Source organism: Enterobacter sp. JH25 (assembly GCF_021725435.1).
Taxonomy (GTDB): domain Bacteria; phylum Pseudomonadota; class Gammaproteobacteria; order Enterobacterales; family Enterobacteriaceae; genus Enterobacter; species Enterobacter intestinihominis.
Genome location: NZ_CP091319.1, coordinates 1,720,961 through 1,944,862, shown reverse-complemented (window position 1 = coordinate 1,944,862; position 223,902 = coordinate 1,720,961). Strand labels below are relative to the sequence as shown.

Annotated in this window: 229 protein-coding genes, 2 tRNA genes, 1 other RNA gene and 1 other annotated feature (2 of these 233 only partly in view); of the genes, 114 read left to right on the top strand and 118 right to left on the bottom strand. The window is 55.1% G+C overall.

The window, feature by feature from the left end:
- Positions 1 to 24, top strand: partial view of a DNA replication terminus site-binding protein gene (tus, locus tag L2Y28_RS09300; RefSeq protein WP_022647930.1) — the 3' portion only. 906 nt of this gene lie to the left of the window's left edge; 24 of the gene's 930 nt are visible here — the last part of the coding sequence; its start codon lies beyond the left edge, outside the window; it ends in the stop codon at positions 22 to 24.
- Here the strand turns inward: tus and fumC are convergent, their stop codons facing one another.
- Positions 25 to 1,419, bottom strand: coding sequence for a class II fumarate hydratase (gene fumC, locus L2Y28_RS09295; protein ID WP_022647929.1), 1,395 nt, complete (start codon positions 1,417 to 1,419; stop codon positions 25 to 27). It abuts the gene before it with no gap.
- A gap of 182 nt (positions 1,420 to 1,601) precedes the next feature.
- Entirely contained in the window at positions 1,602 to 3,248 is a 1,647-nt protein-coding gene (gene fumA / locus L2Y28_RS09290; protein ID WP_022647928.1) for a class I fumarate hydratase FumA, read from the bottom strand.
- A 199-nt stretch (positions 3,249 to 3,447) separates the two neighbouring features.
- On the opposite strand from fumA, the gene manA reads away from it, so the two are divergent.
- Both manA and L2Y28_RS09280 read left to right on the top strand, forming a co-directional pair.
- The gene (manA, locus tag L2Y28_RS09285; RefSeq protein ID WP_022647927.1) at positions 3,448 to 4,623 is read left to right on the top strand and encodes a mannose-6-phosphate isomerase; all 1,176 of its coding nucleotides are present in this window, start codon (positions 3,448 to 3,450) and stop codon (positions 4,621 to 4,623) included.
- 99 nt (positions 4,624 to 4,722) lie between these two features.
- Positions 4,723 to 6,249 carry a YdgA family protein gene (locus L2Y28_RS09280; protein ID WP_022647926.1) on the top strand — a complete coding sequence of 509 codons (1,527 nt, stop codon included), beginning with the start codon at positions 4,723 to 4,725 and terminating at the stop codon, positions 6,247 to 6,249.
- A gap of 55 nt (positions 6,250 to 6,304) precedes the next feature.
- On the opposite strand, the gene L2Y28_RS09275 is transcribed toward L2Y28_RS09280, so the two are convergent.
- Positions 6,305 to 7,333 carry a Mal regulon transcriptional regulator MalI gene (locus L2Y28_RS09275; RefSeq protein ID WP_022647925.1) on the bottom strand — a complete coding sequence of 343 codons (1,029 nt, stop codon included), beginning with the start codon at positions 7,331 to 7,333 and terminating at the stop codon, positions 6,305 to 6,307.
- Positions 7,334 to 7,512: 179 nt separating this feature from the next.
- On the opposite strand from L2Y28_RS09275, the gene malX reads away from it, so the two are divergent.
- From malX to add, 3 genes are all read left to right on the top strand, one after another.
- The gene (gene malX / locus L2Y28_RS09270) at positions 7,513 to 9,105 is read left to right on the top strand and encodes a maltose/glucose-specific PTS transporter subunit IIBC (RefSeq protein ID WP_022647924.1); all 1,593 of its coding nucleotides are present in this window, start codon (positions 7,513 to 7,515) and stop codon (positions 9,103 to 9,105) included.
- Positions 9,106 to 9,154: 49 nt separating this feature from the next.
- Complete coding sequence (locus L2Y28_RS09265) at positions 9,155 to 10,327, top strand: MalY/PatB family protein (protein WP_022647923.1); 1,173 nt, start codon at positions 9,155 to 9,157, stop codon at positions 10,325 to 10,327.
- Positions 10,328 to 10,423: 96 nt separating this feature from the next.
- Entirely contained in the window at positions 10,424 to 11,422 is a 999-nt protein-coding gene (gene add, locus L2Y28_RS09260) for an adenosine deaminase (protein ID WP_022647922.1), read from the top strand.
- Between the two features lie 56 nt (positions 11,423 to 11,478).
- Here add and L2Y28_RS09255 read toward each other — a convergent pair whose 3' ends face one another.
- Positions 11,479 to 12,519: an oxidoreductase gene (locus L2Y28_RS09255; protein ID WP_022647921.1), complete on the bottom strand. Its 1,041-nt coding sequence runs from the start codon at positions 12,517 to 12,519 to the stop codon at positions 11,479 to 11,481.
- Positions 12,520 to 12,758: 239 nt separating this feature from the next.
- Here L2Y28_RS09255 and blr point away from each other — a divergent pair, with 239 nt between their 5' ends.
- The 12 genes from blr (at position 12,759) to gstA (ending at position 22,938) form a co-directional block, all read left to right on the top strand.
- On the top strand, positions 12,759 to 12,884 hold the full coding sequence (gene blr / locus L2Y28_RS09250; RefSeq protein ID WP_151884424.1) for a division septum protein Blr: 126 nt from the start codon (positions 12,759 to 12,761) through the stop codon (positions 12,882 to 12,884).
- Positions 12,885 to 13,113: 229 nt separating this feature from the next.
- The gene (ydgT, locus tag L2Y28_RS09245) at positions 13,114 to 13,329 is read left to right on the top strand and encodes a transcription modulator YdgT (protein WP_000217941.1); all 216 of its coding nucleotides are present in this window, start codon (positions 13,114 to 13,116) and stop codon (positions 13,327 to 13,329) included.
- An 85-nt stretch (positions 13,330 to 13,414) separates the two neighbouring features.
- A complete protein-coding gene (locus L2Y28_RS09240) occupies positions 13,415 to 13,855 on the top strand; it encodes a DUF2569 domain-containing protein (RefSeq protein ID WP_015570663.1) in 441 nt (146 codons plus the stop codon).
- Between the two features lie 76 nt (positions 13,856 to 13,931).
- Positions 13,932 to 14,513, top strand: coding sequence for an electron transport complex subunit RsxA (gene rsxA / locus L2Y28_RS09235; RefSeq protein WP_022647920.1), 582 nt, complete (start codon positions 13,932 to 13,934; stop codon positions 14,511 to 14,513).
- Positions 14,513 to 15,091 (top strand): electron transport complex subunit RsxB, encoded by a 579-nt coding sequence (rsxB, locus tag L2Y28_RS09230; protein ID WP_015570664.1) that lies wholly within the window; start codon positions 14,513 to 14,515, stop codon positions 15,089 to 15,091. The genes rsxA and rsxB overlap by 1 nt, the downstream gene beginning before the upstream one ends.
- Positions 15,084 to 17,105, top strand: a complete 2,022-nt coding sequence (gene rsxC, locus L2Y28_RS09225) for an electron transport complex subunit RsxC (protein ID WP_022647919.1) — start codon at positions 15,084 to 15,086, stop codon at positions 17,103 to 17,105. Before rsxB ends, rsxC begins: the two co-directional genes overlap by 8 nt.
- Positions 17,106 to 18,158: an electron transport complex subunit RsxD gene (rsxD, locus tag L2Y28_RS09220; RefSeq protein WP_022647918.1), complete on the top strand. Its 1,053-nt coding sequence runs from the start codon at positions 17,106 to 17,108 to the stop codon at positions 18,156 to 18,158.
- 10 nt (positions 18,159 to 18,168) lie between these two features.
- A complete protein-coding gene (rsxG, locus tag L2Y28_RS09215; RefSeq protein WP_022647917.1) occupies positions 18,169 to 18,789 on the top strand; it encodes an electron transport complex subunit RsxG in 621 nt (206 codons plus the stop codon).
- Between the two features lie 2 nt (positions 18,790 to 18,791).
- The gene (locus L2Y28_RS09210; RefSeq protein ID WP_003857592.1) at positions 18,792 to 19,478 is read left to right on the top strand and encodes an electron transport complex subunit E; all 687 of its coding nucleotides are present in this window, start codon (positions 18,792 to 18,794) and stop codon (positions 19,476 to 19,478) included.
- A complete protein-coding gene (gene nth / locus L2Y28_RS09205; protein WP_015570668.1) occupies positions 19,475 to 20,110 on the top strand; it encodes an endonuclease III in 636 nt (211 codons plus the stop codon). The genes L2Y28_RS09210 and nth overlap by 4 nt, the downstream gene beginning before the upstream one ends.
- 608 nt (positions 20,111 to 20,718) lie before the next feature.
- Positions 20,719 to 22,227 (top strand): dipeptide/tripeptide permease DtpA, encoded by a 1,509-nt coding sequence (gene dtpA, locus L2Y28_RS09200; RefSeq protein ID WP_022647916.1) that lies wholly within the window; start codon positions 20,719 to 20,721, stop codon positions 22,225 to 22,227.
- A gap of 105 nt (positions 22,228 to 22,332) precedes the next feature.
- Entirely contained in the window at positions 22,333 to 22,938 is a 606-nt protein-coding gene (gene gstA / locus L2Y28_RS09195) for a glutathione transferase GstA (protein WP_022647915.1), read from the top strand.
- 60 nt (positions 22,939 to 22,998) lie between these two features.
- On the opposite strand, the gene pdxY is transcribed toward gstA, so the two are convergent.
- The 5 genes from pdxY to anmK form a co-directional block, all read right to left on the bottom strand.
- The gene (gene pdxY / locus L2Y28_RS09190; RefSeq protein WP_022647914.1) at positions 22,999 to 23,859 is read right to left on the bottom strand and encodes a pyridoxal kinase PdxY; all 861 of its coding nucleotides are present in this window, start codon (positions 23,857 to 23,859) and stop codon (positions 22,999 to 23,001) included.
- 66 nt (positions 23,860 to 23,925) lie between these two features.
- Complete coding sequence (gene tyrS / locus L2Y28_RS09185) at positions 23,926 to 25,200, bottom strand: tyrosine--tRNA ligase (protein WP_022647913.1); 1,275 nt, start codon at positions 25,198 to 25,200, stop codon at positions 23,926 to 23,928.
- A 125-nt stretch (positions 25,201 to 25,325) separates the two neighbouring features.
- The gene (gene pdxH / locus L2Y28_RS09180; protein WP_003857601.1) at positions 25,326 to 25,982 is read right to left on the bottom strand and encodes a pyridoxamine 5'-phosphate oxidase; all 657 of its coding nucleotides are present in this window, start codon (positions 25,980 to 25,982) and stop codon (positions 25,326 to 25,328) included.
- 57 nt (positions 25,983 to 26,039) lie between these two features.
- Complete coding sequence (gene mliC, locus L2Y28_RS09175; RefSeq protein WP_022647912.1) at positions 26,040 to 26,363, bottom strand: C-type lysozyme inhibitor; 324 nt, start codon at positions 26,361 to 26,363, stop codon at positions 26,040 to 26,042.
- A gap of 93 nt (positions 26,364 to 26,456) precedes the next feature.
- The gene (gene anmK / locus L2Y28_RS09170; protein ID WP_022647911.1) at positions 26,457 to 27,581 is read right to left on the bottom strand and encodes an anhydro-N-acetylmuramic acid kinase; all 1,125 of its coding nucleotides are present in this window, start codon (positions 27,579 to 27,581) and stop codon (positions 26,457 to 26,459) included.
- A gap of 255 nt (positions 27,582 to 27,836) precedes the next feature.
- Between anmK and slyB the strand changes: the two genes are divergently transcribed.
- Together slyB and L2Y28_RS09160 are read left to right on the top strand one after the other, a co-directional pair.
- Positions 27,837 to 28,304, top strand: coding sequence for an outer membrane lipoprotein SlyB (slyB, locus tag L2Y28_RS09165; protein ID WP_022647910.1), 468 nt, complete (start codon positions 27,837 to 27,839; stop codon positions 28,302 to 28,304).
- Between the two features lie 196 nt (positions 28,305 to 28,500).
- Positions 28,501 to 29,862, top strand: a complete 1,362-nt coding sequence (locus tag L2Y28_RS09160) for a GGDEF domain-containing protein (protein WP_032622180.1) — start codon at positions 28,501 to 28,503, stop codon at positions 29,860 to 29,862.
- A 38-nt stretch (positions 29,863 to 29,900) separates the two neighbouring features.
- Here L2Y28_RS09160 and slyA read toward each other — a convergent pair whose 3' ends face one another.
- Positions 29,901 to 30,341 (bottom strand): transcriptional regulator SlyA, encoded by a 441-nt coding sequence (gene slyA, locus L2Y28_RS09155; RefSeq protein WP_032623345.1) that lies wholly within the window; start codon positions 30,339 to 30,341, stop codon positions 29,901 to 29,903.
- A gap of 187 nt (positions 30,342 to 30,528) precedes the next feature.
- On the opposite strand from slyA, the gene L2Y28_RS09150 reads away from it, so the two are divergent.
- The 3 genes from L2Y28_RS09150 to L2Y28_RS09140 are packed head-to-tail and all read left to right on the top strand — an operon-like array spanning position 30,529 to position 33,661.
- Entirely contained in the window at positions 30,529 to 30,765 is a 237-nt protein-coding gene (locus tag L2Y28_RS09150; RefSeq protein WP_022647907.1) for a DUF1656 domain-containing protein, read from the top strand.
- A 2-nt stretch (positions 30,766 to 30,767) separates the two neighbouring features.
- Positions 30,768 to 31,628, top strand: coding sequence for an HlyD family secretion protein (locus L2Y28_RS09145; RefSeq protein WP_032622270.1), 861 nt, complete (start codon positions 30,768 to 30,770; stop codon positions 31,626 to 31,628).
- Entirely contained in the window at positions 31,628 to 33,661 is a 2,034-nt protein-coding gene (locus tag L2Y28_RS09140) for an FUSC family protein (RefSeq protein ID WP_032622268.1), read from the top strand. The genes L2Y28_RS09145 and L2Y28_RS09140 overlap by 1 nt, the downstream gene beginning before the upstream one ends.
- Here L2Y28_RS09140 and sodC read toward each other — a convergent pair.
- From sodC to L2Y28_RS09125, 3 genes are all read right to left on the bottom strand, one after another.
- Complete coding sequence (gene sodC, locus L2Y28_RS09135; RefSeq protein WP_022647904.1) at positions 33,640 to 34,158, bottom strand: superoxide dismutase [Cu-Zn] SodC; 519 nt, start codon at positions 34,156 to 34,158, stop codon at positions 33,640 to 33,642. The genes L2Y28_RS09140 and sodC overlap by 22 nt on opposite strands.
- Before the next feature lie 81 nt (positions 34,159 to 34,239).
- Positions 34,240 to 35,136 carry an aldo/keto reductase family oxidoreductase gene (locus tag L2Y28_RS09130; RefSeq protein ID WP_022647903.1) on the bottom strand — a complete coding sequence of 299 codons (897 nt, stop codon included), beginning with the start codon at positions 35,134 to 35,136 and terminating at the stop codon, positions 34,240 to 34,242.
- A gap of 48 nt (positions 35,137 to 35,184) precedes the next feature.
- Positions 35,185 to 35,424 (bottom strand): DUF1289 domain-containing protein, encoded by a 240-nt coding sequence (locus L2Y28_RS09125; protein WP_022647902.1) that lies wholly within the window; start codon positions 35,422 to 35,424, stop codon positions 35,185 to 35,187.
- Between the two features lie 148 nt (positions 35,425 to 35,572).
- On the opposite strand from L2Y28_RS09125, the gene eptA reads away from it, so the two are divergent.
- The 5 genes from eptA to rnt all read left to right on the top strand — a co-directional run bounded on the left by eptA (position 35,573) and on the right by rnt (position 40,253).
- Complete coding sequence (gene eptA, locus L2Y28_RS09120; RefSeq protein ID WP_022647901.1) at positions 35,573 to 37,198, top strand: phosphoethanolamine transferase EptA; 1,626 nt, start codon at positions 35,573 to 35,575, stop codon at positions 37,196 to 37,198.
- A 41-nt stretch (positions 37,199 to 37,239) separates the two neighbouring features.
- On the top strand, positions 37,240 to 37,839 hold the full coding sequence (locus tag L2Y28_RS09115; RefSeq protein ID WP_022647900.1) for a TetR/AcrR family transcriptional regulator: 600 nt from the start codon (positions 37,240 to 37,242) through the stop codon (positions 37,837 to 37,839).
- A gap of 53 nt (positions 37,840 to 37,892) precedes the next feature.
- A complete protein-coding gene (locus L2Y28_RS09110; RefSeq protein ID WP_022647899.1) occupies positions 37,893 to 38,990 on the top strand; it encodes an alkene reductase in 1,098 nt (365 codons plus the stop codon).
- 99 nt (positions 38,991 to 39,089) lie between these two features.
- Positions 39,090 to 39,497 carry a lactoylglutathione lyase gene (gene gloA / locus L2Y28_RS09105; protein WP_022647898.1) on the top strand — a complete coding sequence of 136 codons (408 nt, stop codon included), beginning with the start codon at positions 39,090 to 39,092 and terminating at the stop codon, positions 39,495 to 39,497.
- A 96-nt stretch (positions 39,498 to 39,593) separates the two neighbouring features.
- A complete protein-coding gene (gene rnt / locus L2Y28_RS09100; RefSeq protein ID WP_003857625.1) occupies positions 39,594 to 40,253 on the top strand; it encodes a ribonuclease T in 660 nt (219 codons plus the stop codon).
- Between the two features lie 79 nt (positions 40,254 to 40,332).
- On the opposite strand, the gene grxD is transcribed toward rnt, so the two are convergent.
- On the bottom strand, positions 40,333 to 40,680 hold the full coding sequence (gene grxD / locus L2Y28_RS09095) for a monothiol glutaredoxin 4 (protein ID WP_003832760.1): 348 nt from the start codon (positions 40,678 to 40,680) through the stop codon (positions 40,333 to 40,335).
- Positions 40,681 to 41,018: 338 nt separating this feature from the next.
- On the opposite strand from grxD, the gene L2Y28_RS09090 reads away from it, so the two are divergent.
- Positions 41,019 to 41,777: a C40 family peptidase gene (locus tag L2Y28_RS09090; protein ID WP_022647897.1), complete on the top strand. Its 759-nt coding sequence runs from the start codon at positions 41,019 to 41,021 to the stop codon at positions 41,775 to 41,777.
- A gap of 122 nt (positions 41,778 to 41,899) precedes the next feature.
- Positions 41,900 to 42,481, top strand: coding sequence for a superoxide dismutase [Fe] (gene sodB / locus L2Y28_RS09085; protein WP_017693553.1), 582 nt, complete (start codon positions 41,900 to 41,902; stop codon positions 42,479 to 42,481).
- A 37-nt stretch (positions 42,482 to 42,518) separates the two neighbouring features.
- Here sodB and L2Y28_RS09080 read toward each other — a convergent pair whose 3' ends face one another.
- Together L2Y28_RS09080 and L2Y28_RS09075 are read right to left on the bottom strand one after the other, a co-directional pair.
- Complete coding sequence (locus L2Y28_RS09080; RefSeq protein WP_022647896.1) at positions 42,519 to 43,685, bottom strand: MFS transporter; 1,167 nt, start codon at positions 43,683 to 43,685, stop codon at positions 42,519 to 42,521.
- A gap of 160 nt (positions 43,686 to 43,845) precedes the next feature.
- Positions 43,846 to 43,935, bottom strand: a complete 90-nt coding sequence (locus L2Y28_RS09075; protein ID WP_003857632.1) for a YnhF family membrane protein — start codon at positions 43,933 to 43,935, stop codon at positions 43,846 to 43,848.
- Between the two features lie 297 nt (positions 43,936 to 44,232).
- Between L2Y28_RS09075 and purR the strand changes: the two genes are divergently transcribed.
- Positions 44,233 to 45,258, top strand: coding sequence for an HTH-type transcriptional repressor PurR (purR, locus tag L2Y28_RS09070; protein WP_006809011.1), 1,026 nt, complete (start codon positions 44,233 to 44,235; stop codon positions 45,256 to 45,258).
- A 15-nt stretch (positions 45,259 to 45,273) separates the two neighbouring features.
- Here purR and punR read toward each other — a convergent pair whose 3' ends face one another.
- Positions 45,274 to 46,185, bottom strand: a complete 912-nt coding sequence (gene punR, locus L2Y28_RS09065) for a DNA-binding transcriptional activator PunR (RefSeq protein WP_022647895.1) — start codon at positions 46,183 to 46,185, stop codon at positions 45,274 to 45,276.
- Positions 46,186 to 46,297: 112 nt separating this feature from the next.
- Here punR and punC point away from each other — a divergent pair, with 112 nt between their 5' ends.
- Positions 46,298 to 47,497 (top strand): purine nucleoside transporter PunC, encoded by a 1,200-nt coding sequence (gene punC, locus L2Y28_RS09060; RefSeq protein ID WP_022647894.1) that lies wholly within the window; start codon positions 46,298 to 46,300, stop codon positions 47,495 to 47,497.
- Positions 47,498 to 47,795: 298 nt separating this feature from the next.
- Positions 47,796 to 48,944, top strand: coding sequence for a cyclopropane fatty acyl phospholipid synthase (cfa, locus tag L2Y28_RS09055; RefSeq protein WP_022647893.1), 1,149 nt, complete (start codon positions 47,796 to 47,798; stop codon positions 48,942 to 48,944).
- 30 nt (positions 48,945 to 48,974) lie between these two features.
- Here the strand turns inward: cfa and L2Y28_RS09050 are convergent, their stop codons facing one another.
- Positions 48,975 to 49,616 (bottom strand): riboflavin synthase, encoded by a 642-nt coding sequence (locus L2Y28_RS09050; RefSeq protein WP_022647892.1) that lies wholly within the window; start codon positions 49,614 to 49,616, stop codon positions 48,975 to 48,977.
- A gap of 225 nt (positions 49,617 to 49,841) precedes the next feature.
- Between L2Y28_RS09050 and mdtK the strand changes: the two genes are divergently transcribed.
- The 4 genes from mdtK (at position 49,842) to L2Y28_RS09030 (ending at position 53,244) form a co-directional block, all read left to right on the top strand.
- The gene (mdtK, locus tag L2Y28_RS09045; protein WP_032622176.1) at positions 49,842 to 51,215 is read left to right on the top strand and encodes an MdtK family multidrug efflux MATE transporter; all 1,374 of its coding nucleotides are present in this window, start codon (positions 49,842 to 49,844) and stop codon (positions 51,213 to 51,215) included.
- 153 nt (positions 51,216 to 51,368) lie between these two features.
- Positions 51,369 to 51,445: transfer RNA gene (locus L2Y28_RS09040), tRNA-Val, on the top strand.
- Between the two features lie 4 nt (positions 51,446 to 51,449).
- Positions 51,450 to 51,526 (top strand) — tRNA-Val (locus tag L2Y28_RS09035).
- A 122-nt stretch (positions 51,527 to 51,648) separates the two neighbouring features.
- Complete coding sequence (locus L2Y28_RS09030) at positions 51,649 to 53,244, top strand: FAD-NAD(P)-binding protein (RefSeq protein WP_236919583.1); 1,596 nt, start codon at positions 51,649 to 51,651, stop codon at positions 53,242 to 53,244.
- A gap of 28 nt (positions 53,245 to 53,272) precedes the next feature.
- Here the strand turns inward: L2Y28_RS09030 and L2Y28_RS09025 are convergent, their stop codons facing one another.
- Both L2Y28_RS09025 and L2Y28_RS09020 read right to left on the bottom strand, forming a co-directional pair.
- Positions 53,273 to 53,908, bottom strand: coding sequence for a carbonic anhydrase (locus tag L2Y28_RS09025; protein ID WP_022647889.1), 636 nt, complete (start codon positions 53,906 to 53,908; stop codon positions 53,273 to 53,275).
- A gap of 72 nt (positions 53,909 to 53,980) precedes the next feature.
- The gene (locus L2Y28_RS09020) at positions 53,981 to 54,763 is read right to left on the bottom strand and encodes an MBL fold metallo-hydrolase (RefSeq protein ID WP_022647888.1); all 783 of its coding nucleotides are present in this window, start codon (positions 54,761 to 54,763) and stop codon (positions 53,981 to 53,983) included.
- Positions 54,764 to 54,888: 125 nt separating this feature from the next.
- On the opposite strand from L2Y28_RS09020, the gene L2Y28_RS09015 reads away from it, so the two are divergent.
- Positions 54,889 to 55,029 (top strand): hypothetical protein, encoded by a 141-nt coding sequence (locus tag L2Y28_RS09015; RefSeq protein ID WP_003857665.1) that lies wholly within the window; start codon positions 54,889 to 54,891, stop codon positions 55,027 to 55,029.
- Positions 55,030 to 55,067: 38 nt separating this feature from the next.
- Here L2Y28_RS09015 and L2Y28_RS09010 read toward each other — a convergent pair whose 3' ends face one another.
- The 9 genes from L2Y28_RS09010 to L2Y28_RS08970 form a co-directional block, all read right to left on the bottom strand.
- Positions 55,068 to 55,547 carry a heme-binding protein gene (locus L2Y28_RS09010; protein ID WP_022647887.1) on the bottom strand — a complete coding sequence of 160 codons (480 nt, stop codon included), beginning with the start codon at positions 55,545 to 55,547 and terminating at the stop codon, positions 55,068 to 55,070.
- An 89-nt stretch (positions 55,548 to 55,636) separates the two neighbouring features.
- Positions 55,637 to 56,248 (bottom strand): response regulator transcription factor, encoded by a 612-nt coding sequence (locus L2Y28_RS09005; protein WP_022647886.1) that lies wholly within the window; start codon positions 56,246 to 56,248, stop codon positions 55,637 to 55,639.
- Positions 56,241 to 57,551: a sensor histidine kinase gene (locus L2Y28_RS09000; RefSeq protein WP_022647885.1), complete on the bottom strand. Its 1,311-nt coding sequence runs from the start codon at positions 57,549 to 57,551 to the stop codon at positions 56,241 to 56,243. Before L2Y28_RS09000 ends, L2Y28_RS09005 begins: the two co-directional genes overlap by 8 nt.
- Before the next feature lie 92 nt (positions 57,552 to 57,643).
- Positions 57,644 to 59,050 (bottom strand): DUF1996 domain-containing protein, encoded by a 1,407-nt coding sequence (locus L2Y28_RS08995; protein WP_022647884.1) that lies wholly within the window; start codon positions 59,048 to 59,050, stop codon positions 57,644 to 57,646.
- 144 nt (positions 59,051 to 59,194) lie between these two features.
- A complete protein-coding gene (locus tag L2Y28_RS08990; RefSeq protein ID WP_022647883.1) occupies positions 59,195 to 59,362 on the bottom strand; it encodes a hypothetical protein in 168 nt (55 codons plus the stop codon).
- A gap of 118 nt (positions 59,363 to 59,480) precedes the next feature.
- Positions 59,481 to 59,690 (bottom strand): fumarate hydratase FumD, encoded by a 210-nt coding sequence (fumD, locus tag L2Y28_RS08985; protein ID WP_022647882.1) that lies wholly within the window; start codon positions 59,688 to 59,690, stop codon positions 59,481 to 59,483.
- A gap of 108 nt (positions 59,691 to 59,798) precedes the next feature.
- Entirely contained in the window at positions 59,799 to 60,611 is an 813-nt protein-coding gene (locus L2Y28_RS08980) for a MetQ/NlpA family ABC transporter substrate-binding protein (RefSeq protein ID WP_003857677.1), read from the bottom strand.
- Between the two features lie 23 nt (positions 60,612 to 60,634).
- Positions 60,635 to 61,303: a methionine ABC transporter permease gene (locus tag L2Y28_RS08975; RefSeq protein WP_017384621.1), complete on the bottom strand. Its 669-nt coding sequence runs from the start codon at positions 61,301 to 61,303 to the stop codon at positions 60,635 to 60,637.
- Positions 61,296 to 62,318, bottom strand: coding sequence for a methionine ABC transporter ATP-binding protein (locus L2Y28_RS08970; protein ID WP_022647881.1), 1,023 nt, complete (start codon positions 62,316 to 62,318; stop codon positions 61,296 to 61,298). Before L2Y28_RS08970 ends, L2Y28_RS08975 begins: the two co-directional genes overlap by 8 nt.
- A gap of 399 nt (positions 62,319 to 62,717) precedes the next feature.
- Here L2Y28_RS08970 and L2Y28_RS08965 point away from each other — a divergent pair, with 399 nt between their 5' ends.
- The 4 genes from L2Y28_RS08965 (at position 62,718) to lpp (ending at position 67,594) form a co-directional block, all read left to right on the top strand.
- Complete coding sequence (locus L2Y28_RS08965) at positions 62,718 to 64,088, top strand: cystathionine beta-synthase (protein WP_022647880.1); 1,371 nt, start codon at positions 62,718 to 62,720, stop codon at positions 64,086 to 64,088.
- Between the two features lie 12 nt (positions 64,089 to 64,100).
- Positions 64,101 to 65,246 (top strand): PLP-dependent aspartate aminotransferase family protein, encoded by a 1,146-nt coding sequence (locus tag L2Y28_RS08960; protein WP_022647879.1) that lies wholly within the window; start codon positions 64,101 to 64,103, stop codon positions 65,244 to 65,246.
- Between the two features lie 377 nt (positions 65,247 to 65,623).
- Positions 65,624 to 67,045: a pyruvate kinase PykF gene (gene pykF, locus L2Y28_RS08955; protein WP_015570703.1), complete on the top strand. Its 1,422-nt coding sequence runs from the start codon at positions 65,624 to 65,626 to the stop codon at positions 67,043 to 67,045.
- A gap of 312 nt (positions 67,046 to 67,357) precedes the next feature.
- Positions 67,358 to 67,594: a murein lipoprotein Lpp gene (gene lpp, locus L2Y28_RS08950; RefSeq protein WP_001082307.1), complete on the top strand. Its 237-nt coding sequence runs from the start codon at positions 67,358 to 67,360 to the stop codon at positions 67,592 to 67,594.
- A 61-nt stretch (positions 67,595 to 67,655) separates the two neighbouring features.
- Here the strand turns inward: lpp and L2Y28_RS08945 are convergent, their stop codons facing one another.
- The 9 genes from L2Y28_RS08945 to L2Y28_RS08905 form a co-directional block, all read right to left on the bottom strand.
- Positions 67,656 to 68,669 (bottom strand): L,D-transpeptidase family protein, encoded by a 1,014-nt coding sequence (locus tag L2Y28_RS08945; protein WP_022647878.1) that lies wholly within the window; start codon positions 68,667 to 68,669, stop codon positions 67,656 to 67,658.
- 97 nt (positions 68,670 to 68,766) lie between these two features.
- Positions 68,767 to 69,183: a cysteine desulfuration protein SufE gene (gene sufE, locus L2Y28_RS08940; protein ID WP_022647877.1), complete on the bottom strand. Its 417-nt coding sequence runs from the start codon at positions 69,181 to 69,183 to the stop codon at positions 68,767 to 68,769.
- 14 nt (positions 69,184 to 69,197) lie between these two features.
- Positions 69,198 to 70,418 carry a cysteine desulfurase SufS gene (sufS, locus tag L2Y28_RS08935; RefSeq protein WP_022647876.1) on the bottom strand — a complete coding sequence of 407 codons (1,221 nt, stop codon included), beginning with the start codon at positions 70,416 to 70,418 and terminating at the stop codon, positions 69,198 to 69,200.
- Positions 70,415 to 71,686 carry a Fe-S cluster assembly protein SufD gene (gene sufD, locus L2Y28_RS08930; RefSeq protein ID WP_022647875.1) on the bottom strand — a complete coding sequence of 424 codons (1,272 nt, stop codon included), beginning with the start codon at positions 71,684 to 71,686 and terminating at the stop codon, positions 70,415 to 70,417. The genes sufS and sufD overlap by 4 nt, the downstream gene beginning before the upstream one ends.
- On the bottom strand, positions 71,661 to 72,407 hold the full coding sequence (gene sufC / locus L2Y28_RS08925; RefSeq protein ID WP_022647874.1) for a Fe-S cluster assembly ATPase SufC: 747 nt from the start codon (positions 72,405 to 72,407) through the stop codon (positions 71,661 to 71,663). Before sufC ends, sufD begins: the two co-directional genes overlap by 26 nt.
- Positions 72,408 to 72,416: 9 nt before the next feature.
- A complete protein-coding gene (gene sufB / locus L2Y28_RS08920) occupies positions 72,417 to 73,907 on the bottom strand; it encodes a Fe-S cluster assembly protein SufB (RefSeq protein WP_003857739.1) in 1,491 nt (496 codons plus the stop codon).
- Positions 73,908 to 73,915: 8 nt separating this feature from the next.
- Positions 73,916 to 74,284 carry a Fe-S cluster assembly scaffold SufA gene (gene sufA, locus L2Y28_RS08915; RefSeq protein ID WP_022647873.1) on the bottom strand — a complete coding sequence of 123 codons (369 nt, stop codon included), beginning with the start codon at positions 74,282 to 74,284 and terminating at the stop codon, positions 73,916 to 73,918.
- A 321-nt stretch (positions 74,285 to 74,605) separates the two neighbouring features.
- Positions 74,606 to 75,334, bottom strand: a complete 729-nt coding sequence (locus L2Y28_RS08910) for a MerR family transcriptional regulator (RefSeq protein WP_022647871.1) — start codon at positions 75,332 to 75,334, stop codon at positions 74,606 to 74,608.
- A 188-nt stretch (positions 75,335 to 75,522) separates the two neighbouring features.
- Positions 75,523 to 76,743: a diguanylate phosphodiesterase gene (locus L2Y28_RS08905; RefSeq protein WP_022647870.1), complete on the bottom strand. Its 1,221-nt coding sequence runs from the start codon at positions 76,741 to 76,743 to the stop codon at positions 75,523 to 75,525.
- 339 nt (positions 76,744 to 77,082) lie between these two features.
- Between L2Y28_RS08905 and ycgZ the strand changes: the two genes are divergently transcribed.
- The 4 genes from ycgZ (at position 77,083) to fdhF (ending at position 80,299) form a co-directional block, all read left to right on the top strand.
- Positions 77,083 to 77,322: a regulatory protein YcgZ gene (gene ycgZ, locus L2Y28_RS08900; RefSeq protein ID WP_022647869.1), complete on the top strand. Its 240-nt coding sequence runs from the start codon at positions 77,083 to 77,085 to the stop codon at positions 77,320 to 77,322.
- 4 nt (positions 77,323 to 77,326) lie between these two features.
- Positions 77,327 to 77,647 carry a hypothetical protein gene (locus L2Y28_RS08895; RefSeq protein ID WP_032622175.1) on the top strand — a complete coding sequence of 107 codons (321 nt, stop codon included), beginning with the start codon at positions 77,327 to 77,329 and terminating at the stop codon, positions 77,645 to 77,647.
- A 29-nt stretch (positions 77,648 to 77,676) separates the two neighbouring features.
- Positions 77,677 to 77,955, top strand: coding sequence for a biofilm/acid-resistance regulator YmgB/AriR (locus tag L2Y28_RS08890; protein ID WP_022647868.1), 279 nt, complete (start codon positions 77,677 to 77,679; stop codon positions 77,953 to 77,955).
- A gap of 193 nt (positions 77,956 to 78,148) precedes the next feature.
- The gene (fdhF, locus tag L2Y28_RS08885; protein WP_022647867.1) at positions 78,149 to 80,299 is read left to right on the top strand and encodes a formate dehydrogenase subunit alpha; all 2,151 of its coding nucleotides are present in this window, start codon (positions 78,149 to 78,151) and stop codon (positions 80,297 to 80,299) included.
- 52 nt (positions 80,300 to 80,351) lie between these two features.
- On the opposite strand, the gene L2Y28_RS08880 is transcribed toward fdhF, so the two are convergent.
- The 6 genes from L2Y28_RS08880 to L2Y28_RS08855 are packed head-to-tail and all read right to left on the bottom strand — an operon-like array spanning position 80,352 to position 86,356.
- Positions 80,352 to 81,005 carry a LuxR C-terminal-related transcriptional regulator gene (locus L2Y28_RS08880; RefSeq protein WP_022647866.1) on the bottom strand — a complete coding sequence of 218 codons (654 nt, stop codon included), beginning with the start codon at positions 81,003 to 81,005 and terminating at the stop codon, positions 80,352 to 80,354.
- 41 nt (positions 81,006 to 81,046) lie between these two features.
- A complete protein-coding gene (locus tag L2Y28_RS08875; protein ID WP_022647865.1) occupies positions 81,047 to 81,559 on the bottom strand; it encodes a fimbrial protein in 513 nt (170 codons plus the stop codon).
- A gap of 11 nt (positions 81,560 to 81,570) precedes the next feature.
- Entirely contained in the window at positions 81,571 to 82,518 is a 948-nt protein-coding gene (locus L2Y28_RS08870; RefSeq protein WP_022647864.1) for a fimbrial protein, read from the bottom strand.
- Between the two features lies 1 nt (position 82,519).
- A complete protein-coding gene (locus L2Y28_RS08865) occupies positions 82,520 to 85,063 on the bottom strand; it encodes a fimbria/pilus outer membrane usher protein (protein WP_022647863.1) in 2,544 nt (847 codons plus the stop codon).
- A gap of 27 nt (positions 85,064 to 85,090) precedes the next feature.
- Positions 85,091 to 85,768 (bottom strand): molecular chaperone, encoded by a 678-nt coding sequence (locus L2Y28_RS08860; RefSeq protein ID WP_022647862.1) that lies wholly within the window; start codon positions 85,766 to 85,768, stop codon positions 85,091 to 85,093.
- Positions 85,769 to 85,825: 57 nt separating this feature from the next.
- Complete coding sequence (locus tag L2Y28_RS08855) at positions 85,826 to 86,356, bottom strand: fimbrial protein (RefSeq protein ID WP_022647861.1); 531 nt, start codon at positions 86,354 to 86,356, stop codon at positions 85,826 to 85,828.
- Positions 86,357 to 86,710: 354 nt separating this feature from the next.
- On the opposite strand from L2Y28_RS08855, the gene L2Y28_RS08850 reads away from it, so the two are divergent.
- Together L2Y28_RS08850 and L2Y28_RS08845 are read left to right on the top strand one after the other, a co-directional pair.
- The gene (locus L2Y28_RS08850; protein WP_022647860.1) at positions 86,711 to 87,370 is read left to right on the top strand and encodes a winged helix-turn-helix transcriptional regulator; all 660 of its coding nucleotides are present in this window, start codon (positions 86,711 to 86,713) and stop codon (positions 87,368 to 87,370) included.
- A 77-nt stretch (positions 87,371 to 87,447) separates the two neighbouring features.
- Positions 87,448 to 88,077 (top strand): helix-turn-helix domain-containing protein, encoded by a 630-nt coding sequence (locus tag L2Y28_RS08845; protein WP_022647859.1) that lies wholly within the window; start codon positions 87,448 to 87,450, stop codon positions 88,075 to 88,077.
- Positions 88,078 to 88,123: 46 nt separating this feature from the next.
- On the opposite strand, the gene L2Y28_RS08840 is transcribed toward L2Y28_RS08845, so the two are convergent.
- The 3 genes from L2Y28_RS08840 to L2Y28_RS08830 form a co-directional block, all read right to left on the bottom strand.
- A complete protein-coding gene (locus tag L2Y28_RS08840; protein WP_003857766.1) occupies positions 88,124 to 88,318 on the bottom strand; it encodes a YdiH family protein in 195 nt (64 codons plus the stop codon).
- A gap of 85 nt (positions 88,319 to 88,403) precedes the next feature.
- Entirely contained in the window at positions 88,404 to 88,814 is a 411-nt protein-coding gene (menI, locus tag L2Y28_RS08835) for a 1,4-dihydroxy-2-naphthoyl-CoA hydrolase (RefSeq protein ID WP_022647858.1), read from the bottom strand.
- Positions 88,811 to 91,867: an FAD-binding and (Fe-S)-binding domain-containing protein gene (locus tag L2Y28_RS08830; RefSeq protein WP_022647857.1), complete on the bottom strand. Its 3,057-nt coding sequence runs from the start codon at positions 91,865 to 91,867 to the stop codon at positions 88,811 to 88,813. The genes menI and L2Y28_RS08830 overlap by 4 nt, the downstream gene beginning before the upstream one ends.
- A 199-nt stretch (positions 91,868 to 92,066) precedes the next feature.
- Between L2Y28_RS08830 and ydiK the strand changes: the two genes are divergently transcribed.
- Both ydiK and rprA read left to right on the top strand, forming a co-directional pair.
- Positions 92,067 to 93,182, top strand: a complete 1,116-nt coding sequence (ydiK, locus tag L2Y28_RS08825) for an AI-2E family transporter YdiK (RefSeq protein WP_022647856.1) — start codon at positions 92,067 to 92,069, stop codon at positions 93,180 to 93,182.
- A 209-nt stretch (positions 93,183 to 93,391) separates the two neighbouring features.
- Positions 93,392 to 93,499, top strand: an RNA gene (gene rprA, locus L2Y28_RS08820) — antisense sRNA RprA.
- A gap of 187 nt (positions 93,500 to 93,686) precedes the next feature.
- Here the strand turns inward: rprA and L2Y28_RS08815 are convergent.
- The 4 genes from L2Y28_RS08815 to ppsA all read right to left on the bottom strand — a co-directional run bounded on the left by L2Y28_RS08815 (position 93,687) and on the right by ppsA (position 100,644).
- Entirely contained in the window at positions 93,687 to 93,893 is a 207-nt protein-coding gene (locus tag L2Y28_RS08815; RefSeq protein WP_022647855.1) for a hypothetical protein, read from the bottom strand.
- Positions 93,894 to 94,251: 358 nt separating this feature from the next.
- Positions 94,252 to 96,627, bottom strand: coding sequence for a glycoside hydrolase family 3 N-terminal domain-containing protein (locus tag L2Y28_RS08810; RefSeq protein ID WP_022647854.1), 2,376 nt, complete (start codon positions 96,625 to 96,627; stop codon positions 94,252 to 94,254).
- Positions 96,628 to 96,630: 3 nt separating this feature from the next.
- Positions 96,631 to 98,031, bottom strand: coding sequence for an MFS transporter (locus L2Y28_RS08805; protein ID WP_022647853.1), 1,401 nt, complete (start codon positions 98,029 to 98,031; stop codon positions 96,631 to 96,633).
- 234 nt (positions 98,032 to 98,265) lie between these two features.
- On the bottom strand, positions 98,266 to 100,644 hold the full coding sequence (ppsA, locus tag L2Y28_RS08800; protein WP_236919582.1) for a phosphoenolpyruvate synthase: 2,379 nt from the start codon (positions 100,642 to 100,644) through the stop codon (positions 98,266 to 98,268).
- A gap of 335 nt (positions 100,645 to 100,979) precedes the next feature.
- Here ppsA and ppsR point away from each other — a divergent pair, with 335 nt between their 5' ends.
- The 8 genes from ppsR to L2Y28_RS08760 all read left to right on the top strand — a co-directional run bounded on the left by ppsR (position 100,980) and on the right by L2Y28_RS08760 (position 109,110).
- Positions 100,980 to 101,813, top strand: a complete 834-nt coding sequence (gene ppsR, locus L2Y28_RS08795; protein ID WP_017384644.1) for a posphoenolpyruvate synthetase regulatory kinase/phosphorylase PpsR — start codon at positions 100,980 to 100,982, stop codon at positions 101,811 to 101,813.
- 150 nt (positions 101,814 to 101,963) lie between these two features.
- Positions 101,964 to 103,010, top strand: a complete 1,047-nt coding sequence (gene aroH / locus L2Y28_RS08790) for a 3-deoxy-7-phosphoheptulonate synthase AroH (RefSeq protein ID WP_022647851.1) — start codon at positions 101,964 to 101,966, stop codon at positions 103,008 to 103,010.
- Positions 103,011 to 103,219: 209 nt separating this feature from the next.
- Positions 103,220 to 103,408, top strand: coding sequence for a hemin uptake protein HemP (gene hemP, locus L2Y28_RS08785; RefSeq protein WP_022647850.1), 189 nt, complete (start codon positions 103,220 to 103,222; stop codon positions 103,406 to 103,408).
- 76 nt (positions 103,409 to 103,484) lie between these two features.
- Complete coding sequence (locus tag L2Y28_RS08780) at positions 103,485 to 105,467, top strand: TonB-dependent hemoglobin/transferrin/lactoferrin family receptor (protein ID WP_022647849.1); 1,983 nt, start codon at positions 103,485 to 103,487, stop codon at positions 105,465 to 105,467.
- 35 nt (positions 105,468 to 105,502) lie between these two features.
- Positions 105,503 to 106,531 (top strand): hematinate-forming heme oxygenase ChuS, encoded by a 1,029-nt coding sequence (chuS, locus tag L2Y28_RS08775; protein WP_022647848.1) that lies wholly within the window; start codon positions 105,503 to 105,505, stop codon positions 106,529 to 106,531.
- A complete protein-coding gene (locus L2Y28_RS08770; protein ID WP_022647847.1) occupies positions 106,528 to 107,346 on the top strand; it encodes a hemin ABC transporter substrate-binding protein in 819 nt (272 codons plus the stop codon). Before chuS ends, L2Y28_RS08770 begins: the two co-directional genes overlap by 4 nt.
- Complete coding sequence (locus L2Y28_RS08765) at positions 107,346 to 108,338, top strand: iron ABC transporter permease (protein WP_022647846.1); 993 nt, start codon at positions 107,346 to 107,348, stop codon at positions 108,336 to 108,338. Before L2Y28_RS08770 ends, L2Y28_RS08765 begins: the two co-directional genes overlap by 1 nt.
- On the top strand, positions 108,331 to 109,110 hold the full coding sequence (locus L2Y28_RS08760) for a heme ABC transporter ATP-binding protein (protein WP_022647845.1): 780 nt from the start codon (positions 108,331 to 108,333) through the stop codon (positions 109,108 to 109,110). Before L2Y28_RS08765 ends, L2Y28_RS08760 begins: the two co-directional genes overlap by 8 nt.
- On the opposite strand, the gene selO is transcribed toward L2Y28_RS08760, so the two are convergent.
- The 14 genes from selO to thrS form a co-directional block, all read right to left on the bottom strand.
- Entirely contained in the window at positions 109,107 to 110,549 is a 1,443-nt protein-coding gene (gene selO / locus L2Y28_RS08755; RefSeq protein ID WP_022647844.1) for a protein adenylyltransferase SelO, read from the bottom strand. The genes L2Y28_RS08760 and selO overlap by 4 nt on opposite strands.
- A gap of 61 nt (positions 110,550 to 110,610) precedes the next feature.
- Positions 110,611 to 111,324, bottom strand: a complete 714-nt coding sequence (locus tag L2Y28_RS08750) for an EAL domain-containing protein (RefSeq protein ID WP_022647843.1) — start codon at positions 111,322 to 111,324, stop codon at positions 110,611 to 110,613.
- Between the two features lie 292 nt (positions 111,325 to 111,616).
- On the bottom strand, positions 111,617 to 112,081 hold the full coding sequence (locus tag L2Y28_RS08745) for an NlpC/P60 family protein (RefSeq protein WP_022647842.1): 465 nt from the start codon (positions 112,079 to 112,081) through the stop codon (positions 111,617 to 111,619).
- Positions 112,082 to 112,153: 72 nt separating this feature from the next.
- The gene (gene btuD, locus L2Y28_RS08740) at positions 112,154 to 112,909 is read right to left on the bottom strand and encodes a vitamin B12 ABC transporter ATP-binding protein BtuD (RefSeq protein ID WP_022647841.1); all 756 of its coding nucleotides are present in this window, start codon (positions 112,907 to 112,909) and stop codon (positions 112,154 to 112,156) included.
- Complete coding sequence (locus L2Y28_RS08735) at positions 112,909 to 113,460, bottom strand: glutathione peroxidase (protein ID WP_022647840.1); 552 nt, start codon at positions 113,458 to 113,460, stop codon at positions 112,909 to 112,911. The genes btuD and L2Y28_RS08735 overlap by 1 nt, the downstream gene beginning before the upstream one ends.
- 33 nt (positions 113,461 to 113,493) lie before the next feature.
- Positions 113,494 to 114,474, bottom strand: coding sequence for a vitamin B12 ABC transporter permease BtuC (gene btuC, locus L2Y28_RS08730; protein WP_022647839.1), 981 nt, complete (start codon positions 114,472 to 114,474; stop codon positions 113,494 to 113,496).
- 103 nt (positions 114,475 to 114,577) lie between these two features.
- Entirely contained in the window at positions 114,578 to 114,877 is a 300-nt protein-coding gene (ihfA, locus tag L2Y28_RS08725) for an integration host factor subunit alpha (protein WP_003857805.1), read from the bottom strand.
- Between the two features lie 4 nt (positions 114,878 to 114,881).
- Positions 114,882 to 117,269, bottom strand: a complete 2,388-nt coding sequence (gene pheT, locus L2Y28_RS08720; RefSeq protein WP_022647838.1) for a phenylalanine--tRNA ligase subunit beta — start codon at positions 117,267 to 117,269, stop codon at positions 114,882 to 114,884.
- A 15-nt stretch (positions 117,270 to 117,284) separates the two neighbouring features.
- Positions 117,285 to 118,268, bottom strand: coding sequence for a phenylalanine--tRNA ligase subunit alpha (gene pheS, locus L2Y28_RS08715; protein WP_022647837.1), 984 nt, complete (start codon positions 118,266 to 118,268; stop codon positions 117,285 to 117,287).
- Between the two features lie 62 nt (positions 118,269 to 118,330).
- Positions 118,331 to 118,455, bottom strand: a sequence feature (Phe leader region).
- The gene (gene pheM / locus L2Y28_RS08710) at positions 118,406 to 118,450 is read right to left on the bottom strand and encodes a pheST operon leader peptide PheM (RefSeq protein ID WP_001386830.1); all 45 of its coding nucleotides are present in this window, start codon (positions 118,448 to 118,450) and stop codon (positions 118,406 to 118,408) included. (Overlaps the previous feature by 45 nt.)
- A gap of 117 nt (positions 118,456 to 118,572) precedes the next feature.
- Positions 118,573 to 118,929, bottom strand: a complete 357-nt coding sequence (gene rplT, locus L2Y28_RS08705; protein ID WP_000124850.1) for a 50S ribosomal protein L20 — start codon at positions 118,927 to 118,929, stop codon at positions 118,573 to 118,575.
- 50 nt (positions 118,930 to 118,979) lie between these two features.
- Positions 118,980 to 119,177: a 50S ribosomal protein L35 gene (gene rpmI, locus L2Y28_RS08700; protein ID WP_001124225.1), complete on the bottom strand. Its 198-nt coding sequence runs from the start codon at positions 119,175 to 119,177 to the stop codon at positions 118,980 to 118,982.
- A gap of 97 nt (positions 119,178 to 119,274) precedes the next feature.
- A complete protein-coding gene (gene infC / locus L2Y28_RS08695; RefSeq protein ID WP_059443439.1) occupies positions 119,275 to 119,817 on the bottom strand; it encodes a translation initiation factor IF-3 in 543 nt (180 codons plus the stop codon).
- A gap of 3 nt (positions 119,818 to 119,820) precedes the next feature.
- Positions 119,821 to 121,749 carry a threonine--tRNA ligase gene (thrS, locus tag L2Y28_RS08690; RefSeq protein ID WP_022647835.1) on the bottom strand — a complete coding sequence of 643 codons (1,929 nt, stop codon included), beginning with the start codon at positions 121,747 to 121,749 and terminating at the stop codon, positions 119,821 to 119,823.
- Positions 121,750 to 122,072: 323 nt separating this feature from the next.
- Between thrS and yncL (L2Y28_RS08685) the strand changes: the two genes are divergently transcribed.
- Complete coding sequence (gene yncL, locus L2Y28_RS08685; RefSeq protein WP_071785204.1) at positions 122,073 to 122,165, top strand: stress response membrane protein YncL; 93 nt, start codon at positions 122,073 to 122,075, stop codon at positions 122,163 to 122,165.
- A gap of 98 nt (positions 122,166 to 122,263) precedes the next feature.
- Positions 122,264 to 122,371, top strand: coding sequence for a small membrane protein YniD (gene yniD, locus L2Y28_RS08680; protein WP_003857815.1), 108 nt, complete (start codon positions 122,264 to 122,266; stop codon positions 122,369 to 122,371).
- Positions 122,372 to 122,520: 149 nt separating this feature from the next.
- On the opposite strand, the gene L2Y28_RS08675 is transcribed toward yniD, so the two are convergent.
- From L2Y28_RS08675 to L2Y28_RS08665, 3 genes are all read right to left on the bottom strand, one after another.
- Positions 122,521 to 122,754: a hypothetical protein gene (locus tag L2Y28_RS08675; protein ID WP_032622263.1), complete on the bottom strand. Its 234-nt coding sequence runs from the start codon at positions 122,752 to 122,754 to the stop codon at positions 122,521 to 122,523.
- Positions 122,755 to 123,018: 264 nt separating this feature from the next.
- On the bottom strand, positions 123,019 to 123,777 hold the full coding sequence (locus tag L2Y28_RS08670) for a YdiY family protein (RefSeq protein ID WP_022647833.1): 759 nt from the start codon (positions 123,775 to 123,777) through the stop codon (positions 123,019 to 123,021).
- Positions 123,778 to 123,782: 5 nt separating this feature from the next.
- Complete coding sequence (locus L2Y28_RS08665) at positions 123,783 to 124,055, bottom strand: hypothetical protein (protein WP_022647832.1); 273 nt, start codon at positions 124,053 to 124,055, stop codon at positions 123,783 to 123,785.
- Between the two features lie 17 nt (positions 124,056 to 124,072).
- Between L2Y28_RS08665 and pfkB the strand changes: the two genes are divergently transcribed.
- The 3 genes from pfkB (at position 124,073) to L2Y28_RS08650 (ending at position 126,353) form a co-directional block, all read left to right on the top strand.
- The gene (pfkB, locus tag L2Y28_RS08660; protein ID WP_022647831.1) at positions 124,073 to 125,005 is read left to right on the top strand and encodes a 6-phosphofructokinase II; all 933 of its coding nucleotides are present in this window, start codon (positions 124,073 to 124,075) and stop codon (positions 125,003 to 125,005) included.
- A 91-nt stretch (positions 125,006 to 125,096) separates the two neighbouring features.
- On the top strand, positions 125,097 to 125,387 hold the full coding sequence (gene ghoS, locus L2Y28_RS08655; protein ID WP_003857822.1) for a type V toxin-antitoxin system endoribonuclease antitoxin GhoS: 291 nt from the start codon (positions 125,097 to 125,099) through the stop codon (positions 125,385 to 125,387).
- Positions 125,388 to 125,492: 105 nt separating this feature from the next.
- Entirely contained in the window at positions 125,493 to 126,353 is an 861-nt protein-coding gene (locus tag L2Y28_RS08650; protein ID WP_022647830.1) for a fructosamine kinase family protein, read from the top strand.
- A 32-nt stretch (positions 126,354 to 126,385) separates the two neighbouring features.
- Here L2Y28_RS08650 and L2Y28_RS08645 read toward each other — a convergent pair whose 3' ends face one another.
- Positions 126,386 to 126,922 carry a YniB family protein gene (locus L2Y28_RS08645; RefSeq protein WP_022647829.1) on the bottom strand — a complete coding sequence of 179 codons (537 nt, stop codon included), beginning with the start codon at positions 126,920 to 126,922 and terminating at the stop codon, positions 126,386 to 126,388.
- Positions 126,923 to 127,062: 140 nt separating this feature from the next.
- On the opposite strand from L2Y28_RS08645, the gene hxpB reads away from it, so the two are divergent.
- The 4 genes from hxpB to tcyP all read left to right on the top strand — a co-directional run bounded on the left by hxpB (position 127,063) and on the right by tcyP (position 130,829).
- Complete coding sequence (hxpB, locus tag L2Y28_RS08640; protein WP_058655645.1) at positions 127,063 to 127,734, top strand: hexitol phosphatase HxpB; 672 nt, start codon at positions 127,063 to 127,065, stop codon at positions 127,732 to 127,734.
- 128 nt (positions 127,735 to 127,862) lie between these two features.
- Complete coding sequence (kduD, locus tag L2Y28_RS08635) at positions 127,863 to 128,624, top strand: 2-dehydro-3-deoxy-D-gluconate 5-dehydrogenase KduD (RefSeq protein WP_022647827.1); 762 nt, start codon at positions 127,863 to 127,865, stop codon at positions 128,622 to 128,624.
- A gap of 95 nt (positions 128,625 to 128,719) precedes the next feature.
- A complete protein-coding gene (locus tag L2Y28_RS08630; protein WP_015570742.1) occupies positions 128,720 to 129,310 on the top strand; it encodes a metal-dependent hydrolase in 591 nt (196 codons plus the stop codon).
- A 127-nt stretch (positions 129,311 to 129,437) separates the two neighbouring features.
- Entirely contained in the window at positions 129,438 to 130,829 is a 1,392-nt protein-coding gene (tcyP, locus tag L2Y28_RS08625; protein WP_022647826.1) for a cystine/sulfocysteine:cation symporter, read from the top strand.
- Positions 130,830 to 130,877: 48 nt separating this feature from the next.
- Here the strand turns inward: tcyP and cedA are convergent, their stop codons facing one another.
- Entirely contained in the window at positions 130,878 to 131,117 is a 240-nt protein-coding gene (gene cedA / locus L2Y28_RS08620; RefSeq protein ID WP_022647825.1) for a cell division activator CedA, read from the bottom strand.
- 201 nt (positions 131,118 to 131,318) lie between these two features.
- Here cedA and katE point away from each other — a divergent pair, with 201 nt between their 5' ends.
- Complete coding sequence (gene katE / locus L2Y28_RS08615) at positions 131,319 to 133,568, top strand: catalase HPII (RefSeq protein ID WP_022647824.1); 2,250 nt, start codon at positions 131,319 to 131,321, stop codon at positions 133,566 to 133,568.
- A gap of 92 nt (positions 133,569 to 133,660) precedes the next feature.
- Here the strand turns inward: katE and chbG are convergent, their stop codons facing one another.
- The 7 genes from chbG to osmE all read right to left on the bottom strand — a co-directional run bounded on the left by chbG (position 133,661) and on the right by osmE (position 139,512).
- Positions 133,661 to 134,410, bottom strand: a complete 750-nt coding sequence (chbG, locus tag L2Y28_RS08610; RefSeq protein WP_022647823.1) for a chitin disaccharide deacetylase — start codon at positions 134,408 to 134,410, stop codon at positions 133,661 to 133,663.
- An 11-nt stretch (positions 134,411 to 134,421) separates the two neighbouring features.
- Complete coding sequence (locus L2Y28_RS08605; RefSeq protein ID WP_022647822.1) at positions 134,422 to 135,777, bottom strand: 6-phospho-beta-glucosidase; 1,356 nt, start codon at positions 135,775 to 135,777, stop codon at positions 134,422 to 134,424.
- Between the two features lie 109 nt (positions 135,778 to 135,886).
- Positions 135,887 to 136,705 carry a transcriptional regulator ChbR gene (chbR, locus tag L2Y28_RS08600; protein WP_022647821.1) on the bottom strand — a complete coding sequence of 273 codons (819 nt, stop codon included), beginning with the start codon at positions 136,703 to 136,705 and terminating at the stop codon, positions 135,887 to 135,889.
- A gap of 29 nt (positions 136,706 to 136,734) precedes the next feature.
- A complete protein-coding gene (chbA, locus tag L2Y28_RS08595; RefSeq protein ID WP_022647820.1) occupies positions 136,735 to 137,082 on the bottom strand; it encodes a PTS N,N'-diacetylchitobiose transporter subunit IIA in 348 nt (115 codons plus the stop codon).
- 47 nt (positions 137,083 to 137,129) lie between these two features.
- The gene (gene chbC, locus L2Y28_RS08590; RefSeq protein ID WP_017384664.1) at positions 137,130 to 138,488 is read right to left on the bottom strand and encodes a PTS N,N'-diacetylchitobiose transporter subunit IIC; all 1,359 of its coding nucleotides are present in this window, start codon (positions 138,486 to 138,488) and stop codon (positions 137,130 to 137,132) included.
- 80 nt (positions 138,489 to 138,568) lie between these two features.
- Complete coding sequence (gene chbB, locus L2Y28_RS08585) at positions 138,569 to 138,886, bottom strand: PTS N,N'-diacetylchitobiose transporter subunit IIB (RefSeq protein ID WP_022647819.1); 318 nt, start codon at positions 138,884 to 138,886, stop codon at positions 138,569 to 138,571.
- Between the two features lie 281 nt (positions 138,887 to 139,167).
- Positions 139,168 to 139,512 (bottom strand): osmotically-inducible lipoprotein OsmE, encoded by a 345-nt coding sequence (gene osmE, locus L2Y28_RS08580; protein ID WP_022647818.1) that lies wholly within the window; start codon positions 139,510 to 139,512, stop codon positions 139,168 to 139,170.
- A gap of 231 nt (positions 139,513 to 139,743) precedes the next feature.
- Between osmE and nadE the strand changes: the two genes are divergently transcribed.
- A complete protein-coding gene (gene nadE / locus L2Y28_RS08575) occupies positions 139,744 to 140,571 on the top strand; it encodes an ammonia-dependent NAD(+) synthetase (protein ID WP_022647817.1) in 828 nt (275 codons plus the stop codon).
- 115 nt (positions 140,572 to 140,686) lie between these two features.
- On the top strand, positions 140,687 to 141,565 hold the full coding sequence (gene cho, locus L2Y28_RS08570) for an excinuclease Cho (protein WP_032624399.1): 879 nt from the start codon (positions 140,687 to 140,689) through the stop codon (positions 141,563 to 141,565).
- On the opposite strand, the gene ves is transcribed toward cho, so the two are convergent.
- From ves to L2Y28_RS08535, 7 genes are all read right to left on the bottom strand, one after another.
- Positions 141,543 to 142,100 carry an environmental stress-induced protein Ves gene (ves, locus tag L2Y28_RS08565; protein ID WP_022647815.1) on the bottom strand — a complete coding sequence of 186 codons (558 nt, stop codon included), beginning with the start codon at positions 142,098 to 142,100 and terminating at the stop codon, positions 141,543 to 141,545. The two genes, cho and ves, sit on opposite strands and share 23 nt — an antisense overlap.
- Before the next feature lie 167 nt (positions 142,101 to 142,267).
- The gene (spy, locus tag L2Y28_RS08560; protein ID WP_022647814.1) at positions 142,268 to 142,762 is read right to left on the bottom strand and encodes an ATP-independent periplasmic protein-refolding chaperone Spy; all 495 of its coding nucleotides are present in this window, start codon (positions 142,760 to 142,762) and stop codon (positions 142,268 to 142,270) included.
- 337 nt (positions 142,763 to 143,099) lie between these two features.
- Positions 143,100 to 144,065, bottom strand: a complete 966-nt coding sequence (astE, locus tag L2Y28_RS08555; protein ID WP_022647813.1) for a succinylglutamate desuccinylase — start codon at positions 144,063 to 144,065, stop codon at positions 143,100 to 143,102.
- Between the two features lie 9 nt (positions 144,066 to 144,074).
- On the bottom strand, positions 144,075 to 145,400 hold the full coding sequence (astB, locus tag L2Y28_RS08550) for an N-succinylarginine dihydrolase (protein WP_022647812.1): 1,326 nt from the start codon (positions 145,398 to 145,400) through the stop codon (positions 144,075 to 144,077).
- Entirely contained in the window at positions 145,387 to 146,874 is a 1,488-nt protein-coding gene (gene astD / locus L2Y28_RS08545) for a succinylglutamate-semialdehyde dehydrogenase (protein ID WP_022647811.1), read from the bottom strand. Before astD ends, astB begins: the two co-directional genes overlap by 14 nt.
- Positions 146,871 to 147,905, bottom strand: coding sequence for an arginine N-succinyltransferase (gene astA, locus L2Y28_RS08540; RefSeq protein WP_022647810.1), 1,035 nt, complete (start codon positions 147,903 to 147,905; stop codon positions 146,871 to 146,873). Before astA ends, astD begins: the two co-directional genes overlap by 4 nt.
- On the bottom strand, positions 147,902 to 149,122 hold the full coding sequence (locus L2Y28_RS08535) for an aspartate aminotransferase family protein (RefSeq protein WP_022647809.1): 1,221 nt from the start codon (positions 149,120 to 149,122) through the stop codon (positions 147,902 to 147,904). The genes astA and L2Y28_RS08535 overlap by 4 nt, the downstream gene beginning before the upstream one ends.
- 433 nt (positions 149,123 to 149,555) lie before the next feature.
- On the opposite strand from L2Y28_RS08535, the gene xthA reads away from it, so the two are divergent.
- The 6 genes from xthA (at position 149,556) to L2Y28_RS08505 (ending at position 155,731) form a co-directional block, all read left to right on the top strand.
- A complete protein-coding gene (gene xthA / locus L2Y28_RS08530; RefSeq protein WP_022647808.1) occupies positions 149,556 to 150,362 on the top strand; it encodes an exodeoxyribonuclease III in 807 nt (268 codons plus the stop codon).
- Positions 150,363 to 150,368: 6 nt separating this feature from the next.
- Positions 150,369 to 151,052, top strand: a complete 684-nt coding sequence (locus L2Y28_RS08525; protein WP_032622166.1) for a TVP38/TMEM64 family protein — start codon at positions 150,369 to 150,371, stop codon at positions 151,050 to 151,052.
- Between the two features lie 6 nt (positions 151,053 to 151,058).
- Positions 151,059 to 152,228 (top strand): ABC transporter substrate-binding protein, encoded by a 1,170-nt coding sequence (locus L2Y28_RS08520; protein WP_022647806.1) that lies wholly within the window; start codon positions 151,059 to 151,061, stop codon positions 152,226 to 152,228.
- Positions 152,201 to 153,730 (top strand): ABC transporter permease subunit, encoded by a 1,530-nt coding sequence (locus L2Y28_RS08515; RefSeq protein ID WP_022647805.1) that lies wholly within the window; start codon positions 152,201 to 152,203, stop codon positions 153,728 to 153,730. The genes L2Y28_RS08520 and L2Y28_RS08515 overlap by 28 nt, the downstream gene beginning before the upstream one ends.
- A complete protein-coding gene (locus tag L2Y28_RS08510; RefSeq protein WP_022647804.1) occupies positions 153,730 to 154,350 on the top strand; it encodes an ATP-binding cassette domain-containing protein in 621 nt (206 codons plus the stop codon). Before L2Y28_RS08515 ends, L2Y28_RS08510 begins: the two co-directional genes overlap by 1 nt.
- A 73-nt stretch (positions 154,351 to 154,423) precedes the next feature.
- Positions 154,424 to 155,731: a sulfurtransferase gene (locus L2Y28_RS08505; RefSeq protein ID WP_022647803.1), complete on the top strand. Its 1,308-nt coding sequence runs from the start codon at positions 154,424 to 154,426 to the stop codon at positions 155,729 to 155,731.
- On the opposite strand, the gene L2Y28_RS08500 is transcribed toward L2Y28_RS08505, so the two are convergent.
- Positions 155,728 to 156,345: a CDP-alcohol phosphatidyltransferase family protein gene (locus tag L2Y28_RS08500; RefSeq protein WP_022647802.1), complete on the bottom strand. Its 618-nt coding sequence runs from the start codon at positions 156,343 to 156,345 to the stop codon at positions 155,728 to 155,730. The two genes, L2Y28_RS08505 and L2Y28_RS08500, sit on opposite strands and share 4 nt — an antisense overlap.
- The gene (locus tag L2Y28_RS08495; protein ID WP_022647801.1) at positions 156,335 to 156,907 is read right to left on the bottom strand and encodes a carboxymuconolactone decarboxylase family protein; all 573 of its coding nucleotides are present in this window, start codon (positions 156,905 to 156,907) and stop codon (positions 156,335 to 156,337) included. Before L2Y28_RS08495 ends, L2Y28_RS08500 begins: the two co-directional genes overlap by 11 nt.
- Before the next feature lie 75 nt (positions 156,908 to 156,982).
- Between L2Y28_RS08495 and L2Y28_RS08490 the strand changes: the two genes are divergently transcribed.
- Entirely contained in the window at positions 156,983 to 157,399 is a 417-nt protein-coding gene (locus tag L2Y28_RS08490) for a pyrimidine (deoxy)nucleoside triphosphate diphosphatase (protein WP_022647800.1), read from the top strand.
- Here the strand turns inward: L2Y28_RS08490 and L2Y28_RS08485 are convergent.
- On the bottom strand, positions 157,359 to 157,631 hold the full coding sequence (locus L2Y28_RS08485) for a YnjH family protein (protein WP_022647799.1): 273 nt from the start codon (positions 157,629 to 157,631) through the stop codon (positions 157,359 to 157,361). The two genes, L2Y28_RS08490 and L2Y28_RS08485, sit on opposite strands and share 41 nt — an antisense overlap.
- A 225-nt stretch (positions 157,632 to 157,856) precedes the next feature.
- On the opposite strand from L2Y28_RS08485, the gene gdhA reads away from it, so the two are divergent.
- Entirely contained in the window at positions 157,857 to 159,200 is a 1,344-nt protein-coding gene (gene gdhA, locus L2Y28_RS08480) for an NADP-specific glutamate dehydrogenase (RefSeq protein ID WP_022647798.1), read from the top strand.
- A gap of 114 nt (positions 159,201 to 159,314) precedes the next feature.
- Here the strand turns inward: gdhA and L2Y28_RS08475 are convergent, their stop codons facing one another.
- The 3 genes from L2Y28_RS08475 to L2Y28_RS08465 form a co-directional block, all read right to left on the bottom strand.
- Complete coding sequence (locus L2Y28_RS08475) at positions 159,315 to 161,237, bottom strand: DNA topoisomerase III (RefSeq protein WP_022647797.1); 1,923 nt, start codon at positions 161,235 to 161,237, stop codon at positions 159,315 to 159,317.
- A 4-nt stretch (positions 161,238 to 161,241) separates the two neighbouring features.
- A complete protein-coding gene (gene selD, locus L2Y28_RS08470) occupies positions 161,242 to 162,285 on the bottom strand; it encodes a selenide, water dikinase SelD (protein WP_022647796.1) in 1,044 nt (347 codons plus the stop codon).
- Between the two features lie 116 nt (positions 162,286 to 162,401).
- Positions 162,402 to 162,953 carry an NAD(P)H nitroreductase gene (locus L2Y28_RS08465; protein ID WP_022647795.1) on the bottom strand — a complete coding sequence of 184 codons (552 nt, stop codon included), beginning with the start codon at positions 162,951 to 162,953 and terminating at the stop codon, positions 162,402 to 162,404.
- Positions 162,954 to 163,120: 167 nt separating this feature from the next.
- Here L2Y28_RS08465 and sppA point away from each other — a divergent pair, with 167 nt between their 5' ends.
- The 4 genes from sppA (at position 163,121) to L2Y28_RS08445 (ending at position 168,174) form a co-directional block, all read left to right on the top strand.
- Positions 163,121 to 164,977 (top strand): signal peptide peptidase SppA, encoded by a 1,857-nt coding sequence (gene sppA, locus L2Y28_RS08460; protein ID WP_022647794.1) that lies wholly within the window; start codon positions 163,121 to 163,123, stop codon positions 164,975 to 164,977.
- 62 nt (positions 164,978 to 165,039) lie between these two features.
- Positions 165,040 to 166,056, top strand: coding sequence for an asparaginase (ansA, locus tag L2Y28_RS08455; protein WP_022647793.1), 1,017 nt, complete (start codon positions 165,040 to 165,042; stop codon positions 166,054 to 166,056).
- Between the two features lie 9 nt (positions 166,057 to 166,065).
- Positions 166,066 to 166,707: a bifunctional nicotinamidase/pyrazinamidase gene (gene pncA, locus L2Y28_RS08450; RefSeq protein WP_017384686.1), complete on the top strand. Its 642-nt coding sequence runs from the start codon at positions 166,066 to 166,068 to the stop codon at positions 166,705 to 166,707.
- Between the two features lie 213 nt (positions 166,708 to 166,920).
- Positions 166,921 to 168,174, top strand: a complete 1,254-nt coding sequence (locus L2Y28_RS08445; protein ID WP_022647792.1) for a glycoside hydrolase family 18 protein — start codon at positions 166,921 to 166,923, stop codon at positions 168,172 to 168,174.
- A gap of 51 nt (positions 168,175 to 168,225) precedes the next feature.
- On the opposite strand, the gene L2Y28_RS08440 is transcribed toward L2Y28_RS08445, so the two are convergent.
- Both L2Y28_RS08440 and msrB read right to left on the bottom strand, forming a co-directional pair.
- Positions 168,226 to 168,498, bottom strand: a complete 273-nt coding sequence (locus tag L2Y28_RS08440) for a YeaC family protein (RefSeq protein ID WP_022647791.1) — start codon at positions 168,496 to 168,498, stop codon at positions 168,226 to 168,228.
- Positions 168,499 to 168,539: 41 nt separating this feature from the next.
- A complete protein-coding gene (msrB, locus tag L2Y28_RS08435) occupies positions 168,540 to 168,953 on the bottom strand; it encodes a peptide-methionine (R)-S-oxide reductase MsrB (RefSeq protein ID WP_022647790.1) in 414 nt (137 codons plus the stop codon).
- Positions 168,954 to 169,294: 341 nt separating this feature from the next.
- Between msrB and gapA the strand changes: the two genes are divergently transcribed.
- Both gapA and L2Y28_RS08425 read left to right on the top strand, forming a co-directional pair.
- Complete coding sequence (gene gapA, locus L2Y28_RS08430; RefSeq protein ID WP_006809136.1) at positions 169,295 to 170,290, top strand: glyceraldehyde-3-phosphate dehydrogenase; 996 nt, start codon at positions 169,295 to 169,297, stop codon at positions 170,288 to 170,290.
- Positions 170,291 to 170,364: 74 nt separating this feature from the next.
- A complete protein-coding gene (locus tag L2Y28_RS08425; RefSeq protein WP_022647789.1) occupies positions 170,365 to 171,249 on the top strand; it encodes a D-hexose-6-phosphate mutarotase in 885 nt (294 codons plus the stop codon).
- Positions 171,250 to 171,315: 66 nt separating this feature from the next.
- On the opposite strand, the gene L2Y28_RS08420 is transcribed toward L2Y28_RS08425, so the two are convergent.
- Positions 171,316 to 172,062 (bottom strand): MipA/OmpV family protein, encoded by a 747-nt coding sequence (locus tag L2Y28_RS08420; protein WP_022647788.1) that lies wholly within the window; start codon positions 172,060 to 172,062, stop codon positions 171,316 to 171,318.
- Positions 172,063 to 172,494: 432 nt separating this feature from the next.
- Here L2Y28_RS08420 and yeaG point away from each other — a divergent pair, with 432 nt between their 5' ends.
- The 3 genes from yeaG (at position 172,495) to L2Y28_RS08405 (ending at position 176,402) form a co-directional block, all read left to right on the top strand.
- The gene (gene yeaG / locus L2Y28_RS08415; protein WP_006809140.1) at positions 172,495 to 174,429 is read left to right on the top strand and encodes a protein kinase YeaG; all 1,935 of its coding nucleotides are present in this window, start codon (positions 172,495 to 172,497) and stop codon (positions 174,427 to 174,429) included.
- A gap of 89 nt (positions 174,430 to 174,518) precedes the next feature.
- Entirely contained in the window at positions 174,519 to 175,802 is a 1,284-nt protein-coding gene (locus L2Y28_RS08410; RefSeq protein ID WP_017384692.1) for a YeaH/YhbH family protein, read from the top strand.
- Positions 175,803 to 175,901: 99 nt separating this feature from the next.
- Positions 175,902 to 176,402: a YbaK/prolyl-tRNA synthetase associated domain-containing protein gene (locus L2Y28_RS08405; protein ID WP_022647787.1), complete on the top strand. Its 501-nt coding sequence runs from the start codon at positions 175,902 to 175,904 to the stop codon at positions 176,400 to 176,402.
- Between the two features lie 20 nt (positions 176,403 to 176,422).
- Here the strand turns inward: L2Y28_RS08405 and yoaI are convergent, their stop codons facing one another.
- The gene (gene yoaI / locus L2Y28_RS08400; RefSeq protein WP_022647786.1) at positions 176,423 to 176,524 is read right to left on the bottom strand and encodes a small membrane protein YoaI; all 102 of its coding nucleotides are present in this window, start codon (positions 176,522 to 176,524) and stop codon (positions 176,423 to 176,425) included.
- A 285-nt stretch (positions 176,525 to 176,809) separates the two neighbouring features.
- Between yoaI and L2Y28_RS08395 the strand changes: the two genes are divergently transcribed.
- The 3 genes from L2Y28_RS08395 to L2Y28_RS08385 all read left to right on the top strand — a co-directional run bounded on the left by L2Y28_RS08395 (position 176,810) and on the right by L2Y28_RS08385 (position 180,746).
- Positions 176,810 to 178,141 carry a glycoside-pentoside-hexuronide (GPH):cation symporter gene (locus tag L2Y28_RS08395; RefSeq protein WP_022647785.1) on the top strand — a complete coding sequence of 444 codons (1,332 nt, stop codon included), beginning with the start codon at positions 176,810 to 176,812 and terminating at the stop codon, positions 178,139 to 178,141.
- A 15-nt stretch (positions 178,142 to 178,156) separates the two neighbouring features.
- Positions 178,157 to 180,193: a TIM-barrel domain-containing protein gene (locus tag L2Y28_RS08390; RefSeq protein WP_022647784.1), complete on the top strand. Its 2,037-nt coding sequence runs from the start codon at positions 178,157 to 178,159 to the stop codon at positions 180,191 to 180,193.
- 106 nt (positions 180,194 to 180,299) lie between these two features.
- On the top strand, positions 180,300 to 180,746 hold the full coding sequence (locus L2Y28_RS08385) for a DUF441 domain-containing protein (RefSeq protein ID WP_022647783.1): 447 nt from the start codon (positions 180,300 to 180,302) through the stop codon (positions 180,744 to 180,746).
- Here the strand turns inward: L2Y28_RS08385 and L2Y28_RS08380 are convergent.
- Entirely contained in the window at positions 180,730 to 181,521 is a 792-nt protein-coding gene (locus L2Y28_RS08380) for a helix-turn-helix transcriptional regulator (RefSeq protein WP_022647782.1), read from the bottom strand. The two genes, L2Y28_RS08385 and L2Y28_RS08380, sit on opposite strands and share 17 nt — an antisense overlap.
- Before the next feature lie 99 nt (positions 181,522 to 181,620).
- On the opposite strand from L2Y28_RS08380, the gene L2Y28_RS08375 reads away from it, so the two are divergent.
- Positions 181,621 to 182,808, top strand: a complete 1,188-nt coding sequence (locus L2Y28_RS08375) for a CynX/NimT family MFS transporter (protein ID WP_022647781.1) — start codon at positions 181,621 to 181,623, stop codon at positions 182,806 to 182,808.
- Positions 182,809 to 182,839: 31 nt separating this feature from the next.
- On the opposite strand, the gene L2Y28_RS08370 is transcribed toward L2Y28_RS08375, so the two are convergent.
- Entirely contained in the window at positions 182,840 to 183,547 is a 708-nt protein-coding gene (locus tag L2Y28_RS08370) for a CTP synthase (RefSeq protein ID WP_022647780.1), read from the bottom strand.
- A gap of 150 nt (positions 183,548 to 183,697) precedes the next feature.
- Here L2Y28_RS08370 and L2Y28_RS08365 point away from each other — a divergent pair, with 150 nt between their 5' ends.
- Complete coding sequence (locus L2Y28_RS08365) at positions 183,698 to 184,042, top strand: DUF488 domain-containing protein (RefSeq protein WP_022647779.1); 345 nt, start codon at positions 183,698 to 183,700, stop codon at positions 184,040 to 184,042.
- On the opposite strand, the gene L2Y28_RS08360 is transcribed toward L2Y28_RS08365, so the two are convergent.
- Complete coding sequence (locus L2Y28_RS08360) at positions 184,043 to 184,348, bottom strand: hypothetical protein (RefSeq protein WP_022647778.1); 306 nt, start codon at positions 184,346 to 184,348, stop codon at positions 184,043 to 184,045.
- 80 nt (positions 184,349 to 184,428) lie between these two features.
- Positions 184,429 to 184,683, bottom strand: a complete 255-nt coding sequence (locus L2Y28_RS08355) for a DUF333 domain-containing protein (RefSeq protein ID WP_022647777.1) — start codon at positions 184,681 to 184,683, stop codon at positions 184,429 to 184,431.
- 313 nt (positions 184,684 to 184,996) lie between these two features.
- On the opposite strand from L2Y28_RS08355, the gene L2Y28_RS08350 reads away from it, so the two are divergent.
- From L2Y28_RS08350 to yoaJ, 3 genes are read left to right on the top strand one after another with little or no spacing between them, the layout of a single operon-like run.
- Positions 184,997 to 186,025 carry a sensor domain-containing diguanylate cyclase gene (locus L2Y28_RS08350; protein WP_022647776.1) on the top strand — a complete coding sequence of 343 codons (1,029 nt, stop codon included), beginning with the start codon at positions 184,997 to 184,999 and terminating at the stop codon, positions 186,023 to 186,025.
- A 45-nt stretch (positions 186,026 to 186,070) separates the two neighbouring features.
- A complete protein-coding gene (locus L2Y28_RS08345) occupies positions 186,071 to 186,169 on the top strand; it encodes a YoaK family small membrane protein (RefSeq protein WP_015570793.1) in 99 nt (32 codons plus the stop codon).
- Entirely contained in the window at positions 186,170 to 186,244 is a 75-nt protein-coding gene (gene yoaJ, locus L2Y28_RS25555) for a protein YoaJ (protein WP_071785224.1), read from the top strand.
- Between the two features lie 53 nt (positions 186,245 to 186,297).
- Here yoaJ and L2Y28_RS08340 read toward each other — a convergent pair whose 3' ends face one another.
- A complete protein-coding gene (locus L2Y28_RS08340; RefSeq protein WP_022647775.1) occupies positions 186,298 to 186,546 on the bottom strand; it encodes a GlsB/YeaQ/YmgE family stress response membrane protein in 249 nt (82 codons plus the stop codon).
- 369 nt (positions 186,547 to 186,915) lie between these two features.
- On the opposite strand from L2Y28_RS08340, the gene yncL (L2Y28_RS08335) reads away from it, so the two are divergent.
- Positions 186,916 to 187,008, top strand: coding sequence for a stress response membrane protein YncL (gene yncL / locus L2Y28_RS08335; protein WP_071524166.1), 93 nt, complete (start codon positions 186,916 to 186,918; stop codon positions 187,006 to 187,008).
- 123 nt (positions 187,009 to 187,131) lie between these two features.
- The gene (locus tag L2Y28_RS08330; RefSeq protein WP_022647774.1) at positions 187,132 to 188,631 is read left to right on the top strand and encodes a cyclic diguanylate phosphodiesterase; all 1,500 of its coding nucleotides are present in this window, start codon (positions 187,132 to 187,134) and stop codon (positions 188,629 to 188,631) included.
- A 4-nt stretch (positions 188,632 to 188,635) separates the two neighbouring features.
- Here the strand turns inward: L2Y28_RS08330 and L2Y28_RS08325 are convergent, their stop codons facing one another.
- Together L2Y28_RS08325 and icd are read right to left on the bottom strand one after the other, a co-directional pair.
- On the bottom strand, positions 188,636 to 188,881 hold the full coding sequence (locus L2Y28_RS08325) for a DUF2543 family protein (RefSeq protein WP_022647773.1): 246 nt from the start codon (positions 188,879 to 188,881) through the stop codon (positions 188,636 to 188,638).
- Positions 188,882 to 188,957: 76 nt separating this feature from the next.
- Complete coding sequence (icd, locus tag L2Y28_RS08320; RefSeq protein ID WP_003857898.1) at positions 188,958 to 190,208, bottom strand: NADP-dependent isocitrate dehydrogenase; 1,251 nt, start codon at positions 190,206 to 190,208, stop codon at positions 188,958 to 188,960.
- Positions 190,209 to 190,325: 117 nt separating this feature from the next.
- On the opposite strand from icd, the gene rluE reads away from it, so the two are divergent.
- From rluE to purB, 5 genes are read left to right on the top strand one after another with little or no spacing between them, the layout of a single operon-like run.
- Positions 190,326 to 190,988 carry a 23S rRNA pseudouridine(2457) synthase RluE gene (gene rluE / locus L2Y28_RS08315; RefSeq protein WP_022647772.1) on the top strand — a complete coding sequence of 221 codons (663 nt, stop codon included), beginning with the start codon at positions 190,326 to 190,328 and terminating at the stop codon, positions 190,986 to 190,988.
- Entirely contained in the window at positions 190,988 to 191,461 is a 474-nt protein-coding gene (locus tag L2Y28_RS08310) for an NUDIX hydrolase (RefSeq protein WP_022647771.1), read from the top strand. Before rluE ends, L2Y28_RS08310 begins: the two co-directional genes overlap by 1 nt.
- Positions 191,462 to 191,501: 40 nt before the next feature.
- Positions 191,502 to 192,614: a tRNA 2-thiouridine(34) synthase MnmA gene (gene mnmA, locus L2Y28_RS08305; RefSeq protein ID WP_032103856.1), complete on the top strand. Its 1,113-nt coding sequence runs from the start codon at positions 191,502 to 191,504 to the stop codon at positions 192,612 to 192,614.
- A 27-nt stretch (positions 192,615 to 192,641) separates the two neighbouring features.
- Entirely contained in the window at positions 192,642 to 193,271 is a 630-nt protein-coding gene (hflD, locus tag L2Y28_RS08300; RefSeq protein WP_006809213.1) for a high frequency lysogenization protein HflD, read from the top strand.
- A 19-nt stretch (positions 193,272 to 193,290) separates the two neighbouring features.
- Positions 193,291 to 194,661 (top strand): adenylosuccinate lyase, encoded by a 1,371-nt coding sequence (gene purB, locus L2Y28_RS08295; RefSeq protein WP_022647770.1) that lies wholly within the window; start codon positions 193,291 to 193,293, stop codon positions 194,659 to 194,661.
- A gap of 84 nt (positions 194,662 to 194,745) precedes the next feature.
- Here the strand turns inward: purB and L2Y28_RS08290 are convergent, their stop codons facing one another.
- Positions 194,746 to 195,138 carry a hypothetical protein gene (locus L2Y28_RS08290; protein WP_022647769.1) on the bottom strand — a complete coding sequence of 131 codons (393 nt, stop codon included), beginning with the start codon at positions 195,136 to 195,138 and terminating at the stop codon, positions 194,746 to 194,748.
- 473 nt (positions 195,139 to 195,611) lie between these two features.
- Here L2Y28_RS08290 and phoP point away from each other — a divergent pair, with 473 nt between their 5' ends.
- From phoP to L2Y28_RS08275, 3 genes are all read left to right on the top strand, one after another.
- Positions 195,612 to 196,283 (top strand): two-component system response regulator PhoP, encoded by a 672-nt coding sequence (gene phoP, locus L2Y28_RS08285; RefSeq protein WP_026094318.1) that lies wholly within the window; start codon positions 195,612 to 195,614, stop codon positions 196,281 to 196,283.
- Entirely contained in the window at positions 196,284 to 197,747 is a 1,464-nt protein-coding gene (phoQ, locus tag L2Y28_RS08280) for a two-component system sensor histidine kinase PhoQ (protein ID WP_022647768.1), read from the top strand.
- A 91-nt stretch (positions 197,748 to 197,838) separates the two neighbouring features.
- Positions 197,839 to 198,960 (top strand): cupin domain-containing protein, encoded by a 1,122-nt coding sequence (locus L2Y28_RS08275; protein ID WP_022647767.1) that lies wholly within the window; start codon positions 197,839 to 197,841, stop codon positions 198,958 to 198,960.
- A gap of 92 nt (positions 198,961 to 199,052) precedes the next feature.
- Here the strand turns inward: L2Y28_RS08275 and L2Y28_RS08270 are convergent, their stop codons facing one another.
- Both L2Y28_RS08270 and pepT read right to left on the bottom strand, forming a co-directional pair.
- Entirely contained in the window at positions 199,053 to 199,544 is a 492-nt protein-coding gene (locus L2Y28_RS08270; protein WP_022647766.1) for a transposase, read from the bottom strand.
- A gap of 97 nt (positions 199,545 to 199,641) precedes the next feature.
- Positions 199,642 to 200,865, bottom strand: coding sequence for a peptidase T (pepT, locus tag L2Y28_RS08265; RefSeq protein ID WP_022647765.1), 1,224 nt, complete (start codon positions 200,863 to 200,865; stop codon positions 199,642 to 199,644).
- A gap of 237 nt (positions 200,866 to 201,102) precedes the next feature.
- Between pepT and potA the strand changes: the two genes are divergently transcribed.
- Genes potA through potD form a run of 4 tightly spaced genes read left to right on the top strand, consistent with a single transcriptional unit; the run spans position 201,103 to position 204,911 of the window.
- The gene (potA, locus tag L2Y28_RS08260; RefSeq protein WP_162882538.1) at positions 201,103 to 202,251 is read left to right on the top strand and encodes a spermidine/putrescine ABC transporter ATP-binding protein PotA; all 1,149 of its coding nucleotides are present in this window, start codon (positions 201,103 to 201,105) and stop codon (positions 202,249 to 202,251) included.
- Positions 202,235 to 203,092 (top strand): spermidine/putrescine ABC transporter permease PotB, encoded by an 858-nt coding sequence (gene potB / locus L2Y28_RS08255; protein ID WP_022647763.1) that lies wholly within the window; start codon positions 202,235 to 202,237, stop codon positions 203,090 to 203,092. The genes potA and potB overlap by 17 nt, the downstream gene beginning before the upstream one ends.
- Positions 203,089 to 203,880 carry a spermidine/putrescine ABC transporter permease PotC gene (gene potC / locus L2Y28_RS08250; protein ID WP_022647762.1) on the top strand — a complete coding sequence of 264 codons (792 nt, stop codon included), beginning with the start codon at positions 203,089 to 203,091 and terminating at the stop codon, positions 203,878 to 203,880. The genes potB and potC overlap by 4 nt, the downstream gene beginning before the upstream one ends.
- Positions 203,877 to 204,911, top strand: a complete 1,035-nt coding sequence (gene potD / locus L2Y28_RS08245) for a spermidine/putrescine ABC transporter substrate-binding protein PotD (protein WP_022647761.1) — start codon at positions 203,877 to 203,879, stop codon at positions 204,909 to 204,911. Before potC ends, potD begins: the two co-directional genes overlap by 4 nt.
- A gap of 34 nt (positions 204,912 to 204,945) precedes the next feature.
- Here potD and cobB read toward each other — a convergent pair whose 3' ends face one another.
- The 5 genes from cobB to lolC are packed head-to-tail and all read right to left on the bottom strand — an operon-like array spanning position 204,946 to position 209,885.
- Entirely contained in the window at positions 204,946 to 205,767 is an 822-nt protein-coding gene (gene cobB / locus L2Y28_RS08240; RefSeq protein WP_022647760.1) for a Sir2 family NAD+-dependent deacetylase, read from the bottom strand.
- A gap of 14 nt (positions 205,768 to 205,781) precedes the next feature.
- Positions 205,782 to 206,693: an N-acetylglucosamine kinase gene (gene nagK / locus L2Y28_RS08235; protein WP_022647759.1), complete on the bottom strand. Its 912-nt coding sequence runs from the start codon at positions 206,691 to 206,693 to the stop codon at positions 205,782 to 205,784.
- A 54-nt stretch (positions 206,694 to 206,747) separates the two neighbouring features.
- The gene (lolE, locus tag L2Y28_RS08230) at positions 206,748 to 207,992 is read right to left on the bottom strand and encodes a lipoprotein-releasing ABC transporter permease subunit LolE (protein ID WP_022647758.1); all 1,245 of its coding nucleotides are present in this window, start codon (positions 207,990 to 207,992) and stop codon (positions 206,748 to 206,750) included.
- Positions 207,992 to 208,693 (bottom strand): lipoprotein-releasing ABC transporter ATP-binding protein LolD, encoded by a 702-nt coding sequence (lolD, locus tag L2Y28_RS08225; protein ID WP_022647757.1) that lies wholly within the window; start codon positions 208,691 to 208,693, stop codon positions 207,992 to 207,994. Before lolD ends, lolE begins: the two co-directional genes overlap by 1 nt.
- A complete protein-coding gene (gene lolC, locus L2Y28_RS08220; RefSeq protein WP_017384712.1) occupies positions 208,686 to 209,885 on the bottom strand; it encodes a lipoprotein-releasing ABC transporter permease subunit LolC in 1,200 nt (399 codons plus the stop codon). Before lolC ends, lolD begins: the two co-directional genes overlap by 8 nt.
- Positions 209,886 to 210,141: 256 nt before the next feature.
- Between lolC and L2Y28_RS08215 the strand changes: the two genes are divergently transcribed.
- The 3 genes from L2Y28_RS08215 to L2Y28_RS08205 all read left to right on the top strand — a co-directional run bounded on the left by L2Y28_RS08215 (position 210,142) and on the right by L2Y28_RS08205 (position 215,917).
- Entirely contained in the window at positions 210,142 to 211,215 is a 1,074-nt protein-coding gene (locus L2Y28_RS08215) for an acyltransferase family protein (RefSeq protein WP_022647756.1), read from the top strand.
- A 145-nt stretch (positions 211,216 to 211,360) separates the two neighbouring features.
- The gene (mfd, locus tag L2Y28_RS08210; protein WP_022647755.1) at positions 211,361 to 214,807 is read left to right on the top strand and encodes a transcription-repair coupling factor; all 3,447 of its coding nucleotides are present in this window, start codon (positions 211,361 to 211,363) and stop codon (positions 214,805 to 214,807) included.
- A gap of 144 nt (positions 214,808 to 214,951) precedes the next feature.
- Positions 214,952 to 215,917, top strand: a complete 966-nt coding sequence (locus L2Y28_RS08205) for a L,D-transpeptidase family protein (RefSeq protein WP_022647754.1) — start codon at positions 214,952 to 214,954, stop codon at positions 215,915 to 215,917.
- A gap of 75 nt (positions 215,918 to 215,992) precedes the next feature.
- On the opposite strand, the gene bhsA is transcribed toward L2Y28_RS08205, so the two are convergent.
- Entirely contained in the window at positions 215,993 to 216,250 is a 258-nt protein-coding gene (gene bhsA, locus L2Y28_RS08200) for a multiple stress resistance protein BhsA (protein ID WP_006809234.1), read from the bottom strand.
- A gap of 245 nt (positions 216,251 to 216,495) precedes the next feature.
- Here bhsA and comR point away from each other — a divergent pair, with 245 nt between their 5' ends.
- Positions 216,496 to 217,131: a TetR family copper-responsive transcriptional repressor ComR gene (gene comR, locus L2Y28_RS08195; protein ID WP_022647753.1), complete on the top strand. Its 636-nt coding sequence runs from the start codon at positions 216,496 to 216,498 to the stop codon at positions 217,129 to 217,131.
- A gap of 60 nt (positions 217,132 to 217,191) precedes the next feature.
- On the opposite strand, the gene L2Y28_RS08190 is transcribed toward comR, so the two are convergent.
- The 8 genes from L2Y28_RS08190 to hinT form a co-directional block, all read right to left on the bottom strand.
- Positions 217,192 to 217,731, bottom strand: a complete 540-nt coding sequence (locus tag L2Y28_RS08190; RefSeq protein WP_022647752.1) for a glycine zipper 2TM domain-containing protein — start codon at positions 217,729 to 217,731, stop codon at positions 217,192 to 217,194.
- 194 nt (positions 217,732 to 217,925) lie between these two features.
- Entirely contained in the window at positions 217,926 to 219,230 is a 1,305-nt protein-coding gene (locus tag L2Y28_RS08185) for an NAD(P)/FAD-dependent oxidoreductase (protein WP_022647751.1), read from the bottom strand.
- A gap of 236 nt (positions 219,231 to 219,466) precedes the next feature.
- Positions 219,467 to 220,009, bottom strand: a complete 543-nt coding sequence (gene ycfP / locus L2Y28_RS08180; RefSeq protein WP_022647750.1) for an alpha/beta hydrolase YcfP — start codon at positions 220,007 to 220,009, stop codon at positions 219,467 to 219,469.
- Positions 220,010 to 220,040: 31 nt separating this feature from the next.
- Positions 220,041 to 221,066: a beta-N-acetylhexosaminidase gene (nagZ, locus tag L2Y28_RS08175; protein ID WP_022647749.1), complete on the bottom strand. Its 1,026-nt coding sequence runs from the start codon at positions 221,064 to 221,066 to the stop codon at positions 220,041 to 220,043.
- Positions 221,067 to 221,077: 11 nt separating this feature from the next.
- The gene (thiK, locus tag L2Y28_RS08170; protein WP_022647748.1) at positions 221,078 to 221,902 is read right to left on the bottom strand and encodes a thiamine kinase; all 825 of its coding nucleotides are present in this window, start codon (positions 221,900 to 221,902) and stop codon (positions 221,078 to 221,080) included.
- Positions 221,883 to 222,527, bottom strand: coding sequence for a penicillin-binding protein activator LpoB (gene lpoB / locus L2Y28_RS08165; protein WP_085929697.1), 645 nt, complete (start codon positions 222,525 to 222,527; stop codon positions 221,883 to 221,885). Before lpoB ends, thiK begins: the two co-directional genes overlap by 20 nt.
- 13 nt (positions 222,528 to 222,540) lie before the next feature.
- The gene (locus L2Y28_RS08160) at positions 222,541 to 222,915 is read right to left on the bottom strand and encodes a YcfL family protein (protein WP_022647747.1); all 375 of its coding nucleotides are present in this window, start codon (positions 222,913 to 222,915) and stop codon (positions 222,541 to 222,543) included.
- Position 222,916: 1 nt separating this feature from the next.
- Positions 222,917 to 223,276 carry a purine nucleoside phosphoramidase gene (gene hinT, locus L2Y28_RS08155; protein ID WP_006809243.1) on the bottom strand — a complete coding sequence of 120 codons (360 nt, stop codon included), beginning with the start codon at positions 223,274 to 223,276 and terminating at the stop codon, positions 222,917 to 222,919.
- A gap of 353 nt (positions 223,277 to 223,629) precedes the next feature.
- Here hinT and fhuE point away from each other — a divergent pair, with 353 nt between their 5' ends.
- A protein-coding gene (gene fhuE, locus L2Y28_RS08150; RefSeq protein ID WP_032623347.1) for a ferric-rhodotorulic acid/ferric-coprogen receptor FhuE crosses the window boundary here: on the top strand, positions 223,630 to 223,902 show its beginning. It continues 1,917 nt past the right edge of the window; 273 of the gene's 2,190 nt are visible here — the first part of the coding sequence; the start codon lies at positions 223,630 to 223,632; the stop codon falls past the right edge of the window.

Genomic DNA, 223,902 nt, shown 5'->3' with positions numbered 1-223,902 from the left:
CTGCACCTGTATGTGGCGCAGTGATTACCTGATGCTGCCCACCATCGCTTCCGGGCGGACCCAGGCATCAAACTCGGCGTCCGTCAGGTAGCCCAGCGCCAGCGCAGAGGCTTTCAGGGTAAGCCCCTCTTTGTGCGCTTTTTTAGCGATTTCGGCCGCTTTGTCATAACCAATATGGGTGTTTAGCGCCGTGACCAGCATCAGGGACTCATTCAGCAGCTGGCTGATTCGCTCGCGATTAGGCTCAATGCCCACCGCGCAGTGCTCGTTAAAGCTCTCCATGCCATCGGCCAGCAGACGAATCGATTGCAGTACGTTGTGGATCACCATCGGGCGATAGACGTTAAGCTCGAAGTTACCCGACGCGCCGCCCATGTTGACCGCAACGTCATTACCCATCACCTGACAGCACAGCATGGTCATGGCTTCGCACTGCGTCGGGTTTACTTTACCCGGCATAATGGAGCTGCCCGGCTCGTTTTCCGGAATGCTGATTTCGCCGATGCCGCAGCGCGGGCCGGAGGCCAGCCAGCGCACGTCGTTGGCGATTTTCATCAGCGAGGCTGCCAGCCCTTTCAGCGCGCCATGGGTATGGACCAGCGCATCACAGGTCGCCAGCGCTTCGAATTTATTCGGGGCGGTAACAAACGGCTGCCCGGTGATCTTCGCCAGCTCTTCTGCCACACGCACCGCGTACTCGGGATGGGTGTTTAACCCGGTGCCAACCGCCGTTCCGCCGAGCGCCAGCTCCGCCAGATGCGGCAGGCTGTTGTCTATATGCTTAAGATTGTGCTCCAGCATCGCCACCCAGCCGGAGATCTCCTGGCCAAGCGTCAGCGGCGTGGCGTCCTGCAGGTGCGTACGACCAATTTTTACAATGTCGCCGAAAGCCTGCGCTTTCTCGTTAAGCGTAGATTTGAGCACGTTGAGTTGCGGGATAAGCTGCTCGCGGATAGCGATGACGGCCGCCACGTGCATGGCCGTCGGGAACACGTCGTTGGAACTCTGGCTTTTATTCACGTCATCGTTCGGGTGAACCTTCCGCTCCATGCCGCGTACGCCGCCAAGCAGCTCGCTTGCGCGGTTCGCCAGCACCTCGTTCATGTTCATGTTGCTCTGGGTGCCTGAGCCGGTCTGCCAGATGGCAAGGGGGAATTCGTCGGGATGTTTGCCCGCCAGCACTTCGTCGGCGGCATTGATGATGGCGGAGGCTTTATCGGCATCCAGCAGGCCCAGATCCTGATTGACTTTGGCGGCAGCGCGTTTGGTCAACGCCAGCGCCTGGATTAGCGAGACGGGCATTTTCTCTGTCGAAATGCGGAAATGCTCCAGCGAACGCTGGGTTTGCGCGCCCCATAGCTTGTCGGCCGGGACGTCGATGGCGCCCATGGAGTCTTTCTCGCGGCGATGCATTGTCATTACTTACTCCTTGATAACAAAGATGGGATTGCTCACATGCTTAAGAGATAAGTATTGATGACTTCTTAGAAACGTTATGGCGCTTTGTGCGCTCTTTTTGATGTCGGGTGGCGGCTGCGCCTTACCCGACCTACGAGAATGTAGGCCGGGTAAGCGTCAGCGCCACCCGGCAATTTACAGAATTACTTCACACACGCCGAACACTGGGAAGACTGGATCTGTTTGAAGAAGTCGTTACCTTTGTCATCCACAAGAATGAACGCCGGGAAGTCTTCCACTTCAATTTTCCAGATCGCTTCCATACCCAGTTCCGGGTACTCCACGCACTCCAGGCTCTTGATACTGCCCTGTGCCAGCACCGCTGCCGGGCCGCCGATGCTGCCGAGGTAGAAGCCGCCGTGCTTGTGGCACGCGTCCGTCACCTGCTGGCTGCGGTTGCCTTTCGCCAGCATGATCATGCTGCCACCGTTGGCCTGCAACTGGTCGACGTAGGAGTCCATACGGCCCGCCGTCGTTGGGCCTAACGAGCCGGAAGCATACCCATCAGGCGTTTTTGCCGGGCCTGCGTAGTAGATGGGGTGATCTTTAATGTACTGCGGCAGCCCTTCACCGTTGTCCAGGCGCTCTTTCAGCTTCGCATGGGCGATGTCGCGGCCCACGATAATCGTCCCGTTCAGGGAAAGGCGCGTTGAAACCGGATACTGTGAAAGCTGCGCCAGGATCTCCTTCATCGGGCGATTCAGGTCAACGCGTACCGCTTCGCCCTCACCCGCTTTTCGCAGTTCTTCAGGGATGTATTTGCCCGGGTTGTTCTCCAGCTTTTCGATCCAGATGCCGTCGCGGTTGATCTTCGCTTTGATGTTACGATCCGCAGAGCACGACACGCCCATCCCCACTGGACAGGATGCACCGTGGCGCGGGAGGCGGATCACGCGAATGTCATGCGCGAAGTATTTGCCGCCAAACTGCGCGCCCAGCCCCAGATTCTGCGCTTCGGCCAGCAGTTCCTGCTCAAGCTGCACGTCGCGGAACGCCTGACCATGTTCGTTACCTTCCGTTGGCAGGCCATCGTAGTATTTGGTTGAGGCCAGCTTAACGGTTTTCAGGGTGCTTTCAGCAGACGTACCGCCAATCACAAACGCGATATGGTACGGCGGGCAGGCCGCAGTGCCAAGGGTGCGCATCTTCTCAACCAGATAGTTCTTCAGCTTGCCCGGGGTAAGCAGCGCTTTGGTTTCCTGGTAAAGATAGGTTTTGTTGGCTGAACCGCCGCCTTTGGCAATGCAGAGGAATTTGTACTCGTCACCGTCGACGCTGTAGAGGTCAATCTGCGCAGGCAGGTTGGTGCCGGTGTTCACCTCTTTGTACATATCCAGCGCCGCGTTTTGCGAATAGCGCAGGTTATCTTCGGTGTAGGTATTGTAAACGCCGCGCGCCAGCGCCGCTTCGTCACCGCCGCCGGTCCAGACGCGCTGGCCTTTTTTACCGGTGATAATCGCCGTGCCGGTGTCCTGGCAGGTCGGCAGAATGCCTTTCGCCGCGATATCAGAGTTACGCAGGAATTGCAGGGCAACGTACTTGTCGTTCTCGCTGGCTTCCGGGTCGCTCAAAATATCGGCAACCTGCTGCTGATGCGCCGGACGGAGCATAAAGGAAGCATCGTGGAAGGCTTGCTGCGCCAGCAGCGTCAGCGCCTGCGGGTCAACTTTGAGGATCTCCTGCCCTTCAAACTCAGAGACAGAAACGTAATCGCGGGTTAACAGGTAATACTCGGTCCGATCCTGACTGAGGGGGAAAGGATCCTGATAATGGAAGGGTTTATTCGACATTGTTCTCTCACTTACTGCTTCGGTCTGTTTATTCAGGGCAGATGTTCCGCTGCCCGGCTTAAAAGCGAGTCAGCTTATCCTACACAATTTTTTAACAAAAACTGAGACTAGTACGACTTTTTACATCCGCAGGTTACTTCCATTCGGTTTATTGCTTTAATACGCGAAGTTAATTCCACATATGAATCAGGGCTTGATAATGCAAAAACTCATCAACTCAGTGCAAAACTACGCCTGGGGAAGTCAAACTGCGTTAACGGATCTCTACGGTATCGCCAACCCGGACAACCTGCCGATGGCAGAGCTGTGGATGGGCGCGCACCCGAAGAGCAGCTCAAAAATTGAAGATGCCAGCGGCCAGGTGCGCAGCCTGCGTGATGTCATCGATGCCGACAAAGCCGCGCTGCTCGGCGATAAAGTGGCGAATCGTTTTGGTGAGCTGCCTTTTCTGTTCAAGGTATTGTGCGCCGACCAGCCGCTCTCCATTCAGGTTCACCCGAACAAAAAAGCCTCTGAGCTGGGCTTTGCCAAAGAAAATGCCGCCGGTATTCCGTTAGACGCCGCAGAGCGTAACTACAAAGATCCTAACCACAAGCCGGAACTGGTTTTCGCCCTTACCCCTTTCCTGGCGATGAATGCCTTCCGCGAGTTTTCCGAGATCATCTCCCTGCTGCAACCGGTCGCTGGGGCTCACAACGCGATCGCCCACTTCCTGGAAAACCCGAACGCAGAAGCCCTGAGCGCGCTGTTTGCCAGCCTGTTGAATATGCAGGGCGAGGAAAAATCCCACGCGCTGGCGGTGCTGAAAGCCGCGCTGAACGGCCAGCAGGGTGAGCCATGGGACACCATTCGCATAATTTCCGCGTTTTATCCGGACGACAGCGGCCTCTTCTCTCCGCTGCTGCTGAACGTGGTGAAGCTCAACCCGGGCGAAGCGATGTTCCTGTTCGCTGAAACCCCGCACGCCTACCTGAACGGCGTGGCACTGGAGGTGATGGCTAACTCCGATAACGTACTGCGCGCGGGCCTGACGCCAAAATACATCGACATACCTGAGCTGGTTGCCAACGTGAAGTTCGTGGCGAAACCTGCTGCGGAGCTGCTCACTCAGCCGGTGAAAAACGGCGCAGAGCTGGACTTCCCGATTCCGGTTGACGATTTTGCCTTCTCCCTGCATGACCTCAGCGCAGACGAAACCGCCATTGCACAGGAGAGCGCCGCGATCCTGTTCTGTGTGGAAGGCGAAGCGACGTTGCATAACGGTAGCGAGCGTCTGCTGCTTAAACCGGGGGAGTCCGCTTTTGTCCCGGCAAACGAGTCGCCTGTCTTCGTGAGCGGCACTGGTCGCCTGGCGCGCGTTTTTAATAAGCTTTAGGGACTTACTGAATTTTTTAACAACTCTTGCTAAGCTAGTAACAGGCGTTGTAACACCAGGCGGTTTTAACCGCCTGGTTTCATTTTAGGGATAATCGCAATGAAAAAATCGGTCGTAGCGGTAGGAGTGATTGTTGCTTTAGGCGTGATCTGGACGGGTGCTTCCTGGTATACCGGGAAACAGCTGGAAAGCCGTCTGGCAGAGATGATGGCGCAGGCAAACAGCGAGATTAAGCGCAGCGCGCCTGAAGCAGGCCTGGAGCTGAGCTACCAGAACTACCAGCGTGGCGTCTTTACCAGCCATATGCAGGTGGTGGTGAAGCCGGTAGCGGGCAATCAGAACGCCTGGCTGAAACCGGGCCAGAGCGTGGTACTGGATGAAGTGGTCAGCCACGGTCCGTTCCCGCTGGCACAGTTGAAAAAGTTTAACCTGATCCCCTCTATGGCATCCGCCAGAACCGTACTGGTAAATAACGAGGTGACGAAGCCAATTTTCGATATGGCGAAAAATGAGTCGCCGTTCGAGATCAATACCCGCATCAGCTATGCCGGTGATACGCGTTCCGACATCGACCTGAAAGCGCTGAATTACGAACAAGGCACCGATAAAGTCGCCTTCAGCGGCGGTAATTTCCAGCTTGATGCCGATCGCGACGGCAAGAATGTCTCTCTGACCGGCGATGCCGCCAGCGGCCTGGTGAATTCAGTCAATGAATATAACCAGAAGGTCCAGCTTACCTTCAACAACCTGAAAGCCAGCGGCAATAGCCGTATGACCGATTTTGACGAGCGTATTGGCGATCAGAAGCTGAGCCTCGATAAGATCGCCATTGCGATTGAAGGTAAAGAGATGGCAGTGCTGGAAGGCATGGATCTGGACGGCAAGTCTGACGTTTCCAAAGACGGTAAAAGCATCAACACCCAGCTGGATTACAGCCTGAAAAGCCTGAAAGTACAGAATCAGGACCTGGGTACCGGCAAGCTGTCACTGAAAATTGGCAACATTGACGGCCAGGCATGGCACGAATTTAGCCAGAAATACAGCAAAGAGAGTCAGGCTCTGCTGACCGATGCCGCCCTGCAACAGAACCCGCAGGCGTACCAGCAGCAGGCGATGGCCGTGCTGTTTAATAACCTGCCGATCCTGCTGAAAGGCGAGCCGGTAATTACCGTTGCGCCACTGAGCTGGAAAAACGACAAAGGCGAAACCAACTTCAACCTGTCGCTGTTCCTGAAGGATCCGGCGGCCGCGACCGGCGAGCCGCAGACCCTGGCGCAGGAAGTTGACCGCAGCGTGAAATCGCTCGACAGCAAGCTGACCATCCCGATGGATATGGCAACCGAGTTCATGACGCAGATTGCGAAACTCGAAGGGTATGGTGAAGAAGATGCAGGTAAACTGGCAAACCAACAGGTGAAAGGCCTGGCGGCGATGGGCCAGATGTTCCGCATCACGAAGGTGGAAGACAACACCATTTCCACCAGCCTGCAATATGCTAATGGCCAGGTAACGCTCAACGGCGACAAAATGCCGCTGGAAGATTTTGTCGGCATGTTTGGTATGCCGACGCTGGGCATTCCGGCACCGGCTGAACCGGCTGCGCCGCCGGCAGTACCGCAGCAGTAAACGAAAAACCCCTCGCATGAGGGGTTTTTTATTGCCGGGCGATGTGCAGCGGAGATTACTTCACCGTCACTAACCGCGCCGCCACAATCTGATGCCCGGCCTGCACGTCCGTATTTTCAATACGCTGCATAATTCGGTCTGCCAGGGTGTACCCCATTTCACGAGCCGGCGTCGTCGCCCAGACGATGGGGAGATCGTCTAGCGCATTTTCACCGACATCCGCAAATGCCCCCAGCGCCACCTGATGGCCGAAGAACGTTTCTACCCCGCCCTCACCGCTCTGGCGTCCGGCGCGGATCAAGCCGAACCACGCCCCCATCGCAATCACATCGTTATAGCAAATCACCGCGCTGATTGTCGGGCTGTTGCGAAGCAACGTGCCGATGGCTTCGGCGGCTTTTTTCTGGCTGGACTCACACTCCACCACCCATTCGCTGTGAAACGGCAGGCCGTATTTGATGAGCGTGGAGCAGTAACCGCCCACCCGCTCCGCACGCGTCAGGGACGAGCTTTTACCGCCGAGCCAGGCGATGCGCTGATGGCCGCGATGAATAAGATGCTCGGTCAGCATTTGCGCGGCCTGCATGTTATCCGGCCGAAGGGTATCGGCTTCGTCGAGATAGCTGGCGCGCGACGCAAACACCAGCGGTACGCCTTTCTGCGCCGCGCGCTCACACAATTCACTGCCCACACCGGACGCGCCGGCCACGATCACCCCATCCACCCCTTGCGTCAGCAGCATATCCAGCCTGGAGAGCAGTTGCTCCGGTTCGCGCCCACCGTGGAGCAGGAAAACCATTCGTCCCTGCGCTTCAAGCGCCTCGGTAAGCCCGGCGGTCAGTTCTGCATAAAACGGCGACGCGAGGTCGCGAACAATCAGCCCTATCACCCCGCTTTGCCCACCGCGCAGCGCCGACGCCTGGCGATTACGCACAAAGCCCAGTTGCTCAACGGCCTCGTTGACGCGCTGACCCGTAGCAGGAGAGATGCGCCCCTTCCCGCTCAATACCAGCGAAACGGTGCTAACGGAAACCCCCGCCGCCAGCGCGACATCGTTGATGGTGATCTTTTTCGCTACAGCCATGTGGTGGCGTGACTCCTTGATAATGAGATCGCTAAAACGTTTTATCAATACGTTATCTTTATACTACCAGTAAAAGCCTGAGAATGTGATTTAGCGCGCACTAAAGTTTGATAAAACGTTTTATCTTCTCGCACCATCGCGGTCGTTAAATCTCTTTCTACCATTTAAGGAGTCGTTTTATGACGACGAAAGCAGCACAAAAAATATCGCTGTGGGAGTTTTTCCAGCAACTGGGCAAAACCTTTATGCTGCCCGTGGCGCTTCTCTCTTTTTGCGGGATCATGCTGGGGATCGGCAGCTCGTTAAGCAGCCATGACGTCATTACCCTGATCCCTTTCCTCGGAAATCCGGTACTGCAGGCGATCTTTATCTGGATGAGCAAGGTCGGATCGTTTGCCTTTAGCTTCCTGCCGGTGATGTTCTGTATCGCCATTCCTCTGGGTCTGGCGCGGGAAAACAAAGGCGTGGCGGCGTTTGCGGGCTTCGTTGGCTATGCGGTCATGAACCTTGCGGTTAACTTCTGGCTGACCGCCAAAGGGATCCTGCCGACGACCGACGCGGCGGTACTGAAAGCCAATAACATTCAGAGCGTGATTGGTATTCAGTCCATCGATACCGGGATCCTTGGAGCCGTGATCGCGGGAGTGATCATCTGGATGCTGCACGAGCGCTTTCATAACATCCGCCTGCCCGATGCGCTGGCCTTCTTCGGCGGCACCCGCTTTGTGCCAATCATTACGCTGGTTGTGATGGGTCTGTTTGGTCTAATCATCCCTCTGATTTGGCCGGTTTTTGCCATGGGGATCACCGGTATTGGCCGCATTATCAACGGCGCGGGTGATTTCGGCCCGATGATTTTCGGTACGGGTGAACGTCTGCTGCTGCCATTTGGTTTACAGCACATCCTGGTTGCCCTGATCCGCTTTACTGAAGCAGGCGGCACTATGGACGTTTGCGGTCATTCCGTTAGCGGCGCGCTGACCATCTTCCAGGCCCAGCTGAGCTGCCCGACCATGCACGGCTTCTCTGAAAGTGCGACGCGTTTCCTCTCTCAGGGGAAAATGCCTGCCTTCCTCGGCGGCCTGCCGGGCGCTGCGCTGGCGATGTACCACTGCGCCCGTCCGGAAAATCGTCATAAAATTAAAGGCCTTCTGATCTCCGGCGTTATTGCCTGCGTGGTGGGCGGTACGACAGAACCTATTGAGTTCCTGTTCCTGTTCGTGGCACCGGTGTTATACCTCATCCACGCCGTACTGACAGGCCTGGGCTTCACCGTGATGGCTGTGCTCGGTGTAACCATCGGTAACACTGACGGTAACGTGATTGACTTCGTGGTATTCGGTATCCTGCACGGCCTGTCCACCAAGTGGTATCTGGTGCCGGTTGTGGCCGCCATCTGGTTCGCGGTTTACTACGGGATCTTCCGCTTCGCCATCACCCGCTTTAACCTGAAAACGCCTGGCCGCGATACCGATACGGCCACCAGCGTTGAACAGGCAGTGGCCGGTACCGTTGGGAAATCCGGATATAACACGCCGGCTATTCTGGCGGCGCTGGGCGGTGCGGATAACATTACCTCTCTGGATAACTGCATCACCCGCCTGCGTTTGTCGGTGGCGGACATGTCCAAAGTGGATACCAACGCACTTAAAGCTAACCGGGCTATCGGCGTGGTACAGTTAAATCAACACAATTTGCAGGTCGTCATTGGCCCGCAGGTACAGTCAGTGAAGGATGAGCTGGCAACCCTGATGCGAACCGTCGAAGCCTGATGCCTCGCCCCCCTCGTCATGAGGGGGTTTTACTTTACGGAGCACCGTCATGTTTGATTTTTCTACCGTCGTGGATCGACACGGCACCTGGTGTACCCAGTGGGATTATGTCGCTGACCGTTTTGGGGCTGCCGACCTGCTGCCCTTCACCATCTCTGATATGGATTTCGCCACCGCTCCCTGCATTACCGATGCGCTGCACCAGCGCATCAACCACGGCGTGTTTGGCTACAGCCGCTGGAAAAATGACGAATTTCTGGCTGCCGTGGCGAACTGGTTCCGGCAACGCTTTAACAGTCAGATTGATACCGAAACCGTAGTGTATGGGCCGTCGGTCATTTATATGGTCTCGGAGCTGATCCGCATATGGTCCGCGCCTGGCGACGGCGTGGTGGTTCATACCCCGGCTTACGATGCCTTTTATAAAGCCATTGAAGGCAACCAGCGTACCGTTGTTTCCGTGCCGATGCAGAAAACGGCGCGTGGCTGGGACGGCAATATGGCCACGCTGGAAGCGGCGCTGGCAAAACCGGAAAACACGGTTCTGCTGCTGTGTAGCCCGCAAAATCCAACCGGCAAAGTCTGGACGCGGGAAGAGCTGGCCACTATTGCAACGCTTTGCAGCCGTCATGATGTGGCGGTAATCAGCGACGAAATTCATATGGACATGGTATGGGGCACGCATCGCCATACCCCGTGGAATGAGGTTGCACGCGGTAAATGGGCGCTGCTGACCTCGGGTTCCAAAAGCTTCAATATTCCGGCACTGACGGGCGCCTGGGGGCTTATCGCCGATGACGACAGCCGTAACGTCTATCTGAATGCATTAAAAGGGCGGGACGGACTCTCTTCCCCTTCCGTGCTGGCGCTGACCGCGCACATTGCTGCTTACCGGCAGGGCGAACCCTGGCTGGACGCGCTGCGGACCTATCTCGAAGAAAACCTGCGCTACATTGCTGACGAACTGAATGCTGCATTTCCGACACTCAACTGGCAACCGCCAGAGGCCACCTATCTGGCCTGGATTGATCTCAGCCCACTCGGTATTGATGACAAAACGCTGCAAAACGTGCTGATTGAACAGCAAAAAGTGGCCATCATGCCGGGATATACTTATGGGGATGAAGGAAAAGGCTATGTGCGACTGAACGCTGGCTGTCCGCGTAGTAAGCTTGAACAGGGCGTTCAGCGCCTTATCGCTGGCATCAACACTCTGCTGTAAATTATTTGCGCAACGGAATATTCCCTTGCGCAAATAGCTTTTTCCCCCGTTTTGTTTTTATAATATGGCGCACTTTAACCAGCAAAGAGTGCGACCATGATTGATACACGCCTGCCTTTAACTGATATTCACCGCCACCTCGACGGGAACATTCGTGCCCAAACTATTCTCGATCTTGGTCGCCAGTTCAATTTAACGCTTCCTGCCGAAACGCTTGAAACCCTGATCCCCCATGTCCAGGTGACGTCGAACGAGCCGGATCTGGTAAGTTTTCTGAGCAAGCTTGACTGGGGCGTGAAGATGCTGGCCTCGCTCGATGCCTGTCGCCGTGTCGCCTTTGAAAACATCGAAGATGCCGCTCGCAACGGCCTGCACTATGTCGAACTGCGTTTCTCTCCGGGCTATATGGCGATGACCCACAGTCTCCCCGTAGCGGGCGTGGTTGAAGCGGTCATTGAAGGCGTGCGTGAAGGCTGCAAAACCTTTGACGTTCAGGCGCGTTTGATCGGCATTATGAGCCGTACCTTCGGTGAAGCGGCCTGTCTTCAGGAGCTGGAAGCGTTACTGGCGCATCGCGACCAGATCACCGCCATCGACCTGGCCGGTGATGAGTTGGGCTTCCCGGGCAGCCTGTTCCTGTCTCATTTCAACCGCGCACGTGATGCAGGATGGCATATTACCGTTCATGCTGGCGAAGCCGCGGGGCCGGAAAGCATCTGGCAGGCCATTCGTGAACTGGGTGCGGAACGTATTGGTCACGGTGTGAAAGCCATTGAAGATCGCGCGCTGATGGATTTCCTCGCCGAACAACGTATTGGAATCGAATCCTGCCTGACCTCCAATATTCAGACCAGTACAGTGGCGTCGCTGGCGCAACACCCACTGAAAACCTTCCTTGAACACGGGGTGCTGGCTTCACTGAACACGGACGATCCGGCGGTTCAGGGCGTGGATATTATTCACGAATACAACATCGCCGCGCCGCAGGCCGGGCTGAGCCGCGAGCAGATCCGTCAGGCGCAAATCAACGGGCTGGAGATCGCCTTCCTGACGCCTGAAGAGAAACAGGCGCTGCGCGATAAAGTTGCTCAGTAGTCCTCTTTACTGCCGGGTGGCGCTGCGCTTACCCGGCCTACGAAAGCGTTTGGCACTTATGCCAGACAGAGCGTTGCGCGATGTTTGGCAGATTCGATCCCCAGCTCGATGAGCTCCATAATCTGGATTGCCTGGCTCGCCGGAACCGGATTTTCACCTGAACCGTTCAGCGCGTCACGAATTGCGGCGTAATACGCCGGATAGTTCCCCGGCTGGGTCAACACCGTTTCTTCGACCAGTACCTCACCTTCTGCACGCGTCACCACCCCATCCCGCATGTCGTAACCCCAGTCTTCCTGCGGTAAGCGTTCGCCATTTTTGAGGCGCTCTTCCTGCGGATCCAGGCCGAACTTCACATAGCTGCCGCGCGCCCCGTGAAGGATATAGCGGGCCGATTCCGCCGCCGCAAGCATTGTCCCGTGCAGCACAATGCGCCGCTGCGGATAACTCAAAACGGCGTGGAAATAGTCGGTGGTCTGCGCCCCCGGCCTGAGCTGCGCTAAATCGACCGTCATGCTTACGGGCAGACCAAACAGATGAACGGCCTGATCGAGAAGATGCGGCGCTAAGTCATACCAGATGCCGCTGCCCGGTCCCGCCTGCTCGCGCCAGCGATCTCGCACCTGCGGACGATAACGATCGAAGTGAGACTCAAAAAAAGCAATTTCGCCGAACGTGCCTTCGTTTATCAGCGCTTTGATCGTCAGGAAATCACTATCCCAGCGCCGGTTGTGAAAGACCGACAATAACCGACCCAGGCTTCGCGCCAGCGCATCCAGCTCGCGCGCCTGTGACAACGTCACGGTAAAAGGCTTATCGACAACGACATGTTTGCCAGCCTCCAGCGCCGCTTTCGCCAGGGGGAAATGGGTGTCGTTAGGGGTGGGAATGACAATAAGGTCAATATTAGGATCGTTAAACAGATGCTTAGGCTCCGTTACCACCGGCACGGCTGGCCAGTCGGCATGGACTTTGGTTTCATCGCTGCTTGTGATAGCCGCCAGTTCCATTCCCGGCGTGCCGGCAACCAGCGGCGCATGAAAGGTTTTGCTTGCGTACCCGTAGCCAATAAGACCGACGCGGATGTTTTCACTCATCGTATGCCCCCTCGCTGTGCGCTTATTTATCACTGGCCTTGTGCTTAACGCACAGATTAATAATGTGCCCTGTGAGTTAAAATAGCATCTCGCGACAGCTTTTTTTGTTACCTCGCATTAAAGTGTGTATATGGGGCCCGGGAATCGTTCCCAAAGCGCTTGCTCTGTCGAAAAGGCCGCTGTAACATTTGTAATCTGTATTTATGGATAAATTACAAACACAAAATATGTCATTAATAATTAATCGAATCATTGAATTAGCGGGATGGATTGTCCTTGGCGTTTCAGTCGTGTTGCTCGGCATTGCCAGCCATATCGATAACTACCAGCCGCCGGAGCCTGTTACTGTTGCTCAACAAAAGTAAGCCGCATCGTCATAAAGCGTGACACATTACGTCATGGAACGTATTGCCAGCCGTAATGAACGGGGTTACCCTTCTCTTCCAGGCATCTGCTGATGCCTGAATCTTCGCAAAGAAAACTCCTAATTTCGTCGCGTTACCCGAGTGGACAGTTTACGTCTTTATTAATCCGTTTATTATTCGAACGCATTACCTTTATGGGTATTACCCTTTTATATGGAAACTTATTAATATGACAGTTCAGGACTATTTATTAAAATTTCGCAAGATCAATTCCCTCGAAAGCCTGGAAAAACTGTTTGACCATCTGAACTACACGCTGTCGGATAATCAGGACATCATCAATATGTACCGCGCGGCTGACCATCGTCGCGCCGAACTCGTCTCTGGCGGTCGTCTGTTCAACGTGGGGGAAGTACCTAAATCTGTCTGGCGTTACGTTGTATAAGAAAGTAGCCTTCGGCGTGAAATGTTATATACTCTCCGCCCTGCAAATTTCTGTATAACATTTCGCGCAGACTATGGGAGAGCGTATGACCGCATTGCCTGGAGAGAGAATTGGGGGCTGGTTAATCGCCCCGCTGGCATGGCTGCTGGTGGCTTTATTAAGCGCTTCGCTGGCGCTGTTGCTTTACACCACTGCACTGGTTACTCCTCATGCTATCCAGACACTGATGTCTCAGAGCGCGCTCAATATTGCGACGTGGTTTGTGTCGTTCGTTTTCGCAATCGCGATGTGGTACTACACGCTTTGGCTGACCATCGCCTTCTTCAAACGCCGCAAAAGCGTGCCGAAACATTACATTATCTGGCTGCTGGTCTCCGTGCTGCTTGCCGTCAAAGCGTTCGCTTTTTCGCCAGTTTCTGACGCACTGGCGGTTCGCCAGCTACTCTTTCCGTTGCTTGCAACGGCGCTTCTGGTGCCCTATTTCAAGCGGTCGACGCGCGTTAAGAAGACCTTCGTTAACCCGTAATAACCTTACAGTTAACCTGTTGTGGCCTGTTGTCGTTTATCCGATAATAGGCGGCTCTTTTATTTCAGGCTAAATAATGACCGATTACTTACTGCTCTTTGTCGGAACTGTGCTGGTTAATAACTTCGTACTGGTGAAGTTCCTTGGCCTGTGCCCGTTTATGGGGGTCTCCAAAAAGCTGGAGACGGCAATGGGCATGGGGCTGGCCACCACCTTCGTGATGACGATGGCCTCCATTTGCGCATGGCTGATTGATACCTGGATCCTGATCCCGCTGGACATGCTCTACCTGCGCACCTTGTCTTTTATTCTGGTCATTGCGGTGGTGGTGCAATTTACCGAAATGGTAGTGCGTAAAACCAGCCCTGCCCTGTATCGCCTGTTGGGTATTTTTCTGCCCCTCATCACCACCAACTGTGCTGTGCTGGGCGTGGCGCTGCTCAACATCAATCTTGGGCATAATTTCATGCAGTCGGCGCTGTACGGTTTTTCCGCGGCGGTCGGTTTCTCTTTTGTTATGGTCCTGTTCGCGTCGATTCGCGAGCGTCTGGCAGCGGCGGATATTCCCGCGCCGTTTCGCGGTAACGCCATCGCTCTGGTGACCGCAGGTTTAATGTCTCTGGCCTTTATGGGCTTTAGTGGTCTGGTGAAGTTGTAATGAGTGCTATCTGGATTGCCATCGCGTCCATCAGCGTACTGGGACTCGTCTTTGGCATCATTCTGGGTTATGCCTCCCGCCGGTTTGCGGTAGAGGACGATCCGGTGGTTGAAAAAATTGATGAGCTTTTGCCGCAGAGCCAGTGTGGGCAGTGCGGCTACCCTGGCTGCCGTCCTTACGCTGAGGCGGTGGGCGTGCAGGGAGAAAAGATCAACCGCTGCGCGCCGGGTGGCGAAGCGGTCATGCTTAAAATAGCTGCCCTGCTGAATGTCGATCCGCAGCCTGTCGACGGCGATGAACAGGCGCAGGAGCCCGTTCGTGCCCTTGCTGTTATCGACGAAGCCAACTGCATCGGCTGCACCAAATGTATTCAGGCGTGCCCTGTCGACGCCATTGTAGGCGCAACCCGCGCCATGCACACCGTTGTGGCGGACCTGTGCACCGGCTGTAACCTCTGCGTGGCCCCCTGCCCGACGCAGTGTATAGAACTCCGCCCGGTTGAAACGACGACCGAAAGCTGGAAATGGGATCTTCAGACCATTCCGGTTCGCAATATTCCTGTGGAACAACATGCTTAAGTTATTTTCTGCTTTCAGAAAAGAGAAGATCTGGGACTTCGACGGCGGTATCCATCCCCCGGAAATGAAAACCCAGTCAAACGGTACGCCGCTGCGTCAAATTCCGCTGGCGACCCGCTACGTGATGCCATTGAAACAGCACATCGGCGCGGAAGGCGAGCTGTGCGTGAAAGAAGGCGATACCGTCCTTCGCGGCCAGCCGCTGACCTTTGGTCGTGGACGTATGTTGCCGATACATGCCCCGACTTCGGGCAAGGTGGTGGCTGTTGCCCCCCATACCGTTGCCCATCCCTCGGCGTTGTCTGAGCTGAGCGTCATCATTGAAGCCGACGGGGAAGATCGCTGGATCGATCGTGACGGCTGGAGCGACTACCGTTCCCGCAGCCGTGAAGCGCTGATTGAACGCATTCATCAGTTTGGCGTAGCAGGTCTTGGAGGCGCTGGCTTCCCGACCGGCGCCAAGCTTCACGGCGGCGGCGATAAAATCGAAACGCTGATTATTAACGCCGCCGAGTGCGAACCGTACATCACCGCCGATGATCGTCTGATGCAGGACTGTGCCGCGCAGGTGGTGGAAGGTATTCGCATTCTTGCGCATATCCTGCAACCCCGCGAAGTGCTGATCGGTATTGAGGACAATAAACCGCAGGCCATTTCAATGCTACGTGCGGTACTGGCGGACAGCCATGATATCGCCCTGCGCGTGATCCCGACCAAATACCCGTCCGGCGGGGCGAAGCAGCTGACGCAGATCCTGACCGGAAAACAGGTCCCCCACGGGGGCCGTTCGTCCGACATCGGCGTGCTGATGCAAAACGTGGGTACTGCCTACGCGGTGAAACGTGCGGTGATTGACGGCGAGCCATTGACCGAACGCGTCGTCACGCTGACCGGCGAGTCCGTCTCCCGTCCCGGCAACGTCTGGGCGCGTCTGGGTACGCCGGTGCATCATCTGCTGGAACAGGCTGGCTTCTGCCCGGGGAGCGAGCAGATGGTCATTATGGGCGGCCCGCTGATGGGCTTTACCCTGCCGTGGCTGGATGTGCCAGTGGTGAAGATTACCAACTGCCTGCTCGCCCCTTCCCCAACGGAGATGGGCGAAACGCAGGAAGAGAAAGGTTGTATACGCTGTAGCGCCTGCGCGGATGCGTGCCCGGCAGACTTGCTGCCGCAGCAGTTGTACTGGTACAGCAAAGGCCAGCTGCACGATAAAGCCCAGGCGCATAACCTGGCTGACTGTATTGAATGCGGTGCCTGTGCCTGGGTCTGCCCAAGCAATATTCCGCTGGTGCAGTACTTCCGTCAGGAGAAAGCCGAAATCTACGCTATCTCCATGGAAGAAAAACGTGCCGCTGAAGCGAAGGCTCGCTTTGAAGCGCGCCAGGCGCGACTGGAGCGCGAGAAACAAGCCCGTCAGGAACGCCATAAGCAGGCTGCCGTGCAGCCTGCGGCGAAAGATCAGGATGCGATTAACGCTGCCCTCGCCCGTGTGCGGGAGAAGAACGCGACTGCCGCTCAGCCGGTAGCGATCGTGTCTGGCCAAAAGCCGGACAATAGCGAAGCGATTGCCGCCCGCGAAGCGCGTAAAGCCGAAGCGCGCGCACGTCAGGCGGAGAAGGCGCAAAACGCCAAACCGGAAGCCGACACAGACCCGCGTAAAGCGGCGGTGGAAGCGGCTATCGCCAGGGCAAAAGCCCGTAAAGCCGGTCAGCAGACAGTGGTGGTTGAACAGGAAGCGACCGATCCGCGCAAGGCGGCCGTTGAAGCCGCTATCGCCCGCGCCAAAGCACGTAAAGCGGCACAGCTTCAGCCTGCCGAAGAGAGTGAAGCGCCTGTCGACCCACGTAAAGCCGCCGTTGAAGCGGCCATCGCCCGTGCCAAAGCACGAAAAGCTGCACAGCAGGACGAACGGCCTGCGGCCGCCAACGACGATCCACGCAAAGCCGCAGTCGCCGCCGCGATTGCGCGTGTTCAGGCAAAGAAAGCCGCGCAGCAAGCCGTTAACGAGGATTAAATGGTTTTCAGAATTGCAAGTTCCCCTTACACCCATAACCAGCGCCAGACATCGCGTATTATGATGCTGGTGTGCCTGGCCGCGTTGCCAGGTATTGCCGTACAGTGTTGGTTTTTCGGCTGGGGTACGCTTTTCCAGTTAGTTCTGGGTTGCGCCAGTGCCGTCGCAGCGGAAGCAGCGATCCTGAAGCTGCGCAAAATGGAGGTGACTCGCATCCTGAGCGATAACTCCGCCCTGTTGACCGGCCTGTTGCTTGCCATCAGCATTCCCCCGTTCGCCCCGTGGTGGATGGTAGTATTGGGAACGGTATTTGCGGTGATCATCGCCAAGCAGCTGTACGGTGGGCTGGGCCATAACCCGTTTAACCCGGCAATGATTGGTTACGTGGTGCTACTGATCTCCTTCCCGGTACAGATGACCAGCTGGCTGCCGCCGCATGAGATCGCCGCCACGGTGCCCGGCTTTATGGATGCCCTGAACGTTATCTTTACTGGCCACACCGCGATGGGCGCGGATATGAACGCGCTTCGCATGGGCGTGGATGGCATCAGCCAGGCCACCCCGCTCGATACCTTCAAAACCTCCTTGCGTGCCGGCCACAGCGTCGAGCAGGTGATGAAATCGTCTATTTACAGCGGCGTACTGGCGGGTGCGGGCTGGCAGTGGGTCAATCTGGCCTACCTGTTGGGCGGTGCCTTCCTGCTGCAACAAAAAGCGATCCGCTGGCATATTCCGGTGAGCTTCCTGGTGACGCTGGCCGTCTGTTCAACGCTCGGCTGGGTCATCTCACCTGAGTCACTGGCCAGCCCACAGCTCCATCTGCTCTCCGGCGCGACCATGCTCGGGGCATTCTTTATTCTCACCGATCCGGTCACCGCCTCTACCACCAACCGAGGTCGTCTGATTTTCGGCGCGCTGGCGGGCTTGCTGGTCTGGCTTATTCGCAGCTTTGGTGGCTATCCGGACGGCGTGGCATTTGCCGTACTGCTGGCTAACATCACCGTTCCGCTCATCGACTACTACACGCGTCCACGCGTGTACGGTCATCGCTAAGGGTTACGCCATGCTAAAGACTATGCAAAAACACGGCGTCACGCTGGCGATCTTCGCCGCCGCCCTCACCGGGCTGACCGCGCTGGTAAATGAACTGACGAAAAGCACCATTGAAGAGCAGGCAATGAAGCAGCAAAAGGCGTTGTTCGATCAGGTGATCCCATCAGACTTCTATGATAATAACCTGCAAAAAAGCTGCTTTGTCGTGCAGGCCCCGCAGCTCGGTAAAGGAAGCCACCGCGTTTATATTGCCCGTAAGGGCGAGAACCCGGTGGGTGCCATCATGGAAGCCACTGCGCCGGACGGTTACTCTGGCGCAATTCAGCTGCTGGTAGGCAGCGATTTTTCCGGCACCGTGCTGGGTACGCGCGTGACGGAACATCACGAAACGCCGGGCCTTGGCGACAAAATTGAAACACGCCTGAGCGACTGGATTTTACACTTTGCCGGTAAGATGATTCATGGCGAGGACGATCCTGCTTTCGCGGTGAAAAAAGATGGCGGTGAGTTTGACCAGTTCACGGGCGCCACGATTACGCCCCGCGCGGTCGTCAACGCCGTCAAACGCGCCGGTCTGTATGCCGAAACGCTGCCCGCGCAGATCAATCATCTTTCCGCCTGTGAGGAGTGACCATGAGCCAGGTTAAAGAGGTTATCGTCCAGGGACTCTGGAAGAACAACTCGGCATTGGTACAGCTGTTGGGATTGTGCCCGCTGCTGGCGGTGACGTCTACCGCCACCAACGCGCTCGGGCTGGGGCTGGCGACCACGCTGGTGCTGACCCTGACCAACTTCTCCATTTCTGTTTTGCGCCGCTGGACGCCATCGGAAATCCGTATTCCGATTTATGTCATGATCATTGCATCGGTGGTCAGCGTCGTGCAAATGCTAATTAACGCCTACGCATTTGGCCTGTACCAGTCGCTCGGGATCTTCATTCCGCTTATCGTGACTAACTGTATTGTCGTGGGCCGCGCTGAAGCCTTCGCGGTGAAAAACAACCCGGCAATTTCCGCGCTGGATGGGTTTTCCATCGGCATGGGCGCGACTGCCGCCATGTTCGTCCTCGGCTCTCTGCGTGAAATTCTGGGCAACGGTACGCTCTTCGACGGTGCGGACGCGCTGCTTGGCGGCTGGGCGAAATCGCTGCGTATCGAGGTGTTCCATACGGACACCCCGTTCCTGCTGGCCATGCTGCCGCCAGGCGCCTTCATTGGCCTTGGAATGATGCTGGCGTTAAAATACCTGATTGATGAAAAACGTAAACGCCGCGCCGCTGAACGCAGCGTACAGGAAGGGATCCCCGAGAAAGCAGTATGAATAAAGAGAAACGCATTGCGATCCTGACGCGCCTGCGCGATGAGAATCCTCATCCAACGACAGAGCTGAATTTTAACTCGCCGTTTGAACTGTTGATCGCGGTGCTGCTCTCTGCGCAGGCCACTGACGTGAGCGTCAACAAAGCCACGGCCCTGCTCTACCCTGTCGCCAATACGCCGCAGGCTATGCTGGAGCTGGGGGTTGAAGGGGTAAAATCCTATATCAAGACCATCGGCCTGTTTAACAGTAAGGCCGAAAACGTCATTAAGACCTGCCGGATCCTGCTTGAGCAGCACGGCGGTGAAGTCCCGGAAGATCGCGCAGCGCTGGAAGCGTTGCCAGGCGTCGGGCGTAAAACGGCAAATGTCGTGCTCAACACGGCGTTTGGCTGGCCGACGATCGCCGTGGACACTCACATCTTCCGCGTTTCTAATCGCACCCGGTTCGCGCCGGGTAAAAACGTGGAAGAGGTGGAAGAAAAGCTATTAAAAGTGGTCCCTGCGGAATTTAAGGTGGATTGCCATCACTGGCTAATCCTTCACGGGCGCTATACCTGTATTGCACGTAAGCCACGCTGCGGCTCCTGCATTATCGAAGATCTCTGTGAATACAAAGAAAAAGTCTATCCCTGAAGGTACATCCACTTGTTACTGTTCAAGCCCTTAGATTAAACAAGGGCTCTGATATCTTCTCCCTTGGCCGTAATTTTCCCTCTCATTGTCCATAAAGCGTTGTCGATTCTGCGGATATTTAACACTCAAACAGGTTAATAGTTTTTTCATCACCAAAAATTTCTATACATCTGTGATCGCGATCACTCTGATAACTTGATGTTGGATTTTTGTTGTTAAAACCCTCTCCACGCCTTTGCCAGACAAGATCTCCTCGTTTACTCACCGCATATAAGACCAGTCATTTTTCAGAATATGGGCTATATCACTGCCTTTCACCCAAAATAGCAGAACATATCGCCATACAGCCATTCATCAGGGTCATTTACAGTGAAAAAAACCACCAATTCTCAACGGATGAAATTTAACGCTGCATAACATTTGCGTGAACCGATGATTATACCGCCACAGTTATATGTAACAGATTATTACAAACGTATTGCCAGATGGGGCTGGATAGTGAACATTACCCGCCGTTTCCCCTCCCAATATAACTATAAAGCGGATGGACTACGGTCATCACGCTATGAACACCCCCGTTAATATGGGATGTAAAAAAAGAGGTATATGTGTCTACTGCAAACAATAAACCAACAGATGAGAGCGTAAGTCTTAACGCTTTCAAACAGCCTAAAGCGTTCTATCTCATTTTCTCTATCGAATTATGGGAGCGTTTTGGCTACTACGGCCTGCAAGGGATTATGGCCGTTTACCTGGTTAAGCAACTGGGTATGTCCGAAGCCGATTCCATCACGCTGTTCTCGTCCTTCAGCGCTCTGGTCTATGGCCTGGTCGCCATCGGCGGCTGGTTAGGCGATAAAGTTCTCGGTACGAAACGTGTCATTATGCTGGGCGCCGTGGTTCTGGCGATTGGCTATGGCCTGGTTGCATGGTCCGGGCACGATGCGGGCGTGGTATACATGGGCATGGCTACCATCGCGGTAGGTAACGGCCTCTTTAAGGCTAACCCGTCCTCCCTGCTTTCTACCTGCTACAACAAAGATGATCCGCGTCTGGACGGTGCATTTACCATGTACTACATGTCCATCAACATCGGTTCATTCTTCTCTATGCTGGCAACCCCATGGCTGGCCGCGAAATTCGGCTGGAGCGTAGCGTTTGCGCTGAGCTTCGTGGGTATGCTGATCACCGTTGTGAACTTCCTGTTCTGTCGCAGCTGGGTTAAAGATTATGGTTCTAAACCAGACTTCGAACCCGTGCATATGGGCAAACTGCTGGCAACCATCGTCGGCATTGTGATCCTGGCCGCTGTCGCGACTTGGCTGCTGCACAACCAGGGTATTGCACGTGCCGTGCTGGCCGTGGTTGCGCTGGGTATCGTGATTATCTTCGCTAAAGAAGCCTTCGCGATGCAGGGTGCGGCACGTCGTAAGATGATTGTGGCGTTCATCCTGATGCTGGAAGCGATTATCTTCTTCGTCCTGTACAGCCAGATGCCGACGTCTCTGAACTTCTTCGCAATCCGCAACGTTGAGCACTCCATCCTGGGTATCGCGTTCGAGCCGGAGCAGTACCAGGCACTGAACCCGTTCTGGATCATGATTGGTAGCCCGATTCTGGCCGCTATCTATAACAAGATGGGCGACCGTCTGCCGATGCCGCACAAGTTCGCTATCGGTATGGTGCTGTGCTCTGGCGCATTCCTGGTGCTGCCGCTGGGGACGAAATTCGCGACCGACGCGGGTATCGTGTCTGTTAACTGGCTGATCCTGAGCTATGCGCTGCAATCCATCGGTGAACTGATGATCTCCGGTCTGGGCCTGGCGATGGTTGCACAGCTGGTCCCTCAGCGTCTGATGGGCTTCATCATGGGTAGCTGGTTCCTGACGACCGCTGGCGCAGCCATCATTGCAGGTAAGATTGCGAACCTGATGGCGGTACCGGACAACGTTACCGACCCGCTGGTCTCCCTGAACGTCTACGGCACCGTGTTCATGCAAATTGGTATCGCGACAGCCGTAATTGCCGTGCTGATGCTGCTCACCGCACCAAAACTCAATCGTATGACGCAGGACGACGACAAATCCGCTAAAGCGATCAACACCGCGAACGCGTAATGTCATCGGGAAACGACTGAACAGAAGCCGCTAATTGATTAGCGGCTTTTTTTTTATCTGAACGCGCACTAACATAGCGGGAACCTCAGCAAAAAGGAGTTACCGATGAAACTGTTCTATAAACCGGGCGCCTGCTCTTTTGCTTCGCATATCACCCTTCGCGAGAGCGGTAAGGATTTCACGCTGGACGGCGTTGACCTGATGAAAAAGCGCCTGGAAAACGGGGATGACTTTTTTGCGATTAACCCAAAAGGGCAGGTTCCGGCCCTGCTGCTGGATGATGGTACGCTGCTGACCGAAGGCGTGGCGATAATGCAGTACCTGGCCGACAACGTGCCTGATCGTCAGCTGCTGGCACCAACAGGCAGTATCTCTCGCTATAAAACCCTTGAGTGGCTTAACTACATCGCGACCGAGCTGCACAAAGGCTTTACGCCGCTGTTCCGCCCGGATACTCCGGAAGAGTACAAACCGACCGTACGTGCGTTACTTGAGAAAAAGATGCAGTACATTAATGAATCACTGAAAGACGATCAGTGGATCTGCGGTGCGCGTTTCACCATTGCTGATGCGTATCTGTTTACCGTTCTGCGCTGGGCGCGCGCGGTGAAGCTGAACCTGGAAGGATTAGATCATATTGCGTCGTATATGGAACGCGTAGCGGCACGCCCTGCGGTTGCAGCGGCGCTGAAGGCAGAAGGGTTGAATTAATCCGAGCGCGCTGTATTGCCGGGTGGCGCTGCGCTTACCCGGCCTACACTATCCCTGCTCTTACAATTGGGTTGCGCTGAAATAATGCTCGGGCTTCGCGATGCGATCCTGCGCCGCGACCACCTGGAGCTCATATTCCTGCATCGTCTTCGTCGCAATCATGATTTCATAAACGGCTGCGGTGACGTGCTCCAGCGCATCGCGCAGGCTTGCGCCCTGCAATAGCTTCACCAGCAGCAAACCGCTGGTCACATCCCCAACCCCGACAGGCTGACGTGTACCGAAATCCACCAGCGGTCGACTGATGTGCCAGGCTTCATCCTTCGTCACCAACAGCATTTCAAAACGGTCCTGGCTCAACCCTGCGCGTGCCAGGTGCTTAACCAGCACAATCTCTGGCCCCTGGGCGATGAGCTCGCGAGAGGCGCGTACAGCCTCTTCTACGCTGTTGACTGGATGCTCGCACAGGATCTCAAGTTCAATCAGGTTGGGCGCAATAATATCGCTGGCGGGCAATGCATGACGGACATGAAACTCCGCAACGCCCGGCGCGACGATGCAGCCTTTTTCCGGATGCCCCATCACCGGATCGCAGAAATATTTCGCCGCGGGGTTTGCCGCTTTCACCTGGCGCACAATGCCGAGGATATGTTCCCCCTGCTCCGCCGAACCCAGATAACCGCTCAGTACGGCATCGCAGCGTTTAAGCTGGTCGATATCCGCAATCCCCTGAACGATCTCCGTCAGATGCGACGGCGGCATCACGCAGCCGGTCCATTTACCGTACTGGGTGTGATTCGAGAACTGAACGGTATTGAGGGGCCAGACGTTGGCCCCGAGGCGGCGCATCGGGAATTCCGCAGCGCTGTTGCCAGCATGTCCAAAAACAACGTGGGACTGAATGGCGAGGATGTTCTTCATGTTGTACTTACCAAACCCTGTCAAAACAAAAGGGGCGTGGTTTCCCACGCCCCTGCGTACTTTTAATTACTTCCAGCAGACCAGACAGTAATTTTTCTTACCGCGACGCAGCAGCGTGTAGCGACCATAGAGACGGTCGTTCTCGGTAAAGGTGTATTCCGGATCGGCCTGTTTTTCGCCATTAATGGTGATCGCGTTAGAGGCGATGGTTTTACGCGCCTGACCGCGAGACGGCTGGAGCTCGGAGTCCACCAGCGCCTGCATCAGATCGGCGCCTTTTTCCATCTCTACCATCGGCACGCCATCCTGCGCCAGCTGTTCGAAGTCCGCTTCGCTTAAATCGCTCAGGGTCCCGTTGAACAGGCTCGCCGTAATGCGTTTCGCCGCTGCCAGACCTTCTTCACCATGAACCAGTTTAGTCACTTCGTCGGCCAGCACATACTGGGCGCGCGGTGCTTTACCGCTGTTCTTGTCTTCTTCTTCCAGCGCATTGATTTCTTCGATATCCATAAAGGTGAAGAATTTCAGGAAGCGATAAACGTCGGCATCCGCCGTGTTGATCCAGAACTGGTAGAATTTGTACGGGCTGGTTTTCTTCGGATCAAGCCATACTGCGCCGCCTTCGGTTTTACCAAACTTGGTACCGTCTGCTTTGGTGATCAGCGGCACGGTCAGACCAAACACCTGATTCTGGTGAAGGCGACGGGTCAGATCGATACCGGAGGTGATGTTACCCCACTGATCAGAACCGCCAATTTGCAGCGACACGCCGTGCAGCTTGTTCAGGCAGGCGAAGTCATACCCCTGCAACAGGTTGTAGGAGAACTCGGTGAAAGAGATTCCCTGATCGTCACGGTTAAGACGCTGCTTGACCGCTTCTTTGTTAATCATCTGGTTAACAGAGAAGTGTTTGCCGATGTCACGCAGGAACGTCAGCACGTTCATGCCACCAAACCAGTCGTAGTTGTTCGCCGCAATCGCAGCGTTGTCACCACAGTTGAAATCCAGGAACGGTGCAACCTGTTTACGGATCTTATCCACCCACTCCTGCACGGTGTCTTCGGTATTCAGCTTACGCTCAGCGGCTTTGAAACTTGGGTCGCCAATCAGACCAGTCGCACCGCCAACCAGGGCAACAGGCTTATGACCCGCCATCTGGAAGCGTTTCAGGCATAACAATGGAACAAGATGCCCCAAATGCAAGCTGTCAGCGGTGGGATCGAAGCCGCAATAGAGCGCGATCGGGCCTTGCGCCAGTCGCTCTGCTAACGCTTCCTCGTCCGTCACCTGGGCCACCAGGCCCCGCTCTTGCAATTGTTTAATCAAGTTACTGCTTGCCATCAAATTCTCCATGTATAAACGACTGCACCTTTGCCGGTACACGACTTTTCGCCTGATGCGAAAGGACCATAGAATAAAGCGCCAGCGCGGTGTGCGCTAGCGCTTAAATCAACAAATTTTGGGGATTACGGTGCCAGTCGGTCTATTTTCCAGCCACCGTTGTCGCGCTGGTATAAAAAGCGATCGTGCAGGCGGTGCTCACCGCCCTGCCAGAATTCCATCTGCTCAATGGGGATGCGGAACCCGCCCCAGAAACTCGGCAGCGGCACTTCACCCTGCTGAAACTTCTGTTTGAGTTCGAGGAATTTACTTTCAAGTACGCCGCGGGCCGAGATTCGGCTGGACTGTTTAGAAACCCAGGCGCCAATCTGACTGTCGCGCGGTCGGCTGTGGAAATATTTCACCACTTCGAGCGTAGAGAGGCGCTCTGCCTTGCCGGTAACCATCACCTGGCGCTCAAGCATATGCCACGGGAAGAGCAGGCTAATACGCGGATTATTTTCCAGGTGATGCGCTTTACGACTACCAAGGTTGGTGTAGAACACCAGCCCTTTCTCGTCATAATGCTTAAGAAGAACGATGCGTTGATACGGCTGACCGTTTTCATCAACCGTGGCAACGACCATCGCCGTCGGGTCGGCCAGTTTCGCTTCGCAGGCCTGTTTCAGCCAGCGTTCAAAAAGCACCAGCGGTTCGGCGGGAAGATCCTGGCGGCGCAGACCGCCTTTGGTGTATTCACGGCGCAGATGCGCAATTTGCTGTAGTTCGTCGTTATCTGACATGGCGTTAGCTGAAAGTGAGGTTGGGTGGCGCTATTGTGCGCGCCCCCATCAAAAATCTCAACGCTTCGGATTTTCCAGCTGACAATTGTTCAGCACAATGCGGTCTCGCTTATAGACGGTGGCGCTGTCACCTTTTGACCAGAAGACGTAGATCCCATCCGTGTAACGCGCCCCGGAGGCGGACATCCCCTGCTTCAGCGTCAACAACTTATTGTCATAAACAAAGCTGGCTTCCTGGCGAGTGTTGTTCAGCTTCACCGTCAGCGGTTTTTCATCACAACGATATTCCAGCGTATCGGTTTGCATACGCTCAACGAACTGGTTATAGACGCTGCATCCGGTCATAAGAAAAGGTACAGCAATGAGAAGAAGTTTTTTCATGGGCAGATTCCGAAGACTATCCTGGTCCTGGAGGGCCTAACCGCCCTCCTGTTTTTCCCTATTTTACGGGTTATGCCTCCCGCTGAATTTCAGTTAACTCTGATTATGGTGCGGATTTGCCGGGAAAATAGCACCGAGGACGCTCGCCTCTCGCGCACCGGTTACGGAGGGTAAATTCCCGGGCAGACCGGCAACCGTACGCCAGGCAAGCCAGGCGAAGGCCAGCGCTTCCATGTCGTCTCCGCTGATCCCGGCTTCGTCAGTGGTCGTGACTTCGGTGCCCGGCAGCAGGGCGGCGAGGCGTGCCATCAGGAGGGGGTTGCGGCTTCCGCCTCCGCATACCAGCAGACGCTCGCACCCGCCGCTGAGCAACACCTGTTCAGAAATCGACACGGCGGTAAGCTCAGTCAGCGTAGCCTGCACATCCTGAGGCGCAAGGCCGGGGAAGCGTGCCAGATGACGTTCAAGCCAGCCGTAGTTGAAATACTCTCGCCCCGTGCTTTTCGGCGCTGGCAGGGCAAAGAATGGATCGCTTAACAGGGCTTGCAGCAAGGGGAGGATCACTTTCCCCTGGCTGGCCCACTGCGCGTCTTTGTCGTAGGGTTTACCGTTCTGACGCCAGATCCAGGCATCCATCAGCATATTACCGGGCCCGGTATCGTATCCACGCACGGGCTGCCCGGGAATGAGCATCGACAGGTTGGCAATCCCGCCAATGTTCAGAACCATTCTGCGCTCCACCGGGTGCGCCAGCAGCGCCTGATGAAATGCCGGAACCAGCGGCGCCCCCTGCCCGCCGAGGGCCATATCGCGACGACGGAAATCCCCCACCACCGTCACGCCGGTTTTTGCCACAATCTGGTTATTATCGCCAATTTGCATCGTGTGCGGCGCCTCGCCGACAGGTTCATGCCAGACGGTCTGCCCATGGCAGCCTATTGCCACGACATCCTGCGGATGAAGTCTTTCTTGCTGCATCAGGGCCAATACCGCATCAGCAAACAGCGCCCCCAGACGCACATCCAGTTGGCCCAGTTGGGAAAGCGTCAGCTGTTGCCCCTGGCAGATGTTCAGAATCTCTTCTTTTAACGAGACCGGAATAGGCCAGGTCAGGCTTGCCTGCTGCGCCACCATGTTTTCATCAATGGCGGCCAGAACGACATCCACACCGTCAAGACTGGTACCAGACATCACACCGATATAGCGACCCGATTTCATGCGCTTTCCTTACGTTACATGGGCTAAGTGCAACCACTCCATCATAAATAACGCTGCTTTGCTATCCGGTGATAATATTTTTTAACAATCTCAGACCTGTAGCACAGACGGTTTTTGTTTATGTCCCGTTAAGCCCCGTTCAGGTAAAATTTATCTATTCGGCATGCAAAGATATGAACTGTGGTCAGGAATGCCATATAATTTAGCCATAACGGATGCCCCAACCGGGCGTTTTTTGGTGAACAGGAGAGTCAAATGATTTTACGTGTACTGGGCGTTTCGCTGATTGGTTTAACACTGGCGGGTTGTGTGAACGACAATTCACTCTCCGGCGACGTATATAGTGCTTCTGAAGCTAAACAGGTACAGAACGTGACCTACGGTACTATCGTTAATGCCCGTCCTGTTCAGATTCAGGGTGGTGATGACACGAACGTCGTGGGCGCAATCGGTGGTGCTGTGCTGGGTGGTTTCCTGGGTAACACCATTGGTGGCGGCACCGGTCGCTCTCTGGCTACCGCAGCAGGCGCAGTTGCAGGCGGCGTAGCGGGTCAGGGCGTTCAGGGTGCGATGAACAAAACTCAGGGCGTTGAGCTGGAAATCCGTAAAGACGATGGCAGCACCATTATGGTTGTGCAGAAACAGGGTAATACTCGCTTCTCTGCAGGCCAGCGTGTTGTACTGGCAAGCAACGGTAGCCAGGTCACCGTCTCCCCGCGTTAATATCCCGACGGATGCGGTCCTTTCGGGCCGCATCCATTTACAAAAACTATCATTTTAAAAAATGTATTTATAAAAATACATTCACACGGCGTATAATTAATTCCCTCTGATATTGTTCCTGCGCAAAGTATTTTTTATTTCCCTCCTTTAGACTCGTCTGATTCTCTTTTTCCTCTTTTTAATTTTTTAACATTCTATGCTTGCGAACTGTCGATTTGTAATGAACCGCTTTGTGGCCTTTGCACTTGGGTGCATTTTTATCATTGCCGTGTTACAAGGTTGTTTTATAAAACTTGTTGAATGGGTTCCTTCATTCTCTCCGCTATTTTTCCCTACGCTCACTATTTTTCTTCTGGTATTCCATCTGTTTATCGCCTGTTTTATGGCAATGAAATACTGGTGTGATAAAAAACGGCTATATCTCGTTCCGATTGCGTCAGCCTTTGCCGGTTCAGCACTGCTGATGGTGGGTACGCTATCCAGTTTTCCAGGCTGGCTGGATCTCTATCAGTTCAACGAGGCGAACTATAATGACGCGATGATCTTTTATATGTTCCGACACCTCTTAATGGCGGTGCTCATGATGGCCTCAGCCTTACTTTATACGCTTCGCGTTTCCCCCCTTTCACGAAGCACCCACATCGGTATTGTTGTCGGATCGGCTCTCTTTACGGGCTGCATGCTTTGGCTGGCGTGGTTCTATTCCAGCCATTCCACGACGTTAACCCTGGATCTTGTGGATAATGAAACCCGGCAGTTCATGATTCTCTGGAGCCAGACCATCAACATCATTTTGGTCATTCTTTGGGTTGTCACATTAATCACCCTGATGGTCGTGACTCGGATAAGAAATTTGTTCTGGGCGGGCGGCAATTTTTTATGCGTCTGTTATGTCGTCACGCTGTTAATGCTGTTGTTAGGTGGATACGTAGAAGATGTATCATGGTACCGCGCCCGGTTATTCGAAACTGTCGCGACATTAATGATTATTTTCATTTTGCTTTCCGACGTCTTTAATTTGTATCGTGACTCGCACGTCAAATACCAGCAGTCATATCAAAATTCAATCCGCGACCCGCTTACCCGTCTTTATAATCGCAGCTATTTTTATGATTCATTAAACTACGCCCTCAGCACTGCAACGGAGGCACGCCCGGTATCGGTGGTAGTAAGCGACCTTGACCGTTTCAAGCGTATCAACGACTGTTACGGGCATTTGCAGGGCGATAAGGTATTACAGTTCGTCTCTAATCTGCTGACGGATTCCGTGCGCCCCCAGGATATCGCGGCCCGAATCGGTGGTGAAGAGTTTGTGTTGATGCTGACAAATACCCCTTCAGACGCCGCGCGGCAGGTGGCCGAGCGCATTCGCCTCAAGCTGAGCGGGTTTGATAAAGCCAGCAGCGGCGGTCATCTGCCGGAACCCATTACCATCAGCATGGGCGTATTCACTGCAACCTCGCCGGAAACCAGTGCGGAAACCTGCGTGGAGAGCGCGGATAAAGCCATGTATGAGGCAAAAGAGACAGGGCGCAACCGGGTGGTGGTGTTCAGATAATAAGAAAGGCCTTGATTTCGCAAGGCCTTTACGTTCGGTCAGTCGCGAGACTGCAGATCGTGGATGTTCTGCTCAAGACGGGCGATGAGTCCTATCAGCATCTCCAGCTCAGCGGGGGAAATACCTTCAAGGATCTCCCCACGCGTTTTACTAATGACGGCTTCCATCTCAGTAATAATCGGGGCCGCTTTTTCCGTCAATTTGATCCGCTTGGCGCGACGGTCGCTGGCGCAGGTTTGTCGGGAGATAAGTCCCTTCTCTTCCAGTTGGTCAAGAGTGCGCACCAGTGACGGCTGCTCAATGCCAATCGCTTTTGCCAGTTGGATCTGTGACTGGTCGGGCGGGAGCTGATGAATGTTATGCAGCGTAACCCAGTGCGTCTGCGTGAGTTCCAGAGGTTTCAGGCGATGGTCAATCAGAGCACGCCAGATGCGTACCAACCTTGCCAGATCAGAACCTAATGGCGATTCCAATTTCATCTCCTTATAATTAGCTTGCTAAGTGATTATAGTGATTTTAGAATAGTTTGCAGTATTTGTATTGCCAAAACAAATGCAATCACGGTATTCATCATTCCTGAAAGGATGATTTACACTGAACGGTAATGCGCCATCGCATTGAAATATGCCATTGTGGCCCTCACCCCACTGCAAAGGATCACTGCTTGTGACGTTCTTTTCCCTCTCCGCAGGGTTGCCCCTCCAGGATCTGATTGTCGGCGCATCGGTCTACTTTCCGCCACTGTTTAAAGCCGTGATGGTCGGTTTTGTGATCTGGCTCATTGCGCATCGTCTGCTGCGCGACTGGATGTATTCCGGTGAAATCTGGCACCCGATGTTAATGGATCTCTCCCTGTTTACCCTTTCCGTCTGTCTTGGCCTTGCCGTGTTAACCGTGTGGTGAGAATAGCATTGAAAACGTTAAAATATTTTTCCACTCTTTTCGTTTTAGCGCTGGCGCTTATGGCCGGCTGGTGGCTCTGGAATTATTACATGCAGTCGCCCTGGACGCGTGACGGCAAGATCCGCGCAGAACAGGTCAGCATCACGCCACAGGTGTCCGGCAGTATCAGCGCGCTGCTGGTGAAGGACAACCAGTTCGTTCATGCGGGCGATGTGTTATTCCGCATCGATGAGACCCCTTTCCACATTGCGGTGCTCAATGCCCAGGCGCAGCTCGCAAAAGCTCAATCAGATCTGGCAAAAGCCAATAACGAAGCCGAACGTCGCCGACATCTGTCGAGGAATTACATCTCTGCGGAAGATCTCGATACCGCCAATATCAATGTAAAAGCCATGCAGGCCAGCCTGAAGGTTGCAGAGGCAACGCTGAAACAGGCCGAGTGGCAACTGACCCAGACCGTTGTCAAAGCTCCGGTGGATGGATGGATCACGAGCCTGTCGACCCGTGTGGGGGATTACGCCACCACAGGCCAGCCGGTCTTTGCCCTGGTAGATAGGCACTCTTTCTATGTTGTAGGTTATTTTGAAGAGACCAAGCTGCGCCATATCCGCGAGGGTACGCCTGCCCGGATCACGCTTTACAGCGGTGCAGAAACGTTACAGGGTCACGTTAGTAGCATAGGTCGGGCAATTTACGATCAGAGCGTGGAAACCGATTCTGGTCTGGTGCCTGACATCAAACCCAACGTACCGTGGGTGCGTCTGGCTCAGCGGGTGCCTGTTCGCGTCGAGTTAGAGCAACTGCCGAAAGACATTACTCTGGTCTCTGGCACAACCTGCACCGTCGCCATCGGATCGCGATGATGAACCTGGGAGCTTTCTCCTGGCGCAATACGCCGTGGATAAAAGCGACACGGCCGCAGTGGCGTTACGCGCTGCGTAACGGCATCGCCATGTGCCTTGCGCTTACGGTTGCCTATTATCTGAATCTGGATGAGCCTTACTGGGCGATGACCTCTGCGGCGGTCGTCAGCTTCCCTACCGTCGGGGGCGTTATCAGTAAAAGCCTCGGGCGCGTGGCGGGTAGCCTGCTGGGTGCGACCGCTGCACTGCTTCTTGCCGGCCATACCCTGAACGATCCCTGGCTCTTTCTGTTAAGCATGTCGGCATGGCTGGGGCTGTGCACCTGGGCCTGCGCCCATTTTACCAACAACGTTGCGTACGCGTTTCAACTGGCAGGTTACACCGCAGCCATTATCGCCTTTCCGGTCGTCAACGTGCTGGATACCACCGAGCTGTGGGACATCGCCCAGGCACGCGTGTGTGAAGTGATGGTCGGCATTCTGTGCGGCGGCGTCATGATGATGATCCTGCCCAGCACCTCGGATGGCACTACGCTTATCACCGCCCTTAAAACGATGCACGCGCGTTTGCTGGAACATGCCAGCCTGCTCTGGCAGCCTGATAGCAGCGATAACATCCGTCTAGCACACGAAAAGGTCATCGGCCAGATCCTGACCATGAATCTGCTGCGCATCCAGGCATTCTGGAGCCACTACCGTTTTCGTCGCCAGAACACGCTCCTGAACTATTTACTGCACCAGCAATTGCGGATGACGAGTGCGATCTCAAGCCTTCGCCGGATGTTGCTGAACTGGCCTGCGCCGCCAGCCCATACCCGGGAAGTTATCGAGGCGCTTCTCGCCGCCCTTGCGCGTCCGGATGCCGATATCTATACCGTGGCCCGCATTATCGCGCCGCTCGCCCCAACGGATGAATATGATTACCGGCACCGCGCCTTCTGGCAGCGTCTGAACTATTTCTGCCGCCTGTATCTGCGCAGCAGCCGCTGGTTAAAAGCCGTCGAAAATGCCACGCCCGTCACCGAATTTTCCGTTCCCGGTAGCCCAGCTCTGGCGCGCCATACCGACGCAATGGAGGCGCTGTGGAGCGGTTTTCGTACGTTTTGCGCGTTGACGGCCGTGGGCGCATGGGCCATCACCACCCAATGGGATGCGGGCAGTGCAGCCCTGACGCTTGCGGCAATCAGCTGCGTGCTCTATTCCGTCGCAGCTTCCCCGTTTAATTCCCTGACGCTTCTGCTGCGTACGCTGGTACTGCTGTCGCTGTTCAGCTTCGTGGTGAAATTTGGTTTGATGGTGCAGATAACCGACCTCTGGCAATTTCTGCTGTTTCTCTTCCCGCTATTAACCACCATGCAGTTGCTCAAACTGCAAATGCCAAAACTGGCCGGTCTGTGGGGGCAGTTGATTGTTTTTATGGGCTCATTTATCTCTGTAACGAATCCTCCGGTTTACGATTACGCTGATTTTCTCAACGATAACCTGGCGAAGATCCTCGGCGTGGGGCTGGCGTGGCTGGCTTTCGCCGTGCTACGCCCGGGCTCGGATGCGCGTAAAAGCCGCAGGCATATTCGTGAGCTGCGCAGGGGTTTTGTCGATCAACTGAGTCGCAGGCCGCATCTGCGTGAAAGCGAGTATGAATCGCTGGTTTACCATCATGTCAGCCAGCTGAACAACAGCCAGGATTCCCTCTCCCGTCGCTGGCTACTGCGCTGGGGCGTGGTGCTGCTGAACTGTTCGCACGTGGTGTGGCAGCTGCGTGCCTGGGAGACGCGTTCCGACCCGCTTTCGCAGGTCCGCGATAATTGTATTTCCATGCTCCGCGATGTGATGAGCGAGCGCGGAGTTCAGCAACGCCCCCTGAGCGTCACGCTCGCCGAGCTTCAGCGTATTTGCGACGCTCTGGCGCACCACCATCAGCCTGCGGCCCGCGATCTGGCGTCCATTATCTGGCGGCTGCACTGCTCCCTGTCACAGCTTGAACAGGCGCCGCCACCCGGAACAATTGGCGATCAGATCACCCCGCAGGCATAGCGCGCCCCGCCGCCGCCAAGCGGTTTAGGTTGATCGGACATGTTATCGCCGCCCACATGGACCATCAGCGCCTTGCCTTTGACCTCGTCAATCTTTTTCAGCCGGGGCGCAACAACCGGATCGGTGGCTTTACCGTCGTTATTCACCACCAGCACCGGCAGATCGCCGAGGTGCCCCATACCTTCCGGGCCTTCATGCTTACCAGAGTTGTGCGGATCCAGATGCCCCCCAGCGGCCTCAGCGGCTGAAGGTTTCCCCTCTTTCATTGCAGGTTGACAGCTGCCTTTGGCATGAACGTGAAAACCATGTTCACCGGGTGGAAGGGCCTTGAGATCGGGAGCAAATTCCAGCCCTTTATCGGTTTCGGTGATTTTCACCGTCCCGATGGACTGGCCTACTCCCTGAGAAGTGACGAGATTCATTTCAACTTCTTCGCTGGCTGCCTGCGCTCCTGCGCAAACAACCAGCGTGACCACTGCCAGAGCAAAACGCTTCATAAGACCTCCACGGGTTATTTTTTGCACCTTAAGTTTATACCAGCGGCGCAGATTTCACCGGAAAGTCAGGTTCAGGCGTGCTCAGGGTACGTCGTAGCCCAGCGCCGCCTTGCGGATGCGGAACCACTGCTGACGCGTCATATCCAGCTCTTCAGCCACCAGCGCAGCGCGTACGCGCTCAATTTTGCCGGAGCCGATAATTGGCAGCGGTTTAGACGGCAGGCGCAGGATCCAGGCGTAAACCACCTGCTCGATGCTTTCCGCATTCAGTTCGCGGGCCACGGTTTCAAGCTCGTTACGCAGCGGCTGGAAGGCCTCATCGTTAAACAGGCGGCCGCCTCCCAGGCAGGACCATGCCATTGGACGGATGCGCAGCTGTTGCAATTGGTCGAGCGTGCCATCCAGCAGCAGCGGCTGGTGAACAGGCGAGATCTCCACCTGATTCGTCGCCAGCGTAAACGGCAGGCGAGACTGCAATAGCGCAAACTGTGCCGGGGTGAAGTTAGACACGCCAAAATGACGCACTTTGCCGCTCTGGTGTAGCGTCAGGAACGCTTCCGCAACCTCGTCCGCATCCATCAATGGATCGGGACGGTGGATCAGCAGCAGGTCGATACGATCGGTGGCCAGGTTGACCAGTGACTGCTCGGCGCTTTTAACGATATGCGCGCTGTCAGTGATGTAATGCCCAAGTGCATGCTCCGGTTTTGCTGTGGTGGCAATACCGCATTTGGTCACAATCTCCATACGTTCACGCAGCGCTGGCGCACGCTTCAGCGCTTCGCCAAAAGCGGCCTCGCACTGATAGCCACCATAAATATCAGCGTGATCGACGGTGGTGATCCCGAGATCGAGATGCTCTTCTATAAAGTCCTCCAGCTGGACCGGAGACATATTCCAGTCCATAAGGCGCCAGTAGCCCATAACGAATCGGGAGAATTCCGGGCCCTGCGGGGCAAGGGTAATACGCTGAACCATAACATTTTCCTCAAGGAAGTCATGTCACCAGTATACGCAATTACCCTGCTAAAACAGTGAAGGTTGCTGAGGTTCTTCGGTTTCAACCGCTTTGTTTGCACGAATTTTGCGCAGCAGACGTTGTTGGCAGAGCCGTAAGACCTCCTGCTTTTGCGCGTCGCTGAAATTTTGCCAGTTAAAACGTTCATCGCGTGTGCGCATGCAGCCACGGCAGTATCCTCGTTCATCAACCTGGCAAATACCCCGGCACGGGCTCTGGACAGGGAAAAATTCCAGTTGCTCTGCCACACCTACCTCCAGAACGTCATTATTCCCTACAGTGAAGACCCTAAATGGCCTGCATGCAAGGAGTGTCCGTCACAAACAGGGCATTAAGGTTTCGCTAATCTTCCCTTCTTATACTCGCCGCATTGATATAACGAATGGTCTGGTCATCATGTGGCTCACTAAAAAGTTACACTGTAACGATACGAAATTTACCCTCGCCTGTGCGCTTTTCTTCACCGTGTTCAATGCGCTGTTTATCCAGCGCAGCTGGTCAGTTATCGCACCTGCCCGTCTGCACGACGTGCTTTTTGCCGCCAGTGTGCCGCTGGTTCTGTTCTGCGGCTGGGTCATTGTTTTTAGCCTGCTGAATATTCCCTTTATTCGCAAGCCGCTCATGATTGCCCTGACCATAGGATGCGCCGCCGCGACCTGGTTTATGTACACCTATGGCGCGGTTATCGATCAAAACATGATTGTGAACGTGTTTGAGACTAACTCCCAGGAAGCGACAGCCCTGGTAACGCCGCAGCTGATCCTGTGGCTGGCCGTCGCGGGTCTGGTCCCTTCCGTCATCTTAGCCCTGACGCGCATTCGAACCGGAAAATGGTGGTATGCCCTGCTAACACGTTTCGCCGCTATACTGGGTGCGCTGCTGGTGATCATTCTCGTCGCGGCAGTGTTCTATAAAGACTATGCTTCGCTGTTCCGCAATAACAAAAGCATCGTCAAAATGGTCACTCCGGCGAACTACGTGAGCGCCGTTGTGAAGTACAGTAAAATGCGCTGGTTTGCCGGCGACCAGACGCTGGTCCGCATTGGCGAGGATGCCCATAAAGGCGCGCTGATTTCCGGCCAGCACAAGAAAACCGTGCTGGTTCTGGTGGTGGGTGAAGCCTCCCGCGCTGCAAACTATTCGTTAAATGGTTACCCCCGTGAAACCAACCCCGAGCTGAAAAAGCGGGATGTCATCAACTTCCCACAGGCCTCCTCCTGTGGCACGGAAACCGCCGTTTCCGTCCCCTGCATGTTCTCCGGCATGACGCGAAAAAAATATGACGCGGACCTCGCCCATCATCAGGAAGGACTGCTCGATGTGCTTAACCACGCCGGGTTCAACCTGCTGTGGCGCGACAATGACGGCGGGTGTAAAGGTGCCTGTGACCGCGTGCCGCACACGGATATGACCCAGTGGAAACTGGATCAGTTCTGTAAGGACAAATCCTGTATCGACGACGTCAACCTGTACCGCCTGGACAACGTGCTGGACGGAATAAAGCAGGATACCGTACTGGTTATACACCTGATGGGCAGCCACGGTCCGGCTTATTACAACCGTTACCCGGACCGCTTCCGGAAATTCACCCCAACCTGCGATACCAATGAAATTCAGGATTGCGATCATCAGTCGCTGATCAATACCTATGACAACTCGATTCTGTATACCGATAGCGTGCTCAGCCGAACCATCGACGCGCTAAAAGCCCGGAAGGCCAGTATGAACACAGCGCTCATTTACCTCTCCGATCACGGCGAATCGCTGGGCGAAAGCGGAATTTACCTGCACGGTACGCCGTATATGCTGGCCCCGGAGCAGCAAACGCATATTCCGTTTATGTTCTGGCTCTCCCCGGACTATGCGAAAAACTTCGGCGTAAACACGGATTGCCTGCGTAACCATGCTGCAAAAGAGGCAGTTTCACAGGACAATTTGTTTGCCACGGTTCTGGGTATGATGGACGTGAAATCAGCGGTTTATCAGCCGCAGCTGGATATTTTGTCGCAATGTCGTCGCTAAGCGGGCTTGCATTAGACCGAACGGTCTATTAGAGTAAGAGCATGAGCAGACATACAGAACACGATACACGAGAACATTTGCTGGCTACCGGCGAGCGCCTTTGCATGCATCGCGGGTTTACCGGTATGGGGCTGAGCGAGTTATTAAAAACCGCTGAAGTGCCTAAGGGATCGTTTTATCACTATTTTCGATCCAAAGAGGCGTTTGGCGTAGCCATGCTGGAGCGGCACTACGCCAGCTACCATCAGCGCCTGGCAGCCCACTTCGCCAGCGGCGAAGGTGACTACCGGGATCGTGTTCTGAACTACTATCAGGAAACGCTGACGCAGTTCTGTCAGCAGGGCATCATCAGCGGCTGCCTGACGGTAAAACTGTCTGCCGAAGTGTGCGATCTCTCCGAAGATATGCGTACCGCCATGGATAAAGGGGCCAGCGGCGTAATCGCTCTGCTGGCTCAGGCGCTGGAAAAAGGCCGCGATGAAACAACGCTCTCCTTCTCCGGCGATCCGCTCACGCAGGCACAGGTGCTCTATTCCCTCTGGTTAGGCGCCAACCTGCAGGCAAAAATGTCTCGCAGCGCCGTGCCGCTCGAAAGCGCGCTGGCGCATGTGAAAAACTGTATTACGGCGCCTGGCGTGTAGCCGGCGTTTTTATTTACCCTTTTACTAGTCGACTGGTCTACTCAGGAGCCATTATGTCCGCTGAAAAGCTATTTACCCCACTGAAAGTGGGTGCCGTTACTGCCCCAAACCGCGTGTTTATGGCCCCACTTACCCGTCTGCGCAGCATCGAGCCGGGAGATATCCCAACGCCATTGATGGGTGAGTATTACCGTCAGCGCGCCAGCTCGGGCCTGATTATTTCCGAAGCCACGCAGATTTCTGCCCAGGCCAAAGGCTACGCCGGTGCGCCGGGTCTGCACAGCCCGGAACAGATCGCCGCGTGGAAAAAAATCACCACAGGCGTTCATGCTGAAGATGGCCGTATTGCGGTTCAGCTGTGGCACACCGGTCGTATCTCGCACAGCAGCATCCAGCCTGGCGGTCAGGCGCCCGTTTCTGCCTCTGCCCTGAATGCGAATACCCGCACTTCCCTGCGCGATGAAAACGGTAATGCTATTCGCGTCGACACCACCACGCCACGCGCGCTTGAGCTGGACGAGATCCCGGGTATCGTGAATGATTTCCGTCAGGCCGTCGCCAACGCCCGTGAAGCGGGCTTCGACCTGGTTGAGCTGCACTCTGCGCACGGCTACCTGCTGCACCAGTTCCTGTCACCGTCTTCCAATCAGCGTACCGACCAGTACGGCGGCAGCGTTGAAAACCGCGCGCGTCTGGTGCTTGAAGTGGTAGATGCCGTGTGTAATGAGTGGAGCGCAGATCGCATTGGTATTCGAGTTTCCCCAATTGGTACCTTCCAGAACGTCGACAACGGTCCGAACGAAGAAGCGGATGCGCTGTATCTGATTGAAGAGCTGGCTAAACGCGGTATCGCGTATCTGCACATGTCCGAGCCGGACTGGGCAGGCGGCAAGCCCTACAGCGAAGCCTTCCGCCAGAAAGTTCGCGAGCGCTTCCACGGCGTGATTATCGGGGCGGGCGCTTATACGGCAGAGAAAGCCGAGGATCTGATCGGTAAAGGTCTGATCGACGCCGTGGCCTTTGGCCGTGATTACATTGCTAACCCGGATCTGGTTGCCCGTTTGCAGAAGAAAGCCGAACTGAACCCGCAGCGCCCTGAAAGCTTCTATGGCGGCGGCGCGGAAGGTTATACCGACTACCCTTCACTGTAATCCCGCTTTGTACATTGATAGCGGCGACCTTTCGCCGCTATACTAAAACATCGTTTCTGTTCAAAAAGATAATCCATTCCACTGGTTAATGAGGAAATTATGCGCCTACTTCACACCATGCTGCGCGTTGGCGACCTGCAACGTTCCATCGATTTCTATACTAACGTTCTGGGCATGAAGCTGCTGCGCACCAGCGAAAATCCGGAATATAAATACTCTCTGGCGTTTGTCGGTTACGGCCCGGAATCTGAAGAAGCGGTCATCGAGCTGACCTACAACTGGGGCGTGGACAGCTACGAGCTGGGTACGGCTTACGGCCACATCGCGCTGGAAGTGGATAACGCGGCTGAAGCCTGCGAACGTATCCGCAGCAATGGCGGTAACGTCACCCGTGAAGCCGGTCCGGTTAAAGGCGGCACCACCGTGATTGCGTTTGTTGAAGATCCGGACGGGTATAAAATCGAACTGATCGAAGCTAAAGACGCTGGTCGCGGTCTGGGCAATTGATCCCGCAGGGCGCACTATGCGCCCGTTGTTTTGCTGCATCCCCTCTCAAAATTTGCCATAATGCGCACTGCTTTTTCCCCCTTGTAAGAGACCCTGATGTCCGATAACGCTCAATTTACCGGTCTGTGCGACCGTTTTCGTGGTTTTTATCCCGTTGTCATTGATGTAGAAACAGCCGGATTTAACGCTAAAACCGATGCGCTGCTTGAAATTGCCGCCATCACGCTGAAGATGGATGAACAGGGCTGGCTTGTACCGGACACCACGCTGCATTTCCACGTTGAACCCTTTGAAGGGGCAAACTTACAGCCAGAGGCGCTGGCCTTTAACGGTATCGATCCGACAAACCCGCTGCGCGGGGCGGTAAGCGAATATGAGGCGCTGCACGCCATTTTCAAAATGGTGCGCAAAGGCATGAAAGAGAATGACTGTAGCCGCGCCATCATGGTGGCCCACAACGCTACGTTCGATCACAGCTTCACCATGGCTGCCGCCGAGCGCGCCTCGCTAAAGCGTAATCCATTCCATCCGTTTGTGACCTTCGACACCGCCGCGCTGAGCGGCCTGGCGCTGGGGCAAACCGTGCTCTCTAAAGCCTGCATCACGGCGGGTATTGCGTTTGACGGCACTCAGGCGCATTCCGCGTTATACGATACCGAGCGTACGGCGGAGCTGTTCTGTGAGATCGTCAACCGCTGGAAACGTCTGGGTGGCTGGCCGCTGCCGATGGGCGACGAGGCCGATCTTCAATCGTAGACTGGGTAATCAACAGCCCCACAGGACAAAAAAAAAGCGACCAACATAATGTGGTCGCTTTTTTATATCCGCAGAAAACTTATTCTGCGTCCGGCTCTTCGGTTTTATACTTCGCCGCAGTCTCTTTGATCAGCTGTTGCAGTTCGCCGCGCTGATACATTTCAATCAGAATATCACAGCCGCCAACCAGTTCACCGTCAACCCACAGCTGTGGGAAGGTCGGCCAGTTTGCGTATTTTGGCAGCTCAGCGCGGATGTCCGGGTTTTGCAGGATATCAACGTAAGCAAAACGCTCACCACAGGCGGACAGCGCCTGAACCGCTTGCGCGGAGAAGCCGCAGCTTGGCAGCTTCGGAGAACCTTTCATGTACAGGAGAATCGGGTTTTCAGCGATCTGGCGCTGAATTTTTTCAATAGTGGTGCTCATGTCTTGCTTCCTTTAACTTCTGTTACGGCATCAGTCTGACATTGTAGCGGGTCAGGCCGACATCGGAAAATAACATTTTTGTCACGTCTCATTATTTTATCCGCTATCGCGTAAAGTTGCATTGATAATGACGTTTAAGGCTGCGCGCCGTGCGGTTTTGCTTAAGGAGCGAACAAGAGTGCGACAGAATGGTGAATTTTTTTGCACTTGCTAACGAAACACATTTTTTGAATGAAAAATGCTATTAACTTATTCCGATTTTATGGATTAGAATCGACTGGTTTTGTAAATCTCATGCGGGTATGTATTTTGGCTCGCACTTATCAGGGGACTGCCCAGTGGCGCGGATAACTAAAATCTCGATGACGCTCTGTGCTTTACTGTTTGCCACACTCTCATTTACGCCAGCGGCGAACGCCTCCGAACAGGCGCGGCATTCTGCTGTACAAAAAACGCATCTGGCAAAAACCACAGAACGTAAGAAAAAAACCACCAGCAAAACAGTAAAGAAGAAAACCACCGCTCACACCAAAAAGACCGCCTCCAGTAAAACCAAAACTCTCCGTTCCGGCACGCACAAAACCACTCGCACGACCGCCAGCCTGGTGAATGATAAATGCACCGTGCACAAAGGCCATAAAACGAAATGCGCAAAAGTGACGAAGCTGGCTGACGTGCATAAAGCGCGTATGCAGAAAGCGCAAAAAACGGCGATGAATAAACTGATGGGGCAAATAGGTAAACCATATCGCTGGGGAGGCACCTCTCCGCGCACCGGTTTTGACTGTAGTGGGCTGGTTTATTATGCCTATAAAGATCTGGTGAAGTTTCGCATTCCACGCACCGCCAATGAGATGTACCATCTGCGCGACGCCGCGCCTGTAAACCGTGGCGAACTGCAAAATGGCGACCTGGTGTTCTTCCGCACCCAGGGACGCGGCACGGCCGATCACGTTGGGGTGTATGTGGGTAACGGTAAATTTATCCAGTCACCGCGTAGCGGTCAGGACATTCAGATCACCTCCCTCAGTGAAGATTACTGGGTGCGCCACTATGTGGGTGCGCGCCGAGTGATGACGCCAAAAACCATTCGCTAGACCCTGCCCTGCCGCCTCCGTGGCGGGGTAAGTTCCTCTTTTGCATACCCTTTCAATTTGCTATTCTGTCCTTGTTGTCTGTAGGGTTATTGGCAACGTATAAAACTATAAGGAGAGTAGCAATGTCGTTCGAATTACCTGCACTACCGTATGCAAAAGACGCCCTGGCTCCGCACATTTCTGCGGAAACCCTGGAGTACCATTACGGCAAGCATCACCAGACCTATGTCACCAACCTGAATAACCTGATCAAGGGCACCGATTTTGAAGGCAAAACGCTGGAAGAGATTGTGCGCAGTTCAGACGGTGGCGTATTCAACAACGCCGCTCAGGTGTGGAACCACACCTTCTACTGGCACTGCCTGGCTCCAAATGCAGGCGGAGAACCTACCGGTGAGCTGGCCGCAGCGATTAACGCCGCGTTCGGCAGTTTCGCGGATTTCAAAGCGAAATTTACTGACGCAGCCGTTAAAAACTTTGGCTCCGGCTGGACCTGGCTGGTAAAAGAGGCTGATGGCAAACTGGCTATCGTTTCCACTTCTAATGCGGGTACCCCTCTGACCACCAGCGCAACGCCGCTGATGACCGTGGACGTATGGGAACACGCCTATTACATTGATTACCGTAATGCGCGCCCGAACTACCTGGAACATTTCTGGGCACTGGTTAACTGGGAATTTGTTGCGAAGAACTTCGCCGCATAAGGGACACGCAGAAGGGGCAACCCTTCTGCGTTTTTATTTATTCCGCCGTACACACCGCTTCTGGCTGTTTACGCCCGGACATCAACACCAGCAGCAAGCCGAGTGCGGCAATGATCGCCCCCATCACCGGCACAAAGCTGTAACCCAAACCACCCGAAATCACCGCCCCACCCGCTGCGGCTCCCAGCGCATTTCCCAGGTTAAACGCACCGATATTCACGGATGATGAGAGCCCCGGCGCCTCATGCGCAACACGCATCACGCGCATCTGCAACGGCGGCACCACGGCAAAGGTTGCGGCGCCCCACACCACCATGGCAATCGCGGCACCCACTTCGTTACGTGCCAGCCACGGGATCGCCACCATGATGACAATGAGCAGAGTTAAAAAACCTTTCAGCGTCCCGCTGACGGAGCGGTCGGCAAATTTCCCGCCGAGATAGTTGCCAATCGAGAACCCGACACCAATTAGCACCAGCATCGCGGTAACAAAGAGTGGCGTTGCGTGGGTAATGTCGTGCAGCACCGGGGAGATATAGGTGTAGAGCGTAAACATCGCCCCTGCCCCCAGCACCGTGGTGAGCAGCGCGGACAACACCTGAGGACGCATCAGCACCGCCAGCTCTTTACGTACTTCCGGACGTTCTCCCGCACTTCCTTTCGGCAGCGAGAAGAACAGCGCGACCATCGCGACCACGCCCAGTCCGGCGGTTGCGAGGAAAGACATACGCCAGCCGATGGCTTCTCCGAGCCAGGTGGCAGCGGGAACGCCGCCGATATTAGCGATGGTGAGGCCCATAAACATAGTGGCTACCGCGCTGGCCTGCTTATGTTTTGGCACTACGCTTGCGGCAACAACCGAGCCCAGCCCGAAGAAAGCGCCGTGGTTCAGGCTGGTCAGAATACGGGAAAGCATCAGCGTGGTGTAATCCGGCGAAATCGCGGAAAGCACATTTCCGAGAGTAAAAATTGCCATCAGGAAAATCAGCGCATTGCGTCGCGCGCGGTGCGAAAGCAGCAGCGTCATCAGCGGTGCGCCCACCATCACGCCGATCGCATAGGCGCTAATCAACATACCGGCCGCAGGGATAGAGACGTCCACACCCCGGGCGATAACAGGCAATAACCCCATCGGGGAGAATTCAGTGGTGCCAATCCCAAAGGCGCCAATCGCCAGGGCCAGCAGGGGAAAATTGATTTTCATGAAAAGACTCCGGATACCGTGCCGTTACCCGGCACAGACTAAGAAGGCAAAAGCATGACATCAATCACAAAAAATGAGAAGTTAACATTTTGGCAAAAGATTTTTGCCGGAGAGGTAACAATAGCGGCAAGGGAGGGAGAAGACTCTCCCTCCACCTAAATCAGTGCAGCGCAGCGGTTAAACCACCCGCAACAATCAGGGCAAGAACAACAATGGTGGTAAACAGCGAAAACTTCAGATCGGTACTCATCAATTTTTCTCCTTTTATTCACCCTACGAAAAGTGAGCTTGCTCATTTTTACACAGTTCAGGTCAAAAATCTTCCAGGATTTAAACGGATATCCACTTTACCTCTTCCCCTTTTCATCAAGATAGGACAAAATTCCACGCTAAATTTATTAGCGTACCGGCCACTGACCCCCTCCTGACGTCCTGTGTCGTTTTCCCGGCGTGTCGCAACTCATGTTTGCGTAATAAGGGTGAGAGAAGGCAAACGTTTACCTTCAATTTTTTCAGGAGCTTAGGATATGGTCTGGAGTGACATTTAATGGCAACAATTAAAGACGTAGCAAAACGCGCAAACGTTTCCACTACAACCGTATCACATGTTATTAACAAAACGCGTTTCGTCGCAGAAGAGACGCGTAATGCCGTTTGGGCGGCAATCAAAGAACTGCACTACTCGCCAAGTGCGGTCGCCCGTAGCCTGAAGGTTAATCACACCAAATCGATTGGCCTGCTGGCCACCAGCAGTGAAGCGGCTTACTTTGCTGAAATCATCGAAGCCGTTGAAAAAAACTGCTTTCAGAAAGGCTATACCCTGATTCTGGGCAACGCGTGGAACAACATTGAAAAACAGCGCGCTTACCTGTCGATGATGGCGCAAAAGCGCGTCGACGGCCTGCTGGTCATGTGTTCTGAATACCCTGAGTCGGTGCTTTCCATGCTGGAAGAGTATCGCCACATTCCGATGGTAGTGATGGACTGGGGCGAGGCGCGCGCAGACTTCACCGACTCTGTTATTGATAACGCCTTTGAAGGCGGCTACATGGCCGGGCGTTATCTGGTAGAACGCGGGCATCGTGAAATTGGCGTGATCCCGGGCCCGCTGGAGCGTAACACCGGTGCTGGCCGTCTGGCCGGTTTCATGAAAGCGATGGAAGAGGCGCTGATTACCGTGCCAGAAAACTGGATTGTCCAGGGCGATTTCGAGCCGGAGTCGGGCTATCGCGCCATGCAGCAGATCGTCTCCCAGCCGCATCGCCCTACCGCTGTGTTCTGCGGCGGCGATATCATGGCAATGGGCGCGCTCTGCGCGGCGGATGAACTCGGCCTGCGCGTTCCGCAGGACATCTCGGTGATCGGCTATGACAACGTGCGCAACGCCCGTTTCTTTACCCCGGCGCTGACCACCATTCACCAGCCGAAAGATTCGCTGGGTGAAACGGCCTTCAATATGCTGATGGACAGGATCGTCAACAAGCGAGAACAGTCCCAGTCCATTGAAGTCCACCCGCGCCTGATTGAACGCCGTTCCGTTGCCGACGGTCCGTTCCGCGACTACCGACGTTAATCTCTACGGGGCCAGCTACGCTGGTCCCCGCAACCACTCCCGGTTCAGCGTTTCGCTGTCTCCCAGATAATCCAGCAGCCAGGCCATGGCGGGCGAGACGTCGTTTTGCTGCCACGTCAGACAGCATGCAGCATCCGGGAAAGGGTTTTCCAGCGTCAGAGCCACCCACTCTCCCGCGTCGATGCGCGGGCGCGCAAAATGCACCGGCACCATGCCAACGCACAGCCCCGCGCTCAGACAGGTGGCTGACGACTCCCAGTCCGGCGCAACCACGCGGCGCTGATTATCCAGCAGCCAGGTAATGCGCTTGGGCAGCGAGCGGGAGGTATCTTCCAGCACCAGCGAGGGCCAGTTGCGTAAGGTGTCATCACTCAGCGGCCCGTCCAGCGCCGCCAGCGGGTGATCGCGCGCGACCACGCAGGTCCAGCTCAGCATGCCCATGTCGCGAAACGCGTAGCGCCCGCCAACCGGGATCGCCTGGGTTGCACCAATCGCCATCTCCGCCCTGCCGTCCGCCAGCGCATCCCATACGCCGTTGAACACTTCCTGCGACACACGCAGTTCGACGTCGGAAAAATGACGATAGAAATCGACGATCATCTGCCGGGTCCGCTCCGGCTTAACGATGTTATCCACCGCGATAGCGAGATGCCCGCGCCAGCCGTTGGCGATCTGCTGGCACTGCTCACGGGTGATCTGCATTTTTTTGATAACAGACCGACCTTCCTTCAAAAACCACGCGCCGGCAGGCGTGAGCTCCACGTCGCGATGACGCCGCTCGAACAGCGGGACTGCCAGCCACGCTTCCAGCTGGCGCACCGTATAGCTGATAGCCGAGGGAACGCGGTGCAACTCCTGGGCGGCACCGGTAAAGCTGCCGTTACGCGCCACGGCATCAACCACTTCAAGGGAATAATCTGACCACATCTTTAGCCTGCAAATTTTTTGAATGCACCCACCAAATATTAGCGTTTCACAAGCCGCTTTGCACTCCCTACACTCTGCGCCAACGTACACCTGCCTCCTCAGGAGAAAAAAAGTGCAACCCAGTAAAGGATTTTTAGTCTGGCTCGGCGGCTTAAGCGTGCTGGGCTTTTTGGCGACCGACATGTATCTGCCCGCCTTCGCCGCGATGCAGGAAGATTTGCAAACTCCTGCCGCCGCCATCAGCGCCAGTTTGAGTTTATTCCTTGCAGGTTTTGCTTTTGCGCAACTACTCTGGGGACCGCTCTCTGATCGTTTTGGCCGTAAGCCCGTTCTGTTGCTGGGACTGGCGATTTTTGCCGTAGGCTGTCTGGGCATGCTGTGGGTCCGCGATGCCGCCTGGTTACTGGTGTTGCGCTTCATTCAGGCGGTCGGCGTCTGTGCCGCAGCGGTCACCTGGCAGGCGCTGGTGACCGATTACTACCCCGCCTCACGCACTAACCGCATTTTCGCCACCATCATGCCGCTGGTCGGCCTGTCTCCGGCGCTCGCTCCGCTGCTGGGCAGCTGGATCCTGGCGCATTTCGACTGGCAGGCCATTTTCGCCACGCTCTTTGCGATCACGCTGGTCCTGATGCTGCCCGCGTTCGGGCTTAAACCTGCGCATAAAAAAGAGACGCATCCGGACGCGAAGCCCATCACCTTTACCTCTTTACTGCGGTCGAAAGCCTATCGCGGTAACGTGCTGATTTATGCTGCCTGCTCTGCCAGCTTCTTTGCCTGGCTGACCGGTTCGCCGTTCATTTTGCATGACATGGGCTACAGCCCGGCGGCTATCGGCCTGAGCTATGTACCACAGACCATCGCCTTCCTGGTGGGTGGCTATGGCTGTCGCGCCGCGCTGCAAAAATGGGAAGGCCAGCAGATGCTGCCCTGGCTGCTGGTGCTGTATGCGCTAAGCGTGATTGCGACCTGGGCTGTCGGCTTTATTCCCGGCGCCGGGCTTGTAGAAATTTTGATTCCGTTCTGCGTCATGGCGATCGCTAACGGGGCCATTTACCCTATTGTTGTAGCCCAGGCGCTGCGTCCATTCCCGCAGGCGACAGGCCGCGCTGCCGCGCTGCAAAATACCCTGCAACTTGGCCTGTGCTTCCTGGCAAGTCTCGTGGTCTCTGCATTGATTGCAACCCCGCTGCTCACCACCACCAGCGTGATGCTGGTCACCGTTGTGCTGGCAGGATTGGGTTATCGCATGCAGTCCTCCGCCCATCGCGAGCAGAGTGAAAACGCGCAGACAGAAACGTCGCACGCCTGATTACGCGGGAAACTATGTTAAAAACCAGTGATTAGGTTGCTAACAATTTTCTGTTGAATCACCAAATTTTGCGGCCTATACTGAATTTGGTTCGATTAAATACGATAAATATTAAGTGTTAACGGGAGCCGGAGCGCTCCCGTTTTACCATGGAAGGCATTTCGGCAAGGGTTATCTCCCTTCCTCTGTTCTACGTCGGATATTAGCCTCGCGGGCATTTACCGTGAGATTTCTCACAAACCAAAAAAGCGTCTACGCTGTTTTAAGGTTCTGATCACAGCAAGGTGATGGAGAAGCTATGAGTTCATCGTGTATAGAAGAAGTCAGCGTTCCGGACGATAACTGGTCCCGGATCGTCAGTGAACTGTTGGGACGTGCGGGCATTACGATTAATGGCTCATCCCCCTCCGACCCCCAGATTAAACATCCCGATTTTTTCAAACGCGTGTTACAGGAGGGATCGTTAGGGCTGGGTGAAAGCTATATGGACGGCTGGTGGGAGTGTGAGCGGCTGGATATGTTCTTCTCCAGCGTTTTACGCGCCGGTCTTGAAAATCAGCTCCCTCGTCATTTCAAAGATACGTTACGTATCGCTTCCGCCCGCCTGTTCAATCTGCAAAGTAAAAAGCGCGCGTGGATCGTCGGTAAAGAGCATTATGACCTGGGCAACGATCTTTTCAGCCGTATGCTCGACCCGTTAATGCAGTATTCCTGCGGATACTGGAAAAAAGCGACAACCCTGGAAGAGGCGCAGCAGGATAAGCTACAGCTGATTTGCGATAAGTTGCAGTTGCAGCCCGGCATGCGCGTGCTGGACATCGGCTGTGGTTGGGGCGGCCTTGCCTGGTTTATGGCGAAACATTACGGTGTCAGCGTAGTCGGCGTCACGATTTCAGCTGAACAGCAGAAGATGGCACAGGAACGGTGTCTGGGTCTGGATGTCGATATTCGGCTTCAGGATTACCGCGACCTGAATGAGCAGTTCGATCGGATTGTTTCCGTGGGTATGTTCGAGCACGTGGGGCCAAAGAACTACAAGACTTATTTCGACGTCGCCGACCATAACCTGAAGCCTGACGGAATTTTCCTGCTACACACCATCGGCTCTAAACGCACCGATAACAATGTGGATCCCTGGATCAACAAATATATCTTCCCGAATGGTTGTTTACCCTCTGTTCGCCAGATTGCGAACGCCAGCGAACCGCATTTTATTGTGGAAGACTGGCATAACTTCGGCGCAGATTACGACACCACGCTGATGGCCTGGCATGAACGTTTCCAGGCTGCATGGCCTGAAATCGCCGACAACTATTCGGAACGATTCAAACGGATGTTTAGCTATTATCTGAATGCCTGCGCGGGTGCGTTCCGCGCGCGGGATATACAGCTGTGGCAGGTGGTGTTTAGTCGTGGGATTGAGCACGGCCTGCGCGTGGCCCGCTGAAAAATAACCCCGGTTACCCGGGGTTATTTTTTATTCTTCTTCCACGGCCTTTATTATCGCCGCCTCTTTCGCCGCCAGCACGCGCTCAACGGTATCCACGACCGCCTGGGTCTGCGGATCAATTTCGATATTTACGCGCTGCCCCAGTTTTTTTGCGCCAAGCGTAGTACGTTGCAGCGTTTCAGGAATTAAATGCACGCAAAAACGCGTTGGCGTCACTTCACCGACGGTCAGACTAATCCCATCGATGCCAATAAATCCTTTATAAAGGATGTATTTCATTAATGACGGATCCTGCACCTTAAACCAGATTTGACGGTTATTTTCCGAGGTCACGATTTTCGCCACTTCTGCGGTGGTCATAATATGGCCCGACATCAGATGCCCGCCAATCTCATCGCTGAATTTCGCCGCACGTTCAACGTTGACGGTATCCCCCACCACCAGCTCACCCAGGTTAGTGATGCGCAGCGTCTCTTTCATTAAATCAAAGCTTATCTGGTTACCGTTAATTTCGGTCACCGTCAGGCAGCAGCCGTTATGCGCTATCGACGCCCCGGTTTCAATGCCGTCGAGCATATATTCAGGCAGCTCAACTACGTGAGTGCGGAAATTCGGTTTTTCATCAATGGACACCACTTTGGCAGTGCCCTGCACAATACCAGTAAACATGCTTACAGCTCCTGTTCATTCCGAACGGCGATGACACCGTATAATCCCACCACAATAACAGTTGAAAAAACAGGTTGCCAGTGATGCGCAATTTCTGGCGATTTTTTCACTAGATAATTAGTTAAACCCCGCTACAATAGCTGGCATCCCTCTGTTTTTTCTTCTTGCTGCCAGTAACGGCGGCCTTTTTAGTCTCTCAAATAACTACAATACAAAGGTGTTCACGTGCAGAAGTATATGATCGAAGCGCGTCAGTTATTGGCACTGGCCATACCGGTGATCGTCGCGCAGGTAGCCCAAACCGCAATGGGATTTGTGGATACGGTAATGGCCGGTGGTTACAGCGCCACCGATATGGCCGCCGTGGCGATCGGAACCTCAATCTGGCTCCCGGCCATTCTGTTTGGTCACGGCCTGCTGCTGGCGCTGACGCCCGTTATCGCGCAGCTTAACGGCTCCGGTCGACGCGACCGCGTAGCCCATCAGGTGCGCCAGGGCTTCTGGCTGGCCGGGGGTGTCTCCGTCCTGATTATGATCGTCCTGTGGAACGCCGGGTATATTATTCGCGCCATGCATAATATCGACCCGGCGCTGGCAGATAAAGCAGTCGGTTATCTGCGCGCCCTGCTCTGGGGCGCGCCCGGTTATCTCTTCTTCCAGGTGGCTCGTAACCAGTGTGAAGGGCTGGCAAAAACCAAGCCGGGCATGGTGATGGGCTTTATCGGCTTGCTGGTGAACATTCCCGTGAACTACATCTTCATCTACGGTCATTTTGGCATGCCGGAACTCGGCGGCGTGGGTTGTGGCGTGGCGACGGCTGCGGTGTACTGGGTGATGTTCGGCTGTATGCTCACCTACGTTAAACATGCGCGATCCATGCGCGACATTCGTAACGACACCGCCTTTAGCACGCCTGACTGGTCGATGATGAGCCGCCTTACCCAACTTGGTCTGCCCATTGCGCTGGCGCTGTTCTTTGAAGTGACGCTGTTTGCCGTTGTCGCCCTGCTGGTCTCGCCGTTAGGGATTATTGACGTGGCAGGCCACCAGATCGCCCTGAACTTCAGCTCTTTGATGTTCGTCCTGCCGATGTCCCTGGCTGCTGCGGTGACGATTCGCGTGGGCTTCCGTCTGGGGCAAGGCTCGACGCTGGATGCGCAAACGGCAGCCCGCACCGGGCTGGGCGTCGGCGTCTGCATGGCAGTCTGTACCGCGCTCTTTACCGTGCTGTTGCGTGAGCAAATTGCCCTGCTCTATAACGACAACCCGGAAGTAGTGACCCTGGCCTCGCATTTGATGCTGCTTGCGGCCATTTACCAGATCTCTGACTCCATCCAGGTAATTGGCAGCGGCGTGCTGCGTGGGTATAAAGATACGCGTTCCATCTTCTTTATCACCTTTATCGCTTACTGGGTTCTGGGCCTGCCGAGTGGGTATATTCTGGCGCTCACGGATCTGGTGGTGGATCGCATGGGGCCAGCCGGATTCTGGATGGGCTTTATCATCGGCTTAACGTCTGCAGCCATTATGATGATGCTGCGCATGCGCTTCCTGCAACGTCAGTCGTCTGCGGTCATTTTGCAACGCGCTGCGCGTTAATGACACAGTAGCCGCCGGCTGGCGGCTACTTTCTCTTCACTTTGCGCGGTAATGAAGCAATCGCGTGAAATCAGAGAGAAAAATGCATTTTCCCTCTTGCCACCTTGGTGCTGTGCCGCTAATATTCGTCCCCGTTGTCACCGACAACACAATGCGTTCATAGCTCAGTTGGTTAGAGCACCACCTTGACATGGTGGGGGTCGTTGGTTCGAGTCCAATTGAACGCACCATTCTGCGTCCGTAGCTCAGTTGGTTAGAGCACCACCTTGACATGGTGGGGGTCGGTGGTTCGAGTCCACTCGGACGCACCATTTCAGTCCTGAAATGGTGCAAAAATCCTCTTCTGAACGTCTTAATTTTTCCCTTCATTGAATGACTTAACCTTTCTCCTGCTACGCTTATTCTATGGTTCAGAAACGCAGGAACGCTTTCGATGAAAAAAATCGCCATTATCGGCTCAGGCCCAACAGGGATTTACACCTTTTACTCACTTCTTAACAACGCAGCACCGCTGTCGATCACCGTGTTCGAAAAAGCAGACCAACCCGGCGTAGGGATGCCCTACAGCGACGAGGATAACTCCCGGCTAATGCTGGCGAATATCGCCAGTATCGAAATCCCGCCCATTTTTATCACCTACCTCGACTGGCTCAAACAGCAGAGTGAAGCCCATCTTGCCCGCTATAACGTCGACAAAGACAGACTGAATGAACGGCAGTTTCTGCCGCGTATTCTGCTGGGTGAATATTTCCACGACCGCTTTCTCGCCGTCGTTGCCGAGGCGAAAAAGGCTGGGTTTCATATCGAGGTTCATCCCAACGCAGAAGTCACTGATATTAAGGCTGATGCAGACGGCGTGGCCCTGTCAGTGAACGATGCCCCTTTCTCAAGGCGGTTTGATCTTGCAGTGGTCGCCACCGGTCACGTCTGGCCTGATGAAGATGAATCCACCCGCGACTATTTCCCAAGCCCATGGTCGGGGCTGATGGACGCGGATATCCGAGCCTGTGAGGTGGGGATTATGGGTACCTCCCTCAGCGGACTGGACGCTGCTATGGCGGTAGTAATGCAGCATGGTCGGTTTAGCGGGGAGCAGTTCGTTGTCAATAAAGGTAGTGAGGGGCTAAACATCACGCTGATGTCCCGCTCGGGCGTTCTTCCGGAGGCCGACTTTTACTGCCCTATCCCTTATGAACCGCTGTCGGTGTTAACGGAGTCTGTGGCAGAAAGCGAAATTGCCAAAGGCCCTGACGGGCTGCTTGACCGCATCTTTGCGCTGATGGTGAAAGAGCTTGAGCTGGCCGATCCGCGCTGGTGCCAGGCGATAGCGATCGGCACGCTGAATGCTGACACGCTTCGTGATGTCTGGTTTGAGGATCGTAAAAAGCATGGTCCTTTCACCTGGGCCGAAGCGAATCTGAAAGAAGTGGAGCGCAATAAGTGCGAGAAACGCACCGTTGCCTGGCGCTATACCGTGCTTCGTCTGCATGAAGTAGTTCAGGCCATTGTCCCTTCACTCAATGAACGTGACAGAGAACGGTTTAAATCCGGGCTGGAGCGTGTGTTTATTGATAACTATGCCGCCATTCCACCGCAGTCTATCCGCCGGTTACTGGCACTGCGCGAGGCAGGGATCATTAGCGTAGTCGCACTCGGTGATGATTACGCCCTGGATATCGGCAGCGATCAGACCGTCATCACCACGAAAGAAAAGCGTTATCGCTTCGACGTCTTTATCGATGCCCGCGGGCAGAAACCGCTCAGAAATAAGGATATTCCCTTCCCGACGCTGAGCAAACAGCTTGAGGAAACGGGGGATGAAATACCGGACGTGGGGGAAGACTACACGTTGCTGTCACCTGCGTCTCTGCGCGGACGTATCGCTTTTGGGGCGATCCCCTGGCTGATGCACGATCATCCGTTTGTTCAGGGTTTGTCTGAGTGCGCTGAAATTGGTAAAGCGATGGCGAAAGCGGCGGGGAATCCTGCATCTGGCGTGCGACGGAAGTTACCTTACACGGAGTTTTAACAGGGCTTCCCTGCCCTGCGGTGTCGGATTACTCGAAGAAGACTTCCGGGTTTTCCGACAACGACACGAACGATTTAGTGTTCTTGTCCAGGGCAAGGATTTTGCCGCTTTCAATATCATACACCCAGCCGTGCAGGCGAATGGCGTTGTTGCGCAGGCCTACCGCCACCGACGGATGGGTCTTGATGTTGCTCAGCTGAGCAAAGACGTTCTCCTGCACCATCGCATTCACTTTATCGATTGGCTGATCCCAGGTTTTCTTCTCAACCACCGCTTTTGCCGCATCAGAATAGCGCAGCCAGTGGGAAACGGCTGGCATCGGCTCCAGATCGGCGTTGTCAGCAATCGCCTTCATCGCGCCGCAGTTGGAGTGGCCGCAAATAACAATATCGGTCACGCCGAGGGCCACTACCGCGTATTCGATGGTTGCAGAGACACCGCCAGGCTCCGGCCCGAACGGTGGCACAATGTTGCCCGCGTTTCGAATGACAAAGAGCTGTCCTGGCTCCTGCTGCGTGACCAGTTCCGGAACCAGACGGCTGTCGGAGCAGGAGATAAACAGCGCTTTGGGATTCTGACTGGACGCTAAACTACGAAAAAGCTCTTTACGTTGCGGGAAAATCTCTTTTTGAAAGCTGAGAAAACCTTCAATGATATGTTGCATAGCCATTTCTCTTTTATCTGTTTTAGTTTAGGTATGATCGCGATCACACTCGTAAAATTTAACCACCGTGCCTTAGCGGAGACAAGCAATATATTTCTGGCCCGACCGCTGCACAATCTCATCTGCGTTCGCCGGGATGTTTTGCCCTTCAAAGGCCCCGTACAGTCGCTGGTACGTTTTCCCGGTCAGTCGACCGATCACCGATTCAACGGTGCGGGCAGGCAGCGGCAGCATATTCGGATAACTCCACATAAACGACACGGCGTCCTTACCAGGCGTAACCTGCAAAATATCACCGGCCAGCAGCACGCCGTCGCCTGACTGCCAGTGCAGCACCGTGCCGCCTGCAAAATGCCCGCCCAGACGCAGCAGCGTCACCGACGGCAAAATCTCCAGGGCGTCCTCCTCCCAGAAGCGTATCGCCGGACTGTCACGCATCACCCACTGCCGATCGCTGGCGTGCAGGTAGATCGGCGCGTTAAACGCGGCGGCCCACTCCTGCATGGTGGTGTAGTAATGTGGGTGCGAAATCGCGATCGCGCTGATGCCCCCGAGCGCGTCAACTAACGCTCTGGTCGCCGGATCGAGGTTGGCGATGCAGTCCCACAGAACATTGCCCTGCGGCGTACTCAGCAGAAGCGCCCGCTGGTTGATGGCAAAAGCGGGAACGGTTTTGATGCTGAACAGCTGCGGCTCCAGCTGTTGCCATTTGTTGGTGTGCGTGGTCGTAAGGCTGTCGAAGTCCGTCCATGCCTGGCCCGTGACCGGGACATACTGGCGCTCATCGTCGCAAATCGGGCAGTTTTTGGGCTGTTCATCGTAAGCGGTACCGCAGGTTTTACAGAGTGTAATCATCGGCTTTCCTCAGCAATAAAGCACTGAGTATGGCAGGGATTATCCATATGTGCTGAGGGGTGCCTGGCCCGCTTTTTTTGACTTATACTGTGCCAGTATCAAAAACTGAATAACGCAGGTGGCACATGGAAATTGATCTCGATAACTTAGTCTTTAACGGGCTGGATGAAGCAGAAGAGCGCAACGCGGAACGTCTCGACGATGCGGATAAAAAAGCCCAGGCGATTGTCGCCGATGACGACTGCGGCGATGCCTGCAAGATCTGAATACAGAGCACCGGCCATGCCGGTGCTTTTTTTATGAATTACTGTCCGGCCCCGTTAATGGCCGCCTGGGCACAGGCTTCATCAAGATGACCGCCCGGCGCACCGCCGATGCCAATCGCCCCAATCACCTCATCGCCCTCTTTTACCGGTAAACCACCCGCCAGCAGCAGGAAGCCGGGAACATCACGCATATTCTGCGCGCCCGCGTTAGTCTGTGCAGCTTCCATTACCTTGCCTGACGCGTTTTTCGTACTCAGCGCGGTATATGCCTTCATTTCGCTGGCTTTTACCGTATGTGGACCAGCGTTATCCGTGCGCTGCACCGCCTTAACAACCCCTGCGCGGTCAACCACGGTCACCGTAACCTGATAGTTCTTTGCCATACAGGCCTTAACAGCAGACGTTGCCAGCGCGTTAGCCTGTGCCAGAGAGAGGCTTTTCTGATTCAGCGCATCCGCCCGTGCAGCCAGGCTTACGCTACCTGCAACCAGTGCCGCCACCATCAATACTTTTTTCATTGCACTTCCTCGAGTGTTGGGAGACAACCCGAGATTACTGAAGCGCGCGTTTACACGTAATTCGGTTGATTACGCACTCCACCTGGTAGTTATACGGATTGCAATTTGTCATAATCCCGGCTCGCCTGAACCAGGCTGCTGACGCCAAGCTTGGCAAACGCCGCCGCGCGGTGCGCTTCCACGGTCCTCGGGGAGAGGTTAAGACGCGCAGCCGCCTCTTTATTGCTGCATCCTTCCATCAGCACGGTCAACACCTCGTGCTCCCGCGCGGTTAGCTGTTCGAATCGCGCTTTAATCCGCGAGATATCCTGCCAGGCGGCAGATCGCCGCAGGCTCTCTTCGAAAGCCATGCCAACCGTTTCGATAAGCCTGTCGGCATCCAGGGGTTTGGTGAAGAACTCAAACACGCCGTTGCGAAACGCGCGACGGCAGGCGTCGACCGTTCCGTGCCCGGTCATGATAACGACTGGCAGCAGCGGCCAGGGCCATTCACCCTCTTCCAGCCAGGCAAGCCCGCTCTTGCCCGGCATGCGCATATCCAGAAGCAGACAGCCGACAAGCGCCGTTTCGCCGCCGTGCGCCAGCGTAAAGGCATCGACGCTCTCGAATGCCTTAACCTGCCAGCCCATTCCGGAGAGTAAAAACGTCAATGATTCCCTGATGGACTCATCGTCATCAATGAGCCAGACCACCTTATCCATGCTTTGTCTCCTTACCTTCTGCGAGCTGCAACCGGATCTGCGCCCCACCCTGCGGGGCGTTGCCCAGGGCAATCGAGCCGGTCATGCGGGTTATTAGCGTTTCGGTTAACGTCATCCCCAGCCCCGTTCCGCCGGGGCGTCCGCTAAAGAAGGGCATAAAAGCGTTTTGCAGGGCCTCCGGGCTAAATCCCGGCCCGCCGTCAGTAAGCGTGACCAGAATGCCCTTCTCGTTTTTCTGGCTGTCGATTCGCACCCAGCCGTGCGTGCTCTCCTGCTGAGCCTGAATCGCATTGCTGAGCAGGTTGTGCAGTATCTGCTCCAGCCAGAGCCTGTCTGCCAGCACGGTCGTGGCGTCCGCTGCAAACGCGTGGATGACCGCGATACGGTTCGATTTGCGCTCGTGCTCCAGCAGGCTCTCAACCTGCTGCCAGCACTGCACCAGATCGGTTTCGCGCAGAGTCACCTTCTCCTGTACCACATGCTCGCGAAAGCGCGTCAGCAGGGCGCTGATGCGTTGCGTTTGCAGCAGCGCGGCCGCAAGCGCCTGCGGCACGGCCTGCGGATTAGCCTCGAGCTGTCGCTGCGCCCCCTGGATCCAGGTTTGCACGGCGGTAAGCGGCTGGTTAATTTCATGGACAATGCCCGCGGTGATCTCCCCCAGCGTGTTAAGCCTGGCATGCTGATAATAGCGGGCGCGCTGCTCGGCCTGCTGCCGCTGTTTGCGCTGCCAGAGCACGCTTCCCACGCCCGCAATCGCTCCCCCCCACGTCAGAAAGAGCAGCAGGTAAGGCAGCAGGGAAACGCTGAACCAGTCAGGCTCTGCCTCGGCTGTAAGAACGAAGGGCTGGGTATGCTGCGGGAAAGCGCGCTGCCAGCGCCAGAAAGCGCCGGAGGATGGCGGACCATCGCCGTTCGTGACGTTAAGATGCAGCTGCGCAAAGCTATGGCGCGCGGGAATCAGCGCGCTTAGGTCGACCAGCACGCGTATCTGCCGCCAGGGATTATATAACCAGTACTGCACCCCGCGAAACGGCTCCACACGCGGGGCGTCCAGCGCACGCCCCGCGGTTTTTTCCAGGGCCAGGACAGAAGGAAACTTTTTGCGTAACGCGGTAATATCTTCATCGCCGCTCAGAAGCGGAAGCACCGATTCGTTTTGCGTCAGCACCGCGCCGATCGCCGAATAGCGTGCCGTAAACTCGCGATCGCGCTCCCAGTACTGGCGACGTATCTGTTCCGCATAAAGCAGCATACCGCTTATCAGGCAGACCGCCACCCATGCAGCGATGCTGCGCTTTATCATCTTATTTAAGCTCATAGCGTTAACGGGCGCAGTCATTCAGGCTGTCGACATTACCAGTTAACGCTGTTGAGAACAAAAAAACGCGGGCGTTATCAGATCTCCGGCGTTTTGCTAAACCCGGTCAGCATCAGGATCAGGCTTTGTTGAGATGACCCCGTCTCAAACTGATAGTGGTTTCCCTGACGATCGCCGCCGATATACCACGAAATTTCGGTTTTCCCTTCTGCCAGCGCCTTGCGCACCGCTTTATCCACGTCCACCATCCGGTATTCGCGGGAGTGGTTCAGGTAAAGCACCGCATCCGAGCGATAGTTGCAGGACGGCCGTGAATGCCAGCTCACGGTGGCCGGATCCCAGTCGTTACTCGCCGGATAGAAGAAGATTTGATCCGCGCCGTTGGTTTCCACTTTCCCGCCATAAATTCTCACGCGGTATTTAAACTGGGCAGGATCCTGTCCGGCAGGCAGAGGAGGGATGTTGAACTTCACCAGCGACAATGTTTCGCTGTTTTTCGTGCGTCCACCGTTCTTCCAGTTATCCTGCACCAGTAAGACCTGGGGATCGGGTTGTGAAAGTGCGGGTTCCATGCTGCTGAGCCAGACGTTGGCCTTCGCTTTTGAATAACCATACGGCACGGTGGTGCCGCAATCCATTCCGTGGTTCATGCACAGGTCGGTCATAAAGCGCGCGGCATCTTCCGTCCAGCCGTTCATGAAGTCAGCATGCGCCGTATACAGGCTCCCCCATCGCTCTTCACGTTCACTGCCATGCATGGTGGGGTCGAGGGAAAGCTGGACTTTACTGGTATCCAGAGAGCTAATTGTCGGAAGCACGTACGCAATATTCATGTTCACCGTCGGGATCTTCACCGGGAAGGCGGACGGACACTGTCCTTTCGTATCGTAGGTGGCGTTAGCCAGGCCGTGGGCGGGCTTCAGGTTGACCCCGTCCCAGCAGTTCGGGAACTGAATGCCGATATTAAACTGCACGGCATCCTTCGCCTTGCGTAAGCCGCAGACTTCACCCGTTCTGGTGGTGTAGCCCTTGCCGTTGGCGCATAAAAAGGTGATATGTGGATTTGGCGCGGTGCCGTGATGATCGCCCGCCAGCAGCGACAGCCCCGCCGGGAACGGGTGCAGCGGCCAGGCGTCAACGTTCGATGCCTGATAATAGGTTTTTTGATAGGCGGGTTTGACCACCGTTCCGTCCGGTAATTTTAGCGACGGAGCCCAGTAGGCCGAGCTGTCTGCTTTGTTATCGCAGGTGGTCTTTTCCTGGGTACGCAGCGATTCACGGCTGGAGTAAGCATCCGTTTGCACGTTACCAAAAAAATCGTGCAGCATGGCCTCGTTGGGCATGCCGTACATCATAATGGCATCATCACCGAGGGTATGGGAATAACTGCATACAACATGCGCCTGTGGACCAGCGTGTGCCGCCTGCATGGCAAGCAATAGCACGGTGGCAGAAAGCGCGGGGGTTAATACTGTCCGTTTCATTATCATCTCCATCTGAGAAAGGAGATAGTGGTAACAAAACGGCTATCGTTTACCGAGGATTAGCCAGGGCATTTTTCCCTTCATTCTCACTTTACACGCATCACGCACAGCTCATTCCAGTACATTTCGCGCGTCCGGCGAAGTTCAGCGTGACGTTTTAACATAGAACCACTCCGGGTCGATGTTGGCTACGTCCACGCCATAGAGGCTGGCGACAGGCAGTATTGACTCAAGAACACGTTGCGCGCTGTTCTCCGCATTCGCTGGTCGGGGCGCAAAAAACCGCCGTAACGTGCTTATCCATTTTTTCATCGTCATTACCCTTCTCGCTTAACCTGGACTCAGTTAAACACGCCTTCATCATGAAGAGGAAATATCAATAATGACTGTTGATATGCGGGATCTGAAAAACTCGCGAGACGCTGTCGTCCTAACTGGCCAGCGCTTTAACCACCGTTTCCATCGCTTTGGTGGTCAACTCACTGCGCTTAACGCGCTGGTTCGCCAGCGCGGTACGTAGTACCCCGGCAATCACGATATGCTTGGGCTCCTGCCCTAAGTCACGCATCTCCAGAACGACCTTGCCTACCACCCGACACATCTCCTGGTACAGCGCTTCGTCTTTGGTCACATTGCCCATTGCCATCACTCCGTTGCCCTAAACCGTCAGCTTAAATCATTCGTCGGCTGGATACAAAAAAGAAGCCCGGCGTGTTGTTCGCCGGGCTTCGTCTGGAAAATCAGGCGATTAGTTGTTTACCGGGATGACCGCGCCTTTGTATTTGGTGCGGATCCAGTCCTGAATCTCTTTGGAGTGCAGCACGTTCACCAGCGCGACGATATCCTTCTTCTTCTCATCACCGCGATGAACGGTAATGATGTTGGCGTACGGGTTATTCTCACCGCTTTCAACCGCAATTGGATCGTGGACCGGATCCAGACCGGCATCAATTGCGTAGTTGGCGTTGATCACCACCGCAGCACCTTCGTCGTTGTTGTACATCTGCGGCAGCAGAGATGCCTCGACGTTAGGGGTGAATTGCAGCTTTTTCGGGTTCTCCACAATATCGCTGATGCGCGCGGTCACTTTATCGATGCCTGGCTTCAGCTTGATCACGCCCTCTTTTTCGAAGATGGAGAGAATACGCCCTTCCTCGGAAACCGCATCACGCATGATGATTTTGCCGCCTTCCGGCAGATCCTTCAGCGATTTGTATTTTTTTGAATAGATACCGATCGGCTCAATGTGGATTGCGCCTGCACTGACAAAATCATAATCCTTATCGCCCGCATGATCTTTAAGCACGCTGTTCAGGTAAGGGATGTGCTGGAAATAGTTGGCATCAATGTCATGCCCTGCCAGCGCCGTGTTTGGCAGAATGTAGTCCTGGAACGGTTTAATCTCCAGATCGATCCCCTGCTTTGCCAGAATCGGCTTAGCCTGCTCCAGAATTTCCGCGTGCGGGGTGTTGGACGCCCCCACGGTGAGCGTGTCCGCCCAGGAGGCAAAGCTCAGGGCGCTCAGGGTGGCTGCGGCGATCAGTGTCAGTGTCTTTTTCATGATGTGGTTCCTGTGTGTATTTATTAGCGTTTATCTAACAGTGAAGTAATGGCATCGCCGCAGAACTGGATAATGAACACGATGATCAGAATGGTCACCGTTGCCACCAGCGTGACGTCACCATGGTTGCGCTGGAATCCTTCCAGATAAGCCAGATTTCCCAAACCGCCGGCACCTATCACCCCCGCCATTGCGCTGTAGCTCACCAGCGCAATCAGCGTCACCGTCATACCTGAAACCAGTGCGGGTGAAGATTCCGGCAGTAAAACCCGAAACACTAACGTGCTCAGCCGTGCGCCCATCGAACGCGTGGCTTCAATTACCCCTTTATCCACTTCCCGCAGGGCAATCTCGACCAGACGGGCGTAGAACGGCGCGGCGCCCACAATCAGGGCGGGCAGCGCAGCGTTAGCGCCGAGAATGGTCCCCACAACGGTCTTGGTGAACGGGATCAGCAGAACAATGAGAATGATGAACGGAATCGAGCGGAACACGTTCACCACAATCGACATCACGCTGTAGACCGTGCGGTTGTGGAATAACCCGCCGCGGGCGGTTAAAAACAGCGCCAGACCGAGCGCGATCCCCAGAACAAACGTCGCCACGCCGGAAAGCGCGGTCATGTAGAGCGTCTCCTGGGTTGCAGCCCAAAGCTGATCCCACTTCAGGTGCGGAAAGAGTTCTTCAGCCATGCTTGATTACCTCGCCTTCAATATCGCTTTGCTTCAGGTCGGCGAGGATATTGTTCAGTTGTCCATCCGATGCCACCACGTGCACCCAGAGCTGCCCGAAAACACCGTGAGCGGTTTGCGTCATTTTGCCGTGCAGGATGTTAAACGGCAGGCCGTAGCGCAGGGTCAGTTCACCGACGATCGGCCTGTGCGTGCTGTGCCCGGTGAAAGTGAGCTTGATGACCGCGCCCTCCAGCTCATTTGCCAGTTCGGTATTGAAGGTCTCTTCCTCCGCGTACTGGCTCACCTGGCGGACAAACTGCCGGGTGATCGGCTGCTGAGGATGCGTAAACACGCTCAGCACCTCCCCCTCTTCCACCACCTTGCCGTTCTCCATTACCGCCACGCGGTCGCAGATTTTGCGCACCACGTGCATCTCATGCGTAATGAGTACGATGGTCAGGTTAAAACGACGGTTAATGTCCAGGAGCAGATCGAGGATCTGATCGGTGGTCTGCGGATCCAGCGCCGAGGTAGCTTCGTCACACAGCAGTACGTCCGGATGATTGGCCAGCGCGCGGGCAATGCCCACACGCTGTTTTTGCCCGCCGCTCAGCTGCGACGGGTAGGCATTCTCGCGCCCCTTCAGGCCGACCAGCTCCACCAGCTCGGCAACGCGAGCCTGAATTTGCGCTTTTGGCACACCGGCAATTTGCATTGAAAAGGCGATGTTTTCCTTCACCGTGCGCGACCAGAGCAGATTAAAGTGCTGGAACACCATGCTGATTTTCAGGCGTGCCTGACGCAGCGCTTCTCCCTTCGCGGCGGATATATCCTGACCGTTAATGGTGACGCTGCCGGCGCTGGGCTTTTCCAGACCGTTCAGCAGACGGATAAGCGTACTTTTCCCGGCCCCGCTGTAACCAATGATCCCGTAAATCTGTCCCTGCTCTATCGTCAAATTGACGTTATCAACGGCTGTCAGCGCCAGCTTCCCGTTGTCAAAAACCTTCGAAATATTACTGAGTACGATCATTCTTATTCGTTATCCGTTACGCATATAGCGGTTTAGCAGTATGGATGTCCAAAAGATAGTAAACAGCCGTTATCAGCTTTTAAATGACCAAAAAAGAATTTCTTATAATGCGGCGGAATAAGCAGCGAACTGGCGGGTGAAAAGCATTTAGATGAATATCTGCAATAATTATCTGCCTTTTGCATATCAGGTCTCATTCATCCGACGAAATTGGTTAATTTTTCAGCACTATGTACTGATATAGCCATCCTCACATCCGGACAACTTTACGTCTTGCTGTCTTTCCACCCAAAAACATAAGGATTATTCCTTTCTGTTCTAAAACCCAGTGAAACGTTCTTTATTGAGAAAATTTCGTGGTCCTATCATCCGGTCATCACCTCTTCACAGGACATGACCATGACGCTTTACCACTCCGTCACCGAACTAATTGGCCATACGCCACTCATCCAGCTGCACAAGCTGGATACCGGCCCCTGCTCGCTGTTTCTGAAGCTGGAAAATCAGAATCCAGGCGGCTCGATTAAAGACCGCGTCGCGCTGTCGATGATTAACGAAGCCGAGCGTACGGGGCAGCTACGGCCCGGCGGCACCATTATTGAAGCCACGGCGGGGAACACCGGCCTGGGGCTGGCGTTGATTGCGGCGCAAAAGGGATACTCGCTGATCCTGGTGGTGCCGGACAAAATGAGCCGCGAGAAGATTTTCCACCTGCGCGCGTTAGGAGCGCAGGTCGTGCTGACCCGTTCAGATGTGAATAAAGGGCATCCGGCCTACTACCAGGATTATGCCCGGCGGCTGGCGAACGAACTGCCAGGCGCGTTTTATATCGACCAGTTCAATAACGCGGCCAATCCGCTGGCGCACCGCACCACTACCGCACCGGAACTGTTTGAACAGCTTGACGGCCAGATCGATGCCATCATCGTCGGCGTGGGGTCCGGCGGTACGCTGGGTGGCTTACAGGCGTGGTTTGCAGAACATTCGCCGCAGACGAAATTTGTGCTTGCCGATCCGGCCGGGTCGGTACTGGCGGACCAGGTTGAGACCGGACGCCATCAGGATGCCGGATCGTGGCTGGTTGAAGGGATTGGCGAAGACTTTATCCCTCCGCTGGCGCACATCGAAGGGGTTAACCGCGCCTGGCGCATTACCGATCGCGAGGCGTTCACCACCGCCCGCGATCTGCTAAAAACGGAAGGGATCCTGGCAGGCTCCTCCACCGGCACGCTGCTGGCGGCGGCGCTGAAATATTGCCAGGCGCAGACTACGCCAAAACGTGTGGTCACCTTCGCCTGCGACAGCGGCAATAAATACCTCTCAAAGATGTTCAACGACGACTGGATGCGCCAGCAGGGGCTGATTTCACGTCCGCAGGCAGGCGATCTCTCGGACTATATTGCCCTGCGCCACGATGAAGGCGCGACGGTGAATGCCGCCCCGGACGACACGCTTTCCACCGTGCTGGCCCGCATGCGCCTGTACGACATCTCCCAGCTGCCGGTGCTCGATAACAACAAGGTCGTCGGCATCATCGACGAGTGGGACCTGCTGCGACACATTGAGGGAGATGCCGATCGCTTCTCTCTCCCCGTGACGGCGGCCATGACGCGTCAGGTCGAATATCTGGATAAGCAGGCCCCGGAGAGCGCCCTGTACACCATCTTTGACCGTGGCCTGGTGGCGATTATTTATGACGAAGACCGCTTTCTGGGTCTGATCACACGCAGTGACGTACTCACCACCTGGCGTAACCGCCTGACGAAATAAAAGGAGCAAAAGATGAAAAACCTGGCCACCCTCAGCGTTCACAGCGGTGAGTATCACGACACGCACGGCGCCGTGATGCCGCCAATTTACGCCACGTCGACGTTTGCGCAACCGGCACCGGGTGAACATACCGGCTACGAATACTCCCGGAGCGGCAACCCAACCCGCCATGCGCTGGAGACCGCCATCGCCGAACTGGAAGGCGGCACGCGCGGGTACGCCTTCGCGTCAGGGCTGGCGGCCATTTCCACCGTGCTCGAACTGCTGGATAAAGACAGCCATATCGTTGCCATTGACGACGTGTATGGCGGTACGTATCGCCTGATCGAAAACGTGCGCAAGCGCAGCACCGGGTTACAGGTGAGCTGGGTTAAGCCGGACGATGTAGCCGGACTTGAGGCCGCCATTCGCCCGAACACCCGCATGATCTGGGTGGAAACGCCGACGAACCCGCTGCTGAAACTGGCCGACCTGGAGGCCATCGCAGACATTGCCCGGCGCCATAATGCGATCAGCGTGGCGGATAATACCTTCGCCTCCCCGGTCATTCACCGGCCGCTGGAGGCGGGGTTCGACATTGTGGTTCACTCCGCCACCAAATATCTCAACGGTCATTCAGACGTGGTTGCCGGGCTGGCTGTTGTCGGGGCAAATAAGGATCTCGCGGAGCGTCTGGGCTATCTGCAAAACGCGGTTGGCGGCGTTCTGGATCCGTTCAGCAGCTTCCTGACGCTACGGGGGATTCGCACCCTCTCCCTGCGCGTTGAGAAGCACAGTGCCAACGCGCTGGCGATTGCGCAATGGCTGGAGCAGCATCCGCAGATAGAGAGCGTGCTCTATCCCGGGCTGGAGTCACACCCCCAGTATGCGCTTGCCCGCAGACAAATGGCGCTGCCGGGCGGCATGATCTCCGTTGTGATTAAAGGCGATGCGCAACGCGCGACAGAGGTGATTCGTCATCTTACGCTCTTTACCCTGGCGGAAAGCCTGGGCGGGGTGGAGAGTCTGGTGAGCCAGCCCTACAGCATGACCCACGCCTCCATTCCACTGGCGCAGCGTCTTGCAAACGGCATTGTGCCGCAGCTGATACGCCTGTCGGTGGGGATTGAGGATGCGAAGGATCTGATCGCCGACCTTCAGCAGGCGCTGGAAAAGTGAGCAAAAAACGGCGGGCGTTGCGCCTGCCGTCATAAGATGACATTAGGCCTTAACGCCTTGATAACAAACTTATGTGAATCTGCACAGATTGTTTTTGAAACGCTGTTTCCATTTTCCTTTTTACTGTGAATCAGCGTATAATGCGCGCCAAATCCCTGGTGAATGGTTTCAGCGCTTGGAATACAAAAAACAACGTACAACTTCTCCTCTCCTTCGTTGGGCTGGCACTCAGGCACACTTTCTTCTGCACGGTCATTTGATGTCACCTATTCTTAGTGCGTGTCATATACTCTTTCGCAACACAGGTTTGACTCCGCGGCGGTGCGCCCCCGGAGCGAGATTTCCATATCCTTCCCAACTTAAAGACTAAGACTGTCATGAAAAAGACGAAAATTGTTTGTACTATCGGCCCGAAAACCGAATCCGAAGAGATGCTGAGCAAAATGCTGGATGCCGGCATGAACGTGATGCGTCTGAACTTCTCCCACGGCGACTATGCTGAACACGGTCAGCGTATTCAGAACTTGCGCAACGTGATGAGCAAGACCGGGAAAAAAGCGGCAATCCTGCTCGACACCAAAGGTCCTGAAATCCGCACCATCAAACTGGAAGGCGGTAACGACGTTTCCCTGAAAGCGGGCCAGACCTTCACCTTCACCACCGACAAATCCGTTGTAGGTAATAACGAAATCGTTGCCGTGACCTACGAAGGCTTCACCAGCGATCTGTCCGTTGGCAACACCGTGCTGGTAGATGACGGCCTGATCGGCATGGAAGTGACCGCGATTGAAGGTAACAAGGTTATCTGTAAAGTGCTGAACAACGGCGATCTGGGCGAAAACAAAGGCGTTAACCTGCCGGGTGTGTCCATTGCTCTGCCAGCGCTGGCTGAAAAAGACAAACAAGACCTGATCTTCGGCTGCGAACAAGGTGTGGACTTCGTTGCGGCGTCCTTCATCCGTAAACGTTCTGACGTGGTTGAGATCCGCGAGCACCTGAAAGCGCACGGCGGTGAGAACATTCAGATCATCTCCAAGATCGAAAACCAGGAAGGCCTGAACAACTTCGACGAAATCCTTGAAGCGTCTGACGGTATCATGGTAGCGCGTGGCGACCTGGGCGTAGAAATCCCGGTTGAAGAAGTGATCTTCGCGCAGAAGATGATGATCGAGAAATGCGTTCGCGCGCGTAAAGTGGTTATCACCGCAACGCAGATGCTGGACTCCATGATCAAAAACCCACGCCCTACCCGTGCTGAAGCCGGCGACGTGGCGAACGCCATCCTCGACGGTACCGATGCCGTTATGCTGTCTGGCGAATCTGCAAAAGGGAAATACCCTCTGGAAGCGGTCGGCATCATGGCGACCATCTGTGAGCGTACCGACCGCGTGATGAAAAGCCGTCTGGATTACAACAACGACAGCCGTAAACTGCGCATCACCGAAGCCGTGTGCCGTGGTGCGGTAGAAACCGCCGAGAAACTGGAAGCCCCACTGATTGTCGTGGCGACCCAGGGAGGTAAATCTGCGCGTGCCGTGCGTAAATACTTCCCGGATGCGACCATTCTGGCGCTGACCACCAACGAAACCACCGCGCGTCAGCTGGTGCTGAGCAAAGGTGTGATCCCACACCTGGTGAAAGAGATTGCCTCTACCGATGATTTCTATCGTCTGGGTAAAGAAGTGGCTTTGGAACTGGTTGATTGTGGCCTGGCTCAGAAAGGCGACGTGGTGGTTATGGTTTCTGGTGCACTGGTACCAAGCGGTACAACCAACACTGCATCTGTCCACGTACTGTAATATTTCACGAACAAATTATTGTTTTGTTAAAAAGCGTCCTTCGGGGCGCTTTTTTTATTCCCGCCATTAACCAGAACTATTCAAAAAGCAAATCGGGTTTTTCTATTTAATCGCGATTTATCTAAGATGAATCCGATGAAAAATGCCTTTTTTAACATAGCTTTTTCGTCAAAATTGCCGATTTCGTTGCTTCTTTGAGCGAACGATCAAAAATAGGCGTAATCCCATCAAAAAAATATTCTCAACCCAAAAAACTTTGTGTAATACTTGTAACGCTACATGGAGATTAACTCAATCTAGAGGGTATTAATAATGAATCGTACTAAACTGGTACTGGGCGCGGTAATCCTGGGTTCTACTCTGCTGGCAGGTTGCTCCAGCAACGCTAAAATCGATCAGCTGTCTTCTGACGTTCAGACTCTGAACGCTAAAGTTGACCAGCTGAGCAACGACGTGAACGCAATGCGTTCCGACGTTCAGGCTGCTAAAGACGACGCAGCTCGCGCTAACCAGCGTCTGGACAACCAGGCTACTAAATACCGTAAGTAATAGTACCTGTTAATAAAATGGCGCACATTGTGCGCCATTTTTTTTTGCCTTCGTCAAACCTCTACTGAAGCGCTTTCTCTCCCTCGCCTTCCGTCACCGCCGCTGAGACACGACTGTTCTGAACCGACAGGACAGAATTGCTGGCTGACGAACCATTGCCTGCTGAAACGGCAACCGGGATCCCGGCTCTGCGCGCCAGAGCTTTGTCGATTAGCGTTTTATCGCTACCTGATTCCGCTGCGAAGGCGGTAAACGCCGCCGAGTGCGTGAACGGCACCGTCTGTGGGTTTTCGCCCTCAGCCTGCGCCAGCGGCCTGTGCACCTCGATATAACGTTTGCCGTCCGGCTCGACGGAGAACTTCACCGGCTCATTGATAATCTGCACCCGCGTGCCGACGCGCACTCGTTCAAACAACGCTTTGATATCCGGCGCGTTCATTCGCATACAGCCCGAGCTGACCCGCAGCCCTACGCTGTCCGGCGCGCTGGTGCCATGAATAAGATATTCCCCATTCCCGATGCCCAGACGCAGCGCAAAGCGCCCCAGCGGGTTATTTGGCCCTGCGGGTACCACAGGCGGCAGTTTAATGCCCTGCGCCAGTGAGCGCGCTCTGATGCCCGCTGTGGGGGTCCAGGTAGGGTTAGGGATTTTCTGACTCACACGGGTGGTGCTGACCGGTGTTTCCAGCCCAAGCTGACCAATACCCAGCGGATAGACCTGCACGATATTTTCGCCAGGCGGATAGAAGTAAAGACGCAGCTCCGCCAGATTCACCACAATGCCCTCACGCTCGGTGTCCGGGAGCAGCATCTGGGAAGGAATGGTAATGACCGTTCCTGGCGCAGGGTTTACCGGTGCAATGGTATTATTGGTTTCAAGGATAAGCTGTGCGGCGGTATTAAACCGACGAGCGATAGCCTGGAGCTTATTGTCGCCTTCCTGAATGGTGTATGTCTGATTTTGCCCAATCAGGCGGCTGCCTGCGGGCGGTAAAGGATAATCAACCGCCCTGGCTGAATTAACAGCACTGAGCGAACCAAGGAGTAATAGAGTTATTAGAGACGCGCGCTTCATGCTGAGATTCCTTATTCACTGACCAAACGTCAGAAAGCTGAAAAACCAGCGAGGTGGAAACCACCCCGCGAAACAGAATGAATGCTGTTCTGTCAGTTTAGCTAAGGATTGCGGCTTTGGCGCGTATGGCGCGGATCATCGCTTCCAGTCCCTGGGAGCGGGACGGGGTGAGGTGTTGGGTTAAGGCCATTTTTTCAAACCACGAGCGAACGTCAAAGGCGACAATATCCTGCGCCGACATCTGGTGATAAAGAATAAATACGACGGCAATAAGCCCCTTCACAATGGCGGCATCGCTGTCACCCTGTAAATCGATTACGCCATCATCCGTCTGCTGCATCTGGATCCAGACCTGGCTCTGGCAGCCCTGAATGATGTTGTCCGGGTTATGCGCCTCTTCGCTGAGCGGCGGCAGGCGCTGACCTAGCTCGATAATATAAAGGTATTTCTCTTCCCAGTTTGCGCAACGCCCAAAGTTACGCAGCAATTTATCTCTGTCCGGCAAATCTGCCATCTCACGCCTCTCCGTTAGCCAAGCAGCTGGTGAATACGTTTCAGTCCCGCCACCAGTCTGTCGACCTCTTCCGTTGTGTTGTACATCACCAGCGATGCGCGGCACATGGCCGGTACCTGATAATACGCCATCAGTGGCATCGCGCAGTGATGCCCGGTACGTACGGCGACGCCGTAATTATCCAGGAAACTGCCCACATCATAAGCGTGATGCTTGCCGAGGTTGAAGGCTATCACACCCAGACGGTCAGCAGGGCCATATAAGGTCAGATCCGGGACGCTGGCAAGCTCCTGCAAGGCATATTGCATCAGCAGCTGTTCGTACTCCTGAATCGCCGCCAGCCCCGTTTCAGATACGTAGCTAATGGCCGCGCCCAGCCCGATGATCCCGCCTGTGTTCGGCGTGCCCGCCTCGAAGCGCCAGGGCGCTCGGGCGTAGGTTGTGCCTTCCGTCAGGCTGACGGTGGCAATCATTGACCCGCCCCCTTCCCACGGCGGCATGGCCTGGAGAATATCCTCCTTCACATACAACACGCCGATGCCCGTCGGACCATACAGCTTGTGCCCGGAGAAGACGTAGAAATCGCAGTCCAGAGTCTGTACGTCAACCGCATGGTGCATCACCGCCTGGGCGCCATCAATCAACACTTTCGCACCGGCCTGATGGGCTTTGTCGACGATCAGCGCCACCGGATTTTCCGTCCCCAGCACGTTTGAAACGTGGGTCACCGCTACCAGCCGCGTTCTGTCGTCAAGCAGGGCGTCCAGCTGTTCAAGCTGAAGCGTACCGTCTTCGTTTAGCGGGATCACCCGCAGTTGCGCCCCCACACGCTCACAGAGCATCTGCCAGGGCACGATGTTAGCGTGGTGCTCCATCTGGGTGATGATGATGTTATCCCCCGCGTGCACCTGCGCATTGCCCCAGCTGTTAGCCACCAGGTTGATCCCTTCGGTGGTGCCACGCACGAACACCAGCTCTTCCGGCGAACGCGCGTTGAGAAACGCCGCAACCTGCGTGCGCACGTTTTCCATGCGCTGGGTCGCCTCGGCGCTCAGAGTGTGGATCCCGCGATGGACCGCCGCATAACCGTGGCGGTAAAACTCGGCTTCCGCATCCACCACCTGATTCGGTTTTTGCGCGCTGGCCGCACTGTCGAGATAGGCCAGCGGCAGACCGTTCACTTCACGGGTCAGTACCGGAAAATCTGCCCGGACTTTCTCTACGGGAAATATCATGCTTCGCCTCCAGGCAGCCGCTGACCGATACGGGCCAGCACCTGCTGTTTAAGTCCGCCATCGGGCAGCGCTTCCGTCAGCTCAGCCGCAAAGGCGTAAATAATCATCTTTTGCGCGGCCTGCTGGTCTATCCCGCGAGAGCGCAGGTAGAACATCTGCTCATCGTCAATACGCCCGACCGTTGCGCCGTGGCTGCATTTCACGTCGTCCGCATAAATTTCCAGCTGTGGTTTGGTGTCCACCTCTGCCAGACGTCCCAGCAAAAGGTTGTTGTTGGTCATCTGCCCGTCAGTTTTGATGGCGTGCTGCGCCACATTGATCAGGCCGTTAAACACCGCACGTCCTTTGTCGCTGACGATGGTTTTGTGCAGCTGACGGCTGTTGCAGTAGCCTTTGTTATGCTCAAGCCAGGTGCGCGTGTCGCACACTTCTGACTTCACCGGCATCGCCAGGCTGTTAATACGCAGCGTAGTGTTCTCACCGTTCAGTTGGGTGCTGGTATTGTGGCGCAGCACCGCGCCGCCAAGCAGGAAGCTGTGGCTGTAAGCCGCGGCATCCTGGCCCAGCAGAATATCGTTGTGGGCGAAGTGGTGACTGAGCGGATTCTCAAACGCCAGCTTGATATGGTGCAGCTGGGCGTTGGCCGCCACGTTCATCGTCAGACGCGAGCCGGTAAAATGGCGGGTGTCGTTCAGACTAACGTAATGTTCAATTACCGTCGCTTCTGCCCCTTCTGCCAGCTCGAGATGGTGGCGATAGTGGGCGGTGTTGATCTCGCCGCCCTCAACACCCTGGGTGATATGCATCAGCAGCAGCGGTTTCGCCGGGCGCTGGTTACGCTTAACGTGAATATGGGTGACAGACTTAGACAGGCTCTCTGTGAGGTGCAGAAAGACGTCAGGCTGGACCGGAGCACTCAACGACTGGCGCTCGTCGTTAATGGCGATATCGAACCCGCTCTCCTGTACGCTGTCGCTGAGTTCCTCACGAAACTGCCCGTCTACAAACACCAGACGCACGGCATCCACGCTCAGCGCCAGCACATCGCGCTGACCGGGGCTAACCTGCGCCAGACGGGTGACAAACTCGCCGTTCAGCAGGCCGTCCAGCGGGGTATATTTCCAGTTCTCATGCTTACGCGTCGGTAAACCGAGACGCAGCATCTGCTGGAGATGGTGCTGAGCCTGTTCAGAGCGCGCTCCACCCTGCGCTTCAAACAGCCGGTGCCACTGCTGGAGTGCATTACTGCTGTTCGGTAAGCCAGCCATAACCCTGCTCCTCCAGTTGTTTAACCAGCGTAAAGTCACCGGATTTCACAATGCGCCCCTGATAAAGCACGTGGACATAGTCCGGTTTGATGTAGTCCAGAATACGCTGGTAGTGAGTCACGATAATAAATGAGCGGTTACCGTCACGCAGAGAGTTTACGCCGTCGGCAACGATCTTCAGGGCATCAATATCCAGCCCTGAATCGGTTTCATCGAGAATGCACAGCTCCGGCTCAAGAACCGCCATTTGCAGAATATCGTTACGTTTTTTCTCACCGCCAGAAAAACCCACGTTCACCGAGCGGGTGAGCAGATCTTCGGGCATTTTCAGCAGCTTGATTTTCTCTTCCATCAGATCCTGGAAGTCAAAGCGATCCAGCGCCTCAAGTCCGCGATACTTGCGCACCGCGTTCAGCGCGGTTTGCAGGAAGAACTGGTTGCTGACGCCCGGGATTTCCACCGGATACTGGAAGGCCATAAAGATGCCCTCACCGGCACGCTCTTCAGGCGACATCTCCAGCAGATCCTTGCCGTTAAACTCAACGGAGCCGCTGGTGACCTCATAATCTTCGCGTCCTGCCAGCGTCGCTGAAAGCGTACTTTTCCCGGAGCCGTTTGGCCCCATGATGGCGTGAACTTCACCCGGTTTGACGTCAAAATTGAGCCCACGCAGGATCTCTTTCTCTTCCACGCTAACCTGTAAATCTTTAATGCTTAACATGTGCTTTCCTTAACCGACGCTGTGTTCAAGACTAATGGCGAGGAGTTTCTGGGCTTCAACGGCAAATTCCAGCGGCAGTTCAGAGAACACGTCCTTACAGAAGCCGTTAACAATCATTGAAATCGCATCTTCTTCACTGATCCCGCGTTGCAGGCAGTAGAACAGCTGATCTTCACCAATACGTGACGTAGTCGCCTCATGCTCGAGCTGGGCGCTGTTATTGCGGCATTCGACATAGGGGAAGGTATGCGCCCCGCAGTCCGCACCAATCAGCATGGAGTCGCACTGGGTAAAGTTACGTGCGTTGGTGGCTGTCGGCATGATTTTCACCAGCCCGCGATAGCTGTTCTGGCTGTGACCGGCAGAGATCCCTTTGGAGATGATGGTCGATTTGGTGTTTTTGCCGATGTGGATCATCTTGGTACCGGTATCGGCCTGCTGATGACCGCTGGTCAGCGCCACGGAGTAAAACTCACCGATGGAGTTGTCGCCACGCAGAATACAGCTCGGGTATTTCCAGGTAATGGCGGAGCCGGTTTCTGACTGCGTCCAGGACATCTTACTGTTTTCACCTTCGCACAGCGCACGCTTGGTGACGAAGTTCAGAATACCACCGGTGTTGCCATCGCCCGGGAACCAGTTCTGTACCGTAGAGTATTTCACTTCCGCGTCTTTATGGATGATCACCTCTACCACCGCCGCGTGCAGCTGGTAGCTGTCGCGCACCGGCGCCGAACAGCCTTCGATATAGCTGACGTAGCTGCCTTCATCGGCCACCAGGATGGTGCGTTCAAACTGGCCGGTTTTTTCCGCGTTGATGCGGAAATAGGTTGAGAGCTCCATCGGGCAGCGCACACCTTTAGGCACGTAGATAAAGGTGCCGTCTGACGCCACCGCCGCATTCAGTGCCGCGAAGAAGTTATCGTTACTGGGTACCACGGTGCCAATGTACTTTTTCACCAGCTCCGGGTGATCGTGAATGGCTTCCCCAAAGGAGCAGAAAATTATCCCCTGCTCCGCCAGCTTTTCACGGTAGGTGGTTGCCACCGAGACGGAGTCAAAAATGGCGTCCACCGCCACCTCTTTACCTTCGCGCACGGGCACGCCGAGCTGATTGAAGGCCTCTTCCACCTCTTTACTCAGGAAGCTGTTCTCGGCACCGGTTTGCTGTACCGCGCCGGGCTGCGAGGCACAGGTATCATCGCAGCTGCCGCATGAGGGCGCGGAGTAGTAGCTGTAATCCTGATAGTTCAGCTTATCGTAATGCGCTTTCAGCCAGTGGGGTTCTTCCATCTCCAGCCACGCGCGGAATGCGCTCAGGCGAAACTCCAGCATCCACTCCGGCTCGTTACGTTTCGCCGAAATGGCGCGCACGACCTCTTCGTTGATGCCTTTCGCCAGCTCGTCAGTTTGCAGTTGCGTGAAGAAACCCTCTTTATAGTTGAGGTGTCCGCCGCTCCAGGTGTTTACATCACTCGTTGCTTCAGTATTACGAGACATAGTACCGCCTATACCCCAAAGCTTTCGCCGCAGCCGCATTCGTTCTGGGCTTTCGGGTTATGAAATTTGAATAACTGGTTTAAACCTTCCCGAACGTAGTCGACTTCGGTTCCATCGATAAACGGCATAGCCTGTAGCGCGACGTATAACTTTGCACCGTCGGTTTCAAAGACCAGATCGTCCTTTTTGGGTTCGGTTACGGTATCCAGCACGTAGCCAAATCCCGCGCAGCCCGTCTGCTTAACGCCTAAGCGTACGCCGAGGATGTCGGGATTTTTTGCCACCAGCTCATGAATATGCGCCGCCGCCGCGGGCGTCAGCGTTAAGCCACGCCAGGCAAAATCGGCCGGATTGAAGGTTTCTGAATGCAGTTCCATAGGTCCACCTCATCTGATAAGCCACCAGGGCATAACACCATGTTAGTGATAACGATTATCACTTCAACCCCCTGCGAGCAGGGGCTTTGGGCTAAACCGCCCTTTTTGGCTACTTTCATTAAGCATAGACCCTGTGACGGGATGCGGATGGGTGGGTTAGTTTTGTTCAATACATTGATAAATAATGCATTTCATAAGAAAGGCGGTAAGGTGGCGGGCAATAATAAAAATTGTATTGAAAATACCTATTTTTAAGATAGCTATCTTCCAATAAGAAAGCGGACTCGAAAAGACAAAAAGGCCCTGACGGACCCCTTAACATCAGTGATGGAACGAGACGGCGAAACCCTGTTCACGCCAGTGGTCGAGCTGCTCCTGTTGACGAGGCGTAGGTGCTTTACCGGTCCAGACGAAAATTTTTTGTCCAGGGAAAAGTTCCGGACGTGGAGAATCAATCGGTTCAGCCAGCACGTCGATATGCCAGCCCTTGTAGGCAAGACGGGCCGCTTCCAGCCACAAATGCGTACGGTCGTCGCACTCCCATCCAACCAGTAGCGCATCTTTACCTGCTTTTTTTCGTGATTCAACCAGGCTAGTAACGGCAAACTCAATCAGGACACCGTCGAGCAGGCTCGCCATATGACGCACCGTATTCTGATCCTGATTCATTCGCTGACGCACAGGGGTGATGATGTTATCTATCAGAACATCCATCGCATGGTCGCGGCGGAACTCACTGATTTTGGCGCGCAGTTTTGCCGGATTGGCATAGCGCAGAACGGTTAACATCTCTTCCTGAAACGATGCCCAGTTCCCATGCGTTATCACTTCTGTATTTTCAAGAAGCGCTTTTACTTTACCGACCGAAACACCCGTTTTCATCAGGCGTTTGATCTCTTCGATACGCAGGATATCTTCATCGTCAAACTGACGATGACCCCCTTCACTTCGCTGCGGCTTCAACAATCCATAACGGCGCTGCCAGGCACGCAGCGTAACGGGGTTGATACCGCATCGTTCGGCCACTTCGCCGATACTGTAATAGGCCATTAACTCCCTCACGCACAATACTTCCATACCTAACCAAACCAACCTTATCAGATTGTACAAATCATTTGTATAACTAACTCCTCGTTATGAGACAAGTGAATGGCTCAAAGAACCCCTCACTCGTTAATGTATTGTTGTATAAATTTAGCCGTACGTACAGGTCACTATTAAGAGTTACGTACAGGTTTTTATAAATCGTACTTTTTCTCGGGCCAGGCAATCGCCGGTATGCCCCCCAGGCGCGGGCTGGCGAAAAGGTGCCCCTGGAACTGAGAAATCCCGGCTGATTCCAGCCACATCCACTCTTCAGCCAGCTCTACACCTACCGCACAGAACAGGATTTCCAGGGACGCACAGCATTTAATGATCGACTGAATGATCGCCTGACGCGGGCCGCTCTTGTGCACGTTAGCAATCAAATCACGGTTGATCTTGATTCTGTCCGGCTGGAACTGAGCCAGCAGTTGCAGACCGGCGAATCCCGCGCCAAAGTGATCGATGGCCACGCTGATCCCGGCGCTTTTAAGCTGTCTGACCGCGCTGGTGAACTCTTCAAAGCGCGAGATGGCCTCGCTCTCGGTGAACTCGACTACAATTTGCTCCGGCACAAAACCGTTCGCCTCAATTGCCGTCAGTAAAAAATCGACGGCGCCAGGAACATTGACCAGCGTCATCGGCAGCAGATTAATGGACAAGGTTTGAGTCTGTAGGCCCAGCGCGCTGGCCATCGACAAAGCCACCTGTTTACTCTTCAGATCCGATTCGTACAGCGCCTCACGCGACAGGTTGGCAAAATAGCTTTCCGGGGACTCACCGGACGGCGTGCGGATCAGGGCTTCCCAGGAAACAACCTGCTGCATAAACGGATCGACGATAGGTTGAAACGCGAAACTACAGTCCGCTCCCTTTGCCACTACCGTCGGCTGGGAGGATAACGGCGTGTTTTCGATGACAAACTCCCAGGCGTCAGCCGGAGGCAGCTCAAAGTAGTTGGCTTTTTCAGTGGCCTCAACGAAGGTGCGGAAAAATTGCAGGGCGCGATCGTTATAGGTTAGCTGATAGCGGCTTGTGCCTTTATCAAGAACCTGTTGCAGCACTTCGTTGGTGTCGTACTGACGAAGGTCGAAGAGCTCCATACCCACATTGCCAAAACGTCTTGAAGGCCCGTGATCGCTTAACAATTCGACCACGTTGTGATGCCTTGGGTCACGGCAAATGAGCTCATAGATCTCCTTAACGTTATCAGCGGGCCCTTCAAGTAACTGAAAAAAGTGTGTGCCGTTAAACAGCAAAATCCCCGTCACATCGAACTGGCGATTTCTACAATTTGCAGCAGCGACCATGTCTTCCAGCGCTTTCACTGGAACGTCCTCGCAGATATGACTGCGGTAAATGATGGTTGTGAGCATGCTAATCCTGAAGATTGAGGGGGTGACCACGAAAACACGTGGGGAGAACTCTGTTATAGCACATTAATTTCCCAACAAATAATTTACATCTCAACGATTTACACGGCTTCTTTGCGCCTTTCCCAAGCTTGTACAACTCTGCGACGCCGCTTTGGATTGTACAATATATTTTGTGAATCACGCAGTAAAGTGTGCACACATAACACAATGATAAATAAACACTTTATAAAATATATAATAAAATATTTAAAAAATTGTACATTTTAAATGTACAGATTTGAAAATTATGTATACCTTAAATGTAACGTTACTGATTACAGAATTTTACAGGAGCGAAACATGCAGCAGAACGGATACGTCGCAGACTCAGCAACAGCGATTGCGCAGTACTTCGAAAAAGCCGCGCTTCCAACCCAACAGGAAACCCTGGGTCAGGTTGTTGTTGAAATCCTTAGCGATGGGCGGAATCTGAATCGCAAATCGCTCTGCACAAAACTGTTGAGTCGCCTTGAAAGGGCCAATGGTCCGGAAGAGGAACATCATTATCACCTGCTTCTTGGTCTGCTCTTCGAACGTTAATGTTATGAACAGCAGTGATGCGGACCGACTGATCGACCAGCTTATTGGAGAAGCCGCTCTTTCACTTTTGAAGGAGCGCGGTCCCGTGACGACCGAGGGATTGGTTCAGCGTCTGCGTAACATGCAAGCCTGTGAGACGGATCCCCAGCGGCGGGAGACATTAGCGAGGGTGATAGCTGAAATCAGCACAGGCACTGTCGCTTTTAAAGGTCGCAGAACCGCACAAGGACGAATACAGAGAGAGGGATCTCTCAAAAATAATCGAGACAATGTAGTGCCGTTATTTGGAAATGGAAAACCGTCCGATCCCAAAAAGATGCATTGACTACAACTTTACAGCAACGGTGAGAACAAATGAGACAAAATATTCAGCTTCAACCCGAATACCACTCCGCCTTTTTAGATAGCGCGTTGTCGGAGTATTTCCGTCACGCAGGCGATCGCTTTGCTGAAGAGTCTGCCATTTTTTCGACTGCGGTTCGTTGTGTTCTCGCTTCTGAAGGTCATCTGACCAACAAAGCGATCATTCTCTGGCTGATCCAGACGCTGGAAACTACCGACGATGTCGTTAAGGCGGATGTGATCCGCAAGACGCTGGAAATTGTTGTCGGTTATACCATGGACGATCTTTAACGCCTCTCCCTTCCCATCCCTACGGATAGCGTGTCATCGTCAATACTGACGAACAGACTGACGATGACACACCCTCTCTTCCCTGACGCCCTGTTAATCAAGCACGCTGAATGTGGCATGGATCCTGCTTAGTCCGCTAAGGGACTGGGCTTTCCAGTAAACATTGCTTCATTTCTTAACAGGTCTGTTATTGATGAAAAAAATCGCCAGCGTCTGCCCTTACTGTGGTGCAGGCTGCAAACTAAACCTCGTCGTGAAAAATAACCGGATTATCCGTGCCGAAGCCGCTGATGGCGTAACCAATCAGGGCACGCTTTGCCTGAAAGGATTCTACGGCTGGGACTTTCTTAACGACACACGACTGCTTACCCCCCGTCTGACGCAGCCCATGATCCGCTACAGCAAAGGTGAGTCCTTTACCCCTGTTACCTGGGAAGAGGCCATTCGCTATACTGCTCACAGGCTTAAAAGCATCAAAGATCAGTACGGCCCTCGATCCATTATGACCACGGGGTCCTCGCGAGGAACGGGCAATGAGACCAACTATGTGATGCAAAAATTTGCCCGTGCGGTGCTGAACACTAACAACGTCGACTGCTGCGCCCGCGTCTGTCACGGTCCGTCCGTTGCCGGTTTACAGGAGACCCTCGGCAACGGTGCCATGAGCAATTCCATTAACGATATTGAAAACTCAAAATGCCTGCTGGTGTTCGGCTATAACTGCGCCGTCTCTCACCCCATCGTCGCCCGACGCGTGCTTAAAGCACGTGAAAATGGCGCAAAAATCATCGTCTGCGATCCGCGTCATATTGAAACGGCACGCATTGCCGATCTTCATCTTCAGTTGAAAAACGGCAGTAACATGGCGCTGGTCAATGCCTTTGGCTATGTCCTGCTTGAAGAGGAACTGTACGACAAAAACTACGTTGCCCGCTTCACAGAAGGGCTTGAGGCTTACCGACTGACGGTAAAAGATTACGCACCCGAGCAGGTTGAACATCTGACGGGCATTCCCGCGCGGGATGTTCGTCAGGCAATGCGCATGTTCGCGGCGGCGCCTTCAGCAACGGTAATGTGGGGAATGGGCGTTACGCAGTTTGGTCAGGCGGTTGATGTGGTGAAAGGTCTCTCCAGCCTGGCGCTGCTCACCGGCAACCTGGGCCGCCCTGCCGTCGGCGTAGGTCCGGTTCGCGGGCAAAATAACGTTCAGGGTGCCTGCGATATGGGCGTTTTGCCCAATATGTTCCCCGGCTACCAGGATGTCACTGACCCGGCGGTCAGACTGAAATTTGCCGATGCGTGGAAAATCAATGTCAGCCGGATGGACGACCGCGTCGGGACGCGTATCACCGAAGTGCCGCATCTCGCGCTGGAAGGTAAGATCAAAGCCTATTACATCATGGGGGAAGATCCGCTTCAGACAGAAGCCGATCTGGGCCTGGTCCGCCGCGGCTTTGAGTCCCTCGATTTTGTGGTGGTTCAGGACATCTTTATGACCAAAACGGCAGAGGTGGCTGACGTACTGCTCCCTGCCACGTCATGGGGAGAACATGCTGGCGTGTTCACCTGTGCCGATCGCGGCTTCCAGCGTTTTGGCAAGGCCATTGAGGCCAGCGGCAACGTCAAGCGCGACTGGGAGATCATCAGCCTGCTGGCCACGGAGATGGGCTATCCCATGCATTACGAGAATAACCAGCAGATCTGGGACGAAATGCGCGAGCTGTGCCCCCTCTTCTACGGCGTGACCTACGAAAAAATGGGCGAGATGGGCCATGTCCAGTGGCCCTGCCCAACCCTTGATCATCCCGGCACACCCTATCTGTACAGGGATAATCAGTTCGACACCCCCACTGGCAAAGGCCAGCTGTTTGCTGCCCCCTGGCGCGCTCCGGCCGAGACACCGGATACGGAATACCCGCTGGTACTTTGCACGGTGCGCGAAGTCGGTCACTACTCCTGTCGCTCAATGACCGGGAACTGCGCGGCGCTGCAAAGCCTGGCCGACGAGCCGGGCCGGGTGCAAATGAACCCGGCCGACGCGGATGAGCGTGGGATCGCCGACGGCCAATTGGTCTGGGTACGTTCACGCCGGGGTAAAGTGATCACGCGCGCCAGCATCAGCGAGCGCATCAATGCGGGAGCAATCTATATGACCTACCAGTGGTGGATTGGCGCCTGTAATGAGCTGACGCAGGATAATCTAGACCCGATCTCCAGAACGCCTGAAACGAAATATTGCGCCGTGCAGATGGAGGCGATCGAGGACCAGCGCTGGGCGGAGGATTTTGCGGCTTCTGCGTACCAGACCATGAAGACGCGGTTGATCGCTGCGGTTAACGTTTAAATGCATTGCCGGGTGGTGGCTATCACTGCCCGGCCAGCTATCCGCTGGCGTTTTACGCTATCTGTTCTGCATAATTATTTTCAAGGTAATCGCGAAGCAGGTTCGGACGGCTCTTTTTCTCCATCAGCCTTCTCAACAGTACGATCAGCTCGTAATCGCTTCGCAGATTAAATTTTTGCATCAGCATATATTTATGGGTAAAGACCGTTTTCTGGCTCATCTCCAGCGCCTGAGCGGTCTGCACTACCGACAGCCCTCGGTAAAAATTGACCAGAATACGAATTTGTTGCCGGGATAACCCTTTATGCTGGCAGTCGAAGCAGTTATGTTTAGTCCATGTGTAACCCGGTAATTGCGTCCTGAACCACGCGATAAACAGTACGCCACTGATACGATCAAGCGATGCACGGCGAGGGAGAAAAATAATGTCCTGAAAGCAGGAGGGCAACGCCGAAAAGCGCAGTTCATCGTCGACAAACCCTAGCACAATCCCTTTTTGCCGGGCGAGTAACTCGGGAAAACAGGTCAGTGTTTCACCCTGGCATAATGACAGGACAATAATATCGGCCTGACTGACGTTTTCATGGGTCAGCGCCAGGTTAAATGTGATGGCACGATGAAAGTTATGTTTAAAAAAATCCTCGAAAAATTCATGTAGCCCAGCCTGAAAAAATAGATCGGTTTCCTGAATCAGAATATTTAACATAGCTCATACCAACGTCTTTAAAAAAGGCATATCACCGGCGCTCAGTTGTACTGCATCGTCATCACCACAACTGCACTGATGCTTCCCGGCGTGACGCCACCCGTCACGGATTTAACCGAGGCCTGCATAGCCATTGTCGCGGTTCTGTCGGCACCAATAGTTTGAGTCATGCCAGAGCCTGTTCCTTTAAGCGTACCCGTTTGGGCATCGCGCATGGCTATCGCCACATGCGTGGCCGAACCGCTGTTCATAAAATAGTCCGCGCCCGCCGCGGGATCGGGGCTGCCGGTAAAAGAGACGGTCACACTCTGCGTTCCCGTTGGGCACTGGGTGAACAGCAGACTAAATGGCACCGGATCCGATGTTGAGCCCGGCGTCGCCATATTGGTTGCCTGAATATTGCCCAGATTGACATCGAGGCTGTTACTCCCGCCATTAAATATGCACGGCGACGCAACGATATTTCCCGTCACACCGATGTTGACGCTATCAGCGGTGAAAGCCTTCCCGCTGAGTAAAGCCAGTAACAGCAGTGTCCCGTATATTATTTTCATCTTCGTACCTGCTACTGATAGGTCAAATTAAGGGTGGCGGAGGCATTTGCTGAACCTGACTCCACGCGGTTCAACGTCTGGTAATATCGGGCCGTTAACGGCAATGTCTCTTGCCCGCCGGCAGACTGCCGCAAGAATAGTCGGCTGTTCATCACCAGCGGCACACCGTTATAGATAAGCTGCACCCCAACCCCTTTTGCGGTGCCGGCATTCCCCTGCCCGGTTAAGGCCATCACGCTGGTATTGGCGCTGTCCGGATTCTGTATTCCACTGAGCGAGACCGTAATATTAGTTCCGGCGGCGCAAGTTAAGCCCAGGTTTTGCGTGTTCTGTGCTCCCGCTGGCGTGGTGCCCACCACGTTGCCGAACGCCGAGGCGGGGATATCCCCGATCGGAAACGTCAGCTGTGACGTATTCACCGTGCACGCCATGGCATTAATGGTTCCGGCGGTGAGCTGCGTGGTCAGGCCGTCACGATAGATGCCGTCGCTCCCCTGAAGCGTCACGACGCCGATCGCCCCCGGGGTTAACGCCCCCGATGAGACCGGGCCAGTCACCACCAGCTCAATCCTCCCGCCATACCAGTCGACATAGGAGGTCTGCGCATTGTACGAGAACGTATTGCTCGGGTTTTCAAAATAGGCGTTGGAGGAAAAGCGTATGCCTATCCCGCTGACGTTAGTGTTGTACACATGATTGCCGTAGCTGCTCAACGTGGCGCTGTTGTAGCGCATGCTGAATCCCAGCATCAGCGGATTAGCACATCCAGTAAGATAGGAACCTGTGGCTGTCGCCGCGCTGGAAAAGACCACCGTGCCGACAGGCGCATCACGCTGCACGTTAATCGTCCCCACGGACAGGGTTGACAGCTGCGGCGTGATGGTGGTGCACGTACCGGCACGGGCGAGGTTTCCCGCCGCGAGCAAACAGAGAAGCAAATTCACGATAAGCCATTTCATGTTAACGTTCCTGACGGCAGGAGGCGCGCATGTCAGCGATCCCACCGAATGTTGAGTGTGTCGGCAGGCTGAAATCAGCGCGGCATTGCTGGCTGGGCTGACTCCCCCATGTCGCGACTAACGTCCCCTCCTCGCGCATACCGGTTAAATAAACCTGACCGCGATCGCCCACAATAAAACTGCTGCTCTCATCACCGACAAGGGTGACCACCGCCCCAAACGGAACGGCGCGTTCGTTATCGGTCAAGGTCATCAGCACCCGGCGACCTGACTTCGGCAAATAATCGGCTCTCACCACCGCTCCCCGCGTCGGCGTCACCGTGCGGGTGTTGATCTCCAGTTCGACATCCTCCGGCATATTTTCCGGATCGAGAGTGAGATCGTTTTTTCGGTAGACCGAAAGGTTGCTCACGACCGTATAACCGCGAAAATCTGTCCGTACACCGGGCTGATTGCGGATATCCACGCCGTGGGCGCCAGGCGCTTTAATTAAGGCGTTGGTCTCCCCCAGCGGCTGAGAAAGCGTGATGCCATCAGCATGGGCGAGGATGCCGCCTTGTAGCCCGTAATTCAGGCGTTCACTGTTTTTGTCATAACCATACCCCGCCGTGGCTTCGCCATAGGTGCCTCTGTAGTCCGCGTTAACGTTGCCGGTATAGCCCACGCCCTCTGTGCCGTATCCCTGCTGCACGTTCCAGTTCAGGGCTCGGTTTTCGAGAGCCACCCCGTTCAGACCGATGCTGTGTGTCATCCCGTTATTCCTGCTGGCGTTCATGCCATAGTTCGCCCATGTCTGCGGCAAAAATTTATCCAGCGGAATGCTGATGTTGAACGCCAGAAGCTGGTCGTGATCAGCGTTTTTTTGGTTGTCGCGGGTTTCTGACGCTGAGCGGACATTTTTGCTGTAGGTCCATGTCAGGCCATAGCTGATGTTGTGCCAGTAGTTGCTATAGCCGACGCTCCACGAAGCCATCGACTTACCGTCATTCCAGTAATCTTCCTGCGCCGCACTGAGGGTGAGCGCGCCCAGGTTGTCCCCCAGCGTCTGGCTCATTGTCAGCTCGGCACGGTTACGTCGCCTGTCCTGAAGCGCGCTGCTGTCGCCGTACGAATCGAGGACCTCCTGCATCCCGTAATAGCCGCGGGTCGAGTAGCGATACCCGGCAATCGAAAAGTTCGTCCCGGAATTAATAAAATTCTTGCTGTATCGGGCCCGCCACGACTGACCGCTTGTTTTCGCGGCATGCTCCGGCGTTGACCAGCCCTGGGTGAGGTCTGCGGATATCGCCCCGAAATCGCCCATGTTCTTGCCCACCCCCAGAGCCGCCGACTGGTACTTATCTGCCCCCTGAACGCCGCCATAGAGCGTGAGGCCGTAAGGGAGGCCGTAGATTCCGGTCAGTTGCCCGAAGGGGGTTTTCTCCACGCTACGGTTATACGATCGATACTGCCCGGCAGTAAGGGCATATTTCAGGCGCCCCTCCCGTTGCAGGACCGGCAGCGAAGCGTACGGCAGGGTGAAATGTTGCTCACTGCCATCGGCTTCGACGATCGTGACTTCAAGATCGCCCGCGCCGCCGGTGGGATACATATCCGCGATCTCAAACGCGCCCGGCGCCACATAGCTTTGGTAGATTTGATAGCCATTCTGACGCACCACGACCTGCGCGTTAGTTCGCGCAATACCGCGCACCACCGGCGCATAGCCTTTCAGAGAATCCGGTAACATATCGTCGTCGGACGCCAGCTGGACGCCGCGAAAAGGCATGCTGTCAAAGACATCGGCAGGGGCGGAACTGTCTCCGAGCGTAAGCTGGGCTTGTAGGGGAATAATCGCGCGCTGCATCAAGGTATAGACATTGTCCCACTTATCCTGGCCGGACGCATCGCGGGACCAGGTGGTGTAGTTGCGTAACCGCCAGGGACCGACGTTGATCCCCGGTCGCAGGTTTGCATACTGACTGTCGCTGCGGGTGCCTGCCCCGCTTCTTGCCCGGCTGTTCGCGCCGCTCAGGCTGTAGTTGAGCATGGCCGCGGTAATGCCTTCATCCCACATCTCCGGCGGAACGTAACCTCTCGCTGGCAGATCTATGGCCGCCTGTGGGATGCTGATTGCCAGACGCTGGGCGCCAAACTGGAAGTCCGCGCTGGCCTGTGGAATCGCCTTGAGATCGGCGCATTCTCCTTGCCCGGCGTCGAGCTGCGGGAAAAGCGCCGTTTTCACGCCCCACGCTTTTAACTGCCTGATACTCAGGCACGGCTGCAACGTTTCACTGCCGTTAGCATCCTTCACGGCCATGAAACGAATATCCCGCGTTTCCAGCAGCCGCTCGTCAAGAATAATATCCACGTGGTACGTCCCGGGTGCCTGCGAGCCGGATTCAAAGGCAGATAAATCCGCTTTTCCCATTCCGGGATTATCCAGTTCTACCAGTTCCGTATTAAACGTCTCACTGGCCCACAGTGTGGGAGAGAAACCCGCAAGCGCGAGGGCAATGAATATTGCCAGGCGCGCAGGCTGCACTGTATTAAATGCCGTTGTCATGACGAGCACCCGATTAATGCAAAGTGATCACAAACTGGCCCGGTGTAATTCGCCAGGATTGCCATAATCGTTAATGACTTTAAACGTCAGCGTATTGCCATTGGTCCCATTCGGTAACGGGAAACGAACTGAGCCTGAAGGCATTACGTAGGTGACATCGTCAAGTTTTTTACCCCCGACCGTTATTTCATTGAAATTGATAACGTACGGCGTAGGGTTATTTACCTGCAGAGCATTTCCCGCACGATGCCAGGTTAATTTGTTGGTTTGTTCCTCAGGGGTAGACGCACGAAGGCTCTCTGGCCGATAAATAAGTTTAATCCGCGTTTTGACGGCAATTTGCAGCGAGTTCATCTGCTTTGAAGCTGATGGAATAGCTTTAATGTTCAGCCAGAATAAACTCTCCTGCCCCTGAGGCAGCGAGCCTGTCATGACAATACGCTCAAGGTTTTTTTGCCCGCCATCCAGCCGATACAGCGGAGGCGTAATAATAAAAGGCGCTTTACCGGATTGCCCATCCTGAACATCAATCCACGACTGGATTAAATAAGGAACGTCATCAGGATTGGTGATACTTATTGACGCTTCTTTTTTTGCCCCATCGAAAATAATGCGGGTGCCGCCAATAACTACTCCAGCACTGGCGGATGTTAACGTCAGCGATAACAGCGCCATCGCCAGGCCAGTTGTCGTTATAAAACGCATTTCAATACCTCATAAAACAAGGGGCCGGGAAGCCCCCTGCTAATTACTGCCAATGACTTAGTTGTAAACCACTGAGAAGTTCGCGACCGAGTTAGCCGGGCCCGCGGTCACGGACGCTGCGGTGGAGATATACTGCGCGTAGAAGTTCAGTGTATTATCAGCCGTACTGCTGAGCGCGTAGGTATAGCTGTTGCTGCCGTACAGCGGCAGATCGGCTTTATCTGCAGTCATCAGGTTAATCGCTACCCCTGTGGCCGCCCCCGCCACGGACGTATCAATCGCCAGCAGGCTGGCGTTGGTTAAATCCGGCGTACCGTCAAAACGGACTTTTGCATTAGTGACCGTCACAGGACAGTTTTTCAAAATAATATTAAACTGCGTCGCAGCCGTTCTGGCTCCCGCCGTCGGGAATTCCGTTTTATAATAATCGCCCAATACCACCACCTGGTTCTGAGATGCCACATCTACGTCGCAGGCAGAATCCAGAATATTTCCGTTAAAATTAACGGTACCTGCCGCTGCAAATGCATTGGTCATGGTGAGTACAGAACCTGCCGCTAACATTGCCATCATCAATTTTTTATTCATAATTATCTTTCCTGTATTACTTTATTTATTACCGATATTCAATTGCAGAAATAAAACCCCTTTCGACGAATCAAAATTTATACAACTCTTTTTCTACGCACAATCGATTTTAGGGTCTAGCTGTAGACTCTCTTTTAACAAAAACAAAACAAATTACTTTGGAAATATCTTAACAATAAAGTCCCCGGTCTACTTTTAGACCTAAGTCAAAAATGTTTCAAATTCAACTAATTAACACTCATTAATAGGCAAGTCTATAATTAGACTCGACGAAAATATTCCCTGACTAACTGTTTTTTAAGATAATTCTTTATGTCGATCAAAAAATGATCGCATCAGTGTATGAGGCCTCTTATGAACACCCGTATTGCGCCCGTTTCAGGCAATGAAATAACAACAGTGCTTGGCGCTAAGCCTCTTAAGCACATTGAAAAAATAATCGATAATGTTTTGCCGCATACGGAAAGATGCATCATGGCTAAAGGTGAAGTCATCCATTATTATTCCGGTGATATCCGCCAGTGCTTTTTACTGTTACATGGCAGCGTGGCATTGCATCGTCGAGGTGACGGTATCGTCTTAAATTCCGAATCCGCACCTTTTATACTCGGCGTGAGCAGCCAGTTTTCTTCTGAGCACCTCTACGTCAGAGCGCTGGAAACTTCAGAGGTGGCTAGCGTTACGCTGGAGCGTTTTAATCACGTAGTCGCACAACAGAATTTATGGGAGTCCTTCTCGAACCTGCTGATCTATACCGCATCGCGGGTTTACGAACATTGTGCCCAGATATCGCAGATGTCGGCTTACGACATTATCCGCTTTCAGCTGGTAGAACTGATGCAGGAGCCGGAAGCCATAAGACAAAGCATTACCGCCGCAGCCTATATCAAAAGCCGCACCTATCTTTCACGCAGCGGCATTATGCGGATCCTGGCGGAGTTGCGGACGGGGAAATACATCACTATGGAGCGCGGCGTGCTAATCGAGATCCATCACTTACCCCGCAAGTACTGAGGCTGTTTTTATCTCTGGAGAAGGTGGAAAATAAGAGCGACACTATAGAAAGTACAGTCTCTTTCCAGGTTAACGCTATGTCTTCTGACAAACCATCGCATCGCGGCTCTCCCTATGCCCAGGAACTGATTTCCCACTTACAGCCGCACTGCACCACGCATAAAACCGATCCCGGTGAGCAACTTGATCTCCAGGTTAACGGGCAGAGTATGTGTTATTTAATTCTCGAGGGCACAATCGCGATATACAGAAGAAGCGACGACATGATGCTTACCACCGCGCGCAGTCCCGCCCTGTTTGGTCTCGCTAATCTGACGGACATATATTTTAACGATTATCTCAAAACGGTGACGCCATGCCTGATCGGCGTGCTACCAACCGATCGGGTGGCAGAAGTTATCAAAGAGAAGGCGTTATGGGGGCTGCTTTCTAATCATCTGATGTTTGTCTATAACCGCCTTTATCATAACGTCATGCCGAAAGGTGCGCCAACGGCTTACGAGATGATTCGTCAGCAGCTCATGATGCTGATGCAGGAAGATGACAACTACCGACGCAGCGTGACGGCGGAAAGGTACATCCGGGATAAAACCCGGCTTTCCCGCAGCGGCGTAATGCGGATACTGGCTGACCTGAAAACGGGCGGGTTCATCGAAATGGAAGAAGGCCGGCTCATTAAAATTAACAAACTGCCTGCCAAATACTGAGTTTCAGACACAAAAAAGGCCGCGCGGGCGGCCTTTTCTTCACTGCTCAATGGACGTGAACGCCCAACCGCCAGGCAAAGTAGATCTCTTCTTTCAGCTCGTTTGAAGAGAGCGCCAGCAAATCCGTAAATTCCAGCTCAAGTTGTTTCAGCTTTTTCAGGTACTGCGCCGGAGACAGATTGCTTTTATCGCGACGTAAATATTCAATTGCCAGCTGTGTTGGGGTTATTTCAGTATCCATGATGTCCTCGCTTATGTTCAAAACGTGACCAGTATATCACAATCAGGCGGCTAATTTTTGACCAAAAGCAAGACATTCGGAAACTTTACACAACGGCCGTCGTCAGTCTGGATGAACAACACAGGCGATCCTGCTCGTCCAGAATATCAATCTGCCACACCTGATGACGACTTCCGGCGTGCAGTGCGCGGCAAACACCGCGCACGCGCCCGCTGCGAACGGAGCGGATGTGGTTGGCATTGACCTCCAGCCCGACCACCTTCTGCTCCCCTTCCGTACACAGGTAACCTGCGACCGACCCCAGCGTTTCGGCCAGCACGACGGACGCGCCGCCGTGCAGCAGGCCAAACGGTTGATGAGTACGACTGTCTACTGGCATCGTCGCTTCAAGTTCGGTATCGCCAATGCGCGTAAACTGGATATCCAGCAAACCGACCATGTTTTCCGCACCCATGGCATTTAAGGCCTGCAGAGTGACCGCACGTTTCCAGATCATCCGATAATCTCCAGTAAAGCCTGCAAGGGATGGCGAACGCCGTTACCTTCCACCCGTTTCACCTGGCTGCGGCAGGAGTAGCCCGTCGCCAGACAGCGGTTACGCGGCAGGCGCTGCATTGCCTGGTGCCACGACAGCTCGTAAATGCCAAGCGAGTTAGCGTGGTTTTTGACTTCATGACCGTAGGTTCCGGCCATACCGCAGCAGCCCACGCTGACGCTTTCCAGCTTCGCGCCAAAGCGGGCGAAGATAGAAGCCCACTGGGCAGGTGCCGTCGGCAGCGCGGTCACTTCAGTGCAGTGCCCAAACAGGTACCAGGATTCTCCGCTGACCTCCTGAGGGGCCGTTTGCTTCAGCACCGAAGGCAGCCACTCATGCACCAGTAAGACCTGAAAATCACCGCGCTTATCGCCGAGCGTCTGCTTATATTCATCCCGGTAACAGAGCACCAGCGCCGGATCGACGCCCACCATTGGCATATCGAGCTGCGCCACGCGGTTCAGGAAATCTGAAGTTTTCTGCGCGGTTTTCGCGAAGCGGGTCAGGAAACCTTTAATGTGCTGCGCCTTGCCGTTCGGCGAGAACGGCAGTACCACCGGCTGGTAGCCAATTTTCTCTGCCAGACGGACAAAATCAGCCACCACCTGCGCATCGTAATAGCTGGTAAACGGATCCTGCACCACCAGCACCACCTTCGCTTTCTGCTCAGGGCTTAATGCTTCCAGTTGTTCCAGGGTCATGTTCGCCGAGCGGTGCCCCACCAGCCGACGCTGGAGCGATGGCACCGACAGCAGCGGCAGATCCACCATGCCGATATGTTTTTCAGACAGTTTGCGCACCAGCGGCTGATTGATAAAGAAGTTAAAGGTTTTTGGCGCACGAGCCATTAGCGGCGCGTAACTCTCCACCGTTGCCACCAGATGATCGCGCATCGGGCGCAGATAACGCGTGTGGTACAGCTGGAGGAAGCGGGAACGGAATTCCGGCACGTCAATTTTAATCGGGCACTGGGTTGAACACGCCTTGCACGCCAGGCAGCCGGACATCGCCTCTTTCACCTCATGCGAGAAATCGTATTCGCCTTTATTCGCATGCCAGCTGTTGCGGGTCCGTTCGATGAGCCTGCGCAGGCTGGTGCGTTTTTCCGGCAGCTCCAGTTCCAGCTTGAGCGGGTCAATGCCGCGGTCAGCCAGCAGGCGCAGCCATTCGCGCACCAGCGTCGCACGTCCTTTTGGGGAGTGGATGCGGTTGCTGGTGATTTTCATCGACGGACACATCGGGCTTTTCACATCGAAGTTGAAGCACAGCCCGTTGCCATTGCACTCCATCGCGCCGCGCCAGGAAGCGCGAACCGCAATCGGAATTTGTCGGTCATAGGTGCCGCGCTTGACGGCGTCTACCTGCAACATCGGCGCATCAACGCCCTCTGGCGGGCAGATTTTACCCGGGTTAAGACGGTTATCAGGATCAAAAGCGGCTTTCACCTTACGCAGCTCGGCGTAGAGTTGTTCGCCAAAAAACGCCGGGCTGTACTCGGCGCGGAATCCTTTGCCATGCTCTCCCCATAACAAACCGCCATATTTGGCCGTAAGGGCCACGACCTCGTCGGAGATCTCCTTCATCAGGATCTCCTGCTGCGGATCGCACATGTCCAGCGCCGGGCGCACGTGTAGCACACCCGCGTCAACGTGCCCGAACATGCCATAGCTCAGACCATGGCTGTCGAGCAACGCACGAAACTCCACAATATAATCCGCCAGATGCTCCGGCGGCACGCAGGTATCTTCCGCAAATGGAATCGGCTTCGCCGCCCCTTTCGCGTTACCGAGCAGCCCCACCGCCTTTTTACGCATCGCGTAGATTCGCTCGATGCCGGAGAGGTCGTTACACAGCTGCCAGCCAATGACGCCGCCCTCACCCAGTGCAATCAACTCGTCCAGACGCTGGCAGAGCGTGCTCACCTGGCTCTCAATCAGCTCTGCGTCATCCCCGGCGAACTCGACGATGTTCAGACCGAGCATCTCTTTATCCGGCACGTCGGTAATTAGTTCGCTCACCGAATGCCAGACAATATCTTCCCGGGCCAGGTTCAGTACTTTTGAATCAACGGTTTCCACCGACAGCGCCCGCGCCTCCACCATAAACGGGGCATTACGCAGCGCGGAGTCAAAGGAGTTGTATTTGACGTTCACCAGACGGCGCACCTTCGGCAGCGGGGTGATATCCAGACGCGCTTCGGTGATAAAGGCCAGCGTACCTTCTGACCCGGTCAGTACGCGGGTAAGATCGAACTGGCTCAGATCGTCATTAAAGACATGGCGCAGATCGTAGCCCGTCAGGAAGCGATTGAGCTTCGGGAATTTGTCGAGGATCAGTTCGCGATTTTCACGGCAGCGCTCCAGCACGGTGCGATAAATCCGTCCGCTGGTGGTGCTCTCTTTTGCCAGCGTTTCAGCCAGTTCGACCGGCAACGGCTGGGTATCGAGAATATCGCCCCCCAGCAGCACCGCCCGCACACCCATGACGTGATCGGAGGTTTTGCCGTAGACCAGCGAGCCCTGCCCTGAGGCATCGGTGTTGATCATCCCGCCAAGGGTTGCGCGGTTACTGGTGGAAAGCTCGGGCGCAAAAAAATAGCCATACGGTTTTAAAAACTGATTCAGCTGATCTTTGATTACCCCCGCTTCCACACGCACCCACCCCTCTTCCGGGTTGATCTCAATGATGCGATTCATATAGCGGGACATATCAACGATGATGCCCTGGTTCAGCGCCTGCCCATTGGTGCCCGTCCCGCCGCCGCGCGGGGTAAAGACCAGGGAGCTGAAACGCTCCTGCGACGCCAGACGGGCAATGAGGGCCACATCGGCGGTAGAGCGCGGGAAAACGACGGCATCGGGAAGAAGCTGGTAAATACTGTTATCGGTTGCCATCGTCAGCCTGTCGGCATAATCGGTGGCGGTATCACCTGTAAAACCCTGTTGCTCCAGTGCCTGCAAAAAATTAAGCACCAGTTGAACGACGCCCGGTGCCTGAGAAATCTGTGGGATCATTGCTGTCGACCCTAATGAGAATAGTGTGAAATCGTTTGCGTTGTGTCTGGAAAGTTTTATCACATTTTTTTCTTATGTGCTTCGTAGAATTACGGGCAAAATCCGCCTGTCAAAAATCGCTGAAATCACTAATGATTAGAGAGATGCGGTTTATATTCCCATCAGCCTTACTGGTGTTCATTTAAGGAAAGTTTCGTTTATGGTCAATCTTCGTCAGCCCAGGGATGTCGCACAGATACTGCTGTCGGTGCTGTTCTTAGCCATTATGATTATTGCGTGTCTGTGGATTGTTCGTCCTTTCGTGCTCGGATTTGCCTGGGCCGCGACCGTCGTGGTCGCAACCTGGCCTTTACTCTTACGTTTGCAGAAACTGCTGTTTGGTCGCCGCGGCCTTGCCGTGCTGGTGATGACGCTGCTGCTGTTCCTGCTGTTTATTATTCCCATTGCGCTGCTGGTTAACAGCCTGGTTGACAGCAGCGGCCCGGTTATTCGCGCGGTCACCAGCGGTGACATGACGCTGCCGGATCTCGCGTGGCTGAACAGCATTCCTGTTGTGGGCGCAAAACTATACAGCGGCTGGCACAGCCTGCTGGAGATGGGCGGTAGCGCCCTGATGGCCAAAGTGCGCCCGTACATCGGCACAACCACCACCTGGTTTGTCGGGCAGGCTGCGCATATTGGTCGCTTCATGATGCACTGTACGTTGATGCTGGTCTTCAGCGCCCTGCTGTACTGGCGCGGCGAGCAGGTTGCGCTGGGGGTACGCCATTTCGCCACCCGGCTGGCAGGTAAACGCGGCGATGCGGCCGTGCTGCTGGCAGCCCAGGCCGTTCGCGCGGTGGCGCTCGGCGTGGTGGTCACAGCGCTGGTGCAGGCGGTGCTTGGCGGTATCGGGCTGGCGGTTTCCGGCGTACCTTATGCCACCATTTTCACCGTTGTCATGCTGATGACCTGTCTGGCACAGCTTGGTCCGCTGCTGGTGCTGGTTCCCTGCATTATCTGGCTTTACTGGACGGGGGACACGACCTGGGGCACGGTGCTGCTGGTCTGGAGTTGCGTGGTGGGCACCATGGATAACGTGATTCGTCCTCTCCTCATCCGCATGGGCGCTGATCTGCCGCTGATTCTGATCCTGTCCGGGGTGATCGGGGGGTTGATTGCCTTCGGCATGATTGGCCTGTTTATCGGTCCGGTGCTGCTTGCGGTAACCTGGCGTCTCTTCTCTGCCTGGGTGCATGAAGTGCCGCCACCCGGAACCGATCCGGACCTCATCTTAAGCGAACTTGAAGAGCTGGAAGATAAGAACGCGCAGTAATAACCTTTGCCGGGTGGCGCTAACGCTTACCCGGCCTACACTCTTCGCAGGAATACTTAAACGTTGCTAAACTATTTATTCTCTGCGCACTGGTCAGACCCGCCTTTTCATGCCTAAAACCGTCATTCTCTTCAAGAAATCTTTACCTCCCTTTAACTATTGAGACGAATCCGATCGACTCATAAAGTTGGCATGCCTACTATTAAGACACGGTTATAAATCAACACCTTGATTTATAAGCATGGAAATCCCCTGAGTGAAACAACGAATTGCTGTGTGTAGTCTTTGCCCATCTCCCACGATGGGCTTTTTTTTTATTTACCTTATGCTGAGCGCACAGGATTTAGGCGTGTTTTAAACGAAAAAACCGTTCATTACAGACGGATGAATAGCGATGAAAGAGTTTTACTGTTTAGTTCCATTCGTCATAAGCATATGCCATTTCACTATCAACTGAATATCTTTCTCGTACCAACAGCCAAACTGGCGTTCCTAAAAACGCCATCATTTGGCTTTATCTTTTATACTTTTTTCAACCTGAGCATGAAGATTCATGCAGTTTATATACCCTTCTCTACGCGCTGCGTTGACTTCCGTAGCGTGTCTTAACTCCATTGCTAACAACTTATCTTCCATGACAGAAAGGCGATAAATCAGGGCGCACACAATCATTAAAAGAATAATGAATAACACCGAAATATCTACAACCACTTAACCTCTCCAGTTACTTATTGAATCCTGAGTTCTGACGCTATGCACTGTAGTTCTTCGTTTTCCCTGCATTGCGTTGTCATGTAGCCGTTGCACAGGGAACTTAAATCAGACAGAGTCCGTATATTCATTTAAATTTCATCTTTTATAGCTCATCAAACCTATCAGGCTATCTGGCGCAGTCTTGCAACCAGCAGACGGTGAGGAGTAGCTATATCAGTTCCAGGCTCAGAGCAAGGCGGCTAAGACTATTCTTATGCGAACTATTTTTTTAAGTTATTAGTGCTTTGTAAGTTCATTTTCCTCTTTTGATTGCTTGAAAGAGGACTCGCCTTTGTGGCCAGGCGAGTCCTGAATATTAATTTTTACAAATTTCACTCCTACTCAACATCTGCCATTCCCCCTCCAGCACCCGCGTCTCCCCGGTCACCTGCACGTTCACCACCTCGCGTATATCCGCCGAGGACGCGCCAACCTGTAGCTCAAATTCCCCTGGCTCGACAATCCGCTTCCCGTCCCGGCGGGTGAAATTAAACATCTCCACCGGCAAGGTAAAGGTCAGGGTGGCGTTTTCTCCCGGTGAAAGCGTAACGCGTTGAAACGCTTTCAGCTCCTGAAGCGGACGAACCTGCGTCGCGACTTTGTCACGCACGTACACCTGTATTACTTCGCTGCCGCTGCGCTCCCCGATGTTGCTGACATCGACGCTTAACACCACCTCTCCGTCGACCGGGACGTGGCTTTCAGCGAGACGCGCCGCACTCCAGCGAAACTGCGTCCAGCCAAGACCGTAACCGAACGGGTAAAGTGCGCCGAAATGGAACGCAAACGGCGTGCCGCCGCTTTTCAGCTTGTGGTTATAGTAGTACGGCATCGCCCCGGCGTTTTTCGGCACGCTGACTACCAGCCTGCCCTGCGGCTCCGCGCGGCCGGTTAAGATATCGGCAATCGCCCAGCCCCCTTCCTGCCCCGGCGCCCAGGCCATCATCAGCGCGGCCACCTTCTCTTCCAGCCCCTGAAGGTTATAAGGACGCCCGCCCGTCATGACGACAATTACCGGCTTGCCGGTTGCCACCAGCTCCTCCAGCAGCTGTTGCTGCACGCCCGGCAGATTCAGCGAATCGGTATCCGATCCTTCCCCCACGGTGCCGCTCTGGAATAGCCCGGCGAGGTCGCCCACGCAGGCCACCACCACGTCACTCTCTTTTGCCGCGCTCACGGCTTCGGGGATCAAATCCGTGCGTTGTGAAACCGGCGATTGCTGCATCGGTTTACCGCCGCTGTCGCCCGGGAACACCGGCGCACCCGCCATCCGTTTTTCGATAATGTGGCACCCTTTGGCGTAACGTATCTGCGATGCACCAAGGTACTGTTCCAGCGCCGCGCGCGGGGTTGTCACCTGCGAGGTCTCTTCAACCATATCACTGATGATCAGGTGAACCGGGAAGCTGTAGCCGCTCAGCAACGCCAGCGGATCGTCCGCCGTCGGCCCCACTACCGCTACACGGGGTTTTCCGCCGAGGGGCAAAATGCCGTTATTTTCCAGCAGCGTGATCGATTTTGTTGCCACCTCGCGCGCCACCTGCCGGGTCGCCTCATTCTGCAAATCGATACCTTTTTCGTCGGCGTACGGTTTTTCAAACAGCCCGAGACGGAATTTTTCACTTAGCACGCGCGCCACAATCTCATCCACTTTCGCCATTGAGATAAGCCCACGCTCTACCGCTTCCGCCAGATGACGCGCGCAGTCATCCTTCGGCAATTCCACGTCCAGCCCGGCGTTAAACGCCAGCGCCGCCGATTCTGCGGGATCGTGAGAAATCCCATGGTGCTGGTGCAGCAGGCTGACGCCGCCGTAATCCGCGACAATAATGCCGTCGAAGCCCCACTGTTCACGCAGCACGGTGGTGAGCAGGAAATGGTCGCTGTGCCCTGGCTGATTATCGATGTCATGATAGGCCGGCATCACCGAACCGGCGTTGGCCAGCTTCACCGCCATCTCAAACGGTAGCAGGAAGGTATCGTTTAGCTCGCTGAAACCCAGATGGACCGGCGCATGGTTGCGCGCCCCTTCGCTGAAGGAGTGCCCCACGTAATGTTTCAGGGTCGCCAGCAGATCGCGCTTATCGCCCTGCAACCCCTTCACGTACGCCGTCGCCATCACCCCTACCAGCCACGGATCTTCCCCAAAGGTCTCTTCCGTCCGTCCCCAGCGCACATCGCGCGAGACATCCAGCACCGGGGCCAGCCCCTGCTGGCACCCGACAGACCGGGCCTCGTTGCCAATCTGCTCCGCCGCGCGCTGCACCAGCGCCGGGTCCCAGGTGGAACCGTAGTTCAGCGACGACGGGAACAGGGTTGCATCTTTGCACAGCAGCCCAACCAGACACTCCTCATGAAACAGCGCCGGAATGCCGAGCCGGGTCTCCTCCATCATCATACGTTGCAGGCGGTTAGCGGCACGCACGCCGGTTTTTGCATCAACAATGTGCGTGCCGAGCGGACGGGTGATCTGCCCGACGCCCAGCTTCAGCCTTTCGCTGAGGGACGCCTGTTCGCTCACGCCGGCGAACTCATCGCTCAAATCGCTGCGCTCGCGGTGGCTGCCGTGTTCATCGAGGATCAGCCAGTACGCGTGCATCTGGGCAAATTTCTCTTCCGGCGTCATACGCGCCAGTAAATCAGCGACACGCTCGTGTACGGGACGTCCCGCGTCCTTGTAGATCACAGTCATGGTTTACTCCTGTAGTGCGGATTGGGTTACCGGGCTGAGCTGCCCCGCATCGTTTCGAATTTCTCGCTTGCTGGCCAGCTCACGGGCAATGGAATCCACCAGTCGGCTGTTGAGTTTGTAGATAGCAAGGAGCGCCACCATGCAGAGGAACAGCGCGCAGGGGATCAGGGTGAACAGGGCATTGATGGTTGCGAGGACGTGAGGCGCCTGGTTTGCCTGTCCGGGCGCGTAATCCACCATGCCCAGCACCCAACCGACTACCGCCCCACCCAGCGCCAACCCAAACTTGATGGCAAACAGGGCGGTAGAAAAGACCAGCCCGTCCAGACGGCGGCCGCTGCGGTGTTCTTCGTAGTCCACCACATCGGAGAACATGGTCCATTGCAGCGGCGTGGTCAGGTTCTGAATAAAACTAAACACAATATTCAGACCGAATATCAGCCACACCTGCGAAGGAGGAATGAAGAAAATCAACGCGCCAAAAATAACGAAAGAAATAATGGTCCACTGATAGGCACGTACGCGATCAAATTTCCCCAGCAGGCGTTCAGATAATAATGCGCCGCTTAAGGATGCCACCATGCCGGAAACAATAAAGGCAAAGACCAGTTCAGGACGTAACAGAACATAGTTAACGTAATACATGGTCGCAGAGCCACGCGTCACGACGGCGGTTAACAGTAAAATATTAAACAGAAAAACAATTCGCCACTGGCTGTTGGCGGCCAGCAGTTTTAAATCCGTCAGCATCGAGCCGGAGGTGTCATTGCGTGGCGAGTAACGCTCCCGGGTCATAAAGAAGCAGCAGAAGAATAAAATAATACCCAGCAGCCCCATCAGGCTCATGGCATAGAAATAACCTTTTTGCACATTCCCCTGACCTAATAATGAGACCAGCGGCAGCGCGATGACCGTTACAATCAACCCGCCGATAAACGACAGGCCAAAGCGCCAGGATTGCAGCGAGTGGCGCTCGCGCGGGTCGAGCGTCAGCGCGCCGGGCATGGCGCAGTATGGAACGTTAATCGCGGAGTAGATCAGGCTCAGGATGGCATAGGTTACGCAGGCATAGACAATTTTCGCCGTCTGCCCGGCATCCGGTACGTAGAAGGTAATCAGGCAGCTCACGCCAAACGGAATGGCAAACCAGAGCAGCCAGGGACGAAAACGACCGTGGCGGGTCTGAGTGCGGTCCACCAGCGCGCCAATGCACGGATCGACAAACGCATCGATCACGCGCACCACTAAAAACATGGTGCCCATAATGGCCGCCGGCAAACCGAATACGTCCGTATAGAAATACGCGAGAAATAACGTTGCCGTTTGCCAGACCAGCGCGCTGGCCATATCACCGAGGCCATAACCTATTTTATCTTTGGTACGTAATACAGAGGAGATTGTCATTGTTATTTGCCTTTTTATCAGGTTAAAACGTATTTCAACCAGTCGCGCATCATCCCGACGGATGTACGCGGTAAGGCTCAAGTATTAGCAACGCCCTGCCCACTAACAATTGTCTAAATTAACAGATAAATTATGATATTTGGTTTTTTGCTTTATTTGTGATGGTGAGCATAATCGCAGGAAAATAAAAAAGGCGAGGACAGATATCCTCGCCTTTTTCAGATTATGCAGGTTTTACTTGTTCAGCTCTGCCAGGCTCAGCCAGGTTTGCACCACGGTGTCCGGGTTCAGGGAGAGGCTATCAATCCCCTCATCCATCAGCCAGGCCGCAAAGTCTTCATGGTCAGAAGGACCCTGCCCGCAGATCCCGACATATTTACCCTGTTTCTTCGCCGCACGGATGGCCATGGAGAGCAGCGCTTTCACCGCCTCGTTACGCTCATCAAACAGCTCAGAGACAACGCCGGAGTCGCGGTCCAGGCCGAGCGCCAGCTGCGTCATATCATTCGAACCAATGGAGAAGCCGTCGAAGTGCTCCAGGAACTGCTCGGCCAGCAGGGCGTTGGACGGAATTTCACACATCATGATGATCTTCAGCCCGTTCTCGCCGCGCTTCAGCCCCTGACGCGCCAGCTCATCCACCACCGCTTTCGCCTGATCCACGGTACGGACGAACGGGATCATGATTTCCACGTTGGTCAGCCCCATGTCGTTGCGCACGCGTTTTACCGCTTCGCACTCCAGCGCGAAGCAGTCGCGGAAGATTTCCGACACGTAGCGTCCGGCGCCGCGGAAGCCCAGCATCGGGTTCTCTTCTTCCGGCTCGTAGCGTTCGCCGCCCACCAGGTTGGCATATTCGTTGGACTTAAAGTCCGACAGACGCACGATCACGCGTTTCGGGTAGAAGGCCGCGCCGAGCGTGGCGATGCCTTCCGTCAGGCGGCCGACATAGAACTCTCTCGGCGAGTCGTAACCCTTCATCATCTCGCGGATTTCGTTTTGCAGCTTCGCGTCCTGGTCGTCAAACTCCAGCAGCGCGCGCGGGTGAACGCCGATCATGCGGTTGATGATGAATTCCAGACGCGCCAGGCCCACGCCTTCGTTCGGCAGGCAGGCGAAGTCAAACGCGCGATCCGGGTTACCGACGTTCATCATGATTTTCAGCGGCAGGTCCGGCATGGTATCCACGCTGGAGCTCTTCACGCTGAAGTCGAGGATATCGGCATAAACGTAACCGGTATCGCCTTCGGCACAGGAGACCGTCACGTTCTGGTCGTCCTTCATGCGTTCGGTCGCGTCACCACAGCCGACTACCGCCGGGATCCCCAGCTCACGGGCAATGATAGCCGCGTGACAGGTACGGCCACCGCGGTTGGTGACGATAGCAGCCGCTTTCTTCATGATCGGCTCCCAGTCCGGGTCGGTCATGTCGGTCACCAGCACGTCGCCAGGCTGAATGCGATTCATCTCGCTGATGTCGTGGATCACTTTCACTGGACCGGCACCGATGCGGTGACCAATCGCACGACCTTCCGCGACAATTTTGCCCTGCGCGTGCAGGGTGTAGCGCTCCATGACCTGACCGCGCGAACGGACGGTTTCCGGACGCGCCTGCACGATAAACAGCTTGCCGGTGTGTCCGTCTTTGGCCCACTCGATGTCCATCGGACGGCCATAGTGTTTTTCAATCTGCACCGCCTGCTTCGCCAGCTCTTCCACTTCGGCGTCGGTGAGCGAGAAGCGATCCCGCTGCTCCTGCGGCACATCTTCAACGGTGACCTGCTTGCCATGCTCTTGCGTCGGGGCATAGATCATGCGGATTTTTTTCGAACCCATGGTGCGGCGTACCACTGCCGGACGGTTAGCCGCCAGCGTAGGCTTGTGCACGTAGAATTCGTCAGGGTTCACCGCCCCCTGCACCACCATCTCGCCCAGACCCCACGCGGAGGTGATAAACACCACCTGGTCGAAGCCGGATTCCGTGTCGATAGAGAACATCACGCCGGAAGAGCCCACGTCGGAGCGCACCATGCGCTGTACGCCTGCGGAGAGCGCGACGCCGCGGTGGTCATAGCCCTGATGCACGCGATAGGAGATGGCGCGGTCGTTGAACAGGGAAGCAAACACATGCTTCACCGCCACCAGTACCGCCTCGTAACCCTGGACGTTGAGGAAGGTTTCCTGCTGTCCGGCGAAAGAGGCATCCGGCATATCTTCCGCGGTAGCGGAAGAGCGCACGGCAAAGGAGGCCTGCGCGTCGTCAGCGGAGAGCTGGTTGTAGGCGTCATGGATGGCTTTTTCCAGTTCCGGCTGGAAAGGTGTGTCGATAATCCACTGGCGGATTTGCGCCCCGGCTTTGGCAAGCTCGGCGACATCATCAATATCCGTTTTATCCAGCAGGTCGTAAATGCGCTGGTTTACACCGCTCTGGTCTAAAAACAGGTTAAACGCATCGGCGGTTGTGGCAAACCCGTTTGGTACGGAGACACCCATACCGGACAGATTTGTAATCATTTCACCCAGGGAGGCATTTTTGCCCCCAACTCTGTCTACATCATTCATGCCGAGTTGGTTATACCAAAGCACCAGCGGTGACGAGCCATTGTTGGACATCGAAACAATCCTTTTGTGATATTTGATCGGAGTAAGAAACACCTGACTACGTATTTATACTGGCATATTTATTTCCGCTAAAAAAACGGTGAATCGTGTAAGCAATTTAAATTTTCAACTTTTCGGACAGTTTCCCCGCACTCGCTAACCCGATGATTCCTATAGATTCCGGCAAAAACCATAGAAATAACGCCGCTAATCAGAAAATGAAATCCACTTTTCAGGAAAATCAAAAACACCATTTCATTTTAAATTCAGATAAGTTCTTTGCTGTGCAATTAACTTTTTTAATTTATGCTTTCAGGCAATTACGTACGCTATTCAGGGTGGATAAAATGGATAATGCTGTCGATCGCCACGTTTTTTATATTTCTGATGGGACGGCGATTACCGCCGAGGTGCTGGGACACGCGGTGATGTCGCAGTTTCCCGTGTCGATAAACAGCATCACGCTGCCGTTCGTGGAAAACGAGAGCCGGGCCAAAGCGGTCAAGGACCAGATCGACGCCATTTACCAGCAGACCGGTGTTCGTCCGCTGGTGTTCTATTCCATTGTGATCCCTGAGATCCGCAACATCATTCTGCAAAGCGAGGGCTTCTGTCAGGATATCGTGCAGGCGCTGGTTGCACCCTTGCAAAGCGAGCTGAAGCTCGACCCGACGCCGATCGCTCACCGTACCCACGGGCTGAACCCCGGCAACCTGACCAAATACGATGCGCGTATTGCCGCCATTGACTACACTCTGGCGCACGACGACGGGATCTCGCTGCGCAATCTGGACCAGGCGCAGGTCATTTTGCTAGGCGTGTCGCGCTGCGGTAAAACCCCCACCAGCCTTTACCTGGCAATGCAGTTTGGCATTCGCGCCGCTAACTACCCCTTTATTGCCGATGATATGGACAACCTGGTGCTGCCTGCCGCGCTCAAGCCGCTTCAGCATAAGCTATTTGGGCTGACCATCAACCCGGAACGACTGGCGGCGATCCGCGAAGAACGTCGCGAGAACAGCCGCTACGCCTCAATGCGCCAGTGCCGAATGGAAGTCTCCGAAGTCGAAGCGCTGTACCGGAAAAATCAAATCCCCTGGCTGAACAGTACCAACTATTCAGTAGAAGAAATTGCCACCAAGATCCTCGATATCATGGGACTGAATCGCCGCATGTACTAATATGCTAGTACATTAATCCAGTTTCAGTTATTATCATGCCATCCTCGGGGCGACGTGCCCCGAACTTGAAATCAGCAGGGATTGGTTTAAGGTGATGCCCATCACTTCCCGGTAGTCTGCCGATGAAGCAAAAAATTTCTGAGACATTCCATGAACAAAACCGACGAACTGCGCACCGCGCGCATTGATAGCCTGGTCACCCCGGCTGAACTGGCCCGGCTGCACCCCGTTTCCGACGAGGTGGCGGACCATGTTACGGCCTCCCGTCGCCGCATCGAAAAAATTCTCAATGGTGAAGACAAACGTCTTCTGGTAGTAATTGGCCCCTGCTCCATCCACGACCTGGACGCGGCGATGGATTATGCACAACGCCTTCAGACGCTGCGCGGCACGTATCAGGATCGCCTGGAGATCGTGATGCGTACCTACTTTGAAAAACCGCGTACTGTCGTGGGCTGGAAAGGATTGATATCCGATCCCGATCTGAACGGTAGTTACCGGGTGAATCACGGCATTGCGCTGGCGCGTAAGCTGCTGCTACAGGTTAACGAGCTGGGCGTGCCGACCGCTACCGAATTTCTGGATATGGTGACCGGACAGTTTATTGCCGACCTCATTAGCTGGGGCGCGATTGGCGCGCGTACCACCGAAAGCCAGATCCACCGTGAAATGGCGTCGGCGCTCTCTTGCCCGGTGGGCTTCAAAAACGGAACGGACGGCAATACCCGCATCGCCGTTGATGCCATCCGCGCGTCACGCGCCAGCCATATGTTCCTCTCCCCGGATAAAAACGGCCAAATGACCATCTACCAGACCAGCGGCAACCCGTTCGGACATATCATTATGCGTGGCGGTAAAAAACCGAATTACCATGCAGAAGATATTGCCGCCGCCTGCGAAACGCTGGCGGAATTTGACCTGCCGGAGCATCTGGTGGTGGATTTCAGCCACGGCAACTGCCAGAAACAGCACCGCCGCCAGCTGGACGTCTGCGATGAAGTCTGCCAGCAGATCCGCAGCGGCTCGACCGCCATTGCAGGAATTATGGCGGAGAGCTTTATCAAAGAAGGCACGCAGAAGATCGTCGCCGGACAGCAAATGGTGTACGGCCAGTCGATCACCGACCCGTGCCTGAGCTGGGAAGACAGCGAACGGCTGCTGGAGAAGCTGGCTTCAGCCGTGGACACGCGCTTTTAAAATCCTGCCGGGTGACGCTGCGCTTACCCGGCCTACGGTACGTGCCCTTCTCCCTCTCCCCATGGGAGAAGGTCGGGGTGAGGGCATCAGACCGCACCTCTCCCCCAAATTTGATCCCGTCACACAATTTTCATAAAAACGCTTGCCGTGAATTTGCAGTTTATTGATAATGATTATCATTGTTACATTGATTGTTATTTATAAACATTATGTCACCGACCGATAACAGCGCGGCAACGCCAGTAAAAACACACACAGCGCCGTCCCCTGCTCCCACCGATCGCCGAATCGACAGCAAAAGCCTGTTGGGTGAGGAGGGACGGGTCATTATCGAGCATGACGGCCAGCACTACCTGCTGCGCCAGACCAATGCCGGAAAACTGATCCTGACTAAATAATCCAGACAACACATTCGCCAGCCACCCAGGTGATCCCCAGGCAGCCAGCGCTTTTCAATTCTTATGGAGAGTTGCTATGCCACACCTGCAATCCACGTCTTTACGCCCGTCTCTTCTGGCGCTGGCAATTGTCAGCACCCTGCCGGGCGTTGCGTTTGCCGCCGCAGACGATATCACCGTTACCGCCACCGGCAACGCCCGCAGCGCCTTCGAAGCCCCCATGATGGTAAGCGTGATTGACGCCACCGCGCCGGAAAACCAGACCGCCAGCTCCGCCGCCGACCTGCTGCGCAAGGTGCCCGGCCTGACGCTGGACGGCACCGGGCGCACCAACGGTCAGGACGTTAACCTGCGCGGTTACGACCGACGTGGCGTGCTGGTGCTGGTGGATGGCGTACGCCAGGGCACCGATACCGGACACCTGAACAGCACGTTCCTCGATCCGGCGCTGATCAAACGTATCGAAGTGGTACGTGGCCCTTCCGCCTTGCTGTACGGCAGCGGCGCGCTGGGCGGCGTAATTTCATATGACACCGTCGACGCCAGCGATCTGCTGGACGCAGGTAAAAATAGCGGCTATCGCGTATTTGCTACCGGTGCAACGGGCGATCACAGCATCGGGATGGGCGCCAGCGCCTATGGCCGCACCGATACCCTGGACGGTGTGGTCTCCTGGTCCAGTCGCGATCGCGGCGACATTCGCCAGAGTGACGGCGCGAGGGCGCCAAACGACGAATCTATCAACAATATGCTGGCGAAAGGCAGCTGGAAAATTGATCCGGCTCAGACGCTGAGCGGCTCCCTGCGCTACTACAACAACGACGCGCAGGAGCCGAAAAACCCGCAGACCACGGATGCCAGCAGCAGTAACCCGATGACCGATCGTTCCACCATTCAGCGCGATGCCCAGCTTGGCTACCGCATTGCGCCAGCCGGAAACGACTGGCTGAACGCCGATGCGAAAATTTACTGGTCCGAAGCGCGGATCAACGCCCAGAACATCGACGCCAGCGGCGAGTTCCGTAAGCAGACCACCAAAGGCGGCAAAGTGGAAAACCGCACCCGCCTGTTCAGCGACTCCTTCGCCTCGCACCTGCTGACCTATGGCGGGGAATACTACCGTCAGGAGCAACACCCTGGCGGCGCGACCACCGGCTTCCCGGACGCTAAAATCGACTTCAGCTCCGGCTGGTTGCAGGATGAGATCACCCTGCGCGACCTGCCGGTAACGCTTCTCGGCGGGACGCGTTACGACAACTACCGCGGCAGCAGCGACGGTTACGACGACGTGGATGCGGATAAATGGTCATCACGCGCCGGGTTAACCGTGAGTCCAGCCGACTGGCTGATGCTGTTCGGCTCTTACGCCCAGGCCTTCCGCGCGCCAACGATGGGCGAAATGTATAACGACTCAAAGCACTTCTCTATCGGCAGCTTCTACACTAACTACTGGGTGCCGAACCCGAACCTGCGTCCGGAGACCAACGAAACCCAGGAGTTCGGTTTTGGGCTGCGTTTTGACGATCTGCTACTCGCCAACGACGCGCTGGAGTTCAAAGCCAGCTATTTCGACACAAAAGCGAAAGATTACATCTCTACCACCGTCGATTTTGCGGCGGCCACTACCATGTCCTATAACGTACCAAATGCCAAAATCTGGGGCTGGGACATGATGGCAACCTACGCCACCAGCCTGTTCAACCTCGACGTGGCCTATAACCGCACGCGCGGGAAAGATACCGACACGGGTGAATATATCTCCAGCATCAACCCGGACACCGTCACCAGTAAGCTGGATATCCCGGTGGCGCAAAGCGGCTTCTCCGTGGGCTGGATCGGCACCTTCGTCGAACGTTCAACGCACATCAGCAGCAGCTACAGCGAGCAGCCTGGCTACGCAGTAAATGATTTCTACGTCAGTTATAAAGGCCAGCAGCAGTTCAAAGGCATCACCACCACCCTCGTGCTGGGGAACGCCTTCGACAAAGCCTACTGGTCACCGCAGGGCATCCCGCAGGATGGCCGCAACGGCAAGATCTTCGTCAGTTATCAATGGTAATTCCCTTCGGGGCAACGATTCAGAAGGATAAGATTATGGGTCACTACACACGCTGGCTTGAGCTTAAAGAAGAACATGCGGGTAAGTACGCCCGTGATATCGCCGGATTAATGCACATCAGCGAAGCAGAGCTGGCATTTGCGCGCGTTGGACACGACGCCTGGCGGCTGCGCGGTGAAATCCGCGAGATTCTGGCAGCGCTGGAGTCCGTGGGGGAAACCAAATGCATCTGCCGTAACGAATACGCCGTTCACGAACAGGTTGGAGCGTTTACTCACCAGCACCTCGGCGGTCATGCCGGGCTGGTGCTGAATCCGCGCGCGCTGGATCTGCGTTTGTTCCTCAACCAGTGGGCGAGCGCGTTTCACATTAGCGAAACGACCTCCCGCGGCGAACGTCAGAGCATTCAGTTCTTCGATCATCAGGGCGACGCTTTACTGAAGGTCTACACCACGGATCACACCGACGTTGCTGCCTGGGGCGACGTCCTGACCCGTTTTATCATTGCCGATAACCCCGCTCTGGCGCTGAAGGCTGTCGAAGCCCCCGCGCATTCCGACGGTGCAGATGCAGGCTCGGTGGAGAAAGAGTGGCGCGCCATGACCGACGTGCATCAATTCTTTAGCTTATTGAAGCGCCATAACCTGAGCCGCCAGCAGGCGTTTCGTCTGGTGAGTGACGATCTGGCCTGTAAGGTGGATAACAGCGCGCTGGCACAACTGCTGGAGAGGGCGCAACAGGACGGAAACGAAATCATGATCTTCGTCGGCAACCGCGGTTGCGTGCAGATCTTCACCGGTGTGGTGGAAAAACTGACGCCCATGAAGGGCTGGCTGAACATCTTCAACCCAACCTTTACCCTGCATCTGCTGGAGGAGACTATCGCGGAGACGTGGGTTACGCGTAAGCCCACGGCAGACGGACACGTTACCAGCCTGGAGCTGTTTGCTGCGGATGGAACTCAGATCGCCCAGCTCTATGGGCAGCGTACCGAAGGCGAGCCGGAGCAGAGCCAGTGGCGCCGCCAGATTGACGCTCTGACGCCAGAAGGGCTGGCCGCATGAAAAACTGGTTTGCCCTGCTCTGCGCCCTGCCGCTGGTCACCGTCGCCGCGCCGGAGAGAATTGTCGCCCTCGGCGGCGACGTGACGGAGATCGTCTACGCCCTCGGCGCGGAGTCTTCTCTGGTTGCGCGCGACAGTACCAGCCAGTGGCCGCAGGCGACAAACGCGCTGCCTGACGTGGGGTATCTCCGCCAGCTGAATGCGGAGGGAATTCTGTCCGTACGCCCGACGCTGGTGCTGGCAAGCGACCAGGCGCAACCCTCTCTGGCGCTGAAACAGGTTGAACAGAGCCACGTCCGGGTAGTTACCGTTCCCGGCACGCCTGACCTGCGCACGATTGACGAAAAAGTGCGAGTGATAGCTCAGGCGACGCATCATGAGGTGCAAGGGGAAACCCTGCGCAACTCGCTGCGTCAGGCGCTGGCGGCTCTGCCCTCAACACCGCTCAACAAGCGGGTGCTGTTTATCCTCAGCCACGGCGGAATGACCGCAATGGCGGCCGGGCAACAGACCGGCGCGGATGCGGCAATACGCGCCGCCGGGTTGCAGAACGCCATGCAGGGCTTTACCCGCTATCAGCCGCTCTCCCAGGAGGGGGTAATGGCCAGCCAGCCGGATCTGGTGGTGATTTCGCAGGACGGCCTTAACGCGCTGGGCGGCGAACAAAATCTGTGGAAACTGCCCGGCCTGGCGCAAACGCCAGCGGGGCGAAGCAAGCAGGTGCTGGCTATTGATGACATGGCCCTGCTGGGCTTCAGCGTCCGCACGCCGAAAGCCATACAACAGCTGCGTGCCAGAGCGGAGCAACTGCCCTGATGTCCCGGCGCATCACGTTATCGTTATGGCTTCTGGCGGGGTTGCTTACCGTCATGACGTTCATGGCTTCCGGTTTTGGGGCGTTACGCCTGCCGGTGAACGTGCTGTGGAGCGGCAGCGATGAGACGCTACGCCAGATCTGGCTCACCATCCGTCTGCCCCGCGTGCTGCTGGCGCTGGTGATTGGCGGGTCGCTGGCGCTCGCCGGCTGCGTCATGCAGGGGCTGTTCCGCAATCCGCTGGCCGACCCGGGCCTGCTCGGGATCAGCAGCGGTGCGGCGCTGGCCGTCGCCCTGTGGGTGGTGCTCCCGCTCTCGCTGCCCGCGCTGGTGATGCTTTATGCCCCGATGCTGGCGGCATTTTTTGGGGCGCTGGCAGCCACAGGCGTGATCTTCCTGCTCAGCAAGCAGCGTGACACCTCTCTGTCACGTCTGTTGCTGGTGGGTATCGCCATCAATGCCCTGTGCGGTGCGGCAGTGGGTGTGCTTTCGTGGGTCAGCAATGACGCCCAGTTGCGTCAGCTTTCACTCTGGGGAATGGGTAGTCTCGGTCAGGCGCAGTGGTCAACGCTGCTCGCCGTGATCTCGCTGATGGTGCCTGCCGCTCTGGCGATCTGGCGTTGTGCCAGCGCGTTAAATTTACTGCAACTGGGTGAAGAGGAAGCGCATTATCTCGGCGTGGACGTTGCCCTTGTACAGCGAATATTACTGTTATGCAGCGCTCTGCTGGTCGCTGCGGCTGTCGCCGTCAGCGGCGTGATTGGCTTTGTCGGACTCGTGGTGCCGCACCTGATGCGCATGTGGCTGGGCGCCGATCACCGGGCAACCCTCCCCGGCACGGTTCTCGCGGGCGCTTTTCTGCTGCTGGTGGCGGATACGGTAGCCCGCACTCTGGTCGCCCCGGCAGAAATGCCGGTCGGGTTGCTCACCAGCATCCTTGGCGCCCCCTGGTTCTTATGGCTCATTTTTCGTCGTGGAGAACAGCATGGCTGAACGTTATACGGCTGAAAATCTGACTTTTACCCGGTCTGGCCGCACGCTGACAGATAACGTTTCGCTGTCACTGTCGCAGGGAGAGCTGGTTACATTGATCGGTCCCAACGGCGCGGGGAAATCCACGCTGCTGCGGCTGCTGACCGGCTACCTGAAACCCGACAGCGGCGGCTGTTCGCTGGCGGGGAAAGCGCTGGATGAATGGCACCCGGAGACGCTGTCCCGCTATCGGGCAGTGATGCGTCAGCATACTCAGCCTGGATTTGACTGGCTGGTGGAGGAGATCGTTGGAATGGGGCGTGCGCCCTGGTCGCGTCAACCTGAACCGTCGATTGTGCGTGAGGTGATGCAGCTGACCGGTTGCCTGCCGCTGGCTGGCAGACGTTATCATTCCCTCTCGGGGGGCGAGCAGCAGCGCGTTCAGCTCGCCCGCGCGCTGGCGCAGCTGTGGCGTGAGGGAACGCCGCGCGGCTGGCTGTTTCTCGACGAACCCACTTCAGCGCTGGATCTCTACCACCAGCAGCATCTGCTGCGCCTGTTGAAATCGCTGACCCGTCTGGGTCATCTTCACGTCTGCGTGGTGCTGCACGATCTTAATCTCGCCGCGTTATGGTCGGACCGGATCCTGCTGTTACACAACGGCAGGATTGTTTCTCAGGGCATACCGGAGACGGTATTGCAGGCCGACGCTTTGGCGCGCTGGTACGGTGCGCAGGTGCACGTCGGCAGACATCCGGCGCACGCCGCACCGCAGGTTTTTCTCGCCCCTTAGCTTGAGCAGCTCACTTCCAGTCGCTTGCCCCAGTCCGGCGGGCGGCTGACATAGTCATCCTCCCGGTCGGCAAACGGCGTGCGCAGGGCGATATGCAGCCGATGCAGCTCGGCATAATCCCCCTGCTCTGCCTGCTCAATAGCCCGCTGCGCCAGCCAGTTGCGCAACACCATCGCCGGGTTAACCGCCTTCATCCGCGCCTGGCGGGTATCGTCATCAATCTGTTCCTGCTGTAAACGCGCCCGGTAAGCGGCAAACCAGTCATCAAACGCCTGTCGATCGATGAACTCGTCACGCAGCGGTGAAGCGGCGCTCTGCTGCGCAGTCTGGCTCAGCATACGGAAGGTTCGAGTATAGTCGCTGCCTTCACGCGCCATGATGGCAAACAGCCCATTCAGCAGCGCGTTATCGCCTGTTTCCTGCGTCATCAGCCCCAGCTTGTTGCGCATTAACACACCATATTCCCGCAGCAAGACCTCCTGATAGGTGTCGAGCGCATCGTTCAGGGCATCGACGTCGATAAACGGCGACAGGCTTTGCGCAAGCCGCTGAAGGTTCCACAGCCCCACCGCAGGCTGGTTGTCGAAACGGTAACGCCCCTGATAGTCCGAATGGTTACAGATGTAACCCGGTTGATAGTCATCAAGGAAGCCGTACGGACCGTAGTCAAACGTCAGCCCTAACAGGGACATGTTGTCGGTATTCATCACCCCGTGGGCAAAGCCGACGGCCTGCCAGCGGGCAATCATTGAGGCGGTGCGCGCGACAATATCACGGAACCAGAGAACATAGCGGTCCGGTTCGTTTTGCAGGTGCGGCCAGTGACGTCGAAGGGCGTAATCGGCAAGCTGGCGGACTTTATCCGGCTCGCGGCGATAGTAGAAGTGTTCAAAATGACCGAAACGCAGATGGCTTTCCGCCACGCGGATAAGCATCGCCCCCTGCTCTATCGTCTCACGGGCCACCGGCGTGTCGCTGGTGACAATGGACAGCGCGCGTGAGGTGGGGATCCCCAGGGCATGCATCGCCTCGGAAGCCAGACTCTCACGAATGGTTGAACGCAGCACCGCGCGGCCATCCCCCATGCGTGAGTACGGTGTTAACCCTGCCCCTTTCAGGTGCCAGTCGAGCGTTTCGCCATTCGGCAGAACCTGTTCACCCAGCAGGATGCCGCGACCATCGCCGAGCTGTCCCGCCCAGACGCCAAACTGATGTCCGCTGTAGACCTGAGCCAGAGGCTTCATGCCCGGAAGCAGCGTTTCGCCGCCCCAGACACCGGCGCCCTTTTCTGGCTGAAAAAGTGTCGAAGGGATGCCAAGCGAATCCGCTAATGCATCGTTATGCCAGATAAGACGCGCGTTCTGTAAAGGCGTGGGCTTAAGCGCGGTGTAAAAGCCGGGTAATTCATCGTGCCAGTGAGCAGTAAAAGACAGGGTCATAAGTCCTCCTGCTTTAAGTGTAGAGGGTTTCCCTTGACGTAAACACGGGCGAAGAAAGGGGTTATTGCTGAACGAGGGTCGTTACGCGTTCTGCCGGGACGGCAGGCCACAGGGTTCCCTGCATTGCGCCAAAATTGAAGGGCAGCACGCGTTGTAAGATGCCGTGATCGTCAATTCCCGAGACCATGACCGACTGACAATGCGGCGCGATCTGCCAGAGAATGGCGCGCATAAAAGGCTCGAAAGAGAGCGCCGAGACGCGCTGATGAATAAAGTTTTTATCCAGAATCACCCGTTTGAACAGACCATCATACACCGGTTTAAGGGATGCAGCCCCTGCACCAAAGTTAGCCAGCACTAAGGGGAAATGGATCGCCATTCTTGCAAGCGTAAGATCGTCTTTCCCGTTATTTAAACCTGGATAGTTCTCATTAACAGTAAACTCAAGAAACGGATAACGATCAAGGATTGAAACAGCGTTCTCATTAGTTAATAAAAACTCAACAATTGCAGGTGTAATATTGATCCATGCAATTAACTGATGCTGAATAAAAAATAGCTTACAGGTATCGAGTAATTGCAGTTTTTCCTGAAACAGCACTAATTCATCTTCCTGAGAAAGATGAGGGATAACCAGTTCAGTCGGGATTCGTACGTCCGTACCCACGCCAGTAAAGTTAACCAAAATCTCTAAACCTTTAAGCAAACCTGCACTATCACGCGCCGGAAGGAGTAAAAGTTCAGACTGGTAAGCATTATCTAGCGTAATAATCATCGCCCTTGTCCTGCATTAAAGATGAGAGAGAACATCCTGGAGCAATTGCAGGCACAATTCCACTGTCTTGATTTTAATAAGATTAATTTCATTCTTTCCGTATTAATTTTCAGATTTTTCCCTGAATCTAAAATAATCTTATCCTGGTTATTGAATAATAGCCAGTTTTAGATAAAACAGGCACATGCTGACAAAAATAAGTGGGCAAAAATTTTACTTTAATCCACCCGCAAGAAAAGCCTGACGTCTATTTTCACCGCCAGGCCCTCCGCACTGCATCTTTATGCAGCGGTTAAATACGCCTGGCCTGCCAGAAATTTTTACGCCAGTAAACATTATCGAGAGAGGAGCGCATCACGCCACGGCTGGTCGAGGCATGGATGAACTGATTATCGGTGTCATAAATGCCGACATGAAGGCCGCTTTCACCGGAACCTGTTTTAAAAAAGACCAGATCGCCGGGCAGGAGCTCGTCTTTATCAATTTCAGTGCCGATTTTCGCCTGCATACGCGTTTCACGCGGAAGCTGTAGGTCAAATTTCTCGCGGAAAGTCATCAGCACAAATCCCGAGCAATCCACCCCGCCCCGGCTCATCCCGCCATAGCGATAAGGGGTGCCGCGCCAGTTGCTGAGCTGATCGTTCAGGCTGGCAATGACCGTAATGGAATCGGAAAGCCGTGGGTTAGGCGGAGGTGCACGATGGCTACTGCATCCTGCAAGAAATAGCGCCGCAACAAGGAGAAACCAGAATCGCATTTCAGACGAATCCTCTGCTTTTTTTGTTCTTTCGGTAATTTAGCGTGCATCTATGCGGCTGTGCAAGAAAGGTTATTCCTGCGCCGTGGAAATGAGCATCTTGTGGCCTTCAATATCCAGCCTCCGGAACGACATGTGGTAAGCACTCGCAAGATTGGGGGCCGTCAGCACGCTGTCGCGCGTTCCGCTGGCAATCAGTTTGCCACGCGCCAGCAACCACACCCGATGCGCGTGGCGCAACGTATGGTTTAAATCATGGCTGCTCATCACAATGGCGATGCCCTTGCGACACAGCGCGCTGAGCAGAGTATCCAGCGCTGCCTGCTGGGCAACGTCCAGTCCGCTCATCGGCTCGTCCAGCAGCAGCAACCGCCCGTGAGGATTTCCCACCGGATGAACCTGAAGGATGACGGCGGCCAGACGCACGCGCTGCCATTCGCCACCGGAAAGCTGGCTGGCCTGTCGGGTGAGCTTATCGTCTAACCCGAGCGCCGCAGCAACGTCATGGAGCAATGCTACCTGATTTTTATCAGGCAGGTGCAGCGTCAGGTAGTGCCAGACGGGCATTGCAAAGGGCGGAACCTGCTGCTGAACCAGATAGCTTCGACGGGAGGCGAGTGTAGAGGGTAGCCAGTTGACGAGCGATTGCCCGAGAAAGGTAATCTCCCCTTCCCCGCGGGTCAGCCCCGCCATGCGCGCCAGCAGCGTGCTTTTTCCGGCGCCGTTAGGCCCAACCAGGTGAAGGATTTCACCTGCGTTGACTGCGGCGGTAACAGGCTCAAGACGTCCCTTCCCGGCAACGCCTGTGAGCTGCATCAGCAGCGTCATTATTTCGCCAGCGCCAGCTTGATTGATTCCATCACGATAGGATCTTCAGGCGTCATGTCAGGCGAGAAACGCTGCACGACCTGACCGTCACGGCCAATCAGGAATTTTTCGAAGTTCCACAGAATATCGTCCGGATAGAGCGGCGCGCGACCTTTGCTCGCCATACGCTCATAGAAACCACTCTCTTCAGGCGCAACGGCGGTCGGCGCCGCAGCCACCAGTTTGGCATACAGCGGATGACGATTGTCCCCGTTCACATCAATTTTGCTGAACATCGGGAACGTCACACCATAGGTTGTGCTGCAAAAGGTCTTAATCTCCTCTTCGCTGCCCGGCTCCTGGCCCAGGAACTGGTTGCACGGGAAGCCGAGTACGGTAAAGCCGTCTTTTTCCCAGGCTTTATGAATGTTTTCCAGCTGTTCATACTGCGGCGTAAGGCCACATTTCGATGCCACGTTCACGATGAGCAGTACCTTGCCCTTGTAGCCTTCCAGCGTGGTTTTCTCGCCGTCAATGGTAGTCACTTCGGTATTCAGAATATCAGACTGCATAGCATTCCCTCAGGTTGACTTACAGGTTGTGTTTTAACGTCCAGCTTTTAATAGTAGCCAGATAAAGACCGGTGCGCCCAGCGTTGCGGTCACCACGCCTATCGGCAACTCAGCGGCCGTCAGCGCAAGCCGGGCGATGATATCGGCAATCAGCAGCGTTGCCGCCCCGGCAACCGCCGAGGCCGGAAGCAGGGTTCGGTGGTCCGTAATACCGCACAGGCGCAGCATATGCGGGATCACCAGCCCAATAAAGCCAATCGCCCCCGCCAGCGCCACGCTTACGCCCACCATCCAGCCGATGGCGATAACCAGCGCGTTGCGCCAGAAGCCAATCGGCATCCCGAGCTGGCGAGCAGACGTTTCGCCCAGCGCGAGAATATTTAGCGGCTGCGCCTGGAACGCCGTCCACAGGATGACCGGGATCAGGAGCACCATCAGCCACCCCTGACGCCAGTCAACGCCACCAAATCCCCCCATCATCCAGTACATTAACTGGCGCAGATCGAAAGAGGTGGAGAAGTAGACGACCCATGTCATCAGCGCGCTACAGATGATCCCCAACGCTACCCCGGCAAGCAGCAGCCGGCTGGTGGATAAATGGCGACGAGCAAAGCGCAGAAGGATAAGGGTTATCAACAGCGCGCCAAGGATGGCGCTGAGGCTAATCCCCCAGGCGGAGAGCTCGCCTCCCCCCAGCATCACGGCGGCGATAAGCCCGACGCCTGCGCCATTCGACACCCCGAGAAGTCCGGGTTCCGCCAGAGGGTTTTCAAATAATGCCTGCATGATCGTGCCGCACAGCGCCAGCGCAGCGCCGACTAAAAGCACAGCCAGCGTCCGTGGCAGGCGGATCTGCCAGACAAAGAGCTGTCCCTCAGGCGTAAACCAGCTTTCCGGTCCCAGCCACCGATCGCCCGCACACAGGCTGACGGTGGTGGCGACAATCATCAGCACCCCGAGCAGACACAGGCGGCGGAGATCGGAGCGGTGCTGAAGACGGGCAAGATCAAGCATAGACGATAGGTTATCCGGTTGAGATATCATTGATTTTACGGCGGGTTTAGCAAATAGCGCAAAGAAAAAAGGCCGCGTGAGCGGCCTTTTTAGTTAGTTCATATTACTCTGCTTTGGGCGTTGCGTTTTCGACACGGCTTTTTAACTTCTGTCCGGGTCTGAAGGTCACCACGCGGCGGGCTGTAATGGGAATATCTTCCCCCGTCTTCGGGTTACGGCCCGGACGTTGGTTTTTGTCTCGCAAATCAAAATTGCCAAAGCCGGAGAGTTTAACCTGCTCACCATTTTCCAGAGCACGACGGATCTCTTCGAAAAACAGCTCTACCAGCTCTTTGGCATCCCGTTTGCTAAGCCCTAGCTTATCAAACAGATATTCTGACATTTCAGCTTTTGTAAGCGCCATAGGTTCAATCCCTCAATGATGCCTGGAATCGCTCTTTTAATGCCTCTACACATTTGGCGACGGTAGCGGCAATCTCCTCTTCTTCGAGTGTACGGCTGGTATCCTGAAGGATAAGGCTAATAGCGAGGCTCTTGAAACCTTCTGCTACGCCCTTGCCGCGGTACACGTCAAATAAGTTTACGCCAACTACCTGATTTACGCCAACTTTCTTACATTCGGCCAAAATATCTGCTGCGGGCACATTTTCAGCGACCACAACCGCGATATCACGGCGGTTTGCCGGGAAGCGTGAGACGTCCTTTGCCTGAGGAATGACGCGGTCTGCAACCGGGTTCCACTCCAGCTCGAATACGATGGTACGGCCATTCAGATCCAGCTTACGTTCCAGCTCCGGGTGAACAACCCCAATAAAACCAACACGTTTGCCGTCTAAATAGATCGCCGCACTCTGGCCCGGATGCAGGGCTGGAATCGCTTCTGCGCGGAATTCAATTTCGGATAATTTACCGGTCAGATCGAGAATCGCTTCCAGATCGCCCTTCATATCGTAGAAATCAACCGTCCCTTTTGCCAGGTCCCAGTGCTCTTCATAGCGGTTACCGCTAATGGCGCCGGCCAGCATGAGATCCTGACGGATGCCTAAATTGGCCTGAGTATCCGGTACAAAGCGCAAACCGCTTTCGAAAATACGCACGCGGTTCTGCTGACGGTTCTGGTTATAAACGATAGTACCCAGCAGTCCCGTCCACAGGGACAGACGCATCGCTGACATCTCGCTGGAGATCGGGCTTGGCAGGATCAGCGCTTCCTGACCCGGGTGGATCAGCTGTTGCAGCTTAGGATCAACGAAGCTGTAGGTGATCACTTCCTGGTAGCCTTTGTCGTTCAGCATGGTTTTCACACGCTTCAGTGACAGATCGGCTTCGCGATGGCTGCCCATCACCAGACCCGCCTGCACCGGCTCGTCAGGGATATTGTTGTAGCCGTACACGCGGGCCACTTCTTCCACCAGATCTTCTTCGATCTCCATGTCGAAACGCCAGGATGGCGCAACGGCTTTCCACTCATCCTGACCTTCAGTCACTTCGCAGCCCAGACGCGTCAGAATGTCGGTCACCTGCGCATCGGCAACGTGGTGACCAATCAAACGATCCAGCTTGCTGCGGCGCAGAGTAATGGTCGCACGCTTCGGCAGCGCCGCTTGGTTGGTCACATCGATAACCGGACCCGCTTCGCCGCCGCAGATGTCGATCAGCAGGCGAGTCGCACGCTCCATCGCTTTGTATTGCAGCGCAGGATCCACCCCACGCTCATAGCGGTGAGAAGCGTCAGTGTGCAGACCGTGACGGCGTGCGCGGCCGGTGATGGAGAGCGGGCTGAAGAACGCGCATTCCAGCAGGACGTTTTGCGTTTCGTCGTTGACGCCAGAGTGCTCGCCGCCGAAGATCCCGCCCATCGCCAGCGCTTTGTTGTGATCGGCAATTACCAGAGTGTCGGCGTTCAGTTTCGCTTCGCTGCCGTCCAGCAGAACCAGGGTTTCGCCCTCTTTCGCCATGCGCACAATAATACCCCCTTCGATACGATCTTTATCGAAGGCGTGCATTGGCTGGCCCAGCTCCAGCAGAACATAGTTGGTCACGTCAACCACAGCGTCGATAGAACGGATACCACAGCGACGCAGTTTCTCTTTCATCCACAGCGGGGTTGGCGCTTTAACGTTAATACCTTTCACCACGCGACCGAGGTAGCGCGGACATGCGTCAGGGGCGTCAACCTGAATCGGCAGCACATCACTGATGGTTGCCTCAACCGGAGCGATCTCCGGCTCGTTCAGTTCGGTCTGGTTCAGAACGGCCACGTCGCGGGCTACACCGATGATACCTAAGCAGTCGGCACGGTTTGGCGTCACGCTGATTTCGATGGTGTTGTCATCAAGCTTCAGGTATTCGCGGATATCGGTACCCACTGGTGCATCCTGCGGCAGCTCGATAATCCCGGAGTGATCGTCGGAAATGCCCAGCTCAGAGAAGGAGCACAGCATGCCTTCAGACGGCTCACCGCGCAGCTTAGCCGCTTTGATTTTGAAATCGCCCGGCAGTACCGCGCCGACGGTCGCCACGGCTACCCTCAGGCCCTGTCGGCAGTTTGGCGCACCGCAGACGATATCCAGCAGACGGTCACCGCCCACATTGACTTTTGTTACGCGCAGTTTGTCGGCGTTAGGGTGCTGACCACACTCAACCACTTCACCTACCACGACGCCGGTAAAGGCGCCAGAAACAGGATCCACGCCATCAACTTCCAGACCCGCCATGGTGATCTGGTTAGAAAGCGCGTCGCTGTCCAGCGTGGTATTAACCCATTCGCGTAACCACAGTTCACTGAATTTCATTGTTCTTTCCTGCCCTTATTTAAACTGTTTGAGGAAACGCAGATCGTTTTCGAAGAACGCACGTAAGTCGGTTACGCCGTAGCGCAGCATGGTAAGACGCTCCATGCCCATACCGAACGCAAAGCCGGAGTATACTTCCGGATCGATACCTACGTTACGCAGTACGTTTGGATGTACCATGCCGCAGCCCAGCACTTCCAGCCATTTACCGTTTTTACCCATCACGTCAACTTCCGCAGAAGGTTCAGTGAACGGGAAGTAGGACGGACGGAAACGAACCTGCAAATCTTCCTCAAAGAAGTTGTTCAGGAAATCGTGCAGTGTGCCTTTCAGGTTGGTGAAGCTGATGTTTTTATCAACAATCAGACCTTCCATCTGGTGGAACATTGGGGTGTGGGTCTGATCGTAGTCGTTACGGTATACGCGACCCGGCGCGATGATGCGGATCGGTGGAGCCTGCTCCTTCATGGTACGGATCTGAACGCCAGATGTCTGAGTACGCAGCAGACGGGTGGCGTCAAACCAGAAAGTGTCGTGGTCAGCGCGTGCCGGATGATGGCCAGGAATGTTAAGGGCATCGAAGTTGTGGTAGTCATCTTCAATTTCCGGGCCAGTCGCCACGGTAAAGCCGAGCTCACCGAAGAAACTTTCAATTCGATCGATAGTACGGGTAACCGGATGCAGACCGCCGTTTTCGATACGGCGACCCGGCAGAGAAACGTCAATCGTTTCTGCCGCCAGACGCGCATTCAGTACTGCGCTTTCCAGCTCGGCTTTACGTGCGTTCAGCGCCTGTTGTACCTGCTCTTTGGCTTCGTTAATCACTGCACCTGCTGCCGGGCGCTCCTCTGCTGGCAGTTCACGCAGGGTAGTCATCTGAAGGGTCAGATGCCCTTTCTTGCCCAGATATTCGACGCGGACATTGTCTAACGCGGCAACATCTGAGGCCTGGTTAATGGCGGCCGTTGCACTGGCAACCAGCTCTGCGAGATGTGACATGGTTTTCCTCATTATGTCGGTGCAGACACCGAATTGTTGGACGTAATCTCTCAAATTCAGGCACAAAAAAAGCCTCCATCGGGAGGCTTATCTGGCGCTGTTTTTCGTTTCATCTTTCACGCGCTAGCCTCCTGAAGTCAGGTGCTAAAGTAAAAGAAGAAGCGGAAAATAGCAGCATTCATGCTTGCGTTACCTTGTAGGGTAAAAACCGTTAAGACCTTATTGAAAAGCCTGGACGGGTAAATGTCAATCTTCTGATAAGGCGATATGAAAAGAGGGAGCAAAGCCCCCTCTTTCAACTGGCTTATGCCAGTGCTGCTTTCGCTTTTTCGACCAGAGCGGTGAACGCTACTTTGTCGAATACTGCGATGTCAGCCAGGATCTTACGGTCGATTTCAACAGAGGCTTTTTTCAGGCCGTTGATGAATTTGCTGTAAGAAATACCGTTCTGACGTGCTGCTGCGTTGATACGCGCAATCCACAGTTGACGGAACTGACGCTTACGCTGACGACGGTCACGGTAAGCGTACTGACCTGCTTTGATAACAGCCTGGAAGGCAACGCGGTATACGCGTGAACGCGCACCGTAGTAGCCTTTAGCTTGTTTCAAAATTTTCTTGTGACGTGCACGTGCAATTACACCACGTTTTACGCGAGCCATGTGTGCTCTCCTGTATCTATTCTAAGTTAAAAAAGTTAAACGTTAACGACTTATGCGTACGGCAGGCACGCGATGACCAGGCCCAGATCGCCTTTAGAAACCATGGCTTTTGGACGCAGGTGACGTTTACGCTTGGTAGCTTTCTTAGTCAGAATGTGACGCAGGTTAGCGTGCTTGTGCTTAAAACCACCTTTACCGGTTTTTTTGAAGCGCTTAGCAGCACCGCGTACGGTCTTAATTTTTGGCATTTTAATAACTTCCACTTCGCATTGTTAAATAAACGAAACATAGGCGAACAAAACCTATGGGGCCCGAAGGCTCCACAGATTTTGCTGCTTGAAGGCCTTACTGTTTCTTCTTAGGAGCGAGCACCATGATCATCTGGCGGCCTTCGATCTTCGTTGGGAAGGATTCGACTACTGCCAGTTCACTCAGATCTTCACGGACGCGGTTAAGCACTTCCATACCAATCTGTTGGTGGGCCATCTCACGACCGCGGAAACGCAGCGTGATCTTGGCCTTATCGCCATCTTCCAGAAAGCGAATCAGGCTGCGGAGTTTTACCTGATAATCGCCATCGTCGGTACCAGGACGGAATTTGATTTCCTTAACCTGGATAACTTTTTGCTTCTTCTTCTGTTCCTTAGAAGATTTACTCTTTTCATAAAGGAACTTGCCGTAGTCCATAATACGACAAACTGGCGGTTCGGCGTTAGGGCTGATTTCAACTAAATCTACTCCAGCTTCTTCAGCTTTTTCGATCGCTTCTCTCAGACTCACAATCCCCAGTGGTTCACCTTCAAGATCTGTTAAGCGAACTTCCTGGGCGCGAATCTCGCCATTGATACGATTCGGACGTGCCGTTTGAACTCGTTTTCCGCCTTTAATACCTTATTCCTCCAGTTGTTGAAGACTGCGGCTGCGAATCTCTTGTTGCAGCTTCTCAATCACTTCACTTACGTCCAGGCTCCCCAGGTCTTTACCACGGCGGGTGCGAACGGCAACTTTGCCTGCTTCCACCTCTTTATCACCACAGACCAACATATACGGGACACGACGTAAAGTGTGCTCGCGGATTTTAAAGCCAATCTTCTCATTTCTCAAGTCTGCTTTTACGCGAATGCCCGCATTTTGTAGTTTCTGCGTCAATTCTTTAACGTAATCCGCCTGAGAATCGGTAATGTTCATCACAACTACCTGCACTGGCGCAAGCCAGGTTGGGAAGAAGCCGGCGAACTCTTCAGTCAGGATGCCGATGAAGCGCTCCAGTGAACCGAGAATCGCACGGTGAATCATAACCGGCACCTGACGCTCGTTGTCTTCGCCAACATAAGAGGCGCTTAAACGCTGCGGCAGGGAGAAGTCCAGCTGTACCGTTCCGCACTGCCATGCGCGATCGAGGCAGTCATACAGGGTAAATTCAATTTTTGGACCGTAGAATGCGCCCTCGCCCAGCTGGTATTCGAACGGAATACCGTTCTCTTCCAGCGCCACGGCGAGATCCGCCTCTGCGCGATCCCATGTCTCATCGCTACCGATACGTTTTTCCGGACGCGTTGAGAGTTTGACCACGATCTTCTCGAAGCCAAAGGTGCTGTACATATCGTAGACCATACGAATACAGGCGTTAACTTCATCACGTACCTGATCTTCAGTACAGAAGATATGCGCATCATCCTGAGTAAAGCCACGAACACGCATCAGACCGTGCAGCGCACCTGATGGCTCGTTACGGTGGCAGCTACCGAACTCCGCCATACGCAGCGGCAGATCGCGGTAGGATTTCAGACCCTGGTTGAAGATCTGAACGTGGCCCGGACAGTTCATTGGCTTAATGCAGTATTCACGGTTCTCAGACGAAGTGGTGAACATCGCATCTTTGTAGTTGTCCCAGTGGCCGGTTTTTTCCCACAGCACACGGTCCATCATGAACGGGCCTTTCACTTCCTGATACTGGTACTCTTTCAGCTTGGAGCGCACGAACGTTTCCAGTTCACGGAAGATTGTCCAGCCGTCGTTATGCCAAAACACCATCCCCGGCGCTTCTTCCTGCATATGATACAGGTCAAGCTGCTTACCGATTTTACGGTGGTCACGCTTAGCCGCCTCTTCCAGGCGTTGCAGGTACGCGTTCAGGGCTTTCTTATCGGCCCATGCGGTACCATAGATACGCTGCAACATTTTATTGTTGCTGTCGCCACGCCAGTAGGCGCCTGCGATTTTCATCAGTTTGAAGTGATGACAGAAGCGCATATTCGGCACGTGCGGTCCACGGCACATGTCGACATATTCTTCGTGATGGTACAAGCCAGGCTTGTCATCATGAGCGATGTTTTCATCAAGAATCGAGACTTTATAGCTCTCGCCGCGCTTCACGAAGGTTTCACGCGCTTCATGCCAGCTGACTTTCTTCTTGATGACGTCATAGTTCGTTTCGGCGAGCTCATGCATACGTTTTTCGAGCGCGTCGATATCTTCCTGTGCCAGGGTGTGGTCAAGGTCAACGTCGTAGTAGAAGCCGTTGTCGATAACCGGGCCGATCGCCATTTTGGTGTTGGGCCACAGCTGCTTAATAGCATGACCTAACAGGTGCGCACAGGAGTGACGAATGATCTCCAGACCTTCTTCGTCTTTCGCGGTGATGATCGCAAGCGTTGCATCGCTTTCAATCAGATCGGACGCGTCTACCAGTTCACCGTTTACGCGGCCTGCAATGGTTGCTTTTGCGAGTCCAGGACCGATATCCAGTGCAACATCCATTGGGCTTACAGCGTGGTCGAAATGGCGTTGGCTGCCATCAGGAAGAGTAATTACAGGCATTTTATATCCTTATTTGCAGTGATGCCCCACACATAAGAGCATATACAAAGAAAATAATCGTGATTAAACAGTAGATTACGAAACCATCTGACCAACAATCGTCAAATTGGTTCGTCATCATGCACCTGCCGATTCAGATAAATGCGGATTTACGGCAAGCAGCGTAATGGTAACACTATTAACAGGGCGAATGCACCTTCCCGCGACCGATTTGAACCGCTCATCCTTATGTCTGCGTTCATGAACTTTTGTTGACGGGGGCTCGCAATCCGAAAGTGCTGAGCTATTCTTGATCTGGTCCTTAAACATCGAAGGGGTATCACATGAATGTATCGAGCAGAACCGTTGTGATATTGAATCTACTTTCCGCTGCTGGTCTGGTATTGATACTGGCCGACAGATTCCACTGGTTTTAAGCCGAACCGCTGTTCTGGCATAACCTGTTGTCCCGGGTAAAGCGCTTTCTGGCGCAGACTTTGGTAGACTAAGGGTATCAACTGACAAGGATTGGGTTATGCCAACAAAAAGATTTGCCGTTAAGCACTGGAAAATGGTCGTGGTGTTAATCGCTATTTGCGGCGCGATGTTGCTGCTGCGCTGGGCCGCGATGATCTGGGGCTAATATTATGTCAGCGAAGACGTGCCGTGAATTTACTGAATAAATCTTAACTATCTTTACGATAATTTATGGTCCAAAACCGGTACGTCATAATCCGGTTTTCGCCAGGCTGTGACAGCGTATATATTCCATCACATGTGGCAGTTGAAATATCAGGACCACTCACCCGCCACCAGCTTGTGTACATCAAATGCATCATTCATTGACTGGCCGGTAGACTGGGAGCCAGGGGCAATGTTGGAGCCTGCTTCAACATCAGAGGCTTTAGCGATCCCGACTGGGCTGTTAACGTCACTGGCAGGTTGCGTCATATTATCAGCAGCAAATACGCCAAATGAAAGTGCGGAAAGCACCATCGCTGCTGTAGCGGTTTTGATTTTTTTCATAATTCTGTTCTCATACTTAATTAATGCAGAAATGCCTGAGGCGAGTTTTTTGCCTGTGCCGTAAGTGTAGATCTGGATCACACTTTTGCCTAGTCAAATTATTTATCAAATCGTGTCAAATAAACTGAATAAGGCCTGGCCGCCTAATTATGGAGAAATTATGAAGACGAAAGCATGCCTATTATTTCAAAACGCCGTTTAATATAAATAAGCACAGTTTCAAAAAATAAAAAACAGGCCGAGAATAGTCCCGGCCCGAAGAAATTACATTTTATAACCTAAAGAAATCGTGGTTCGGCGATCGGTATGTTCCGGCGCGGAATCAGGCGGTGATGAGTTCCAGGTTACGTTGTACGCCACCTTGAGTCCAAAGTGTTCGTTGATAGCCACGTTCAACGCACTTTCAGAGTTCAGCGTTGTATCTTCAGCACCAAACACCGACACACCCTGGGTGAATTTCGCGTTGTCAGTCATTTGCCATGCGTAGGTGCCCGATGCATAACCCAGCGGCTGGGTTTCATCTTCGCCGTTGGTGTACTCGTCGTAACGGACACCCGGACCGAATTCAAAACGGAGGCTGTGCACTGGTCCATTCAGGAACTGACGACCATAACCCGCAGTCATGACATCGCGCTGGCGATAGCCGTTGTAGCGGTCAGTAAGCCAACTCGCCTGCCCAAACAGGTAGTCATAATCTGTCATGTTGTAACGGCTACGCCCACCTACCGCGTATTTCTCAGAGGAGCGTTCATCGTTAGCAGACGTGTTGCTGGCATTGCCCCACAGCGACCAGGCCGTGGTGTTGCCGTACCAGGTCAGGGTGCTGTCTGCGGTCATGGAGGAGCTTTTCGTGTTACCGGATTGCGCCAGATACCCGGCATTCACGTTACCTTCAAAGGGTTTTTTGGCAGTGGAGGGATCGTCCATGACAGTAAAAACGGTATCATCGGCGGTTGCATTCAGTGACGCAAATACGCCACCCGCCAGCATCAGTGCTGCGGGTACTGTCTTCAAAAGCTTCATTTATTTTAGGAGTCCGTACAACATAAAAAGAGACCGTCACGGTCTCGGAAACTTTCTTGCGGATCAATGACAAGGCGACCATAGAAAGGTAACAAATTATAAAAAGCCGCAAATAACATAGCAATAATTTCTTCTTTCATTTTTTGAATAAGAACGATCCCAAAACGCGATTTAATGTATATACCCGGCCAAGGTTTTTTGTCAGCATTCATTTTTAAAATCATACTGTTATTTACGTTGCCTTCCTGCCAAACGGTGCCAGGCTTAAAATAACCCATGATAAAAGGAGGTCATGATGGCTTCGATTTACACGCTGACGCTCTCCCCTTCCCTCGACTCTGCGACCATGACGCCGCAAATCTATCCGGAAGGTAAGCTGCGCTGTAGCGCGCCGGTGTTTGAGCCGGGCGGCGGCGGCATTAACGTGGCGCGCGCAATTACCCATCTCGGCGGAAAAGCAACCGCCATCTTCCCCGCTGGCGGCGCCACGGGTGAGCATCTGGTTGCGCTGCTGGCAGATGAACAGGTTGCAGTAGATACCGTTGACGCCAGAGACTGGACCCGGCAAAACCTGCATGTTCATGTTGAATCCAGCGGCGAGCAATATCGTTTTGTGATGCCAGGGGCGAAGTTGAGCGATGATGAGTTTCGTCAACTGGAAGAGAAAGTGCTGACCATTGAAAGCGGCTCATTGCTGGTGATCAGCGGTAGCCTGCCGCCGGGCGTCAAAACAGAAAAGCTGACGGCACTGGTTCAGGCGGTGCTCCAGCGCGGCATCCGCTGCATTGTCGATAGCTCAGGCGATGCCCTGAAGGCGGCGTTAGAGCCCGGACAACTTGAACTTGTCAAACCTAACCAGAAAGAGCTCAGTGCACTTGTCAATCGCGAGCTCAACCAGCCTGATGACGTGCGTACTGCCGCAGAAGAGCTGGTACGCACGGGCAAAGCGCATCGCGTTGTAGTCTCTCTCGGTCCTCAGGGTGCGCTGGCCGTCGACAAGACGGGCTGCGTGCAGGTTGTTCCACCACCGATGAAAAGTCAGAGTACCGTGGGTGCCGGTGACAGTATGGTTGGCGCGATGGTGCTGAAGCTGGCGCAGGGCGCTTCGCTTCTGGAGATGGCACGCTATGGCGTCGCGGCAGGGAGCGCTGCCACCATCAATCAGGGAACCCGTCTGTGTTCGCTTGCGGATACCCAGAAAATTGTCGATTACCTGGCGAGAAGCTGAACGTGCTTCCCCTTCCCGTGGAGGGGGAAGTCGCCAAATATGGCTTATCGACTATGCTAAGAAAACTTTCAGGATAACAACGAGGTGAATTATGAGCAGTGGTGATATCACCCGCTACGTCGTAACCGTCAATATTCATGAAGCATCGCTGACCGAACTGAATGAACTCAACAACGCTTTCACGCGGGCGAATTTTCTGCTCACGCTGACGGACGATGAGGGCAATATTCACGATCTCGGCTCGCTGGCCTTTGGCCTGATAAGCCCGCTGAGTCAGGAGGAGGTGAAGGCGCTGGCCAGTAGCCTGGTGGAAAGCGTGACTGACAAAGCCACGGAAATTGATGTGGATAGCTGGGAAAACTGGCATAAAAAAGAACAATAAGTGCCCTGTACAAAATTAAACCGCTCAGTTGTGCGTTAGTTCCTGTTTTTTTATAGCCGTTTTGCGCTAACTTTATGATCTGGCAGACAACATGGGAGAGACATCATGTGGCAGGCTATCAGTCATCTTTTAAGTGAGCAACTGGGTGAAGGTGAAATTGAACTGCGTAACGAACTGCCAGGCGGAGAGATCCATGCCGCATGGCATTTACGTTACGCCGGGCGCGATCTCTTCGTGAAATGTGATGAGCGCGAATTGCTCCCCATTTTTACGGCCGAAGCCGATCAGCTTGAGTTGTTATCGCGCAGTAAAACAGTCAACGTTCCACAGGTTTTAGCCGTTGGCAGCGATCGTGACTACAGCTTTCTGGTGATGAACTATCTTCCGGCGCGCCCTCTGGATGCGCACAACGCCTTTATTCTCGGCCAACAGATCGCCCGTTTGCACCAGTGGAGCGATCAACCTCAGTTTGGGCTCGATTTCGATAACGACCTCTCTACCACCCCACAGCCAAACGCGTGGCAACGCCGCTGGTCGACTTTTTTCGCCGAGCAGCGCATAGGCTGGCAGCTGGAGCTGGCCGCTGAAAAGGGACTAGCGTTCGGCAACATCGACGCGATTGTTGAACACATTCAGCAGCGTCTGGCTTCGCATCAGCCTCAGGCTTCCCTTCTGCACGGTGATTTATGGTCGAACAACTGCGCGCTTGGGCCTGATGGTCCCTATATATTTGACCCGGCCTGCTACTGGGGCGACAGAGAATGTGACCTGGCGATGCTGCCGTTGCACCCTGAACAGCCGCCGCAAATTTATGATGGCTATCAGTCTGTCTCGCCGTTACCTGCGGGTTTCCTTGAACGTCAGCCGGTTTATCAGCTGTACACCTTGCTAAACCGGGCGATTTTGTTTGGCGGGAGTCATCTGGTGAATGCCCAGCGGGCGCTGGACCGTATCCTGGCGGCATAGCGGGAGGGGGCGGCAATACGCCCCCTTTTACATTACAGGAAGCCGAGCAGCGTAAAGAAGAAATACCCGGCCACAATGATAATAACCGGCAGGATATAGAGCGGGAAAAACTGCACAAAAATGGTATGACGCGGAACGACAATGCGCGATTCGATCTGCTCGCGGCTCATCCCGTCAGGGCCTTTCGCCTTCTCAAGTATCAGCTGATCCTCCACCCCTTCGCGTAAAAAGCGGGTCTGGCGACTCATGCGCGCGCCGGAGGCTTGCAACGCCATCGCGATAAAGATCAACGCATAGATTATCCAGAACCCGACATTCAGCTGGTGGTGAAAATCCGGGGTGGGCGAGTTGAACCAGAAGAAGTTCAGGAATGGGGTGTTAAACCGCATCATCTCAATCATGACGTGGGCAAAATCAAGCATGACGGCATTAATGCCCGGCTGTTTTTCGCTGTGATCGTACATAAATTTAAGTACGGAGATCAGCGTTGAAATCAGGGCGGGAATGAAAATAACCCAACCAGCAATACGTTTTAAGACTGCGATGCGTCCAGCTTGTTGATACGTCATTAGTTCCTCTTCATAAAGACGCGTTATTTGTGCCTAAGTCTACCTGCTGTCGGTCATTTTCGCCCGATCTTTGAATGCAATATGCTAAATTGCTTGTGCTTAGCACCGTTCGTCTTACCCCAAGATAAGGAGATGTTGTAATGTCGACACCGCGCCAGATACTTGCCGCTATTTTTGACATGGATGGATTGTTGATTGATTCCGAACCCCTGTGGGATCGGGCTGAACTGGACGTGATGGCCAGCCTCGGCGTCGATATCAGTCGTCGTAATGAGCTTCCCGATACTCTGGGGCTGCGCATCGATATGGTGGTTGACCTTTGGTATGCCCACCAGCCATGGGTTGGCCCGGATCGCGACGAAGTTACGGCGCGCATTATCAACCGTGCTATCTCCCTTGTAGAAGAGAATAAGCCTCTGTTACCGGGCGTACGCGACGCTATCGCCCTGTGCAAGGCGCAAGGGCTGAAAGTGGGGCTTGCCTCTGCCTCACCTCTGCATATGCTGGAAAAAATGCTGACGATGTTCGGGCTGCGCGACAGCTTCGACGCGCTGGCCTCGGCCGAAAAGCTTCCTTACAGCAAGCCACATCCGCAGGTGTATATGGACTGCGCCGCGAAACTGGGGCTGGATCCGCTTACCTGTGTGGCGCTGGAAGATTCGGTTAACGGCATGGTGGCGTCCAAAGCCGCACGTATGCGCTCCATCGTTGTGCCGGCTGAAGAAGGCCGACACGATCCCCGCTTTGCCCTCGCAGATGTCAGGCTGACGTCTCTTGAAGAATTGACTGCCCGCCATCTGCGCGGAGAGTAACGCTCTTTCAGGCAGCTTCGGCTGCCTGCATCACAAAATCAAAACAACGTTTTACTTTATTTGCTTTTCTCATTCCAGACTCCTATCCTTACGTGCAGAATGACAATAACCTGACTTCTGAGGCGCGTATGATACTGGATGCTTTTACTCTGGCAGGAAAAGTGGCGATGGTGACCGGGTGCGATACCGGTCTGGGGCAAGGCATGGCCATTGCCCTCGCCCAGGCAGGATGCGATATCGTGGGGGTAAACCGCAAGGTTCCTGACGAAACGGCAGCGCGCGTCACGGCGCTGGGACGGCGCTTTATCGCAATTCGCGCCGATCTCGGCAAGCATGAGAGTATTCAGAGCGTCGTGGATACCGCCATCACAGAGATGGGCCGCATCGATATTCTGGTTAACAATGCCGGCACCATTCGTCGGTGCGATGCGCTGGAATTTAGCGAGAAGGACTGGGACGAGGTCATCGATCTCAATCTGAAATCGGTCTTTTTCCTCTCTCAGGCAGTAGCGAAACAGTTTATCGTGCAGGGTCAGGGCGGCAAGATTATTAACATTGCCTCCATGCTCTCCTTCCAGGGCGGCATTCGGGTGCCGTCCTATACGGCTTCGAAAAGCGGCGTCCTCGGGCTCACCCGCCTGCTGGCAAACGAATGGGCGCCGCTAGGTATTAACGTGAACGCTATCGCGCCGGGTTATATGGCGACAAATAACACCCAACAACTTCGCGATGATGAGCAGCGCAGCCAGGCGATCCTCGACCGTATTCCGGCGGGCCGCTGGGGACTTCCGGAGGATTTACAGGGTCCGGTGGTGTTTCTGGCCTCGGCGGCGTCGGATTACGTTAACGGCCATACCCTTGCCGTAGACGGTGGCTGGCTGGCGCGCTAACCGCCGGTTTGTGACAAAGAGTTACACCGTCACCTCTTTCACACACTGTATAAAAACCCTATACTGTATGGATTGACAGTTTACCGGGTTTTATCATGACGGCGGAAGGCCACCTGCTTTTTTCACTTGCCTGTGCAGTGTTTGCTAAAAACGCTGAACTGACCCCTGTGCTGGCCCAGGGGGACTGGTGGCATATTGTCCCTTCTGCCGTGCTGACCTGCCTGCTGCCGGACATCGACCATCCAAAATCATTCCTTGGTCAGCGGCTGAAGTGGATTTCAAAACCCATCGCCAGAGCCTTTGGTCATCGCGGGTTTACCCACAGCCTACTGGCCGTATTTGGCCTGCTTACACTTTTCTATTTGAAGGTTCCCGAGAGTTGGATAGTCCCGGCGGATGCCATTCAGGGCATGGTGCTCGGCTACTTAAGCCATATCCTCGCCGATATGCTGACGCCAGCGGGCGTTCCGCTGCTCTGGCCCTGCCGCTGGCGTTTCCGCCTGCCAATCCTCGTGCCGCAAAAAGGCAACCAGCTGGAGCGCGTTCTGTGCATGGCGCTGTTTGCCTATGCCGTCTGGATGCCGCAGACATTGCCCGAAAATGGTGCAGTGCGCTGGTCATCGCAGATGATCAACTCGCTGCAATTTCAGTTCAATCGTTTTATTAATCACCAGATTGAACATTAAACCGACAATATAATCACTTTTGTCATAAACCATTCCATATGGATATAAGCGCTACATCACACTTCTGATAACCTTGCGCCAACAGGTTCGGTAAAAACCGACCGTAGAATAAATCAGGAGAACGGGGATGAATTTTCCACTCATCGCGAACATTGTTGTGTTCGTCGTATTGCTATTGCTTCTCGCCCAGGCTCGCCACAAACAGTGGAGCCTGGCGAAAAAGGTACTGGTTGGTCTGGTCATGGGCGTGGTGTTTGGCCTGGCCTTACACGCTATTTACGGCTCCGACAGCCCGGTACTGAAAGATTCCATTCAGTGGTTCAACATTGTCGGTAACGGCTATGTACAGCTGCTGCAAATGATCGTTATGCCGCTGGTATTCGCCTCAATTCTGAGCGCCGTAGCCCGCCTGCATAATGCTTCTCAACTGGGTAAAATCAGTTTCCTGACCATTGGCACCCTGCTCTTCACCACGCTGATTGCGGCGCTGGTGGGTGTGCTGGTTACCAATCTGTTTGGCCTGACTGCTGAAGGTCTGGTGCAGGGTAGCGCTGAAACCGCGCGTCTGACGGCGATTGAGACCAACTACGTGGGTAAAGTGGCCGATCTGACCGTTCCGCAAATGGTGCTCTCCTTCATTCCGAAAAACCCGTTTGCTGACCTGACCGGTGCAAGCCCAACCTCCATTATCAGCGTAGTGATCTTCGCTGCGTTCCTGGGCGTGGCTGCGCTGAAGCTGCTGAAGGACGATGCGCCGAAAGGCGAGCGGGTTCTGACTGCCATCGATACCCTGCAAAGCTGGGTAATGAAGCTGGTGCGTCTGGTCATGCAGCTGACGCCGTACGGTGTCCTGGCGCTGATGACCAAAGTCGTGGCAGGTTCTAACCTGCAAGACATCATCAAGCTTGGCAGCTTTGTGATTGCCTCGTACCTCGGTCTGGGCATCATGTTTGTTGTGCACGGCATCCTGCTGGCGGTGAACGGCGTTGGCCCGCTGAAATATTTCCGCAAAGTCTGGCCGGTGCTGACCTTCGCCTTCACCAGCCGTTCCAGCGCGGCATCGATTCCGCTGAACGTGGAAGCACAGACACGTCGTCTGGGCGTACCCGAGTCTATCGCCAGCTTCTCGGCCTCCTTTGGCGCCACCATCGGGCAGAACGGCTGTGCGGGTCTCTACCCGGCGATGCTGGCCGTGATGGTTGCCCCAACCGTGGGTATTAACCCGCTGGATCCGGTCTGGATTGCGACGCTGGTCGGTATCGTGACCATTAGCTCCGCCGGTGTTGCGGGCGTGGGCGGCGGCGCGACCTTCGCTGCGCTGATCGTTCTGCCTGCGCTGGGGCTGCCGGTAACGCTGGTTGCCCTGCTGATCTCTGTTGAACCACTGATCGATATGGGTCGTACCGCGTTGAACGTGAGTGGTTCAATGACCGCCGGTACCCTGACCAGCCAGTGGCTGAAGCAGACCGACAAAACGATTCTCGACAGTGAAGATGATGCCGAACTGGCACATCGTTAATCACTGCTGAAATAAAAAAACCGCCATCGGGCGGTTTTTTTATGGCTGTTATTCTTCAACCTCTTCATCCTGGCGGGTCTGCATTGCCCATCGCTGCGCCGATTCCGGCACCGTAAACGCAGGGGAGCGACGGAAGTGCTCGCCAATCAGCACGAAGGCAACGTATTTACCCCGCAGCATCCAGACATCGCGAAAACCATCCACCTTCAGGGCATGGTCTGGCGGCGCGGGCTCAACGCGGGGTACATAGCTAATAACCTGGCGGTTTTGTTGACGAAGAGGTTTCATAAGCGACGGGTTCACTAAAGCAAATTCTTAAAGCAGGAAATTTCTATCATAGCCGATTCTCCCCCCGCCCGTCGCGCCTGACGTATCGCTGATGGCTCCTTTCGCTAATCAATATCTGAAAACGCTTAGTTCGCCTGCTAATTCTTAACATTGTTCTATCCTTAATAGGGTTTTTAGGAATGAACAAAGGAGAAGCGTGCAATGTCGAACAATGATAAACCACATCAGTCACCCATTCATGGGACTGAAGAATCTCAACCGGGAATGGACTCACTTGCCCCAGCCGACGGCTCACACAAACCATCACCGGGTCCTTCCGCACCGGGTGAACAGCCTACCGCCCCGGGCAGCATGAAAGCCCCGGAAACGGAAAACGAAAAGCTGAAATCGCTCGATCCTCACCGCAAGGGCGGTGAAGGCCATGCGCTGACCACGAACCAGGGCGTTCGCATTGCCGATGATCAGAACTCCCTGCGCGCCGGAACGCGCGGCCCGACGCTGCTGGAAGATTTCATCCTGCGCGAAAAAATCACCCATTTCGACCATGAGCGTATCCCTGAGCGTATCGTCCACGCTCGCGGCTCCGCGGCGCACGGCTATTTCCAGCCCTACAAGAGCCTGAAGGAGATCACCAAAGCAGATTTCCTTTCCGATCCGAACAAAATCACACCGGTGTTTGTGCGTTTCTCTACCGTACAGGGCGGCGCGGGTTCGGCCGACACGGTGCGTGATATCCGCGGCTTCGCCACCAAATTCTATACCGAAGAGGGCATTTTCGACCTCGTCGGAAATAACACCCCGGTTTTCTTCATACAGGACGCGCATAAGTTCCCTGACTTTGTCCATGCGGTAAAACCAGAACCACACTGGGCCATACCGCAGGGACAAAGTGCGCATGACACATTCTGGGACTACGTCTCCCTGCAACCGGAAACCCTTCACAACGTGATGTGGGCGATGTCTGACCGGGGGATCCCACGCAGCTATCGCACTATGGAAGGCTTTGGTATTCATACCTTCCGTCTGATTAACGCTGAAGGTAAAGCGACGTTTGTGCGTTTCCACTGGAAACCGGTCGCGGGGAAAGCGTCGCTGGTGTGGGATGAAGCGCAGAAGCTGACCGGACGCGATCCGGACTTCCACCGTCGCGAACTGTGGGAATCCATTGAAGCCGGTGATTTCCCGGAATACGAGCTGGGGTTACAGCTGATCCCGGAAGAAGACGAGTTCAAATTCGACTTCGACCTGCTCGACCCGACCAAGCTTATTCCTGAAGAGTTGGTGCCGGTTCAGCTGGTGGGTAAAATGGTGCTTAACCGCAACCCGGATAACTTCTTCGCGGAAAATGAGCAGGCAGCGTTCCACCCGGGCCATATTGTGCCGGGGCTGGACTTCACCAACGATCCGCTGCTGCAGGGTCGTCTGTTCTCTTACACCGATACGCAGATCAGCCGTCTTGGTGGACCTAACTTCCATGAGCTCCCAATCAACCGTCCGACCTGTCCGTACCATAACTTCCAGCGTGACGGGATGCATCGCCAGGATATCGATACCAACCCGGCGAACTACGAGCCGAACTCCATTAACGATAACTGGCCGCGTGAAACCCCGCCGGGGCCAAAACGTGGCGGATTCGAGTCGTATCAGGAGCGCGTGGACGGAACAAAAATTCGCGAGCGCAGCCCGTCATTCGGCGAATATTACGCTCAGCCTCGCCTGTTCTGGAACAGCCAGACCCCGATCGAACAGCAGCACATTATCGGCGGCTTCAGCTTCGAGCTGAGCAAAGTGGTGCGTACCTACATTCGCGAGCGCGTGGTCGACCATCTGGCGCATATTGATATCCAGCTTGCTCAGGGCGTGGCGAATAATCTCGGCATTACGCTGACTGACGAGCAATGCCATGCTGCACCGCCTAAAGACGTGAACGGGCTGAAGAAGGATCCGTCCCTGAGCCTGTACGCGGTACCTGGCGGGTCGATCAAAGGCCGCGTAGTGGCTATCCTGCTGAACGATAAACCGCGCGCCAGCGACGTGCTGGGGATCATGAGGGCGCTCAAGACTCAGGGCGTACATGCCAAACTGCTTTACTCACGCATGGGTGAAGTGACGGCCGATGATGGCTCCGTCCTGCCGATTGCTGCGACCTTCGCCGGGGCACCGTCCCTGACGGTTGATGCGGTGATTATGCCGTGCGGCGACGTTGAGAGTTTGCTCGGTAACGGTGATGCCGCCTATTATCTGCTGGAAGCCTATAAGCACCTGAAGCCAATCGCCCTCGCAGGCGATGCGCGGAAGTTTAAATCGCTGCTGAAGGTACCGGATCAAGGGGAAGAAGGCATTGTCGAAGGTGATAACATTGACGATGCGTTTATGACCCGGCTGTTTGACCTGCTCGCCGCGCACCGCGTGTGGTCGCGCAGCAGCAAGATTGACCAGATACCGGCGTAAAAAAAACCGGGTGGCGCTACGCTTACCCGGCCTATATTTCGACTGATGTTGTAGGCCCGGTAAGGCGAAGCCGTCCCCGGGCTTTATTTTGCTCACAAATCCCTGAACGTCCCCAGACGATACCCACGCTCGGCAATCGCATACTTCAACGACGCCGACGTTAGCACGTCCAGTTCCGCCAGACGCGGCCAGCAGTAGGCGCTCTTACGTACGATGTTATCGACAAACGCCGGATGCGCCATTACCTCAAGCGAGCGCTCCCCTTTTGCGGCGGAGGCATCCAGCACCTTCAGGAACAGCGCTTCGTCGATATCGTCGCCATAAAATGCGCTGCTGAACCCCTCCGTTGACGTCACCGCAACGTCCGGCAGTCCGCGCACCTCCCGATCCACGCGCATCGCCACGCCTTTACGTTTGGCAAATTCTGCCACAAGCGGGAAAATCGCCGGGATCATATGCACATGATGATGACTGTCGATATGGGTGGGCTCGCGGCCAAACACATCCACAAAGCGGTTAAACTGGCAGTCCAGCTCGGGGGCAATCTCATCAAGCGGCAAAGCGTCCTGCTCCGCCATTTCCCAAATCCATTTACCCAGTTGCCCGTCGCGCGTCAGCCCCGGCATCGGTGAAAGGGGCAACCCAAGCGTCAGCACAAAGTGCATGCCCACGCCCAGTTCGGGCAGCTCACGGCTTAACTGCGCCGCATGTTCCACCGCCTCACCGTTGATGAGCGCTGTTGTAGAGGTCACGACGCCCCGGCGACAGGCTTCGATAATGCCGTAGTTCTGCCCTTTTGACAGGCCGAAATCATCGGCATTGACGATCAGCAGGTTTTCCATCGCGCCTCCTCTTAACGGTGTGTGAGTTTCAGTTTCTCAACCGTTGCAGCAAAGTTTGGCAGCCATTTCTCATGCGCCAGGATCATCTCACTCGCGAGTTTTTCAGCGTCACGGTCAGAATGCACCAGCGGGCTCAGGTTCAGCGCCAGCAGCACGTCATTCAGCTCGCCGCTCAGGGCCGCATTGCTCGCCGCCACTTCAAAGCCTTTGATGGTATGAATCAGGCCCATCACCTTATCGTCGAAGTGGGTAATGCGGGGATGCGGTTTTGCACCCTCGCGCCCAAGGATGCAGGTCATCTCCACGGCCCAGTCTGCCGGGATATTGTCGATGTGCCCATGATGCGGAACGTTCACATAGTGCTCGGCCTGCTTGTCATTGTAAATGGCGTTGATCACTTCACACGCGGCATCTGAATAGTATGCCCCACCGCGCTGCTCAAGCTCTTTCGGTTTGACGTTCAGGTTCGGATCTTTATACAAATCAAAAAGCTGCTTCTCTACTTTCTGTACAACCTGAGCGCGTGCGCCACCTTTGTAGTATTCGCCCATTTCAATCGCCAGCATCTCTTTCTGCTTGAAGTAGTAAAGCAGATACGAGCACGGCAGCAGATTCAGGGAGCGGATCAGCCCTTCGCTGAACGGCAGATCGAAGATGTTTTTCACCGAGGCCGCGGTCAGGCGACCAGAGGCAACGCCATCAAGCAGTTCCGCAAAGCGCGATTGCCCGTTCACAATCACATCTTTGATAAAGACCATGTGGTTCAGGCCGAACAGGTCAATGGACAATTCATCGTTATCGGTTAGCGCCAGCACATCGCGGATGAACATCTTCATGCCGATCGGAATATTGCAGACGCCGATAAAGCGTTTGAAACCGGTGTGACGATAGACTGCCTCGGTGACCATCCCGGCCGGGTTGGTAAAGTTAATCACCCACGCGTTCGGGCAGATCTCCTCCACGTCTTTAATGATGTCAAAAATGACCGGAATCGTACGCAGACCTTTAAACAGGCCACCTGCCCCGTTGGTTTCCTGGCCCAGATAACCGTGGCTCAGCGGAATACGCTCGTCCAGCTCACGCGCCTTCAGCTGGCCGACGCGCAGCTGGGTGGTCACGAAGTCAGCATCTTTCAGCGCCAGGCGGCGATCCAGCGTTTTATGCACGGTTAAAGGCACGCCCGCTTTTTCAACCATGCGTTTGCACAGTTCAAAAATAATATTTAGCTTCTCCTGACCTTCTTCAACATCCACCAGCCATAATTCGCTGACCGGTAATTCATGATAACGTTTCAGGAAACCTTCAAGTAATTCCGGGGTATAGCTGCTGCCGCCACCAATGGTTACGACTTTTAATTTCTTTTGCATAAACTCTCCCTTAGCTTATCAGGGTAATCGCCTGCAAGGTATAGCGTACTCTTCCCGCTATTTGGGCAAGCCATTACGTCAATATTCCTGGCGGATAAACCGCCGAAAGTTAATTAATTACCGTTAAATTTTTGCGGTAACTGTTCGGTGTGAATGAAGTCATTTTCTTAAAGGTTTTAATAAACAGGCTGGGGCTGCTGTAACCCGATTCGTAAGCGATATCGGTGACAGAGTAGTTAGTAATTTCCAGCTGTTTTTTGGCAAAATTGATGCGGATTTCATTAATAATTTGAACAGGCGTTTTACGGTAATAGCGCTGCGTGGCGCGCGTTAAATATTCCTGCGATTTACCCGACAGCGCCACCATGTTTTCCAGGGCGTTATCGCTGAACTGTCCTTTATCGTGCATCAGCTCCACGGTACTGCGCAGCCACTGAGGAATATCATCCACCACCTGCTGTTCTTCACGGTGATGGCGAAGACGGTTCATGACGTAGAACGTCACGGTTTCAATAAATTCATCAAATTCATTGTCGCGGAAATTCAGCGAGGCGATAACCGTTTCAATCCAGGTCATAAACTCATTTTTAACGCGATACACCTGTGACGCCACAAAGCAGAACGGAACCAGCGGCAGATAGTGCTTCTCGAAGAAACGCCTGCTCACCCCTACGTTAAGAATGCGCGTCGCACCAAACTCATAAAAGCTCTGGTGATAGGACCCCATCGGCAGGAAGACGAAATCGCCACGCTCAAGCAGGACGCGCTTACCGTTAATCTCCTGATAGTAGCGGCCGGTCAGAACAATCGTGAACTCGTAGTAGTCATGCTGGTGCAGACCGCTGGCGCTCTCCGTTTTGTTGTAAATCACCACGTGAAAATTCTTGCCATTAAACAGCTGCTGCTCATGTGCGGTTTTGATTTCCATCGTGCTGACCTCCTGGTGCCTGTTCAGACTTACTGCATCTTCTCGTGAAGCTCGATGAGCTCCGCTACCATCTCGCGCGCCAGCATGGAGGTCATCAGGTGATCCTGCGCATGTACCAGCACCAGACTCACTTTCATCTTTCCTTCGCCCTGGTCGCTTTCGATGAGTTTCGTCTGCACCAGATGCGCTTCGTTTAACGCCGTACGGGACTGCTCCATCATGGTTTTCGCGGCAACAAAATCGCCCTGCTTAGCCTGCTTAAGCGCCGCATACGCCAGGCTTCGCGCCTGCCCTGAATTGATGATGAGCCCCATCACCACCTCTTCCAGATCGTTCACTGCGGTTTCTTCGGCAACGATACTCTCTAAATCTAACATCTTTAAGCTCCTTTACGCTGGCGCGGGTTGCCCCGCGCCGTGCAATTTTAGAATTTCAGTGCGAGGGCGATATCCTCCTCGCTCTCTTCTTCATCGATAACCGTTGCAGCCTTGTTCGCAATCGCCACGAACGGCATGTAGAGCAGGGTTGCAATCCCGAGGTTGAATATCGCCAGCAGGAAGGCGGCCACGCTACCGTTGGTGTTGAAGAACGCGCCCAGACCAGCTGGCATCGTCCACGGCGCAATGTTGGTCACCGGCGGGATAATGCCCAGGTAATACGCCGTCAGCGTAATCGCGGCCAGCAGCGGCTGAACCAGGATGAATGGAATGAACATCACCGGGTTCATGATAATTGGCAGACCAAACAGGATCGGCTCGTTAATCTGGAAGATGCCTGACGGCAGGGCCAGCTTCGCAACCTGACGATGGTCGGCGCGGCGAGAGACAATAAAGACCGCGATGATCAGACCCAGCGTCGCCCCGGTGCCGCCCAGGAAGATATAGGAGTCAAGCATCGGCTTCGCCCACACATGGAAGGTTTTACCGGCCGCCAGCGCCGCATCGACGGAGCCGTACTGCTGGTAAAGCGCGACGTTTTCCAGTGCCCACGGGGTCATAATACCGCTGTCCAGCGCCGCCAGTGCCAGTGAACCATGCACGCCGAAGAACCACAGCAGGGAGGTAAAGATGACATACGCCCAACCGACCACGCTACCCATCGACGCCAGCGGCGTTGAGATAGAGTCCATAATGATCTGGTGGAAGTTAGTCCCCCAGTGAGAGAGCGCCCAGGCAATAATCCCCATGATGGAGAGAATAATGAAGCCCGGTATCAACGCGGAAAATGAACGTGAAACGGAGGCCGGAACGCTATCCGGCAAGCGGATAACCCAGTTGCGGCGAATAATAAAGGTGAACATTTCGGCCACCACCAGTCCGATAATAATACCGGAAATGATGTTTGCTCCACCCAGCCAGTTGGCGCCCACGGCGTAAGCGTCGCCCACGCTGTACGGCGTGACGGTCATAAACGCGGCAATGGACAGTAAGCCCGCCGCCAGCGGATCCACTTTACGCTCTTCCGCCAGCGCCATTCCAATAAAGAAAGGCGCCATTAGCGACATAATACCCAACGTACCGTTGTATACGTTGCCGCCAATGGCTTTTAAACCATTAAGGGTTTCAATAGTGGAAGCATCTAACCTAATTCCTAATGAATAAAAAAAGGAACCTTCTCCAAAGCTGAGAAAAACGTTGTTAATTAAAACGAACATTGCCCCGGCTAATGTCAACGGCATTAATTTAATAAAGCCGTTCTTAATGGCATTAACGTGAGGCTGCTTTCCTATTTTAACAGCAAAAGGAAGGAGTACCTTTTCAAGTGAAGCGATGACTTTACTCATAGGAAAATACCCTTAAATGCCGCAACGACCGTTACGGCGTATTGTGTGTGAAATAACTCTTTGACGGGAAAAATAAAAAATTAATTAGCAGCTTTTTTAATCGCCGCAACAGCAGCTTTTAATACACCTAAACCATCAATCTTGCCGTATAAAATGGAATCGATCACTTCGACCGGCTTATTAGGGAGCAAACGTTGAATTTCTGGCAGCATATAAGCGATTTGCGGCCCGAGTAAAATTACATCTGCTGTCTGACCCTTTTCGCCCGCCAGCGTTTCCGGAAACGCCTCAATCACCACAGGGACTTCATATTTTTCGGCCTGCGCGCGCATTTTTGAAACCAGCAGCGAAGTGGACATGCCCGCAGAGCAGAACAAGTAGATATGTTTCTTTTCCATGATAATTTCCCTCTTATTGGTCTGACCGCCGTCGCGCTATCACTCGACTCGCTATCCTGGCTGACGGGCAGTGTGCTGAACATTGTTTGTCGTTGAAGTGAGTATACGCAATGGTACAGGGAGGGGATAATTCTGGATAGACTCAAATTGTCTCTCATTGACCTGGCTTGTTGACTACCTTCACATTTCAGGCAAATATTTCGCGCTAAGAAATAAGATTTACGTATGCATAAAAAAACCGGCCATCAGGCCGGTTTGTTAACACTTTCAGGCAAGCGCGGTTACTGCGCCTTAGGTGCCTGTGGATCGGTGTCGTATTCAGCGCAGGTCTGGTAACCCGAATTGATCACGTGACCGGTATCATCCAGGGCGACAAAGTAGGTTTCTGCCTTACCATTACGTTGACCCAGAATATAGGTCTGGCAGGTGCCACGCGCGTGGATCATAGTGACTTCTGAAGAAGGTTTACCGGCAATGGCTGCAACCTGTGAACGCGTCATGCCTTTTTTGACGTCTTTTACCACTGGCTGTGTGAACTGATCTGTGGTGCGATCGTAAGCTGTACACCCAGCCAGCATAGTCAGTACCGCCGCTGCGCTTAAAATTCCTGCTACGTTCTTGTTCATATTCCGTCCTCTTGTTTATCAGCGTGTTAACTAAGCATGGGATAAAAATTACTATTGTTCAACTTTGCGAGTTACGCCAGACGAATTTCGGAAAATTCTAATAAAACAACGATAAGCTGCTAAATCGCTGTAAAACAGTACACTCAAAACTGTGATCCTTGTCGTTTCCCCGACAAAGGGTTAGTTTTAACAGATCACACTTTCTGTTTGGTTCTGCATAGGGAGGGCGTAATGGCTCTGCAACAAGAAATTATTCAGGCGCTGGGCGCGAAACCTGCGATTAATGCCAATGAAGAGATCCGTCGTAGCGTTGATTTTTTGAAAGCTTACCTGTCCGCACACCCTTTCCTGAAGACGCTGGTACTGGGTATCAGCGGCGGTCAGGACTCCACTCTGGCCGGTAAACTTAGCCAGATGGCCATCACCGAGCTGCGTGACGAGACCGGTGACACCGCACTGCAATTTATTGCCGTACGTCTGCCGTATGGCGTGCAGGCCGACGAGCAGGACTGTCAGGATGCGATCGCCTTTATTCAGCCGGACCGTGTTCTTACCGTAAACATCAAAGGTTCGGTACTGGCAAGCGAGCAGGCCTTGCGTGAAGCCGGTATTGAACTGAGCGATTTTGTTCGTGGCAACGAGAAAGCCCGTGAGCGCATGAAAGCGCAGTACAGTATCGCAGGGATGACCAAAGGGGTCGTCGTCGGCACCGACCACGCCGCGGAAGCCATCACCGGTTTCTTCACCAAATACGGCGATGGCGGCACGGACATCAACCCCCTCTTCCGCCTGAACAAGCGTCAGGGTAAGCAACTGCTGGCGGCGTTGGGCTGCCCGGAGCACCTGTATAAGAAGGCGCCAACGGCAGACCTGGAAGACGATCGCCCTTCCCTGCCGGATGAAGCCGCGCTGGGTGTGACCTATGACAACATCGATGATTATCTGGAAGGCAAAACGCTCGACGAAGGTACCGCAAAAATTATTGAAGGCTGGTATCTGAAAACCGAGCACAAACGCCGTCCACCCATTACGGTGTTTGATGATTTCTGGAAAAAGTAAAAGCAAAACGGTAACTCAGTTTTGCAGGCCGGGTAAGGCGTAGCCGCCACCCGGCTCTTTTTTAACCACCAAACACCTGCTACACTGTATGCCTGAACAGTATATGGAGCAGTATGTGAGCAGGCGTCAATCCGCCCCGCGTCTTGAGTTTGAAGCGGCGGCTATCTACGAATATCCCGAGCATCTTCGCCCCTGGCTTGAGGCGCTGCCTAAACAGCCTGGCGTCTATTTCTTCCACGGCGACAGCGACACCATGCCGCTCTATATCGGCAAAAGCGTAAATATCCGCAGTCGGGTGATGTCGCACCTGCGTACGCCGGACGAAGCGTCGATGCTCAGACAGTCCCGGCGGATCACCTGGATCGAGACGGCAGGTGAACTGGGCGCGCTTCTGCTCGAAGCCCGGCTCATCAAGGAACAGCAGCCGCTGTTTAACAAACGCCTGCGCCGCAACCGCCAGCTGTGTTCCTTGCAGGTTAACGCGGGAAAACCGCAGGTCGTTTATGCCCGGGAAGTGGATTTTTCGCATGAACCGAATCTTTACGGTCTGTTTGCCAACAAACGTGCCGCACTGCAAACTCTGCAATCCCTTGCTGATGAATTACAGCTTTGTTACGGCCTGTTAGGACTGGAAGCGACTACCCGCGGTCGCGCCTGTTTCCGCTCCGCGTTGAAACGCTGCGCCGGGGCGTGCTGTGGAAAAGAGAGCGTTGAAGAACATCATGCCCGGTTTATGGCTGGCCTGGCCTCAATCAGCGTCAACTGCTGGCCGTGGGAAGGCGCGGTGGCGTTGAAAGAGACCCGCGATGCGATGACGCACTATCACGTCATCCGCAACTGGCTCTGGCTTGGCGCGGTCGAAAGTCTGGATGACGCTGCCGCCCTGCTGCGCACACCTGCCGGGTTCGATCAGGATGGCTACAAAATTCTCTGTAAGCCGCTGTTAACCGGTAAATATGAGATAGTCATGCTCAATGACCCGGCAGCCAGGTAATTTCACTGAACAGCAGCGACCCCTTCGTTTCCAGTAGACGGAGGGTATGGCTGCCCTCTTGCCAGCTGGCGCCCTGATCGGCGGTCAGTAATTTATCGCCCAGTTGCCAGGCGCCGCTTAACACGAAGGCCACGCCACCGCGTGATGCGAAGGTAGTGAACGTCCGGGTAGCAACGCGCACTTTTGCCTGGCAGTGCTCCCGTCGGGTCATGACATTGAAATCCATCGACATCTGCCCCTCCGTGAGCACGGCTTTCACCGTCAAATCGCCCGCAAAGCCGTAAGGCTGATGGTGTTTCAGGGTATGGCAAAACGCCCTCCCCGCATCCAGCGTCACCTCGCCGCCTTCCAGCAGCGTAATCACCCGGTCAACGCCCGGAAACGCGGAGAATTCGCCGTTACTGGCGATGGAGGCGATGCTGGCCCGCCAGGAAAAATCCCGCGTCGCGGGAGGGAAACAGCAAATCTCACGCGTCTCGCCCGCGCCGTTACGCCAGAGACTGACGGGTATTTTACGGATATCAAAGAATTCCATGACCACTCCTGAAGGACGCACCGTGCGCCAGGGCATTTTCACAGACGTATTATCGGCAACGGTAAGGCCAGACCTTAGGCATGGGGCAAAAGAAAAACCGCCGGTCCTGTCCACAGCGTTTTCGCTTGTGTAGACAGGAGCCCGGCGGTCTTAAGAGAGTGAACCGATTATTCGGCTGGTGCAGGCATTTTACCTTCCGGCGCTGCACGTTCTGTCAGACGCTTCTCAAAATTGGCATTAAATTGCTTTTTCTGTTCCGGCGTCAGAATGTTGTAAATCTTGTTCTGGGTTTCCATGTGGGCCAGCATGCGCGCTTTATGCTGCTCGGCCATTTTGTCGATCTGCGCTTCTGCTTTTGCTTTGTCGAAGCTGTCGCTGGCAATGATGTCATGCATCGCGCGGCGCTCTTCCAGCGGAGGACGTTTCATCTGGTCACGCTGACTTTTCCTGATGTCGCGGATCTGCTGCTTCTGCGCATCGGTCAGGTTCAGATCTTTAAACATCATCATCTCATGATGCATACCCGGCTTGCCTTTATGATGCATCATCATTTTGCCTTCTGCCGGCGCGGCGGTAGTGGTCGCGGTATCGGCGGCGAACGCCATGCTGGTAGCGCCCAGAGCCAGGGTAGAGGCAACAAACAGTGCAGTTAATTTACGCATAATGTCTTTCCTTACTTTCAGTTATTCTTCGGCGCTATGCCGTGTTGACGAGATTAACTTTACGGGGTTTATCGTCAATTAGTCAGAGCAACGGTAAAACAATGAAAGTATAAAAAACACGTTTTCGCCAATTATGGAGAAATTAAGGAAAAAGCGTGGAGAGATGAAACAAAAATATTCAACAGCATGATTTTAAAGAGATTATGGAGGAGTATAGCGAAGTACCGTTTAATAATAAAGCAATTCTCCAGGAATATTCCGCAAACACTACCAGAGCGCTTTTAACGTTAAGAAATTAATTCTTCGTTTCCCCTCCGGTCTGCGCGAGGGGAGACGATCAGGGCATTTTTTCCAGCATCAACCCGGCTCGTAAACCAAACGCGACTGACGGGTTAGGAAATAAAACATATTCCGTGGGGTTCTGTACCGCATAGCGCGTCTCACCATCTTCCGCCAGCAGGACGCCCTGGCGAAACGGCGTGAAGTTCAGCGTATGGGGCGCCATATGAAGCTGGAAAGCTTCACTTTGACGCGTGATCTGCTGTACGACCCGATAGCGCACGACGGGTTCCCGGGTGGGTTCCGGCGCAACCCCTGCGAGCAACGCCCGAAGCGCCTGATGCGTAGGGGCAAAACGCGTCAGGTCGTTTTGCCCGAACGGCAGCGCTTTTCCCAGCTCCAGCGTGCAGGACAGCGCGCCGAAATTTTCGCAGGTGAAGTGGGTAAACGTGCCGCCCGGCGTCTGGTGGAAAACCAGCGCTTCCAGTCCCGCGTCGCCAAGCCAGGTCAGAAACGCCTCATCCCACGGCTGATGGCGCTGCGGTAACACGCCAAAACGTACGTGGTACGAGGCGCGGATGGCGGTATGCAGATCGAGGTGCCAGCGCGTCTCCCCCACCCCGGCAAAAAACGCCGTGACCACCTTCTCCAGCCATTGCGCACGTGTCGTTTCATCACTCTGTGGAAATTGCGCCCAGCGGCCACCAAACATTCGGTTGATGTCGCTCACGAGATACCGTTTGTTTTGCGCCAGCGCAGGCGGATTTCCCAGTACCACCAGCAGACGGCAGTGCAGCGTGATCTCTGCGCGACACAGCGCGCGCAGCAACAGATCGACAATCTCCACAGGCGCGGTTTCATTCCCGTGAATGCCGGTAGAAAGCAGCAGCGACAGGTTATATTGCCCCGTCGGCGTCAGTTCAAGCACGCCCGGCCCCAGCCATCGCCAGTGGAACGAGGGGCCTTCCCCCTCGTGCCGCTCCGGTGTCTCTTCAGCCAGCGTCAGCGCCAGAAAGTTTTCCATATCGTCTCCTTAGCGCTGGAACGGATAAACCGATCCCAGTTGCAGGATGGTCGATAATGCATCCAGCGCCTCGCGGCCTTCGCGCAGCAGCTGCGGATCAACCAGATCGGCCTGAACCAGACGGTCACGATAGTAGCGGTCCACCCAGTCATTGAGGGTATTGAACAGCGTGTCGTTCATCATCACCGCCGGATTCACGGCCTGCATTTCCTCCGGCGTTAACACCACGCGCAGTCGCAGGCACGCCGGTCCCCCGCCGTTAGCCATACTTTCCCGCAGATCAAACACGCGCAGTTCATCAATCGGGTTATCCGCCTGCACCAGTTCGCTGAGATAGCGCCAGACACCCTGATGGTTGCGGGACTCCTGCGGCAGCACCAGCATCATGCTGCCGTCATCCCGGCTCAGCAGCTGGCTGTTGAACAGATACGTTTCGACCGCATCCTGCACGCTTACCGCCTGCGTGGGCACCTGAATCGGCATAAATCCCGGCACGCGTTCGCGCAGCGTGGCAAGCAACTTTTCCTGTTGGGCAAACGCCTGCTCGTGGCAGAACAGCACCTGACGGTTGGAAACGGCAATCACGTCGTTATGAAACACGCCCTGGTCGATCACCTGCGGATTTTGCTGGGCAAAAATCACCTGAGTAGGATTAACCTGGTTCAGCCGTGCAACCGCCTGGCTTGCGGCTAAGGTTTGTCTCGCCGGATAACGAACCGGCGCGGCGTGGCCGCCCTCTTCCCGTCCATAGATAAACAGCTGCAAGCCTGGATCGCCGTAATCGCCACCCAGACGGTTGTGGTTTGCCGCCCCTTCGTCGCCAAACATCGCGACCTGCGGCAGCGCCGAATGCACCTCAAAATGCGCATCATGATTAAAAATGGCGCGCAGCACGCGCCCGGTGGTCTCCGCTTCGCTGGCGCGGTGGAATTTGTTGTTCAGGTTAGCGACGGTCAGATGCACTTTGCCGTCCAGCGTATCCGCCGACGGCGCGACGGTGGCGGCATTCGCTACCCACATTGAAGAGGCTGAACTGGCCGCGGAAAGCAGCTGTGGGGACTGCGTACCGGCTTTTTCAACCACCTGTTCATCCGTACCGCTGAAGCCCAGCTGGCGCAGCACGGCCACGTTCGGCCGCTCCTGCGGCGGGATCACCGCCTGCGGGAAACCGGCATCGGACAGCGCCTTCATTTTCAATAGCCCCTGCTTGGCCGCCAGCTTCGGGTTCGAGACCTGGAAACGGTGCTTCGTCGAAGCTTCATTGCCGAACGACAGCCCGGCATAGTGGTGCGTCAACCCCACCAGTCCGTCAAAGTTAACCTCACGCGCTTTCATGGGCGTCACCCTCTGTAAAATCCAGCCCCGGATTCAGCGTCTCCGGCAGCCTCAGCGCCGGGGTTTCCAGGCTCGCCATCGGCCACGCGCAGTAATCGGCGGCATACCAGGCGCTGGCGCGATGGTTGCCCGATGCCCCTACGCCACCAAACGGCGCGGTGCTCGCCGCGCCGGTCAGCGGTTTGTTCCAGTTCACGATCCCGGCGCGCGCTTCCAGCAGCAGCTGGTCGAATTTCTCGCGATGCGGGGATATCAGGCCGCTCGACAGGCCGTAGCGGGTGTTGTTGGCCATCTCGATCGCCGATGCAAAATCGTCATAGCGCCAGACGCACAGCAGCGGGCCAAAGACCTCTTCATCCGGCACGTTGCTCGTCGCACTCATCTCAATAATCCCCGGCGTCAGCAGTGATGTGCCCGGCTGAACCAGCTTCGGCTCCAGCAGGGTTTTCGCCCCGCGCGCCACGTGCTCCTGCCACGCTTTCAGCACGTTCAGCGCCGCCTGCTCGGAGATCAGCCCGCCGATAAACGGCTGCGGCTCGGTATCCCATTTCGCGGGAACCAGACGCCCGCTCACCTCCACCAGACGCTTAAGAAACGCATCCCCCTGCGCGCCGCGTTTAACCAACAGGCGGCGGGCGCAGGTGCAGCGCTGTCCGGCGGTAATGAATGCCGACTGAATGGTCAGGTGGACCGCAGCATCGATATCATCCGGATCTTCCACAATCAGCGGGTTGTTGCCACCCATCTCCAGCGCCAGAATTTTTTCCGGCTGCCCCGCCAGCTGACGATGCAGCTGATAACCCGTTCCGGCACTGCCGGTAAACAGCAGACCGTCAATGTCGCTCAGCGCACTCAGCGCCTGACCGGTTTCACGCCCGCCCTGCACCAGATTCAGCACGCCCGGCGGCAGCCCCGCCTGCTCCCAGAGTTTTACCACCGCTTCTCCGGTTAAGGGGGTTAACTCACTCGGCTTGAAGATGACGGTATTTCCCGCCAGCAGCGCAGGCACAATATGCCCGTTCGGCAGATGCCCGGGGAAGTTGTACGGGCCAAACACCGCCAACACCCCGTGCGGACGGTGGCGCAGCGTGGCGGCGCCGTCCGGCATCCCGGTATGCTGCTCACCGGTGCGGGCGTGGTACGCCTTCACCGATATACCGATTTTATTGATCATCGCCGTCACTTCGGTTGTTGCCTCCCAGCGCGGCTTGCTCGTTTCGCAGGCAATGATGCGGGTCAGCTCTGCTTTATTGGCCTCCAGCAGCGCAGCAAATTTCTCAACCAGCGCCTGGCGCTCGGAGAATGGCCGTTTCGCCCATGCCGGAAACGCGCGGCGTGCAGCCTGGCAGGCCTGCTCAACCTGCCCGGCGCTGGCGTCGCTCCCCGACCAGAGCACCTCCTGGCCGACCGGGTTAGTTTTTGTCCGCGCATCACCTTCGCCCGTTACCCAGTCACCGTTAATCCATAGAGTCATGCTGTTTTCTCCTCAGGGCAGAGCCGCACCAGGCGAACCGTGTCGCCAGCGTTACATTTCAGGGCATCCAGTTGCGCAGCCGTCAGTACCAGACGCTCGCATGTTGGGTTGGTTCGCACCAGCATGGCGCGGAAGTTGGCGTAATTCTCGTTCGAGACCAGACAGGCTGGCCACTCGCCCGGCGCGGGCTGGCCTTCTGAAACCTCAACCAGGCGGCTTTTTCGGATGGCGCGTACGCGGTCAATATCGCATTCCAGCGTCGGACCGCCGTCAAAGATGTCGACGTAATTACGGTAGCGAAAACCCTCTTTCTCCAGCACTGCACGGGCCGGAGCGGTTTGCGGGTGAACTTCGCCGATCACCGCCTGCGCTTCCGGCGTTAAGAAATGGGTATAAATAGGATGCTTCGGCATTAACTCGGCGATAAACGCCTTCTGACCGGTACCGCACAGGTAATCCGCCCGGCTGAATTCCATGGAGAAGAAGCGTTCGCCCAGGCTCTCCCAGAACGGCGAGTAGCCCGTCTCATCAATTACGCCGCGCATCTCCGCGACCACTTTTTCGTTGAAGCGGTCGCGAAAGGCGGCCATAAACATGAAGCGCGATTTGGAGAGCAGATAACCGTTACCCTCTTTGCGCCAGTCCGGATCGAGAAACAGGGTGCAGAGTTCGCTGGCGCCGGTATGGTCATTACAGAGAAAGAGCGTCGGCAGCGCGTTGTAGACGTTCAGCTCTTTCGAGGCGTGGACCATCGTGCCGACGCGGTAGTTGTACCACGGATCGTTGAGCCCGACGGCCACCTCGATGGCGCAAATCCCCGCCACGGTTCCCGTGTCGGTCTCTTCCAGCACGAACACATAGCCCTGTTCGCTTTTTGGCAACGTCCCCTGCCAGGTTTGCAGGGCGCGCTCAATGCGCGCCGACAGCGTTTTTTCATCGGCAGGCAGCGAGGTCAGCCCGCCCCCTGTCTTACCGGCAAGCTGCATAAGCCCGGCGAGATCGCCGTGCGCAACGGGACGGATGACCATCATGATGACACCCCGGACTTCACCTGTTCGCAGGCCAGCGCAAAACGATCTAACCCGGTTCTGACCTCTTCCTCACTGACGATCAGCGCAGGGGCAAACCGCACCACGTTAGCGCCGGCAATCAACACCATCACGCCCTGCTTTGCCGCTTCCTGTGAAATCAGCTTCGCTTTGCCAGCAAACTCAGGGGCAAGCTCACAACCTATCAACAGCCCCAGACCGCGGATCTCTTTGAACATGCCGGTCTGGTTATTGATGGCGGTAAGACGCTCAACAAACCACTGGTGACGCTGCTTCACGCCGCTAAGCACCTCAGGAGTGTTGATGATATCCAGCACCTGTCCGGCAACAGCGGTTGCCAGCGGGTTACCGCCGTAAGTGGTGCCATGGGTGCCCACGGTCATCACGCTGGCGAATGTATCGGTGGTCAGCATCGCCCCCACCGGGAAGCCGCCGCCGAGCGCTTTAGCTGTTGAGAGCACATCCGGGGTCACGCCATAGTGCATGTAGGCGTACAGCTCACCCGTACGGCCCACGCCGGTCTGGACTTCGTCAAAAATCAGGACCGCGTTATGCCGATCGCACAGCTCGCGCAGCCCTTGCAGGAACGCTTTCTGGGCGGGCATGACGCCGCCTTCCCCTTGCATGGGCTCGACAATCACCGCACAGGTGGTGTCGTCAATCAGCTCGCTGGCAGAGTGTAAATCGTTATACGCCGCATGACGGATATCCGGCGGCAGCGGCGCAAAATCCTGAGAATATGAGGGCTGACCACCCGCACTGACGGTAAACAGCGTGCGGCCATGGAAGGCATTTTTAAAGGCTACGATGCCGCTCTTGTGCGGGCCGAATTTATCGTGCGCATATTTGCGCGCCAGCTTCAGCGCCGCTTCGTTCGCTTCCGCGCCGGAGTTACAGAAAAAGACTTTTTCTGCGAAAGTGGCGTCGATCAGCTTCTTCGCCAGACGTAACGCCGGTTCGTTGGTATAACCGTTGCCGGTATGCCAGAATTTCGCCGCCTGATCATTCAGCGCCTGCCGCAGCGCCGGGTTTGCATGCCCCAGCGCATTCACCGCAATCCCACCCGCAAAGTCGATATACTCTTTGCCCTGCTGATCCCACAGGCGAGAGCCTTCCCCACGTACCGGAATAAAAGCCGCCGGAGCGTATACCGGCATCATCCATTCATCAAAATTTTCACGCGTAACTGACAGAGACATAGCGACCTCATCCGGTAAATAAAAGGTTGTTTAAATGTTAAATAATTGAGTGTTTGCACTGTGAATGTAGATTGCAGCGTTCGTGCCAGCCAGCGATAAAAATGCATAAACGGATTTTGGTAACAGAATATCAATGAGTTACAACATGGAGTTATTCACTGTTAATGCATATATAGTGAATATTTTTACGGCAAGCGGCGCTTTGCCGCACGAAAACAAGAAAGAGTATGCACATGCCAAATATAATTCTGGAATTGTGATCGCTCGCGAAATTTATCGGTCCTTTACGCCCTGTTCGAGGGCAAAACGCGTCGAAATGGTGCAAATATTGCACCGTCGGCATTATCTGTCGCAGTAATTGGGCGAAGCGGATAACAGACGACGTAAATTCTGCTACCATCCTTGCACTATTCACCTTGCATTGGCAGCGACTATGAAATTTGTCTCTTTTAATATCAACGGCCTGCGTGCCCGCCCTCACCAGCTCGAAGCGATTGTTGAGCAACATCAGCCAGATGTGATCGGCTTGCAGGAGACAAAAGTTCACGACGATATGTTCCCGCTCGAAGAGGTAGCGAAGCTGGGCTATAACGTTTTTTACCACGGTCAGAAAGGCCACTACGGCGTTGCGCTGCTGACCAAAGATACGCCGGTGTCGGTGCGTCGTGGCTTTCCGGGTGACGGTGAAGAAGCACAGCGTCGTCTCATCATGGCTGAGCTGCCTTCCCCGCTGGGTAACATCACTGTGATTAATGGTTACTTCCCGCAGGGTGAAAGCCGCGACCACCCGACCAAATTCCCGGCCAAAGCCAAATTTTATCAGGATCTGCAAAACTACCTTACGACCGAACTCAACAAAGATAATCCGGTGCTGATCATGGGGGATGTGAATATCAGCCCGACTGATGTGGACATTGGCATTGGCGAAGACAGCCGCAAGCGCTGGCTGCGCACCGGGAAATGTTCCTTCCTGCCGGAAGAGCGCGAGTGGATGCAGCGCTTGCTTGACTGGGGGCTGGTGGATACCTTCCGCACCGCTAACCCGGAGACGCAGGATCGCTTCTCGTGGTTTGACTACCGCTCTAAAGGCTTCGATGACAACCGGGGCCTGCGTATTGATCTGCTGCTGGCGAGCGCCCCCCTGGCCGAACGCTGCATCGAAACCGGTATCGACTATGACATCCGCAGCATGGAAAAACCGTCCGACCATGCGCCGGTATGGGCAACGTTCAAGCTGTAATCCTCAGTGAATATTAAAAAAATCAGTCTCCTGTGCGCCCTTCTGGGCGCATTTGTTTTGATCGTTGTTTTGCTTCCTCCGGGCATGCTCTCCCTCGACACGTTAAAAATACACCAGCATACATTGCTCGATCGTGTGGAGCATGCGCCCCTTCAGAGCGCGCTGATCTATTTTGCGGTTTACGTTCTGGTCTCTGCGCTGTCGATACCCGGGGCCGCGCTTCTGACGCTGCTCGGCGGGGCGATTTTCAGCCTGTGGGAGGCGACGCTGTTGGTGTCATTGGCCTCGACGCTCGGCGCCACGCTTGCCATGCTCGTCAGCCGTTATCTGCTGCGTGACTGGGTGCAACGGCGCTTTGCCGCACAGATGAACACGATCGATGCGGGGATGGTTCGCGATGGCGCGCGCTACCTTTTTGCCCTGCGCCTTATGCCATTGTTTCCGTTCTTTCTGGTCAATTTGCTGATGGGGCTAACACGTATCCAGGTGCGTCACTACTGGTGGGTCAGCCAGCTTGCGATGCTACCTGCCACCGTCATTTATCTGAACGCCGGACGCGAGCTGGGAAAACTCACCACGCTGCGCGATATTCTGTCGCCGGGACTGCTGTTCGCCTTTACACTATTAGGGTTATTACCGCTGGTCACTCGCTGGCTGTTTTCCCGTTACATCCCTTCGATTAAAAAGTGAGGCATTATGCGCCGGGTGCGTTTTTGCGCGTTTCTGACGAGTCTGCTGCTGGCAACCTCTGCCTTCGCCGCAGAAAGCTGGCAATCCATTCAGCAACAGGCCACCGGGCAGACCGTCTGGTTTAACGCCTGGGGCGGTGACGAGGCCGTTAACCGCTACCTCGACTGGGTGAGCGGCGAGATGAAAACGCACTACGCCATTAACCTGAAGATCGTTCATCTGGCCGATGCCGCCGATGCGGTGAAGCGGATCCAGACGGAACAGGCCGCAGGACGCAGCAGTAACGGGTCGGTGGATCTACTCTGGGTAAACGGGGAAAACTTCCGCACGCTGAAGGAGGCAAACCTGCTGCTCACCGGCTGGGCGCAAACCCTGCCCAACTGGCGTTACGTCGATACCCGTAAACCGGTCACGGAAGATTTTGCCATCCCGACCGATGGGGCGGAATCCCCATGGGGCGGCGCGCAGTTAACCTTTATCGCCCGTAAAGCGAGTATGCCGATGCCTCCGGCAGATCCCCACGCGCTGCTGGCTTACGCTCAGCAGCACCCTGGCAAGGTGAGCTATCCGCGACCGCCGGATTTTACCGGCACGGCGTTTCTTGAACAGCTTCTGCTGGCATTGACCGCCCATCCGGAGGCGTTAAAAAACGCGCCGGACGTCACCTTTGCAGAGATCACCGCGCCGCTGTGGGACTATCTTGATACGCTGCATCCCCTGCTGTGGCGCGAAGGGAACGATTTTCCTCCGTCGCCTGCGCGCATGGATACGCTGCTTGCCAGCGGCAGCCTGAACCTGTCGCTCACCTTTAACCCCGCCCATGCGATGCAAAAGGTGGCGAGCGGTGAACTGCCTGCCGACAGCTACAGTTTCGGCTTTCTCAAAGGCATGATCGGCAACGTCCATTTTGTCGCTATCCCGGCAAATGCCAGTGCGAGCGCAGGGGCGAAAGTGGTGGCAAATTTCCTGCTGTCACCGCAGGCGCAGATCCGCAAAGCCGATCCTGCCGTCTGGGGTGACCCGAGCGTGCTGGATGGTGCCAAACTACCTGCGAAAGCGGCAAAACAGCTTCATGCCTTTACCCCTTCAGGCACGCCTGATGTGCTTCCCGAACCGCACGCCGCCTGGGTTAACGCCCTGGAGCAGGAATGGCTTCGCCGCTACGGAACCCGCTAAGCGGGCTGGTATGGGCGGCAATGGCGGTCATCTATCTGCCACTGCTTCCCGCCAGCGGCATGCTGCTGGCCCCGGCGTTTTCTCTCAGTAACTGGGCGGCGCTGTTTGCCGACCCGCAGCTGCCGCAGGCGCTGGCCGCTACGCTGGTATCAACCCTCATCGCGACGCTGGGTTCACTGTTTATCGCCCTGAGCCTGCTTGCGCTTCTCTGGCCGGGTGATGGCTGGCAGCGCCTGAGCACCCGTCTGCCGTGGCTGTTAGCCGTGCCGCACGTCGCCTTCGCCACCAGCGCGCTGCTGCTGTTTGCGGAAGGCGGTCAGTTTTACCGGATCTGTACAGTCTGTTCGCCGCAGCTTGACCGCTACGGTATCGGGCTTGGCCTGACGCTTGCGGTCAAAGAGAGCGCGTTCGTTCTGTGGGCAATCTACGCCGCACTGCCTGAAAAGCGCCTCGCACAGCAGAAAATTGTCCTGCATACCTTCGGCTACGGACGAATGCAGGCGCTTAACTGGCTCGTCCTCCCGGCTATCGCCCCCGCGCTGGGCGCCGTGATGCTGGCGGTGCTCGCCTGGTCGCTTTCCGTGGTGGATGTGGCGATCGTGCTCGGGCCGGGCAACCCACCTACGCTGGCGGTGCTGGCCTGGCAGTGGCTCACCCAGGGCGATGCGCAGCAGCAGTCAAAAGGAACGTTGCTGTGTCTGGTGTTGCTCCTGCTGCTGGCCGCACTTGCCGCGGTGGGATACAGCCTCTGGACGGCTTGGCGGCGCGCCCAGCCTGACGTCTCGGGGGTACGTCGCGCTTCGCATACCGCGTTGCCCGCACGGACGCTGGGCGGGTTACTGCCGCTGTGCGGCGTGCTCTGTGCGCTGGTTCTGCTGATGCTGGCACGCCGGGGCGACATCGGCCCCGTCAGCGACAGCCTTTCACTGGGACTGCTGTCCAGCCTGACAGCGCTGGCCATCCTCATGATCTGGCTTGAGTGGGGACCCCAGCGCGGCGCGGTGTGGATCTGGCTGCCGCTTGCCCTCCCGGCGCTGCCCCTCGTGTCCGGGCAGTATGCCGTGGCGCTGTGGCTGGGCATCGACGGCCAGTACGCTGCGGTGCTCTGGAGCCATATGCTCTGGGTTCTCCCGTGGATGCTCCTGGTGCTGCAACCGGCCTGGCGCAGGCTCGATCCCCGGCTTATCCTCACCGCCAGAACGCTGGGCTGGCGACAGGCGAAAATTTTCTGGTTAGTGAAATGTCCCCTGATGGTTCGTCCGGCCCTGCTGGCCTTTGCGACCGGCTTTTCCGTGAGCATGGCCCAGTACATGCCCACCCTCTGGCTGGGAGCGGGTCGTTTTACTACTCTGACGACGGAGGCGGTCGCCCTCAGCAGCGGCGGCAGCGTTCCGATCCTCGCCAGCCGGGCGCTGGGTCTGTTGCTGTTAACCAGCAGCGTATTTGCCCTTGCCGCGCTGCTCGCCTGGTTCGTGGGCCGTCACAGACAAGGATTACGTTAATGCTGAACGTGAAAAATCTCACCATTGCGCCACTCTTACGTGAGGTCAACTTCCGCGTCCCGGCAGGGGAGATTCTCACGCTGATGGGACCCTCCGGGAGCGGGAAATCGACCCTTTTCGCCTGGATGGTGGGGGCGCTATCCACTGATTTTAAGGCGCACGGCGAGCTGTGGCTGAACGATCGACGCTGCGATCTGCTCCCCGTGGAAACGCGCGGGATCGGCATTCTGTTTCAGGACGCCCTGCTGTTTGACGCCTTCAGCGTGGGGCAAAACCTGATGCTGGCGTTGCCGGCGCACATTGCCGGACGCGCGCGGCGCGACGCGGTAGAGCAGGCTCTTGAATCTGCCGGGCTGGCAAACCACTATGTCAGCGATCCGGCGACCCTTTCCGGCGGCGAGCGCGCCCGGGTCAGCCTGCTGCGCGCCCTTCTCGCCCAGCCGCAGGCATTGCTGCTTGACGAACCGTTCAGCCGACTGGATAAAACGCTCCGCGCCTCATTCCGGGCGTGGGTATTCGAAACCGCTCGCCAGCGCAAGATCCCGATGGTGCTGGTCACGCATGATGAGGAAGATATCCCGCCCGGCGGAGAGGTGATTGAGATTTCTCGCTGGCAATAATGTGCTAACGCAATGTTTTTGGCTTCAGGAGAGACGACAATGCCATCCTCTTTTAATGACGTCAGGTTTTTCGATGAAACGTGTTTCTCAACTGACCGCGCTGGCTCTGATCTGCGGCCTCGCCTCACTCTCCTCCATGGCGGCTGATATGCCCCACTCCCTCACGCTGGACCAGCTCCAGGCGCAAAACGGCGCGGTAATTGATACGCGCATCAGTGCGTTCTATAACGGCTGGCCGCAGGCGCTGCGCGGAACGTCCGGGCATGAACCCGCCGCGCTTAATCTCTCTGCAGGCTGGCTTGGGGCAATGAGCGATGAACAGCTCAGCGGCTGGGCAAAACAGCATCGGATTACGCCCGACATGCCGGTTGCGCTCTATGGCAACGATGATGACAACCAGACCGTCAAAACGCGGCTGGAAAAAGCGGGTTTTACCCACGTTTCCATCCTGAGCGATGCCCTGCAACAATCCGACCGTTTGCAACGTCTGGCACATTTTGAACAGCTGGTTTATCCGCAGTGGATCCACCTGTTGCAGCAGGGCAAACCCGTTACCGCCGCACCAGCCGGAGAGTGGAAGGTGATCGAGGCTGGCTGGGGTGCGCCGAAGCTTTATCTCCTGAGCCACATTCCCGGCGCGGGCTACATCGACACCAATGAAGTGGAAAGCGAACCGCTGTGGAATAAGGTCGCTGACGAAAAGTTGAAAGCGATGTTGGCGAAGCACGGGATCCGTCACGATACCACCGTCATTCTGTACGGTCGCGACGTATATGCCGCCGCGCGCGTGGCGCAGATCATGCTCTACGCGGGCGTGAAGGATGTGCGTATTCTGGACGGCGGCTGGAAGGCATGGTCAGACGCCAGCCTGCCCGTTGAGCGCGGAACGCCTGAGAACGTGAAGCCAGCCCCTGATTTTGGCGCGCCGATCCCGGGCCAGCCCCGGCTGATGGTGGATATGGAACAGGCCCGGGGAATGCTGCACCGTCAGGACGCCTCACTGGTGAGTATTCGTTCCTGGCCAGAGTTTATCGGTGAAACCAGCGGCTACAGTTATATCAAGCCAAAAGGTGACATTGCCGGTGCGCGCTGGGGCCATGCGGGTAGCGACGCGACCCACATGGAAGATTTCCACAATCCGGATGGCACCATGCGCAGCGCCGATGATATTGCCGCCATGTGGAAGACGTGGAATATCCTGCCGGAGCAGCACGTTGCGTTCTACTGTGGTACCGGCTGGCGCGCGTCTGAAGCCTTCATGTACGCCCGCGCCATGGGCTGGCAAAACGTTGCCGTCTACGACGGCGGCTGGTACGAATGGAGCAGCCATCCGCAGAACCCGGTCTCCACCGGCGCGCGCGGCCCGGAGAGTACACGCTAGCGGGGGAGTGACTTCAGCGTCACGTAACCGCTCCAGATGCGCGTTGTGGTGGTCAGCCAGCACAACGCGCCAAACGCCCAGGCGAACAGCGTGAAGTGTGCCGGAAACAGGCAGCACAGCACAAACAGCGCGATGGTCTCCGTGCCTTCCGTTAATCCTCCAATGTAATAAAGCGACTTGTGCGCGTAGCCGGGGTTGTCGATATTATGCTTCCCCGCCAGCGCGGCAAAGGCCAGGAAACTGCTGCCCGTCCCCATAAACGCGAACAGCAGCCAGGCGGCGGCGATCGCATTGTCAGCCGGAGCGGCCAGCGCGAAGCCAAACGGTACCAGCGCGTAAAACAGGAAGTCGAGGGCGATATCAAGAAATCCTCCCGCGTCCGTCAGGCCACGGCGACGCGCCAGCGCACCGTCCAGACCATCCAGCAGCCGGTTCAGCACAATGGCGACCAGCGCCGCCAGATACCAGCCCAACGCCAGAAACGGTAACGCCAGTACGCCAATCGCAAACCCGGCGAGCGTTAACCCATCAGGCGTAATAAACGGTTTATCCAGCGCGGCGGCCAGCTGATTTAACCCGGGCTTCAGCCGTGGATGCAGATGTTTATCCAGCATGCGGTTCACCTTTACACGTGGCACACAGGCCCTGAGCCGGGATATCCAGCGCGGCGTTAAAGCGGGCGGAGAGGTTCTGAAAGGCAATCAGAGCCGTCATTTCGGTGATAGTCTCTTCGCTAAAGTGGCGCTTCAGCTGGTTTTTGATATTTTCATCCACCTGAGGCGGCGTGGCGGTGACCGCTTCCGCATAGGCCAGCGCCGCGCGCTCCTCTTCGCTGAACAGGGTGGAATTTTGCCAGTCGTTGACGGCCTGCACTTTATCCAGCGCCCCGCTCCGCTCGGCCAGACGCAGGCTGTTGGCATCAATACAAAATGCGCAGAGGCAGATCTGCGAGACCCGCGTCATTAGTAACGAACGCAGAACCGGCGTCAAACGCGCCTTGCGCCGCTCCAGATAGCCGACAAATAGCGCTACCAGCCAGAAAAGACGCGGCATACGCCCCCACCAGCGCGTGGGGTTCAGCACCGCGCCGAAGTGTTTTTTCTGCATGGCAGCAATGGGCTTGAGGCTGACGGGAAGGGTTTCCATGGGCGCAACCCAGGCGGCTGTCTCTTTCACCTGATTCTCCTGATGACTGGACTCTTTGGCAGGGCTCGATAATATGTCGTTTTTCGCTATTAATTATTGACGAACATGCTGAAAACACTCGATGTTGTTGCGGCTATCCTCGAAAAAGAGGGCAAGATCTTGCTGGCGCAGCGTCCCGAACATGCCGATCAGCCAGGAATGTGGGAATTTGCGGGCGGAAAGGTTGAAGCCGGTGAGACCCAGCAGGAAGCGCTGATCCGCGAACTACGCGAAGAGCTGGGCATTGAAGCCGTGCCCGCGCGGTATGTGGCAAGCCACCAGCGGGAAGTGTCGCAGCGGCTGATCCACCTCCACGCCTGGCACGTGCCGGAATTTAGCGGCGAGCTGAAGGCGCACTACCACTCGGCGCTGGTGTGGTGCACGCCAGAAGACGCGTTCACGTATGATTTAGCCCCGGCGGATATACCGCTCCTGGAAGCGTTTATTCTTTTACGCGACGCCAGACCAGCGGGTTTGTACTGAGGGTGCGTTCATCACGCTGGCACTGCAACAGCACGCCATCCGCCCTGACCACTGCGCCTTCGGAATAGTTTTGATCCTGATAGATACAGCACTGATTACACGGCTGCGCACGCTGGCCGCCAGCGCTAAAAACCTCTGGCGGCACGTTAACTTCGACATCCGGGCGAATGCGATCAGCCTGTGCCCCGGCGGACACCATCAAACATAACGCGGCCATTGCGAAACGGTTCATATACTTAATTTCCTTTGCATCGTTTATATCTATAACGGTAGATCCTGACGGGATCTTTAATTTATCTCGTCATCGCTTTTGGTTATGACGCGCGGCTTGTCATTAATTTCCCTTTCGGCCTAAATTTCTGCTTGCCTCTCAAAGCGGTGCGGGTGGTATAGTCAAAAAAACGACACAAAACATCTCCGCCACACGCATAAATTATAATAAGAGGTTCTTATATCTATGGATCAGACACGCTCTCTGGAAAGCTTTCTTGCTCATGTACAGCAGCGCGACCCGCACCAAAGCGAGTTTGCCCAGGCCGTTCGTGAAGTCATGACCACCCTGTGGCCCTTCCTTGAGGAAAATCCGCGCTACCGCCAGATGGCGCTGCTTGAACGTCTGGTGGAGCCGGAGCGCGTCATCCAGTTCCGCGTGGCGTGGGTGGACGATCGCAATCAGGTACAGGTCAACCGCGCGTGGCGCGTGCAGTTTAACTCCGCCATTGGGCCGTTTAAGGGCGGGATGCGCTTCCATCCCTCGGTGAACCTGTCGATTCTGAAATTCCTCGGCTTCGAGCAGACCTTTAAAAATGCGCTCACTACCCTGCCGATGGGCGGCGGTAAAGGCGGGAGTGATTTCGATCCGAAAGGCAAGAGCGAAGGCGAAGTGATGCGCTTCTGCCAGGCGCTAGTCACTGAGCTCTATCGCCACCTTGGGCCGGACACCGACGTTCCTGCCGGGGATATCGGCGTGGGTGGTCGTGAAGTGGGCTTTATGGCCGGGATGATGAAAAAGCTCTCCAACAACAGCGCCTGCGTCTTTACCGGCAAAGGTCTGTCGTTTGGCGGCAGCCTGATTCGTCCGGAAGCGACGGGTTACGGTCTGGTCTATTTCACTGAAGCGATGCTTAAGCGTCACGGGCTGAGCTTCGAGGGGATGCGCGTGGCGGTCTCCGGCTCCGGCAACGTGGCGCAGTACGCTATCGAGAAAGCGATGGAGTTTGGCGCGCGCGTAGTGACCGCCTCCGACTCCAGCGGCACCGTGGTGGATGAAGCTGGCTTCACAGCAGAAAAACTGGCGCGTCTGTGCGAAATCAAAGCCAGCCGTGACGGCCGCGTGGCGGATTATGCCCGAGAGTTTGGCCTGACCTATCTGGAAGGTAAACAGCCGTGGGGTGTGCCGGTGGATATCGCCCTGCCGTGCGCGACGCAAAACGAGCTGGACGTGGATGCCGCCCGGACGCTGATTAGCAATGGCGTGAAGGCGGTAGCGGAAGGGGCAAATATGCCCACCACCATTGAAGCGACCGATCTGTTCCTGGACGCAGGCGTACTCTTTGCGCCAGGCAAGGCGGCGAACGCGGGCGGGGTGGCAACATCCGGTCTGGAAATGGCACAAAACGCCGCGAGAATGGGCTGGAAGGCGGAGAAAGTGGATGCCCGTCTGCACCACATTATGCTTGATATTCACCATGCCTGCGTGGAGTACGGCGGTGAGGCTTCACAGACCAACTACGTGCGCGGCGCCAACATCGCCGGGTTCGTGAAGGTGGCCGATGCGATGATCGGGCAGGGTGTGATTTAGTTTCGCTGCATTCTCGCCCTTGCAGGCCCGGTAAGCGTTAGCGCCACCGGGCTTTTTTCAGGCCGCAGAGCTGCTTTTTGCCGGGTGGCGGCTTCGCCTTACCCGGCCTACGGTTTAAGCGGTGGTATTTTTGGCTGCGCTTTTTTTCTTTTTGAACGGTTTCTTCGCCCCGCCACCCGGGGCAACCATCCCCCGGAATCGCTTCACTGGCGTGCTGCGCGCCTGATCAATCAACTGATAAAGCGTCCCCACCAGCGGCTGCATAAAGTCCTGGTAACGGCACTGCTTTTCGCTGATCTGCGTCAGCACCGACTCCCAGTGCGCGGTCATGTCCGGTCTGGCGGCCAGCTCTGGCAAGGAGTGAATCAGTGCCCGGCCCGGCTCTGTCGAATGAATATAGCGCCCTTTTTTCTCGAGAAAACCACGCTTAAACAGCAACTCGATAATCCCCGCGCGGGTTGCTTCCGTACCCAGACCGTCGGTGGCGCGGAGGATCTTCTTCAGATCTTTATCCTGCACAAAACGGGCGATCCCGGTCATGGCCGAAAGCAGCGTCGCATCGGTGAAGTGGCGCGGCGGCTGGGTCTGACGTTCAACCACTTCGCCTTTTTCGCACAGCAGTTCATCGCCTTTGGCTACGACCGGCAGCGGCGTGCCGTCGTTCTCTTCGTCACGCTCTTTGTTGCCGAGCAGCGTGCGCCAGCCCGCTTCCGCGAGGAAACGCGCTTTGGCGATAAATTTGCCTTTGGCAATTTCCAGCTCAATAACGCACTTGCGGAAAACCGCGTCCGGGCAGAACTGCATCAGATACTGACGCGCGATCAGGTTATAGACCTTTGCTTCGTTGTCGTTCAGGTTGACGTTGCTGGTGCGCGCCGTCGGGATTATCGCGTGGTGGGCATCGACTTTTTTATCGTCCCAGCAGCGGTTATGGGTATCCGGGTTTACCGCCGGCTGCGGCAACAGATCCGGCGCATGGACACCAATGGCATTCATCACCGAGTGGCGTCCGGCGAAGTGTTCCTCCGGCAGATAGCGGCTGTCCGAACGCGGATAGGTGATCAGCTTGTGGGTTTCATAGAGCTTCTGGCAGATATCGAGCACGTTCTGCGCGCTCAGGCCAAACTTTTTCGCGGCCTCGATCTGCAACGCCGAAAGGGAGAACGGCAGCGGTGCGGGCTCTGATTCCCGTTTGTCGTTATAGCTGGTAACGATCGCGGGCTGGCCGGTAATGCGGTTAACCACGTGCTCCGCCAGCGGACGATGCAGCAGCCGTCCCTCTTCGTCCTGATATGACTCACAGGCATCGCTCGGCTGCCAGACGGCGGTAAAGCGTTCGTCTTTCGGCGTGACGATATGCGCTTTGACTTCGAAGAAGTCTTTGGCGACGAAATTTTCGATCTCTTCGTCGCGACGCACCACCAGCCCCAGCACCGGGGTTTGAACACGCCCAACAGAGAGTATGCCCTGATAGCCCGCATTGCGTCCCAGGATGGTGTAGGCGCGGGTCATGTTGATCCCGTACAGCCAGTCGGCACGCGCACGCGCCAGCGCGGAGACACACAGGGGAATAAATTCGCTGTTGGCGCGCAGGCGCGAAATCGCGCGCTCCACCGCCTGCGGGTTGAGGTCGTTAATTAAACAGCGCTGCACCTGCTGGCGCTTTTCCGGTGCCAGCTCCAGGTAGTCGAGCACTTCGTCGACAAGCAGTTGCCCTTCCCTGTCCGGGTCACCCGCGTGGACCACTTCCGTCGCCTCATGCAGGAAACGCTTAATGACGTTGAGCTGTTTAGTGACGGAAGGACGCGGTTGCAGACGCCACTTTTCCGGCACGATCGGCAGATCGTTGAGATTCCAGCGGGCGTAGCGGCTGTCGTAGACATCCGGCTGCGCCTGTTCAAGCAGGTGACCGATACACCAGGTGACCACCTGCCCGTTACCGCATTCGATAAAGCCATCACCTTTGCGATGCGGCTTGGGCAGCACGTCGGCGATGGCTCGCGCCAGACTCGGCTTTTCGGCAATAAACAACCGCATCGAATTAACGGATCTCAATCATCGGGCGGCCACCGCGGGCGGTCACCAGCTCGCCAATGGCCGTCAGGGTGATGCCAAACTCGGCCGCCGTTGCCTGAACGTCAGCTTCTGCTTCCGGCGTCACCGCCAGCAGCAGGCCGCCGGAGGTTTGCGGATCGCACAGCAGATTGCGCCACGCTTCCGGCATTTCGCCCATTAAATGGCCGTAGCTGGCGAAGTTGCGCTGCGTCCCGCCCGGAACGGCGCCCTGAGCAATGTACTCTTCCACGCCCGGCAGCTTCGGCACATCCTGATACCAGACCTGCGCCTGCACGCCCGCGCCCTGACAGACTTCAGAGAGGTGTCCCAGCAGACCAAAGCCGGTCACGTCGGTCATGGCCTTCACGCCGTCGATACTGGCGAATGCCGCACCGGCAAGGTTCATCTGGCACATCACTTCCGTTGCCAGACCAATATGCTCGGGCTTCAGCAGGGATTTTTTCTCGGCGGTTGTCAGTACGCCAATGCCCAGCGGCTTGGTGAGGAACAGCTTGCAGCCCGCCTGCGCGGTGCTGTTGCGCTTCACGCGTTCGGTCGGCACCACGCCGGTGACGGCCAGGCCGAAGATCGGCTCCGGCGCATCGATAGAGTGACCACCGGCCAGGGCAATACCCGCCTGCTGGCAGGCAAAGCGTCCGCCTTCGATGACATCGCGGGCAATCTCCGGCGGGAGGGTGTTAATCGGCCAGCCCAGAATGGCGATCGCCATAATCGGCTTACCGCCCATCGCGAAGATATCGCTGATGGCGTTGGTGGCCGCAATGCGTCCGAAGTCGAACGGGTTGTCGACAATCGGCATAAAGAAGTCAGTGGTGCTGATAATGCTGGTGCCGTTACCTAAGTCATAAACCGCTGCATCGTCACGCGTTTCGTTACCGACAAGCAGGTTCGGGTCGACAAACTTCGCCTGTTCACTGTGCAGGATGGTCTCCAGCACTTTCGGGGAAATTTTACAACCGCAACCGGCTCCGTGGCTGTATTGCGTTAAACGAATGGTTTGCTCGCTCATGGACGTCTCCTGTCATCTCAATCGCGCTATGGTAGCGCTCATTCCATAAAGAGGTAAGTATGACTGTCTGAATTCTGCGGCGGATGCTCAGAATCCAGACAGTTTAGCGCGTGTAATTAAAAACGGCTGACGAAAGGCGTGGTGTCCGGCACGCTAATGGTGCTGGAGGCTTTAAGTTGCGGGGTGCCGAGATAGAGGAAGCCGACAATTTTATCGTGTTCACCGCAGGAGAAGCCTTCCCGCACGGCGGCGCTCCCGGTCAGCGGCCCGGTACGCCAGATGCCGTTAAAGCCCTGCGCGACGGCGGCCATCTGCATTGCCATTACCGCGCAACCGGCAGACATCTCCTGCTCCCAGACCGGCACTTTATGGTCGGCCTGGCATTTTGCGACTACCGCGATGATCATCGGCGCACGGAACGGCGCGTTGCGGGCTTTATCAATCCCCTTCTCATCCTGGCCTGCGGCAACCGCCCCCTGCTCCAGCAGCTGGCTGAAGCGGTCGCGCCCTTCGCCTTCAATAATAAAGAAGTGCCACGGCTGCAATGTGCCATGGTCCGGCGCACGCATTCCGGCACGCAGAATGTTTTCCAGCTGCTCGCCGACGGGGGCCGGGTCGGCCAGGCGGGAAGCGCTACGACGGTTAACAAGCAGTTCAAGTGCGTCCATTGGTTAACTCCTTTCGTGAAATTTACTCACAAAATTAACACGACAGCAGAATTTGTTACAGCGTGGCAGGCGATTCCTGCTGACAAGTGGCGGTTGGGTCATTACGATAACCGCACATTACCGTCCTGTGGCGACGGAAACAGTCCTTTTCTGGTTAGGGAGAATACATGCGAACCCTTTGGCGAATCTTTGCCGGTTTCTTTAAATGGACGTGGCGACTGCTCAACTTCGTCCGCAACCTGGTGATGAATATCTTCTTCATCTTCCTGGTCCTGGTATGCGCAGGTATCTGGATGCATCTCAGCAGCGCCAACCAGGCGCAGAATTCGACTCGCGGCGCACTGCTCCTCGATATCACCGGGGTGATTGTTGATAAGCCATCGACCAGCAACCGTCTGGGCGTGATTGGCCGCCAGCTGTTCGGCGCGACTTCAGACCGCCTGCAGGAAAACTCCCTGTTTGATATCGTCGACACGATCCGTCAGGCCAAAGACGATCGCAACATTACCGGTATCGTGCTGGATCTGAAAGATTTTGCCGGAGCCGATCAGCCTTCGATGCAGTACATCGGGAAAGCGCTGCGGGAATTCCGCGACAGCGGTAAACCGGTCATTGCCGTCGGCGACAGCTACACCCAGGGGCAATATTATCTGGCGAGCTTTGCTAACAAAATCTGGCTCTCTCCGCAGGGCACGGTCGATCTGCATGGCTTCGCCACAAATGGTCTGTACTACAAATCGCTGCTCGACAAGCTGAAGGTCACTACCCACGTCTTCCGCGTCGGGACCTATAAATCTGCCGTGGAGCCGTTTATCCGTGATGATATGTCCCCTGCCGCCCGTGAAGCGGACAGCCGCTGGATTGGCGAGCTGTGGCAGAACTATCTCGGCACCATTGCCGCTAACCGTCAAATGACCGCTGAGCAGGTCTTCCCGGGCGCGCGCGGTGTGCTGGAGGGCCTGCGCAAAGTGGACGGCGATACAGCGAAATACGCGCTTGATAACAAACTGGTCGATCGGCTGGGTTCCAGCGCTGAAATCGAAAAAGCGCTGACCAAACAGTTCGGCTGGAGTAAAGAGGACAAGAACTACAGCGCCATCAGCATGTATGACTACGCCGCGAAAAAGCCGGATGACAGCGGTGACAGCATCGCCGTGGTGTTTGCTAACGGGGCCATTATGGACGGTGAAGAAACGCCGGGGAACGTCGGCGGGGACACCACCGCGTCGCAGATCCGCGATGCGCGTCTGGATCCGAAAGTGAAGGCGATTGTCCTGCGGGTGAACAGCCCTGGCGGCAGCGTCAGCGCCTCCGAGGTGATCCGTGCTGAGCTGGCCGCCGCGCGTGCCGCGGGCAAGCCGGTCGTGGTCTCGATGGGGGGCATGGCGGCTTCAGGGGGGTACTGGATCTCGACGCCAGCCAACTACATTGTGGCTAACCCAAGCACGCTGACCGGCTCGATTGGCATCTTCGGCGTGATCAACACCGTAGAGAACAGCCTGGATTATCTCGGCGTTCATACCGACGGCGTTTCCACCTCGCCGCTGGCGGATGTGTCCGTGACTAAATCTCTGCCGCCTGAGGTGTCCGAGATGATGCAGCTCAGCATTGAGAGTGGCTATAAGCGCTTCATCACGCTGGTGGCGGATTCCCGTAAAAAGACGCCAGACCAGATTGACCAGATCGCGCAGGGCCACGTCTGGACCGGCCAGGATGCGAAGAGCAACGGTCTGGTAGACAGCCTGGGTGACTTCGACGATGCCGTGAAGAAAGCGGCGGAACTGGCGAAGCTCAAGCAGTGGCACGTTGACTATTATCAGGACGAACCGACGTTCTTCGATATGGTCATGGACAGCATGTCCGGCTCCGTCCGCGCCATGCTGCCGGAAGCGCTTCAGGCGTATCTGCCGGCGCCGGTGGCGACGGCGGCTAAAGCCATGAAAGCGGAGAGCGATAAGCTCGCGACTTTCAACGATCCGCAAAGCCGTTACGCGTTTTGCCTGACCTGTGCGAACGTGCGTTAAAAACCGTCCCCTCTTCCCGTGAAGAGGGGATTTTTTCTTTTGAAGAACAAGAACTCATTACCATGCAGAAGAAATCAATATATGTCGCCTATACCGGCGGTACCATCGGTATGCAGCGCTCTGAAAATGGCTATATTCCGGTTTCTGGCCACTTGCAGCGCCAGCTGGCGCTGATGCCTGAATTCCACCGTCCGGAAATGCCGGACTTTACCATCCACGAATATGAGCCGCTGATGGACTCCTCCGACATGACGCCGGAAGACTGGCAGCATATTGCGGACGATATTAAAGCCCATTACGACCATTACGACGGCTTCGTGATCCTGCACGGCACCGACACCATGGCGTTCACCGCCTCGGCGCTCTCCTTCATGCTGGAGAACCTGGGCAAGCCCGTCATCGTGACCGGTTCGCAGATCCCGCTGGCGGAACTGCGTTCAGACGGGCAGATCAACCTGCTTAACTCCCTGTACGTGGCCGCTAATTACCCGATCAACGAGGTAACGCTGTTCTTCAACAACCGACTGTACCGCGGGAACCGTACCACTAAAGCGCACGCTGACGGCTTTGACGCGTTTGCCTCACCTAACCTGCAACCGCTGCTGGAAGCGGGGATCCATATCCGTCGTCTGGGCACGCCGCCCGCGCCAAATACTGCAGGCGAGCTGATCGTTCACCCGATCACCCCGCAGCCGATTGGCGTGGTGACGATTTATCCGGGTATTTCCGCCGACGTGGTGCGCAACTTCCTGCGCCAGCCGGTGAAGGCGCTGATCCTGCGCTCCTATGGTGTGGGTAACGCCCCGCAGAACGGTGAGTTCCTGAAAGAGCTTCAGGAGGCGAGCGATCGCGGGATTGTGGTGGTCAACCTCACCCAGTGTATGTCCGGAAAGGTCAATATGGGCGGCTACGCCACCGGCAACGCCCTGGCGCACGCTGGCGTGATCAGTGGTTTCGATATGACCGTTGAGGCAACGCTGACTAAACTTCACTATTTACTGAGTCAGGATCTGGATATTGATTCCATTCGCCGCGCCATGATGCAAAACCTGCGCGGTGAACTGACGCCGGACGAATAAGGAGTTCCCATGAAGCAACGCGCCCTGTTACTGGTCGATTTGCAAAATGATTTCTGTGCGGGCGGTGCGCTGGCCGTCGCGGAAGGCGACAGCACCGTAGACGTCGCGAATTCGCTGATTGAGTGGTGTAAGGCTCGTGGTGAAGCGGTGGTGGCGAGTCAGGACTGGCATCCGGCAAACCACGGCAGCTTTGCCAGCCAGCACAACGTTGAGCCTTACAGCCAGGGCGAACTGGACGGACTGGCGCAAACCTTCTGGCCCGATCACTGCGTGCAGCAGACGGAAGGCGCTGAGCTGCATCCGCTGCTGAACCAGAAAGCCATCGACGCGGTGTTCCACAAAGGTGAAAACCCAACCATCGACAGCTACAGCGCATTCTTCGATAACGGTCACCGCCAGAAGACGGCGCTGGACGCATGGTTACGCCATCATGAGATCACCGAGCTGATTGTGCTGGGCCTGGCGACGGATTACTGCGTGAAGTTCACCGTGCTGGATGCGCTCCAGTTGGGCTATACCGTGAATGTCATTACCGACGGCTGTCGCGGGGTGAATATTCAGCCGCATGACAGCGCCCAGGCGTTTATGGATATGGCCGCAGAAGGCGCAACGCTGTATACGCTGGCTGACTGGATGGAGACGCAGGCGTAAGCTTTTTTAGCTGTGTGGCGGCTTCGCCTTACCCGGCGGTTTTGTAGGCCGGGTAAGCATCAGCGCCACCCGGCAAAACCCCCTCCCCGATCTCCCATAAAGTGAACTCCCTCGCATCACAAGCGAAGCGGCGATGGTATTCTCTTCAGGCTGTTTTTTCGCCACGCCTTTTCTGTGGCGTGGTTATTTTTATTCAGTCAAAGAGGAACTTATATGAAACGTTTGCCCTTGCTGGCAGCATTACCCTTGCTTTGCGCGTCACTGGCTTCCGCCGCGCCCCTGATGTCCGTGGGCTACTTCAATGGCGGTGGCGACGTTACCGCCGGACCGGGTGGTGATATCAATAAACTCGATGTCCGCCAGATCACACACCTCAACTACTCGTTTGGTCTGGTCTATAACAACGAGAAAGACGAAACCAACCCTGCACTGAAAGATCCGGCAAAACTGCATCAAATCTGGTTATCACCCAAGGTGGCATCCGACCTGGCGTTACTTCCTCAGCTTCGTAAACAAAACCCGAATTTAAAAGTGCTGCTTTCCGTTGGCGGCTGGGGCGCACGTGGTTTTTCTGGCGCAGCGGCTACCAAAGAGAGCCGCGCGGTGTTTATTCGCTCCGCACAGCAGATCGTCAGTCAATACGGCCTGGACGGGATCGATCTCGACTGGGAGTTCCCGGTCAACGGCGCGTGGGGCCTGGTCGAGAGCACCCCAGCCGACAGGGATAATTTCACCGCGCTGTTAAAAGAGATGCGTGACGCGTTTGGTAAGAAAAAACTGGTCACGATTGCGGTGGGCGCAAATGCAGAAAGTCCGAAAAGCTGGGTGGATGTGAAGGCCATTGCCCCCCTGCTCGATTACATCAACCTGATGACCTACGACATGGCGTACGGGACGCAGTATTTTAACGCGAATCTGTATGACTCCAGCGCCTGGCCAACGGTGGCTGCCGCAGACAAATACAGCGTTGATTTTGTGGTGAATAACTATCTGGCCGCCGGCCTAAAGCCGCAGCAAATGAACCTCGGAATCGGTTTTTACGGTCGTGTACCGAAGCGCGCCGTTGAACCGGGTATCGACTGGAGTAAACCGGACGCGCAAAACAATCCGGTCACCCAGCCCTACTTCGGGCCGCAGGAACTGGGCCTGTTCAAATCGCTTGGCTATGACCTGACCAAAGATACCTACGTGAAATACAACGATATCGTCCGCAAACTGCTAAACGATCCGCAGAAACGCTTTACCGAGCACTGGGACGAACAGGCGAAGGTGCCGTGGCTGTCGGTAAAATCCGCCGACGGGAAGGCGCTGTTTGCGATCTCCTATGAGAACCCGCGTTCCGTGGCGATTAAAGCAGATTACATCAAGGAGAAAGGTCTCGCCGGGGCGATGTTCTGGGAGTATGGCGCGGATGACAACAACCAGTTAGCGAAGCAGCTGGCGGAGTCGCTTGGGATCCCGCACTAAGGTGTAGTGTGCCGGGTGGCGGCTTCGCCTTACCCGGCCTACATGGGAGATTTATTTGAAGGTTGCAATCGGCTTCGGCGTGATGCCGAAGTCTTCTTTCAGTTCGCGCTTACTTTTCATCACCATCTGACCGTTAGTGTCGATGGTCATGTGCTGGGCGTTGGTATTGTGACGCGCCTGCCACAGCATCACCAGCTGCAAGCTGTTCTCTTTTTGCTCAGGTGTGAGCGCCACACCGTCCGGCCATTTTCCCAGCTCAACGGCCGTCACCAGGCGCTGATAAACCTCCGGGGTCATGCCTGCAATCATGTCATCAATATTCACGATCTCTCCCTTTCAAAGGAATAATTTGCTGAATCGTTTTTTCAACCCTTGGTCTGGTCGCCGTTTTCGTCATCGGTAAAGCTCATCGAAGCCGAATTTACGCAGAAACGCTCCCCCGTCGGCTGCGGGCCATCCGGGAAGACATGCCCGAGATGGGCGTCGCAATTCCCACAACGAATTTCGGTGCGCACCATGCCGTGCGAGGAGTCCGTCAGATAGCGGATCGCATCATCGCTGACAGGCTCGTAAAAGCTTGGCCAGCCGCAGCCAGAATCGTACTTAGTCTGGGAGTTAAACAGCGGTGCATCACACACCAGGCAGTGGTAGACGCCTTCCCGTTTATTGTGCAGCAAACGCCCGGTAAACGGCGGTTCCGTGCCGTGATTTTGCGTTACGTAAAACTGCATCTCTGTAAGGTTTTTTTTCAAATCGTCGGGGTTATGTTGGTTCGACATATGCTTACATCTCGCTGTTGAAACAGACATCTTTTAACCCAGATTCTAACAAAACATTAACACCCGCGCGTGCACTTTTGATCTAAACTTATGTGTCGCGAAAAGGCGGTCAGGCAATTGTGATCAATTTCACATTTTAATCCTGCAAGGCCTTTAAAATTCCGGGCGCAGCCCCCATGTGGTTGCTAGCTCAAAGGGAAAGTGAGGCGAGTCAGTCGCACAAACGTTAGTCACAGGATTGATTTGTCGCAATGATTGACACGATTCCGCTTGACGCTGCGTAAGGTTTTTGTAATTTTACAGGCAACCTTTTATTCACTAACAAATAGCTGGTGGAATATATGACTATCAAAGTAGGTATCAACGGTTTTGGCCGTATCGGCCGTATTGTTTTCCGTGCTGCTCAGAAACGTTCTGACATCGAAATCGTTGGTATCAACGATCTCCTGGACGCTGAATACATGGCGTACATGCTGAAGTACGACTCAACTCACGGTCGTTTCGACGGCACCGTTGAAGTGAAAGACGGCCACCTGGTTGTTAACGGCAAAACCATCCGCGTTACTGCTGAGAAAGACCCAGCTAACCTGAAATGGAACGAAATCGGTGTTGACGTTGTAGCTGAAGCTACCGGTATCTTCCTGACCGACGAAACTGCACGTAAACACATCACTGCGGGTGCGAAGAAAGTTGTTCTGACTGGTCCTTCCAAAGACAACACCCCAATGTTCGTTCGCGGTGCAAACTTCGAAACTTACGCTGGCCAGGACATCGTTTCCAACGCATCCTGCACCACCAACTGCCTGGCACCGCTGGCTAAAGTTATCAACGACAACTTCGGCATCATCGAAGGTCTGATGACTACCGTTCACGCTACCACCGCTACTCAGAAAACCGTTGATGGCCCGTCTCACAAAGACTGGCGCGGCGGCCGTGGCGCGGCTCAGAACATCATCCCATCTTCTACCGGTGCTGCTAAAGCAGTAGGTAAAGTACTGCCAGAACTGAATGGCAAACTGACTGGTATGGCGTTCCGCGTTCCAACTCCTAACGTATCCGTTGTTGACCTGACCGTTCGTCTGGAAAAAGCTGCTTCTTACGAAGAAATTAAGAAAGCAATCAAAGCTGCTTCCGAAGGCCCAATGAAAGGCGTTCTGGGTTACACCGAAGACGACGTTGTTTCTACCGATTTCAACGGCGAAGTGTGCACTTCCGTGTTCGATGCTAAAGCAGGTATCGCACTGAACGACAACTTCGTGAAACTGGTTTCCTGGTACGACAACGAAACTGGCTACTCTAACAAAGTACTGGACCTGATCGCTCACATCTCCAAATAAGTTGAGATGAGTGCTTGATCCTAAAAGGCGACTTCGGTCGCCTTTTTTATTGTTTTTAGACAGAGGATTGCTTAATGATTAATAAAATTTTTGCACTTCCGGTAGTCGAACAACTTACCCCTGTGCTCTCCCGCCGTCAGATTGACGGCGCCGATATCATCGTCGTCGATCATCCGCGCGTTAAAGCCTCCGTAGCGCTCAATGGCGCCCACCTGCTCTCCTGGAAACCAGAAGGCGAAGAAGAAGGCCTGTGGCTGAGCGAGGCCACCTCGTTCAAAAAAGGGGCGGCGATCCGTGGCGGCGTACCGATCTGCTGGCCATGGTTTGGTCCGTCAGCGCAGCAGGGATTGCCGTCTCACGGTTTCGCCCGTAACCAGCAGTGGACGCTGAAAGCCCACAACGAAGATGATAACGGCGCGGTGTTGACCTTTGAACTTCAGGCAAATGATGAAACGCGCGCCCTGTGGCCACATGAATTCACCCTCTATGCCCGCTTCAAGCTGGGTAAAACCTGCGAGATAGAACTGGAAGCGCACGGCGAATTCGAAACAACGTCCGCCCTGCACACCTATTTCAACGTAGGCGACATTCAGGCCGTTAAGGTGAGCGGACTTGGCGATACCTTTATCGACAAAGTGGACAACGCGAAAGAAGGCAGGCTGGACGACGGCGTTCAGAGCTTCCCGGACCGTACCGATCGCGTGTATCTGCACCCGGAAGCCTGTAGCGTCATCCACGACAGCGCGTTGAACCGCGGCATTGACGTGGTTCACCACCACCATAGCAACGTGGTGGGCTGGAACCCGGGCCCTGCCCTTTCCGTCAGCATGGCAGATATCCCGGATGACGGTTACAAGACCTTCGTGTGTGTGGAAACCGCGTGCGTGACCGCCCCGCAGAAAACCAGCGAAGAAAAACCGTCCCGCTTAGGCCAGACGATCAAGATTGTGAAGCGCTAATATTTATCAGGCACCATAAAAAACAAACGGGGCGCAAGCGCCCCGTTTTAAGACATCACGTTCTGGTCAGAACTTGTAGGTCACACCCACGGAGAAGATGCCGGACCAGGACTTGTCGACCATCGGGCTGTCCTTCACTTCGTCGCTCAGACGGGTATAACGGCCAGTACCGTACACGTTCCAGTCGCCGAGGAAGTTATAGGAGGCGGTGAGTTCCAGGTACGGATCCCAGCCATCATCAGCGCTGTAGCTCTTCAGACCACTGCGGCGAGACTCAGCCTTAGACACGCCATAGTAGTAGTCATTGTAATTCTCGCTGCTGTACTGCACACCGATACCCGGCGTCAGGGTCACCGCGCCGTTGGTATAGCGATAAAGCCACGCCAGATCCCAGATGAAGCCATTGCTGTTGTCCAGGGTATCGCCCGCCAGCGCCGTGCGCAGGAAGCCATACTGGGTGTTATGCACATATGAAAGCCCGGCCATCAGTGAGCTTCTGCGCTTGTCCAGCTGACGAAGCGCATTGCTGTCGCTGTCGCCTGGTTTAAAGTACGTTGGGTCGTAATAGGCCATGATGGAGAGCTTATCGGCCGTATCGTTCCACAGATAGTAGCCGCCGCCCAATCCACGGAACCAGAAGTTATCGCCTTCATAGGTGACAACGGGGACAGGATAAACGTCGCGGTCATACTGCTTGTACGGGCTGTTGATCACGCCAGCACCCGCGCCAACAGTCCACTGGCTCTCAGCCTGTGCGGTGCTCGCTGCGGTAGCGGCAAGGATGCCCAATGCCAGAAGTTTGAGTTTGGTCACAATCCATTCTTTCCTGTAGTCAAATAATCAGCGGGTGAAGTGTAACCGCCATTCCCGTACATCCCAAAATTTTTTGCGCGCGAATCCATTTGATTAACCCGTTATTTTTCATTTTTCAGATGACATCCCGCTTTCATTTATGTGACCGATAAATGAAAAACCCCCTTTTCGCTTATAACCGCAGTGGAAATTTTTGGATGAGTTATTGATATGTCATTGAAAGTAGATTTTATCCGTATGCAAGTTTTGCAATTGCCATCTACGCTTTAATTTAAGAAGAGGTTTTGCTGAACACCCTGCGGTTCATAGCCTTCGACCTGGCACACAGGTTGCTGCTCTGGCAGTGAGGTGCGAAAGATTCTCTTCCGGGAGCCTCCACTACTCATACGAACGGCTCTTATCCTGTGCTAAAAAACGAAAGGACGGCATGCCATGAATATATTCGATCACTATCGCCAGCGCTACGAAGCTGCCAAGGACGAAGAGTTCACACTGCAGGAGTTTCTTACCATTTGTCGGCAAGATCGCAGTGCCTATGCCAATGCGGCAGAACGGCTATTGATGGCTATCGGTGAGCCAAACATGGTTGATACTGCCCTGGAGCCACGGCTTTCCCGTCTTTTTTCGAATCGGGTAGTCGCCCGATACCCGGCGTTTGAAGAGTTCTATGGTATGGAAGATGCCATTGAGCAGATTGTCTCCTACCTGAAGCATGCCGCTCAGGGGCTGGAAGAGAAGAAACAGATCCTTTACCTGCTGGGTCCCGTCGGCGGGGGTAAATCCTCCCTGGCTGAACGGCTGAAAGCGCTGATGCAGCGCGTGCCGATCTACGTGCTGAGCGCCAACGGCGAGCGCAGCCCGGTCAATGACCATCCGCTGTGCCTGTTTAATCCGCAAGAGGATGCGCAAATTCTGGAAAAAGAGTTTGGCATTCCGCATCGCTATCTCGGTACGATCATGTCGCCGTGGGCGGCAAAACGCCTGCACGAGTTTGGTGGGGACATCACCAAATTCCGCGTCGTGAAAGTGTGGCCGTCTATCCTCGAGCAGATCGCCATTGCTAAAACTGAACCCGGTGACGAGAACAACCAGGACATCTCGGCGCTGGTGGGTAAAGTCGATATCCGTAAGCTGGAACATCACGCGCAAAACGACCCGGATGCCTACGGCTATTCCGGTGCGCTGTGCCGCGCCAACCAGGGGATTATGGAATTCGTCGAGATGTTTAAAGCACCGATCAAAGTGCTGCATCCGCTGCTGACCGCCACCCAGGAGGGGAACTACAACGGGACGGAAGGTATTTCCGCCCTGCCGTTTAACGGGATTATCCTCGCCCACTCGAACGAATCTGAATGGGTGACCTTCCGTAACAACAAAAACAATGAGGCGTTCCTTGACCGCGTGTACATCGTCAAAGTGCCTTATTGCCTGCGGATCTCCGAGGAGATCAAGATTTACGAAAAACTGCTCAACCACAGTGAGCTGGTCCATGCCCCTTGCGCACCGGGAACGCTGGAAACGCTGTCGCGCTTCTCGATTCTGTCGCGCCTGAAAGAGCCGGAAAACTCCAGCATTTACTCCAAAATGCGCGTGTATGACGGCGAAAGCCTGAAGGATACCGACCCGAAAGCCAAATCGTACCAGGAATACCGCGATTACGCCGGGGTCGACGAAGGGATGAACGGTTTGTCGACGCGTTTCGCGTTTAAGATCCTCTCCCGCGTCTTTAACTTTGACCACGCGGAGGTGGCCGCCAACCCGGTTCATCTTTTCTACGTGCTGGAACAGCAAATTGAACGAGAACAGTTCCCACAGGAGCAGGCTGAACGCTACCTGGAGTTCCTGAAAGGCTACCTGATCCCGAAATACGCCGAGTTTATCGGCAAAGAGATCCAGACCGCCTACCTGGAATCCTATTCCGAATACGGCCAGAACATTTTCGATCGGTACGTCACCTACGCTGACTTCTGGATCCAGGATCAGGAGTACCGCGACCCGGATACCGGCCAGCTGTTTGACCGTGAATCCCTGAACGCAGAGCTGGAAAAAATTGAGAAACCGGCCGGGATCAGCAACCCGAAAGACTTCCGAAACGAGATTGTGAACTTCGTGCTGCGCGCCAGAGCGCATAACAACGGCCGTAATCCAAACTGGACCAGCTACGAAAAACTGCGCACGGTTATAGAGAAGAAAATGTTCTCTAACACGGAAGAGCTGTTGCCGGTTATCTCGTTCAACGCCAAAACCTCAACCGACGAGCAGAAAAAGCACGACGATTTTGTCGACCGTATGATGGAAAAAGGCTATACGCGCAAACAGGTCCGCCTGCTTTGTGAATGGTATCTGCGCGTGCGTAAATCGTCTTAAAACATGTGCCCGGTAACGCGCTTACCGGGCCAACAAAATGTCCGGCACTTACGGACGCTGCAAGTTGGCAAATGCAGTACGGGGGATATATGACCTGGTTTATTGACCGGCGTCTTAACGGCAAAAACAAGAGCACGGTGAATCGCCAGCGCTTCTTGCGCCGTTATAAAGCGCAAATTAAACAGTCGATCTCCGAGGCCATCAACAAACGCTCGGTGACCGACGTCGACAGCGGCGAATCCGTCTCCATTCCCAACGATGACATCAGCGAACCGATGTTTCATCAGGGGCGTGGCGGTCTTCGCCATCGCGTGCACCCAGGTAATGACCACTTCGTCCAGAATGACAGAATCGAACGGCCACAAGGCGGAGGCGGCGGTTCTGGCAGCGGTCAGGGACAGGCCAGCCAGGACGGTGAAGGCCAGGATGAGTTCGTCTTTCAGATTTCAAAAGACGAATATCTCGACCTGCTGTTTGAGGATCTGGCCCTGCCGAATCTGAGAAAGAATCAGCACCGTCAGCTCAACGAATACAAAACCCATCGCGCGGGTTATACCGCAAACGGGGTGCCCGCCAACATCAGCGTGGTGCGTTCACTGCAAAACTCGCTGGCGCGACGCACGGCGATGACGGCAGGCAAACGGCGCGAACTGCGCGAGCTGGAAACCAGCCTGAAAGTGGTGGAAAACACCGAACCGGCGCAACTACTGGAAGAGGAGCGCCTGCGAAAAGAGATTGCCGAACTGCGGGCGAAGATCGACCGGGTGCCGTTTATCGACACGTTCGACCTGCGCTATAAGAACTACGAAAAACGTCCGGAGCCTTCCAGCCAGGCGGTGATGTTCTGCCTGATGGACGTGTCAGGTTCAATGGATCAGGCCACCAAGGATATGGCTAAGCGTTTTTATATTCTGCTCTATCTGTTCCTGAGCAGAACGTATAAGAACGTGGAGGTGGTCTACATCCGCCATCACACTCAGGCGAAAGAGGTGGATGAGCATGAGTTTTTCTACTCGCAGGAGACCGGTGGCACCATCGTGTCGAGCGCCCTTAAGCTGATGGATGAGGTGGTGAAGGAGCGCTACGACCCGGCGCAGTGGAACATCTACGCCGCACAGGCATCGGATGGCGATAACTGGGCGGATGACTCGCCCCTGTGTCATGAAATTCTGGCGAAGAAGATCCTGCCGGTGGTGCGCTACTACAGTTACATTGAAATTACCCGTCGCGCCCACCAGACGCTGTGGCGAGAGTATGAGCATCTGCAAGCGATGTTCGATAACTTTGCGATGCAGCACATTCGAGACCAGGATGACATCTATCCGGTCTTCCGGGAACTGTTCCAGAAACAGTCTTCCACCAGCAACGCATGAATCAACAGCCAGCGCTCCCGCTGGCTGTTTTCTTTCAGCCCTCTCCCTCCCGTGCTAATGTAGCAAGCTACGTATTGGCTAATCACAGGTGAAATCGTTATGTCTGATGACGTGATCGGGACGACAACCCATCAGCAGCTAATCAGCTTATTAACCGAGCAGGAGGCGCACTTTCGTGTGGTGGCGCATGAGGCCGTAGGGAAATGCGAAGCGGTCAGTGAAATTCGCGGGACCGATCTCCGCCAGGGAGCAAAAGCGCTGGTCTGTAAGGTAAAAGGCAACGGCGTTAAGAAACATATTTTGGCAATCCTCGCCGCCGATCGGCAGGCCGATCTGAGCCTGCTGGCCAGCCATTTCGGAGGGCTTAAGGCATCTCTCGCCAGTCCGGCCGAAGTGGATGCGCTTACCGGCTGCGTTTTCGGCGCCATTCCCCCCTTCAGCTTTCACCCGGATCTGACGCTGGTCGCCGATCCGCTGCTGTTTGAGCGCTTTGACGAGATCGCCTTTAACGCCGGTCTGCTGGAAAAATCGGTGATTATGGATACCCAGGACTATCTGCGTATCGCCCGTCCTGAACTGGTGTCGTTCCGTAAACAATAAATACAGAGGCTGGCTAACGGTCAGCCGTTTTCCAGCAGCAGCACGGAAGCAATCAAAATAATCGCGATGATAAAAATCGATGAGGAGATAATCAGCGTTTCGACAAACATAGGATCGTTCATGATGCCCTCTGCTTTGCCCATTTCCTTTTTTTTTACTCCCGCATAATGACAGTTAAATGACAATGACGCGTCCGCGAGATGACGATTTTTCGCTGAAACGATTCGCTGTTAACTCCCCTCCCCCATATAAAGTCACTGTTTAAATACTTTATTTGTTACCGGTATCACGAAAAGAAATTTACGTAACCCCGATGCCAGATCTCGCAATTGTTAACCTTTTCATGATGGTTAACCTTGTTTACGGAGCACCTCATAAATAAACCTTACACTGGCAAGGTGAATACAATGACCGAGATAATTACCCGTAAAGAAAAAATCAGTTATGGGTTAGGCGATATGGCGAGCCATATTGGGCTGGATAACGTCATTATTTTTCTGACGTTTTACTATACGGACGTGGTGGGGTTACCTGCCGCATTCGTGGGCACTATGTTTCTTCTGGCGAGAACCGCCGATGCCATAATTGATCCGGCGATGGGCTATATCGCAGACAGGACGCGTACCCGCTGGGGAAAATTCCGCCCCTGGATGCTGTGGCTGGCGCTGCCCTTTGGCGCAAGCTGTCTGCTGACCTACGCCGTGCCGGCGTCGCTCGACCTGCACGGTAAAATGATTTTCGCCACCGTCAGCTATACCCTGATGATGCTGATGTATACCGCAATCAATATTCCCTATTGCTCCATGGGCGCGGTAATTACGCCCGACAACGATGCGCGAATTTCCCTTCAGTCTTATCGCTTTTTCCTTGCCACGCTGGGTGGCGCGTTGTCGACATTCTTTATGATGCCGCTGGCAGAGTTTTTAGGCGGCGACGATAAATTACTGGGCTACCGCTGGGCGATGGCCATTATGGCGACCGTCGCGGTCATCATGTTCTGGATCTGCTTCGCGAATACGCGTGAACGTATTAAGGCTCCCGCCACCCACAATAATTATCTTGCGGAACTATGGGATTTATTACGAAACGACCAATGGCGAGTTGTCGCCGTCCTGGTATTAACCAATATTGGTTTTGGCGTTATTCGCCTTGGCGCAATGATGTATTTCGTCACTTATTATCTCGGTAGCGCAAGCTATTTTATGTGGATGCTCGGGGCGCATATTCTCGGGAAAGCCGCAGGCAGCGCGCTGGCCAAACGTCTGACGCAGAACGTCAGCAAAGTGCAGATGTTTGGATATTGTTCCGTACTGGCGGGGGTACTCAGCATCGCCCTGTTCTTTGCGCCTAAGTCGGTGCTTATTCTGGTGCCCATGACGTTTATCGTCTCCACCCTTTACCAGGCCACCACAACGCTAATGTGGGTGATGATGGCGGATGTCGCCGATTACGGCGAATGGAAACAGGGCAAACGCATGGACGGCGTGATCTTCTCCACCTTCCTCGCCGTACTCAAGCTGGGGATGGCGATCAGCGGCGCGATTGTTGGCTGGACGCTGGGCTTAAGCGGCTATGTTGCCAATGCCCCGGAACAAACTACCACGGCCATGTACTGCATCATCGCCCTCTTCACCGTCGTACCTGGCATCTTGTCGCTCTGCGCGTTTGCCACGCTGCGCTGGTACAAGCTCGACGACAGCACAATGCAATCCATCCATCTCGCCAAACACCCTGTTTAGAAGGACGCATTATCCATGAGTGAGCTGATTCAACATTCCAACTGTATCGAATGGCGTTTTGAACGCCAGATCCTGCGCATCGAACCCTGGGGAGAAAACAGTCTTCGCGTCAGGGCCACCTGCTCCCCGGCATTTGATGACGCCTTACAGGCACTGTTACCCGCCGCCCCTTGCCAGGCCGAGATTGTCGCCGAAGCGGAAAGCCTGACGCTGCGCAACGGCAATATTACCGCGACCCTGAACCTTAAAGGTCAGCTGGCCTTCTACAATCAGCGCGGCGAACTGCTGCTGGAGGAGATGTGGCGCCAGCGTTCAACGGTGGGTATCGGTGCCAGCGAGAAGAGTCAGGATAAATATGTCAGCGCTCTGAAGCTGGATGGCCGCGAATTTAAACCGCTGATGGGCGGCAAATATCAGCTCACCGTCCGGTTTGAATCGCGTCCGGATGAACGCATCTATGGCATGGGTCAGTATCAACAGCCGTGGCTGGATCTGAAAGGCTGTACGCTGGAGCTGGCTCAGCGAAACTCCCAGGCCAGCGTGCCCTTTATGCAGTCCAGCCTTGGCTATGGCCTGCTGTGGAACAACCCGGCGATTGGTGAAGCCAGCTTTGCAAAAAATCAGACGGAATGGCGCGCCCGCGTCACAGGAGAGATGGACTACTGGATCACCGCCGCTGACACGGTGGCGGATATCACCCGCCAGTATGTGAAAGCCACCGGTACTCCGCCCCCCGCCCCGGCGTTTATCAGTGGACTGTGGCAGTGCAAATTACGATACCGCACCCAGCAGGAGGTGCTGGAGGTTGCGCGGGAGTATCGCCGCCGTAATCTGCCGCTGTCGGTGATGGTCATCGACTTTTTCCACTGGCCGAATCAGGGCACCTGGTGCTTCGACCCCGTAGACTGGCCCGATCCTGAAGGCATGGTCGACGAGCTGCGCGAAATGGGTATTGCGCTGATGGTGTCGGTGTGGCCAACGGTAGAGGCGCGCAGCCCCCTCTACCCGCTGATGAAAGCCAAAGGCTGGCTAGTCAGCAGTGAGCGCGGCGTGCAGGTCAACCTCGATTTTATGGGCAATACCACCTTCTTTGATGCGACCCATCCAGAGGCGCGGAAATTCGTCTGGGATACGGTGAAGAAAAATTACTACGACATGGGCATTAAGCTGTTCTGGCTGGACGAAGCGGAGCCGGAATATCGCGCCTATGATTTTGACAACTATCGCTACCACGCCGGTCCGGTACTGGAAGTGGGCAATCGCTACCCGCGTGACTTTGCGCAGGGCTTTTACGATGGGCTCCAGGCAAACGGCGAAACCGACATTGTTAACCTGGTACGCTGCGCCTGGGCAGGCAGCCAACGCTTCGGCGTGCTGGCGTGGTCGGGTGATGTCCACTCCTCGTTCCATGCTTTTCGCAATCAACTCGCCGCAGGACTGAATATGGGGCTGGCGGGGATCCCATGGTGGACGACCGATATCGGCGGCTTCCAGGGAGGGAACGTTAACGACCCGGCGTTCCATGAATTGCTGATCCGTTGGTTCCAGTGGGCGGTGTTTACACCGGTACTGCGCATGCACGGCTATCGCGAACCGCAGATCCAACCTCCGGAGCGCTACCGTGACGGTATTCCTCAGTGTAACAGCGGTTCGCCTAATGAGCTGTGGAGTTACGGAGAAGAGAATTACGCCATCATGCAGCACTGGCTTACCGTGCGCGAAACCCTGCGCCCGTATATTGACGCGTTGTACCGGCAGGCTCATCTGCACGGAGACCCGCTCATGCGTCCGCTGTTCTGGCACTATCCGAAGGATAAGCAGAGCTGGGCGTGTGAAGATCAGTATTTGTTTGGTGAAGATCTTCTGGTGGCGCCGGTTATGCAGGCCGGTCAGCGTGAGCGCGATGTCTGGCTGCCGACGGGCAATAGCTGGATCGCCCTCAACGGTGAGCGCTACGCCGGTGGGGAGCATATCCGGGTGCCTGCGGCGCTGGAAACCATCCCGGTGTTTATCCGCGAAGGGAGTCCGCTTATCCAGCAACTGGTGGACTGACGTCAGGCAAGTGCCCAAAAATAGACAATTTTTTCAGTAAAGCCTGCCTGCCGTCGCGTTTGCGCGTAAAGTAAGCAGGCTTACTATTTTTGGCAAGGATCCCGTCATGTTCGACCCTACACTACTCATACTTCTGGCCCTGGCTGCTCTGGGTTTTGTCAGCCACAATACCACCGTCGCGATTTCCATTCTGGTCCTGATCATCGTTCGCGTCACACCGTTGAACACCTTCTTCCCGTGGATAGAAAAACAGGGGCTTACCATCGGGATCATTATTTTGACCATCGGTGTGATGGCCCCGATTGCCAGCGGAACGCTACCGGCCTCAACGCTGCTGCACTCCTTTGTGAACTGGAAATCGCTGGTGGCGATTGCAGTGGGCGTTTTTGTCTCATGGCTTGGCGGGAGCGGCGTGACGCTGATGAGCAGCCAGCCTTCTCTGGTGGCCGGGCTGCTGGTGGGCACCGTGTTAGGCGTGGCGCTATTTCGTGGCGTGCCGGTTGGCCCGCTGATTGCTGCCGGACTGGTTTCGCTGTTTATCGGGAAGTCGTAGTCAGGCTGGCGATATAGCGGGCGGGCGTCTGTCCCAGTCCTTTCTTGAACATGGTGATAAAGGCGGTGGTGGAGTCATACCCCAGCGCCTGCGCCGCCTGCTGGACCGACTTTCCGCCGATCAAAAACTGCAATGCGACAATCAGCTGGAGCTGGTGTCGCCAGCGGCGAAAGCTTAAGCCGGTCTCTTTCACCACCAGTCGCGCCAGATTGCGCTCGCTCATGGCAAAGTGGCTGGCCCACTGCGCCAGCGTCTGCCAGGCGGCAGGTTCGTTCGCCATGGTCTCACTCATCAGACGAATTTTCGGATGCGGAGATACCGGCAGCTGGAGATGCTCCTGCGGTTGCAGGGGCAGTTCATCAAACAGGACGTCAACCAGCCTTCCGGTAGCGGGAAGAGGCAGTTCCTCCTGTGACCTGTCCGCGAGCGCCAGCACCAGCTCCCTCACCAGGGGTGATATTTTCAACGTACAGGTACGGGTCGGCAATTCGAGCGCACCGGGTTCAATAAACAGCAGGCAGAGCTGCGCGCCGGGCGTCGCCTTGTTGCTGTGCGGCGTTTGACTCGGGATCCACACCGCATACTGGGGCGGTACCATCAGCATCGCGTTCTCTACTTCACAGGTGATCGCTCCTCCCAGCGCCATAATCAGCTGCCCTTTGCGGTGCAGATGCAGCGGAATGTACTGTTCTTGTGCCACCACGCGGATGCGAAAGGCCACCGCCGCGTCGTGCTGGCTATCGGGATCGTAGCCGTCGAGTCCCAGTCCATACATAAAGTTGTCCGATATTAGCGATAAACTGTCATTTTAGCCTGATTTCAACCACGACTTAAATCGGTATGGTATGCGCTCGCCTGAACGTAAGAGACAATAATGACTACTGCTATTCAACCTTCCGGGAAACAGGGCGCGCTGCTGGTTGCAGGCATCCTGATGATCGCCACGACGCTGCGCGTCACCTTTACCGGGGTCGCCCCCCTGCTCGACACCATCCGACAGGACTATGGCTTAAGCACGGCGCAAACCGGCCTGCTCACAACGCTGCCTCTGCTGGCCTTCGCCTTTATCTCTCCCCTTGCCGCAGGCGTCGCCCGGCGCCTGGGCATGGAGCGCAGCCTTTTTATCGCTCTGCTGCTGATTTGCATCGGGATTGGCGTACGTTCGCTGCCGTCGGCCTCGCTGCTGTTTATCGGTACGGCGATCGTGGGCTGTGGGATTGCGCTGGGCAATGTCCTGTTACCCGGATTAATCAAACGTGATTTTCCGGGCCAGGTCGCAAAACTGACGGGGGCTTATTCGCTGACGATGGGGGCTGCCGCTGCCGCAGGGTCGGCGCTGATCGTCCCGCTGTCGCTGGGGAATGCTGGCTGGCACGGGGCGCTGTTGATGCTGATGTTCTTCCCGCTGGTGGCGCTGCTGCTGTGGTTACCGCAATGGCGCCAGAGGCCGGCCGCCACCCTGACCGGCGCGCGCGCGTTGCACAATCGGGCAATCTGGCGCTCCGCACTCGCCTGGCAGGTGACGCTTTTTCTGGGCATTAACTCGCTGATTTACTACGTCATTATCGGCTGGTTACCCGCGATTTTACTTAGCCACGGCTACAGCGAAACGCAGGCTGGCTCCATGCACGGACTTCTCCAGCTGGCAACCGCTGTTCCCGGTCTCGCCATTCCGCTGATCCTGCACCGTCTTAACGATCAGCGTGGCATAGCCGGGCTTGTCGCTCTGATGTGCGCCGTCAGTGCGGCCGGGTTCTGGTTCGCGCCGGGGCTGGCCGTCGTCTGGACGTTGGTGTTTGGCTTTGGATCCGGCGCCACCATGATCCTCGGCCTGACGTTTATCGGACTGCGCGCCAGCTCGGCCCATCAGGCCGCCGCGCTCTCCGGCATGGCACAGTCGATTGGCTATCTGCTGGCGGCCTGTGGCCCACCGCTGATGGGGAAAATTCACGATACCGCCGGAGACTGGCGCATTCCGCTGCTGGCCTGCGCGCTGGCTGCGGTAGTGATGGCCCTGTGCGGCATGCTGGCCGGGCGTGACCGGGAGATCACACCCCGCTGACATTCAAGGCAGACCTGACGGTCTGCTTTTTTTATCCCTGCGCCGCCCGCAGCATGGCCTGTACCAGCACCACCGGGCGCCCTTGAAGCGCAGCCCGCTCATGCTGGAACAGGGTGATGACAAAGAAAGGATGGGTCAGCAGCTCTGCCGCGCGGATCTCGCCCTGCTCGTCCCAGCCCGTTACGCGCATGTCGCCCCGCTCAAGCTGGCTGGCAAACTCAGACGAGACGCCGTAATTGCAGTGATAACCTTCCTGAATTTCCGGCTTGCCGTACGCTTTGGCAATCAGCGTGTTATTCCGCAGCTCAATCGCGTCGGTTTTTTCCACCAGCGAGCAGGCCAGCGGCGCAATCACCATCCTCCCCTCGGTATCGGTTTCGGCATGGCCTGCATCGTGCCAGCCCAGCACATTACGGGCATACTCAATCAGCGCATGCTGGAACCCGCCGCAGGTGCCGAGAAAAGGGATGCTGTTTTCACGCGCGTAACGCGCCGCAATAAACGCCGCCTCGGTGTTTTTATACGGGCTTGCCGGTACCAGCCAGATGGCATCGTACCCGACCAGGTCTTCGGGGTTGGTCAGCTCAGGCGTGGCGAGCCAGTCATAATCAGCGGTGAGATCCAGAACCGCAGCGGCGTCGTCAATCGCCAGCGGGATCGCCTGGTGCGCAATAACATCGGGATTGTAATCACCAACCAGCGCAATGCGCAGCGTCGTTTTAACCGGGGAGAGTTCCATGAGAGATTCCTTATGCCGGAGGATTTTCAGATAACATAAGGAACCTCAGACTACCGATCTTTTGCAATTATCACAATACCTTAAATTGGGTGCTTAAACGCCGGGTGCTATAGTGTTCTTGCCGAACGTCGCACGGTAGGAGGAAAACGGATGATTCAATGTAAGCGCGTCTATGAACAGGCAACGTCAGACGATGGTTACCGGGTGCTGGTAGACAGACTCTGGCCGCGAGGGATAAAAAAGACCGACCTCGCCTGTGATGAGTGGTGTAAAGCGCTAACGCCGTCCAGCGAACTGCGGAAAGCCTTTCACAGTGAAACGATCGATTTCACCGCGTTCAGTGAAGCCTATCGTAAAGAGCTGGCGCAGCAGCAGGATGAAGGCAAACGCCTGGCGGCCCTCGCCCGACAGCAGACCGTGACGCTTCTCTATGGGGCGAAAAATACGGAGCAGAATCACGCGCGTGTACTGGCGGACTGGCTGCGTGAACTGTGATTAACCGATTGCCAGCTCATCCACGTTGTGTGGCATCTCGTCGGGAGTAAGCGGCATCAAATGTTCCGGGCGAACAAACGCAAAACCGTGCTGATTATCAAAGGCGTAAACATCACCGGTGACCAGCCACAGCGCACGCGCTGATGTATCAGGTAATTGCGTCATGACGCCGTTAACCGGGTTCACAAAACGCTGGCCCGGCTGACAAAGGCCAAACAGCTCCACGGATTTACCGATATTTCGACGGCCCGCCGTCGTACGCGCACCCACAATTATCGCCATGCTGCCCGGTTTTAACTGAAACATACTTCTTCTCGCAAACGTACCGCCAGAAACTGGCTAAGAATAATCCTAAAGAGAAGTGTATCGCAGTTTTATTGCCGTTGTCATCTGGTCGGTTGCGGGTGATCGCGGCGATAGAGATCCCATTCATCGATCACTTCCCCGCCTGGCAATTTGCACTCGGTACGTACGCCCTGCGGGCTTTGTACAGGGATTTGCTCTCCCCCTTTCTCCAGACAGTACACTGACGCCGGATTTGCCATACCAATAGCGTGCGGCGGTTGAGGCGCATCGGGAGGAGGTGTCTTTGTTGAGCATGCGGCCAGCGGTAAAACCAGCGCCAGGAGAAGATATTTCATTATCATGATCTTTCAGGGTGTTGAAAACGTCAGAGTAACGGGTCATCGCCGTTTTCTCCATGATTTCTCCATTAAACCTGCACGATTCATCCCTATAGTGGTGTCTGTTCTCACTCTGACCAGAGAACATCATTCCGTAATCAAGATGTTTTGCCCCGATCTCAACATCGGGGCTTTTTTTTAGCCTCTCCTTCATCCGCTTTCAGAAGAATCTATAAAATTAATCCAGTTCATGTTTTACTATGACCGGAGTCTATATTTTCAGCATAACATGCAGATACAGAGGTCTTCTGCATGGGAGTCAACCTGCCTCATGTCAGATATCATTCTAGCCCGTGTTTCAGAAACCCTCTCCACCGAGCAATCTCTCGACAGTCTGGTGCGTCAGCTACTGGAAATGCTGGAAATTGTGACGGATATGGAATCAACCTACCTGACCAAAATCGATATCAACGCGCGTTTGCAGCACATTTTATATGCCCGTAACAGCAAGCAAATGCAGATCCCGGAAGGGTTCAGCGTGCCCTGGGACGAAACGCTCTGTAAGCGCGCCATGGATAGCGACACCTTGTTCAGTAACGAGGTGCCCGACCGCTGGCCGGAGTGTGAAGCGGCAAAAGCACTGGGTATTACAACCTATATGAGCGTGCCGGTTCACCTGGCTGACGGTTCTCTGTACGGCACGCTTTGCGCTGCCAGCACCGCACAGAAACAGTTCAGCGAGCGTGGCGAGCAGGTGATCAGGCTCTTTGCCGGGTTAATTGGTCAGTACATTCAGAAAGAGTCGCTTGTGCTTCAGCTTCGTGAAGCAAATGCGGCGCTCATTGCCCACTCTTACACCGACGCCCTTACCGGCCTGCCGAATCGTCGCGCCATTTTTGAAAACCTTACCACCCTGTTCTCACTGGCGCGCCATCTTAACCGCAACGTCATGATTGCCTTTATTGATCTCGATGATTTCAAGCGAATCAATGATCAGTACGGTCATGAAGCGGGCGATCGGTTCCTCGTTCAGGTCGGCAATCGACTGACTCACCAGCAAACGCAGGACGAAATTATCGGCCGGCTCGGCGGCGATGAATTTCTGGTTGCCAGCCTGAGTCACAGCGATGATGGCGACGCCAGCACAGAGGTCAACGCTATCAAAACCCGCCTCAACGGCCGTATCGCGGGTGAATATGGGTTAGGTAATGTCACTATTCTCTATCCCGGTGCAAGCTATGGCGTCGTTATTGTTGATCCTCACTGCACAGATGAAGATAGTGCCCTGCGCACCGCAGACCTCGCGATGTATCAGGATAAAAAAGGAAAAAACAAAACAGGCTTTGTCGCGTTAGATTAAAACCGTACACTCTACGGCCTTATACAAACTCAAACAGGTGATGGCATGAGAATAGGGATCCTCTTTCCGGTGGTTATTTTTATCACGGCAGTCGTGTTTTTAGGCTGGTTTTTCCTTGGCGGTTACGCCGCGCCGGGGGCATAAATGAGAAAAACGACCCTCATCATGCTGATTGTCGCCATCGTGGCCGTCGCCGGTACGCAGTTAGGCTGGTGGTAACGCCCAAAGTAAAAAGGCCGCCCTCAGGCAGCCTTTTTTAACACAGGTCAGATTTAGCTTTTGATTTTTCTGTAGATAAACAGAACAACCAGCGCGCCAATCACCGCGACGACAAAGCTGCCGAAGTTGAAGCCATCAACTCTGCCAAAGCCGAACAGGGTACTGATCCAGCCACCGACGACTGCACCCACAATCCCCAGAACGATCGTGACGATGAAACCGCCGCCATCTTTGCCCGGCATAATCCACTTCGCCAGGATCCCCGCAATCAGCCCAAAGATAATCCAGGATAAAATTCCCATAGCTTTCCTCTCTGTATGGTTTTTGTCATTAAATCAACGACACAGAAAAGGATAGCACAGGATCTGAGAAAGGAAATTTGTGATAAGAATCACACGGTTCGTTTGAGTAAAATCTGAGCAATAAAAATTGCCGTTCCACACTCATCGTGGGGTTGCATCTTTTACTGAGAAAGATTATCTTTCTCATTACTGAATAGTTGAGCAAATCACTCAGGTATTCAGTACGACATTGCTCACATTGCTTCCAGTATTTCTTGCCCACTTTTTAGTGGGCTTTTTTTGCCTCACCCCACCAAAATCTGGCGTTTTTTCCCAGGAGGTGAACCGCTATTCTCTGTGGCTACTGAACAGCAAAGTGAATCTGATAACATGAACGTATCGAGCAAGTTCGTCATCTGCCTTAATCTTGTTTCTGCCAGTACGCTACTGTTACTGCTCTCGACACGGTTTGAGTGGTTCTGAGATGTAATGAGTCGGCATGGTGGCTTTCCTTTCAATCACGTGCGGGCTCAACGCGCATACTTGTAGCTTTAATGACCTGTGTTAAGATCCCTGCACCTCAGGACGTGGCGGGACAGCAGGAAAATGAACAAGGCCATTGCCGTTGCTATCATCTCAACCTTTATGGTCGTCCTGTCGCTGTATGCGGTTAACGCCATTATCGTTGAGCAGCAAAAGGACCGGCAGAGGGAGATCTCCCACACGCTCTTACGCTATTCCGAAGACTTGACGCAAAATATCGCCAGTACGCTTAAAAATACCTCCGCGAAGGGATGCGATAGCGCCAGCCTGAACGTCTACCGTAATTTAAAGATGCAGAGTCTCTATTTCGCCGATGTGGGGTTTATTGAAAATGGGAAAATCACCTGCACCGCATTTTGGGGCAAGCTGGCAAATCCCATCGCCCTTCCCTCTGAGCTTCACAACACCCTGAACGGATTCAGTCTGGCGCAATTTTCACAGAAAGATTTTTTTGTAGGCAATGCGACAATTTATAACCATCTTATTATCTTCACATCACGTTCAGCCTACGATAAATTCTCTCCGGTCACCGCCAACTATTCACTTCGTTCTACCACGAAAGATTTCGACCGAACCTTTTTTACCGTTACGTCACCTACAGAAAACCTTAGCCGCTTGTCGTCACTGTTATTCACGCAGACCGTGACGCAGTGCAGCACGCGCTGGGATTTGTGCGTTACCGTCACCCACCACAATGCCGGACTGGCATCGCTCTCCCGCGTAGTGATGGTGCTCCTGTGCCTGTTTTTATACTTTATCTGGGTATCCCTGACGCTGTTTTCTCTTCGACTTTATGAAGATCGACTTTCTCTTGAGCGAACGCTGGTCAAGGCGGTGATAGCGAATACTATCAGCGTTCATTTTCAGCCCATAATTCGGGTTGCTGATAAGAAAATCGTCGGGGTTGAAGTGTTATCAAGATGGCAGGATAACAATCACAAAGAGGTTTCTCCTGAGCTGTTTATCCCGTTAATTAAAAAAATTGGTCTGTATAACGTTTATTATCAGAACATGATAAAGAAATCCCTGGCGGAAATTGCCGCTCTGGCGGCCGAACATCAGTTAATGATTTCACTGAACGTTGGCCGGACGGAAATTGAAGACGGCAAATTTCTGGCGGTATTACGTCATGCATGCTTAGAGAACGCTATTCCCTTATCGTTAATCAAAGTTGAGTTATCCGAGAATGGCGTTTCCACCTCGGCCATCCTTGAAGAGTTTTGTGAGGATCTTAAATCGGCAGGCGTCAAAATTTCAATAGACGATTTTGGCGTGCAAAACTCTAATCTGGCAAGGCTGTCCAATCTCAAATATGACGAAATCAAAGTGGATAAGTCGTTAGTGGATGGCATCAACGAGCATTATAAACAGGATATCCTGGTGATCTTTAGCGACGCGCTCGCTAAACTGCACAAAACCCTGGTGTTTGAGGGAGTCGAAAGCGAAACGCAATATCAGTTCATCGCGCAGAGATACCCCGATGCCCTCGTGCAAGGCTGGTACTTTTCAAAATCACTAACCCGGCACGACCTCGCCAGCCTGCTGGCTTACTCAGCGCGATGAAGCGTTATTCATTGCCCCATTGATTCAGGAAGTTCGCAATATCATCAATGCGCGCTTCATCTATCTCCGCCTGGACAGCCATCTCCCGCTGCGCCTCTTCACTGATTTCCTCATTGTTGTATAAGCGAGTGAGCAGCAGCTGAAAATAGTGTGCCAGTGGCGTACGCTCCGCCTCTTCTGGCGGTTTTGCCGTTTCAGTCGCATACTCGTCGACGATGTCATAATACTTGAGCGGGATATCATGGGTCATAGCGTTGTTTTCCGTCTTGTGTGCATAAAAAACGGGAACCCTCAGGCTCCCGTTGTCATTTAACCCAGCGAGTGGATTACATGTTCGCGATAATCGCGTCGCCAAACTCTGAGCATTTCAGCAGTTTAGCGCCTTCCATCAGACGTTCAAAGTCATAGGTGACGGTTTTCGCGTTAATCGCGCCTTCCATACCCTTAACAATCAGGTCTGCGGCTTCGAACCATTCCATATGACGCAGCATCATCTCTGCGGACAGAATGATAGAGCCTGGGTTGACTTTGTCCTGGCCTGCATATTTCGGTGCAGTACCGTGAGTTGCTTCGAACAGGGCGCACTCGTCACCGATGTTCGCGCCCGGGGCGATACCGATACCACCGACCTGCGCTGCCAGCGCATCAGAGATGTAGTCGCCGTTCAGGTTCATACAGGCGATCACGTCATATTCAGCAGGACGCAGCAGGATCTGTTGCAGGAACGCATCGGCGATCACATCTTTAATGATGATCTCTTTACCGGTGTTCGGGTTTTTAATTTTCTGCCATGGGCCGCCGTCGATCAGTTCACCGCCGAACTCTTCGGTCGCCAGCTGGTAGCCCCAGTCTTTGAACGCGCCTTCGGTGAACTTCATGATATTGCCTTTGTGAACCAGGGTCACAGAGTCACGATCGTTGGTGATAGCGTATTCGATGGCGGCACGCACCAGACGCTTGGTCCCTTCTTCGGAGCACGGCTTGATGCCGATGCCGCAATGCTCAGGGAAGCGAATTTTCTTCACGCCCATCTCTTCGCGCAGGAATTTAATCACTTTTTCTGCATCAGCAGAATCCGCTTTCCATTCGATACCGGCGTAGATGTCTTCAGAGTTTTCACGGAAGATGACCATGTCGGTCAGTTCCGGGTGCTTAACCGGGCTTGGAGTGCCCTGGTAGTAACGCACCGGACGCAGACACACATACAGATCCAGTTCCTGACGCAGCGCCACGTTCAGGGAGCGAATGCCGCCGCCAACTGGCGTGGTCAGAGGGCCTTTGATAGCAACGCGATAGTCGCGGATCAGGTCCAGCGTTTCGGCTGGCAGCCAGACGTCCTGGCCATAAACTTGAGTCGATTTTTCACCGGTGTAAATTTCCATCCAGGAAATTTTACGCTCGCCTTTGTAGGCTTTCTCAACAGCGGCATCAACCACTTTCAGCATTGCCGGGGTAACGTCTACACCGATACCGTCACCTTCGATGAACGGGATAATCGGGTTGTGAGGAACGTTAATCTTGCCGTTTTGCAGGGTGATCTTTTTACCTTCCGCCGGAACAACTACTTTGCTTTCCATTAACCTCTCCTTCGAGCGCTTCTGGTTGTTACTGATCTTATGTTAATAAATTGTAATGAGCCTTCCGATAGTACCTGATTGTCCGACGCCATGAAAGGTCTTCGTTATTAGGCTATAATGCGGCAATTGATAGAGCCTGAAAATACCATGAAGAAAACTTCTTTTAGAAAACACCGGGTTGAGCGATTCAGCTCACGACAAGCCACCAGAAGAACGCCAGAACCCCAGCCAACGCGGGTCATACTGTTCAATAAACCCTACGATGTATTGCCGCAGTTTACCGACGAGGCCGGGCGCAGCACGCTGAAGGATTTTATCCCCGTTCAGGGGGTCTACGCGGCCGGGCGTCTGGATCGCGACAGCGAGGGGCTGCTGGTGCTTACCAATGACGGCGTGCTCCAGGCCAGGCTTACTCAGCCGGGCAAACGTACCGGAAAAATTTACTATGTGCAGGTTGAAGGCGAGCCGGACGACGCGTCGCTGGCAAAGCTGCGCAACGGCGTAACGCTGAACGATGGTCCTACCCTGCCAGCTGGTATTGAGCGCGTGAATGAACCCGAGTGGCTGTGGCCGCGCAACCCGCCGATTCGTGAGCGCAAATCGATTCCCACCAGCTGGCTTAAAATCACCCTTTATGAAGGCCGCAACCGACAGGTCAGGCGCATGACTGCGCATGTGGGCTTCCCTACCCTGCGACTCATTCGCTACGCCATGGGCAGCTACACGCTGGACTCGCTGGCTAACGGGGAATGGCGGGATGTTACCCCTAAGGAGAACTGATGTTTAAACCCCATGTTACGGTCGCCTGCGTGGTCCACGCGCAGGGGAAATTCCTGGTGGTGGAAGAGACCATCAACGGCAAAGCGCTTTGGAATCAGCCAGCCGGGCATCTTGAAGCCAACGAAACCTTATTGCAGGCAGCGAAACGCGAGCTCTGGGAAGAGACGGGTATCCGCGCCGAACCGCAGCACTTTATCCGTATGCATCAGTGGATAGCGCCTGACCAGACATCTTTCCTGCGCTTTTTATTCGCCGTTGAGCTTAACGAAACGTGCGCCACTGAACCGCACGACGACGATATCGATCGCTGCCTGTGGATGACCGCAGACGAGATCCTGAACGCGTCAAACCTGCGCTCGCCGCTGGTTGCGGAAAGCATCCGCTGCTGGCAGTCTGCGGCTCGCCTGCCGCTGGATGTCATTGCAGAATTTAACTGGCCGTTTACAGAGGGTGTCAATGGTGGGGGGGCGTGATAGAATACGCCGCCTTGAAGTTCAATGTCGTGAGTATTCCATGTCAGATAACAGCCAGAAAAAAGTGATCGTCGGCATGTCCGGCGGTGTCGATTCCTCCGTTTCCGCCTACCTGTTGCAGCAACAGGGCTATAAGGTGGAGGGCCTGTTCATGAAGAACTGGGAGGAAGACGATGGCGAGGAATACTGCACTGCCGCTGCGGATCTCGCCGATGCGCAGGCCGTGTGCGATAAGCTCGGCATCGAACTGCACACCGTTAACTTTGCCGCAGAATACTGGGACAACGTTTTTGAACTCTTCCTCGAAGAGTACAAAGCGGGCCGCACGCCAAACCCGGATATCCTGTGTAACAAAGAGATCAAATTCAAAGCCTTCCTGGAATTCGCCGCGGAAGATCTGGGCGCAGACTACATTGCGACCGGCCACTACGTGCGTCGCGCGGATGTGAATGGTAAAAGCCAGCTGCTGCGCGGTCTGGATGGCAATAAAGATCAGAGCTACTTCCTCTACACGCTGAGCCATGAACAGATTGCCCAAAGTCTGTTCCCGGTCGGCGAGCTGGAAAAGCCGGAAGTGCGTAAGATTGCTGAAGATTTGGATCTGATCACCGCGAAGAAAAAAGACTCCACCGGTATCTGTTTTATCGGCGAGCGTAAATTCCGCGAGTTCCTGGGGCGCTACCTGCCTGCACAGCCGGGCAAAATCGTCACCGTTGACGGTGATGAGATTGGTCAGCACCAGGGGCTGATGTACCACACTCTCGGCCAGCGTAAAGGTCTGGGTATCGGCGGCACCAAAGAGGGCAGCGAAGATCCGTGGTACGTGGTCGACAAAGATGTCGAAAACAATATTCTGGTGGTGGCTCAGGGTCACGACCATCCGCGCCTGATGTCCGTTGGACTTATCGCGCAACAGCTGCACTGGGTCGATCGCGAGCCGCTGAAAGGCACGCTGCGCTGCACCGTGAAAACGCGCTACCGCCAGACGGACATCCCTTGCACCGTCACCGCACTGGATGACGATCGCATTGACGTGCGTTTCGACGAACCGGTTTCCGCCGTTACCCCTGGCCAGTCTGCTGTTTTCTACAGCGGCGAAATTTGCCTCGGCGGTGGGATCATTGAACAGCGCCTGCCGCTGCCTGCTGTTTAAACCGTTTGCACACATAAAGGAGACCGTGTGGCGAAGAACTATTACGACATCACCCTGGCGCTGGCGGGAATTTGCCAGTCAGCCCGTCTGGTGCAACAGCTGGCGCATCAGGGTCATTGCGATGCTGATGCCCTGCACGTTTCACTCAACAGCGTTATCGATCTTAACCCAGGCTCCACGCTGGGCGTCTTTGGCGGCAGTGAAACCAATCTTCGTCTCGGTCTTGAAACCCTGCTCGGCGTGCTCAACGCCAGCAACCGTCAGGGGTTGAACGCGGAACTGACCCGCTACACCTTAAGCCTGATGGTGCTGGAACGTAAGCTGAACGCTGCGAAAGGCGCAATGAATACCCTGGGCGATCGCATCGCCGGGCTACAGCGCCAGCTCGACCACTTTGACCTCCAGTCTGAGACCCTGCTGAGCGCGATGGCCGGTATCTACGTCGACGTAATTAGCCCGCTCGGCCCGCGTATTCAGGTCACCGGTTCGCCTGCCGTATTGCAAAGCCCACAGGTACAGGCGAAGGTACGCGCTTCGCTGCTGGCAGGCATCCGTGCCGCCGTGCTGTGGCAACAGGTCGGCGGTGGCCGCCTACAGCTCATGTTTTCTCGTCATCGCCTGACGACTCAGGCAAAACAAATTCTTGCTCATTGTTAACCTCCCGGAGTTGCGAATTATGGAATTATCCTCACTGACCGCCGTATCCCCTGTCGATGGACGCTACGGCGATAAAGTCAGCGCGCTGCGCGGGATCTTCAGCGAATATGGCCTGCTGAAGTTCCGTGTTCAGGTTGAAGTGCGCTGGCTGCAAAAGCTGGCCGCCCAGACAGCAATCAAGGAAGTTCCTGCTTTTGATGCTAAGGCAAACGATTACCTTGATAAAATCGTTGCTGAGTTCAGCGAAGAAGATGCCGCGCGTATTAAAACCATCGAACGCACCACCAACCACGACGTGAAAGCGGTTGAATACTTCCTGAAAGAGAAAGTGGCAAGCATCCCTGCCCTGCACGCGGTATCTGAATTTATTCACTTTGCCTGTACCTCTGAAGATATTAACAACCTGTCTCACGCGCTGATGCTCTCTACCGCACGCAAAGAGGTGGTACTCCCTTACTGGCGTAAAATCATCGATGCGGTGAAAGCGCTGTCCGTGGAGTACCGCGATATTCCGCTGTTGTCCCGTACTCATGGCCAGCCAGCAACCCCATCCACCATGGGTAAAGAGATGGCGAACGTGGCGTACCGCATGGAACGCCAGTATCGTCAGCTGGAGCAGGTTGAGATCCTCGGCAAAATCAACGGCGCGGTGGGTAACTACAACGCCCACATCGCGGCGTACCCGGAAGTGGACTGGCACCAGTTCAGTGAAGAGTTCGTGACGTCTCTGGGGATCCAGTGGAACCCGTACACCACCCAGATTGAGCCGCACGACTACATCGCTGAGCTGTTTGACTGCATTGCGCGCTTCAACACCATCCTGATCGACTTCGATCGTGACGTCTGGGGCTACATCGCCCTGAACCACTTCAAGCAGAAGACCATCGCCGGGGAAATCGGTTCGTCCACCATGCCGCACAAAGTGAACCCAATCGACTTCGAAAACTCCGAAGGTAACCTGGGCCTGGCGAATGCCGTGTTGCAGCATATGGCAAGTAAGCTGCCGGTCTCCCGCTGGCAGCGCGACCTGACTGACTCCACGGTGCTGCGTAACCTGGGCGTGGGTATTGGCTACGCGCTGATCGCCTACCAGTCCACCCTGAAGGGTGTGAGCAAGCTGGAGGTGAACCGCGACCGTCTGCTGGACGAGCTGGATCACAACTGGGAAGTGCTGGCGGAGCCGATTCAGACCGTGATGCGTCGTTATGGCATCGAAAAACCGTACGAGAAACTCAAAGAGCTGACCCGCGGTAAACGCGTTGATGCTGAGGGTATGAAACAGTTTATCGATGGTCTGGCGCTGCCCGAAGAAGAAAAAGCGCGCCTGAAAGAGATGACCCCGGTAAACTATATTGGCCGCGCCATTACTATGGTTGACGAGCTGAAGTAATCACCCTCCCCCTTTCCACCCGGAAAGGGGGCTGCTTTTCATCATCGTGTCGACGTTCACACCCCGTTACAGGCTCTGCCGGGATTACAACCTGTTGTCAGGCTGGTTGTTATTTTTCGCCGTGGAATAACTTTCCGGAATATATCGTTTTAAGCCGAACGGGCACAGCCTGAACTGGCACGGGGTCTCAACCGTGCATGGCCGATCCATCTCCTGCCGGTTACCTGGACACGCGTTTTTCTGTTTGAACCCCATCCAGCCTATTGATGTATAGGGCATTGCCTGCGCTATCCATACCCTACGCCGCCGATCGTTAATCAGGATACCCTGGTTTGAGGTGGTGATGATTTCACCGGCACGAACGTAATAATCCCCTTTTAGCCAAAGGATATAATTCAGGCCATATTGTGTTTCAACTTTGCAAAAGATGGTTCCACTTTCCGGGCTCGCAATAGTCTCAACAACCTTCCATTCCATAGAATCCTCTTTACTCGCTATATTGCTGTTTAGTTGTGTAAAAATGCTGATTTTCTGGCACATCTTATGCAAATCTAATTTCGCACCATAAAATAAGCGTAGACAAAGACAGCCATAGTGAGAACATCCTTACAAAAAAAAGGGCAATCTTTACAAAACTGGCGTGCCCGTTCTGTCAAAAGCGACTCGCCTTCAACCGTTCATAAACGGATGGATGTTTTATCCGGATTGCGGAAGCGTGCGAAAACAAGTCAGTTTATATTACCCGCGCCTTCTGGGGGCGTATGAGGCTTATGTGAGGTGGGTGGGCGATATGAAACAGGATCAGGTCAACATACTTAATAATCAGATGCCTGGCGTAATGCCACCTGTCTTCGGAAGCATGAAAAAAATCATTTAATTTCATAACGCTGGTGTCAACCTGGATAATCAGCGTTAAACTATTCATACCATTTATAAAGGGAGAAATGATGATGCGCGTACTGGTTGTTGAGGATAACGCATTGCTACGTCATCACCTGAAAGTTCAACTTCAGGAGATGGGTCATCAGGTGGACGATGCTGAAGACGCAAAAGAGGCCGATTATTATCTCAATGAACACCTGCCGGACATCGCCATTGTCGATTTAGGGCTGCCGGATGAAGACGGATTATCGCTTATCCGCCGCTGGCGTAGCCATGACGTTTCCCTGCCGGTACTGGTGCTGACTGCTCGCGAAGGCTGGCAGGACAAGGTTGAAGTGTTGAGCGCAGGCGCAGATGACTACGTGACCAAACCCTTCCATATTGAAGAAGTCGCCGCGCGTATGCAGGCGCTGCTGCGCCGCAACAGCGGGCTGGCGTCACAGGTGATCTCTCTGCCGCCGTTCCAGGTGGATCTCTCCCGCCGCGAATTTTCAATTAATGATGAAGTAATCAAGCTGACCGCATTCGAATACACCATCATGGAAACGCTGATCCGTAACAACGGTAAAGTGGTGAGCAAAGATTCCCTGATGCTTCAGCTTTATCCGGATGCCGAACTGCGCGAAAGCCACACCATTGATGTGCTGATGGGCCGCCTGCGCAAAAAAATTCAGGCACAGTACCCGCACGACGTGATTACCACCGTGCGTGGTCAGGGCTACCTGTTCGAATTACGCTAAATGAAAGGGATTTTGCGCCATATTTTACCCCTTTCACTGCGGGTTCGCTTTCTGCTGGCAACCGCCGCCGTCGTGCTCGTGCTGTCCCTCTCTTACGGAATGGTGGCGTTGGTCGGGTACAGCGTAAGCTTCGATAAAACCACCTTCCGCCTGCTTCGCGGCGAAAGTAATCTGTTCTATACCCTGGCGAAATGGGAGAACAACCAAATCACCGTCGAGATGCCGGAAAACCTGAACCAGCAGAGCCCAACGCTGGCACTCATTTACGATGAAAAAGGAAAATTGCTGTGGGCGCAGCGCGACGTCCCCTGGCTGAAAAAGCGCATCCGTCCGGAATGGCTTAAAACCAATGGTTTTCACGAAATAGAAGCCGACCTCAACTCTACCAGCATCCTGCTGCGTGACGATCGGGCGTTACAGAACAAGCTCAATGAGATCCGCGCTGAAGATGACGACACGGAGATGACCCACTCGGTGGCCATCAACCTGTATCCCGCCACTCTGAACATGCCGCAGCTGACCATTGTAGTGATCGATACGATACCGGTTGAGCTAAAACGTTCGTATATGGTCTGGAACTGGTTCGTGTACGTTCTGGCTGCCAACCTGCTGCTGGTGATCCCTCTCCTGTGGGTTGCTGCGTGGTGGAGCCTCCGCCCGATTGAATCCCTTGCCAAAGAGGTGCGCGAGCTGGAGGAACATCACCGCGAGAAGCTTAACCCGGAAACTACGCGCGAACTGACCAGCCTGGTGCGCAACCTCAACCGCCTGCTGAAAAGCGAACGTGAACGTTACGACAAGTATCGCACGACGCTCACCGATCTTACGCACAGCCTGAAAACCCCGCTGGCAGTGATGCAAAGTACACTGCGTTCAATGCGCAGTTCGAAAATGAGCGTGGATGACGCCGAGCCGGTAATGCTGGAGCAAATCAGCCGTATTTCACAGCAGATTGGTTATTACCTGCACCGCGCGAGCATGCGTTCCGGAAGCGCCTTATTGAGCCGTGAACTGCACCCGGTAGCCCCGCTGCTGGATAACCTCACCTCTGCGCTGAACAAGGTTTACCAGCGTAAAGGGGTAAACATCAGTCTGGATATCTCACCGGAAATAAGCTTTGTTGGCGAGAAGAATGACTTTATGGAAGTGATGGGAAATCTGCTCGATAACGCCTGCAAATATTGTCTGGAGTTTGTCGAGGTCTCCGCGCGCGTAACGGATAACGAACTGCATATTATCGTTGAGGATGATGGTCCTGGCATTCCCCATAATAAACGCGAAGTGGTATTCGATCGCGGTCAGCGCGCCGATACGCTGCGCCCGGGCCAGGGTGTCGGATTATCCGTCGCCCGGGAAATTGTCGATCAGTACGAGGGCAAGATTGAAACCGGCGAAAGTCTGCTGGGCGGTGCCCGTATGGAAGTCATTTTTGGCCGCCAACAGCCCGTATTGAACGATAGTTAACCCGAAATGTGAAAAATACGCGGATCTCGCAGCCAGGGGTCGGTGCTTCCGTTATAATCCGTCTCAGTAAGAGCCTGCGGAATACAAAAATATGGATTATCAATTAACGCTTAACTGGCCCGAATTTATTGAACGTTACTGGCAAAAACGCCCGGTCGTTCTTAAACGCGGGATCAGCAATTTTATCGACCCTATTTCTCCTGACGAACTCGCTGGTCTGGCGATGGAAAACGAGGTAGACAGCCGTCTGGTGAGCCATCAGGACGGGAAATGGCAGGTCAGCCACGGTCCCTTTGAAAGCTACGATCACCTGGGCGAAAGCAACTGGTCTTTACTGGTGCAGGCGGTCAACAACTGGCACGAACCCACCGCAGCCTTGATGCGTCCCTTCCGCGCCCTCCCAGACTGGCGAATGGACGATCTGATGATCTCCTTCTCTGTTCCCGGTGGCGGCGTGGGTCCGCATCTTGATCAGTACGACGTGTTTATCATTCAGGGTACAGGTCGCCGTCGCTGGCGAGTAGGCGAAAAAGTGCCAATGAAGCAGCACTGCCCGCACCCGGATCTGCTTCAGGTTGATCCGTTTGAAGGGATCATTGATGAAGAGCTGGAGCCAGGCGACATTCTGTATATCCCGCCAGGCTTCCCGCATGAAGGTTATTCCCTTGAAAACTCGCTAAACTATTCGGTTGGTTTCCGCGCGCCAAGCGGCCGCGAGATGATCAGCGGATTCGCTGACTATGTTTTACAGCGCGAGCTGGGCAGCCATCGTTACAGCGATCCGGATGTTCCGGCGCGTGAGCACCCGGCCGATATTCTGCCAGAGGAGCTGGATAAGCTGCGCGGTATGATGCTGGATCTGATCAACGAACCGGAGCACTTCAGACAGTGGTTTGGCGAGTTTATCAGCCAGTCGCGTCACGAACTGGACGTCGCACCGCCAGAGCCGCCGTATCAGGCAGATGAAATTTATGATGCCCTCCAGCAGGGCGATAAGCTGGTTCGTCTGGGCGGATTACGTGTATTGCGCATTGGCGAAGAGGTATTCGTCAACGGCGAGCGCCTGGACTCTCCACACCGTCCGGCACTGGAAGCGATTGCCAGCCATATGGTGCTGTCTGCGGATACCTTTGGCGACGCGCTGGACGATCCCTCCTTCCTCGCCATGCTGGCCGCGCTGGTTAACAGCGGGTACTGGTTTTTTGAGGACTGAGTCATGATGTTTGCCGGGTGGCGGCTACGCCTTACCCGGCCTACAAAAGCCGTTCCCGTAGGCCCGGTAAGCGATGCGCCACCGGGCTTTTTTTACTTCCGCTCCCCCGCCGCAAAATCCTCAATCTCACCCGCCCAGTCTGCCGGATATAACCCCTCCCGCACGTCCCGATGAAACGTTGAATAGGGCCAGTCGACGACTTTCCCGACATAGCCATGCTTCAGCGGATTGATGTAGACGTAATCCATATGCCGCCGGTAATCCTGTTCATTGCGAATGGTGTGTTCCCAGAAACGCGGTTGCCAGACGTGGCGCATCTCAATGTTGCGGCTAAACATTTTTTTGATGTCGCGCCAGCGCGCCGAAAAGTCACTGTCCCCTTCCGGTAAGGTCCAGATACAGTGCATATGTTCAGGCAGGATAACCCAGGCGTTAATGGTGAAGGGCTTCGCATGCTTAACCGTGGCGGTAGCGGAACGCAGGCTGTCGATGTGGCGGGTAAGTAAATCGCTCTGGCGGTTTTGCAGATTGACGGTGAAAAACCAGGTCCCACCGGGGATGTAGTGGCGGCGGTAGTTTGACATTGGCACTCCTTGCCCATTGCCCGGTGGCGCTTCGCTTACCGGGCCTACGATCGAAATGTAGGCCGGGTAAGGCGTAGCCGCCACCCGGCATGAAACATTACCGCTTCGCGGTTAACTCTGCTATCCGCACAATCACCTGCACCGCTTTTTCCATCCCTTCCAGCGTCACGAACTCATGCTTGCCGTGGTAGTTATATCCACCGGTAAACAGGTTCGGGCACGGCAGGCCCATAAATGACAGCTGCGAACCATCGGTTCCACCACGGATCGGTTTCATCACCGGCTCGATATCACAATCGCGCATCGCCTGTTGGGCGATATCAAGAATGTGCGGATGCTCCATCACCTTCTCGCGCATATTGTAATAGCTGTCTTCGATGATGAGCTCAATATAGCAATCCGGGTGCAGCCCCTTGCCGACCTTTTTCGCGATCTCCATCATCTTACGCTTGCGCGCTTCAAAGGCTTTGCGGTCAAAATCGCGGACGATATAGTGCATCTGCGCGCTGTCCACGTTCCCCTTGATGTTGGTCAGATGATAAAAACCCTCATACCCTTCCGTCATCTCCGGGCTCTCTTCGGCAGGAACTTCCGCATGAATACGCGCAGCCAGCGACAGCGCATTCACCATCACCCCTTTCGCAGAGCCCGGGTGCACGTTATTCCCGACGATTTTGATCGTCACCGATGCCGCGTTAAAGTTTTCATACTCAAGTTCACCCACGCCGCCACCGTCGACGGTGTAGGCCCACTGAGCGTTAAACGCCTCGACGTCAAAATGTTTCGCGCCTTTTCCTACCTCTTCATCCGGCGTGAAGGCCACGCGGATATCGCCATGTGGGATATTTTTGCCCTTCAGCACCGCCAGCGCCGTCATGATCTCGGCGATACCCGCTTTGTCATCGGCCCCCAGCAAGGTTTTGCCGTCGGTGGTGATTAACGTCTGCCCCAGCAGCTGATGCAGTACAGGGAACATCACCGGCGACAGCACTTCGTCGCCAATGCCCAGCGCAATATCTCCGCCGCGGTAGTTTTCAACAATCTGCGGATTAACGTGTTTACCGCTAAAATCAGGTGAGGTATCGACATGAGAAATAAAGCCAATCGCCGGGATATCTCCCTCAACGTTGGCCGGCAGCGTTCCCATCACGGTCCCCTTTTCACTGAGCGTGACATCAACCAGCCCCATGGCCTCCAGCTGCTCTTTCAGCAGATTTAGCAGCTTCCACTGGCCTTCGGTGCTTGGCACCTGTCGGACCCCCGGCTTAGATTGGGTATCCAGCGAAACGTAATGTAAGAAACGCTCAAGTAGTTTATCCATGCAGTCACCCTCACCTTTTGTGACAACATTATCATTAAGCAGCAAAACGCAAATATTGCGTCAGGTCACTTTTATCCCGCAAACGAGAACTTTTTACGTTTATATCGTTCTGCGTTAATAAATGTAGCTTATGAATAAGTGAGAAGGATTGGCGATTCAATGGGTTTGCCGTAGAATGTCCGCCCTCATTACGAGTCACCAAGGTGGTTACACACAAACCCCGCTTCAGTCTGCTGCCTGAGGCGTCTATATGGGACAGCGCGAAAATTGAATACACAACCCCGTTCCCTTTCACCGCTGGTGCAACTGGAACGAATTCGTAAAAGTTTCGATGGCAAAGATGTCATTTCCGATCTTAATCTGACCATCAATGACGGTGAGTTTCTCACGCTGCTTGGCCCCTCCGGTTGCGGCAAAACCACCGTCCTGCGCCTTATTGCCGGGCTGGAAAGCGTCGATAACGGCCATATCCATCTTGAGAACCAGGACATTACCCAGGTCCCTGCCGAAGATCGCCACGTCAATACCGTCTTTCAGAGCTATGCCCTGTTCCCGCACATGACCGTGTTTGAGAACGTGGCGTTTGGCCTGCGGATGCAAAAAACAGCCACCAGCGAGATCCCGCCGCGCGTTACCGAAGCCCTGCGCATGGTGCAGCTGGAGGCATTCGCCCAGCGCAAGCCGCATCAACTTTCTGGTGGTCAGCAGCAGCGTGTGGCTATTGCCCGCGCCGTGGTCAACAAACCACGCCTGCTCCTGCTGGATGAATCCCTCTCCGCGCTGGACTACAAGCTGCGCAAGCAGATGCAGAACGAGCTGAAAGCGCTTCAGCGTAAGCTCGGCATCACGTTCGTGTTTGTCACTCACGATCAGGAAGAAGCCCTGACTATGTCAGACCGTATCGTGGTGATGCGTGAGGGTAAGATTGAGCAGGACGGCACACCGCGTGAAATTTACGAGGAGCCGAAAAACCTGTTCGTCGCCAGCTTCATTGGCGAAATCAATATTTTCAACGCCACGGTGATTGAGCGTCTGGACGAGCAGCGCGTGCGCGCCAACGTGGAAGGCCGCGAATGCAACATCACGGTGAACTTTGCCGTGGAAAAGGGACAAAGGCTCAACGTTCTGCTGCGCCCGGAAGATCTTCGCGTCGATGAGATCCACGACACGGCTGACGCCGAAGGTCTGATCGGTTACGTTCGCGAACGCAACTACAAAGGGATGACCCTCGAATCCGTTGTGGAACTGGAAAACGGCAAAGTGGTGATGGTTAGTGAGTTCTTCAACGAGGACGATCCGGACTTCGACCACTCGCTGGCTCAGAAGATGGTCATCAACTGGGTAGAAAGCTGGGAGGTTGTACTGGCTGATGAAGAACACAAGTAAGTTCCAGAATGTGGTGATTGCCACGATCGTCGGTTGGCTTGTGTTGTTTGTCTTTCTTCCCAACCTGATGATCATCGTAACCAGCTTCCTGACCCGCGACGACGCGAACTTCGTCGCGATGGTCTTTACGCTGGACAACTACGCACGCCTGCTCGATCCGCTCTACTTTGACGTGCTGCTGCACTCGCTCAATATGGCGCTGATTGCCACCGTTGCCTGTCTGGTGCTGGGGTATCCGTTCGCGTGGTTCCTGGCTCGCCTGCCGCAAAAAGTGCGTCCGCTGCTGCTGTTTTTACTGATTGTGCCATTCTGGACCAACTCGTTAATCCGCATCTACGGGCTGAAAATCTTCCTCAGCACCAAAGGTTATCTGAACGAGTTTCTGCTGTGGCTTGGGGTTATTGATACGCCGATCCGCATTATGTTCACTCCGAGCGCGGTGATCGTCGGCCTGGTCTATATCCTGCTGCCGTTTATGGTGATGCCGCTTTACTCAAGTATTGAAAAGCTTGATAAACCACTTCTGGAAGCCGCGAGAGACCTGGGGGCCAGCAAGCTGCAAACCTTTATCCGCATCATTATCCCGCTGACCATGCCGGGCATTATTGCCGGATGTCTGCTGGTCATGTTGCCTGCGATGGGCCTGTTCTACGTGTCGGACCTGATGGGCGGGGCGAAAAACCTGCTGATCGGCAACGTGATCAAGAGCCAGTTCCTGAACATCCGCGACTGGCCGTTCGGCTCGGCCACCAGCATTACGCTGACGGTGGTAATGGGGCTGATGCTGCTGGTTTACTGGCGTGCCTCACGCCTGCTGAATAAGAAGGTGGAGCTGGAATGATCGGTCGACTGCTTCGCGGCGGTTTTATGGCCGCCATTTATGCGTATCTTTATATTCCGATAATCATTTTGATCGTGAACTCCTTTAACAGTTCACGCTTCGGGATCAACTGGCAAGGGTTTACCACCAAATGGTATGGCCTGCTGATGAACAATGACAGCCTGCTACAGGCCGCTCAGCACTCGCTGACGATGGCGGTATTCTCTGCCACCTTCGCGACGCTGATTGGCTCGCTGACCGCCGTGGCGCTGTACCGCTACCGTTTTCGCGGTAAGCCGTTCGTCAGCGGTATGCTGTTTGTGGTGATGATGTCCCCGGACATCGTGATGGCCATTTCACTGCTGGTGCTGTTTATGCTGCTGGGCGTCCAGCTCGGTTTCTGGTCGCTGCTGTTTTCGCATATCACCTTCTGCCTGCCGTTTGTGGTGGTAACCGTCTACGCGCGACTGAAAGGGTTCGACGTACGCATGCTGGAAGCGGCGAAGGATCTGGGAGCCAGCGAGATGACCATTCTTCGCAAAATCATCCTGCCGCTGGCGATGCCTGCCGTGGCAGCCGGATGGCTGCTCAGCTTTACCCTGTCGATGGACGACGTGGTCGTGTCCTCCTTCGTCACCGGGCCGAGCTACGAAATTCTGCCGTTGAAGATCTACTCAATGGTGAAAGTCGGTGTTTCACCCGAAGTGAACGCGCTGGCGACTATTCTGTTGGTGTTATCGCTGGTTCTGGTGTTTGCCAGCCAGGTTATTGCTCGTGATAAAACAAAATCTCAGGGGACACAGAAATGAAAAAAATGCTTGCCGCTGCGGCACTGGTGCTCGGAATGGGTGCCGCGCATGCTGATGACAGCAAAACGCTCTATTTCTACAACTGGACCGAGTATGTGCCGCCGGGCCTGCTGGAGCAGTTCACCAAAGAGACGGGCATCAAGGTGATCTATTCGACCTACGAGTCGAATGAAACCATGTACGCCAAGCTCAAAACCTATAAAGATGGCGCGTATGACCTGGTGGTGCCCTCGACCTATTTCGTCGACAAGATGCGCAAAGAAGGCATGATCCAGAAGATCGATAAAACGAAGCTAACCAATTTTTCAAACCTCGATCCTGAGATGCTAAACAAGCCATTCGACCCGAACAACGATTATTCCATTCCGTACATCTGGGGCGCGACGGCAATTGGCGTCAACAGCGATGCCGTTGATCCAAAAACGGTTTCATCCTGGGCTGACCTGTGGAAGCCGGAATACAAAAGCAGCCTGCTGTTAACCGATGATGCGCGCGAAGTGTTCCAGATTGCGCTGCGTAAACTCGGCTACTCCGGCAACACCACCGATCCGAAAGAGATCGAAGCGGCGTATAACGAACTGAAAAAGCTGATGCCAAACGTGGCAGCGTTCAACTCGGATAACCCGGCTAACCCGTATATGGAAGGTGAAGTGAATCTGGGGATGGTCTGGAACGGCTCTGCGTTTGTGGCGCGTCAGGCCGGTACGCCGCTGGAGGTGGTCTGGCCGAAAGAGGGCGGCATCTTCTGGATGGACAGCCTCGCGATCCCGGCTAATGCGAAAAACGTCGATGGCGCCCTGAAGCTGATTAACTTCCTGCTGCGCCCGGATGTGGCAAAACAGGTGGCGGAAACTATTGGTTACCCGACACCAAACCTGGCCGCGCGGAAGCTGTTAAGTCCTGAAGTGGCGAATGATAAATCGCTTTATCCGGACGCTGAAACCATCAGCAAAGGGGAATGGCAGAACGACGTCGGTGACGCGAGCCGCCTGTATGAAGAGTATTATCAGAAGCTAAAAGCAGGCCGTTAATGCACAACGGGCGACGCAAGGTCGCCCGTTACCCTTACAGCCCCTTCAGGAGTTTATCCACAAAGGCTGGCACCACCTCGCTGGCCAGACCGTAATGCTTCTCTTCAAACTCACTCCCGACCTGGCTTGGCTCCAGATTAAGCTCCACCGTATGGGCACCTTGCAGTCGCGCTTCGTGAACAAACCCCGCCGCAGGATAGACATGTCCTGAGGTACCAATGGCGATAAAGACGTCCGCCATGGCCAGGGCGCTGTAGATCTCATCCATTCCCAGCGGCATTTCGCCAAACCAGACCACATGGGGACGCAGACGCGAAGGGAACTGACAGCAGTGGCAGCGGTCTTCGTCCAGCACGTCCTCTTTCCACTCCAGCACCTGCCCACTCCATGCACACCGCACCTTGAGCAGTTCGCCGTGCATGTGAATGATGTTGTGGTTTCCGGCTCTTTCATGAAGATTGTCGATGTTTTGCGTCACCAGCAGAAAACGATCCCCCAGCGCCTCCTCCAGCTTTGCCAGCGCCAGGTGCGCCGCGTTTGGCGCAATCTCCGGCTGCTGAAGCTGGCGACGACGGGCGTTGTAAAACGCCTGAACCAGCGCCGGATCGCGGGCGAAACCTTCCGGCGTCGCCACATCTTCTACTCGGTGTTCTTCCCACAGCCCGTCCGCCGCGCGGAAGGTCTGAATACCGGATTCGGCGGAGATCCCCGCCCCGGTCAACACCACCACTCTGGGTTTATCCATCGCTTCTGGCATCATCCTGTCTCTGAAAAAGATCCGCTGACGCAGGCGTTCACGTAAGCGGCGTTTATTTTTGCGAAAACGGCTGAGTCGACCCTGGCGACGCGACAGCATAGTAACCTCGTAAACTAATCGGTGAGATGAAGGAATGCGGCTCCGCGCATGCCTCCTGCGTCCCCGTGTCGCGCACGCTCAATGCGCGGCACGCGGGCGACCGGCAATAAATGTCGGGGCAAACGCCCGGACAGCTGTTCCGTAATCGCAGTGAAATTTGACAGCCCTCCCCCGATCACCAGCAGATCCGGGTCGACGATGGTCAGGATATTCCCCAGACACACCGCCAGCAAATCAAGATAGCGCTCAACGTGCTCACGCGCCTGCGCGTCTCCCTGCTCCCACAGCGTAATGATTTGAGGGGCCTCAAGTTTCTGATGATAGAAGTGTTCATAAAGCCATGCAAACCCGCGCCCTGAAAGGTAACTCTCAATGCAGCCGTGCTGACCACAGCCGCAGCGGGTAAGCGGGAAATCACGACCAACGACGTCCAGCGCATCCACTGGCAGACGGATATGACCAAATTCTCCGGTAATGTAGCTGCGCCCGGTAATGGGCTTACCGTTAATGACAATCCCGCCACCGACGCCCGTTCCGAGGATCAGCCCCATCACCAACGGATAGCGACGAAACTCGTCGTTCCAGGCCTCTGAGAGAGCAAAACAGTTGGCATCGTTGTCTAAGCGCACGTCGCGCTCAAGGAGAGCAGAAAGATCGGCACGCAGGGGTTTGCCGCTGGCAGCAGGAACGTTGGCGGCATACAGCGTGCCGTCGTCGGTTTCGGGCATACCCGGTATACCAATGCCGACGCTGCCTTTGACGCCAAAGCGTTCATCCGCCTGCGCCACCAGCGCGGCAATGGCGGTTAAAAATTCATCGTAGCTATCGCGCGGCGTAGGCACGCGGGTTTCCCATTGTAGCTTAAGGTCTTTATCGAACACGCCGAGCGCAATCTTGGTGCCGCCAATATCAAATCCGTAATACATGATGCATTCCTCTGTTTGATTCAGCGGCCAAAAGACCGCTAAACCATGACGAAATTACTGGCCACTTAATACCCTCGCCGGATCAATTCGGCTTGCGCGACGCGCCGGATACCAGCTTGCCAGCAGACTCAGTAAAAGTGCTGTAACCAGCACATAAATGACGTCCAGCCAGTGCAGTTCAGACGGCAGGAAATCAATAAAATAGATATCGCCTGACAGGAATTGATGGCCGATAAGCGCCTCAATCCCGTTGATAATCGGCGTCAGCTGAAGAGACACCACCACGCCGATGACTACGCCGCAGAGACTGCCAAACAGCCCCGCCAGCAAACCGTACCAGACGAAGATGGCGCGAATAAGACCGTCTTTCGCCCCTAAGGTACGCAGCACGGCAATGTCGCCGCTCTTGTCCTTAACGGCCATGACCAGCGTCGAGACGATATTAAAGCACGCCACGCCAATCACCAGCACCATCGCCAGATACATAATCGCGCGGATCATCTGGATATCACGGTACATATACCCGTAAGTGCCGATCCAGCTTTTGATGTAGACATAGTTATTGGTCACGCTGCCAGCGTCACGCACCAGTGTATTGGCGTTGAAAACGTCGTTAACCTTAATGGCAATGCCCGTCACGCTGTCACTCATATCCAGATACTGGCGCGCATCTTCCAGCGGCACCATCGCGAAGCTGTGATCGAGCTGGCCGCTCAGCTGCAAAATACCGGTGACGTGCAGACGCACGCGCTTAGGCTGCTGTAATTTGTGATCAGCGCTGGCGTTCGGGATCATGATCGAGACCCAGTCGCCCTGCTTCACCTTCAGTGCATCGGCAACGCCTTTGCCCATGATGATCTGCTGTTCGCCAGCCTTAAAGTTTGCCCATGCGCCATTTTGCACATAGCGAGGCAGCGCGCTCAGACGCTCCTCCTGACGTGGATTCACCCCTTTCACCTGAATGGCGCGCAGGTTTACCCCGCTCTCTACCAGCCCGGTAAAGTTGATGTAAGGTGCAGCCGCCGCAATGCCGGGTACCTTTTCCACTTTGTTAAGGGCATCACGCCAGCTGGACCACGGCTGGTTAACCGGCTCGATTTCACCGTGGGGTACAACGGCCAGAATGCGGTTATTCAGTTCGCGCTCAAAGCCATTCATAGCGCTTAAGCCCACGATTAGAACCGCCACGCCCAGGGCGATACCGATGGTGGAGATCACGGAAATAAGGGAAACCATCCCGCTCCGGCGACGACCGCGGCTAAAGCGTAACCCAATGAGTAACGATAACGGTGAAGCCATTACTCCGCTCCCATCAGCGTCAGTTCTGCATTCAGACGACCGTCGCGCATTTCCAGCTGACGGCCCATCCGCTTAGCCAGCTGCAAATCGTGCGTGACCACCAGAAACGCGGTTCCCTGCGCGGCGTTCAGTTCGCCGAGAAGCTGGAAAATGCTGTCTGCGTTACGCGCATCGAGATTACCTGTCGGCTCATCCGCCAGCACCAGGCGCGGGTTGTTGACCAGCGCACGGGCGATGGCCACACGCTGACGCTCGCCGCCGGAAAGCTCCGACGGACGGTGATTCCCGCGATGACCCAGCCCTACCGCGTTTAGCATGTCGCTGGCGCGGGCATTGATTTCTGCGGGTTTCTTTTTACCAATCAGCAGCGGCATTGCGACGTTTTCCAGCGCCGTAAAGTCCGGCAGCAGATGGTGGAACTGATAGATAAAACCCAGCTCACGGTTACGCAGCTCGGCTTTCGCCGTAGACGACATTTTACTCAGCGGCTGCCCGGAAAAGATCACATCGCCTTCGGTTGGCGTGTCCAGCCCGCCCAGCAGGTGCAGCAGCGTACTTTTGCCGGAGCCGGAGCTGCCGACAATCGCCATCATCTCGCCTTCGCCCACGCTAAAACTCACATTGTGCAACACGTCGGTCTGCACAGTGCCTTCCTGATAGCGTTTGGACAGGTTGTCGCACTGCAACAGGATCTTATTCATAACGTAAAGCCTCAGCGGGTTGAGTGGCGGCAGCCCGCCAGGAAGGATAAAGCGTAGAGAGCAGCGCAATGGCCATCGCGGCCAGCGCAATACCGACCACCTGGAGCGGCTCGATAGCCACCGGCAGCGCCGCGCCATCAAGCAGCGCGCCGATAATAGGCATGAGATTGTTGAGCTGGCTGGCGAGCAGCGCACCCAGCGCCGCGCCGAGCAGCGCGCCGATGATGCCAGCGCTGGCACCCTGCACCATAAATACAGCCATGATCTGGCGCGGCGTCAGCCCCTGGGTTTGCAGAATGGCGACTTCGCCTTGCTTCTCCATCACCATCAGCCCGAGCGAGGTGATGATATTAAACGCGGCAACGGCCACGATCAGGCTCAGCAGCAGCCCCATCATGTTTTTCTCCATGCGCACGGCCTGGAACAGTTCGCCTTTGCGGTCGCGCCAGTCCTGCCATTTCGTTCCTTCCGGTAGCGTCTGCTGGCTAAGGGTATCCACCTTCAGCGGCGCATCAAGCCACAGACGCCAGCCGGTGATATTTCCCGCCGGGTAGCGCATCAGACGCGAGGCGTCCTGAATGTTAACCAGCATCTGGTAACCATCGACTTCGCTGTTCGCCGCAAACGTGCCAATCACGTTGAACAGGCGCTGGCTTGGCAGACGCCCCATCGGCGTAAACTGACTGGCTGAGGGCACCATCACGCGCAGTTGATCGCCACGGTTGACCCCGAGCTGCCCGGCAAGCTGCTCGCCGAGGATGACGTTGTATTTACCCGCTTCCAGGTCGGTTTGTTTCACATTGACCAGGAACGGCGTCAGCGGATCTTTTTGCGCCGGATCGATACCCAGCATCACCCCGACCGCCACGCTGCGGGCGCTTTGCAGCACCACATCGCCCGTCGTGAGGGGCGCAACGCGCGTGACACCCTGTAACTTCACCGCGCTTTCCGGCAGCTGTTGCGGGTTAACGGAGCCCTGAGTGGAAGAGAGAACGGCCTGCGGCATCAGCCCCAGGATATTGTTTTGCAGCTCGCGCTCGAAGCCGTTCATGACGGAAAGCACCGTCACCAGAGCCATCACGCCAAGCGTAATGCCAATAGTCGAAAGCCAGGAGACAAAGCGACCGAAGCGGTCCGCGGCGCGCCCACGCATGTAACGTAAGCCTATGAAGAGTGCGACAGGTTGATACATGAAATCCGTCTGTTTGCTGATAGCAGACCCACGAGTATATAAGCGAATCCGCTAAGCGTAAATGACTGAAACCGTAAGATTCGGTAATCATTTTTCCGAAAAATTCAGATAAATCATCATGCTACTGATTGAACTTCCGCCATACAGCCTCCACCTTTTCCGAAAATCGTCCTGATACAGACTGTTACCCGTTACATCGGGGTTTCATTTTACAACAATCGACCTTTCGTTTATGGCAACAAGGTCGTCACGCACAATGAAACAAAAAGCATTATGGATTAACCAGATAAAAGGGCTGTGCATCTGCCTGGTGGTGATTTACCACTCGGTGATCACCTTTTATCCTCACCTGGACGGGCTACAGCATCCGTTATCGGGCCTGCTCGCCAAATGCTGGGTCTATTTTAATCTTTACCTCGCCCCGTTCCGTATGCCGGTGTTTTTCTTCATCTCCGGCTATTTGATTCGTCGATATATTGACGAGGTGAACTGGCGCACCAGTCTCGACAAGCGGATCTGGAGCATTGTCTGGGTGCTGGCCCTGTGGGGCGTCCTGCAATGGCAGGCGCTGACCCATCTGAATGCCTGGCTCGCCCCCGAGCGTGAACTGGCGACAGCATCCAATGCGGCCTACGCCGATTCCGTTTCAGGGTTTGTACTGGGAATGCTCACGGCCAGCACCAGCCTGTGGTACTTGTACGCCTTAGTAGTCTACTTCACGCTCTGTAAACTGCTGAGCCGCTGGAAACTGCCGATGCTGGGGCTTCTGGCGCTGGCAAGCATCGCCATTAACTTCCTGCCTTTACCATGGTGGGGAATGAACAGCGTGGTGCGCAACATGATCTACTACAGCCTCGGCGCATGGTACGGCGCGCAGTTGATGACGTGGATGAAAGGGATGAATTTGCGCCGCAGCTGGCTGGTACTTATCGCCTCTGGCGCGGTGTCGGTTGTGCTATGGTTCGCTAATGTTCCTCTGCCGCTATCACTGCTGTCGATCGTGGTCATCATGAAGCTCTTTTACAGCTTCGAGCAGCGTTATGCCGTTCATCCCAATAATCTACTGAACGTCATCGGTTCAAACACCATCGCGATTTATACCACCCACCGCATTTTAATTGAGGCGTTTAGCCTGCTCCTGATTCGCGAAATGAATGCGGCGTACTGGCCGATCTGGGCGGAGTTAACGCTGATTCTGGTCTATCCGTTCGTCAGCCTGCTCGTCTGCACGCTGGTTGGACTGGGCGCACGTAAGCTCTCGACCGCCCTCTTTGGCGACCTTTTCTTCTCCCCTCCCGCACGGCTTACGCCACAGCTCGCCAGCCGCTAACCTACCCTGCCCCCATCCGGGGGCACTTTTCCTCTTGTGCGGTTACGATTTGCTTATGCAAAACGATCGAGGATAATAAAGACATTGCGTATCAGTGATATGCCCCAATACTGTTGGTATATCCCCAAGAGACCCTGACATAGCCATGCCTGAACACTATCGTTTTTCCTTGCCTGTAAAAGCAGGTGACCAACGCCAGCTGGGCGAACTGACAGGCGCGGCCTGCGCCACGCTGGTGGCGGAAATTGCCGAGCGCCATCCGGGGCCGGTGGTGCTGGTTGCCCCGGACATGCAAAACGCCCTGCGCCTGCACGACGAAATTCGTCAGTTCACCGAAAGTCTGGTATTCAGCCTGGCCGACTGGGAAACGCTTCCCTACGACAGTTTCTCTCCGCACCAGGAGATCATCTCCTCACGCCTGTCGACGCTGTATCAGCTCCCCACCATGCAGCGCGGCGTGCTGATTGTGCCGGTGAATACACTGATGCAGCGCGTCTGTCCGCACAGCTATTTGCACGGCCATGCGCTGGTGATGAAAAAAGGCCAGCGCCTGTCGCGCGATGCCCTGCGCGTGCAGCTTGACGGAGCCGGTTACCGCCATGTCGATCAGGTGATGGAGCACGGCGAATACGCGACGCGCGGTGCGCTGCTGGATCTCTATCCGATGGGCAGCGACCAGCCGTATCGTCTGGATTTCTTCGATGATGAGATCGACAGCCTGCGCGTGTTCGACGCCGACACCCAGCGCACGCTGGAGGAAGTGGACTCCATTAATCTGCTGCCCGCCCATGAGTTCCCGACGGATAAAACCGCCATCGAACTGTTCCGCAGCCAGTGGCGCGACAGGTTCGACGTGAAACGTGATGCCGAACATATCTACCAGCAGGTCAGCAAAGGCACCCTTCCGGCCGGGATCGAGTACTGGCAGCCCCTGTTCTTTAACGAACCGCTGCCGGCGCTGTTCAGCTACTTCCCGGCCAATACGCTGATTGTTAACACCGGGGATATCGACGCCAGCGCCAGCCGCTTTGAAAGCGAAACGCGCGCCCGCTTTGAAAACCGGGGCGTTGACCCGATGCGTCCGCTGCTGCCGCCGGAAATGCTGTGGCTGCGTACCGACGAGCTCAACGCCGAGCTAAAACGCTGGCCGCGTATGCAGCTCAAAACCGATTCGCTTGCCGATAAGGCGGCGAACACCAATCTCGCGTTCCGGACGCTGCCCGATCTGGCCGTCCAGGCGCAGCAGAAATCCCCGCTCGATAACCTGCGCAAGTTTCTTGAGTCCTTCACCGGGCCGGTGGTGTTCTCCGTTGAGAGTGAGGGTCGTCGTGAAGCGCTGGGCGAACTATTGGGACGGATCAAAGTTGCGCCGAAGCGCATTCATCGCCTGAGCGAAGCGACCGGAAATGGTCGTTACCTGATGATCGGCTCCGCCGAGCACGGATTTATTGATACGCTCAATAACCTGGCCTTGATTTGTGAAAGCGACCTGCTGGGCGAGCGCGTGGCGCGCCGTCGTCAGGACAGCCGTCGCACCATCAACCCGGACACCCTGATCCGCAACCTGGCCGAACTGCACCCCGGTCAGCCGATCGTTCACCTGGAACACGGTGTGGGTCGCTATCAGGGAATGACCACCCTCGAAGCAGGCGGCATCAAAGGTGAATACCTGATGCTGACCTACGCGAACGACGCCAAACTGTACGTGCCGGTGTCGTCCCTGCACCTTATCAGCCGCTACGCCGGTGGCGCGGAAGATAACGCGCCGCTGCATAAGCTGGGCGGCGACGCCTGGTCACGCGCGCGGCAGAAGGCGGCGGAAAAAGTGCGCGACGTGGCCGCCGAGCTGCTGGACATTTACGCCCAGCGCGCGGCCAAAGAGGGTTATGCGTTTAAGCATGATAAAGAGCAGTACCAGCTGTTCTGCGACAGCTTCCCGTTTGAAACTACGCCGGATCAGGCTCAGGCCATAAATGCCGTGCTGAGCGACATGTGCCAGCCGCTGGCGATGGATCGCTTAGTCTGCGGCGACGTGGGCTTCGGTAAAACCGAGGTAGCAATGCGTGCCGCTTTCCTGGCGGTGGAAAACAACAAGCAGGTGGCGGTGCTGGTGCCGACTACCCTCCTCGCCCAGCAGCACTTCGACAACTTCCGCGACCGCTTCGCCAACTGGCCGGTACGCATTGAGATGCTGTCGCGTTTCCGCAGCGCCAAAGAGCAGACGCAAATCCTGGAACAGGCAAGCGAAGGCAAAATTGACATTCTGATCGGCACCCACAAGCTGCTGCAAAGCGACGTGAAGTGGAAAGATCTGGGGCTGCTGATCGTCGATGAAGAGCACCGCTTTGGGGTGCGCCACAAAGAGCGCATCAAAGCGATGCGCGCCGACGTCGACATTCTGACCCTGACCGCCACGCCGATCCCGCGCACCCTGAATATGGCGATGAGCGGCATGCGCGATCTGTCGATTATTGCCACCCCGCCGGCGCGCCGTCTGGCGGTGAAAACCTTTGTTCGCGAGTACGACAATCTGGTGGTTCGCGAGGCGATCCTGCGTGAAGTGCTGCGCGGCGGCCAGGTATATTACCTGTATAACGACGTTGAAAACATTCAGAAAGCCGCCGACAGGCTGGCAGAGCTGGTGCCGGAAGCGCGCATCGCCATTGGTCACGGCCAGATGCGCGAGCGCGAGCTGGAGCGGGTGATGAACGACTTCCACCATCAGCGTTTCAACGTGCTGGTATGTACCACCATCATTGAGACCGGGATCGACATTCCGACGGCGAACACCATCATCATCGAACGCGCGGATCACTTCGGCCTGGCCCAGCTGCATCAGCTGCGCGGGCGCGTCGGGCGTTCGCACCATCAGGCCTACGCGTGGCTGCTGACGCCGCATCCGAAGGCGATGACCACCGACGCGCAAAAGCGTCTGGAAGCTATCGCCTCGCTGGAAGATCTGGGTGCTGGTTTTGCGCTGGCGACGCACGACCTGGAGATCCGCGGCGCCGGTGAGTTGTTGGGTGAAGACCAGAGCGGCTCCATGGAAACCATCGGTTTTTCTCTGTATATGGAGCTGCTGGAAAATGCCGTCGACGCGCTTAAAGCCGGACGTGAACCGTCTCTGGAAGATCTCACCAGCCAGCAGACCGAAGTGGAACTGCGCATGCCTTCCCTGTTGCCGGATGATTTTATTCCTGACGTGAATACCCGTCTGTCGTTCTACAAACGTATTGCCAGCGCGAAAAGCGAAGGCGAGCTGGAAGAGATTAAAGTCGAACTGATTGACCGTTTTGGGATATTGCCCGATGCGGCGCGCAACCTGCTGGATATTGCCCGCCTGCGTCAGCAGGCGCAGAAGCTGGGCATTCGTAAGCTTGAAGGCAACGAGAAAGGCGGCGTAATTGAGTTTGCCGAGAAGAACCACGTCGATCCGATGTGGCTGATTGGCCTTCTGCAAAAACAGCCGCAGCATTTCCGTCTTGATGGCCCGACGCGTCTGAAATTTACTCAGGATCTGACGGAACGTAAAATCCGCATGGACTGGGTGCGTAACTTTATGCGTCAGTTGGAAGAGAACGCCATCGCATAACGGTTTCCCCCGCCAGCGCCCGGCTGGTGGGGGACAATTTACAAACTCTTTGCACTTCGCCCGATCTTCCCGACCATACATTCGCCATAATTATCATTAACGCCTTATAAAACAATAACCTTATCATTTGTATGGATTATGATAATGATGATTTCTTCGCGTTTTACCCGCTGGTTAACTGTGGTTGCGCTGGCCGCGACGGTTGCCGTCGCGCTCCCTGCACGCGCCAATACCTGGCCTCTTCCGCCCGCCGGCAGCAACGTTGTCGGTGAAAACCGCTTTCACGTGGTTGAAAACGATGGCGGTTCGCTGGAAGCGATTGCTAAAAAATATAACGTCGGGTTCCTGGCGCTGTTGCAGGCCAACCCGGGCGTAGATCCCTATGTGCCCCGGGCGGGCAGCGTACTGACGATTCCGCTGCAAACCATCCTGCCGGACGCGCCGCGTCAGGGGATTGTGATAAACCTCGCCGAGCTGCGTCTGTATTACTACCCGCCGGGCAAGTACGAAGTTACCGTTTACCCTATCGGTATTGGTCAACTGGGGGGCGATACGCTGACCCCTACCATGGTCACCACCGTCTCTGATAAGCGCGCTAATCCAACCTGGACCCCGACGGCAAACATTCGCGCCCGTTATAAAGCTCAAGGTATCGACCTGCCTGCCGTGGTTCCCGCGGGCCCGGATAACCCGATGGGGCACCATGCAATTCGCCTGGCGGCCTACGGTGGGGTTTATCTTCTGCACGGAACGAATGCGGATTTCGGGATCGGGATGCGCGTCAGCTCCGGCTGCATTCGCCTGCGCGATGACGACATCAAAACGCTCTACCGCGTGATCGCCCCTGGCACGAAAGTGAATATCATCAATACGCCGATTAAAGTGTCTGAAGAGCCGGGTGGCGTCCGTCTGGTTGAGATCCACCAGCCGCTATCGAAAAACATTAATGACGATCCGCAGACGCTGCCGATTAATCTGAATGCCTCTATGGTGAGCTTTAAAACGAATGCAAACACCGATGGCGCAGTGATGGAGCGGGCGATGGAAGCGCGCTCCGGGATGCCAACCGATGTCACGCGGCATCATGAGGTTGCTCAGCAGTCAATGTAAACGGTAATAACGACAAACGCCCTGCATTAGCAGGGCGTTTTTTTTGCAGTGGCATAACGGAGGGTTGCGTTACGCTTATTTGTAGATAACTGCGGTACCGTGCAGGGTGTTAGGACCGGTCACAGAGGTGATGCGGAATGATTTCGCACCCATTTCGTCAGCTTTTTGTGCCAGCTGATCTTCCAGAGAGCCGAGGTTAGTCCCGGCAGTGGCAGAGATGGTACCGACTTTCTGCTGGTCTGCTGGAGTGGATTGCACTTCAACAGCAGCGAAGCTTGCGAAAGAGAGTGAACTCAGAACGGCGGCAGCGATGAGGGTTTTAACGTTTTTCATGATTTTATACCTTTGGGCAGATGATGTAGTGGTCGTTAGTTATTTAGTTAACGATCGATAGGTAAATGATAGATGTGATCCAGGTCACACGTCAACCCATTTTTATAATGGTCGTTAAATTAATTTCATTTTCCTTATATTTCATAAAGATAAAATTAAATTATTTTTAAGAAATCACCGCTGGTCGTCGCAGACGTTTATTTTTATAATGACTATTCAACAAAACAACAGAGGACCAACGGCACATGACAACCGATGTCACGCGTTGCGCAAAGAAAAGCCGTGGCCGACCAAAAGTGTTCGACAGGGATGCGGCGCTCGATAAGGCCATGACGCTCTTCTGGCAGCATGGGTATGAAGCCACGTCGCTCTCCGACCTGGTGGAAGCAACGGGCGCGAAAGCCCCTACCCTGTACGCAGAGTTCACCAACAAAGAAGGCTTATTCCGGGCCGTTCTGGACAGATACATCTCGCGCTTCGCGGCAAAACACGAAGCCCAGCTATTCTGTGAAGAAAAAACGGTTGAGCAGGCATTGCAGGATTATTTCTGCGCAGTCGCAACCTGCTTTACCAGTAAAGACACGCCCGCGGGCTGTTTTATGATCAACACCTCCGCGACCCTCGCGGCATCGTCGAAAGAGATTGCCAACACGGTCAAATCGCGCCATGCGATGCAGGAGGAGACGCTCAGCACGTTTCTGGCTCAACGCCAGCAGCGCGGTGAAATTCCGGCGCATTGCCGTCCGCAGGAGCTGGCCCAGTATCTGAGCTGTATTCTACAGGGGATGTCCATCAGCGCCCGTGAAGGCGCGACGCTGGAAAAACTGCAGGGGATTACGCAAACAACGCTGCGCCTGTGGCCTGAACTTCTTAAACTCTGACGCAAAAAAAAAGCTCCTCAGCCTGAGCGCATGAGGAGCTAAGTTCAGAGAACATCTTTTTTACACTTTGTTATTCAGTATCAGCTGACCATTGCTGTCGAGAGGAATCTGCGTACCAGGATCTTTATCCATGCGGATTTTGCCCTGCTGATCGCCAATTTTGTAGGTTACGTCGTAGCCCAACATTTTTTCAGACTTGTCATATACGGTTTTACAGCGCTGCTGCGTTGTGGTGTAGGTATCATTTTCCTGCATCGCACCCTGCACCTGGTTACCGGCATAACCGCCACCCAGCGCACCAACTACCGTCGCGACATCCTTACCACGGCCACCACCAAACTGATGACCAATCACCCCACCAGCAACCGCGCCCAGCACGGAGCCAGCGATACGGTTTTCATCCTGAACCGGACGACGATGGGTGACAGAAACATTACGGCACTCCTGACGAGGCATCTTGACCGTCTCTTTGATCGGTGTAGCGGAAACCACCTGCGCATACTGCGGGCCACGATCAAGTACGTTCAGACTGGCAACGGCAGCCACACCTAACGCAGCTGCGACGCCAATCCCTATACCCGCCAACATTGATTTATTCACGGGACTTCCTCCTTTGTTGCAATTGGTAGCAATTTTGCAGCGCAATAAACGCTTCGCCAATAAGATAAAGGATCAAAAAACCGGGGGATGAGCTGGGATAGCGTCTGTTTAAGAGAACTCTTAAGCGTCAGGAGCGAAATGCACAGCATGATGTGCTAAAAATTCCCTCCGGAGAGCCCGGAGGGAGGGAGAAATTAGTGCAGCTTCAGGCGTGGGCGGATAACGCGGTTGATGCGGCCGACCAGCATCATCAGGCCGGTTTTGAAGTAGCCGTGCAGCGCAATCTGGTGCATACGGTACAGAGAAATGTACACGAAGCGGGCGATGCGCCCTTCTACCATCATGGAGCCGCGCATCAGGTTACCCATCAGGCTGCCCACGGTGGAGAAGTTTGAGAGCGACACCAGAGAGCCGTGGTCTTTGTAGACATAGGCTTTCATCGGTTTGCCTTTCATCTGCGCCAGGACATTATGCAGCACGAGGCTTGCCATCTGGTGCGCGGCCTGAGCGCGAGGCGGTACAAATCCGCCTTCCGGACGCGCGCAGGAGGCACAGTCGCCGATAGCGAAGATGTCCGGATCGCGCGTGGTTTGCAGCGTCGGCTCTGTCACCAGCTGGTTAATGCGGTTTGTCTCCAGCCCACCGATATCTTTCATGAAATCAGGCGCTTTGATCCCCGCAGCCCAGACCATCAGGTCGGCCTGGATGTATTCGCCGTCTTTGGTATGCAGTCCGCCCTCATCCGCGCTGGTCACCATGGTCTGGGTCAGCACGCGCACGCCCAGTTTGGTCAGCTCGTTGTGCGCCGCGCCGGAAATACGCGGCGGCAGCGCAGGCAGAATACGTTCACCTGCTTCCACCAGCGTCACATTCAGCGCTTCATTAGTCAGTCCTTTGTAGCCGTAGCTGTGCAGCTGTTTGACCGCATTGTGCAACTCCGCCGATAATTCAACGCCCGTTGCGCCGCCGCCCACGATAGCAATGTTAACCTTGCCGTTAGCACCCATGTTGTTGGTGTACTTCAGGAACAGGTTAAGCATCTCCTGATGGAAACGACGCGCCTGATGCGGGTTATCCAGGAAGATACAGTGCTCTTTTACGCCTGGGGTGTTGAAATCATTGGACGTACTGCCCAGGGCCATCACCAGCGTGTCATAGGCCAGCTTGCGCTCAGGAACCAGCAGCTCGCCTTTATCATCACGCAGCTCAGCCAGCGTGATGGTTTTGTTTTCACGGTTGATGTCCACCACCGAACCCAGCTGGAACTGGAAGTGGTGGTTACGCGCATGTGCCAGATAGCTGAGCGCATCCACGCCCTCATCCAGCGACCCGGTCGCCACTTCGTGCAGTAACGGCTTCCACAGATGGCTGTGGTTACGATCCACCAGCGTGATTTTGGCTTTCTTACCGCGACCCAGTTTCTTACCCAGCTGCGTCGCCAGCTCCAGTCCGCCAGCACCACCGCCGACAATCACTATCTTTTTCAATGGCGTAGTCAACGTGACCCCCTCAAATTATTAACCAATTGTTAATTAAAAGTTATATAAATAACCCTTAATTAACAACAGGTTACTGCGCTGAAACCATTCAGATTCATTGAGAATAGCACGTCAGGCGCATTGGTCATACCAAAATTGATATGTATCAAGTTTTGATGGTTTAAAAGTAGACAACTCTGACAAAAAAGAGGCCCGGCACGCTTTCACGTACCGGGCCTTTGTCAGGTTCAGGGAGTTCAGCCCAGCGTTTTAAAGGCCTTAATACGCTGCAAGTGCGGGGAAATATTTTTGAACTTGTGGGTCTGCTCTTCGTCCCAGACAATTTCGTAGTAATGATGCAGAAGTTCGGCAGCGCGGGAGCTGTCCAGCGCTTCATCGTTGCGGGAGAGGATCGCCAGACACCGGTCGCGGTTCTTTTCGCGGAAATTGCTCACGCATTTTGTTGCGATATCGGCGTACTCTTCCGGACGGTCAATCTTGCCTTCCATGTTTTCGTTTGGAAACAGGTTAGGATTAAAAATGACCTGACGGATATCGCATAAAAAACCGATGCGCTCTGCCCAGTATCCCCCCAACCCCACGCCGCAGATCAGCGGACGATCGTCGATATTGAGCTGCAACATTTTGTCCACTTCTTTAAGCAGATGCTGCATGTCATGTTTCGGATGACGCGTGCTGTAACTGATCAGCCGGACATCCGGATCGATAAACTGCAATTGCAGCACTTTCTCATGATTACCAGGACTGTTTGAGTCAAAACCGTGTAAATAAATGATCATCGTCTCACCACGCTACGCCTTCCGGGATGAATTAAAGGGCTGCTTTATGTGCCTGCCAGCGCTCGTTCAGGGCTTCAAGCCGGGCGTTTACCGTTTTCCAGCGCGCCGAGTCCATCAGCTCCTGACGACTAAATGAACCTTTATGATACAATTGTGTAACACGTTCAGCATTGATCGGCGACAGGTTATCCAGCACGCTCACCGCCCCTTTACGATTATTGCAGACGAGGATCATATCGCAACCCGCATCCAGCGAAGCCTGCCCACGTTCGGCATAGCTTCCCATGATCGCCGCCCCTTCCATGGATAAATCGTCAGAGAAAATAACGCCATTGAAGCCCAACTCCTGACGCAGCACGGTTTTAAGCCAGTGCGGAGAGCCGCTGGCCGGACGCGGATCAACGTCACTGTAGATGACGTGCGCAGGCATAATAGCGTCCAGCTTGTTATCGGTAATCAGCGAGCGGAAAACAGACATATCTTTAGCGCGAATGTCTGCTTCCGGGCGCGGATCGCGCGGGGTTTCTTTATGGGAATCCGCCGTCACCGCCCCGTGGCCCGGGAAATGCTTGCCGGTGGTTTTCATGCCCGCATCGTGCATACCGTCAATGAAGCGCGTCGCCATTGCCAGCGCGATACGTGGATCGTCATGATACGAACGCTCACCTATTGCCGCACTAATGTGTCCTACGTCCAGCACCGGGGCGAAGCTGATATCGATATCCATGGCGATCATCTCGCTCGCCATCAGCCAGCCTGCGTCCTGCGCCAGTTGACCGCCCTCTTCAGCACCCAGCAGCGCAGCAAAAGATTGTGCGGCGGGTAAACGGGTAAACCCTTCGCGGAAACGCTGCACGCGTCCACCTTCCTGGTCGACGGCCACCACCAGGCGATTGCGTGACGCCGCGCGGATCTGGCGAACCAGCTCGCGCAACTGCGCCGGATCGTGATAATTGCGGGTGAAAAGAATCAGCCCCCCTACCAGCGGGTGCGCCAGAATTTCGCGCTCTTCCGCATCAAGCTCAAACCCTTCAACATCCAACATTACTGGACCCACACCAACCTCTCTTATCCTTTCGTTTGTAACTGACGCCAGGCATCATTTGCCAGCGCAATAAATTGTTCGTCATCTGTCTGCTGAAGGCGCATTTCAAACCATCCCGCCATCAGCATCAGCACCCACGGACGCCAGCGCGCGACCTGCCGCGCAAGGGTGAGTACATTTATGTTGGCGTTTCGGGCATAGGCGGTTATCAGCTGCACGCGCGAAGCCTCATCAGGCATCCAGACCGCAGCGAGTTCAAGCGCCACGTCACCATCCCCGGCATATTCCCAGTCGATAAGTTTCTCGCCCGCCGTGGTATGAACGATATTCCCCGCATGGACATCCATATGCAGCGGCGCCAGACGTAACGCCTTCGGCTCTCCCGCTTTACGCAGCCGCTTAAGCTGCGCCAGCCAGAAGGGCGTGCGTCGTCCAGGCGCAGCCTGCTGCCAATAGCTATCCAGTAATGGAAGTAACGTCACCCGCCAGCCCAGACGCGGCTGTCGATGCAGATGATACAGCATGGCTGCCAGCGTGGGCGTATCGGGAAGCTCGCTTTTGATCTCACCCGCAATAAACGCCACCGCCATCCAGTCCCTGATAAAGAGATGAGGTTTCGGGGCAAGGTCGCCGGGAAGGCGCTTCAGGGCGCGGAACTGGCGACGAAAATGGGCGGCAGGCGCGGCGGCATCGTGATGCTGACGTAAAACCAGCCGATGGTCGCCACGCTCAATAATGCAACTCGCGCCGCCAAGCCCGACGGGGGCTTGCGGCGCGATAACACGGTACTGGGGGAAATAACGCGTCAGGACATCATGACGCGTGCGCTTATTGTTGCGTAACGGCACCTTTACCTGACCAGATAATTTCGCCGGTTTGAACCAGCATTAACTGCATCTGCAACGACGGCGTGTTCACGTTGCCTGTCGCGTTAGAATAAAGGACATACTGCGCGCCAACGTTGCGGGCGATACCAATCGCTTTACTGCGCGAACCCAGGCTGTCCTGAGGCGACAGACCAAGCTGTTGCTTGGCGACCGCGAGCTGCTGGGCTGAGACCAGCGTAAATTTACCGTTGTTTGCCAGCGCGTTGCGCAGGGTTTCCGTCGCTTCTCCCGCATTCAGGGAACCGTTTGTACGATTGTTCACGCTGTCCACCAGCAGCACACTGCCAGGCGTAACGCCCTGTGCCTGCAACATTTTGCCCACCATCGGCTGCATCGCGCCGTTCCAGTCATAGTGCCGCACTCGCGGCGCAGGCTGCGCGGTATCGTCCGGATGTTCGATCGGGCCAGGCTGCGCCGGAATAGTCGGTACAGACGGCACGGTTGGAACAGGTTGCGCCGGTGTTGTTGGCTGTTCCGTTCCCGGCTTCGCCTGATCCACCGGTGCAGGTTCTTCCGTTCGCGTCACACAGCCTGCCAGAAAGAGTGCGAACGCACTCAGGAGCGCATAACGGCTCATTGTTTTAATCAAGGTTCACTCCTTACAAATAAAGATAAAGTCTCACCTTATGTGCACCCAGATAGCTGGCGCTGCCGTAGAGCGTGACCGACGATCTTGCCGGGACCGTCACGCTACGCGGCGCCTCAAGCGGGTGCATCTCAAGACCTCTCACGTCATACCAGTAGAAGCGATAATGCACCGTCACTGGCTCTTGCCTTTCGTTATAGAGCGTAGAGGAGGCAGAAGACTGGATTTCGCTTATGGTCAACGAAGGATTTTCCGCCGTGATGCCCGCAGCAAGCACTGAGGACTCCATCACCAGCGTCTGTTCTTCACTGACCGGGATGGCGGGACGCGCGCTGCACCCAACCATAACCAGCGTCACGATCAGCGCTGCAATACGCCCAGTTAACATATTAAAGACCTTTATGTGCCAGCATCGGTCCCAGTGGACGTCCACCCAGAAGATGCATATGAATATGATAGACTTCCTGGCCGCCATGGCGATTACAGTTCATGATCAAACGGTATCCATCTTCAGCAATCCCTTCCTGCTCAGCAATTTTCGCGGCCACCGTAAGCATACGGCCCAGCGCCACTTCATGCTCGGTTTTAACGTCATTGACGGTCGGAATCAGAATATTGGGAATAATAAGGATGTGCGTCGGCGCCTGGGGAGAAATGTCGCGGAAAGCCGTGACCAGTTCATCCTGATAGACAATATCCGACGGAATTTCCCGGCGGATAATTTTACTGAAAATCGTTTCTTCAGCCATGACCTTTTCCTTTTATGTTTAATCTGGCGTCGTGCGTCCGTTGTTAACACACATTGTCTGTTTTACTGTGTGACACAACACAAGAGTATGAGCGAGTTTCTCCTGTCCTTTCAACCTTCTCCCGTGATTTCTTTCCTGATTATCGCCCATCTGGGTGAAGAGGCATCGCTTTAGGACATTTCTTTTCTGAAACCTGATTTCAGTTCATCCCGAAACATCTGTTTACAGCGTTAATCACAATGCGTATATTTCGCATTTGCATTTTCATGCGCATTTTTAACATAGAAAACGACGTCAGCCCGTGCTAGCGGGACTGTCGCGCACTACCTTCACCATTCACTAAGGGTTTGATGATGTCTTTCATTAATCACACCAGGGATGGGCAACGTCAGCCTGCCGCAACACCTTCGTTGCTGGCCGCCTGCATTGCTATGGCATTGACGCCAACCACCGCTTTCGCTGCTTCAACAGCCGAAGATACCGTCGTCGTTGATGGGGGTTTTGATAACACACAGGATCTTTCTGCCAGCCAGGATCAGGATTACAGCGTAAAAACCACCACCACCGGCACCAAACTGTTGCTGGTTCCCCGCGACATCCCACAGTCCGTCAGCGTTATCAGCCAG

Excerpts from the sequence above, each read along its gene's own strand:
- fumC (WP_022647929.1), bottom strand. The coding sequence starts at position 1,419 with ATGACAATGCATCGCCGCGAGAAAGACTCCATGGGCGCCATCGACGTC.
- fumA (WP_022647928.1), bottom strand. The coding sequence starts at position 3,248 with ATGTCGAATAAACCCTTCCATTATCAGGATCCTTTCCCCCTCAGTCAG.
- manA (WP_022647927.1), top strand. The coding sequence starts at position 3,448 with ATGCAAAAACTCATCAACTCAGTGCAAAACTACGCCTGGGGAAGTCAA.
- L2Y28_RS09280 (WP_022647926.1), top strand. The coding sequence starts at position 4,723 with ATGAAAAAATCGGTCGTAGCGGTAGGAGTGATTGTTGCTTTAGGCGTG.
- L2Y28_RS09275 (WP_022647925.1), bottom strand. The coding sequence starts at position 7,333 with ATGGCTGTAGCGAAAAAGATCACCATCAACGATGTCGCGCTGGCGGCG.
- malX (WP_022647924.1), top strand. The coding sequence starts at position 7,513 with ATGACGACGAAAGCAGCACAAAAAATATCGCTGTGGGAGTTTTTCCAG.
- L2Y28_RS09265 (WP_022647923.1), top strand. The coding sequence starts at position 9,155 with ATGTTTGATTTTTCTACCGTCGTGGATCGACACGGCACCTGGTGTACC.
- add (WP_022647922.1), top strand. The coding sequence starts at position 10,424 with ATGATTGATACACGCCTGCCTTTAACTGATATTCACCGCCACCTCGAC.
- L2Y28_RS09255 (WP_022647921.1), bottom strand. The coding sequence starts at position 12,519 with ATGAGTGAAAACATCCGCGTCGGTCTTATTGGCTACGGGTACGCAAGC.
- ydgT (WP_000217941.1), top strand. The coding sequence starts at position 13,114 with ATGACAGTTCAGGACTATTTATTAAAATTTCGCAAGATCAATTCCCTC.
- L2Y28_RS09240 (WP_015570663.1), top strand. The coding sequence starts at position 13,415 with ATGACCGCATTGCCTGGAGAGAGAATTGGGGGCTGGTTAATCGCCCCG.
- rsxA (WP_022647920.1), top strand. The coding sequence starts at position 13,932 with ATGACCGATTACTTACTGCTCTTTGTCGGAACTGTGCTGGTTAATAAC.
- rsxB (WP_015570664.1), top strand. The coding sequence starts at position 14,513 with ATGAGTGCTATCTGGATTGCCATCGCGTCCATCAGCGTACTGGGACTC.
- rsxC (WP_022647919.1), top strand. The coding sequence starts at position 15,084 with ATGCTTAAGTTATTTTCTGCTTTCAGAAAAGAGAAGATCTGGGACTTC.
- rsxD (WP_022647918.1), top strand. The coding sequence starts at position 17,106 with ATGGTTTTCAGAATTGCAAGTTCCCCTTACACCCATAACCAGCGCCAG.
- rsxG (WP_022647917.1), top strand. The coding sequence starts at position 18,169 with ATGCTAAAGACTATGCAAAAACACGGCGTCACGCTGGCGATCTTCGCC.
- L2Y28_RS09210 (WP_003857592.1), top strand. The coding sequence starts at position 18,792 with ATGAGCCAGGTTAAAGAGGTTATCGTCCAGGGACTCTGGAAGAACAAC.
- nth (WP_015570668.1), top strand. The coding sequence starts at position 19,475 with ATGAATAAAGAGAAACGCATTGCGATCCTGACGCGCCTGCGCGATGAG.
- gstA (WP_022647915.1), top strand. The coding sequence starts at position 22,333 with ATGAAACTGTTCTATAAACCGGGCGCCTGCTCTTTTGCTTCGCATATC.
- pdxY (WP_022647914.1), bottom strand. The coding sequence starts at position 23,859 with ATGAAGAACATCCTCGCCATTCAGTCCCACGTTGTTTTTGGACATGCT.
- tyrS (WP_022647913.1), bottom strand. The coding sequence starts at position 25,200 with ATGGCAAGCAGTAACTTGATTAAACAATTGCAAGAGCGGGGCCTGGTG.
- pdxH (WP_003857601.1), bottom strand. The coding sequence starts at position 25,982 with ATGTCAGATAACGACGAACTACAGCAAATTGCGCATCTGCGCCGTGAA.
- mliC (WP_022647912.1), bottom strand. The coding sequence starts at position 26,363 with ATGAAAAAACTTCTTCTCATTGCTGTACCTTTTCTTATGACCGGATGC.
- anmK (WP_022647911.1), bottom strand. The coding sequence starts at position 27,581 with ATGAAATCGGGTCGCTATATCGGTGTGATGTCTGGTACCAGTCTTGAC.
- slyB (WP_022647910.1), top strand. The coding sequence starts at position 27,837 with ATGATTTTACGTGTACTGGGCGTTTCGCTGATTGGTTTAACACTGGCG.
- L2Y28_RS09160 (WP_032622180.1), top strand. The coding sequence starts at position 28,501 with ATGCTTGCGAACTGTCGATTTGTAATGAACCGCTTTGTGGCCTTTGCA.
- slyA (WP_032623345.1), bottom strand. The coding sequence starts at position 30,341 with ATGAAATTGGAATCGCCATTAGGTTCTGATCTGGCAAGGTTGGTACGC.
- L2Y28_RS09140 (WP_032622268.1), top strand. The coding sequence starts at position 31,628 with ATGAACCTGGGAGCTTTCTCCTGGCGCAATACGCCGTGGATAAAAGCG.
- sodC (WP_022647904.1), bottom strand. The coding sequence starts at position 34,158 with ATGAAGCGTTTTGCTCTGGCAGTGGTCACGCTGGTTGTTTGCGCAGGA.
- L2Y28_RS09130 (WP_022647903.1), bottom strand. The coding sequence starts at position 35,136 with ATGGTTCAGCGTATTACCCTTGCCCCGCAGGGCCCGGAATTCTCCCGA.
- eptA (WP_022647901.1), top strand. The coding sequence starts at position 35,573 with ATGTGGCTCACTAAAAAGTTACACTGTAACGATACGAAATTTACCCTC.
- L2Y28_RS09115 (WP_022647900.1), top strand. The coding sequence starts at position 37,240 with ATGAGCAGACATACAGAACACGATACACGAGAACATTTGCTGGCTACC.
- L2Y28_RS09110 (WP_022647899.1), top strand. The coding sequence starts at position 37,893 with ATGTCCGCTGAAAAGCTATTTACCCCACTGAAAGTGGGTGCCGTTACT.
- gloA (WP_022647898.1), top strand. The coding sequence starts at position 39,090 with ATGCGCCTACTTCACACCATGCTGCGCGTTGGCGACCTGCAACGTTCC.
- rnt (WP_003857625.1), top strand. The coding sequence starts at position 39,594 with ATGTCCGATAACGCTCAATTTACCGGTCTGTGCGACCGTTTTCGTGGT.
- grxD (WP_003832760.1), bottom strand. The coding sequence starts at position 40,680 with ATGAGCACCACTATTGAAAAAATTCAGCGCCAGATCGCTGAAAACCCG.
- sodB (WP_017693553.1), top strand. The coding sequence starts at position 41,900 with ATGTCGTTCGAATTACCTGCACTACCGTATGCAAAAGACGCCCTGGCT.
- L2Y28_RS09080 (WP_022647896.1), bottom strand. The coding sequence starts at position 43,685 with ATGAAAATCAATTTTCCCCTGCTGGCCCTGGCGATTGGCGCCTTTGGG.
- L2Y28_RS09075 (WP_003857632.1), bottom strand. The coding sequence starts at position 43,935 with ATGAGTACCGATCTGAAGTTTTCGCTGTTTACCACCATTGTTGTTCTT.
- purR (WP_006809011.1), top strand. The coding sequence starts at position 44,233 with ATGGCAACAATTAAAGACGTAGCAAAACGCGCAAACGTTTCCACTACA.
- punR (WP_022647895.1), bottom strand. The coding sequence starts at position 46,185 with ATGTGGTCAGATTATTCCCTTGAAGTGGTTGATGCCGTGGCGCGTAAC.
- cfa (WP_022647893.1), top strand. The coding sequence starts at position 47,796 with ATGAGTTCATCGTGTATAGAAGAAGTCAGCGTTCCGGACGATAACTGG.
- L2Y28_RS09050 (WP_022647892.1), bottom strand. The coding sequence starts at position 49,616 with ATGTTTACTGGTATTGTGCAGGGCACTGCCAAAGTGGTGTCCATTGAT.
- L2Y28_RS09030 (WP_236919583.1), top strand. The coding sequence starts at position 51,649 with ATGAAAAAAATCGCCATTATCGGCTCAGGCCCAACAGGGATTTACACC.
- L2Y28_RS09025 (WP_022647889.1), bottom strand. The coding sequence starts at position 53,908 with ATGCAACATATCATTGAAGGTTTTCTCAGCTTTCAAAAAGAGATTTTC.
- L2Y28_RS09020 (WP_022647888.1), bottom strand. The coding sequence starts at position 54,763 with ATGATTACACTCTGTAAAACCTGCGGTACCGCTTACGATGAACAGCCC.
- L2Y28_RS09015 (WP_003857665.1), top strand. The coding sequence starts at position 54,889 with ATGGAAATTGATCTCGATAACTTAGTCTTTAACGGGCTGGATGAAGCA.
- L2Y28_RS09010 (WP_022647887.1), bottom strand. The coding sequence starts at position 55,547 with ATGAAAAAAGTATTGATGGTGGCGGCACTGGTTGCAGGTAGCGTAAGC.
- L2Y28_RS09005 (WP_022647886.1), bottom strand. The coding sequence starts at position 56,248 with ATGGATAAGGTGGTCTGGCTCATTGATGACGATGAGTCCATCAGGGAA.
- L2Y28_RS09000 (WP_022647885.1), bottom strand. The coding sequence starts at position 57,551 with ATGATAAAGCGCAGCATCGCTGCATGGGTGGCGGTCTGCCTGATAAGC.
- L2Y28_RS08995 (WP_022647884.1), bottom strand. The coding sequence starts at position 59,050 with ATGAAACGGACAGTATTAACCCCCGCGCTTTCTGCCACCGTGCTATTG.
- L2Y28_RS08990 (WP_022647883.1), bottom strand. The coding sequence starts at position 59,362 with ATGAAAAAATGGATAAGCACGTTACGGCGGTTTTTTGCGCCCCGACCA.
- fumD (WP_022647882.1), bottom strand. The coding sequence starts at position 59,690 with ATGGGCAATGTGACCAAAGACGAAGCGCTGTACCAGGAGATGTGTCGG.
- L2Y28_RS08980 (WP_003857677.1), bottom strand. The coding sequence starts at position 60,611 with ATGAAAAAGACACTGACACTGATCGCCGCAGCCACCCTGAGCGCCCTG.
- L2Y28_RS08975 (WP_017384621.1), bottom strand. The coding sequence starts at position 61,303 with ATGGCTGAAGAACTCTTTCCGCACCTGAAGTGGGATCAGCTTTGGGCT.
- L2Y28_RS08970 (WP_022647881.1), bottom strand. The coding sequence starts at position 62,318 with ATGATCGTACTCAGTAATATTTCGAAGGTTTTTGACAACGGGAAGCTG.
- L2Y28_RS08965 (WP_022647880.1), top strand. The coding sequence starts at position 62,718 with ATGACGCTTTACCACTCCGTCACCGAACTAATTGGCCATACGCCACTC.
- L2Y28_RS08960 (WP_022647879.1), top strand. The coding sequence starts at position 64,101 with ATGAAAAACCTGGCCACCCTCAGCGTTCACAGCGGTGAGTATCACGAC.
- pykF (WP_015570703.1), top strand. The coding sequence starts at position 65,624 with ATGAAAAAGACGAAAATTGTTTGTACTATCGGCCCGAAAACCGAATCC.
- lpp (WP_001082307.1), top strand. The coding sequence starts at position 67,358 with ATGAATCGTACTAAACTGGTACTGGGCGCGGTAATCCTGGGTTCTACT.
- L2Y28_RS08945 (WP_022647878.1), bottom strand. The coding sequence starts at position 68,669 with ATGAAGCGCGCGTCTCTAATAACTCTATTACTCCTTGGTTCGCTCAGT.
- sufE (WP_022647877.1), bottom strand. The coding sequence starts at position 69,183 with ATGGCAGATTTGCCGGACAGAGATAAATTGCTGCGTAACTTTGGGCGT.
- sufS (WP_022647876.1), bottom strand. The coding sequence starts at position 70,418 with ATGATATTTCCCGTAGAGAAAGTCCGGGCAGATTTTCCGGTACTGACC.
- sufD (WP_022647875.1), bottom strand. The coding sequence starts at position 71,686 with ATGGCTGGCTTACCGAACAGCAGTAATGCACTCCAGCAGTGGCACCGG.
- sufC (WP_022647874.1), bottom strand. The coding sequence starts at position 72,407 with ATGTTAAGCATTAAAGATTTACAGGTTAGCGTGGAAGAGAAAGAGATC.
- sufB (WP_003857739.1), bottom strand. The coding sequence starts at position 73,907 with ATGTCTCGTAATACTGAAGCAACGAGTGATGTAAACACCTGGAGCGGC.
- sufA (WP_022647873.1), bottom strand. The coding sequence starts at position 74,284 with ATGGAACTGCATTCAGAAACCTTCAATCCGGCCGATTTTGCCTGGCGT.
- L2Y28_RS08910 (WP_022647871.1), bottom strand. The coding sequence starts at position 75,334 with ATGGCCTATTACAGTATCGGCGAAGTGGCCGAACGATGCGGTATCAAC.
- L2Y28_RS08905 (WP_022647870.1), bottom strand. The coding sequence starts at position 76,743 with ATGCTCACAACCATCATTTACCGCAGTCATATCTGCGAGGACGTTCCA.
- ycgZ (WP_022647869.1), top strand. The coding sequence starts at position 77,083 with ATGCAGCAGAACGGATACGTCGCAGACTCAGCAACAGCGATTGCGCAG.
- L2Y28_RS08895 (WP_032622175.1), top strand. The coding sequence starts at position 77,327 with ATGAACAGCAGTGATGCGGACCGACTGATCGACCAGCTTATTGGAGAA.
- L2Y28_RS08890 (WP_022647868.1), top strand. The coding sequence starts at position 77,677 with ATGAGACAAAATATTCAGCTTCAACCCGAATACCACTCCGCCTTTTTA.
- fdhF (WP_022647867.1), top strand. The coding sequence starts at position 78,149 with ATGAAAAAAATCGCCAGCGTCTGCCCTTACTGTGGTGCAGGCTGCAAA.
- L2Y28_RS08880 (WP_022647866.1), bottom strand. The coding sequence starts at position 81,005 with ATGTTAAATATTCTGATTCAGGAAACCGATCTATTTTTTCAGGCTGGG.
- L2Y28_RS08875 (WP_022647865.1), bottom strand. The coding sequence starts at position 81,559 with ATGAAAATAATATACGGGACACTGCTGTTACTGGCTTTACTCAGCGGG.
- L2Y28_RS08870 (WP_022647864.1), bottom strand. The coding sequence starts at position 82,518 with ATGAAATGGCTTATCGTGAATTTGCTTCTCTGTTTGCTCGCGGCGGGA.
- L2Y28_RS08865 (WP_022647863.1), bottom strand. The coding sequence starts at position 85,063 with ATGACAACGGCATTTAATACAGTGCAGCCTGCGCGCCTGGCAATATTC.
- L2Y28_RS08860 (WP_022647862.1), bottom strand. The coding sequence starts at position 85,768 with ATGCGTTTTATAACGACAACTGGCCTGGCGATGGCGCTGTTATCGCTG.
- L2Y28_RS08855 (WP_022647861.1), bottom strand. The coding sequence starts at position 86,356 with ATGAATAAAAAATTGATGATGGCAATGTTAGCGGCAGGTTCTGTACTC.
- L2Y28_RS08850 (WP_022647860.1), top strand. The coding sequence starts at position 86,711 with ATGAACACCCGTATTGCGCCCGTTTCAGGCAATGAAATAACAACAGTG.
- L2Y28_RS08845 (WP_022647859.1), top strand. The coding sequence starts at position 87,448 with ATGTCTTCTGACAAACCATCGCATCGCGGCTCTCCCTATGCCCAGGAA.
- L2Y28_RS08840 (WP_003857766.1), bottom strand. The coding sequence starts at position 88,318 with ATGGATACTGAAATAACCCCAACACAGCTGGCAATTGAATATTTACGT.
- menI (WP_022647858.1), bottom strand. The coding sequence starts at position 88,814 with ATGATCTGGAAACGTGCGGTCACTCTGCAGGCCTTAAATGCCATGGGT.
- L2Y28_RS08830 (WP_022647857.1), bottom strand. The coding sequence starts at position 91,867 with ATGATCCCACAGATTTCTCAGGCACCGGGCGTCGTTCAACTGGTGCTT.
- ydiK (WP_022647856.1), top strand. The coding sequence starts at position 92,067 with ATGGTCAATCTTCGTCAGCCCAGGGATGTCGCACAGATACTGCTGTCG.
- L2Y28_RS08810 (WP_022647854.1), bottom strand. The coding sequence starts at position 96,627 with ATGACTGTGATCTACAAGGACGCGGGACGTCCCGTACACGAGCGTGTC.
- L2Y28_RS08805 (WP_022647853.1), bottom strand. The coding sequence starts at position 98,031 with ATGACAATCTCCTCTGTATTACGTACCAAAGATAAAATAGGTTATGGC.
- ppsA (WP_236919582.1), bottom strand. The coding sequence starts at position 100,644 with ATGTCCAACAATGGCTCGTCACCGCTGGTGCTTTGGTATAACCAACTC.
- ppsR (WP_017384644.1), top strand. The coding sequence starts at position 100,980 with ATGGATAATGCTGTCGATCGCCACGTTTTTTATATTTCTGATGGGACG.
- aroH (WP_022647851.1), top strand. The coding sequence starts at position 101,964 with ATGAACAAAACCGACGAACTGCGCACCGCGCGCATTGATAGCCTGGTC.
- hemP (WP_022647850.1), top strand. The coding sequence starts at position 103,220 with ATGTCACCGACCGATAACAGCGCGGCAACGCCAGTAAAAACACACACA.
- L2Y28_RS08780 (WP_022647849.1), top strand. The coding sequence starts at position 103,485 with ATGCCACACCTGCAATCCACGTCTTTACGCCCGTCTCTTCTGGCGCTG.
- chuS (WP_022647848.1), top strand. The coding sequence starts at position 105,503 with ATGGGTCACTACACACGCTGGCTTGAGCTTAAAGAAGAACATGCGGGT.
- L2Y28_RS08770 (WP_022647847.1), top strand. The coding sequence starts at position 106,528 with ATGAAAAACTGGTTTGCCCTGCTCTGCGCCCTGCCGCTGGTCACCGTC.
- L2Y28_RS08765 (WP_022647846.1), top strand. The coding sequence starts at position 107,346 with ATGTCCCGGCGCATCACGTTATCGTTATGGCTTCTGGCGGGGTTGCTT.
- L2Y28_RS08760 (WP_022647845.1), top strand. The coding sequence starts at position 108,331 with ATGGCTGAACGTTATACGGCTGAAAATCTGACTTTTACCCGGTCTGGC.
- selO (WP_022647844.1), bottom strand. The coding sequence starts at position 110,549 with ATGACCCTGTCTTTTACTGCTCACTGGCACGATGAATTACCCGGCTTT.
- L2Y28_RS08750 (WP_022647843.1), bottom strand. The coding sequence starts at position 111,324 with ATGATTATTACGCTAGATAATGCTTACCAGTCTGAACTTTTACTCCTT.
- L2Y28_RS08745 (WP_022647842.1), bottom strand. The coding sequence starts at position 112,081 with ATGCGATTCTGGTTTCTCCTTGTTGCGGCGCTATTTCTTGCAGGATGC.
- btuD (WP_022647841.1), bottom strand. The coding sequence starts at position 112,909 with ATGACGCTGCTGATGCAGCTCACAGGCGTTGCCGGGAAGGGACGTCTT.
- L2Y28_RS08735 (WP_022647840.1), bottom strand. The coding sequence starts at position 113,460 with ATGCAGTCTGATATTCTGAATACCGAAGTGACTACCATTGACGGCGAG.
- btuC (WP_022647839.1), bottom strand. The coding sequence starts at position 114,474 with ATGCTTGATCTTGCCCGTCTTCAGCACCGCTCCGATCTCCGCCGCCTG.
- ihfA (WP_003857805.1), bottom strand. The coding sequence starts at position 114,877 with ATGGCGCTTACAAAAGCTGAAATGTCAGAATATCTGTTTGATAAGCTA.
- pheT (WP_022647838.1), bottom strand. The coding sequence starts at position 117,269 with ATGAAATTCAGTGAACTGTGGTTACGCGAATGGGTTAATACCACGCTG.
- pheS (WP_022647837.1), bottom strand. The coding sequence starts at position 118,268 with ATGTCACATCTCGCAGAGCTGGTTGCCAGTGCAACGGCCGCCATTAAC.
- rplT (WP_000124850.1), bottom strand. The coding sequence starts at position 118,929 with ATGGCTCGCGTAAAACGTGGTGTAATTGCACGTGCACGTCACAAGAAA.
- rpmI (WP_001124225.1), bottom strand. The coding sequence starts at position 119,177 with ATGCCAAAAATTAAGACCGTACGCGGTGCTGCTAAGCGCTTCAAAAAA.
- thrS (WP_022647835.1), bottom strand. The coding sequence starts at position 121,749 with ATGCCTGTAATTACTCTTCCTGATGGCAGCCAACGCCATTTCGACCAC.
- yncL (WP_071785204.1), top strand. The coding sequence starts at position 122,073 with ATGAATGTATCGAGCAGAACCGTTGTGATATTGAATCTACTTTCCGCT.
- yniD (WP_003857815.1), top strand. The coding sequence starts at position 122,264 with ATGCCAACAAAAAGATTTGCCGTTAAGCACTGGAAAATGGTCGTGGTG.
- L2Y28_RS08675 (WP_032622263.1), bottom strand. The coding sequence starts at position 122,754 with ATGAAAAAAATCAAAACCGCTACAGCAGCGATGGTGCTTTCCGCACTT.
- L2Y28_RS08670 (WP_022647833.1), bottom strand. The coding sequence starts at position 123,777 with ATGAAGCTTTTGAAGACAGTACCCGCAGCACTGATGCTGGCGGGTGGC.
- L2Y28_RS08665 (WP_022647832.1), bottom strand. The coding sequence starts at position 124,055 with ATGGGTTATTTTAAGCCTGGCACCGTTTGGCAGGAAGGCAACGTAAAT.
- pfkB (WP_022647831.1), top strand. The coding sequence starts at position 124,073 with ATGGCTTCGATTTACACGCTGACGCTCTCCCCTTCCCTCGACTCTGCG.
- ghoS (WP_003857822.1), top strand. The coding sequence starts at position 125,097 with ATGAGCAGTGGTGATATCACCCGCTACGTCGTAACCGTCAATATTCAT.
- L2Y28_RS08650 (WP_022647830.1), top strand. The coding sequence starts at position 125,493 with ATGTGGCAGGCTATCAGTCATCTTTTAAGTGAGCAACTGGGTGAAGGT.
- L2Y28_RS08645 (WP_022647829.1), bottom strand. The coding sequence starts at position 126,922 with ATGACGTATCAACAAGCTGGACGCATCGCAGTCTTAAAACGTATTGCT.
- hxpB (WP_058655645.1), top strand. The coding sequence starts at position 127,063 with ATGTCGACACCGCGCCAGATACTTGCCGCTATTTTTGACATGGATGGA.
- kduD (WP_022647827.1), top strand. The coding sequence starts at position 127,863 with ATGATACTGGATGCTTTTACTCTGGCAGGAAAAGTGGCGATGGTGACC.
- L2Y28_RS08630 (WP_015570742.1), top strand. The coding sequence starts at position 128,720 with ATGACGGCGGAAGGCCACCTGCTTTTTTCACTTGCCTGTGCAGTGTTT.
- tcyP (WP_022647826.1), top strand. The coding sequence starts at position 129,438 with ATGAATTTTCCACTCATCGCGAACATTGTTGTGTTCGTCGTATTGCTA.
- cedA (WP_022647825.1), bottom strand. The coding sequence starts at position 131,117 with ATGAAACCTCTTCGTCAACAAAACCGCCAGGTTATTAGCTATGTACCC.
- katE (WP_022647824.1), top strand. The coding sequence starts at position 131,319 with ATGTCGAACAATGATAAACCACATCAGTCACCCATTCATGGGACTGAA.
- chbG (WP_022647823.1), bottom strand. The coding sequence starts at position 134,410 with ATGGAAAACCTGCTGATCGTCAATGCCGATGATTTCGGCCTGTCAAAA.
- L2Y28_RS08605 (WP_022647822.1), bottom strand. The coding sequence starts at position 135,777 with ATGCAAAAGAAATTAAAAGTCGTAACCATTGGTGGCGGCAGCAGCTAT.
- chbR (WP_022647821.1), bottom strand. The coding sequence starts at position 136,705 with ATGGAAATCAAAACCGCACATGAGCAGCAGCTGTTTAATGGCAAGAAT.
- chbA (WP_022647820.1), bottom strand. The coding sequence starts at position 137,082 with ATGTTAGATTTAGAGAGTATCGTTGCCGAAGAAACCGCAGTGAACGAT.
- chbC (WP_017384664.1), bottom strand. The coding sequence starts at position 138,488 with ATGAGTAAAGTCATCGCTTCACTTGAAAAGGTACTCCTTCCTTTTGCT.
- chbB (WP_022647819.1), bottom strand. The coding sequence starts at position 138,886 with ATGGAAAAGAAACATATCTACTTGTTCTGCTCTGCGGGCATGTCCACT.
- osmE (WP_022647818.1), bottom strand. The coding sequence starts at position 139,512 with ATGAACAAGAACGTAGCAGGAATTTTAAGCGCAGCGGCGGTACTGACT.
- nadE (WP_022647817.1), top strand. The coding sequence starts at position 139,744 with ATGGCTCTGCAACAAGAAATTATTCAGGCGCTGGGCGCGAAACCTGCG.
- ves (WP_022647815.1), bottom strand. The coding sequence starts at position 142,100 with ATGGAATTCTTTGATATCCGTAAAATACCCGTCAGTCTCTGGCGTAAC.
- spy (WP_022647814.1), bottom strand. The coding sequence starts at position 142,762 with ATGCGTAAATTAACTGCACTGTTTGTTGCCTCTACCCTGGCTCTGGGC.
- astE (WP_022647813.1), bottom strand. The coding sequence starts at position 144,065 with ATGGAAAACTTTCTGGCGCTGACGCTGGCTGAAGAGACACCGGAGCGG.
- astB (WP_022647812.1), bottom strand. The coding sequence starts at position 145,400 with ATGAAAGCGCGTGAGGTTAACTTTGACGGACTGGTGGGGTTGACGCAC.
- astD (WP_022647811.1), bottom strand. The coding sequence starts at position 146,874 with ATGACTCTATGGATTAACGGTGACTGGGTAACGGGCGAAGGTGATGCG.
- astA (WP_022647810.1), bottom strand. The coding sequence starts at position 147,905 with ATGATGGTCATCCGTCCCGTTGCGCACGGCGATCTCGCCGGGCTTATG.
- L2Y28_RS08535 (WP_022647809.1), bottom strand. The coding sequence starts at position 149,122 with ATGTCTCTGTCAGTTACGCGTGAAAATTTTGATGAATGGATGATGCCG.
- xthA (WP_022647808.1), top strand. The coding sequence starts at position 149,556 with ATGAAATTTGTCTCTTTTAATATCAACGGCCTGCGTGCCCGCCCTCAC.
- L2Y28_RS08520 (WP_022647806.1), top strand. The coding sequence starts at position 151,059 with ATGCGCCGGGTGCGTTTTTGCGCGTTTCTGACGAGTCTGCTGCTGGCA.
- L2Y28_RS08515 (WP_022647805.1), top strand. The coding sequence starts at position 152,201 with ATGGCTTCGCCGCTACGGAACCCGCTAAGCGGGCTGGTATGGGCGGCA.
- L2Y28_RS08510 (WP_022647804.1), top strand. The coding sequence starts at position 153,730 with ATGCTGAACGTGAAAAATCTCACCATTGCGCCACTCTTACGTGAGGTC.
- L2Y28_RS08505 (WP_022647803.1), top strand. The coding sequence starts at position 154,424 with ATGAAACGTGTTTCTCAACTGACCGCGCTGGCTCTGATCTGCGGCCTC.
- L2Y28_RS08500 (WP_022647802.1), bottom strand. The coding sequence starts at position 156,345 with ATGCTGGATAAACATCTGCATCCACGGCTGAAGCCCGGGTTAAATCAG.
- L2Y28_RS08490 (WP_022647800.1), top strand. The coding sequence starts at position 156,983 with ATGCTGAAAACACTCGATGTTGTTGCGGCTATCCTCGAAAAAGAGGGC.
- L2Y28_RS08485 (WP_022647799.1), bottom strand. The coding sequence starts at position 157,631 with ATGAACCGTTTCGCAATGGCCGCGTTATGTTTGATGGTGTCCGCCGGG.
- gdhA (WP_022647798.1), top strand. The coding sequence starts at position 157,857 with ATGGATCAGACACGCTCTCTGGAAAGCTTTCTTGCTCATGTACAGCAG.
- L2Y28_RS08475 (WP_022647797.1), bottom strand. The coding sequence starts at position 161,237 with ATGCGGTTGTTTATTGCCGAAAAGCCGAGTCTGGCGCGAGCCATCGCC.
- selD (WP_022647796.1), bottom strand. The coding sequence starts at position 162,285 with ATGAGCGAGCAAACCATTCGTTTAACGCAATACAGCCACGGAGCCGGT.
- L2Y28_RS08465 (WP_022647795.1), bottom strand. The coding sequence starts at position 162,953 with ATGGACGCACTTGAACTGCTTGTTAACCGTCGTAGCGCTTCCCGCCTG.
- sppA (WP_022647794.1), top strand. The coding sequence starts at position 163,121 with ATGCGAACCCTTTGGCGAATCTTTGCCGGTTTCTTTAAATGGACGTGG.
- ansA (WP_022647793.1), top strand. The coding sequence starts at position 165,040 with ATGCAGAAGAAATCAATATATGTCGCCTATACCGGCGGTACCATCGGT.
- pncA (WP_017384686.1), top strand. The coding sequence starts at position 166,066 with ATGAAGCAACGCGCCCTGTTACTGGTCGATTTGCAAAATGATTTCTGT.
- L2Y28_RS08445 (WP_022647792.1), top strand. The coding sequence starts at position 166,921 with ATGAAACGTTTGCCCTTGCTGGCAGCATTACCCTTGCTTTGCGCGTCA.
- msrB (WP_022647790.1), bottom strand. The coding sequence starts at position 168,953 with ATGTCGAACCAACATAACCCCGACGATTTGAAAAAAAACCTTACAGAG.
- gapA (WP_006809136.1), top strand. The coding sequence starts at position 169,295 with ATGACTATCAAAGTAGGTATCAACGGTTTTGGCCGTATCGGCCGTATT.
- L2Y28_RS08425 (WP_022647789.1), top strand. The coding sequence starts at position 170,365 with ATGATTAATAAAATTTTTGCACTTCCGGTAGTCGAACAACTTACCCCT.
- yeaG (WP_006809140.1), top strand. The coding sequence starts at position 172,495 with ATGAATATATTCGATCACTATCGCCAGCGCTACGAAGCTGCCAAGGAC.
- L2Y28_RS08410 (WP_017384692.1), top strand. The coding sequence starts at position 174,519 with ATGACCTGGTTTATTGACCGGCGTCTTAACGGCAAAAACAAGAGCACG.
- L2Y28_RS08405 (WP_022647787.1), top strand. The coding sequence starts at position 175,902 with ATGTCTGATGACGTGATCGGGACGACAACCCATCAGCAGCTAATCAGC.
- yoaI (WP_022647786.1), bottom strand. The coding sequence starts at position 176,524 with ATGAACGATCCTATGTTTGTCGAAACGCTGATTATCTCCTCATCGATT.
- L2Y28_RS08395 (WP_022647785.1), top strand. The coding sequence starts at position 176,810 with ATGACCGAGATAATTACCCGTAAAGAAAAAATCAGTTATGGGTTAGGC.
- L2Y28_RS08390 (WP_022647784.1), top strand. The coding sequence starts at position 178,157 with ATGAGTGAGCTGATTCAACATTCCAACTGTATCGAATGGCGTTTTGAA.
- L2Y28_RS08385 (WP_022647783.1), top strand. The coding sequence starts at position 180,300 with ATGTTCGACCCTACACTACTCATACTTCTGGCCCTGGCTGCTCTGGGT.
- L2Y28_RS08380 (WP_022647782.1), bottom strand. The coding sequence starts at position 181,521 with ATGTATGGACTGGGACTCGACGGCTACGATCCCGATAGCCAGCACGAC.
- L2Y28_RS08375 (WP_022647781.1), top strand. The coding sequence starts at position 181,621 with ATGACTACTGCTATTCAACCTTCCGGGAAACAGGGCGCGCTGCTGGTT.
- L2Y28_RS08370 (WP_022647780.1), bottom strand. The coding sequence starts at position 183,547 with ATGGAACTCTCCCCGGTTAAAACGACGCTGCGCATTGCGCTGGTTGGT.
- L2Y28_RS08365 (WP_022647779.1), top strand. The coding sequence starts at position 183,698 with ATGATTCAATGTAAGCGCGTCTATGAACAGGCAACGTCAGACGATGGT.
- L2Y28_RS08360 (WP_022647778.1), bottom strand. The coding sequence starts at position 184,348 with ATGTTTCAGTTAAAACCGGGCAGCATGGCGATAATTGTGGGTGCGCGT.
- L2Y28_RS08355 (WP_022647777.1), bottom strand. The coding sequence starts at position 184,683 with ATGAAATATCTTCTCCTGGCGCTGGTTTTACCGCTGGCCGCATGCTCA.
- L2Y28_RS08350 (WP_022647776.1), top strand. The coding sequence starts at position 184,997 with ATGTCAGATATCATTCTAGCCCGTGTTTCAGAAACCCTCTCCACCGAG.
- L2Y28_RS08345 (WP_015570793.1), top strand. The coding sequence starts at position 186,071 with ATGAGAATAGGGATCCTCTTTCCGGTGGTTATTTTTATCACGGCAGTC.
- L2Y28_RS08340 (WP_022647775.1), bottom strand. The coding sequence starts at position 186,546 with ATGGGAATTTTATCCTGGATTATCTTTGGGCTGATTGCGGGGATCCTG.
- yncL (WP_071524166.1), top strand. The coding sequence starts at position 186,916 with ATGAACGTATCGAGCAAGTTCGTCATCTGCCTTAATCTTGTTTCTGCC.
- L2Y28_RS08330 (WP_022647774.1), top strand. The coding sequence starts at position 187,132 with ATGAACAAGGCCATTGCCGTTGCTATCATCTCAACCTTTATGGTCGTC.
- L2Y28_RS08325 (WP_022647773.1), bottom strand. The coding sequence starts at position 188,881 with ATGACCCATGATATCCCGCTCAAGTATTATGACATCGTCGACGAGTAT.
- icd (WP_003857898.1), bottom strand. The coding sequence starts at position 190,208 with ATGGAAAGCAAAGTAGTTGTTCCGGCGGAAGGTAAAAAGATCACCCTG.
- rluE (WP_022647772.1), top strand. The coding sequence starts at position 190,326 with ATGCGGCAATTGATAGAGCCTGAAAATACCATGAAGAAAACTTCTTTT.
- L2Y28_RS08310 (WP_022647771.1), top strand. The coding sequence starts at position 190,988 with ATGTTTAAACCCCATGTTACGGTCGCCTGCGTGGTCCACGCGCAGGGG.
- mnmA (WP_032103856.1), top strand. The coding sequence starts at position 191,502 with ATGTCAGATAACAGCCAGAAAAAAGTGATCGTCGGCATGTCCGGCGGT.
- purB (WP_022647770.1), top strand. The coding sequence starts at position 193,291 with ATGGAATTATCCTCACTGACCGCCGTATCCCCTGTCGATGGACGCTAC.
- L2Y28_RS08290 (WP_022647769.1), bottom strand. The coding sequence starts at position 195,138 with ATGGAATGGAAGGTTGTTGAGACTATTGCGAGCCCGGAAAGTGGAACC.
- phoP (WP_026094318.1), top strand. The coding sequence starts at position 195,612 with ATGCGCGTACTGGTTGTTGAGGATAACGCATTGCTACGTCATCACCTG.
- phoQ (WP_022647768.1), top strand. The coding sequence starts at position 196,284 with ATGAAAGGGATTTTGCGCCATATTTTACCCCTTTCACTGCGGGTTCGC.
- L2Y28_RS08275 (WP_022647767.1), top strand. The coding sequence starts at position 197,839 with ATGGATTATCAATTAACGCTTAACTGGCCCGAATTTATTGAACGTTAC.
- L2Y28_RS08270 (WP_022647766.1), bottom strand. The coding sequence starts at position 199,544 with ATGTCAAACTACCGCCGCCACTACATCCCCGGTGGGACCTGGTTTTTC.
- pepT (WP_022647765.1), bottom strand. The coding sequence starts at position 200,865 with ATGGATAAACTACTTGAGCGTTTCTTACATTACGTTTCGCTGGATACC.
- potB (WP_022647763.1), top strand. The coding sequence starts at position 202,235 with ATGAAGAACACAAGTAAGTTCCAGAATGTGGTGATTGCCACGATCGTC.
- potC (WP_022647762.1), top strand. The coding sequence starts at position 203,089 with ATGATCGGTCGACTGCTTCGCGGCGGTTTTATGGCCGCCATTTATGCG.
- potD (WP_022647761.1), top strand. The coding sequence starts at position 203,877 with ATGAAAAAAATGCTTGCCGCTGCGGCACTGGTGCTCGGAATGGGTGCC.
- cobB (WP_022647760.1), bottom strand. The coding sequence starts at position 205,767 with ATGCTGTCGCGTCGCCAGGGTCGACTCAGCCGTTTTCGCAAAAATAAA.
- nagK (WP_022647759.1), bottom strand. The coding sequence starts at position 206,693 with ATGTATTACGGATTTGATATTGGCGGCACCAAGATTGCGCTCGGCGTG.
- lolE (WP_022647758.1), bottom strand. The coding sequence starts at position 207,992 with ATGGCTTCACCGTTATCGTTACTCATTGGGTTACGCTTTAGCCGCGGT.
- lolD (WP_022647757.1), bottom strand. The coding sequence starts at position 208,693 with ATGAATAAGATCCTGTTGCAGTGCGACAACCTGTCCAAACGCTATCAG.
- lolC (WP_017384712.1), bottom strand. The coding sequence starts at position 209,885 with ATGTATCAACCTGTCGCACTCTTCATAGGCTTACGTTACATGCGTGGG.
- L2Y28_RS08215 (WP_022647756.1), top strand. The coding sequence starts at position 210,142 with ATGAAACAAAAAGCATTATGGATTAACCAGATAAAAGGGCTGTGCATC.
- mfd (WP_022647755.1), top strand. The coding sequence starts at position 211,361 with ATGCCTGAACACTATCGTTTTTCCTTGCCTGTAAAAGCAGGTGACCAA.
- L2Y28_RS08205 (WP_022647754.1), top strand. The coding sequence starts at position 214,952 with ATGATGATTTCTTCGCGTTTTACCCGCTGGTTAACTGTGGTTGCGCTG.
- bhsA (WP_006809234.1), bottom strand. The coding sequence starts at position 216,250 with ATGAAAAACGTTAAAACCCTCATCGCTGCCGCCGTTCTGAGTTCACTC.
- comR (WP_022647753.1), top strand. The coding sequence starts at position 216,496 with ATGACAACCGATGTCACGCGTTGCGCAAAGAAAAGCCGTGGCCGACCA.
- ycfP (WP_022647750.1), bottom strand. The coding sequence starts at position 220,009 with ATGATCATTTATTTACACGGTTTTGACTCAAACAGTCCTGGTAATCAT.
- L2Y28_RS08160 (WP_022647747.1), bottom strand. The coding sequence starts at position 222,915 with ATGTTAACTGGGCGTATTGCAGCGCTGATCGTGACGCTGGTTATGGTT.
- hinT (WP_006809243.1), bottom strand. The coding sequence starts at position 223,276 with ATGGCTGAAGAAACGATTTTCAGTAAAATTATCCGCCGGGAAATTCCG.